The following is a 229,113-nucleotide window of genomic DNA, read 5'->3' as shown; positions in this document are numbered from 1 at the left end:
CCGGATGAGCATCAGGGCGTCCTTGGCGATCCGCTGCTGGAAGTCCTCGGCCGACTCCTCGAGGCCCTCGGGCTTCGCGAAGGTGAGCGAGCCCTGGACGATGTCCTCGGGCTTCATCGGCTCGTCGGTGTTCATGTTGACGAGCTTGATCGGCTGGGCCGGGGTCGCCTCCACCCAGTTGGTGTGGAGCAGCTTCTTCTCCGGCAGCGGGCCGAGGTCGCGCAGCAGCACCACACCGGACAGCGGCACCAGGGCCATCGAGCCGATCAGGGTGTTGCGGATCATCTTGCGGCGGCCGAAGCCGGACTCCGCGGCACCCGTCCTGAACTGCTCGATGACGTCGTTGCGGACGTCGTCGTCGGCCTCGATCGGGTGGCGCTCGGCCGGCATCTCGTGGTCCGACATCAGGGTGCGGGCCCAGTGGACCGCGCCCGCGCCGATGCAGAACAGCGCCACGCCGAGGGTCATGCCCAGGGCGAAGTTGAGCGCGCTGACGTGGCCCAGCGGGAAGATGTAGACCAGCTTGTCGGCGTCGATCGACGCGTAGGACGCGATGAAGCCGACGGTCGCCAGCATCGAGACCACGAACAGCAGCGACACCTGGCGCTCGGCCCGCTTGGCGGCCCGCTCGTCGATGTCGGTCCGACGCGGTTCGTGGGCCGGCAGGCCCGGGTCGGCGAACGGGTCGCCGTGGGTGGCGACGGCCGTGCCGTGGGAGGCGTCGTGCGCCTCCGGCAGGTTCTCTGACATGTCGTGGCTCATGACTTCTTGGCCTTGGTGGTGTGGGCGGCGACCCAGATCGCGATCGCGATCAGCGCGCCGAGACCGAAGATCCAGCCGAACAGGCCCTCGGTCACCGGACCGAGGCTGCCCAGCGCGAGACCACCGGGGTTGGGCTCGTCGTTCGTGTGGCGGACGAAGGCCACGATCTGGCGCTTCTGCTCCTCCGGCATGGTGGTGTCGGGGAAGGACGGCATGTTCTGCGGGCCGGTCTGCATGGCCTCGTAGATGTGCTTCGCGTCCACGCCCTCCAGCGACGGCGCGTACTTGCCGTTGGTCAGCGCACCGCCCTTGCCGGCGAAGTTGTGGCACTGGGCGCAGTTGGTGCGGAACAGCTCGCCGCCCTTGGCGACCTGCTCGGCGTTGGTCACCGGGTCGTCGGAGGGCTGGTACTGCTTGCTGTCCGGAGCGACCGGGCCCGGGCCCAGCGAGGCCACGTAGGCGGCCAGCTGGTCGATCTCGGCCTGGGAGTAGATGTTCTTCTTGCGCGGGACCTGGGCGCCCGGCTGCTGGGCCGGCATGCGGCCGGTGCCGACCTGGAAGTCGACCGCCGCGGAACCGACGCCGACCAGCGACGGGCCGTCAGAAGTGCCCTGGCCGTTCAGGCCGTGGCAGGAGGAGCAGCCGACGGCGAAGAGCTTCTTGCCCTCGTCGATGGCGAGCGACTGCGCCGAGCTGTCGGCCTGCGCCTTCTCGGCGGGCGCGAAAGCGGCGTACAGCCCCCCGGTGGCCGCCAGGGCGAGAAGTAGAACGACGACCGCCGCCAGTGGGTGGCGCCGTCGTGCGGAGAGCTTTTTCACGGAATAACCCCGGTGTCAGGATCTGGTCGGCAGCAGCCTGCCCCCGACTCCCAGGCGTCGAAGGTGACGCCGGGTCAGGGGCGGGGCGGCTGTTACTTGATCAGGTAGATGGTCGCGAACAGGCCGATCCACACGACGTCGACGAAGTGCCAGTAGTACGACACCACGATCGCCGCGGTTGCCTGCTCGTGGGTGAACCGCCGCGCCGCGTAGGTCCGTCCGAGGACCAGCAGGAAGGCGATCAGACCACCCGTCACGTGGAGTCCGTGGAAGCCGGTGGTCAGGTAGAACACCGTGCCGTACGGGTCCGAGGACAGCGACAGGCCGTCCTTCTTGACCAGCTCGGTGTACTCGAAGATCTGGCCGCCGATGAAGATGGCGCCCATCACGAAGGTGATCGTGAACCACGAGCGCAGCTTCTTCACGTCACCGCGCTCGGCGGCGAACACGCCGAGCTGGCAGGTGAGCGAGGAGAGCACCAGGATCGTGGTGTTGACCGAGGAGAACGGCACGTTGAGGGCATGGGCCTTCTCGTGCCAGAACTCGGCACCCTTGACCGAGCGGAGGGTGAAGTACATCGCGAACAGGGCCGCGAAGAACATCAGCTCCGAGCTCAGCCAGACAATGGTTCCGACGCTGACCAGGTTCGGCCTGTTGACCGCTCCGTGCGCGTGTCCGGTTTCTGTTGCTGTTGCTGTCGCCACGACGGACATTATGTCGGTCCCTTATTCCGTCTTCACGCCGGGGGGTCTCCCTCGGAGTGTCCGGTGCGTGAGGTATGCCCGCCTCGCGCACCGTCCGTTTTCTGACGGTTGTTCGAGCGGGTGAGCGCGCTGGGCCGCCGGGGTGACTCCCGGGCGCGGCGGCTTGAGCGAGATCGCGTCGGGGTCTCCGCAGGACGGGCGCGCGGGAGTAGCATCCGTCCAGGGACGTGGCCCGGGTCACACTGGGCCGTTCGGCCGGGGCCGCCCGGCGTGGGCACACATATAAGAGGACGAGCACCAGGAAGCAGGGGCCATGGCGCAGCACTCCGACGAGACGCTCACCGTTCTCGTCTACAGCGACGACCGCAACACCCGTGAGCAGGTGACCCTCGCCCTCGGCAGGCGGCCCGCCGCGGACGTCCCCGCCCTCGACTACCTGGAGTGCGCCACCGCGCCCGCGGTGCTGCGCGCCCTGGAGAAGGGCGGCGTCGACCTCTGCGTCCTGGACGGCGAGGCCGCCCCGGTCGGCGGGCTCGGCCTGACCCGGCAGCTGAAGGACGAGATCTACGGCTGCCCGCCGGTCCTGGTGGTGATCGGCCGGCCGCAGGACTCCTGGCTCGCCGCCTGGAGCCGGGCCGACGCCGCGATCTCCCACCCGGTCGACCCGGTCGGCCTCGCCGACGCCGCGACCGCGCTGCTGCGGGCCCGGCTCGCCCGGCGGGCGCCCGCCGGACGCTGACCGGCGCCGCCGCGTCTCAGCTGGAGAGAAGGGGGCGGCAACCCGGGGCGGCCGTCCCCGCTCGCTCGATAGGCTGACGTCGTTTCTTCGGGATTCCTCCGGGACGATGACGAGAGCTGGAGTCAGCCATGGTGAACGCGCACTCTGCGAACGGCGGTAGCGAGCCCGCGCAGGTGGTCCGCACCTGGCCCGACCTGCTCAGCTCGCTGCTCCAGGGCAACGACCTCTCGCAGGCCGACACCGCCTGGGCGATGGACCGGATCATGAGCGGCGAGGCCAGCCCCGTCCAGGTGGGCGGCTTCCTGATCGCGATGCGCGGCAAGGGCGAGACGGTCGAGGAGATCGCCGGCCTGGTCGAGGCGATGTACGCGCACGCGGTGCCGCTGGACGTCCCCGGCCCGGCGGTCGACATCGTCGGCACCGGCGGCGACCGGGCCAGGACGGTCAACATCTCCACCATGTCCGCGGTGGTCGCCGCCGCCGCCGGGGCGAAGGTGGTCAAGCACGGGAACCGGGCCTCCTCCTCGGCCTCCGGCTCCTCCGACGTGCTCGGCCGCCTCGGCATCAACCTGGAACTGCCCGCCGACCGGGTCGCGGCGGTGGCCGAGGAGGTCGGCCTGACCTTCTGCTTCGCCGCCAAGTTCCACCCCTCGATGCGGCACACCGCCCAGGCGCGGGCCGAACTGGCCGTCCCGACGGTCTTCAACATCCTCGGCCCGCTCACCAACCCGGCCAGGGTCACCTCGCACGCCGTCGGCTGCTTCGACACCCGGCTGGCCGGCCTGATCGCCGGCGTGCTGGCCCGGCGCGGCGCGCAGGGGCTGGTCTTCCGGGGGGACGACGGGCTCGACGAGTTGACCGTCACCACCACCTCGCACGTCTGGGTGATCCGCGACGGCGAGGTGACGGAGACCGGGTTCGACCCGCGCGAGGTGGGGATCGAGCTGGTCGGGATCGAGGCCCTGCGCGGCGCCGACGCCGAGCACAACGCGGACGTCGCCCGGCGGGTCCTGAACGGCGAGCGCGGGCCGGTGCGGGACGCCGTCCTGCTCAACAGCGCCGCCGCGCTGGTCGCGCTGGAGCTCGCGGAGGCGCCGCTCACCGCGCAGATCGCGACGGCGATGGAGCGGACCGCGGCGGCGATCGACTCGGGGGCGGCGGGGGCGCTGCTGAAGCGCTGGGCGGAGGCGACGCAGGCGTAGCGGACGCCCGTCCGGGGGCCGGGGCCGTCGTTCCCCGGCCCCTCGGCCGTCCCGCGCCTTCTCGCCATGTGGACGGGTGTTGAGACGGGACGCGTCTCGTGTACTGTTTTCGCCAGGTCATGAGTGACAGCGCGAAGCCCCAGCTGGCTGTCCGGCAACCCTCCGTCCGTGGCGGGGTGCCCTGGGTGAGGACCAGGCCGTGCGGCGACCAGTCCGCGCGGCAAGCGCGGACTTCCGGTGCAGCTCCTCCGGGGTCCTGACCCGTGGAGGAGTGCACCCATGTCTGTGACCACCGAGATCTGCGAGCCGCTGGCGGTGCTGGGCGGGGACGTCGAGGTGCCGCTGGCTTCCGGCGAGAAGGTCGGCTACGCGGCGCTGGACTACGCGGCGAGCGCTCCGGCGCTGAAGCGGGTGTGGGACGACGTCGCGGCGTACGCGCCGTACTACGGGTCGGTGCACCGGGGGGCCGGGTACCTGTCGCAGCTGTCGACCGACCTGTTCGAGCAGAGCCGGCGGACCGTCGCCGAGTTCCTGGGCCTGCGGGACGGGGACCAGGTGGTGTTCACCCGGGCGACCACCGACTCGCTGAACCTGCTGGCGGGGGCGGTCCCGGCCGGGACCGAGGTGTTCGCCTTCGAGACCGAGCACCACGCCTCGCTGCTGCCGTGGCGGCGCGAGGGCCTGACGGTGCGCTACCTGCGGGCGCCGCGGTCGCACGCGGAGGCGGTGGCGGCCCTGGAGGAGGCCCTGCTGGGGGCGGCCGAGGGGCCGAAGCTGTTCTGCGTGACCGGGGCGTCGAACGTGACCGGCGAGCTGTGGCCGGTCGGGGAGCTGACCGCCGTCGCGCACCGCTACGGCGCCCGGGTGGTGCTGGACGCGGCCCAGCTGGCGCCCCACCACCGGGTCTCGGTGCGGGAGTTGGACGTCGACTGGGTGGCGTTCTCCGGGCACAAGCTGTACGCGCCGTTCGGCGCCGGGGTGCTGGCGGGCCGCTCGGACTGGCTGGACGCCGCCGAGCCGTACCTGGCCGGCGGCGGGGCGAGCCGGACGGTGGCCCGCGAGCTGGACGGCTCGGTGGCGGTGGAGTGGCACACCGGCCCGGCGCGGCACGAGGCCGGTTCGCCGAACGTGATCGGTGCGTACGCGATCGCCTCGGCCTGCCGGGCGCTGGACGAGGCCGGCTTCGAGGTGCTGGAGGCCCGGGAGCGGGCGCTGGTGGCGAAGCTGACCGAGGGCCTGGCGGCGATCCCCGAGGTGCGGGTGCTCAGCCTGTTCGGCGAGGGCTCCGACCGGGTCGGCGTGGTGTCGTTCGTGGTGCGCGGCTGGAACAGCTCGCACTTCTCGGCCGCGCTCTCCGCCGAGTACGGCATCGGCGTCCGGGACGGGCTGTTCTGCGCCCACCCGCTGGTGCGCACCCTGCTCGGCGGTGAGGAAAGCGCCCCGAGCGAGTGCGGGGCGCCGGAGTCCTCGCTGCCGGGGGAGCGCAGCCTGAACGCGATCCGGGTCAGCTTCGGCGCCGGGACGCCCGTCGAGCACCTGGACCGGTTCCTGACCGCGGTGCGCGAGCTGGTCAGCGACGGCGCGAAGTGGACCTACCGCAACGAGGGCGGCCGCTGCGTGGTCGACACCCAGCAGCAGCGCTGAGCGCTCAGCCGTCCAGGCCGAGCGAGAACGCGGCCTCCAGGTCGTGCTGGGAGTAGGTGCGGAAGGCGATGTGGGTCTCGGTGTTGGAGACGCCCGGGACCTTGTTGAGGCGGCCGGGGATCACCTCGGCCAGGTCCTCGTGGTTGCGGACCCGGACCATCGCGACCAGGTCGTAGGTGCCGGTGACGGAGTAGACCTCGCTGACGCCCTCGATGGCGGCGATCGCCTCGGCGATCTCGGGGATCCGGTCGACGTCGGTGTTGATGAGGACGATCGCGGTGATCACTGGACGACTCCTGTTCGAGAAGGTGCGCCCAGGGTATCGCCCGCCGGACGGGCGGCCCACGCGAACAGCCAGCCCGTCACGAAGCCGATCACGTGCACCAGGTAGGCCACCCCGTCGCCGCCGGAGGTGACCGACCAGAACTGCAGCGCGAACCACAGGCCGAGCACCAGCCAGGCCGGGAAGCGCAGCGGGAGGAAGAGCAGGGCCGGCACCAGCGTGGTCACCCGGGCCCTCGGGTACAGCCGCAGGAACGCGCCCAGCACCCCGGCGATCGCGCCGGACGCGCCGACCAGCGCCCGCACCGCGTCCGGCGTGCCCGCCTCGGCCAGGGCGTAGCCGTAGGTGGCCAGGTAGCCGATCGCCAGGTAGCCGACCAGGAAGCGGACCCGGCCCAGCCGGGCCTCCACCGCCGGGCCGAAGACGAACAGGAACAGCAGGTTGCCCACCAGGTGCAGCCAGCCCGCGTGGACGAACAGCGCGGTCAGCACCGACAGTTCGGGGATCTTGCCGGGGGTGGCCGGCAGCACGCAGCCGGGCGCCGCCGGGGGGAGCGCCGACAGCTGGGCCGCCGTCAGCGGACGGCCCCCCAGCAGCTCGGCCGGGACGGCGCCCCAGCGGTGCTCGTAGCGCTGCTCGGCGCAGGCCCGGGCGTCGCCGCTGCCGTACAGCGGGTTCGGGCCGGACGGGCCGAGCAGCATGGCCAGCGCGGCCAGTGCGATCAGCAGGTAGCTGGCGACCGGGGTGCGGGCGGCCCGCTCGGCCGCCGGCGAACCGGCCCGGGCGGGGGCGGAGAGCACCATGCCGGTCAGCATTCCTCGGGGGCGCACCCGCGACACCGGGCGCTGCTCCGGGCGGGTGAGCGTCCGGGCTGTGGACCGGTGATCCGCCCGTCCGGCGGCAGGCAATAGGCTGGAGGCCCGGAACCGGGACCAGCCGAGAGGGACCACTGATGAGCATTGCCGCGCCGACCGCCGAGACCCGCTGGCGCTGCACCCTGTGCGGCAACCTGACCCGGTTCGACGTCACCCGTTCGTCCCGGGTGACCGACTTCCTGCACTTCGACCTCTCCGGCGAGTCCAAGGTCGAGGAGACCCAGGTGCTCGCGGAGACCATCGAGTCCGTGCGCTGCCGCTGGTGCAACGCCGTCGACCAGGTCGAGCTGGTGGCCCGCCCCGGCGCCGAGGAGTCCGCGGAGGGCGGGGCCCAGCAGGGCTGACGCCGTCCCCACCGCCCCGCGTTCCCGTCCGGCCCGGACGGGGGCGCGGGGCGCACTCGTCGGCGGGGTGCTGTCGGAGCGGCACGGTAGACGGGACAATTGGCAGCAGCGGCGGACACCAACACCCGCCCGGCACCCGCCGGGAGGGCCCGCCAGGACCAGGATCGGAGCCGAGGACAGTGGCGGAGGCAGCGAACGCGCCGGCGGGCCCGGACGGGACCGCGCCCGCCCCGGCCCGGGACGACGCGGCGGAGACGGCCGGGCGCCCCCTGCCCGAGGGCGTGCGCCGGCGGGTGGTCGGCATCGCCTCGGACGCGCTCGGCGGCATCGCCCCGGGCGAGCTGCCCGCCTCGCTGCGCCCGTACGCCAAGTTCACCCCGGCCCGGCGGGCCAAGTACGCGGGGACCGCGCTGGCCGCCGCGCTGGAGTCGGACCCGGCGTTCCGGGTCCGGATAGCCGAACGGCTGCGGCTCGGCCAGCCCGACCTGGTGCAGGCCCTGGAGTCGGGCGCCGTCCCGGCCGCCGCCGACCCGATGGACGTGGCCGCCGCCGCCTACCTGGTCCGCCCGTCCGGCTGGGCCCGGCTGGTGGAGGAGGCCGGCGAGGAGGCCGAGCGGGTCGACGCCGAGGGCGCCGCCGCCGAGGCCGCCCGGCTGGCCGAGAAGCTCCAGGAGGAGCTGGCCGAGGCCCGGGCCGCGGCCCGCGGCGAGCTGGAGCGGCACCGGGCCGAGGCCGAGGGGGTGCGCCGGGAGGCGGAGTCGCTGCGCAAGAAGGTCCGCTCGCTGGAGGCGGACACCCGGCGGGCGCAGGCCGAGAACCGCCGGCTGGCCGGGGAGCTGGCCGAGGCCCGGGCCGCCGCCGCCGCCGAGCGCAGCGCCGCCGAGAGCGAGGCCCGGCGGCTGCGGCACCGGGTCGCCGAGCTGGAGGCCGCGGTGGAGAGCGGACGGCGCACCGCCCGGGAGGGCCGCAGCGTCGAGGACATGCGGCTGCGGCTGCTGCTGGACAGCGTGCTGCAGTCGGCCCAGGGCCTCCAGCGCGAGCTGGCGCTGCCGGTGACCGCGCTGCGCCCGGCCGACCTGGTGGAGGCGGTGGAGCCCGGCTCGGCCTCGCCGCACGACGTGGCCCGGCGCGGCCTGGCCGAGGACGACCCGGCGCTGCTGGACCAGCTGCTGGCCATCCCGCAGGTCCACCTGGTGGTGGACGGCTACAACGTGACCAAGACCGGCTACCCCCAACTGCCGCTGGAGCAGCAGCGGATGCGGCTGCTGGGCGGGCTGGCGATGCTGGCCCAGCGCACCCAGGCCGAGGTGACCTGCGTGTTCGACGGCCAGGACCTGGACGTGCCGGTGATCATGGCCCCGCCGCGCGGGGTGCGGGTGCGTTTCAGCCGGACCGGGGAGACCGCGGACGAGCTGATCCGCCGGCTGGTGCGGGCCGAGCCGCAGGGCCGTCCGGTGGTGGTGGTCTCCGCCGACCGGGAGGTCGCCGACGGGGTCCGCACGGCGGGGGCGCGGCCGGTGGCCTCGGTGCTGCTGCTGAACCGGCTGGCGCGCAGCTGAGGGGCGGTCAGCGGGCCCCCGGGCGGCCGGAGTGTGACGGTCCCGTGAAAGGGGGCGGGGGCGGGCATCCGGAAGCCCCCGGGAGTGGACGCGGAGGCAGGGACTTCACTAGGGTCTGGCGTCAAACCTATATTCCGGACCATCACTCGTCGGGGTGAGTCCAGCAGGAAGAAGGAGCTCCCCCTTGGCCTCCCACCGCCGTCCCAAGCAGCCGAGCCGTGCGCGGATCTCCGTGTTCACCGCTGCCGCCGCGACCGCGGTCGCCCTGACGGCCCAGGCCAGCGCGCACGCCGCCCCGGCCCAGCCGAACAAGGACGAGGTGAAGGCACAGGTCGACAAGCTGCTGGAGGAGCAGGAGCAGTCCGCCGAGAAGTACAACGGCGCCAAGGAGCGGGCCGACCAGCTGCGCAAGCAGGCCGACGACCTGCAGGACCAGGTGGCCCGCGGCCAGGAGCAGTTGACCGAGCTGGCCTCCGGGCTGGCGGCGGTGGCCGGCGACCAGTACCGGCAGGGCGGCGTCGACCCGTCGATGCAGCTGATGCTCTCCTCGAACCCGGACCAGTACCTCACCCAGGCCACCTCCTTCGGGCAGGCTGCCAGCACCCAGGCCGAGACGCTCAAGTCGCTCAAGGACCAGCAGCGCCGCCTGGACCAGCAGAAGCAGGAGGCCTCCCAGGTCCTCCAGGAGCTGGACAGCCAGACCCAGGCGCTCAACGACGCCAAGAACGACGTGAACGCCAAGCTCGCCGAGGCGCAGAAGCTGCTCTCCAAGCTGAACGCCGCGGACCGCGCCTCCATCCTCCGCGGCTCCGGCGGCGGCACCGCCTCGCGCAGCGCCTCCCGGGTCGACCCGTCCACCCTGCCGCCGGCCAGCGGCTACGCGGCGACCGCGGTGGCGGCCGCGCTCGGCAAGCAGGGCTCGGCGTACGTCTGGGGCGCCACCGGGTCGAGCACCTTCGACTGCTCGGGCCTGATGGTGTGGGCGTACAAGCAGGCCGGCGTCTCGCTGCCGCGCACCTCGCAGTCGCAGGGCAGCTACGGCACCAACGTGGGCACCGACTGGCACAACGCGCAGCCCGGCGACCTGGTCATCTACTACGGCGACCGGCACCACGTCGGCATGTACATCGGCAACGGCCTGGTGGTGCACGCGCCGCGCACCGGTGACGTGGTGAAGACGATGAAGGTCGACACCCTGCCGATCTCCACCATCCGCCGGGTCTGACCGGGGCGGGTCGGGTCCGGCCGGGGCTGGTCGACGGCCCGGCGAATCGGACAAACGCCCCACCGGGCGACAACTGACGCACTGTGACACGCCCGGGCGGGTCGGGATCCTGCTGTGATCCGTGACACGCCCGGGTGTGGTGTTTCCCGGCCGCAGGGTGAGAATTGCTCCGTGCTGGGTAGTGAACCGATCACGTTCGGTCATAAGTGTCGAGGTATTTGATTCAGAATCAGATTTTTTTCCGACAAGGATTTGAACGGATCACGGATCGGTTACTAGGGTCGTGCTTCGACCACCGCAGTGTCGATCGCCCAAGGGGGGCGGCGGCGGAGGTCGCCGCCGAGTCCGTGACGCAGCGGGCAGACCGTCAACACCGGGTCTGCCGACGGGGATACCCCTGCGGGGGTGCTGTCGAACGGAGCCGGGGAACCACGTTCCCCCGGGGTGAATCGGCGCCGGGCCGACCGCCGCGCGCGGTCGGTGAAGCGCCGTAGGGCATCTCTTCCAGCCCGAACCCGTCAGCTCACCCGGTAGGCGGTGTGAGGAAGAAGGAGTCCGCCTTCGTGGCGTCCCATCGCCGTCCCAAGCCCGTCGGCCGTGCCCGGGTCTCGATTCTCACTGCCACCGCCGCCGCTGCCGTGGCGCTCTCCGCCCAGGGCGGGGCGCACGCCGACCCGGCGCCGACCAAGGACCAGGTCAAGGCCCAGGTCGACGAGCTCAACGAGCAGGCCGAGGTGAAGACGGAGGCGCTCAACGCCTCGGTCGAGAAGCAGCAGGACCTGCAGAAGCAGGTCGGCCAGCTCCAGGACCAGCTCGCCCGGCAGCAGGAGCAGGTGACCTCCGCCCGGGAGTCGCTGGCCGGCATCGCCGCCGAGCAGTACCGCACCGGCACCATGCCGCAGACCATGCAGCTGATGCTCTCCAGCAGCCCGGACACCTTCCTCGGCCAGGCCGGTGCGCTGAACGCGGTCGGCTCCACCCAGGCCGACCTGCTCAAGACCTTCCAGAACGAGCAGGCCAAGCTCGACGCGCAGCGCAAGGAGGCCGAGACCAAGCTCGCCGAACTGGACACCACCACCAAGGCCCTCAAGGCCGACAAGGAGGACGTCCAGGCGAAGCTGGCCAAGGCCCAGGAGCTGCTCAACACGCTGACCCAGCAGGAGCGCGAGCAGCTCGCCGCCGCCGAGGCCAAGGCCGCCGCGGACGCCAAGGCGAAGGCCGACTCCGCGCAGCAGCAGCAACAGCAGCAGCAGCGGGCCTCCCGCGACAGCGGCCGGGCGGAGCTGAACGCCCCGGCGTCCTCCAGCTTCTCGGGCAACGCGGTCGGCGCGGCGGCCTCCAAGCTGGGCAGCTGGTACTCCTACGGCGCGGCCGGGCCGAGCACCTTCGACTGCTCCGGGCTGATGCAGTGGGCCTACAAGCAGGCCGGGGTGTCCATCCCGCGCACCTCGCAGGCGCAGGCCGGGGCCGGCACCAGCCTCGGCACCAACATCGCCAACGCCCGTCCGGGCGACCTGATCATCTACTACGGCGACCAGCACCACGTCGGCATGTACGTCGGCAACGGGCAGATCATCCACGCCCCGCACACCGGCGCGCAGGTCCGCTACGAGTCGGCGACCGCGATGCCGATCAACCGGATCGTCCGGATCTGACGCTCCGTCGAGGCCCCGGCCCGGTACCCCGCACGGGGTGCCGGGCCGCTCTCGTTCGGATGCCCGATTAGGGGTCAAATATTCGGTGCTGTCAGGGTTTGGACTGGATCGGTCGGAATCGCTAACCTCTGCCCCCGGGCCCCCGCGAGGACGGCCGTCCGACCGCGGGCGGCGGCGGAGGCCGGCCGCAGAACGGAGCCGTCGCGCGTGTCCGTGCCCCGCCGCACCCCACTGCCCGGCGTCCAGCGCCTCGCCCGCGCCCTGGCGCTCACCGCCGCCGCCACCGGCGCGCTCGGCCTGACCGTGGGCGGGGCCGCCGCGGCCCCGCTCAGCCCCGCCGACCCGCCCAACCGCGGCGAGGTCAAGGCCCGGGTCGACCAGCTCTACGAGGAGGCCGAGCGGGCCTCCGAGCAGTGCAACGCCGCGCTGGAGCAGCAGCGGCGGCTCCAGGCCGAGGCCGGCGCCCTCCAGGACCAGGTCGCCGCCGGGCAGGAGGAGCTCAACCGGATGCGCGGCGACCTGGGCGCCGTCGCCGCCGCCGAGTACCGGTCCCAGGGCATCGACCCCGCCGTCCGGCTGATGCTCGACCAGGACCCGGCCGGCTACCTGACCGGCGCCCGCTCGCTCGAACAGGCCACCGCCCGGCAGGGCGACCGGCTGCGCGAGCTGGCCGAGCGGGCCCGGCGGCTCGACGAGCGGCGGCACGAGGCCGGCGCCAAGCTCGACGAGCTGGAGCAGGCCAGGCAGCGGCTGTCCGCCGCCAAGGACGAGGTCCGCGAGCGGCTGGCCAAGGCCCAGCGGCTGCTGAACGGCCTCGCCCCCGCCGAGCGGGCCCGGCTGACGGCCGACGACGCCCGGGCGGCCCGGCAGCGCGCCACCCGCGGCACCGACCGGATCGACCTCGGCGACCAGCCGCCCTCCTCCGACCGGGCCGCCGCCGCGCTGGCCGCCGCCATCTCCAAGATCGGCTCCCCCTACGTCTACGGATCGACCGGCCCCGGCACCTTCGACTGCTCCGGTCTGATGTACTGGTCGTGGCGGCAGGCCGGAGTGACCCTGCCGCGGACCTCGCAGGGACAGGCCACGGCCGGCCGGCGGGTGAGCCTCGCCGAAGCCCGGCCCGGAGACCTGGTGATCTTCTACAGCGACAGGCACCACGTCGGCATGTACGCCGGCGGGGGCGTCGTCGTGCACGCCCCCTACCCCGGGGCCCGGGTCCGCTACGAGAGCGTCGGCGCGATGCCGGTCAACACGGTGGTGCGGGTCTGAGCCTCGTCGACGAGCCCCTGGTCACCGACCCGGCGACGGCCACCGGGCCGGGCCGGGCCGGTGCTCCGCTGTCCCGGCGGGCCGCCCTGCTGCTGGCCGCCGCCGGGGCCGCCCAGCTCTCGCTCCCGCCGGTCCGGCCCGCCCGGTCGGCCCCCGCCGCGCCGCCCGCGCCGCCGCCCGGGCTGCGGGAGACCGCCGTACGGCTGCTGGAGCAGCGGGCCCGCGCGGTGGCCGGCCGGGACACCGCCGGGCTGCTGGCGGGCTCCGCGGACGGCGCCGAGGAGGCCGACCGGGACCTGCTGACCCGGACCGCCGGGCTGCGCTTCGCCGCGTACGCGCTGAAGCTGACCTCCTTCGCCGAGCCGCCCGCCGACGCGGACCGGGTGCGGGTCGGCGCCGAGCTGGGCTACCGGCTGGCCGGGGTGGACGACTACCCGGTGCTGCTGGAGCGGCAGGTCGAGCTGGTGCGCGAGGCGGCCGGCTGGCGGGTGGCCCGGGAGGTGCCGACCGGCGCGGCCGCGCCCTGGGACCTGGGCACCGTCCGGACCGCGGAGGGCAGGCGCGGCCTGGTGCTCGGCCTCGGCGAGGCGGCGGAACTGGCCGCGCTGGCCGAGCTGGCGGACCGGGCGGTGCCCGCGGTGGAGGCGGTCTGGGGGCCGTTCACGGGCCGGCTGCTACTCGAACTGCCGCTCACCGAGCAGCAGTTCGCCCGCCGGATGGACGTCTCCGCGGACGCCTACCAGGGCATAGCGGCGGTCACCCTGGCGGTCGGCGGCGCCCCCGTGCACGCCCCCGCCGACCGGATCGTGGTCAACCCCGACGCGTACCGGCAGCTCAGCGAACTCGGCCGCCGGGTGGTGGTCACCCACGAGGCCACCCACGTCGCCACCCGGGCCGACACCAGGTCCTGGACGCCGCTGTGGCTCTCCGAGGGCGTCGCCGACTACACCGGCTACCGGGACGCCGGACGCACCGCCCGGCAGATCGCCCCCGAGCTGGCCAAGGACGTCCAGGCCGGGCGGCTGCCCGCCGCGCTGCCCGCCGACGAGGCGTTCACGGCCGGTGCGGTCGGCATCGCCCAGGCCTACGAGCTGGCCTGGCTGGCCTGCGACCTGATCGCCCGCCGGTACGGGCAGGACCGGCTGGTGGCGCTCTACCGCACCGTCGGGGCCTTCGGCGAGGGTGGGCTGGAGCGCGCCATGAAGGCCCAACTCGGGATCGGGGTCGCGGAGTTCACCAAGGACTGGACGGCCGAGGTGGCCCGGCTCCGGAGCTGATCCGGGCTGAGCCGGGCGGGGCCGGGCGGGGCCGGGCTGGGCCGGGCAGGGTGCCGCGCTCAGGCGTCGAGTGCCCGCTCCAGGCCGGGCGCGTCCAGGAACGCGGTGTGGGTGCCCGCGACGGTGCAGGTGTACGCCCCGGCCACCGCGCCGGCCCGCATGCACTCCTCCGCCGGGCGGCCCGCCAGCCGCCGGTGCAGGAAGCCGGCGACGAAGGCGTCGCCCGCGCCGTTGCTGTCCACGACCGGGGCGCCCGGGTCGACCGCCGGGAAGTGCCGGGGCGCGGCGTCCTCCCGGGTCAGCAGGAAGGCGCCGTCCGCGCCCGCGGTGGCCACCACCAGCTCGGCCCGGCCCCGGGCGAGCACCGCGCGCATCGCCGCCTCCGGGCGGCCCCCGAGGCCCGCCGCGGAGAGGAACACCAGGTCCGAGCGGAGGGCGTAGTGCAGGTGGTGCTCGTCGGCGCCGTCCCAGGCGTGCAGGTCGGTGGAGCTGCTGCGGCCCAGCCGCTCGATGTCCGGGTACATGTCCCGGTTGACGCCGGTGATCGACAGGTGGACGTGCGCCGAGCGCTCCAGCAGCGGCAGCCAGAACGCGCGCGGCAGCCGGGCGTCCGCCGGGTGCCGGCCGTCGTAGAAGGAGAACCGCAGGCCGTCCCGGTCGACCAGGTTGACGCTGCGCGGAGTGCCGGCCGGGGCGGGCAGGTGGCTGAAGTCCAGGCCGCGGCGGGCGTACTCGGCCAGCACCAGGGCGCCCTGCGGGTCGTCGCCGAGGAAGTCGGCGAACTTGGTGCGCAGGCCGAGCGCCAGGCAGGCCAGGGCCACGCCGTTGCCGGTGTGCGCCGGGTAGTCCAGCACCGGGGGGACGGCCAGCGAGTCGCGGCCCGGCGGGACCTCCAGCCGGTCCACCCGCACGATGGTGTCCACGCCGACGCCACCGACGATCAGGATGTCGTAGTCGATCATCCGGCGATGGTGGCAGCCCGGGACCTGCACTGCAAGGAGTTTCAGAAACTTGCAGGCGGTGGGCCGGGGGGAGGGCTGAGGGGAGGGCCGGGTCAGGGACGGTCGGCCGGGGTGAGGTCGTCCAGCAGATCCTGCTCGTAGGCGATGCCCGGGCGCACCGGGTACTGCGGGCCCACCTGCCCGGCCGGCAGCACCACCGTGGTCAGCGCCTCCCGCTGCCGGGTCGAGCGCCACAGCCGGTACGCCGACAGCACCGTGCACGCCACCAGCAGCAGGTTGCGGGCGGTCAGCACCAGCACCCCGTCCAGCTCGCTGTGGTTCACCGAGCCGAACATCACCGGGAACTCCAGGGTGGTCAGCGCCGCCGCCACCAGCACCGGCACCGCCACCGGGCGCTGGCTGCTGCCGCGCACCGTCAGGCAGACCGCGACCAGGCCGACCACCCAGATCAGGTACTGCGGGCTGATCACCCGGCTGGTCGTGACGAAGACCAGCAGCGCGCACAGCGCCGCGTCGAAGGTGGTCGCCGCCGTCCAGCGGGCCGCCCGCAGCCGCCACACCAGCAGCCAGCCGAAGCCCAGCACCGACAGCCCGACCATCACCTTGGAGATCACCGGCACCCACGGCCCGAGGAACTCCGTCGAGCCGTAGTTCATCGTGACGGTGCCGTGCCACGACCCCGCCAGCCGGGCGAAGTGCAGCGGCAGCGCGCCCACCGACTCGATCTCGATGCCGCGCTCCGACTGGAACTTCAGGAACTCGAACGCCCCGTTCATGCCCGCCGTCAGCAGGAACCCCAGCGCCGCCGCGAACGCCACCGCCGAGGTCCACGCCCGCCGGGTCCGCCGCCCGCGCGGCGAGCCGATCAGCGCCAGCAGCGGCCACACCTTCAACAGGCCGCCCAGGCCCAGCAGCACCCCGCTCAGCGCCGGACGCCGCAGCATCACCAGCAGGCCGGCGACCGCCAGCGCCGTCACGATGATGTCGTACCGGCAGTACGCCGTCGGCCCCAGCAGCGGCACGCCCACCACCCAGTACCAGCCGCCCAGGTAGCTGCGGCCCCGGCGGACGCCCGCCCGCATCAGCAGCGCCATCGCGGCCGCGTCCACCACCCCGCAGATCACGAAGAACGACACCAGGTACGACCAGGGCAGCAGCCCCGGCAGCAGGATCACCAGCGCCGCGCCCGGCGGGTACTGCCAGGTCACGTCGTCCAGCGGGAAGGTGCCGGTGCGCAGCACCTCGTACCAGCTGTGGTAGATCACCGAGATGTCGGAGCTCACGTCGCCGATCTTCAGCACGTTGACAGCCATCAGGACGACCAGCACCCTGGTCGCCACCCAGCCGCCGGCCAGCGCCCACAGCGGACGGCGGCTCGGCGCGGCAACGGCCGGGGATGACGGCGCCGACGGCTCCGCGCCACCGGTCCTCTCGGCCTGGGCTGACTCCACTGCGCTCCTTCAGGTCGTCGCGTGCACGCCGGAACACCGGGCGGACGGGGCCCCACCGGGAGGACCGCCGGCCGGCCCGGACGGTTGCGGCGGCGCTCCCAACGTCACCGAACCGTGTCCGAACCGCCCGGGCGGCGGGCGGCTCCGGTCCGGTCCCGTTCCGGCCCCCGTCCGCCGGACCGGCGGTGCGGTCGGCGGTGCGGTGGCCGGGGCGGCCGGCGGCGCGGCCCGCGTTCCCGGTGGACGGGCACGGTGTCCTATCGTACGGACCACTCACAGGTAGTCCGAGCACCCCCCGACCGAGCGAGCCGCGGCATGCACAAGACCCTCATCGTCACCAACGACTTCCCGCCCAGGCCCGGCGGAATCCAGGCGTTCGTGCACAACATGGCCGTCCGGCAGCCCGCCGGGTCGGTCGTGGTGTACGCCTCCACCTGGCGGGACGGCCGGGAGGTCGCCGAGTTCGACGCCCGGCAGCCCTTCCCGGTGGTCCGGGACCGGACCAGGATGATGGTCCCGACGCCGCGGGTGACCCGCCGCGCCGCCGAGGTCCTCCGGGCGGAGGGCTGCACCTCGGTCTGGTTCGGCGCCGCCGCCCCGCTCGGCCTGATGGCCCCCGCGCTGCGCCGGGCCGGCGCCGGACGGCTGCTCGGCATGACCCACGGGCACGAGGCCGCCTGGGCCCAACTCCCGGTCTCCGCCCAGCTGCTGCGCCGGATCGGGGCCGGGACGGACGTGCTGACCTACCTCGGCGAGTACACCCGCGCCCGGATCGCCCGGGCGGTCGGCCCGGCCGCCGCCCGCCGGATGGTCCAACTGCCGCCCGGCGTCGACGAGTCCACCTTCCGGCCGGACTCCGGCGGGGACGCGGTGCGGGCCCGGCTCGGGCTCAGCGAGCGGCCGGTGGTGGTGTGCGTGTCGCGGCTGGTGCCGCGCAAGGGCCAGGACACGCTGATCCGGGCCCTCCCGCGGGTGCTGGCCGCCCAGCCCGACGCGGTGCTGCTGATCGTCGGCGGCGGGCCGTACCGGGCCGAGCTGGAGAAGCTCGTCGACACGGTGGGCGTCCGCTCCTCGGTGGTCTTCACCGGCGCGGTGCCCTGGGAGGAACTGCCCGCGCACTACGGGGCCGGCGACGTCTTCGCCATGCCCTGCCGCACCCGCCGGGGCGGCCTGGACGTCGAGGGCCTGGGCATCGTCTACCTGGAGGCCTCCGCGACCGGACTGCCGGTGGTCGCCGGGGACTCGGGCGGGGCGCCGGACGCGGTCCGCGAGGGCGAGACCGGGTACGTGGTGCCGGGCAGGGGCGGCGAGGCGCTGCTCGCGGAACGGTTGGTGCGGCTGCTGGGCGACGAGGGGCTGCGCCGCGAGATGGGCGGGGCCGGGCGCGCGTGGGTGCACGCGGCCTGGCGCTGGGACATGCTCGCGGAGCGGCTCACGGGGTTGTTGTCGCCCGAGCGGTGAACCTGCCGGGGGTCGCGGCCCGGGACGGTGGTTCGTCGGGTGCCGCGACCCCGCCCCGGGCGGTGGGCCGGTCGCGCGGTTCCCCGCGCCCCCGGGTCCGCCTCACCTGGTGTAGAGCGCCTCGATCTCGGCGGCGAAGTCCTTGAGGACGACGTTGCGCTTGAGCTTGAGGGAGGGGGTGAGGTGGCCGCCGGCCTCGGTGAAGGTGGTGGTGAGGAGGCGGAACTTCTTGACCGCCTCGGCGTGCGAGACGGCCTGGTTGCCGTCGTCGATCGCGGCCTGGACGGCGGCGAGCAGGTCGGGGTCGTCGCGGAGCTGTTCGACGGTGGCGTCGGCGGGCTTGCCGTTGAGGGACTTCCAGCGCGGGAAGAACTCGTCGTCCACGGTGACCAGGCAGGCGATGAAGGGCCTGCGGTCGCCGACCACCATGACCTCGCCGACGATCGCGTGGGCGCGGATCCGGTCCTCGATCACCGCGGGGGCGACGTTCTTGCCGCCGGCGGTGACGATGATCTCCTTCTTGCGGCCGGTGATGGTCAGGTAGCCCTCGTCGTCCAGCGAGCCGAGGTCGCCGGTGGCGAACCAGCCGTCCCGCAGGGCGTCGGCGGTGGCGGCGGGGTTGTTCCAGTAGCCGGTGAAGACCTGCGGGCCCCTGAGCAGGACCTCGCCGTCCTCGGCGATCCGGACCGCGGAGCCGGGCAGCGGCTGGCCGACGGTGCCGATCTTCGGCTTGTCGTGCGGGTTGAAGGCGGTCGCGGCGCAGGACTCGGTGAGGCCGTAGCCCTCCAGGACGACGAAGCCGATGCCGCGGTAGAAGTGGCCGAGCCGCTCGCCGAGCGGGGCGCCGCCGGAGATGGCGTACCGGCAGCGCCCGCCGAGGGCGTTGCGGAGCTTGCGGTAGACCAGCCGGTCGAAGACCGCGTGCCGGACGCGCAGGCCGAGCGGGGGGCGGCCGGTGTCGAGGGCGCGGCTGTAGGCGACGGCGGTGTCGGCGGCGCGGTCGAAGATCCCGCCCTTGCCGTCGGACTGGGCCTTGGCGCGGGCGGTGTTGTAGACCTTCTCGAAGACCCGGGGGACGCCGAGGATCAGCGTTGGCTTGAAGGAGCCGAGCTCCTCGGTGACGTTCTTGACGTCGGAGACGTGGCCGAGCTTGACCGGGGCGATGGCGGCGGCGATCTCGGCGATCCGGCCGAGCACGTGGGCCAGCGGCAGGAACAGCAGGACGGAGGACTCGCCGGTGCGGAACAGCTCGGGCATCCGGGCGGTGACGTTGCCCAGTTCGGCGAGGAAGTTGCCGTGGGTGAGCTGACAGCCCTTGGGGCGTCCGGTGGTGCCGGAGGTGTAGACGATGGTGGCGATCGAGTCCGGCCCGGCCAGCGCCCGGCGTTCGGCGATCACCGCGTCGTCCACGCCGGCGCCGGCCAGGGTCAGGGCCGCGATGCCGCCCCGCTCGATCTGCCAGGTGTGCGCCAGCCCGGGCAGGGCGCCGCGGACGTCGGCGACCACGGCGGCGTGCTGGTCGGTCTCGGTGACGACGGCGAGGGCGCCGGAGTCGCCGAGGATCCACTGCACCTGCTCGGCGGAGGAGGTCTCGTACACCGGCACGGTGATCGCGCCGGTGGTCCAGATCGCGAAGTCGAGCAGCGTCCACTCGTAGCGGGTGCGGGACATCACGGCGACCCGGTCGCCGGGGGCGACGCCGGTGGCGACCAGGCCCTTGGCGACGGCGTGCACCTCAGCGAGGAACTGGGCGGCGGTGAGGTCCTGCCACTGTCCGGCGGACTTGCGGCTGAGCACAGCGACGCCCGGGTGCCGCTCCGCGTTCTGGTGGACCAGGTCGGCGAGGTTGCCGTCGCTCGGTACCTGGTAGCGGGCCGGAAGGCTGAACTCGTCGAGCAAGACTGCTCCTCGTCTGCGACGCTGCGGGACGACTGGACGTTACTGCCGGGTAGGCGGATTCGGCCAGGGGGGTCGACCCGGGTGTTCCGATCGTCACACCGCAGGTCGGAAGTGCGGGTGGACCGAACCGAACCCTACGGCAGCGCGCAGGTGACCCGCCGGTAGGTGCCCGCGCGGGAAGCGGGCGGCCCCGCCCGCGATAGCCTCTGCTGGGCGCACAGCAGCACAGGGAGATCGCGGAGGCCGCAATGGCGGAGCACACCAGGTCGAGCATTGTCATCGACGCCACCCCGGCCGAGGTCATGGCGGTGATCGCCGACTTCGCCGCCTACCCGGAGTGGACCGGCGAGGTGAAGGAGATCGACGTCCTGGAGACCGGCCCCGACGGCCGCGCCGCCAAGGTGCGGCTGCTGCTGGACGCCGGCGCGATCCGCGACGAGCACACCCTGGCCTACACCTGGGACGGCGACCGCGAGGTCGGCTGGACGCTGGTCAGCAGCCAGATGCTGCGCGCCCTGGACGGCTCGTACGCGCTCGCCGCCGCCGGGAAGGGCACCGAGGTCACCTACCAGCTGGCCGTGGACGTCAAGATCCCGATGCTCGGCATGATCAAGCGCAAGGCCGAGAAGGTCATCATCGACCGGGCCCTGGCCGGCCTCAAGAAGCGCGTCGAGGGCTGATCCGGCTCGTGGCCACCCGCACCGTACTGGTCAGCGGCCCGGAGTCCGCCCGGATCGCCGCCGCCACCGCCCTGCACCACGCCCGGCAGGGCAGCGACACCCTGCTGCTGGCCGCCGACGACCCGCACCGCGCCGCCGACGACCTGCTCGGCGTCCGGCTCGGCCCCGAGCCCGTCGAGCTGGAACCGCACCTGGCCGCCGCCCGGCTCGACGAGCAGGCCGCCTTCCGGGCCGCCCTCGACGGCTACCGCGACCGGCTCGCCCCCGCGCTCGACCTGATCGGCGCCCAGCCGCTCGACCCCGACGAACTCGCCCCGCTGCCCGGCACCCGCGCCCTCGCCCTGCTGCGCGCCCTGCCCCGGGCCAAGGCCGAGGTGCTGGTGGTCGCCGCCCCGCCGCCCGCCGAACTGATCGCCACCCTCGCGCTGCCCGCCCAACTGGAGCGCTACCTGGCCCGGCTGCTGCCCGAGCAGCGCCAGGCCGCCCGCGCGCTGCGCCCGCTGCTGGCCAACCTGGCCGGCGTCCCGATGCCCACCGACCGGCTGTTCGAGGCCCGGGCCGCCGCCTCCGCCGCGCTCGCCGAGGCCGCCGCCGCGATCACCGCCCCCGGCACCACCGTCCGCCTGGTGCTGGACGCCGCCCGGCCCGCCCCCCGGGCGCTGGCCCGGATCAGGGCCGGACTGGCCCTGCACGGCCTGCCGCTGGACGCCGTCGTCGCGCACGGCGCGCTGCCCGCCGCCGCGCTCGGCTCCGCGGACCCCTGGCTGGCCGCCACGGCCGCCCGGCAGGACGAGCAACTGGCCGCCGTCGCCGAGCAGTTGGGCGAAGTCCCGGTGCTGGTCGCCCGGCAGCCCGACGGCGGCCCGGAGGCGCTGGCCGAACGGCTCTACGCCGCCGGCGCCCCCCGGCCGCCCGCCCCCGCCGACCCGCGGGTCGAGGACCGGCTGGCCGCCGAGAACCGGCTGCTCTGGCACCTGCCGCTGCCCGGCGCCGACCGGGGCGATCTGGAACTGCTGCGCCGCGGCGACGAGTTGGTGCTCGGCGTCGGAGGTTACCGGCGGGTCCTGGCACTCCCGTCCGCCCTGCGCCGTTGCACGGTCAGCGGGGCCGGGCTGGCGGACGGGGTGCTGTCGGTGCGGTTCACGCCCGATCCCGCGCTGTGGCCGCGGGGCTAGCCGGTACCGAGGGACGAGGAGTGGCGCGGTGAGCACGGAACAGCAGGACCAGGAGCAGGGCCGGGAACGGGAACGGCCTGGCGGCGCGGGGGAGTTCGCACCGCTGGTGGAGGAGGTGCGGAAGTTCGCCACCGCACTGGGCGGCAAGGCCGTGGAGTTCGGCGGCCGGCTGCGCGAGTCCAACCCCGAGGTGTACGGCCACCTCGCCGCCGCCGGCGGGGAGTTGCTGGCCGCCTACCGGGCCGCCGTGGCCGGGCACGAACGGAGCTGGTCCGCGCCCCAACACGCCGAGACCGAACGGGTGGACCTGGACGGGGCTGCGGAGGCCCCCGACAAGTAGTTAAGGCGGCCGAATACTGCCGTCACGCTATGGTGACAATTCATTACCGAACGGTACCGTTGGTATGACTTCTGAAGGCACCATGACCAATGGGTCGGGAATTGCCTTCGAATAATGTACGCCAGGCTGTATACGTGGGTACCCCCCAGCGGGTACGGTTCCGCTGAGCGGGAACGAGTGAATAGCTGAGGGACACATGGCTCTGACCATCGGCGTGGACGTCGGCGGTACCAAGATCGCAGCAGGCGTGGTCGACGAGTCCGGCGAGATTCTGGCCAAGACCCGGGTGCCCACCCCGGCCGACCCCCAGTGGGCGGTCGACGCCATCGCCCAGGGCGTACGGGAGTTGAAGGACCAGTACCCCGACGTCACGGCGGTCGGCGTCGGTGCCCCCGGCTTCGTCAACCGGGACCGCTCCACCGTCCTGATGGCGCCCAACATCGCCTGGGAGAACGAGCCCCTCAAGCAGCGCGTCGAGGAACTCACCGGCCTGGAGACCGTCGTCGAGAACGACGCCAACTGCGCCGCCTGGGCCGAGTTCCGGTTCGGCGCCGCCGCCGAGTACGAGGACATGGTCCTGATCACCGTCGGCACCGGCATCGGCGGCGGCATCGTCCTCGACGGCCGGCTGCACCGCGGCCGGTTCGGCGTGGCCGGCGAGATCGGCCACCTGAACATGGTCCCCGACGGCCTGGAGTGCGGCTGCGGCGGCCACGGCTGCTGGGAGCAGTACGGCTCCGGGCGGGCGCTGCGCCGCTACGGCCGCGAGCGCGCCGCCGCCGACCCGATCGCCGGCAAGCGGATGCTCGAACTCAACGACGGCGTCGCCGAGACCATCCGCGGCATCCACATCACCGAGGCCGCCGAGGAGGGCGACGCGCTGGCGCTGTCCTGCTACGCCGAGCTCGCCGACTGGCTCGGCCGCGGCATGGCCGACCTCGCCGCGCTGTTCGACCCGGGCGTCTTCGTCCTCGGCGGCGGCGTCTCCGACTCCGGCAACCTGCTGCTCGACCCGGTCGCGGCGAGCTTCGAGAAGTACCTGACCGGCGGCCCGGCCCGGCCCCGCGCCAACGTGGTGCTGGCGTCGATGGGTTCGGCCGCGGGCATCGCCGGCGCGGCCGACCTGGCCCGGATCTGACGCGCGGGCGCACCGCGCGGAGAGCAGGGGCGCGGGGACGGGCACGCGGCGGCGGGTGAACGCCGCGCACCCGTCCCCGCGCCCCTGCTCGTGCACCGCCGCGCACCCGTCCCCGCGCCCCTCCCCGCGCGCCCGGTTTTTCGCGCTCCGCGCGCCCGGCGCCTGTTACTGTCGGTCAGGTGACGGACACTGAGGCTGGGTTGGCGTCCTCCGGGGTGGAGCCGGACGGGGCGCGGCGGGTGCGGGTGCTGAGTTACAACGTGCGGTCGCTGCGGGACGACCGGGCCGCGGTGGCCCGGGTGATCCGGGCCTGCGAGCCGGACGTGGTGTGCGTGCAGGAGTCGCCCCGGTACTGGAAGACCGAGAAGGCGGCGGCCTGGCTCGCCCACCGGACCGGGACGGTGATCCTGGCCGGCGGCGGACGGGTGGCGGCGGGGCCGCTGCTGCTGGGGAACCTGCGGGTCGACCTGCTGGAGCTGCGGGACGTGCTGCTGCCGAAGACCCGCGGGCTGCACGCGCGCGGCTTCGCCGGCGCGCTGCTGCGGATCGGCGGCAGCCGCCCGTTCTCGGTGACCAACTGCCACCTGAGCCTCGAACCGGCCGAGCGGCTGCGGCAGTTCGCCCTGCTGCGGGCCCAACTCCGCCCCGGCGAACCGGGCGTGATCGCCGGAGACTTCAACGAGCCCCCGGAGGGCCCGGGTTGGCGCGCCCTCGCGGCGGAACTCACCGACGCGCACGCCAAGGCCCCCTGGGGCGGGACGCACACCTCGGTGCCCAAGCAGCCCTACCAGCGGATCGACGGGGTGTTCGCCACCCCGGACGTCGAGGTGCTGGGCTGCGGCGTGCCCTACCCGCTGCCGGGCGTCACGGAGGCGGACCTGCGGGCGGCCACCGACCACCTGCCGGTGCTGGCGACGCTGCGCATCCCCGCCCCGGAGCGGACCGCGCCGCAGTGAGCCGCGGTGGGCCCGGGCCGCGCTGGGCCGGGCCGTGGTGAGCGGGGCCGTGGTGAGCGGGGCCGGGCGGTCGTCCGGCCCCGGGCGGCGCGGCCGGCTCAGACCACGGCGCCGCCGTTCGGGTCCTCCGGCTCGTCCTCGTCGCGGTCCTTCATCCGGGCCACCAGGGTGCCGAAGCCGCCCAGGAAGGACAGGATGCCGACCCAGGCCGGCCAGCCGGAGACCTCGCGCCAGACCACCGCGTCGAACAGCAGCAGCGCCGGGCCGCCCAGCACCGCCAGCCAGGCGAACTTGGCGGTGGTGTCGGCGGCGGGCAGCGGCGGGGGCTCCGGCGGCACGAAGTGGCCCTCGTCCTCGTCCTCGGCCGGCGTGTAGTCGCGCGGTCCGTCCCCCGGCCGGGGGACCGGGCGCGGCGTGAAGTCGCCCAGGCCGCCGTTGCTGGTGGTGGGCGCGGTCGGGCCCCGCCGCTCCCGCTCCCGCTCGTTCTGCGCCCGCAGGTTCTCCACCTCGGGCCAGGCCGGATCGGTGAGGTCGACCGGATCGTCGAACTGGGCGACCAGCGCGGCGAAGATCGCGTCCTGCTCGGCCTGGCTGCCCGCGGCGGGGCGGCGCGGAGCCGGTTCGGGCCCGGCCCCGGCGGCCTCCGACCCGGCCGCCTGGGCGTCCTCGCGGGGCAGGTCCTCGTCGTCGTTCGCCTTGCTGGTCTCGTTCACATTCGGCCTTTCAGCCCGAGTGGTTCCCGGCATCGACCGCCGCTGCCGGGGCCAGCCGCCGGACGAAGTCGAGGCTCGCCCCGAAGATCAGACCGGCGTCGTGGTCCAGCGTGGCCACGTGGAAGCTGCGGTCGAGCAGCAGCTCCGTCACATCGGTCGAGGATATCCGGGCGAGCACCATGGCCGAGTTGCGCGGCGAGACCACGTGGTCCTGCGGACTGTGCATCAGCAGAACCGGCTGGGTCACCGCCGGCATTCCCGCCCGGGCGCTCTCCCACAGCCGGGCCAGCGACCAGGCGGCGTGCAGCGGGAGGCGGTCGTAGCCGACCTCGGCGGCGCCCGGCAGGGCGATGTCGCCGGCCACGCCGGGCAGCGAGGGGACCAGGTGGCGCAGGACCGGCAGAAGTACCGTCGCGGGGTTGTCGGAACGCACCGAGGGGTTGACGAGCACCAGTCCGGAGATCCGCCCGCCGTGCTTCGCGGCGAGCTTCAGGGCCAGCGAAGCGCCCATCGACAGCGCGCAGACGAAGACCTGCTCGCAGTCGGCCGCGAGTTCCTCGAAGGCGGTCTCGGCGGTGGCGTACCAGTCCTCCCAGCGGGTCGGCTGGAGGTCCTGCCAGCGGGTGCCGTGGCCCGGAAGCAGCGGGACGGAGACGGTCAGGCCCGCCTCGGCCAGGTGTTCGGCCCACGGGCGCATGGACTGCGGGGAACCGGTGAAACCGTGGACCAGCAGCACACCGACCGGACCGCCCGCTCGGCGGTACGGCTCGGCTCCCGGTAGCAGCGGCATGCAGGACTCCTGGAGGTGCGGGCAGGGTGAGGGTGGCTCGATGGTCCCACGGGCGGGATGCGCCGTACAGGGGCCCGGTGCGGGGACCGGCGGTTCGCCGGTGCACCGGGCGGGAGGCGGGGGCATTAGGATCGTCCGGTCCGCACCACAGGAGGCCCCGGTTGTTCTACCGACTGATGAAGATGATCGTCGCGCCGCTGCTGCGGATCTTCTTCCGGCCGTGGATGGAGGGCGAGGAGAACATTCCGGACGAGGGCCCGGCCATCCTCGCCAGCAACCACCTGTCGTTCTCCGACTCGTTCTTCCTGCCGGCGCTGCTCAAGCGCCGGGTGACCTTCATCGCGAAGGCCGAGTACTTCACCACGCCCGGCCTCAAGGGCCGGCTGACCGCCGCGTTCTTCAAGGGCGTCGGCCAGCTGCCGGTGGACCGCTCGGGCGCCCGCGGCGCGGGCGAGGCGGCGATCCGCAGCGGCATCGCGGTGATCGAGCGGGGCGAGGTCTTCGGCGTCTACCCGGAGGGCACCCGCTCGCCCGACGGCAAGCTGTACCGCGGCAAGGTCGGCGGCCTGGCCCGGGTCGCGCTGGCCACCGGCGCGCCGGTGATCCCGGTCGCGATGATCGACACCGAGAAGGTGCAGCCGCCCGGCCAGGTGGTCCCCAACTTCGGCGTCCGGCCCGGCATCCGGATCGGCCGCCCGCTGGACTTCTCGCGCTACCAGGGCATGGAGAACGACCGGTTCATCCTGCGCTCGGTCACCGACGAGGTGATGTACGAGATCATGCGGCTCTCCGGCCAGGAGTACGTGGACATCTACGCGACCGCCGCCAAGCGGCAGCTCGCCGAGGAGAAGAAGGCCGCGGACGCCGACCGCAAGGCCCAGCAGAAGGCGGACGCGGAGGCCGAGGCCAGGGCGAAGTCGAAGGCCGGCGCGGCGGCGGGGGCCGACGGCGAGGGCGAGGCGGACCCGGACGCGAAGCCGGACGACGCGAAGCCGGACGACCCGGAGCCGGGCGACGCGAAGCCGGGCGACGCGAAGGACGACGGGGCCTGACGGCCCGTCACGAGGGGGGTTCGGGGTGAGCGAGGACCACAGACCCGTCGGACCCGTCGCCGCGCCGCACCGCGGCCCGGCCCGGGTACCGGTCCCGGCCGCGCCGGCCGGGGTGGCCGCGGCGGTGGCGGCCGGCGGGATGTCGGTGGAGCTGCCGCTCTGGCGCGCCATGGGGTACTTCCGGGTGCTCGCGCTGGCGTACGCGGTGCTGCGGTACCTCACCGCGTACCGGGAGTTCCTGCACCCGGTGTCCGGCTGGATCTTCCTGGGCGCGCTGAGCCTCTGGACGCTGGCCTCGATCCGGGCCTTCGCCGGGCCGCAGCGCTGCACCTGGCTCGTGCTCGGCACCGACCTGACCGCGGCCGTCACCGGCATCGTGATGAGCGGGTTCATCGACACCCCGGCCCGGATCCACGCGGGCGCGCCGACCCTGCCGACCATCTGGGCGGCCGGCACCGTGCTGGGCTTCGCCGGCAAGGGCGGCTGGCGGGCCGCCGCGTTCGCCGGGGCGGTGATCGGCGCGGCCAACATCCTCGGCCACGGCGGGGTCAGCCCCGACAACCTGCACAACATCGTGCTGCTGCTGCTCGCGGGCTGCGCCATCGGCTACGTGATCGAACTGGCCCGGGCCAGCGAGGCGGTGCTCACCCGGGCGCTCCAGGTGGAGGCCGCCACCCGGGAGCGCGAACGCCTCTCCCGGGACATCCACGACGGCGTGCTCCAGGTGCTCGCCCTGGTCCACCGCCAGCAGGGCGACGCCGCCGAGCTCGGCCGGCTGGCCGGCGAGCAGGAGCGCGCGCTGCGGGCCCTGATGGCCGGCGGGCGGCTGCCCGGCCGGCCCGAACCGGACGGCGAGCAGGACCTGCGCCCGCTGCTGGCCCGGCACGCCGACGAGCGGATCACCCTCGCCGCGCCCGCCACCCCCGTGCTGCTGCCCGCGCCCGCCGCCGCCGAACTGGCCGCCGCGGTGGCCGCCGCGCTCGACAACGTCCGGCGGCACGCCGGGGAGGCGGCCCGGGCGTGGATCCTGGTCGAGGACGAGCCGGACGCGGTCACCGTCTCGGTGCGCGACGACGGGCCGGGCTTCCCGGCCGGCCGGCTGGCCGAGGCGCAGCGCGACGGCCGGTTGGGCGTCGCGCAGTCGATCCGCGGCCGGATGCTGGACCTCGGCGGCAGCGCCGAGCTGTACGCGGTGCCCGGCCAGGGCGTCGAGGTGGAACTGCGGTGGCCGAGGAGGGGACATGACGGCTGATCAGCCGGTGCGGGTGATGGTGGTGGACGATCACCCGATGTGGCGCGACGGGGTCGCCCGGGACCTGGCGGAGGCCGGGTTCGCGGTGGTCGCCACCGCCGGGGACGGCGAGGAGGCGGTCCGCCGGGCCCGGGCCAGCGCCCCGCAGGTGGTGGTGCTGGACCTCAACCTGCCGTCGCTGTCCGGCGCAGAGGTGTGCCGCCGGGTGGTGGCCGCCGACCCGGCGGTGCGGGTGCTGGTGCTCTCCGCGAGCGGCGAGCACGGGGACGTGCTGGAGGCGGTGAAGTCCGGCGCCACCGGCTACCTGGTGAAGTCGGCCGGCCGCGAGGAGCTGCTCGAAGCGGTCCGCCGCACCGCCGTCGGCGACCCGGTGTTCACCCCGGGCCTGGCCGGCCTGGTGCTCGGCGAGTTCCGCCGCCTGGCCACCGAGCCCGGCACCCCCGCCCGGCCCGCCGCCCCGCAGCTCACCCCGCGCGAGACCGAGGTGCTGCGGCTGGTCGCCAAGGGCCTGTCCTACCGCCAGATCGCCGACCGCCTGGTGCTCTCGCACCGCACCGTGCAGAACCACGTCCAGAACACCCTGGGCAAGCTCCAGCTGCACAACCGGGTCGAGCTGGTCCGGTACGCGATCGAGCAGGGCCTGGACGAGGAACTGGGCTGAGCGGCGGGCCGGTGCGCGCCGCCGGGGCGCCCAGGCCGAGCCGCCGGGCCGCCAGGGCGCCCAGGCCGGGCCGCCGGGGCGCTCAGGCCGAGCAGCGGTCGCCGGCCGAGGTGGTGACCGGCTTGAAGGTGTCGCGCAGCTCCTTGTCGGTGAAGTCCGGGCCGAAGGCGAAGGAGCTGCGCAGGGTGTTCATCCAGTCCGGGTCCTGGAGGTAGTCGTTGATGGCCTCGCGGAGCAGCTCGCACGCCTTCCGGTGGCCCTTGGGCAGCACCATCATCAGGAACTGGGTCTTGCCGATGTGCGCGTCCCGGGCGACCCGGTAGGCGCGCTGGCCGCCGGTGCCGGAGTTGGCGGCGACGCCCTGCAGGACCAGGTAGTCGGAGAGCACGGCGTCGGCGGTGTCGTCGTCGACCCGGGCCAGGCACTCCTTGAGGTCGGCGCCGGTGACGGTGACCCGGGGGCCGATGTCCTTGAGCTGGGCCTCGGCGGTGGTGCCGCTCGACACGCACACCCGCAGCGGCTTGAGGTCGTCGGACTTGGCGACCGTCCGGGTGTCGCCGGCCTTGAGCAGGACGCCCAGCGGGGTCTGCAGGTAGGGCCCGGCCAGGTCGTAGTCCTGCTTGAGGCTGTCGCGCTCGGAGATGTCGGCGACCACCAGGTCGACCTTGTTGTGGTTGGCGGAGCCGTCGGTGAGGGCGTCCTCCCAGTTGGCGGTGGTCACCGTCAGCGAGGTGTAGTCGATCGCGCGGGAGCCGAGCACCCGCATGGTCAGGTGCGGCTCGAAGCCGTCGTAGACGCCCTTGTCGGTGAACTCGGACATGCCGGGCCGGTCGGTCTTGAAGCCGACCTTGACCGGCAGGTCCTCGAACGGCTTCGAGGTGTCGTCCGAGCAGCCGGACGCGGCGGTGGCGAGCAGGAGCAGGCCGGCCGCCAGGCGGACGGAGTGCGGGCTGTGCACGGGGTGCCTCCTAGCGGGTGAATTCGACGCGCTGGATGTCGATCTGCCGGTCGCAGCCGCTGCCGCCCTTTAGCTCCAGGGTCAGGCGCAGGTTGGTGCGGCCGGAGGGCACGGGGAGGGAGACCTCGCTGCCCGGAGCGGCCCAGTCGCTCTGGCCCCCCTGGTCGGTGCTGAGCCGGGCTTTCAGGCCGACGCAGGTGCCGGTGTCCGGGTTCGGGTCGCTCAGCAGCAGGCGGGTCTTCAGCCGGGCGGCCCCCTCCGGGACGTCGATCACCGTGGCGACCTGCTCGTCCGGAGCGATCCGGGGCTTGACCCAGATGGTGTCCCGGCCCTCCAGCGGGGGCGGCCCGTCCGGCCGGAGCAGCGCGGTGCCCAGGGCGGCCGCCGCCAGCAGGGCCACGCCGACGGCCAGCACCCGCGGCAGCCGCGGCCGGTCCGGTTTCGGCGGCGGCGGCTCCGGTTCGGGCAGCGGCGGCGGGCCGGTGCGGGACTTCTCCACCGCCTGCCGGGCGAACTGCGCCAGCAGCTGCTCCTGTTGGGCGGCGAGGTCCTCCAGCAGCAGGGTGGGGCTGCCGATCACCAGGGCGTGGGTGGCCAGTTCGACCAGCCGCCGCCCGTCGGCCCGCACCGGCGTCACCGGCGGGAAGCACAGCACGCCCGCGATCACCACCAGGTCGGCCCGCTCGTGGACGGTCAGCCCGGGGGCGCCCTGGACCCGGGCCAGGAACGCCACCCAGTCGCCGCGCAGCTGCGCCCCGGTGACGCCGACCAGCCAGTCGTGCAGGTGCCCGATCGCGGCGGCCGGCTGCCCGTGCTCCTCGGCCAGGAACCGGGCGATCCGGGCGGCCGACACCGACAGCTCGTGGTGCTGCACCTGGACGGGGTACCCGACCGTCTCGGCCAGGTGCCGCTCCAGGTCCGGCAGGACGGGGGCGAGTTCGTGCCAGCCCGACAGGATGCGCTGCAGCATCTGCCGGGTCTCCCAGGTGCAGCGGTCCATCCTCACTCCTCCGGGCCGGGGTCGAGCAGGGCGCCGAGCTCGTCCAGGGCCCGGTGCGGGCCGCACAGTTCGCGGGCCCCGGCGAGCAGGGCGCGCAGCGCCCGGTCGGGGCTGCGGTGGTGCAGGCAGGCGCTGGCCACGGCGCGCAGGTGCAGGGCGGCGAGCGGGTGGTACGGGACCCTGATCTCCTCGCCGGGGCCCAGCCGTTCGCCGACCGCCTGGACCAGCTCCAGCCGGGCCGCCGGGTCTTGGAACAGCGCCGGGGTGCCGAGCAGCCGGGCGATCCCGCCGGCCGTCACCGCCGGGCGGGCCGCGGGCGCGGGGGCCGGGGCCGGCGCCGGGGGCAGTAGCGGCAGCAGCGCGGACAGCGGGGTGATCCAGCCGCCCGCCGGGCCGCCGCCGTCCGCGGTGGCCTTGACCACGCCGACCACCCGGCCCTGCCCGTCGACCGCCATGCTGCCGCTCAACCCGCGCTGGATCCAGCCCTGTTGGACCCGCAGCCCGAGGCCGGACGGCCCGGCGACGGCCAGCAGCGCCGACTCCGGGCCGACCTCGCCGGTCACCGGGTTGACCGCGAAGCCGTGCACCAGGACGGAGGTGTCGCCCGCCGGGTCGGCGGAGCCCAGCGGCACCGCCGGGGCGCCGGCCAGGCCGGGCGCGGTGAGCAGCGCGAGGTCCGGGGCCGGGTAGGCGGCGGCGCCGGGCGCGGGCTCGGGCGGGAACAGCCGGGCGGCGCGCACCGGGTGGGCGCCGGCGCCGTGCCGGGCGGTGAGCCCCGGGCGGCCGTGCACCACGTGCGCGCAGCTGACCAGCAGGCCCGCGCCGAGGTGGAAGCCGCTGCCGAGGAAGGCCCCGTCCGGGTCGGTGAGCCGTACCGCGGCGGCGGGTGCGGTGTGCGGGCTCACTCGGCGGGGCGGTCGTCCGGCCGCTGCCAGCTCAGCCGGACCACCAGGCTCGCCTCGCCGCTGGCCTCCGCCAGGACGCCGATCAGGCGGCCGGACTTCACCCCCAGGTTCAGGCCGAACTCCACCTCGAACCCGTCCGGGTCGCCCGCCTCGCGGGCCGTCTCGCGGGCCCACCGCCCGACCGCGCGCACCGTGCGCCGCACCTCGCCGAGGCTGTGGGTGACCGCGCTGGCGACCGCGCCCGCGTCCCCCGCGGCGGGCGCGGAGCCCGCCCGGACGGCGGCGTGCACGACGGTGCCGTCGTCCATGGTGATCTCGACGGTGCCGGGCCCGGACGAGTACGTCATGCATCCCCCAATTCATGACTGTGCGGCAGGTCATGAATACCAGTCAGGTTCGGTGAGATCCAGACCTTTCCGGAAGCGAGACGGAAGCGGAACGGACGGCGCGGGCGGCCCGGCCGGGCGGCCCGCGCCGTCCGTCCGCGCCCGGTGGGTTCAGCCGACGACGGCCGCGGTGGCGGGCAGCAGGTCGGCGACGATCCGCACGCCCTCCCGGGTGAGCACCGACTCGGGGTGGAACTGGAGCCCGGCGAAGCCCGGCCCGCGCAGCGCGTGCACGTCGCCGGTGCGGGCGTCCCGGGAGAGTTCGACGCCCTCGGCGGCCAGCCGGGCGGCCGTCGCGTCGTCGCAGCGGGCGGTGAAGGTGTTGTAGAAGCCGACGGTGCGGCGGGTGCCGAACAGGTCGATCCGCTCCTGGGCGCCCTGGTACGGCACGTCCTTGCGGACCAGCGGCAGCCCGAGCCGCGCGGAGAGCAGCTGGTGGCCGAGGCAGACCGCGAGCAGCGGCGCGGTGCGGGTCCCGGTGCGGGCGGCGGTCAGCGCGTCGGCGACGACCGGGCGCAGCAGCGCCATCTTCGGGTCGGCGGGGTCGGCCGGGTCGCCGGGGCCGGGGCCGAGCAGCAGCGGACCGGGGTGGGCGGCGGCCCGTTCGCGCAGGCCGGGGGCGTCGTAGCGGAGCACGGTGACGGTGTGGCCGAGCGAGCGCAGCAGGTGGGCGAGCATCGCGGTGAAGGTGTCCTCGCCGTCGACGATCAGGGTGTCGGCGCCGGGCAGCGGTGCGGCGGGCCGCTGCATCCGCAGCCAGAACGGGGCCAGGCCGGCCCGGCGGGCGTCCAGGGCGGCCTGCACCCGGTGGTCCTCGCCGAGCCGGGGCCGGGCGGCGGACTGCCGGGCGGAGCGGGCCGGGCGGGCGCCGAGCGCGGAGAGCACGCCGGCCGCCTTGGCGTGGGTCTCGGCGACCTCGGAGTGCGGGTCGGAGTGCCGGACCAGGGTGGCGCCGACCCGGACCACCAGCGAGCCGTCGGCGGGGTCGATGTCGGCGGCCCGGATGCAGATCGGCGAGTCCAGCTGCTGGCCGCCGCTGGCGGAGCGGCCGATCAGGGCGAGCGCGCCGGAGTAGTAGCCGCGTCCGCCGCGCTCGTAGCGGTCGATCACCCGGGTGGCGTTCTGCACCGGGCTGCCGGTGACGGTGGCGGCGAACATGGTCTCCCGCAGCACCTCGCGGACGTCCAGCGAGGTGCGGCCGCGCAGCTCGTACTCGGTGTGCGCGAGGTGCGCCATCTCCTTCAGGCGCGGGCCGAGCACCTGCCCGCCGAGGTCGCCGACCGCGCACATCATCTTCAGCTCCTCGTCGACCACCATGGTGAGCTCCTCCAGCTCCTTGGGGTCGTGCAGGAACTCCAGCAGCGACCCGGCGGTCGGGCCGCCGGCCGGGTAGCGGTAGGTGCCGGAGATCGGGTTCATCACCACGGTGCCGCCGGACTGCCGGACGTGGACCTCGGGGGAGGCGCCGACCAGCACCCGGTCGCCGGTGTGCACCAGGAAGGTCCAGTACGCGCCGCGCTCGTGCTCCAGCAGCCGCCGCAGCAGGGTGAGCGCGGTGGCGGTGGAGTACCCGGCCAGTTCGGCCCGGAAGTCGCGCCGGATCACGAAGTTGGCGCCCTCGCCGCGCCCGATCTCGTCCCGGACCACCCGGCGGACGATCTCCGCGTACTCCTCGTCGTCGAGGTCGAACTCGCCGCCGCGCAGCTCGACCGGGGTGTCGGGCAGCGCGGTCAGCACCTCGGCCAGCGGCAGCGCGTACTGCTCGGCGACGGACAGCGCCCGCAGCGGGGTGCCGTCCTGCCGGGCGGCGAAGCCGCGTTCGCGGATCTGCGCGTACGGGACGAGGGCGAGCAGGTCGTGCCGCGGGCCGTCCGCGGGGACGCCGGCGGGGACGGGCAGGTCGGCCAGGGCCGCGTGGTCGGAGACCTCGCCGATCAGCAGCTCGACGGTGTCCGGGGCGAGCCGGGGGGCGCGGCGGTGCAGCAGGGCGAAGGCCGGGGCGCCGGGGGCGGTGAGCCGGGCGAGCAGGTCGGCGGCGGTGGGGGTCACGGCTGCGGGTTTCCTTCCGGGAGGTGGCTGCGGGGTTCCGCCGCCTCCGGGAGGCCGTGACGCTGCACACACGCGCCGACGGCCGCCCCGGAGGGCGGCCGTCGTTCGTCGCTAGGGACGCGCGATCAGTGGGCCGCCCAACGGGCTGGCCCACCACCAGGAGAAGGTGTGCGTCGCGGTCACGGAGCAGACCCTAGCCCACCGGAGGGCGGTGCGGGAGGAGGCCGCGAAGTTGTCCACGACCCGTCTCACCCAGCGGGCGGCGGCACCGGTCCGCTCGCGCCACCCCGTAGCCTTGCCCTGTGACCGTGACTAACCACACCTGGCAGTCCCTGCCCGCGGCGCAGCAGCCTGAATGGCCGGACCAAGAGGCTCTGCGCAAGACCCTTGCGGAGCTCGCCTCCTATCCGCCCCTCGTCTTCGCCGGCGAGTGCGACCAGCTGCGCGCCCGGCTCGCGGCCGTCGCGCGTGGTGAGGCGTTCCTGCTCCAGGGCGGCGACTGCGCCGAGGCGTTCGACGCCGTGTCGGCCGACCAGATCCGGAACAAGCTGAAGACCCTGCTGCAGATGGCGGCGGTGCTCACCTACGCGGCGTCCGTGCCGGTGGTGAAGGTCGGCCGGATCGCCGGCCAGTACTCCAAGCCCCGTTCGAAGAGCACCGAGACCCGCGACGGTGTGACCCTGCCGACCTACCGCGGCGACTCGGTGAACGGCTTCGAGTTCACCGCCGAGGCCCGCGTCCCGGACCCGGAGCGCCTCAAGCGGATGTACAACGCCTCCGCGGCGACGCTCAACCTGGTGCGCGCCTTCACCACCGGCGGCTACGCCGACCTGCGCCAGGTGCACGCCTGGAACCAGGACTTCGTGCGCAACTCCCCGGCGGGGCAGCGCTACGAGCAGCTGGCCCGGGAGATCGACCAGGCGCTGGCCTTCATGAACGCCTGCGGGGTGGCCCCGGAGGAGTTCAAGACGGTCGAGTTCTTCTCCTCGCACGAGGCGCTGATCCTGGACTACGAGACGGCGCTGACCCGCACCGACTCGCGCACCGGCGAGCTGTACGACGTCTCCGGCCACATGGTGTGGATCGGCGAGCGCACCCGGCAGCTCGACCACGCGCACATCGAGTTCGCGTCGAAGATCCGCAACCCGATCGGCGTCAAGCTCGGCCCGACCACCACGGTGGACGAGGCGCTGACCCTGATCGACCGGCTCGACCCGGAGCGCGAGCCCGGCCGGCTCACCTTCATCACCCGGATGGGCGCGGGCAAGATCCGCGACCACCTGCCCGCCCTGGTGGAGAAGGTCACCGCGTCCGGCGCCCAGGTGGTGTGGATCACCGACCCGATGCACGGCAACACCTTCGAGGCCTCCAGCGGCCACAAGACCCGCAAGTTCGACGACGTGCTGGACGAGGTCCGGGGCTTCTTCGAGGTGCACCGCGCGCTGGGCACCCACCCGGGCGGCATCCACGTGGAGCTGACCGGAGACGACGTCACCGAGTGCGTCGGCGGCGGCGACGAGGTGCTGGTCGACGACCTGCACCAGCGCTACGAGACGGCCTGCGACCCGCGGCTGAACCGCAGCCAGTCGCTGGACCTGGCGTTCCTGGTCGCCGAGATGTACCGCGGCCAGTAGGACCGGCGGGCACCGGGGCCCCCGGGGCCGGTGTGACGAAGGCCCCTCCGCTTTCGGGTGATCCGAGGCGGAGGGGCCTTCTTCGTACCCGGAGCGCCGGGTAAGGTAAGCCTCAGCAAACCGCACCAATCGTGGAAGGGGCCGCACATGTACGTGTGCATGTGCCACGCGGTCACCGAGGCCCAGGTCAGGCAGAAGATCGACGAGGGGGCCAGCACCCCGCGCCAGATAGCCCAGGGCTGCAAGGCCGGCACCGACTGCGGTTCCTGCGTGCGGCGCATCCAGGCGCTGCTCGGCGAGCACGGCGCCCGCCCCTGCCCCACCGCCCGGCTGGCCGAGCGGCTCGGCCTGGCCGGCCCGGCCGCCGCGGCCCCCGGCGCCGCCCCGAGCCGGGCGCCGAAGGCCGCCTAGCGGCCGGGCCGTCCCGGTTCAGCTGCTCTCGGGCTGCTCGATCAGCTGCGCGATGTAGAGCGCCTCGCCGAGCTTGTCCAGCAGCTCCAGCTGGGTGTCCAGGTAGTCGATGTGGTGCTCCTCGTCGGCGAGGATGTCCTCGAAGATGTTCGCCGAGGTGACGTCGTTCTTGGCGCGCATCACCACGATCCCGCGGCGCAGCCGGTCGATCGCCTCGACCTCGACCTGCCGGTCGGCCTCGAACATCTCCTTGACGGTCTGCCCGATCCGGACGTGGAACAGCCGCTGGTAGTTCGGCAGGCCGTCCAGGAAGAGGATCCGGTCGGTCAGGATCTCGGCGTGCTTCATCTCGTCGAAGGACTCGTGCCGGGTGTACTTGGCGAGCTTGGTCCAGCCGAAGTTCTCCTGCATCTTCGCGTGCAGGAAGTACTGGTTGATGGCGGTGAGTTCGGCCGTCAACTGCTCGTTGAGGAACTCGATGACCTCGGGGTCGCCCTGCATGGCCTGCCTTCCTGTCCGCATTCCGGTCGGTGTCCGGATGCCCCGCATCGTGGCAGTTGAACGGGTGCACTTCCAGTAAGTTCACGCTTACAGCCGCCGCGCCGACGGGTTTTCCCGCCCGCCCCGCACCGCGCTGACCTGCGGTGACGGCGGGCTGATTGGGCCGTTCGGCGGTATCCGGCCCGAACGCGTGCGCGGATTCCCGGTTTCGTGCCCCCCTCCGGCGGGACGCATTTCCCCGGGGGCGCGCGACGGGGGCGCGCGCGATTCGCCGCCCGCCGTCTGTCACCATGGGGGCATGGGTCAGCACCAGCCGGAACCGCAGCCGCCGACTGACCCGAGGCTCCCCCCGGGGCAGCGCCCGCAGCGCGGCTGGCCCGTCCTGCACTACGGGCCGGTGCCCCGGTTCAAGCCGCTGAGCTGGGACTTCCAGGTGTTCGGGGCCACCGCCGACGCGGAGAAGGCCGGGTGGGACTTCGCCGCCTTCCACGCCCTGCCCAAGACCACCGTCCGCGGCGACCTGCACTGCGTCACCAAGTTCTCGATGCTCGGCAACACCTGGACCGGCGTCGCCGCCGAGACCGTGCTCGACCTCGTCCCGCCCGACCCGACCGTCACCCACGTGATGGTCTGGGCCGAGTACGGCTACAGCGCCAACCTGCGGCTCGCCGACTTCGCCGACCCGGCCACCGTCTTCGCCACCCACCACGACGGCCGCCCGCTCACCCTCGAACACGGCTTCCCGGTCCGCCTGGTGGTGCCCCACCTGTACGCCTGGAAGGGCCCCAAGTGGGTGCGCGCCGTCGAGTACATGCGGGCCGACCGGCGCGGCTTCTGGGAGGAGCGCGGCTACCACAACCTGGCCGACCCGTGGCGCGAGCAGCGCTACTCCTACCAGGAGCGGCCCGGGGAGGGCCCGCTGCGCTGAGCGGACCCCGCGCCCGGAACGGCCGGCGCGGCCGGCGCGGTCAGAACAGGCTGACGCTGATCGTCACGGTGCTGCCCTGCTTGCCCGGCGTGTTCGCCGCCGGGGACTGGCCGGTGACCTTGCCGATCGGGATCAGCCCGGAGACCTGCGGCACGAACCCGGCGTCCTGGAGGGCCTTCGAGGCGTCCTCCCTGCTCATCCCGGTGACGTCCGGCACCAGGTGCATGCCCTTGGAGACGGTCAGCGCCACCGCCGAGCCGGGCGACAGGCCGCCGCCCGCCGCCGGGTCGGTGGAGATCACCGAGCCCTTGGGCACGCTGTCGCTGAACTGCTCGCCGGTCGCGCCCGCCACCAGCCGGGCCCCCTCCAGCGCCTTGACGGCGTCCGCCAGCGGGCGGCCCGCCACGTCCGGCACCCCGACCCGCTCGGGGCCGCGCGAGAGCAGCACCTTGACCGAGTCGCTCTTGCGGACCCGGGCGCCCACCCCCGGATCGGTGGAGATCACCTGCCCGGCCGCCACCGACTCGCTGAACTGCTCGCTGAACGCCCCGTGCAGGCCCTGCCCGTCCAGCGTCGCCGACGCCTGCTCCCGGCTCTGCCCCAGCACGCTCGGCACCGTCGCGTACACCGCGTTGGACAGCGTGTACGTCACCGCGCCGACCACCAGCAGCACCACCACCAGCACCGCCGTCCAGACCGCCGGGTGCCGGCCGAAGCCCGGACGGCGGGCCCGGCGCGGACGGCGGGCCCGCGCCGGGGCGTCGTCCTCCGCCGCCGGGCGCACCGGCGGCAGCAGCTCCGGCGGGACCTCCAGCACGCTGGTGCGCTCCAGCGCCGGGGCCTGCGGGAGCACCGCGGTGGCCTCGCCCGGGCTGTGGCGCGGGGTGGGCCGGGTCGAGGCGGGCGGCTCGGCGTCCAGCTCGGCGTCCGGCAGCGAGCGGCGGGCCCGCTGCACCGCGGCCAGCAGCTCCACCGCGTCCCACGGCCGGGCCAGCGGGTCGCGGGCGGTCGCGGCGGCCACTATCGCGTCCAGCTCCGGACCCACCGCGGGGGCGGTCCGGGACGGCGGCGGGACGTCCTCGTGCAGGTGGAGGTACATCACCTGGGCGGCGTTCTCCCCGGTGTGCGGCTTGCCGCCGGTCAGCATCTCGAACAGCAGGATGCCCGCCGCGTAGACGTCCACCCGCTGGTCGGTGGGCTCCTGGCGGATCTGCTCCGGCGCCAGGTACGAGACGGTGCCCAGCAGCTGCCCGGCCTCGGTGCCGGAGGTGACGGCCGAGTCGGCGCCCGCCAGCACCCGGACCAGGCCGAAGTCGGCGACCTTCACCAGGCCGGTGTCGGTGATCAGCACGTTCTCCGGCTTGACGTCCCGGTGCACCAGACCGGCCCGGTGCGCCGCGCCGAGCGCCGCCAGCACCGGCTCCAGCACGTCCAGCGCGGCCCGCACCGACAGCGCCCCGCGGTCGCGCAGCACGTCGCGCAGGTTCCGGCCGGGGACGTACTCCATGGCCATGAACACGGCCCGCGGGTCGGCGCCCTGGTCCAGCACGTTCACCACGTTCGGGTGCGCGAGCCGGGCCACCGCCTTGGCCTCCCGGATGAAGCGCGCGGTGAAGTCGGCGTCCCCGATCAGCGAGGGGTGCATCAGCTTCAGCGCCACCGTCCGGTCCAGCCGGGTGTCGGTGCCCCGGTAGACGGTCGCCATGCCGCCCACCGCGATCCGCTGCTCAATCCGGTAGCGGCCGTCGAGCAGCACGCCGTGCAGGGGGTCGTCGAGGGTCATGTCCACCCGAGGAGTCTAGGGGCCGGACCGGTCACCCACCGGGAGGGGCCGGATGTCGGGGCGGATCGGCGAACCGCCCCGACCACGGGGACGCCCCCCGGCGGTGGCCGGTTCGCCCCCGGGCGGGCGTCAGAACGCCGGGCGCTCCCGGGTGTCGGCCAGGCCCGCGCCGGGGGAGGACGCCTCGGCGTAGTAGCGGCGCGGGATCCGGCCCGCCCGGTGGGCCAGCCGGCCCGCCTCGACCGCCTTGCGCATCGCCTCCGCCATCAGCACCGGGTCCTGCGCGCGGGTCACCGCGGAGGCCAGCATGACGGCGGAGCAGCCGAGTTCCATCGCCAGCGCGACGTCGCTGGCGGTGCCCGCGCCCGCGTCCAGCACCACCGGGACGCCCGCCGCCTCCACGATCAGCTGGAAGTTGTGCGGGTTGCGGATGCCCAGGCCGGAGCCGATCGGCGAGCCCAGCGGCATGATCGCCGCGCAGCCCACGTCCTCCAGCTTGCGGGCCAGCACCGGGTCGTCGTTGGTGTACGGCAGCACGGTGAAGCCGTCGTCGACCAGCGTCTCGGCGGCGTCCAGCAGCTCGATCGGGTCGGGCAGCAGGGTCCGCTCGTCGGCGATCACCTCCAGTTTCACCCAGTCGGTGCCGAGCGCCTCGCGGGCCAGCCGGGCGGTCAGCACGGCCTCACCCGCGGTGTAGCAGCCCGCGGTGTTGGGCAGCACCCGGACGCCGTTGCGGGAGAGCACCTCCAGGACGGAGCCCTGTGTGGCCGTGTCGACCCGGCGCATCGCCACCGTGGTCAGCTCGGTGCCGGAGACCTTCAGCGCCTGCTCCAGCACCTCCAGGCTGGGGGCGCCGCCGGTGCCCATGATCAGGCGGGAGGAGAAGGTGGTGCCGGCGATGACCAGCGCGTCGTCCGCCATGGTTCAGCCTCCCTGGACGGCGGTGAGGATCTCGACCCGGTCGCCCTCGCCGAGCGCCGTGGCGGGCCACGAACTGCGCGGTACCACCGCCTCGTTGACGGCGGCGGCGACGCCGGTGTTGGCGGCCGACAGCTCGGCCACCACCACGTCCAGCGTGGTGGCGGCGGGCAGGGTGCGCGGCGCGCCGTTGACGGTCAGGGCGATGGTGTTCATGCGGGGACCTTCGGGGTGAAGCGGCGGGGGGTGAAGTCGGCGGCCAGGGCGGGGAGTTCCCCGGTGGCCAGGTAGTCGGCGAGCAGGTCGGCGGTGACCGGGGTGAGCAGCACGCCGTTGCGGTAGTGCCCGGTCGCGGCGACCAGGCCGTCCAGCGCGGTGGGGCCGAGCAGCGGCGCGTTGTCGGGGGAGCCGGGGCGCAGGCCCGCGCAGGTCTCCACCAGCGGCAACTCGGTGATGCCCGGGACGAGTTCGTGCGCGTCCCGGAGCAGCTCGTAGACGCCGCCCGCGGTGACGGTGGTGTCGTGGCCCTGCTCCTCGGTGGTCGCGCCGACCACCAGCTCGCCGTCGGCCCGCGGCACCAGGTACAGGTGCTGCCCGCGCACCACGGCCCGCACGTTGCGGGACAGGAACGGCGCGTACCGCCCGGGGATCCGCAGCCGCAGCACCTGGCCCTTGACCGGGCGGATCGCCGGCAGCACCCCCGGCGGCAGGCCCGGCAGCAGGTGGCTGCGCGAACCGCCGGCCAGCACGGTGCGCCCCGCCGTCAGCCGCTCCCCGTCCGACAGCCGGACGCCCGCCGCCCGCCCGCCCTCGACCAGCAGCTCGGCGGCCTCGGCCCGGTGGAACACCACGCCCAGCCGCTCCCCGGCGGCGACCAGCGCGGCGGCCAGCCGGCGGCCGTCCACCTGGTGGTCCGCGGCGACGTGCAGGCCGCCGCGCACGCCCGGGGCCAGCATCGGCTCCAGCCGGCGGCACTCCCGGCCGGTCAGCCACTCCGAGGCCAGGCCCAACCGGCCGTGGAAGGCGTGCAGTTCGCGCAGCTCCGCCCGGTCGTCGGCGTCCAGCGCGACGGCCAGCGTGCCGGTCTGCCGGTAGCCGGTGTCCAGCCCGGTCAGCTCGGTCAGCTCGGCGGCGAACGCGGCGTACCGCTCGTTCGACGCCAGGCCCAGGCGCAGCAACGGCTCCTCGCCGTACTGCAGTTCGGTGACGGGGGCGAGCATGCCCGCGGCGACCTGCGCCGCGCCGCCGCCCGGGTGCGGGTCGACCACCGCGACCGACAGGCCGCGCTGCGCGGCGCGCCAGGCGACCCCGAGGCCGATGATGCCCCCGCCGACCACCAGCACGTCCAACGCGCGGGAAGGTGCCACAGCGGCTGATTCTCCCTTCGCCGGCATGACCCGGATCAGGTTCGGACGGTCGCGGGCCGCCACAGCCCGCCTCTCAGCCCGGTGCACCGGGCTCCCGTGTGACGTAGTACCTCCACCTTAACGCCGGGCCGACCGGCACCCGAAGGCGCGTGCGCGGGGTGACCGCCCGCCGCCCCTGGGTAGGGTGGGCGCCGTGGCTGAGCTGAAGGCAACGGACCGGGTCGTCGTGGTCGGCGCGGGCATGGCGGGCGCCCAGACCGCCCTCAACCTGCGGCAGGGCGGCTGGCAGGGCCCGCTCGCCCTGGTCGGGGAGGAACTCCACCTCCCCTACGACCGCCCCCCGCTCTCCAAGGACGTGCTGCTCGGCAAGGCCGACGCCACCGCCTTCGAGATCGACTGGCACGGCCTCGGCGTCGACCTGCTCACCGGCCGCCGCGCCACCGGCCTCGCCCCGGGCGTCCTGCGCACCGACCGCGGCGAACTGCCCTACGACGCCCTGGTGATCGCCACCGGCGCCGCCCCCCGCACCCTGCCCCAGCTGCCCGGCGCCCGCACCCTGCGCACCGTCGACGACGCCCACGCGCTGCGCGCCGCGCTCACCCCCGGCCGCCGGATCGTGCTGGTCGGCGCCGGCTGGATCGGCGCCGAGACCGCCACCGTCGCCCGCGGACTCGGCTGCGAGGTCACCGTGGTCGAGGCCGCCGCCACCCCGCTGGCCGGCGCGCTGCCCGCCGAACTCGGCGCCCTGATGGCCGACTGGTACGCCGCCGCCGGCGTCGACCTGCGCTGCGGCGCCGCCGTCGCCGGAGCCGCCGACGGCGGGGTGCTGCTCGCCGACGGCACCCACCTGCCCGCCGACGAGGTCGTGGTCGGCGTCGGCGCCCGCCCCGCCACCGACTGGCTGGTCGGCGGCCCGCTCGCCCTCGCCCCCGACGGCACCGTCCCGGTCGACGACCGGCTGCGCACCGCCCTGCCCGGCGTCCTCGCGGCCGGCGACTGCGCCTCCTACCCCTCCGCCCGCGCCGGCACCCGGCTCGCCGTCCAGCACTGGGACCACGCCCTGCACTCCGGCGCCGCCGCCGCGGCCGCCTTGCTCGGCACCCTCGACGCCCCGTACGACCCCGTCCCGTACTTCTGGTCCGAGCAGTTCGGCCGCATGGTCCAGTACGCCGGCCGCCACGCCGGGGCCGACCACCTGCTCTGGCGCGGCTCCCCGTCCGAGGCCGACTGGACGGTGCTGTGGCTGCGCGACGGCGCCCTGGTCGCCCTGCTCGCCGTCGACCGGCCGCGCGACCTGGCCCAGGGCCGCCGCCTGATCGAGCGCGCCGCGCCGCTCGACCCGGCGCGCGCCGCCGACCCGGCCGTCCAGCTGAAGGCCGCGGCGCGGTAGCCGGTGGGTAGGCTGGGGCCGTGAGCGAGATTGATCCCAAGATTGACGCCCTGGTCCCCGCGTGGCTGTACCTGCCCGACATCTCCGAGCGGTGGGGCGTGGTGATCACCGAAGTCCGCGCCATGGTGAAGAACCGCACCCTGCTGGCCGTCCGCCGCGGCCCCAACAACTCCCTACAGGTCCCCGCCGACTTCATCGAGGACGACGGCCCGGTCAAGCACCTGGTCGGCACCCTCACCGTGCTGCGCGACTCCGGCTTCTCCGACCAGGAGATCCTGGAGTGGATGTTCACCGAGGACGACTCCCTGCCCGGCAGCCCGATCCAGGCCCTGCGCGAGAACCGCGCCACCGAGGTCAAGCGCCGCGCCCAGGCCATGGCCCTGTGACGGCCGTGCCCACCGCCCGGGAGCGGCTGGCCGACGCCCGGCTCTACCTCTGCACCGACGCCCGCCGCGAGCAGGGCGACCTGCCCGCGTTCCTGGACGCGGTGCTCGCCAACGGCGTCGACATCGTCCAGCTCCGCGACAAGGGCCTGGAGGCCCGGCAGGAACTGGAGTACCTGGAGGTCTTCGCCGACGCGGCCCGCCGCCACGGCAAGCTGCTCGCCGTCAACGACCGCGCCGACGTCGCGTACGGCGCCCGGCCCGACGTGCTCCACCTCGGCCAGGACGACCTGCCGGTCCGCGTCGCCCGCCGCATCCTCGGCGAGGACGTGCTGATCGGCCGCTCCTGCCACAGCGCGGACGAGGTCGACACCGCGATCACCGAACCCGGCGTCGACTACTTCTGCACCGGCCCGGTCTGGCCCACGCCCACCAAGCCCGGCCGCCCCGCCCCCGGCCTCGACCTGGTCCGCCACGCCGCCGCGCGGCACCCCGAACGCCCGTGGTTCGCGATCGGCGGCATCGACACCGCCAACCTCGACCAGGTCCTGGCCGCGGGCGCCACCCGGATCGTCGTCGTCCGCGCCCTCACCGCCGCCGAAGACCCGGCCACCGCCGCCGCCACCCTCGCCGCCCGCCTCCACTGACGCCCTCCCGGCCGGGAAAGCACCACCACACCCCCGCGCCCTCGCCCTGACAGGGGCGCGGGGAACTGTGCGGGTCGGGGGGCACCTCGGCAAGATCCGGTCGTCACGGGGCCACCCCGCCCCCCGCCGGGAGCCGTGCCGGAGGCGTTCGCACTCCGTGCGGGCTGCGCGCGGTATGAGGGCGGCCGGGAAAGCACCCCCGCACCCCCACACCCCCGTGCCCTGACAGGGGCGCGGGGAACTGCGCGGGGTCGGGGGGCACCTCGGCAAGATCCGGTCGTCACGGGGTGGTTCCGCTCCCGGTCGGGAGCCGTGCCGGAGCCGTTCGCACTCCGTGCGGGCTGCGCGCGGTATGAGGGCGGCCGGGGAAGCACCCCCGCACCCCCACATCCTCGCCCTGACAGGGGCGCGGGGAACTGTGCGGGGCGGGAGCACCTCGGCAAGATCCGGGCGTCACGGCGCCACCCCGTCCCCGGTCGGGAACCGCGCCGGAGGCGTTCGCACTCCGTGCGGGCATGGACCCCGTCGCTCCCGCCGTCCGCCGTGCCCGCCGGATCGTGCTGCTCGTTCCGGTGCTGCTCGGCGCAGCCGCTGTCGCCTTCCTCGCCCAGCGGCCGTTGGGCCGTCACCACCACGCCGGGTGGGACGGCTGGGTCGGCACGGTCAACGGGATCGTCTTCCTGGCTGCCGCCGCCCTGCCGGCGGCCGTCCTGCTGGCCTGGGGGTCGGCCCGCCGCCGTCGGGCCGCGGGGGCCGAGCCGGGGTGGGCGCGGCGTTCGGCGGCGGCGGAGGTGGGGATGGTGTACGGCACGGTGCCGTGGGTGTGGATGATCCTGCTGCCGGGGGCCGATCCGGGCGGTCCGCGCCGCCGGGTGAACCTGGTGCCGCTGCACGACCTCGTGGAGGTGGTCGGTGCCGGGCCGCCCGCCACCGCGGTGGCGCAGGTGGTCGGCAACCTGCTGGTGTTCGCCGCGCTGGGCTTCCTCGTCCCGGTCCGGTTCGCCGCGCTGGCTTCGGCGTGGCGGGTGCTGGCCCTGGGTGCGGCCGGTTCGGTGCTGGTGGAGACCGCCCAGTACGTGCTGCGGCTGGACCGGGTCTCCTCGGTCGACGACGTGCTGCTGAACGCGGGCGGCGCCGCGCTGGCCGCGCTGGCCTCGCGCCGCTGGTGGCGGGGGCGCCCGAGCCCGACCGGCTGACGGCCCCGTCAGTACGTGCGGACCGTCGCCGCGTCGGCGAGCGCCCGGAGCACCTCGCGGGTCGGCCCGTCGGCGATCGGGGCCGCGTCGAGGGCGGCCAGGGCCTCGGTGAGCAGCGTGTCGATCCGGGCCTCGACGAGCGCGGGGGCGCCGCTGCGGGTGATCAGGTCGCGCAGGGCGGCGATCTCCTCGGCGTCCAGGCCGGGCGCGCCGAGCCGGGCGTCGAGGCGGGCGGCGTCGGCCGGACCCAGGCCGCGCATGGCGTGCGCGACCAGCAGGGTGCGCTTGCCCTCGCGCAGGTCGTCGCCGGCCGGCTTGCCGGTGACGGCGGGGTCGCCGAAGACGCCCAGCAGGTCGTCGCGGAGCTGGAACGCCTCGCCGAGCGGCAGCCCGAAGCCGCCGAGGGCGTCCACCAGGTCCGGCCCGGCGCCGGCCAGCAGCGCGCCGACCTGGAGCGGGCGCTCGATGGTGTACTTCGCCGACTTGTAGTGCAGGACGGTGCGGGCCCGCTCCAGCGCCCCGGCGTCGGTGGAGTCGCCCGCGACCGGCTCCAGCACGTCCAGGTACTGGCCGAGCATCACCTCGGTGCGCATCAGGTCGAAGGCGGGCTTGGCGGCCGACACGGCGGCGGCGGGCAGTCCTGAGCGCTGGAACAGCTCGTCGCACCAGATCAGCAGCAGGTCGCCGAGCAGCACCGCGGCGGACGCCCCGTACTGTTCGCGGTCGCCGCGCCAGCCGCCGGCCCGGTGCAGGTTCTCGAAGCGGCGGTGGACGGCGGGCAGGCCGCGCCGGGTGTCGCTGCGGTCCATCAGGTCGTCGTGCACCAGGGCGCTGGCCTGGAGCAGTTCCAGCGCGGCCGCCGCCCGTTCGATGCCGGGCTCGTCGGCGCCGCCGCCGGCCGCGCGCCAGCCCCAGTAGCAGAACGCGGGGCGCAGCCGCTTGCCGCCGTCGAGCAGGAAGTCGCGCAGCGCGTCGGCGACCGGTCCGAGCTGGTCGGAGATGCCGGAGAGCAGGGCCGTCCGCTCGGCCATGAACACGCCGAGCGCGTCGTTCACGCGGTCGCGCACGTCCTCCGCGTCGACGGGGTTGCGGGGGAGACGGATGGAGGAGGGCACCTGGGACTCCGGATCAAGAGGCTGACAGTCAGATTAACGCGCGCGCCCGGGTGCCCCGTCCCACCCGCGCCGCGACCCCGCCGCGACCTCCGCCCTCACCCCTGCCGCCACCCCGCCGCGACCCGTGCTCCGGGCGTTGCTCCGCGGCACCGGAGCCGGCTGGCCGGAAATCTCAAGTCCCGTCTCAGTTTCTGGACGTCGTTTGTCCGGGCCGCGCCGCCGACGGCTAACCTGCCTGCATGGCACTCGGGATTCCCTCCACCAGAAGCGACCGCGCGCAAACTGTGCGCGACCTGCTGGCGGCAGGCGACCGCTCCTTCTCCTTCGAGTTCATGCCGCCCCGCAACGAGGAGGGCGAGCGCAGGCTCTGGGACGCGATCCGCCGGGTCGAGTGCCTGGAGCCGAACTTCGTCTGCATGACGTACGGCGCGGGCGGCTCCTCGCGCGGCCGCACCGTCGACCTGGTCGGCCGGATCGCCACCGAGACCACCCTGACCCCGGTCGCCCACCTCACCGCCGTCGACCACTCGGTCGCCGAACTGCGCAACATCATCGGCCAGTACGCCGACCAGAACGTGCGCAACGTGCTCGCGGTCCGCGGCGACCCGCCCGGCGACCCGATGGGCGAGTGGGTGCGCCACCCCGAGGGCGTCAGCTACGCCGCCGAACTGGTCGAACTGATCAGGGACATCGGCGACTTCTGCGTGGGCGTCGCGGCGTTCCCGCAGATGCACCCGCGCTCGGCCGACTGGGACGAGGACATCCGGCACTTCGTCGCCAAGTGCCGGGCCGGCGCGGACTACGCGATCACCCAGATGTTCTTCGAGGTCGAGGACTACCTGCGGCTGCGCGACCGGGTCGCCGCGGCGGGCTGCGAGACGCCGATCATCCCGGAGATCATGCCGGTCACCAACATCCGCCAACTGGTGCGCTTCCCGCAGCTGTCCGGCTCCGACTTCCCGGTCGACTTCCGGCGCAAGCTGGAGGCCGCCGCCGACGACCCGGCCGCGGTCCGCGCGGTCGGCCTCGAACACGCCACCGCGATGGCCGAGCGCCTGCTCGCGGAGGGCGCCCCGGGCCTGCACTTCATCACACTCAACCACTCCACCTCGACGCTGGAGATCTACCAGAACCTGGGCCTGCACACCCGCTGAGCGCCCGGCCGCCGCGAGCCCGGCGCCGGGCCGCCGGGCCGGTGCGCGAACGGTGCGGTCCGGGATGAGGTGGTGTTCGCCCGGAGGCTGTACAGTCGCCCGCAACCGCGCGGTGAGGGTGGCGTCTGGAGGTTGCGGGATGGGCATCGGATACCTGCTCCTCTACGGTGCGCTGGCCCTGGTCGCGCTCTGGCTGACCGCCGAACTCCTGCTCCAGCACCGGGCCCCGCTGCACTGGCGGGCGCTCGCCCTGCTCGGCTTCCTCGGCGTGGTCGCCGGGATGCGCACCTCCTCGCTGCCGGTGATAGCGGCGGGCGCCGCCGCGTTCGCGCTCGGCCAGGTGAGGGTGACCGGCTCGGTCAAACGCGGCCGCCCGGTCGGCTGGTCGCTGCGCCGCCCCGACGGCGCCCTGCCCGGCCCGCTGGCGAAGGTCCCGCTGCTGGCCGCGGCCACCGGCGCGCCGGCCGCCGCCGCGACGGTACCGGAACCGGTCGTGCCGGTCGGCGAGGTCGGCCCGGTCGAGGACGAGCCGTTCGAGCCGTTCGAGCCCCTCGACGGGCGGTCCGCCGCCTACGAGGAGTTCCAGCAGCTCGACGCGGGCGTCTACGCCGACGACCCGGGCGCCTACCAGGTCCCGCCGCAGCCCCAGTACGGGCAGGCGCAGCAGGGGTACGGCTACCAGCAGCAGGACCCCGGCCACGGCTACCAGGAGCAGTGGGCCGCCCAGCCGCAGTACCAGCCGCAACCGCAGTACCAGCAGCCGCAGCAGCCGCAGTGGCAGCTGATCGGCTACGACCAGTACGGCCAGCCGGTCTACCAGGACCCGTACACCCAGCAGCAGTACCAGCAGCCCCACATCCCGCAGCAGGCGCAGCCCCAGCAGCAGCCGCAGGACCAGAACTGGTACTACCAGCAGCAGTACTGACGCACCGTCAGGCCGGGCCGACCAGCCCGGCGGTGATCGAGGCGGACATCCCGACCCGGGCCAGCCCGCCGCCCGGGTGGGCGTGCGCGCCGATCAGGTAGAGGCCCGGCGGGCCCGGCCGGTTGGCCTGCGCGAGGTGCCCGCCCGCCAGCGAGGGCACCGGCACCGAGCCGGTCAGCCGGGTCTCCCGCCAGCGCAGCCGGGGCCGCAGGTCGAGGCCCGCGGCGGCCAGGTGGTCGAGCAACTCCCCGGCGTAGGCGTCCCGTTCGGCCTCGGTGAGGGCGAGGCCGGCGGGCACCGTGACGGTCAGCACGACGGCCTCCGCGTCCGGCCCCGGGACCAGCGACGGGTCGTCCGGACGCAGCACCTGCACGGTGGGGCGGGACGGCAGCGCCCGCTCGGTGAACACCGCCCGGGCCTCGGCCGCACCGTCCGCGGCGTGCACCACGGTGCGGTGCGCGGTGCCGGCCGGGCGGGCGCCGTCCAGTGCCAGCAGCACCGTGAACCGCCCCGGCGCGGGCGCGGCCGGCTCGGCGACCCCCAGGCCCGGGACGGCGGAGAGCACCGCGTCCGCCGCCAGCACCCCCTCGTCCGTCCGCACGCCCACCACCCGGCCGCCGTCGGACTCCAGGGCCCGCACGGGGGTGCCGAAGCGGAACTCCACCCTGCGCGCGCCGCACCGCGCGAACACCGCGTCGGCCAGCGCCCGCAGCCCGCCGTCCACGTACCAGACGCCGAACGACTGCTCCATGTACGGCAGCACCGTGGCCGAGGCGGGCGCGGACCGCGGGTCCAGGCCGTACCGCAGCGCGTACTCGCCCAGCAGCGCGGCCGGGCCCGGGCCGCCGCCCAGCTCGCGGGCCGCGTCGGCCAGGGTGTGCCGCCCGCGCGGCAGCAGCCGGGCCAGCCCGCGGCGCGGCGGCACCGGGTACGGGTCGACCGGGTCCACCGCCGGACGCGGCTCCTCCAGCAGCGGCCGCCGGGTCGCCTCCCACACCGTCCGCCCCCGGTTCACCAACTCGCCCCAGCGCGCGCCCGCCCCCGCCCCGAACGCGGCGTCCAACGCCTGCCCCACCCCGCCCCGGGAGGCGTTCGGCAGCACCAGCTCCGTCCCGTCCGGGAACAGGTGCCGGCTCTCCGGGTCCACCGGCCGCAACCCGACCAGCTCCTCCAGCGGCTCCCGCCCGGTCTTCAACGCCAGGTCCCGGTACACGGCGGGCAACGCGAGCAGCCCCGGCCCGGTGTCGAACCCGAACCCCTCCCGCCGGTACGCCCCCACCTGCCCCCCGTACGTCCCCGCCGCCTCCAGCACCACCACCCGGTGCCCCGACGCACCCAACCGCGAAGCGGCGGCCAGACCGCCCATCCCTGCACCGACGACGATGATCCGAGCCATGGCAGCAGATCCTATGCGCCCCCGCACCCCCGTCCACCGCCCGCCCACACCCGCCCCGGCCGGGCGGCCGCGGTCCGGGCTTGCCCGGAGCCTCGCGGCCGGAGGGCGGTTTTCGGCCCTGTTCGACTGCCCGCCGCAGGCCTTCCCCGGCCGTGCCGGCGCCGTGCCGGGCAGGCCCTGCCGGTCAGGCGGCGGCCATCCGGGCCCGGCGGCGTTCGCGGCGGCGGAGCCAGAAGCGGCGGATGCGGGAGACGGCGAACCAGACGATCAGGAGGCCGAGGGCGAGCAGGACCGCGGCGGTGGAGGCGGCGAGCCAGGGGTGGAAGACGGCGAGGGTGACCAGGCCGGCGACGGAGAGGTCCTCGGTGAGGCTGAGCAGGATGTTCGAGGCGGGTTCGGGGGAGGTGTTGACGGCCATCCGCAGGCCCGCCTTGACGCCGTGGCTGAGCAGCGCGGTGGTGCCGCCGAGGGCTCCGGCGGCGACCTCGCCGAGTGAGCCCGGGTCGTGCGCGGCGAGCAGGGCGCCCACCGTCGCGCCCGCGACCGGGCGGACGAAGGTGTGGGCCACGTCCCAGACGCTGTCCACGTAGGGGATCTTGTCCAGGACCGCCTCGCAGAGGAACAGCACGCCCGCGGCGATCAGCACGTCGGTGCGCTCCAGGGCGGGCGGTACCGAGTCGGCCCCGCCGAAGCGGCCGAACAGGCCCAGCAGCAGCACCACGGCGTAGGCGTTGATCCCGCTCGCCCAGCCGCTGGTGAAGATCAGCGGAACGGCCTCCACGGCGGCCCCCCTTCCCGTGCCCGCCCGGACCTCGGACGGGACCCGGCCACCGTACCCGGCCGCTCCGACCGGGCGGCAGGGTTCGCCGACGGCGGGGGCTGAGTATCCGTACTCAGATCGCCGGTTGAGTACCTACGCGGATACCCGCCGGCCCCGGCCGGCGGCAGAGTGGTGCGCACCGGGAAGGCCGCCGCCGGGCGGCGCCGCCCGGGAGCGCCCGGGGCAGGCCGCCGACCAGGGGGAACGGCGGTCCGCACCACAGGCCCGGGGCGCGACCAACGGCCGGAGCGAGGGGGCCGGGCACCGCCGACACGGGGCGGCGGAGCCCGGTCCCCTCCCCCTCCGGGCCCCTCGCGGGGGGAGTTCCGGGCGGGCCGGCCGGACGGGGACGGCGGGACGGGGGCGGGGCCCCGCGGAACCGGGGGGTTCCGCGTTGTCACACCCCCCGTTCACGATGGATGCATGCGCGGACCGACCGGTTCGGGCAAAGGTCCGGAGTGAACGGGGGAGACCCATGACCATCAGTCGTCCTGAGCCTGTCGCCCGCCCTGCCGTCGATCAATCCGCCGCCGACCAGTTCCCCGCCGAGCGACCCGCCGCCCGCCGCCCCGCCGCCGAACGGGCGGAGCGGACGGGACGGCCCGAGCGATCCGAGCGGCCCACCGTCGAACAGCCCACCCTGCCCGCCGGCCGCGCCGGGGACGTCCACCCGGTGCTGCGCCGGAGCACGGCCTCGCCCGCCGCGCTGGAGCTGCTCCGGCACGCGCACCGCACCCTGGTGCACGCCCGGGGCCGGCAGGATCCGTTGGAGCGCTACGCCACCGCCCACCTCGCCGCGCTGCGGGCCACCGCCGCCGTGCTCGCCGTCCGCGGCCGCCCGGTGCGGCACCCGCGCCGCCGCCAGGCGATCCGCCCGGCCTGGGAGCTGCTGCCCGAGGTCGCCCCCGAACTCGCGGAGTGGGCGGCCTACTTCGCGGCCGGGGCCCGCCGCCGGGCCGCCGCCGAGGCCGGCATCACCGGCGCCGCCGGGCCGCGGGACGCGGACGACCTGATCCGCAACACCGCCCTGTACCTGCGCATCGTGGAGCGGATCCTGGCCCTGCACCCCTGACCCGGCACCCGGCGCCCCGGCGTCCGCGCCGCCCCTGATCCGCCCGGCCCCGGCGGATAAGGTGGAGGCGTTCCCGCCGTGGAAGAACCTGCTTAGAGGGGTGCCGCCTTGTATCCGACTCGTCCCCGCAGTGCGCTGCGTACCGCCGTGGTGTGGGAGGTGGTGCGGGAGGCGCTGGAGCGGCGCTCCGCCGAGCTCGGGCGGCCGGTGCTGGAGGTCGTCGACACCGGTGGCGGCACGGGCAACTTCGCCGTGCCCGTGGCCAGGCTGGGCCACCGGGTCACGGTGGTCGACCCGAGCCCGGACGCGCTGTTCGCGCTGGAGCGCCGGGCCGCCGAGGCCGGGGTCACCGAGCTGGTCCGGGCCGTCCAGGGCGACGCCCAGACGCTGCCCGAGCTGGTCCCGGCCGGTTCGGTCGACGCGGTGCTCTGCCACGGCGTCCTGGAGGTCGTCGACGACCCGGCCGAGGCGCTCGGCAACCTGGTCGGCACCCTCGGCAAGGGCGGGCTGGTCAGCCTGCTCGCCGCCAACCGCAACGGCGCGGTGCTGGCCCGCGCGGTGGCCGGCCAGTTCACCGAGGCCCGCACCGCGCTGGACGCCGCCGACGGCCGCTGGGGCGCGGGCGACCCGATGCCGCGCCGCTTCACCGGCGAGCAGCTGGACGAGCTGGCCGCCGCGGCCGGGCTGCGGGTCACCTCCGTGCACGGCATCCGGGTCTTCGCCGACCTGGTGCCCGGCGTCCTGGTCGACACCGAGCCCGGCGCGCTCGACGCCCTGCTCAAGCTCGAACTCGCGGCCGCCGAACAGCCCGCCTTCCACGCCGTCGCCACCCAGCTGCACCTGCTCGCCGAGGCGATCTGATCCGGGTCGGGGGGCACCAAGGAGGGGGTCCGCTCGTTGCAGTGGTGGGACCGCCGCCGCGGTGGCCCCAGCCACGCCTGATTGACCACGCCGAACCAGGGCCGTGGACCGTATGATCTGGGTAAAGCCGGTAAGCATGACGGCCAGACCGGTGGGGCATATGGACCACACAGGCCCGAGCCAGGGGTGGCGGACCGGTCGCCCCGCGACCGACGAGTAGGAGGACTCCGTGCCGCTCTCGGAGCACGAGCAGCGACTGCTCGAGCAGATGGAGCGAGCGCTGTACGCCGAAGATCCCAAGTTCGCGTCAGCGCTCGAGGGAACCGGCCTGCGCACCTACACCCGTCGGCGGGTCTACCTGGCCGTGGCGGGGTTCGTGGCGGGCATCGCGCTGCTCATGGGCGGCCTGGTCACGCAGGTCATCTGGGTCAGTGTCGTCGGGTTCCTGGTCATGCTTGGTTGTGCGGTCCTCGCGGTCACCGCGTGGCGGCGCGGCCCGGCCGGGCACGGTCCACGGCAGGCGCCACCGCCACGCCGGAAGACCGGCGTCATGGACCGAATGGAACAGCGCTGGCAGCGGCGCCGCGACGAACAGAGCGGCCTGTAGCAGCGACCGGAAACGCAACGTGAAAGGGTCCGCCCCGGGAGAGCTCCTCTCCCGGGGCGGACCCTTGCGCGTGCGCCCTCCGGCGCTCAGCCGTTCGCGTTCCCGCCGCTCTTGCCGTTCCCGCCGTCCTTGCCGTTCCCGGCGTCCTTGCCGCTCCCGCCGTTCCGGCCGAGGCGCCGGAACGGCCCGGCCACGGCCGCCCGGAGCGCGGCCACCCGTTCGGCGGTGCGCTCCCGGCGGGCCGCTGCGCGGTCCTGGGCGCGCCACCACAGGCGCACCGCGGAGGCGGGCAGCAGCAGGGCGCGCAGCCGGCGGGCGCGGGTGGCCCGGACCAGCAGGGCCGCGCGGGCGGTGCGGACGTCGCCGCCGAGGTGGGCGGGCGCGTCGGACTCGCGGGCGTACATGACGCGCTCGGTGGCGAGGGCGACCCGGCCCGCGGCGGCCGCGGCGTCGGGGTCGAGGCGGGCGTCCTCGGCGAGCCGGCGGGCGGCGCCGCGCGGGGTGCGGGCCTCGTCCGGGGGGATGCCCAGGTCCCAGGCGGAGTCGACGAGTTCGGCCCAGGCGGCGAGCACCTGTTGGTCGGTGAGCCGCGGCCCGTCCGCGCCGGCCAGGTGGCGGCCGGCGCCGAGGCGGCGTCGGCGCAGCCTGGTGCGCCAGAGCATCGGGAAGGCCAGCGCGGCCAGCAGCAGCAGGACGGCGGCGGCGGTGAGCAGGGCCGGCCAGCTCCGCCACCAGGGCGCCGCGGTGTCCCGGTGCACGGTCAGCGCGGCCTCGTCGGCGCAGTCGCCGATCCGGTGCTGCTGCTGCGGGGGGCAGCTGCTGGAGGAGGACGGCTGGGCGGAGGGCTGCCCGGTCGGCGCGGCGCTGCTGGGGGCGGCGCTGGGCGTGTTGGTGGGGGCGGCCTGCTGGACGGAGTACAGCGGGGTGCTGCCCCGGTTCGGGGTGGGCTCGAAGCGCATCCAGCCGTAGCCGCTGAAGTACAGCTCGGGCCAGGCGTGGTAGTTGGAGCTGCGGACCACCCGGTCGGTGCCGTTGCCGGTGCCCGGGGTGAAGCCGATCGCGACCCGGGCGGGGATGCCCAGCGAGCGGGACATCGCGGCCATGGTGGCGGCGAAGTGCACGCAGAAGCCCTCCTTGTCCTGGAGGAACTTGGCGATGGCGTCCGGCCCGGTGCGGGCGTCGATCTTGGTGTTGTAGGTGAAGCCGCCGCTGGTGAAGTACTGCTGGAGGGCGACGGCCCGGTCGTACGGGGTGTCCTTGCCCCTGGTGACGTCCCGGGCGGTGTCGGCCACCACGGACGGCAGGTTGGCGGGCAGGTCCAGGTAGCGCTTGGCGATGTCGTCGGGGGCCGGGCCGGCGGAGCGCAGCTGGGCGGCGGTGGCGTTGACGTCGACCGAGCCGACCGAGTAGGTCAGGCCCTTGCTCTTCTGGCCGTTGATGCCGCTGACGGTGCGCCCCTGCGGGTCGAAGCGCCAGTCCGCGGTGTTCGGCAGCTCCAGCCAGGACATCGGGTACGGCATCGGCAGCCAGGCGGTGCTCAGCTGCTCGGAGACGGTGACCTTGGTGCGGACCGAGGTGGTGGGCAGGTTCGGGGCCAGGCCCTCGGGGGCGGGCATGGTGGTGGGCAGCGCCTGGGGGCTCTGCTGGCCGGGCAGCCACTCCTGGCCGTTGAACTCGCTGAGCGCGGCGATCCGCAGGTAGAGCTGGTCGGCGTCGGGCGCGTCGGTGGAGAAGCTCAGCAGCGGGGTGTCGTCGTTGGAGCGCAGGTTGGCGGTGAGCGCGACGACCAGGTTGAGCGAGCGCTCGTCGCCCTTGCCGCTCCCGCTGCCGCCGCCCGCGCCGTCGTGGCCGCCCAGGCCGCCGAACAGGCCGGGGCCGACCGCGGGGGCGAACACCGGCACCAGCACGGCGGCGGCCAGCGCGATCACGCCGATCCGGCGGCCGCCGTTGGACAGCGCGGTGGCGGAGCGGCCGGCGCCGTGGAAGACCCGGCCCCAGCGGGTGAGCCGGTCCTGGCCCTCGGTGTAGAGCAGGGCGAGGAAGCCCGCGGCGCCGAACAGGAACCACAGCCACATGCCGCCGGGCGAGTCGGCCAGGCCGCCGGAGACCGAGTACAGGGCCAGCAGCGGCAGGCCCGCGGCGGCGGCCCGGCGGTAGGTGACCGCCAGGGTGTCGACCAGGACGGCCACCAGGGCGACCGAGCCGACCACGATCAGCCGCAGGCCGTCGCTGGCCGGGGCCGGGATCGCGTACGCCTGGATGTCGTCGCCGCCGCTGCTCAGCAGCGTGGAGACCGCGTCCAGGGCGCCCGGGCCGGGCAGCACGCCGAAGCTCATCGAGGACTGCACGGTGGTGAGCATCAGCACGTACAGCACGACCAGCAGTTGCAGCGGCGGCACCAGCGCCCGGGGCAGCGGCAGGGCGCGCAGCCCGGCCCCGGCGCCGGCCGTGACGGCGATCAGCAGCAGGCCGTGCGGGGCGAGCGCGAACGGGTCCTGGAACAGCGGGGACAGGCACAGCGCCGCCAGGGCGGTGGCCAGGGCCGCGCAGAGCGTCAACTTGGCCCGGGTGGTCACGCGCCGACCTCGTCTCGGTAGGGAACGGTGGTGTTCTGGGTGCGGTCCGCGGCCCGCCACAGCGCGGGCAGCGAGTCCCCGGCCCGGACCGGGAGCACCGTCCAGCCGGACTCGCGCAGCCGGGCGACCCGGGCGGCGGCCGGCTCGTCCGCGCTCTCCGGGAAGAGGTGCCGCAGGCCCGACCAGGTGCCGGTGTCCAGCAGCAGGACGACGGCGCCGCCGGTGCGGCGGCGCAGCCGGGCCAGCCGCTCGACCTGCTCCTCGTCGAGCTCGCCGACCACCGCGACCAGCAGGCCCTCGCCGCCCAGCCGGAGCACCTCCTCGGCGCGGGCCAGGGTGCCGCCGTCGGAGTGCTCGACCACGGCCAGCGCGTCCAGCAGCAGGCCGACGGACTCGGCGGCGCCCGCCCCGCCGCCGGCGCCCTGGCCGGGCACCGAGAAGCCGGTGTCGGTGAGCAGCCGGGTGCGGTAGCCGCGCTGCACCAGGTCGACGGCGACCGAGGCGGCGCAGGACACCGCCCACTCGAACGAGGAGGCCGGGCCGGAGCCGCGGTGCGCGGCCTCCCGGGTGTCCAGCAGCACGGTGGCGCGGGCCTGCAGCGGCTGCTCCTCGCGCCGGACCATCAGCTCGCCGTACCGGGCCGTGGACTTCCAGTGCACCCGGCGCAGGTCGTCGCCGTGCCGGTACTCGCGCGGGATGACGTCGTCGTCGCCGGCCAGCGCCAGGGTGTGGGTGGTGGAGTCGCCCTGCCCGCCGGACTCGCCGGGCAGCCGGACCGGCGGCAGGTCCTGGACCTGCGGGACGACGGTCAGCACGTCGGCGGTGCTGAACGCGCGGGTCAGCTCGCACATCCCGAACGGGTCGGACAGCCGCAGCTGGAGCGGGCCCAGCGGGTAGCGCCCGCGCAGGTCGGAGCGGACCCGGTAGGACACCTCGCGGAAGCCGCGCGGCTCGACCCGGTCCAGCACGAAGCGCGGGCGCGGGCCCAGCACGTACGGGACCTTGTCCTCCAGCAGCAGCAGGCCGGTGGGCACCCGGGAGACGTTGTCCAGCCGCAGGTGCACCCGGGCCTCCTGCCCGGCCGCGGCCCGCTGCGGGCTGAGCCGGCGGCCGGAGGCCACCCGGTAGCGGGTGCGCACCAGCAGCGCGGCGGCGGCCAGCGGGAGCGCCGCCAGCAGCACGCCGACCTGGAGCAGCGCGGTCTGGCCGAACACGAACGCGCAGACCGCGGCGGTCGCGCCGGCCGCGAGGAAGGAGCGCCCCCGGGTGGTCAGTCCGCGCAGCGCGGCGCGCACCCCGGAGGCGCGGGCGGGGCGCGCCACCTCAGCGGCCCTGCGGGCGCGGGATGGGCAGTCGGGCCACCAGGTCGAGCACCACCTGCTCGACCGTGCGGCGGCTCAGCTGGGTCTCCGAGGTGGGGAGCAGGCGGTGGGCCAGCACCGGGACGGCGAGCGCCTGGATGTCGTCCGGGAGCACGTAGTCGCGGCCGTCCAGGGCGGCGTGCGCGCGGGCCGCCCGGACCAGGTGCAGGGTGGCCCGGGGGGAGGCGCCGAGCCGCAGTTCGGAGGTGGTGCGGGTGGCGGCGACCAGGTCGACGGCGTAGCGGCGGACCGGGTCGGCCACGTAGACGGTCTTCACCAGGTCGATCAGCTTGAGCAGGTCGGCGGCGTGCGCGACCGGCTGGAGGTCGTCCAGCGGGTTGGCCGCGGAGTGCAGGTCGAGCATCGCGAACTCGGCTTCGGCGCTGGGGTAGCCGATCGAGATCCGGGCCATGAAGCGGTCCCGCTGGGCCTCGGGCAGGGCGTAGGTGCCCTCCATCTCGACCGGGTTCTGGGTGGCGATCACCATGAACGGCGAGGGCAGCTCGTGGGTGGTGCCGTCGATGGTGACCTGGCGCTCCTCCATCGACTCCAGCAGCGCGGACTGGGTCTTCGGCGAGGCCCGGTTGATCTCGTCGCCGACCACGATCTGGGCGAAGATCGCGCCGGGCCGGAACTCGAAGTCCCGCTGGTGCTGGTCGAACACGTTGGTGCCGGTGACGTCGGAGGGCAGCAGGTCCGGGGTGAACTGGATCCGGCGGACCGTGCAGTCCACCGAGCGGGCCAGCGTCTTGGCGAGCATGGTCTTGCCGACGCCGGGTACGTCCTCCAGCAGCAGGTGGCCCTCGGCGAGCAGCACCGTCAGGGCGATCCGGATCGCCTCCGGCTTGCCCTCGATCACGCTCTCCACGGACTTCCGGACCCGGTCGACCACCGCCGCCAGCTCCGCCAGACCGGTCGGTTCCCGCCGGTCGTACCGGTCCGGCTCCGGCTGGTCCGTGCCCTGCCCGCTGATCGTCGTCACCCGTACGCTCCCATGTTGCACAGTCGCCGGGCGGCTGGTTCGAGCCCGGCCCACCCCGAATACCTGGCGCATTCTTCCCTGTCCCACGGCCAGAAGTCACCCGGCCGGGCGAGACGCGAAGGCTGTCCCGGTTTGGGACGAGCGGCCGGCCCGGGCGGTTTCGCCCGGCCCCGGCGGATCTCCCGCAGCGGGCCGGTGCGCAGGTCGGACCCGGAGCCCCGGACGCCGCCGGTGCGCGGCGGGAACGGCGGGGTGCGCACCCGCCGGACGCCGGCGTCCACCGCGGCGCGGGTGCCCGGAGCGGTGCACCGCCGCGGTCCCGGCCCCCGGGCCCGTTCGGACGGCTCCGCCCCGGTTCACCCGGCGCGGGGGCCCGCCCTCGCGCCCCGGCCCCCGGGCGGCCCGGCCACCCGTCCGACCTGCGCGAACCGATACCGCCGGCCGGGTGGTGCGCCGGAGCGGAACGTTGACTGACGGGGCGCGGACGATAGGCTGCAGGCGCAGTGGAGCACGGCGGACGGCGCCCGGCGGACGGGCGGTCGGGCCGCTCTCCGCGCCGGGCCGGCCGTCCCGCACGCAGCCCGCGGCCTCCTCCCGCTCCGTGCCCACCTGGCGCACCTTCCCCGGTGCCGGGCGGTCGCTCCTTCCCCGAGCGAGCGGGCGGGGACCACGGGCGGTGTGCGGCGCGGCCGGCCCGGTGCGCGAGAATGGCCCGGCCACACCGCACCTGAGGAAGGGCCCCGCCCCCGTATGAGTACCGACAGCCCCGCCCCCCGGCACATCCCGGTGATGCTGGAGCGCTGCCTGGACGCCCTGGCCCCGGCGATCTCGGCGCCCGGCTCCGTCGTGGTGGACGCCACCCTGGGCCTGGGCGGCCACAGCGAGGCCCTGCTGACCCGCTTCCCGGACGTCCGCCTGATCGCCGTCGACCGCGACCCGCGCGCCCTGGAGCTCTCCGCCGCCCGGCTGGCCCGGTTCGGCGACCGGGCCACCCTGGTGCACGCCGTGTACGACGAGATCCCGCGCGTCCTGGACGAGTTGGACGTCCCCGAGGTGCAGGGCGTGCTGTTCGACCTCGGCGTCTCCTCGATGCAGCTGGACGAGGCCGACCGCGGCTTCGCCTACGCCCAGGACGCCCCGCTGGACATGCGGATGGACCAGACCCGCGGCATCTCCGCCGCCGAGGTCCTCAACACCTACAGCCACGGCGACCTGGCCCGCATCCTCAAGGTGTACGGCGAGGAGCGGTTCGCCGGGAAGATTGCCTCCGCCGTTCTGCGGGAACGCGAGCGGGAACCGTTCACCACCAGCGCTCGTCTTGTGGAGTTGGTCCGCAACGCCATCCCGGCGGCCACCCGGCGCACCGGCGGCAACCCGGCCAAGCGGACCTTCCAGGCGCTGCGGATCGAGGTCAACGGCGAGCTGGAGGTGCTGGACCGGGCCGTCCCCGGCGCGCTGGACGCCCTGGCGGTGGGCGGCCGGATCGTGGTGATGTCCTACCAGTCGCTGGAGGACCGCCTGGTCAAGCAGTACCTCCAGGCGGGCGCGACCTCCACCGCCCCGCCGGGCCTGCCGGTGATCCCCGAGGAGCTCCAGCCCTGGCTGAAACTGCTCACCCGCGGTGCCGAACTGGCCACCGAGGAGGAGATCGAGGAGAACCGGCGCGCCGCGCCCGTACGGCTGCGCGTGGCGGAGAGGATCAGACGGACCCGGAGGTAGCCAGCCGCCGGGAGCAGCGGAGCGAAGGGGAGTGGAGCGGTGCCGGTGGCCGGCGAGCGGACCCGGGGGAGCGTCCCCGGGCAGGGGGGCAGGGCGCGGATCACCGTCCGGCCCGGAGCGCGCTCGATGCGGGGGCGCACCCCGTTCGCGGTGCTGGTGGTCACCCTGCTGTCGGCCGGGCTGCTCGGCCTGCTGATGCTCAACACCGCCCTGAACGAAGGATCGTTCACCCTCTCCCGGCTCAAGCGGCAGACCACCGAGGCCACCGACCAGCAGCAGACCCTGCAGCAGCAGATCGCCGAGCAGTCCGCGCCCGACGCGCTGGAGCGGCGGGCCCGCGAGCTCGGCATGGTGGCCGGCGGCGACCCGGTCTTCCTCAACCCGGACGGCTCGGTCACCGGCAAGGCCAGGGCCGCCGAGGACAAGCCGCCGGTGCCGCGCCCCAGCAGCGCCGCGCCCTCCGACCCGGCCGCCTCGCCCGGCGCGAGCCCGAGCCCCGGCGACCCGGGCATCGACCTCGCGCCCGCCCCGCCGGCCGGTGCCGCGTCCGGCAGTCCTTCCGGCAGCCCCTCGGGCAGCCCGTCCGCCGGGGCGCAGCGGTGAGCCGCCCGCCCGGGGACGCGCCCCGCCCGCGCCGCACCCCGCCCGGCTCCGGCTCGGGCCGCTCCGCCGCCGGCCGGGCCGGTTCGGGCCGCCCCGCCGAACAGCCGCCGCGCCGCCGCCCCACCGAGCAGCAGCCGCCGCGCCGCCGGGTCGCCGAACCGCGCCGCGCCGCCGACGGCGCCCCCGCCCGCCCGGCCCGGCCGCGCGCCGCCGGGCACCGCGAGGTCGCCCCGCCGCGCCCGGGCACCCGCCCGGCCCGCCGCCCGGCCGCGCCGCGCCGCCCCGCCCCGTCCGGGTCGCGGACCATCAAGCTGGCCGATCCGCGCCGCCGGCTGCGGCTGGTGACGGTCTCCCTGCTGCTGGTGTTCGCGATCTTCGCGGGCCGGCTGGTGCAGCTGCAGCTGCTGGACTCCGACGCGCTGGCCGCCGCCGCGGGCGCCAACAAGTACGTGCGGGTGGCACTGCCCGCCGAGCGCGGCTCGATCACCGCCGCGGACGGCACCGTGCTGGCCACCTCGGTCGACGCGTACGACATCACCGCCGACCCGACCATGTTCACCCCGGAGGCCACCCACCTGCCGGACGCGCCGGAGCAGGCCGCGGCGCTGCTCGCGCCGATCCTCGGGCAGCCGAAGGAGAAGCTGGCCGAGAAGCTGCACCTGAACAGCAAGAACCCGAAGAGCCAGTACGCGCTGGTGATGGCCCGGCAGACCCCGGAGGCGAAGAACCAGATCGCCGACCTGAAGTCCTCACTCACCAAGCAGGTGGACACCGCGGCCTGCCGCGCCCAGGTGCAGCTGCTCAAGAAGCCCGCCGACAAGGGCGGCCGGCAGTTCCTGGACGCGGCCTGCGTCAACCCGCTGGCCGGGATGTTCTGGGAGCAGTCGACCCGGCGCAGCTACCCGGCGGGCGGCCTGGGCGCCAACCTGGTCGGCTTCGTCAACGCGGAGGGCGTCGGCACCGGCGGCCTGGAGCTCCAGTACCAGCAGCTGCTGGCCGGGCAGGACGGCCACTCCACGTACGCCTCGGCGGGCGGCAACCGGGTCGCCACCGCGGGCGGCGCCCGGCAGGACCCGGTGCCCGGCACCGACCTGCGGCTGACCGTGAACCCCGACGTCCAGTGGGCCGCCCAGCGGGCCATCACCGACCAGGTCGCCAACGCCGGGGCGGAGAAGGGCTACGTGATCGTCCAGGACGTGAAGTCCGGGCAGCTGCTGGCGATGGCCTCCTCGCCCGGCTTCGACCCGAACGACCTCTCCTCGGCCCGCGCCGACCAGCTCGGCAACCCGGCCCTCCAGGACGCGTACGAGCCCGGCTCGACCGCGAAGCTGATGACCATGGCGGCGGTGCTGGACACCGGCAAGGCCGACTGGGACACCCACGTCGAGGTGCCCAACACGCTCCAGCGCTCGGACCGGGTGTTCCACGACGACGTGGACCACGAGACCTGGTACCTGACCCTGGCGGGCGTGCTCGCCAAGTCCTCCAACATCGGCACCATCGAGGCGGCCGAGCACCTGGGCGCCACCCAGGCCGAGTCCAACAAGGTGCTGGCCGACTACCTGGACCGGTTCGGCATCGGCAAGCCCAGCGGCCTGGGCTTCCCCGGCGAGACCCGCGGCATCCTGGCCAAGCCCGAGGACTGGAGCGGCTCGCAGCAGTACACCATCCCGTTCGGCCAGGGCCTGTCGGTGAACGCCCTGCAGGCCACCTCGGTGTTCTCCACCATCGCCAACGGCGGCGTCCGGGTCGCCCCCGGTCTGCTGGCCGGGACCACCGGCCCGGACGGCGCCTTCACGCCCGCGGCGGCCGGGGCGCAGAACCGGGTGGTCTCGGAGCGCACCGCCAAGACGCTGACCGAGATGCTGGAGTCCGTCGTCACCGACGAGCAGGGCACCGGCACCACCGCGAAGATCCCCGGCTACCGGGTGGCGGGCAAGACCGGCACCGCCAACCGGGTGGACCCGAAGACCGGCAAGTACTCCGGGTACACCGCCTCCTTCATCGGCTTCGCGCCCGCCGACCAGCCCCGGGTGACGGTCTCCTGCGTCATCCAGGACCCGGTCAACGGGCACTTCGGCGGGCAGCTGTGCGGGCCCGTCTTCAAGCAGGTGATGGAGTTCACCCTCAAGACCCTCCAGGTCCCGCCGAGCGGCAGCGAGGCGCCGAACCTGCCCGTCGACTGGAAACCCTGAGATGAGCGACACCCCCCGGCGCGCGCAGCGCCCTGTGAGCAGCGTCACGGAGCAGGCCCGGTTTGGCCCCGGGGGGCGCGGGGCCGATAGCCTTCCGGCCGTGCCGAAACCCGATCAAACCCCCGCGAGCTCCCCCCGCCCCCGCCGCACCGCGGCGCTGCCCCTCGCCGAGGCGGCCCGGCTGCTCGGCCTGGCCCCCCAGGAGGGCCCCGAGGTCACCGGCGTCACCCACGACTCCCGGGCGGTGCGCCCCGGCGACGTCTACGTGGCCTTCCCCGGGGCCAACCACCACGGCGCGGCGTTCGCCGCCGGCGCGGCGGCGTCCGGCGCGGTCGCGGTGCTCACCGACCCGGCCGGGGCCGAACTGGCCGCCGGCGCCGGCGTCCCGCTGCTGGTGGTGGACAGCCCGCGCGAGGCGATGGGCCCGCTGGCCGCCGCGGTCTACGGGGCGCCCAGCGAGAGCATGCTGATGATCGGCCTGACCGGCACCAACGGCAAGACCACCACCTCCTACCTGGTGGAGGGCGGCCTGCGCGGGGCCGGCCGGCTGCCCGGCGTGATCGGCACCGTCGAGATGCGGGTCGGCGAGGAGCGGATCAAGTCCGAGCGCACCACCCCCGAGGCCACCGAACTGCACGCCGTGCTCGGCGTGATGCGCGAGGCCGGGGCCGACGCGGTGGTGATGGAGGTCTCCAGCCACGCGCTGGTGTACGGCCGCACCGACGGCGTGGTCTACGACGTCGCGCTGTTCAACAACCTGACGCCCGAGCACCTCGACTTCCACCCCGACATGGAGGACTACTACCGGGCCAAGGCCCGGCTCTTCCAGGAGGGCAAGTCCCGCCGGGGCGTCGCCAACCGGGACGACTCCTACGGCCGCCGGCTGGCCGGCGAGGCCCGCATCCCGATGACCACCTTCTCCGCGTCCGGCGACCCGGCCGCCGACTGGCGCGCCGTCGACGTCCAACTCGGCCCGTCCGGCTCGACGTTCCGGGTGCTCGGCCCGAACGGCGAGCAGGCCGACGCCGCGGTGCCGCTGCCCGGCCCGTTCAACGTCGCCAACGCGCTGGGCGCGATCACCGCGCTGGTCACCGCCGGGATCGACCTGGACGCCGCGGTGGCGGGCGTGGCCGCGGTGGCCGGGGTGCCCGGCCGGCTGGAGAAGGTCGAGGCCGGGCAGGACTACGTCGCCGTGGTCGACTACGCCCACAAGCCGGACGCGCTCAGCGCCGTGCTCGCCTCGCTGCGCGAGGTCACCAAGGGCCGGCTGCACGTGGTGGTCGGCTGCGGCGGCGACCGCGACCCGTACAAGCGCGGGCCGATGGGCGCGATCGCCGCCCGGCTCGCCGACACCGCCGTCCTCACCAGCGACAACCCGCGCTCCGAGGACGCGCTGGCGATCCTGGCCACCATGCTGGCCGGTGCCGCCGAGGTGCCCGAGGAGGAGCGCGGCGAGGTGCTCGCCGTCCCCGACCGGGGCGAGGCGATCGCCCTGGCCGTCGCCCGGGCCCACACCGGGGACACCGTGCTGGTGGCCGGCAAGGGCCACGAACTGGGCCAGTACGTGAAGGGCGAGGTCCGCCCGTTCGACGACCGCCAGGTGTTGCGGGTCGCGATTGAGCAGCTGATGGAGGCGGAGCGATGATCTCTCTCACCCTGGCCGAGGCCGCGCAGGCCGTCGGCGGGACGCTCGACGGCGCGGACCCGCAGGCGCCGATCACCGGCGCGGTGGTCACCGACAACCGGCAGATCGAGCCCGGCGGCCTGTTCGTGTGCGTGGCCGGCGAGCGCGTCGACGGCCACGACTTCGCCGCGAAGGCCGTCGCCGACGGCGCGGTCGCGGTGCTCGCCACCCGGCCCGTCGGCGTGCCCGCGATCCTGGTGGACGACGTGGTGGTCGCGCTCGGCCGGCTCGCCCGCGCCGTGGTGGCCCGCGCCGACGGGGTGCGGATCGTCGGCCTGACCGGCTCGGCCGGCAAGACCTCCACCAAGGACCTGATCGGCCAACTGCTCTCCGAGCACGGCGAGACGGTCTTCCCGGCCGGTTCGCACAACAACGAGATCGGCCACCCGCTGACCGCGCTGCGGATCGCCCCGACCACCCGTCACCTGGTGATGGAGATGGGCGCCCGGCACAAGGGCGACATCGAGTACCTGACCGGCATCACCCCGCCCACCGTCGGACTCGTCCTCAACATCGGCACCGCCCACCTCGGCGAGTTCGGCTCCCGCGAGGCGATCGCCGAGGCCAAGGGCGAGATGGTGGAGGCCCTTTCGCCCGAGGGCGTCGCCGTCCTCAACGCCGACGACCCGCTGGTGCGCGCGATGAGCAGCCGCACCAAGGCCCGGGTGGTGCTGTTCGGCGAGTCCCCGGACGCCCACGTCCGGGCCACCGACGTTCGCCTGGACGCCACCGGCAGGCCGCAGTTCACGCTCAGCACCCCGGCCGGTTCCGCACCCGTGCGGCTGCGCCTGTACGGTGAGCACCACGTCTCGAACGCCCTCGCCGCCGCAGCGGTGGCGGTGGAGCTCGGGATGCCCGTCGACCGCGTCGCCGAAGCACTCAGCGAGGCGGGTGCGCTGTCCCGCTGGCGCATGGAGGTGGTCGACCGGGCCGATGGCCTCACCGTCGTCAACGACGCCTACAACGCGAACCCGGAGTCCGTGCGGGCCGCGCTGCGGACCCTCGCGACGATGGCGGGCACCGGCCCGGAGCGCCGCCGCACCTGGGCGGTGCTCGGTGAGATGCGGGAGCTCGGCGAGGACAGCCTCGACGAGCACGACACCATCGGAAGGCTCGTGGTACGGCTCGACATCACCAAGCTGGTGGCGGTCGGCGGACGCGAGGCGGCCCGGATGGAACTGGGCGCGAGGAACGAAGGTTCGTGGGGTGAGGAGTCGGTGCTGGTGTCCGACGCGGACGCGGCGATCGAGCTGCTGCGCAGTCAGGTGCGGCCGGGGGACGTGGTCCTGGTGAAGGCCTCCCGTTCGGTGGGTCTGGAGAAGGTCGCCGAGGCGCTGCTCGCGGACGGTGCCGCGAAGTGAAGCAGATCCTCTTCTCCGGCATGATCGGCCTGGTGCTGACCCTGCTCGGCACCCCCGCCCTGATCAAGCTGCTCGCCAAGCACGGCTACGGCCAGTACATCCGCGACGACGGCCCCAAGGCGCACCACAGCAAGCGCGGCACGCCCACCATGGGCGGCATCGCCTTCATCCTGGCGACACTGATCGCCTACTTCGGGACCAAGGCGATAACGGGCGAAATGCCCACCGCCTCCGGCCTGCTGGTGCTGTTCCTGACCACGGGCCTGGGCCTGGTCGGCTTCCTGGACGACTACATCAAGGTGGTCAAGCGCCGCTCGCTGGGCCTGCGGGCCAAGGCGAAGCTGCTCGGCCAGTCCTTCGTCGCCCTGGCCTTCGCCATCCTGGCCCTGCAGTTCAGCGACAGCCGCGGCCTGACCCCGGCCTCCGACCACCTGTCCTTCGTGCAGGACTTCAAGTGGGCGATCGGCCCGGTGCTGTTCGTCATCTGGGCCTACTTCATGATCGCCGCGATGTCGAACGGCGTGAACCTGACGGACGGCCTGGACGGCCTGGCCACCGGCGCCTCGGTGATGGTCTTCGGCGCCTACACCTTCATCGGGCTGTGGGAGCACGGCCAGAACTGCGCCTACGCGATCAAGGCCACCGCCTCCTGCTACGACGTCCGCGACCCGCTGGACCTCGCCGTGGTCGCCGCCGCCCTGATGGGCTCCTGCTTCGGCTTCCTGTGGTGGAACACCTCGCCCGCGAAGATCTTCATGGGCGACACCGGCTCGCTGGCCCTCGGCGGCGCGCTGGCCGGCCTGGCCATCGTCTCGCGCACCGAACTGCTGCTCGCCATCCTCGGCGGCCTGTTCGTGATCATCACCCTTTCGGTGATCATCCAGGTCGGGTCGTTCCGGATGACCGGCAAGCGCGTTTTCAAGATGGCGCCGCTCCAGCACCACTTCGAACTCAAGGGCTGGAGCGAAGTCCTGATCGTGGTCCGGTTCTGGATCATCCAGGGCCTGTGCGTCGCCGTCGGACTCGGACTCTTCTACGCGGGGTGGGTGACCGGATGAACAACCCGGAGTGGGCCGGCCTTCCGGTCGTCGTCGCAGGACTCGGCCTCTCCGGGGTCAGCGCCGCCCGCGTCCTGCACGGGCTCGGCGCGCACGTCACCGTGGTGGACGGCGGCGACGGCCCGGGCCTCGCCGCCAAGGCCGCCGCCCTCACCGAGCAGGGCGTCGCCGTCCGCCTCGGCGACGGCGCGAGCCTGCCGGACGGCACCGCCCTGATCGTCACCTCGCCCGGCTGGGCCCCCGACAGCCCGCTGTTCACCGCCGCCGCCGCGGCCGGCGTCCCGGTCTGGGGCGACGTCGAACTCGCCTGGCGGCTGCGCACCCCGCACCCCGCCACCGGCGAGCCCGCCCCCTGGCTGGCCGTCACCGGCACCAACGGCAAGACCACCACCGTCCAGATGCTGGCCTCGATCCTCACCGCCGCGGGCAGGCGCACCGCCGCCGTCGGCAACGTCGGCGTCTCGGTGCTGGACGCGGTGCTCGCCGCGGAGCCGTACGACGTGCTGGCCGTCGAGCTCTCCAGCTACCAGCTGCACTGGGCGCCCTCGCTGCGGGTGCACTCCGGCGCGGTGCTCAACCTGGCGCCCGACCACCTCGACTGGCACGGCTCGATGGAGGCGTACGCCGCCGACAAGGGCCGGATCTACCAGGGCAACCAGGTCGCCTGCGTGTACAACCTGGCCGACCCGGCCACCGAGGCGCTGGTCCGCGAGGCCGACGTCGAGGAGGGCTGCCGGGCGATCGGCTTCGGCCTGGACGCCCCCGCCGTCTCCCACCTCGGCGTGGTCGACGGCCTGCTGGTCGACCGGGCCTTCGTCGCCGACCGGGCCAACGCCGCCGCCGAGCTCGGCACCGTCGCCGACGTGCGCCCGCCCGCCCCGCACAACGTCGCCAACGCGCTGGCCGCCGCCGCGCTGGCCCGCGCCTACGGCGTGGACGCCAAGGCCGTCCGGGACGGGCTGCGCGCCTTCACGCCCGACGCGCACCGGATCGCGCACGTCGCCGAGATCGACGGCGTCGGCTACGTCGACGACTCCAAGGCCACCAACACCCACGCCGCCGCCGCCTCGCTGGCGGCCTACCGGCCGGTGGTGTGGATCGCCGGCGGCCTGGCCAAGGGCGCCACCTTCGACGAGCTGGTCGCCGCCGCCGCCCCCCGGCTGCGGGCCGCCGTGCTGATCGGCCAGGACCGGCAGCTGATCCGCGAGGCGCTGGAGCGACACGCCCCGCAGGTCCCGGTCTTCGAGCCGGCCCCGGGCCAGACTGGCGCCGGGGCGATGACCGCGATCGTCGCGGCCGCGGCCGCCGCCGCCGAGAAGGGCGACACCGTCCTGCTGGCACCGGCCTGCGCCTCGATGGACATGTTCACCAACTACGGTGAGCGCGGGGACGCGTTCGCCGCCGCCGTCCGGGCCCTGCAGCCCTGAAGCACGCACCACGAGGTCGCGCCCGCGGGTAGTCCGCCGCCCGGGCGCGGCCTCGCCGTCGGAGGACCCCCGGCGCGTTCCCGTCCGTGACCCGAACCGTGAGGAGCCCGTGGTGCCGACCAGGGAGAAGGAGCCGCCCCGGGGCCTCCAGCTGATCTCGGCGACCACCACCACCTTCAAGTCGGCCGGCCCGCTGGCCCGCTTCCGGGCCGCCCGGGAGCGGTTCGGCTACCTGATGGCCCGCCCGCTGACCCCGTACTACCTGATCCTGGGCGCGGCGCTGCTGCTGGTGGTGCTGGGCCTGGTGATGGTGTTCTCCGCCTCGCAGAGCGTGGTGGTCGAGTACGGCCTGCCGATGACGTTCTTCTTCCGCAAGCAGCTGATCGCCCTGCTGCTGGGCGGGGCGATCGCCGTGGTGCTGACCCGGGCCCCGGTCCGGGTGCTGCGCACCGCCGCCTACCCGCTGCTGTTCGGGGTGGTGGGCGCGCTGGTGCTGGTGGCCATCCCCGGGGTCGGCGTGCGGATCAACGGCAACCGGAACTGGATCAGCCTGGGCTTCTTCCAGATCCAGCCCTCCGAGTTCGCCAAGCTCGCCCTGCTGCTCTGGGCGGCCGACCTGCTGGCCCGCAAGCAGCGCACCCACACGCTGGACCGGTGGAAGCACCTGCTGGTCCCGCTGGTGCCGGGCACCGTCGTGCTGATGATGCTGATCATGATCGGCGGCGACATGGGCACCACCATGGTGCTGATCGCCATGCTGTTCGGCCTGCTGTGGATGGTCGGCGCCCCGCTGCGGCTGTTCGCCGCCACCCTGGGCATCGCGGTGGTCGCCTGCACCGCGCTGATCATCACCGTGCCGCACCGCCTCGGCCGGCTCTCCTGCGTCGGCGTCACCAAGCCCGACCCCTCGATGGACTGCTTCCAGGCCCTGCACGGCCTGTACGCCCTGGCCGCGGGCGGGCCGTTCGGGTCCGGACTGGGTGCCGGGGTGGAGAAGTGGGGGCAACTGCCGGAGGCCCACACCGACTTCATCTTCGCCGCGACCGGCGAGGAACTCGGACTGGTGGGGACGCTGTCGGTACTCGGCCTCTTCGCGGCACTAGGCTACGCGGGTATCCGAGTGGCCCTCGGCACCACGGACCCGTTCGTGCGGTACGCGGCGGGCGCCGCCACCACGTGGATCATGGCTCAGGCCGTGGTCAACCTGGGGTCGGCGCTGGGACTCCTGCCCATCGCGGGCGTCCCGCTGCCGCTGTTCTCGTACGGCGGTTCCGCGATGCTGTCGGCCATGTGCGCCGTCGGGCTGCTGCTGTGCTTCGCACGCAGCTCCCCGGCGGCGAAGGCAGCGCTGGCTGCCCGGCCCCGCAGATGGCGAAAAGGGGCCAACTCCCGGTTCGGGCCCGTCCTGGACCGGGTGCTGCCAGGTAGGAAAACCACAGCGCGCAAGGCCCCCCGGCCGCCGCGCAGGGAGCGGTGAATTTCGGTGCATGTCGTACTCGCCGGCGGCGGGACCGCCGGTCACATCGAGCCGGCCATGGCGCTCGCGGACGCGCTGCGCAGGCACGACCCGTCCGTCGGGATCACCGCTCTCGGCACCGAGCGCGGCCTGGAGACCCGGCTGGTGCCGGAGCGCGGCTACGAGCTGGCGCTGATCCCGGCCGTGCCGCTGCCCCGCAAGCCCACCCCGGAGCTGATCACCGTCCCGGGCCGGCTGCGCGGCACCGTGCGCGCCGCCCAGGAGGTGATCGAGCGGGTCAACGCGGACGCGGTGGTCGGCTTCGGCGGCTACGTGGCGATGCCCGCCTACCTGGCGGCCAAGCGGGCCGGCGTGCCGATCGTGGTGCACGAGGCCAACGCCCGCCCCGGCCTGGCCAACAAGATCGGCGCCCGCTACAGCGACTTCGTCGCGGTCTCCACCCCGGACTCCAAGCTGCGCGACTCCCGGTACATCGGCATCCCGCTGCGCCGCACCATCGCCACCCTGGACCGCGGCACCGTCCGCCCGGAGGCCCGGCACTACTTCGGCCTCGACCAGCGGCTGCCCACCCTGCTGGTCTCCGGCGGCTCGCAGGGCGCCCGGCGCCTGAACGAGACGGTGCAGGCGATCGCGCCCCGGCTCCAGCAGTACGGGGTGCAGATCCTGCACGCGGTCGGCCCGAAGAACGAGCTGCCGACCATCGACGACATCCCGGGCATGCCGCCGTACCGGGTGCTGCCCTACCTGGACCGGATGGACCTGGCGTACGCGGCGGCCGACATGATGCTCTGCCGGGCCGGTGCGATGACGGTGGCGGAGCTGGCCGCGGTGGGCCTGCCGGCCGCGTTCGTGCCGCTGCCGATCGGCAACGGCGAGCAGCGGCTGAACGCCCAGCCGATGGTCAAGGCGGGCGGCGGCCTGCTGGTCGACGACGCCGAGCTGACCCCGGACTGGGTGCTGAAGAACGTGCTGCCGGTGCTGACCGACCCGGCCAAGCTGTGGGAGATGTCGCGCTCCGCCGCCGAGTTCGGCCGCCGGGACGCCGACGACCTGCTGGTGCAGATGGTGTACGAGGCGATCGAGGCCGCCCGCGGCGGCCGCCGCCGTGGTTGACGAGGAGTACGAGGAGGAGCTGGGGGAGGAGGGCGGCCCGGGCCGCCCGCCCCGGCTCCGACTCTCCCGCCGGGGCGTCGCGGTACTGGTCGCGCTGGGCGCGCTGGTGGCCGGGGCGCTCGGCTGGACGGTGTTCTTCTCCTCCGCGCTGGACGTCCGCGGGGTGGCCGTCCAGGGCCTGGACTCGGGCCGGCTGACCCAGCAGGACGTCGAGCGGGCGCTCGGCGGCACGGCCCGCGGCCCGCTGGCCCGGGTCGACCTGGACGAGGCCCGGGCCGAGGTGGCGAAGGTGCCCCGGGTGGCCGGCGCCGAGGTCTGGCGCGGCTGGCCGCACACCCTGCGGGTGAAGGTCACCGAGCGTCGCCCGGTGGCGGCGATCCAGCACGAGGGCGGCGGCTTCGTCCAGGTCGACGCGGACGGTGTGGAGTTCGCCACCGAGCCGCAGCCCCCGGCCGGCGTCCCGGTGGTGGCGCTCGAACTGAGCCGGCCGGCCCAGGACGCGGCGGCCGTGATCGACCGCCCGACCCTGGTCCGCTCGGCGATCACGGTGGCCGCGGGCCTCCCGCCGGAGGTGGCGCAGCAGGCCGGTTCGCTCACGGTCTACTCCTACGACGACATCCGGCTGAAGCTGGCCTCCGGCGCGACCGTGCGCTGGGGCAGTGCGGAGGACACCGGCCGGAAGGCGAAGGTGCTGACCGCCCTGCTCGGTCAGAAGGCGTCGAATTACGACGTGAGTGCGCCGGACGCTCCGGCGGTGTCGGGTTGATCCGGTAAGTTCTGTGCCCGGGGGCGGTATTGACGGGGCCACGGCTCCGGTCCGACCCTTGGTGGTCACCCCGGTTTCACCGCGGGGTCGATGATCACATAGGCTCAAAAGAAAAAGGGAAGCTCGGCGTGTTCGTTGAAACACGCGCCGGTTGCGACCTACTGTCCTGTGTCAACGAGCTGTGCTCGACACTGAGGTGGCACGGGCACAGCCATAACCCTCAACCTCAAGTTTAGGGTTCGGGTTGGAACCACGTGCTTCCCACCCATCGACATCCGTCGGCCTTCACAATCCAGGGGAGCCGACCCGGAAATTCGAGGCGAGAGGCCCCGACGTGGCAGCACCCCAGAATTACCTCGCGGTCATCAAGGTCGTCGGCATCGGCGGCGGCGGAGTCAACGCCATCAACCGGATGATCGAGGTCGGGCTCAAGGGCGTCGAGTTCATCGCGATCAACACCGACGCCCAGGCGCTGCTGATGAGCGACGCCGACGTGAAGCTCGACGTCGGCCGCGAGCTCACCCGCGGTCTCGGCGCCGGCGCCAACCCCGAGGTCGGCCGGAAGGCCGCCGAGGACCACCGCGAGGAGATCGAGGAGGTCCTCAAGGGGGCCGACATGGTCTTCGTGACGGCCGGCGAGGGCGGCGGCACCGGCACCGGCGGCGCGCCCGTGGTGGCCAACATCGCCCGCTCGCTCGGCGCCCTGACCATCGGCGTGGTCACCCGCCCGTTCACCTTCGAGGGCCGCCGCCGCGCCAACCAGGCCGAGGACGGCATCGCCAGCCTGCGCGAGCAGGTGGACACCCTGATCGTCATCCCCAACGACCGGCTGCTGTCGATCTCCGACCGCCAGGTCTCGGTGCTGGACGCGTTCCGCTCCGCCGACCAGGTGCTGCTCTCCGGCGTGCAGGGCATCACCGACCTGATCACCACCCCCGGCCTGATCAACCTGGACTTCGCCGACGTCAAGTCGGTCATGTCGGACGCCGGTTCGGCGCTGATGGGCATCGGCTCGGCCCGCGGCGAGGACCGCGCCAAGGCCGCCGCCGTGATGGCGATCTCCTCGCCGCTGCTGGAGGCGTCCATCGACGGCGCCCGCGGCGTGCTGCTCTCCATCTCCGGCGGCTCCGACCTCGGCCTGTTCGAGATCAACGAGGCCGCCCAGCTGGTCAGCGAGGCCGCCCACCCGGAGGCCAACATCATCTTCGGCGCGGTGATCGACGACGCGCTCGGCGACGAGGTCCGGGTCACCGTGATCGCGGCCGGGTTCGACGGCGGCCAGCCGCCCGCCATCGTCCGCGAGCCGGTGGTGAAGTCGACCTCCTCGTCGTCCTCCGCCTCGTCCGCGACCCCGGCCCCCGCCCCGGAGCGCCCGGCCTCCCGCCCGTCCTACGGCTCGATCGGCTCGGTCACCCGCGCCGAGGAGCCGGCCCGGGCCGCCGAGGCCCCGGCCCCGGCGACGGCCACCGCCCCGCCGGTGCCGCCGCAGGTGCAGCCGGTCCGGCAGCCGTACGTCGAGAGCCCCGCCGAGGAGCTCGACGTGCCGGACTTCCTCAAGTGATCCATACGGTCTCCCGACACGGTGCTCACTTCGCCTCCACCACCCGGTGGGGCGGGGTGAGCACCGCGCCGTACGGGGAGCTCAACCTCGGCGGTGCGGTGGGCGATTCGCCTGAATCCGTCAAGCAGAACCGTTTCCTCGCGGCCCGGGAACTGGGCCTCGATCCGGCCGCCGTGGTCTGGATGAACCAGGTGCACGGCGCCGAGGTCGCGGTGGTGACGGAGCGCCAGCCCGAGGGCACCGCCCCGACCGTGGACGCGGTGGTCACCGACCGCCCGCTGGCGCTGGCCGTGCTGACCGCCGACTGCACCCCGGTGCTGCTGGCCGACCCGGCCGCCGGAGTGGTCGGCGCGGCGCACGCCGGGCGCCCGGGCCTGGCCGCCGGGGTGGTCCCCGCCGCGGTCGCCGCGATGCGCGAACTGGGCGCCCGCCCCGAGCGGATGCTCGCCGCGATCGGCCCCGCGGTCTGCGGCCGCTGCTACGAGGTGCCGGCGGCGATGCGCGCCGAGGTCGCCGCGCTCGTCCCGGCCGCGCACGCCGAGACCTCCTGGGGCACCCCCGCGCTGGACGTCCCGGCGGGGGTCGCCGCACAGCTCGCCGAGGCGGGCGTGCAGGATGTGGTGCGATCATCCGTCTGCACCCTCGAGTCCGCCGACCACTACTCCTACCGCGGGGAGCAGCGCACCGGCCGGCTCGCGAGCTACGTCTGGCTGGGGCCCACACACTCATGACGAACGACATCTACGGCCCGTTCCCGGGCCGCGCCGAGTTCGCCGACGCGCTGACCGAGGGTCAGCGCGTCCGCTACGAGCAGCTCGGCGCCAACCTCGACGTGGTCGAGCGCCGGATCGCCGACGCCTGCGCGGCGGCCGGCCGCCGCCGCGCGGAGGTCACCCTGATCGTGGTGACCAAGACCTACCCCGCCGAGGACACCGCGCTGCTGGCCGGCCTCGGCGTCACCGACGTCGCCGAGAACCGCGACCAGGACGCCGCCCCCAAGGCCGAGCGCTGCGTGCAGCTCCCGCTGACCTGGCACTTCGTCGGCCAGCTCCAGACCAACAAGGCCCGCTCGGTGGTCCGCTACAGCGACCTCGTGCACTCGGTGGACCGCGACCGCCTGGTCGACTCGCTGGCCGCCGCCGTCCGCAACGCCGAACGGCCGCCGCTGGGCTGCCTGGTGCAGGTCGCCCTGGAGAAGGAGGCGGGGGAGGCCGAGCACCGCGCGGGCGTCGCCCCCGCCGAGGTGCGCGCGCTGGCCGACCGGATCGCCGACACGCCCGGCCTGCGGCTGGACGGTGTGATGACGGTCGCACCGCTGGCCGGCCCGCTGGCGGGCGACCCGGCGCGCGCCTTCGCGCGGCTGGCGGAAATCGCAAGCGACGTACGCGCGGCCCATCCGGCTGCAACCATGGTCTCGGCAGGGATGAGCGGGGACTTGGAGCAGGCGATCGCCGCCGGAGCGACACACGTACGCGTCGGTACGGCGGTGCTCGGAGTGCGGTCACCGCTCGGGTAACGTCACCGAGTAAGTAGATCAGACTGCAGGACAAAATAGGACAGAACCTAGCAGATGATCAGTCTGCTGGTAAACCGTGGATCGCATTCCGAGCGTACCTCCGCGGTCTGACGGACCGTCGGCCTGACAGGTCGTAGGAGGACCGCGGCATCCGCAGGGCGACACGGTGGGCGCATGAGCGGAGGAGACAGCAGCATGGCCGGCGCGATGCGCAAGATGGCGGTCTATCTCGGTCTGGTCGAGGACGAGACCTACGACAGCCAGGGGTACGACCCCGACGACGACTACGACGCGGACCCGGAGCCGATCCGCACCGGTCGGACCGAGGACCTCCGGGCCGCCCCCGCCCCCGCCGCACCCGTCCCGCAGCCGGCGCCCGTGGCGCACATCGCGCCCCAGCCGGTGCCCGCCGCGGTCCCGATCCGGCAGGAGCAGCCGCGGATGGCACCCGTGTCGTCCATCACATCCGAGCGTCACCGCAACCTGGAGAAGAGCACCCCGGTGATCATGCCCAAGGTCGTCAACGAACGAGAGCCGTACCGCATCACCACGCTGCACCCGAGGACCTACAACGAGGCCCGTACCATCGGGGAACAGTTCCGCGGCGGCACTCCCGTGATCATGAATTTGACCGAGATGGACGACACGGACGCCAAGCGGCTCGTAGACTTCGCCGCTGGACTCGTCTTCGGTCTGCACGGCAGTATCGAGCGCGTGACACAGAAGGTGTTCCTGCTGTCGCCTGCTAACGTCGATGTAACGGCGGAGGACAAGGCTCGGATCGCCGAGGGTGGGTTCTTCAACCAGAGCTGACCCGACCACGACTGCACGTGTGGGTCTGTTGACAGAGCGTCACTGACGGTACGTCGGCCAGGGAGAGGGAGACGCGATGGGGATCTTCGGTTCGGTGCTCTACTGGGTGCTGACCGTGTTCCTGCTGATCCTGCTCTTCCGACTCGTCATGGACTGGGTGTTCCAGTTCGCCCGTTCATGGCGTCCCGGGAAGCCCATGGTCGTGGTGCTGGAGGCCACGTACACTGTCACGGATCCGCCACTCAAGCTTCTTCGGCGTTTCATTCCGCCGTTGCGTCTCGGGGGCGTGGCGCTCGACCTGTCCTTCTTCGTACTGATGATCATTGTGTATGTCCTGATCTCGCTCGTGCAGCGCCTGTCGTTCTGAACGATGCGACAGGATGCCGGTCCGACGATCACGTTGAGGTGAAGAGATGCCATTGACCCCCGAGGACGTTCGGAACAAGCAGTTCACGACCGTCCGGCTGCGCGAAGGCTATGACGAGGACGAGGTCGATGCCTTCCTCGACGAGGTCGAAGCCGAGCTGACCCGCCTGCTGCGCGAGAACGAGGACCTGCGCGCCAAGTTGGCCGCCGCCACGCGTGCCGCCGCGCAGAACCAGGCCAACATGCGCAAGGAGCAGCAGGCCCCGCAGGACGGCGGCCGCCCCGGCGCGCCCGTCCCCGCCGCCATATCCGGCCCGCCGGTGCCCGGCCAGCAGGGCCCCGGTCCGCAGCAGCTCGGCGGCCCCCAGCAGGGCATGGGGAACCAGCAGGGCATGGGCAACCAGCAGGGCATGGGGAACCAGCAGGGCATGGGCAACCAGCCGCTCGGCCTGCCCTCCGGTGCCCCGCAGCTGCCCGCCGGCCCGCAGCAGGGCATGGGCGGCCCGATGGGCAACCCGATGCAGCAGCAGCAGATGGGCCAGACCATGGGCGGCCAGCAGCAGTTGGTCCAGCCGATGGGCGGCCAGATGCTGCAGCCGATGGGCAACCCGATGCAGCAGCAGATGGGCCAGGGCATGGGCGGGCAGCAGCTCCAGCCCATGGGCGGCCAACTGCAGCCGATGGGCGGCCCGATGGGCAACCCGATGCAGCAGCAGCAGAACCCCGGCGGCGACAGCGCGGCCCGGGTGCTGGCGCTCGCCCAGCAGACCGCGGACCAGGCCATCTCCGAGGCCCGCTCCGAGGCCAACAAGATCGTCGGCGAGGCCCGCAGCCGCGCCGAGGGCCTGGAGCGGGACGCCCGCGCCAAGGCCGACGCCCTGGAGCGGGACGCCCAGGAGAAGCACCGCGTCGCGATGGGCTCGCTGGAGTCCGCCCGCGCCACCCTGGAGCGCAAGGTCGAGGACCTGCGCGCCTTCGAGCGCGAGTACCGCACGCGGCTGAAGTCCTACCTGGAGACCCAGCTGCGCCAGCTGGAGTCGCAGGCGGACGACTCGCTCGCCCCGCCGCGGATCCCCGCCACCGCGTCGCTGCCGCCGGCCGCGTCGTCGATGGCCCCCGCCGGTGCCAGCGCGATGTCCTCCCCGGCGCCGTCCTTCGGCTCCAGCCCGTCCTTCGGCGGGAACCAGTCCTTCGGCGGCTCCTCCTTCGGCAGCTCCTCCGGTGCCCCGTCCTTCGGCGGCGGCTCCTCGGCGGGCAACAACGGGGCGATGGCGCCGGCGGGCATGACCCAGCCGATGGCGGCCGTGCGGCCGCAGCCCCCGCAGCCGATGCAGCAGGCGCCCGCTCCGATGCGGGGCTTCCTGATCGACGAGGACGGCGACAACTAGCGGTTCCGGAACGCGCAACCGAAAGGGCGCCCTTGGCCATCGCGGCCGGGGGCGCCCTTCGCCGTGTGCGGAGCGGCGCGGCCGGGGGCGCGGGGAGCCCGCGGGCGGCGTGGGGAACGTCGGCAGGACGGCGAGGAGGGCGGTGGTTCGCCGCCTCCTCGCCGTCCTGCCGCTGGTGCCCGGCCGCCCGCGTTCTCCCCGCGCCCCCGGCCCCGTCGCCCGGCGTTCTCCCCGCGCCCCCGGCCGTGGCCTTCGCCGGGGGTGCGGGGGACCGGGAGGTCAGACCTTGCGGAGGGTGAACTCCAGGGCGAGGTCCTCGTCGGTGAAGCGCGGGGCGTCGGGGTCGGTGATGGTCAGGCCGAGGGAGTCGGCCAGGACCTCCTCGGCGATCAGGGACTGGTGCTCGGTGAGACCGGCCAGGGTGTCCTGGTCGGTGGTGGCGAGCTGCAGGTGGATGTGGTCGACGATGTCGAGGCCGGAGACCTTGCGGGCGTCCTGGATCTGCCGGATCGCGTCGCGGGCCACGCCGAGGCGCTTGAGCTCGGGGGTGATCGTCAGGTCGAGGGCGACGGTGGCGCCGGACTCGTTGGCGACGGCCCAGCCCTCGCGCGGGGTCTCGGTGATGATCACCTCCTCGGGGGAGAGGGTGACCGGCTCGCCGTCCAGTTCGACCGTGGTGGCGCCGGTGGCGCGCAGCTCGGCGGAGAGCCGGGCGGCGTCGGCCGCGGCGACCGCCTTGGCGACCTCCTGGACGCCCTTGCCGAAGCGCTTGCCGAGCGCGCGGAAGTTGGCCTTGGCGGAGGTGTCGACCAGCGAGCCCCCGACCTCGGCGAGGGATTCGAGCGCGGCGACGTTGAGCTCCTCGGCGACCTGGACGCGCAGCTCGGCCGGGAGGTCCTCCCAGCCCTGGACGGCGATCAGCGCGCGCAGCAGCGGCTGGCGGGTCTTGACGCCGCTGCCGGCCCGGGTGGCGCGGCCGAGCTCGACCAGGCGGCGGACCAGCACCATCCGGGCGGCCAGCACCGGGTCGATCAGGCTCTCGTCGGCGACCGGCCAGCTGCTCAGGTGGACCGAGGCCGGGGCGTCCGGGACGACCGGGACGACCAGGTCCTGCCAGACCCGCTCGGTGATGAACGGGGTGAGCGGGGCCATCAGCCGGGTGACCGTCTCCAGCGCCTCGTGCAGGGTGGCCAGCGCGGCGGCGTCGCCCTGCCAGAAGCGGCGGCGGCTGCGCCGGACGTACCAGTTGGACAGGTCGTCGATGAAGCCGGACAGCAGCTTGCCGGCCCGCTGGGTGTCGTACGCCTCGTAGGCGGCGTCCACCTCGCCCACCAGGGTGTGCAGTTCGGACAGCGTCCAGCGGTCCAGCGGCTGCCGCTCGGCCGGGGCCGGGTCGGCCGCGGACGGGGCCCAGCCGGCGGCGCGGGCGTACTGGGCTTGGAAGGCGACGGTGCTCCAGAAGGTCAGCAGTGTCTTGCGGACCACCTCCTGGATGGTGCCGTGGCCGACCCGGCGGGCCGACCAGGGGGAGCCGCCGGCGGCCATGAACCAGCGCACCGCGTCGGCGCCGTGCTGGTCCATCAGCGGGATCGGCTGCAGGATGTTGCCCAGGTGCTTGGACATCTTGCGGCCGTCCTCGGCCAGGATGTGGCCCAGGCAGACGACGTTCTCGTAGCTGCTCCGGTCGAACACCAGGGTGCCGACGGCCATCAGGGTGTAGAACCAGCCGCGGGTCTGGTCGATCGCCTCGGAGATGAACTGCGCCGGGTAGCGCTTCTCGAACAACTCCTTGTTGCGGTACGGGTATCCGTACTGCGCGAACGGCATCGAGCCCGAGTCGTACCAGGCGTCGATCACCTCGGGCACCCGGACCGCGGTGGCGGAGCACTGCGGGCAGGGGAAGGTGACCTCGTCGATGTACGGGCGGTGCGGGTCCAGGCCGGACTGGTCGGTGCCGGTCAGCTCGGAGAGCTGGGCGAGCGAGCCGACGCAGGTCAGGTGGTCGTCCTCGCAGCGCCAGATCGGCAGCGGGGTGCCCCAGTAGCGGTTGCGGGACAGCGCCCAGTCGATGTTGTTGTTCAGCCAGTCGCCGAAGCGGCCGTGCTTGACCGTCTCCGGGTACCAGTTGGTGGCCTCGTTCTCGCGGATCATCGCGTCCTTGACGGCGGTGGTCCGGATGTACCAGGACGGCTGCGCGTAGTAGAGCAGCGCGGTGTGGCAGCGCCAGCAGTGCGGGTAGCTGTGCTCGTACGGGAGGTGGCGGAACAGCAGGCCGCGGGCGGCGAGGTCGGCGACCAGGGTCTCGTCGGCCTTCTTGAAGAACACCCCGCCGACCAGCGGCACGTCGGGGGCGAAGGTGCCGTCGGTCTCCACCGGGTTGACCACCGGCAGGCCGTAGCGGCGGCAGGTGGCGAGGTCGTCGGCGCCGAACGCGGGCGACTGGTGGACGATGCCGGTGCCGTCCTCGGTGGTGACGTACTCGGCGTTCAGGACGTAGTGGGCGTCCGGGACGGCGACCAGGTCGAACGGGCGCCGGTAGGCCCAGCGCTCCATCTCGGCGCCGGTGAAGGACTCGCCGGTGGCCTCCCAGCCCTCGCCGAGGGCCTTGGCCAGCAGCGGCTCGGCGACCACCAGGCGCTCGGCGCCGTCGGTGGCGACCACGTAGGTCACCCCGGGGTGGACCGCGGCGGCGGTGTTGGAGACCAGCGTCCACGGGGTGGTGGTCCACACCAGCAGGGCGGCGGTGCCGGCCAGCGGGCCGGAGGTGAGCGGGAAGCGGACGAACACCGACGGGTCGACCACGGTCTCGTAGCCCTGGGCCAGTTCGTGGTCGGACAGGCCGGTGCCGCAGCGCGGGCACCACGGGGCGACCCGGTGGTCCTGGACCAGCAGGCCCTTGTCGAAGATCTGCTGGAGCGACCACCAGACCGACTCGATGTAGGACGGGTCCATGGTGCGGTACGCCTGGTCGAGGTCGACCCAGTAGCCCATCCGCTCGGTCAGCTCGGCGAACGCGTCGGTGTGCCGGGTCACCGACTCGCGGCACTTGGCGTTGAACTCGGCGATGCCGTACTTCTCGATGTCCGGCTTGCCGGAGAAGCCCAGCTCCTTCTCCACCGCGAGCTCGACCGGCAGGCCGTGGCAGTCCCAGCCGGCCTTGCGGGCGACGTGGTAGCCCTTCATGGTGCGGTAGCGCGGGAAGACGTCCTTGAAGACCCGGGCCTCGATGTGGTGCGCGCCCGGCATGCCGTTGGCGGTCGGCGGGCCCTCGTAGAACACCCACTCGGGGCGGCCCTCGGACTGCTCCAGGCTGCGCTGGAAGACCTGCCGCTCCTGCCAGAAGGACAGGATCCGGTGCTCCAGGGCGGGCAGGTCGACCTGCTTGGGGACGTCGTTGTACGTGGGCGACATGGGGGCGTGTACCTCCGGCGGATGCGTGGACTGGCTCCGACGGAGGGACGAGGCGGCGAGCCGCCCCGCGGTACCACCCTCCTTGACCGCGCGCGCTGCGGCCCTCTCTTTGGGTTTGCGGCCGGTTCTACCGGGCCCGTGGCGGGCCTTTCTTCCGGCGGCTCCGGGGTGATCTTCCCGCCGCGCACACCCCCGGGCTCACACCGCCCCCGGGTCGCTCCTGGCTGCGTACGTCGGTACTCGTCCCATCTGCGCCTTGCACGGCCCAGTGTATCGGCCCCCGCAAGCGGCTTTGCGCATCCGTGAGCCGGGGCGCCGGGTGGTTAGGCGGGGACGATCTGGGCACAACCTGTGCAGCGCGGACCCGACGGGGGCTGCGCGGGTGGGATCGGTGAGGCGCTTCGGTATGTCCCGTTGTGGGCTGATTCGATGGGGTTTATCGTTCCGGGACCGGCAAGATCGTCGGGAACCGACGCTTCTGATCATTCGTGAATGAGGTCGAAAGCCATGGCTGAGAAGGCGACAGGAACCGTGACCAAGGGGTCGCGCGAGGCCGTGGCGGGCGACCCAGGGGAGGGGACCGTGACTACTGCGCGGCGAAAGACCGGCACCACCGGACACACCGAGGCGACCAGCCGCACCCACGCGCCGGCGGGCACGGGGGCCCGCGGCGGCGCCGAGTCGGTCGACCCGGCCGAGCTGCCGGTCCGCCCCGGGGAGGACCCGTGGACGGCCGAGGAGGTCGCCGAGCTGCACGACGAGCTGGCCGCCGACATCGTCCGGCTGCGCGCCGAGATCGAGGCCTCCGAGGCCGCCATCGCCGGCCTGATGCGGGACTCCAACGACGGCGCGGGCGACGACCAGGTCGACGCCGGCACCAAGAACATCAACCGGGAGAGCGAGCTCTCGCTCGCCAACAACGCCCGCGACAGCCTCGCCCAGACCGAGCGCGCCCTGGCCCGCCTGGAGGGCACCGGCTTCGGCCTGTGCGAGTCCTGCGGCGAGCCGGTCGGCAAGGCCCGGCTGCAGGCCTTCCCGCGCGCCACGCTCTGCGTCAGCTGCAAGGCCAAGCAGGAACGCCGCTGACCGCCGGTGCCGGTCGACCGGCCCGCGGACCGGACAATCCCGGCCGCGGCGGCCAACGGGGCGGGTGGTGCCGTACCCTCGTCCCCAAGTACGTCGACCGGCATTCCACCCGGCATTCCACACGGCAGCGGAGCGGATCATCAGCACGCCAGGTTCCCACCAGACCCAGGACGACGCCGTCCCCCTCGCCCGGCCCACCGGGGCGGGTGAGCCGGTGACCCCCGCGGAGCCCGAACCGGCCGCGCCGGTCGCCGGTGCGACCGCCGCCGAGGGCATCCGGGTGGTGGTCCGGCGCCGCCGGATCAGCCTGCTGCTGGCCGTCGCGGTGCTGGCCTACCTGATCGACCTCGGCTCCAAGCTGCTGGTGGTCTCCAGGCTGGAGGGCCGCAGCGAGCCGATCAAGGTGATCGGCGACTGGATGACCTTCCAGGTGATCCGCAACGGCGGCGCCGCGTTCGGCATGGGCCAGGCGATGACGGTGCTGTTCACCGCGATCGCCGCCGGCGTCATCGTGGTGATCTGGCGGATCGCCCGCCGCCTGTACAGCCTGCCCTGGGCGATCGCCCTCGGCCTGCTGCTCGGCGGCGCGCTCGGCAACCTCACCGACCGGCTGTTCCGCTCCCCGGCGGTGTTCCGCGGGCACGTGGTCGACTTCATCTCGGTCCAGCACTTCGCGGTCTTCAACCTGGCCGACTCGGCGATCGTCTGCGGCGGCATCCTGGTCGTGCTGCTCTCCTTCCGCGGCTCCAACCCGGACGGCAGCGTGCACGGCGCCCCGCGCGCCGGGGCGGCGAAGCCGGAACCGGCCGCCGAGCCGGACCACGAGGGCTGAGCCCGCGAGAACCGAGCCCGTGTGCCCGTCGGACCCCCGGTCCGGCGGGCACCGCTGTGTCCGGGCCCGTCCGATCGGGCAGAGTGCTCCGGGACGGGACGGCGGCCGGGGAGGGACGCATGGGCTGGGACGGGTTCCTGCTGCTGTGGTGCGCGGGGTGGGGCGCGGTGGCGCTGGTCGGCGCGACCAGGTCGCTGGCCGGGGTGACGAAGGCGCAGCGGACGGTCCGGTCGACCGGGCGGATCAGGGAGGTCGGCGAGCCGCGGCACGGCGCCTCCCGGACCGGCGGCATCCCGCTGGTGGTCGACTACCCGGACCCGGACACCGGGCGGCGGGTCACCGTGACGGACGACGAGGGGCGCGGCGAGAGCGTCACCGCGGCCTGGGCGGGCCGGGAGATCGGGGTCAGCCACCCGCGGGGCCGACCGCGGGAGTTCCGGTTCACCGACGCGCCGGAGCGGCCCGCCCGGGGGCTGGCCGGGCCGGCCGCCGCGCTGTTCGCGGCCTACGCGGGCCTGGTGGCGCTGGCCGCGGTCCGCTGGGCGTGGCCGTGGGCGCTGGTCGGCGGCGCCGGGCCGTGGGCGCTGTCCGGCCTGTGGTACCTGCCGGAGGCGGCCCGGGACCGGCGCGGGAAGCGGGCGCGGCTGGCCGCGATGGACGCGGTGCCGGGCCGGATCGTCGCGGTGTTCCGGGACGTCCGGGTCGACCCGGACGACGGCTCCACCCTCACCACCCGCACCCCGGTGGTGGCCTTCACCACCCGCGACGGCACCGCCGTCACCGCGCACTGCACCGCGCACCTGGCGGACCCGGCCAGGGCGCGCGGGCGCGAGGTGACGGTGCACCACACGCCCGCGGACCCGGCCGAGTTCACCCTGGACCCGGCGGCCGACCGCCGCTCCTGGGGGTGGGACACGGCGGTGCACGTGATCGCCGTCGTGCTGCTGGCGGCGACGGCCGGGGCCGGCGCGGTGCTGTTGCTGCGGTGAGGCGCGGGCGGCTGCCGCCGGTGCGGTGCTGCCGCGCCGGGGGACGCGGGCGGCGCGGGGCCGGTCAGGCGGTGAGCAGGGCGGTGATCTCCGCGGCGAGCTCCGGGCCGAGCCGGCCCCAGCCCTCCTTGTAGCCGTAGACCGCGCCCAGCGTGCGGGCCTCGTAGTCGCCGTTCAGCACCTCGATGTCGTCCGGGGTGATCAGCGAGGGGTGGGCGACGCCGAGCGCCGCGGAGACCTTGGTCAGCTCCCGGCGCAGGGTGCGCAGGTAGGCGGCGGCCCGGGCGGCCTTGGAGACCGGGTCGACGCCGCGGGCCAGCCACGGGTTCTGGGTGGCGACGCCGGTCGGGCACCGGTCGGTATGGCACTTCTGGGCCTGGATGCAGCCGATGGACAGCATCGCCTCGCGGGCCACGTTGACCAGGTCGGCGCCCAGCGCGAAGGCCACCGCCGCGTTCTCCGGCAGGCCGAGCTTGCCGGAGCCGATGAAGGTCAGCCGGTCGGTCAGCCCCAGCTCGGCGAAGGTGCCGTAGACCCGGGAGAAGCCCATCCGGAACGGCAGCGCCACCGAGTCGGCGAAGATCCGCGGCGCCGCGCCGGTGCCGCCCTCGCCGCCGTCGACGGTCACGAAGTCCACGCCGCGGTCGCCGCGCGCCATCATCGAGGCCAGCTCCTGCCAGAAGCCCAGCTCGCCGACCGCGCTCTTGATCCCGACCGGCAGGCCGGTCTCGGCGGCCAGCAGCTCGACGAAGTCCAGCATCGAGTCGGCGTCGCCGAACGCGCTGTGCCGGGACGGCGAGGCGCAGTCCTTCCCGACCGGTATGCCGCGGATCCCGGCGATCTCCGGGGTCACCTTGGCGCCCGGCAGCATGCCGCCCAGGCCCGGCTTGGCGCCCTGGGAGAGCTTGATCTCGATCGCCCGGACCGGGGCGGACGCCACCACCTCCTTGAACCGGCGGAGGTCGAAGCGGCCGTACTCGTCGCGGCACCCGAAGTACGAGGTGCCCAGTTGCAGGACCAGGTCGCCGCCCCGGCGGTGGTAGGGGGACAGGCCGCCCTCCCCGGTGTTGTGCAGCGCGCCGGCCTGCGCGGCCCCCTCGTTCAGGGCGGTGATCGCGGCGCCGGAGAGCGAGCCGAAGCTCATCGCGGAGACGTTCACCACGCTGGTCGGGCGGAACGCCCCGGCGCGCCCGCGCGGGCCGCCCAGCACCTTGGCCGAGGGCAGCGGGGCGTCCGGGTCGTGGGCGTCGGGCAGCGGGCCGGCGAAGGTGCGCTGCTTCAGGTAGGCGTGGCCCTGGACGTGCGCGACGTCCACCTCGGTGCCGAACCCGGAGTAGTTGTTCTCCTCCTTGGCGGAGGCGTAGATCCAGCTGCGCTGGTCGCGGCTGAACGGGCGCTCCTCCTCGTTGGAGGTCACGATGTACTGCCGCAGCTCCGGGCCGATCCGCTCCAGCAGGTAGCGGGCGTGCCCCGCCACCGGGAAGTTGCGCAGCAGCGCGTGGCGCTTCTGCATCAGGTCGCGGGCCGCGAGCGCGGCCACCGCGGCCGCGGCGGCGGTGCCGATGGTGCGGGCCTTCATGGGCGTTCCCCCCTCGGGTCCGGCCCCGTCGCCGTCGACCGGGCCGTCGTGTGGTGGTGCAGGGCGATGCTAGGAGGCGTCCCGGAGCGGCCCGCGGCCAGGGGGTGCGGGGGCCCCGGTGGGGTCGGGGGGAGGTGCGGGTCGGGCATACTCGGGTGGGTGAGCATCGCAGCGCAGACCCGTAGCCTCCCCGTACCCGACGGCCTGGAGGGCGAGCGGCTGGACGCCGCCCTGGCCCGGATGTTCGGGTTCTCCCGCACCAAGGCCGCCGAACTCGCCGCCGAGGGCAAGGTGACGCTGGACGGCGCGGTCGCGGGGAAGTCGGACCGGGTCACCGCCGGGTCCTGGCTGGAGGTCGAGATCCCGGCCCCCGCGGCGCCGGTGCAGATCGTCGCCGAGGCCGTCGAGGGCATGCGGATCATCCACGACGACGACCACGTCGTGGTCATCGACAAGCCGGTCGGCGTCGCCGCGCACCCCAGCCCCGGCTGGACCGGACCGACCGTGATCGGCGGCCTGGCCGCGGCCGGCTACCGGATCTCCACCTCGGGCGCCGCCGAGCGGCAGGGCGTCGTGCACCGCCTCGACGTCGGCACCTCCGGGATCATGGTGGTCGCCAAGTCCGAGCGGGCCTACACCGACCTGAAGCGGCAGTTCCACGACCGGGTCACCGAGAAGAAGTACAACGCGCTGGTCCAGGGCCACCCCGACCCGCTGTCCGGCACCGTGGACGCGCCGATCGGCCGGCACCCCAGCAGCGACTGGAAGTGGGCCGTCACCCGGGACGGCAAGCCCTCCGTCACGCACTACGACCTGATCGAGGCGTACCGGGCCGCGTCCCTGCTGGACATCAAGCTGGAGACCGGCCGCACCCACCAGATCCGGGTGCACATGTCGGCGCTGCGCCACCCCTGCGTCGGCGACCTCACCTACGGGGCCGACCCGACGCTGGCCAAGCGGCTGGGCCTGACCCGGCAGTGGCTGCACGCCGTCTCGCTCGGCTTCGAGCACCCCGAGGACGGGCGCTGGGTCGAGTTCAGCTCCACCTACCCCGAGGACCTCCAGCACGCGCTGGACGTCATTGCGGCGGAGAGCTGAGATGGACGTCTCGATCCGGGTGGTCGACGGGGAGCCGGACCTGGCGCTGGCGCGCAGCGTCCGGCACGAGGTGTTCGTGGTCGAGCAGCAGGTGCCCGCGGAGCTGGAGTACGACGAGTACGACGCGACCTCCGCGCACCTGCTGGCCGTCGGTCCGGGCGGGGCGGCGCTCGGCACCGCCCGGCTGATCTCCGGCGCGCAGGCGCTGGGGCTCACCGGCGGGGTCGAGGGCCGGGTGCTGCTGGGGCGGCTGGCCGTGGTCGGGTCCGCCCGGGGCACCGGGCTGGGTGCGCGACTGGTGCGCGCCGTCGAGGAGTTGGGCCGCGAGCGCGGGGCGCGCGAGGTGGAGCTGCACGCGCAGGTGCAGGCGCTCGGGTTCTACGAGCGGCTGGGTTACGTGGCGGAGGGGCCGGTGTACGACGACGCCGGGATTCCGCACCGGACGATGACGCGGGTGCTGTAGCGGCCCCGCCGGTCGCCGCCCCGGGGCCGGTCCTCCTCGGGCCTGTCTTCGAACCCCCGTCTGCCCCGCAGCGCCTGGCACCCACTCTCGCCGCACCGGGCAGAGAGCCGAGTACATCCAGTACGAGGCCCTCCGCCCGGCACGCCGAGAGCACGCACCAGACGCCGCAGGGCTACGACGGGGGTTCGAAGACAGGCCCTGGTGCCGCGGCAGGCCACCTTCGCCCGGTCGCGGCACTAGGCCCGGTCCCACTCGGTCCGGACCCGGGGCAGCGACTCGGGGTGGTGGTCGCGCAGGTACGCCAGCAGGTGTTCGCGGGCGGCCAGGCGCAGGGCGGCGGTGGTGTCCGGGTCGCGGGCGGTCATGGCGGCGCGGACGACGATGGTGGACGGGGTGGTGTCGGTGACGGTGAGCGACCACTCCCGGCCGTCCCAGAGCCCGCTGCCGGCGAGGTAGCGCTCCAGTTCGGCGCGCAGCTCGTCGACGGGGGTGCGGTGGTCGAGGTGCAGCAGCGCCCAGCCGAGCAGGCCGGGGTCGCGGCGGGTCCAGTTCTCGTACGGCCGGGCGACGAAGTAGGAGACCGGGACGACCAGGCGGCGGTAGTCCCACAGGCGCAGCACCAGGTAGGAGAGGGTGATCTCCTCGACGGTGCCCTGCTGGCCGTCCACGACGACGGTGTCGCCGATCCGGACGGTGTCGCTGAAGGCGATCTGCAGGCCGGCGAAGAAGTTGCCCAGGGCGGACTGGGCGGCGATGCCCGCGATGATGCCGATGACGCCGGCCGAGGCGAGCAGGCTGGTGCCGACGGTGCGCATGGTGTCGAAGGTGAGCAGGAGCGCGCCGACGGTGACCGTCCAGACCGCGGCGGAGCCGACCCGGCGGACCAGGCCGAGCTGGGTGCGCACCCGCCGGACCCGGGAGGCGTCCTCGGTGACCGTCTCGTAGCGGCTGAGGAACGCCTCCAGGACGGCGGCGAGCACCCGGACGGACAGCCAGCCGAGCGAGGCGATCAGCACCAGCAGGACGCCGTGCCGGACCGCGGCGTCGTCGCTGTGCAGGACGCGGTGGACCGGCCGGGCGGTGAGCAGCAGGGCGGCGAGCAGCACCAGTTGGAGCGGGACGCGGCAGCGGCGCAGCAGGCCCCAGACCGGCGCGTCGGGGCGGCGGGCGGCCAGGCGCTGGAGGACCTGGTCGACCAGCCAGCCGGCGAACAGGGTGGCGAGGACGGCGGTGAGCAGGCTGGCGAGCGGCCAGAGCACGGGGCACCTCGGGTGGCGTCCGGTACGGGGGAGTCCGGTACGGGGAGTCCGGTAGCGGGGGATTCGCACCTTATCGTGGGGTGCGGCGGGGTTCCGGCAGCCGTGCCGGGGCGGGTCGAGACGTGCCGGGCCGGGTCGGGTCGGGCCGCGTCGGCGGGCTGATGGTTTCCTTACCTGCCGCCCGGTTAGGATCACCTGCCATGGGCTTCGGTGGGGCGTGGCGAAGGTGGCTGACCCGGCGCAGGGCGGTGCTGGCCGGTGGAGTGGCGGCCGCGCTGCTGGTCGGCGGCGGGGCGGTCGCGGTGGCCGGGCAGCCGCAGCGGGTGCACCGGGAGGACCGGTTCCTGGAGCTGCCGGAGGTCGCGGGCAGCGCCGAGAGCGTCCGGATCGACACCTCCTTCTTCACCGCGGGCGGCTCCGGGCGGCGGCCGGCGGTGCTGCTGGCGCACGGCTTCGGCGGCTCGAAGGACGAACTGCGTGGGCGCGCCGAGGAGTTGGCCCGGCACGGGTACGCGGTGCTGACCTGGTCGGCGCGCGGGTTCGGGAAGTCGACCGGGCAGATCGGGCTGAACCAGCCGGAGCGCGAGGTCGCCGACGTCTCCCGGCTGGTGGACTGGCTGGCCCAGCGTCCCGAGGTGCAGCTCGACGGGCCGGGCGACCCGAAGGTCGGCGTGACCGGTGCCTCGTACGGCGGGGCGGTGTCGCTGCTGGCCGCCGGGTACGACCGCCGGATCGACGCGATCGCCCCGCAGATCACCTGGTTCGACCTGGCCGACGCGCTCTTCCCGCAGGCCGCGCAGGGGAGTTCGGCCGCCGACGGGGTGTTCAAGAAGCTCTGGGCCGGGATCTTCTTCACCACCGGCTCGTCGTCCGGGCTGGGTTCCGGGCTGGGTTCCGGCCTCGGCTCCGGCTCCGGTTCGGACCAGGGTTCCGGTTCCGGCTCCGGCCCGGGCTCCGGTTCCGGCTCCGGCGCTGAGGCGGGGACGGCCGCTCCGGGGTCAGGCCCGGTGGGCTGCGGGCGGTTCCGGCCCGAGCTGTGCGCGATGTACAACCGGGTCGCTGCCGCCGGGCGGCCGGACGCGGACGCGGTGGCGCTGCTGGAGCACTCCAGCCCCGCCGCGGTGGCGGACCGGATCAAGGTCCCCACGCTGGTGGTCCAGGGCCAGCAGGACTCGCTCTTCCCGCTCGACCAGGGCGACCGGATCGCCAGGGCGGTGGCCGCGAACGGCGCGCCCGTCGCGGTGGACTGGTTCGGCGCGGGCCACGACGGCGGCCAGGAGACCAGCACCCGCGCGGACGCCCGGGTCACCGCCTGGTTCGACCACTACCTCAAGGGCGACGGCGCGGACACCGGCCCCGCCTTCCGGGTCACCCGCACCGGCGGCGTCGACTCGACCGGCTTCCAGGCGGTGCTGCGCGGCGCCGACGCCGACGCCTACCCCGGCCTGGACGGCACCGCCCGGCGCGGCGTCGAACTGACCGGCCCGGAGCAGCGGATCGCCAACCCGCCCGGCGGCGCGCCGCCGAACATCTCCACCCTGCCGGGCATCGGCGCGCTGGCCCAGCTGTCCTCGGTCGGCGCGGGCCTGTCGATCGACTTCCCCGGCCAGTTCGCCTCCTTCGACTCGGCCCCGCTGACCGGCGCCCTGCACCTGACCGGCGCCCCGTCGGTGTCGGTGCGGGTGCGCGCCGACACCCCCGAGGCGGTGCTGTTCGCCAAGCTGTACGACGTCGCCCCCGACGGCAAGCAGAGCCTGCCGCAGCAGCTCGTCGCCCCGCTGCGGGTGACCGGCGCGGACGCCGACGGCGGGCGGACGGTCCAGGTCGCGCTGCCCGCCGTCGACCACGAGTTCCCGGCCGGGCACCGGCTGCGGCTGGTGCTGGCCGCCACCGACCTGGCGTACGCCTCGCCCGCCCAGGCCGCCACGTACACCGTCGCCGCGGCCGGGCCGCTGAGCGTGCCGACCGTGCCCGGGCTGCGCACCGAGTCGGCGCCGCTGCCCGCCCGCACCTGGGTGCTGCCGCTGGTCGCGCTGGCGATCGGCGCGCTGCTGGTCTTCGCCCGGCGGCGCCGGGACACCACCCCCGCGCCCGAACCGGAACTCGCCGACGTGCCGCTGCAGATCACCGGCCTGACGAAGAAGTACAAGGGCGCCACCGACCGGTACGCGGTGCGGGACCTCTCCTTCCGGGTGGAGGCCGGGCAGGTGCTCGGCCTGCTCGGCCCCAACGGCGCGGGCAAGACCACCACGCTGCGGATGCTGATGGGCCTGATCCGCCCCGACGCGGGCGAGATCCGGGTCTTCGGCCACGCGATCCGGCCGGGCGCGCCGGTGCTCTCCCGGGTCGGCGCGTTCGTCGAGGGCGCGGGCTTCCTGCCGCACCTCTCCGGCCGGGCCAACCTGGAGTCGTACTGGGCGGCCACCGGACGCCCCGTCGAGGACGCGCACTTCGCCGAGGCGCTGGAGATCGCCGGCCTCGGCGAGGCACTGGAACGCGCCGTGCGCACCTACTCGCAGGGCATGCGCCAGCGCCTGGCGATCGCCCAGGCCATGCTCGGCCTGCCCGACCTGCTGATCCTGGACGAACCCACCAACGGGCTCGACCCGCCGCAGATCCGCGAGATGCGCGAGGTGATGGTCCGGTACGCCGCCGCCGGACGCACCGTCATCGTCTCCAGCCACCTGCTCGCCGAGGTCGAGCAGTCCTGCACCCACCTGGTGGTGATGGAGCGCGGACGGCTGGTGGTCGCCGGACCGACCACCGAGATCACCGGCGCGGGCGAACAGCTGCTGGTCTCCGTCGAGGACGGCTTCGACGGGACCGCCGCGGTCGCCGAGAAGCTGGCCGAGCTGGTCGGCGTCGGCGCCGCGGAGGCGGTGGACGGCGGGCTGCTGGTCCGGCTGGACGGCCTGCCCGCGAGCCGGCTGACCGCCGAACTGGTGCGGCTGGGCGTGCCGGTGACCGGCATCGGGCCGCAGCGACGACTGGAGGACGCCTTCCTGTCCCTGATCCGAGGAGCGGCATGAGCGGGACTGCGAGTGGGACGAGCGGGACGAGCGGGACTGCGAGCGGGACTGTGAGCGGGACTGTGATCGGAGGGGTGGCATGAGCGGCACCGTGCTCGGTCCCGGGGTCGAACGGGACACCGTCGCGCCCGGCTACCGGCCCGGCCGGACGCTGCCGCTGCGGGTCGAGGCGATGCGCCAACTGCGCCGCCGCCGGACCCTGGTGGTCGGCGGGGTGCTGGCCGCGCTGCCGTTCGTCGTGCTGGCGGCGTTCCAGATCGGCGGCACGCCCGGACGGGAGAACCGCACCACGTTCATCGAGCTGGCCACCGCGTCCGGGGCGAACTTCGCCGCCACGCTGCTGTTCATGGGCACCGGCTTCCTGCTGGTCATCCCGGTCGCGCTGTTCGCGGGCGACACGGTGGCCTCCGAGGCGAGCTGGTCCTCGCTGCGCTACCTGCTGGCCGCGCCGGTGCCCCGGGCCCGGCTGCTGGTGCGCAAGTTCACCGTGGCGATGGTGTTCTCGGCCGCCGCGGTGGTGCTGCTGCCCGCCGTCGGACTGGTGGTCGGCACCGCCGCGTACGGCTGGGGCGACCTCAGGCTCCCCACCGGGGCGACGCTCTCCGCCGCCGAGGCGCTGCCCCGGCTGGCGGTCGCCGTGCTGTACGTGTTCCTGGCCGAGATCGTGGTCGGCGCACTGGCGTTCTGGCTCTCCACGGCGACGGACGCCCCGCTCGGCGCGGTCGGCGGCGCGGTCTTCGCCTCCATCATCACCGGCGTGCTGGACGCCGTCACCGCGCTCGGCTCGCTGCGCGAGTGGCTGCCCGCGCACTGGCAGTACGCCTGGGCGGACGCGCTGCAACCGCAGTTGGAGTGGGGCGGCATGGTGCAGGGCGTGGTGCTGTCGCTGTCGTACGCGGTGGTGCTGCTGGCGCTGGCGTTCCGCGGGTTCGCGGCGAAGGACGTGGTGTCCTGAGGGCCGTGGCCGTGGCCGTGGGAGGGGAGGGGGCGGGACGGGGGTGCGCCGGGTGCGGCCGGTCAGCGGGCGCCGTCGCGGACCAGGAGCAGGTCGAGGTCGAGGGCGTGGGCCCGGGAGGCCCAGACGGGCAGGTGCTCGGTGAGGAACCAGGCGGCCTCCTCCAGGTCGTCCTCGTCCAGCGCCTCGACGTCCTGCTCGTGGATCGACTCCGAGGCCAGCAGGGAGAGTTCGGCGAGCAGGTCGGCGGTGTCGGTGCGGGCCGCGAGGGTCGGGTACGGCCACGGCCAGTCGTAGGCGGCGTCGGCCGGGAACGGCCACGGGCGGGACCAGAGCGCGGCCAGGGCGGGCAGTTCGAGCGCGGTGAAGACCTCCGTCAGCTCGTCCCAGTGCCGCCCCGGGACGGAGACCGCGCCCAGCGGCGTGCCGAACGCGCCCGCCAGGGCGGGCAGCAGGGCGGTGTAGCGGGAGTCCGCGTCGGCGCGCAGCCGGCCGGAGAGCAGCTCGGTGAGCGCGGCGGAGGACGGCACGCCGGGCAGTGCGCGCTCGCCCGAGCCGGGGAGGCGGTGCAGGACGGCGGCGTCCACCGCGAAGGCGGAGAAGTACTGTTCGGCCATGCCCCGCATTCTGCCCCGGCCGGGCGACAACTCCATTGGCGGGTAGCGGTGTTGGACGGCGCACCGGTCGGGGGGCGGTGTGCCGGGCGGGCGGTGCGGGCGCGAAGTGGGTGCGGCGCGGGCGTGGAGCGGGTGGGCGGCGGGTGGCTGGCGGCCGGGGGTGCGGGGCTAGGTCAGGAGAAGCGGAAGAGCTGGGTCCTGGCGCCGGGCGTGCAGGTGCCGACGTTCAGGGCGTTGCCGCTGCCGCTGTCGGTCAGGCAGCTCTGGACGCCGTAGCCGAACTTCAGCTGGAAGGTGCCGGAACCGGCGTCGGCGAGCGTCCAGTAGGCCATGTCGCCGTAGGAACTGGCCCCGGCGAGTTCGGTGGTGTTGGGGCTGCCCGCGTAGGGGGCGCCGAGGCTGACGCCGCTGCTGGCCGCGCAGGCGGTGAAGACCGTCACGCCGTTGCTGGTGCTCATGACCCAGCCGTAGGCGGTGTGGCCGCCGGACACCACCGGGACGCCCGCGCTGACGGCGTCGGCACCGAGGCCGACGGAGCGGCCGCTGCCGACGTTCACCAGGTGGCCCCAGCCGCTGCCGCCGCAGCCCTTGGCCGGGCCCGAGGAGGAGGCGGGCGGGGTGGTGGCGGCGGGGGTGGCGGGGGTGGTCGGCTTGGGCTGGTTCGGGGTGCTGCCGGAGCCGGAGCCGGTGCCACTTCCGGAGCCTGAGCCGCTGCCCGTGCCCGGGTTGCTGCCGCCGCCCGAGCCGTTCGCGGTACCGCCGGAGTTGCCGCCGTTGCCGGAACCGCCGCCGCTGCCGCCGCCGTTCGCGGTGCCCGGGTTGCTGCCGGTGTCCGCGCCGGGGGCGGTGTTCGGCGGGACGGGGTTGCCCGCCGGGTCGGTGGCCGGGGCGGAGGCGGGCGGGGTGGGGTCGGCCTGGACGGTGCCGGAGGCGGCGGCGGACGGGGCGGCGCCGTCGGCGGTGCCGGTGGCCGGCCCGCCGGGGCCCGGCGTGGAGCCGGACGCGACCTGCTGCTGGTCCTGCTTCTGCTGCCAGGGCAGCAGGTCGAGCTGCTGGGCCGTCACGCCGCCGCCGGTGACCAGCACCACCGGCAGGATCAGGGTGGCCAGCCGGCGGCGCGCGGCCCGCTTGTCCCCGGCCGCGGCGGGGGCGGTGGGCGCGAGGGCCGCGACGGGGGCGGGGGCGAGGACGGGTGCGGGCGCGGGTACGGGTGCGGGGACGAGCGGCGGGGCCTCGACGGGTTCGGGCGGGTCGAGCACCGCGCCGAGCCCGGTCGGGGTGGACATCGCCTGCCGGGCGGCGAGCGCCATCGCCGCCGCGTCCGGGTAGCGCTCCCCGGGCTGCTTGGCGAGCGCCCTGGCGACCACCGCCCGGACCGGCGCGGGCACCTCCGCGGGCAGGTCGGGCAGCGGCTCGCGGACGTGCTTGAGCACCACTTCGAGCGGCGTCCCGCCGGTGAACGGCACGGCGCCGGACAGCAGTTCGTACAGCACCACGCCGACCGAGTACAGGTCGGAGGCGGCCGAGGCGTCCTTGCCCTCGGCGCGTTCCGGGGCCATGTACAGGGCGGTGCCGATCACCGCGTGGGCGGTGGTGATCCGGGTGTCGGCGAGGGTGCGGGCGATGCCGAAGTCGGTGACGGTGATCCGCCCGTCCTGGTCGATCATCAGGTTGGACGGCTTGATGTCCCGGTGCACGATGCCCTGCCGGTGCGCGGCGTGCAGCGCGTCCAGCACCTGGGCGGCGACGTCCAGCGCCCGGTCGGGCGGGAACGCGGTGCGGCCGCGGGCCTTGTCGAGCGGCTTGCCGGTGAGCAGCTCCATCACGATGTACGCGGTCCGCGCGCCGGGCTCGCCGTCGTCCTCGCCGTAGTCGTGGATGTGCACCACGCCGCGGTGGTTCATCGCGGCCAGCACCGTCGCCTCGCGGCGGAACCGGGCGGCGAAGACCTCGTCCTCCATCAGCGCCGGGAGCACGATCTTCACCGCGACCTGACGGCCCAGCACCTGGTCCTCGGCCCGCCAGACCTCGCCCATGGCGCCGCTGCCCAGCCGTTCGGAGAGGGCGTAGCGGCCCCCGAGCACGGTCCCCCGACCCCACATGTCCCGCAGTCCCCCGAGCATGTTGTATGGCTTGTCAGTAACGATTCTGACCGTTCGAACGCGCGCTGGGAAGCCGGTACCGCCCCCCGTCCCGCCCGACCGCGGCGACTCTACACCTGTGGTGCGGAGCAACTGCCGGTCGGGCGGGGCGAGATGAGGCGAGGTCAGGCCGCGGGGGAGCGGTCAGCGGCGCAGGCGGGCGTCGGCGGCCAGGGAGTCGACCAGGGCCTCGACGCTCGCGGGCGGGAGGCCGCGGGAGACGAACCAGGCGCCGACGTTCCGCACGTCCCGCTCCAGGAAGGAGAGGCCGCGCGGGTTGGCCACCACGTCGACGATCTGCGGGACGTCGATGATCACCAGGCGGCCGCGGTGCACCAGGATGTTGTAGGCCGAGAGGTCTCCGTGGGCGTAGCCGTCGTAGGCCAGCAGCGCGAGGCTGCGGCCCAGTTGGCCCCAGAGGTCCTCGATGTCGGCCTCCTCGGCGCGCAGTTGGGCCAGCCGGGGTGCGGCCGTGCCGTCCTCGTCGCCGACGAACTCCATCAGGATCTCGGTGCCGGTGATCTGCACCGGGTACGGCACGGCGACGCCGGCCGACCAGAGGCGGCACAGCGCGCCGAACTCGGCCGCCGCCCACTGGCCGGCGATCGCCTCCTTGCCGAAGGCGGTGCGCTTGGCCATCGCCCGGCTGATCCGGGTCTCCTTGTGCTGGCGGCCCTCCAGGTAGCCGGAGTCCCGGTGGAACATCCGGTGCTGGGCGTCCCGGTACCGCTTGGCGGCCATCAGGGTGCGGCGGCCGGTGCCGGGGACGGCGCGCTCCAGCAGGAACACGTCGGCCTCCTTGCCGGTCTTCACGATGCCCAACTCGGTGTCGACGGCCGCGAGTTCGGTGACGACCCAGTCGGGGCGCGGCTCGGGGCCCTTCTCGGTCGGGGTGGACTGGTCCCAGGTGGACCAGCGGTCGCCGACGGCCGGGCCGTCGGCGACGGGGGCGGAGAACTCCTGCTCTGCGTCGGTGCGGGTCCCGTCGGCGGTGTCGTGCTCGTCGTCGGCGGCCCGGTAGGAGGCGAAGTAGTCGTACTCGGGCTGGGAGTCGTCGAAGCGGTCGGCCCGGCGGCCGCGACGGGAAGCGCCCTTGGGGCGGATGCGGGAGAAGGAATCGCTGTCGGCAAAGCGCTCGCGCACTGCGGTGGCTCCTGGTGGGGTGGCCCACCGGGGCGCGGAGTGCCGCGCGGTCAGCCGGTGGGACGAAGACGGGGGGAGGCGGATGGCGCGCACACGAAGGCGCGCCGCGTCACGGCGGCAACCATCGGTCTGCACCCCCTCTCGTCGGGCCCGCGGGCGCACGGCGGCGCGGCGGGACGGTGACCACCCTAGCGAGGGCTGCGCGCGACGCAAGGGGTTTTTCGGCGGGGCGGGCGGCGGCGGGGTGCGTGGCCGGGCGCGCAGTTCCCCGCGCCGCTGACGGGGCCGGGAGGGGTTTCTTGAACGCTCGGCGTGGTGGGCGTCAAAGTCCCCTATCTGGCTGTACGGTTGGGATGGATAGGGAAGGATGGGGAATGAACGATTTCTACTCGGTCGAGGACGTGGCCGAGCTGCTCGGGCTGCACGTGAAGACCGTGCGGGGGTACGTGCGGGACGGGAAGCTCAAGGCGGTGCGGATCGGGAAGCAGTACCGGATCGCCCGGGCGGAGGTGGAGGCGTTCACCGGGGGCGGGGTGCCGCTGAAGCCGGCCCGGGTGGACGCCTCGGCGGTGGTGCAGGTGGAGGGGGTGGGCGCGCGGGACGCCGATCGGCTGGTGACGGGGGTGCTGGCGGCGGCGAACGCGTGGTCCGGCGGGCCGCGGCCGCTGTGGGTGCAGGCGGTGCGGGAGGAGGAGCGGAGCGTGCTGCGCTTCGTGGTGATGGGGCCGCCGCGGCGGGTGGCGGACGTGCTGGCGCTGGTCGACGACCTGACGGGAGAGGTGCGGTGACGGACGTTCGGGAGCTGGGCGGGGCGCGGGTGCTGGTGGCCGCGGCCGAGGGGGAGGTGGTGGCGGGGGAGCGCGCGGCGCTGGACCTGCTGGGTGACGCGTACCACCGGGAGGCGTCCTGGGTGGCGCTGCCGGTGGAGCGGCTGGGGGCGGAGTTCTTCCGGCTGCGCAGCGGGGTCGCGGGGGCGGTGGTGCAGAAGTTCGCGCAGTACCGGACGGGCCTGGCGGTGGTGGGGGACGTCGCGGCGTGGGCGGCGGAGTCGGACGCGCTGCGCGACTTCGTCCGGGAGAGCAACCGCGGTCGGCAGCTGTGGTTCGTCGAGGACCTGCCGGAGTTGGCCGGGCGGCTGGCGGACCGGGGGGCCGTCCGGGGCGGTTGACTTGCGGACGGGGTCTTCCAGTGACAGGTGACATGTGCAATTGTACATGTCACCTGGCCGTCGGGGCACCTCGACGGCCTCCGACCCTCGGCCGCGGCCCCCCAACCGCGGCGCCACACCGGCCCGGAGGCCCCCACGTGCGAACCTTCCGGAAAACAGCCGCGCCCACCGGACGGGCGACGAGTCTGCTGCTCTCCCTCAGCCTGGCCCTCGGCTTCCTCGGCGCCCTGGCGCCGAGCGCCGGGGCCGCCGCCCCGGCCGGACAGCGGCCGACCGACTCCGACCGGGCGGCGAAGTCGTCCCGGTCTGCACCCCGCAGCACCCAGGCGGCCGAGCGCCGCAAGGACTCCGACCGCGACGTGCGGGCGGACGCCAGCAAGCGGCCGCCGCTGACGCTCAAGGCCGAGCCCGCCACCGCCCGGGCCACGGCGACGGCCGGGGCGACGGCCGCCGCGGCGACCTGCAACGCCTCGGACTTCACCGGCCGCACCGGCAGCGCCCTGGTGACGCAGATCAAGTCCGCCTCGGTGGACTGCGTCAACTCGCTGTTCCTGCTCAAGGGCAACGACGCGAAGCTGGCGTTCAAGGAGTCGCAGATGGTCGGCGTGGCCAACGCGCTGCGCGACCTGTCCGCCACCTACCCGGGCGACGACTCCACTTCGGCCACCCAGATCGTGCTGTACCTGCGGGCCGGCTACTACGTGCAGTGGTACAACCCGGACGTGGTCGGCAGCTACGGCAGCGGCCTGAAGAGCGCGATCGAGGGCGGCCTGGACGCCTTCTTCAACAGCGCGCACTCGCGGGACGTCACCGACGCCAACGGCGCCACGCTCTCCGAAGCGGTCACCCTGATCGACAGCGCCGCCGAGAACGCCCGCTACCTGAACGTCGTCAAGCGCCTGCTGAACGGCTACGACAGCTCCTACGACGCGTCCTGGTACATGCTCAACGCCGTCAACAACGTCTACACGGTGCTGTGGCGCGGCCACCAGAACAGCGACTTCCCGCCCGCCGTGCAGGCCGACCCGAGCGTGCTGGACGCCCTGCAGTCCTTCGCCTCCCGCAACGGCGCGCTGCTCGGCGGCGACAACGGCTACCTGGTCTCCAACGCCGGCCGCGAGCTGGGCCGCTTCCTCCAGTACCCGGCGCTCCGGGCGAAGGTCCGGCCGCTGGTGAAGGGCCTGCTGGACCAGAGCGCGATCACCGGGCGCACCGCCGCGCTCTGGGTCGGCCTGGCCGAGATGACCGACAGCTACGACCGGGCCGACTGCTCGTACTACGGCACCTGCGACCTGGCGAACCGCCTAGAGGCCGCCGTGCTGACGGTCGACTACACCTGCAGCCCCAGCATCAGGATCGTCGCCCAGGCGCTGACCGCCGCCCAGCTGATCACCGCCTGCACCAGCCTCAAGGGCCAGGACGCCTACTTCCACGGCGTGGTCCGGGACGGCGGCGCGGTCGCGAACGACCACAACTCCACCATCGACGTGGTGGTCTTCCACTCCAGCGCCGACTACCAGACCTACGCCGGCACCATCTTCGGGATCTCCACCGACAACGGCGGCATGTACCTGGAGGGCGACCCGGCCGCGGCGGGCAACCAGCCCCGGTTCGTCGCCTACGAGGCCGAGTGGGTCCGCCCGGACTTCCAGATCTGGAACCTCAACCACGAGTACACCCACTACCTCGACGGCCGCTTCGACATGGCCGGCGACTTCGACGCCGGCATGGCCACCCCGACCGTCTGGTGGGTCGAGGGCTTCGCCGAGTACGTCTCCTACTCGTACCGCGGCGTCGAGTACACCGACGCCCTCACCCAGGCCGGGCAGCACACCTACGCGCTGTCCACCCTGTTCGACACCACCTACGACAACGCCGACCAGACCCGGATCTACAACTGGGGCTACCTGGCGGTCCGCTACATGCTCCAGTCGCACCGCGCCGACCTGGACGCCGTGCTGGCCGAGTACCGCGCCGGGGACTGGAACGGGGCCCGGACGATCCTCAAGACCACCATCGGCACCCGCTACGACGCCGACTTCAACGCCTGGCTGACGGCCTGCAACGGCGGCAACTGCGGCACCCCCACCACCCCCTCCGTCCCCGAGTGCACCGGCGCCGACACCCGGCAGCTCGACCGGGGCTGCGGCCGCTCCGACGTCGCCGCCACCGCCGGCAACTACGCCTACTTCTACCTGTACGTCCCGGCCGGCACCACCAGCCTGACCATCACCGCCGCCGGCGGCACCGGCAACGCCGACCTCTACTACAGCGGCGCCAACTGGGCCACCACCGGCTCCTACACCGCCAGGTCCACCGGCGCCGGCAACGCCGAGACGCTCACCGTCAGCAACCCGCACGCCGGCTACCACTACGTCAGCCTCTACGGGCAGCAGTCCTTCGGCGGAGTCTCCGTCAGCACCTCGTACTGACCGCCCCCGCGCCGAACGGCCCGGCCCGCCCACCGGTGGGCCGGGCCCCCGCGCGTCCCGGGATGGGCGATCATGGAGGGTCCGCACCAGCGCACCACCCGCAGCACCGAGGAGCCCGACCCGTGGCCGAGATCGTCCTGTTCCACTCCGCGTACGGCCTGCGCCCCGCCGTCACCGAGGCCGCCGGGCGGCTGCGCGCCGCCGGGCACACCGTGCACACCCCCGACCTGTACGAGGGGCGGGTCTTCGAGGAGCTGGAGGAGGGCATGGCGTACCGGGACGAGGTGGGCAACGACGAGCTGCTGCGGCGGGCGGTGGGGGCGGTGGCCCCGCTGCTGCCGGTGGCGGGCGGGCTGGTGTACGCCGGGTTCTCGCTCGGCGGGTCGCTGGCGCAGAACCTGGCGCTGGCCGACGAGCAGGCCCGCGGGCTGCTGCTCCTGCACGGCACCTCCGACCTGCGGGAGGACGCCGCCACCCGGATCCCGGTGCAGCTGCACGTCGCCGAGCCGGACGCGTTCGAGTCCGAGGACTGGCTGAACACCTGGTACCTGCTGATGACCCGGGCCGGGGCCGACGTCGAGGTGCACCGCTACCGGGGCGCCGGGCACCTGTACACCGACGCCGAGCTGCCCGACCACGATGCCGAGGCGGCCGAGCGGACCTGGGCGGCCGCGCTGGCCTTCCTGGCCGAACTGGACGGCGAGGGCTGAGGGCCGCCCGGGGCGGGCGGGGCCGGGCGGCCCGGGCGGCCCGGGCGGGTCAGGACGCGAAGGCCACCGTCCGGCTCTCCGCGTCCGGCTCCAGGAGGGCCAGCAGCCGCCCGCCCTCCCGCTCCAGCTCGGCGCGGCGGCCGTGCGGCAGCAGCGGGGTGAGGGTGAGCACGGCGGCGCCGCGGGTGCGCTGGTGCTCCCAGACGCCCGCGACCAGGCCGTCCACCAGGTAGGAGGCCAGCAGCGTCCCGTTGGCCGCCCGGTAGACCTGGTGGTGGATCGCGGCGGGCAGCATCCGGGTGCGGTCGGCGTGCGAGAGCAGCGCGGCGTCCCACTTCGGCAGGAGGCGCACCGGCAGCTCGCGGCCCGGGTCGGACGGCGGCCGGGCGCCGGGCAGGTCGAGCAGCTCGCGGCCGTCCTCGGCCCGGTGGCGGACCAGCTCGCCCAGCTCGGCCAGCGCCGGGTCGACCTGGCGCAGCCGCAGGCCGGTGAAGTGCGCGACGTCGGCGCGCGAGGCCGGGCCGTAGCCCGCCAGGTAGCGGCGCACCAGGCGGGCGGTGGCGGCCGGTTCCGGCGGCAGCTCGCCCGGCCACAGCACCAGCCGCGGCCGGCCGTGCGCCCGCCAGTGCCCGGACGGGGCGACGTGCACCAGCGGGAGCAGCGCCCGCGGGTAGTTCAGCAGGTCCTCGGTGCGGACCCGGCCGCCGGACGCCGCGGCGGTGTGCTCGCGCAGCTCCCGGGCGCTGCGCGGGACGGCCGCGAAGGCCCGCAGCGAGGCTTCCAGGGCCGGTTCGTCCAGGTCGGCGTCCCGGTGCCGGCCGCGCAGGTCGGTCAGCCACCGGCGGCGCCAGGCCGCCGCCAGGTGCCCGTAGTCGGCGCCGGGGACCAGGTGCAGGGTGCCGCGCATCAGCGTCGACTTGACCACGGTGCCGTCCAGCAGCGCGGCCTCCAGCTCCGACGGCCGGAACCCGGGCAGCCGGGCCCACAGCGCCAGGTGCGGCGACGGCGAGTACTGCGCCTGCAGCGCGGCCAGCCGGGAGACCGCCGCGGCGGCGGTCGACCCCCCGGCGCGGTCCAGCAGTTGGCGCTCGAAGTAGCCGACGGTCAGCTCGCGGTCGGTCAGGGTGCGGATCTCGGGCATCGCCGGGCCTTTCGGGCGCGCTCGTCGGGGGCCCACCTCACAGCCGGTCAGGACACCGGCGGGACGGGCGGCGGCGGGGGGTAGGCGTACGCGGCGCCGTGGCCGTCGGCGGGCGGCCGGGGCGGCGGGACGGCCGGGGGCGCGGGCTGCGCGGCGCCCCACGGGCCGGGCACGGGCGCGGGCACCGGGCCGGGGCCGTAGGGCGGCCGGTAGCCGGGCGGTCCGGGCGGCGGGAACAGCGCGGGCGGGGCGGCCGGGACGGCGGGGGCGCGGGTGGCGGCGACGACGACCGCGGTGGCCGCCGCGACCAGCACGGTCACCACCAGGGTGCAGGTCAGCAGCAGGTTCCCGACCGGCCGGTAGGCGAACTCGCGCGACGGCCGGTCCCCGCCGAACAGGTTCACCAGCTGGGACAGCGCCGCGTACCCGTTCACCGCGCCGAGCAGCACGGCTGCGCCGCGCACCCAGCGCCCGCCGGCGAACGCGCCGCACATCAGCACCGCCGTCGCCAGCAGGGAGGCGATGTCCGCCCCGGCGAAGCCCACCGGCCCGGGCACCGGGTGCGCGTACGAGAGGCCGAGCGCGTCGGGCAGGTAGCCGAGGCCGCCGCGGACCAGGCAGGAGCCGAGCACGGCGCTCTGGACGAGGACCTGGAGCAGCATCAGCACGCCGATCCCGGGCAGCCCGCCCCCGCCCGGCCGAGGCGGGACCTGGGGTGGTGGGGCGTAGGCCATGACGGGTTCCCTCCCGGTGCGCGTGTGGTGGATCGGAGGGTAGCGGAGGGGATTAGACTCGGGGGCGCGATCCCGGAAGCCGTGGTCCGAGCCCTGGTGGTGGCTCGGGCCTCACGTGTTTCAGCCCTCTCCCAGGACCCCGGAGGCCCCGCCTTGAGCGACCAGCCGTACGCGCACCTGCACGTCCACACCGAGTACTCGATGCTGGACGGCGCCGCCCGGCTGAAGCAGCTGTTCAAGGAGGTCGAACGGCTCGGGCAGACCCACGTCGCGATGACCGACCACGGCAACATGTACGGCGCCGCCGAGTTCCACAAGCAGGCCACCGCGGCCGGGATCACCCCGGTGATCGGCATCGAGGCGTACGTCGCCCCGGACTCCCGGTCCAACACCAAGCGCGTCCTGTGGGGCCAGCCGCACCAGAAGAAGGACGACGTCTCGGCGTCCGGCGCGTACACCCACAAGACCATCTGGGCCCGGAACAAGGAGGGCCTGCACAACCTCTTCAAGCTGACCTCGCGCTCCTACGCGGAGGGCTGGCTGGTGAAGTGGCCCCGGATGGACAAGGAGATCATCGCCGAGCACGCGGCGGGCCTGATGGCCACCACCGGCTGCCCCTCCGGCGAGGTGCAGACCCGGCTGCGGCTGGGCCAGTTCGACGAGGCGGTCCGCTCGGCGGCCGAGTACCGGGACATCTTCGGCAAGGAGAACTACTTCCTGGAGCTGATGGACCACGGCCTGGACATCGAGAAGCGGGTCCGCGACGGCCTGCTGGAGATCAGCAGGAAGCTGAACATCCCGCCGGTGGTCACCAACGACTCGCACTACACCACCGAGGGCGACGCGGGCGCCCACGACCTGCTGCTGTGCGTGCAGACCGGCAAGAACCTCTCCGACCCGGACCGCTTCCGGTTCGACGGCACCGGCTACTACATCAAGTCGGCCGCCGAGATGTACGGCCTGGACTCCTCGGACGCCTGGCAGGAGGGCTGCCGCAACAGCCAGCTGCTGGTCGCCCAGCGGGTCGACACCGCCGGCATGTTCGAGTTCAAGAACCTGATGCCGCGCTTCCCGATCCCGGAGGGCTTCGAGTCCGAGGCGGACTTCTTCAAGTCCAAGGTCTGGGAGGGCATGGACTGGCGCTTCCCGGGCGGCTACGACGAGGAGCACAAGAAGCTCGCCGAGTACGAGATGGACACCATCATCCAGATGGGGTTCCCGGCGTACTTCCTCGTGGTCGCCGACTTCATCATGTGGGCCAAGAGCCAGGGCATCGCGGTCGGCCCCGGCCGAGGCTCCGCGGCCGGCTCGCTGGTGGCCTACGCGATGGGCATCACCGACCTCGACCCGATCCCGCACGGCCTGATCTTCGAACGCTTCCTCAACCCCGAGCGCATCTCGATGCCCGACGTCGACATCGACTTCGACGAGCGCCGGCGCGGCGACGTGATCCGCTACGTGACGGAGAAGTGGGGCGCCGACAAGGTCGCCATGATCGTCACGTACGGCACCATCAAGGCGAAGGCCGCCATCAAGGACTCCTCCCGGGTCCTGGGCTACCCGTACGCGATGGGCGACCGGATCACCAAGGCGATGCCGCCGGACGTGATGGGCAAGGGCATCCCGCTGTCCGGCATCACCGACTCCTCGCACCCCCGCTACGGCGAGGCGGGCGAGATCCGCAGCCTGTACGAGAACGACCCCGACGTCCGCAAGGTGATCGACACCGCCCGCGGCATCGAGGGCCTGATCCGCCAGCCCGGCGTGCACGCGGCCGGCGTGATCATGTCCGCCGAGCCGCTGACCGACCACATCCCGGTCTGGACCCGGCACACCGACGGCGTCACCATCACCCAGTTCGACTACCCCACCTGCGAGGGCCTCGGCCTTCTCAAGATGGACTTCCTCGGACTGCGCAACCTGACGATCATGGACGACGCCGTCAAGGCGATCGAGAAGAACAAGGGCGTCAAGATCGAGCTGCTCCAGCTCCCGCTGGACGACAAGCCCGCCTACGAACTGCTCGCCCGCGGCGACACGCTCGGCGTCTTCCAGCTCGACGGCGGCCCGATGCGCTCGCTGCTGCGCCTGATGAAGCCCGACAACTTCGAGGACATCTCCGCCGTCCTGGCGCTGTACCGGCCGGGCCCGATGGGCGTCAACTCGCACACCAACTACGCGCTGCGCAAGAACGGCCAGCAGGAGATCACCCCGATCCACCCGGAGCTGGAGGAGCCGCTCAAGGAGATCCTGGAGCCCACCTACGGCCTGATCGTCTACCAGGAGCAGGTGCAGAAGGCCGCGCAGATCCTGGCCGGCTACTCGCTCGGCCAGGCCGACCTGCTGCGCCGCGCGATGGGCAAGAAGAAGAAGGAGATCCTGGAGGCCGAGTTCGTCCCGTTCCAGAGGGGCTGCCGGGAGCGCGGCTACTCGGACGCGGCGATCCAGGCGGTCTGGGACGTGCTGGTGCCGTTCTCCGGCTACGCCTTCAACAAGGCGCACACCGCCGGCTACGGGCTGGTCTCGTACTGGACGGCGTACCTGAAGGCCAACTACCCGGCCGAGTACATGTCGGCGCTGCTGACCTCGGTCAAGGACGACAAGGACAAGTCGGCGGTCTACCTCAACGAGTGCCGCAAGATGGGCATCCAGGTGCTGCCGCCGGACGTCAACGAGTCCGACGCCGACTTCACCCCGCACGGCAGCGAGACCGTCCGGTTCGGCCTGACCGCGATCCGCAACGTCGGCGGGCCGGTGGTGGAGTCGATGATCCGCACCCGCAAGGCCAAGGGGAAGTACGCCTCGTTCCCGGACTTCCTGGAGAAGGTCGAGTCGGTGGTGTGCAACAAGCGCACCGTCGAGTCGCTGATCAAGGCCGGGTCGTTCGACTCGCTCGGGCACACCCGCAAGGGCCTGACCGCCCAGTTCGAGCCGATGATCGACAACGTGGTCGGGATCAAGCGCAAGGAGGCCGAGGGGCAGTTCGACCTGTTCGGCGGCGACAGCGTCTCGGACGAGCCGTCCTTCGGGCTGGACGTGGTGTTCTCCGAGGAGGAGTGGGACAAGTCCTTCCTGCTCACCCAGGAGCGCGAGATGCTCGGCCTGTACGTCTCCTCGCACCCGCTGAACGGCATCGAGCACGTGCTGGCCGACAAGGCCGACTGCGCGGTCGCCGACCTGGCCGAGCGCCCCGACGGGACGATCGTCACCATCGGCGGCATCATCTCGGGCCTCCAGCGCAAGATGACCAAGCAGGGCAACGCCTGGGCGATCGCCACCGTCGAGGACCTGGCCGGCTCGATCGACTGCATGTTCTTCCCGGCCAGCTACCAGCTGGTCTCCTCGCAACTGGTCGAGGACGCCGTGGTGTTCGTCCGCGGCAAGCTCGACAAGCGGGAGGACGTGCCGCGGCTGATGGGCATGGAGCTGGCGGTGCCCGACCTGAGCAACGTCGGGGCGCAGCTGCCGATCGTGATCACCGTGCCGGAGAACAAGCTGACCCCGCCGATCGTCTCCCGGCTCGGCGAGGTGCTGGGCAGCCACCGGGGCAGCACCGAGGTCCACGTCCACCTGCGCGGCCGGACCAGGACGGTGGTGCTGCGGCTGGACCGGCACCGGGTGAAGTCCGACCCGGCGCTGTTCGGCGACCTCAAGCAGCTGCTCGGGCCGAGCTGCCTGGCCAGCTGACGGCGGTGCGCGCGGACGGGCCCCGGCGGAGTCGCACTCCGCCGGGGCCCGTCCGCCGAGGGGCGGTCAGTGCTCCTTGACCACCACGGTCCTGGCGCCCTTGTCGTGGAAGCACTGCTGGAGCGGCTTGTCCCACAGCAGGGACAGGCAGTTGACCAGCGAGAACAGGCCACCGACGACCGGGACCAGGTTCGGGCCGCCGTAGATGGCGGCCCGGGTCCAGAACTGGCCGTCGGCCGGGCGGCCGCCGCCGGCCGCGTCGACCACCCGGAGCCTGAGGACCTTCTTGCCGACGGTCTGGCCGTGCTGGGTCGTCAGCATGGCGCCCTCGTAGCCGACCACCACCACCGCGGCCAGCACGTAGTAGAGGAGCACGCCGGGGGAGATCAGGTTGACGATGATCAGCGGGACGATCAGGACCGCCACGTCGACCAGGCGGGCCAGGAAGCGGTCCACCGGGGCGGCCAGCACCCGGGTGCCGGGGGCGGCTTGCGCGCCGGGCGGCGGGGTCGGGCCGAGCCAGCCCGACTGCCCGCCTTGCGCGTACTGGCCGTAGGGGTCCTTCGAGGGCTCGTAGCCGGGAGGTGTGTTGCTGCTCATGCGTACGACTCCAGCTCAACTGGTGGGAATCCTGGAGTTGTTGTACCGGTACCGGGGAGAGCTGGGAAGAATGATCGGATAATCGTTACTCAGCGCCAGCGGTAACGGAGCCGCAGCGAGTCCACCACCCGCTGGAACCGGGCCCGGTCCAGGGCGCACGCCTCGCGCCGCATCCCGCCGTCGCGGACCCGGAACACCCGGTCCAGCGCCACCCAGGAGTCCCGCCCGCTGCGGTCCCACGGGCCGGGGCCCAGCGGCACCCAGTCCCGGTCGTCGTCGTGGCCCTTGCTGGAGAGCATCACCGTCAGCAGCGAACCGCCCGCCTCCCGGGCCACCACCAGCACCGGCCGGTCCTTGCCCCGCCCGTCGTTCTCCTCGTACGGCACCCACGTCCAGACGATCTCGCCCGGGTCCGGGTCGCCGTCGTGGTCCGGCGCGTACTCGGTGCGCACCGCCCCCACCTGCTCGGCCCGGACCTCCACCGTGGCGTCCGGCCCGAACCGGCCCGGCTGCTCCTGCTGCTCGTTCAACTGATGCATGGCGGAAGGCTATCGACCGCCCCCGCGCCCCGGGACGTCAGGAGGAGCGCAGCCCGGCCGGGACCGCCGCGTGCAGGGCCGCCGCGAAGGCCGCCACCGCCGGGTGCGCGGCCCCGCCGGCCCGGAACGCGGTCCGGGTGCGCCGGTACAGCGGCAGCCGGGTCAGCGCCACGCCCGGCGGGCACCGGTCCACGCCCAACTGCGGCACCAGCGCCACCCCCTGGCCCACCGCCACCAGGGCCAGCTGGGCCGCGAAGTCGTCCACCAGGTGGCGCACCCGCGGCGCGAACCCGGCCGCCTGGCAGACCCGCTGCACCATCGCGTGGCACAGCGTCCCGGCCGGGGCGGTGATCCACGGGCTGTCCCGGTGCTCGGCCAGGGCGCCGCCGGAGCGGGCCGCCAGGTACAGCGGCTCGGCGAACACCGGGCCGGTCAGCGCGATCCCCTCCTCCGGCTCGCCCGGCACCAGGTCGTACTCGTGCACCAGCGCCACGTCCAGCTCGCCCGCCCGCAGCGCCCCGGCCACCGCCGCCGGGTCCACCTCGCTCACCATCGGCTCCAGCTCCGGGTGCCGGGCCGCCAGCTCGGCCAGCGCCGCCGGCACCAGGGCGCGCACCGCGGACGGGTAGGCGCCGATCCGCAGCGGCCCGGCCGGCCCGCTGCGGGCGTGCGCCAGCTCGGCGTCCGCCCGCTCCAGCAGCTCCAGCACCGCCTCGGTGTGCCGCACCAGGTTCCGCCCCGCCGGGGTCAGCGCCACCCGCCGCCCGGTCCGCTCCAGCAGCGGCACCCCCGCCTCCCGCTCCAGCACCGACAGCTGCTGGGACACCGCCGAAGGACTGAACGCCAGCGCCTCGGCGACCGCCGCGATCGTCCCCAGCCGGGCCAGTTCGCGCAGCAACCGCAGCCTTCGCACCTCGAGCATCGGCCCAGCTTACGAGAAGCATCGGAAATGTGAACTGGACCCGCACGGTCGCCGCCCGGCAGGCTTCCCCGCATGGAACTGCACGGCATCCACGTCCCGCTGGTCACGCCCTTCACCGCCGACGGCGCCGTCGCCCTCGACGCCCTGGAACGGCTCGCCCGCGACCTGCTCGCGGACGGCGCCGCCGGCCTGGTCGCCCTCGGCACCACCGGCGAACCCGGCTCGCTGACCACCGCCGAGCAGGACGCGGTGGTCGAGGTCTGCCGCCGGGCCTGCGACGCGCACGGCGCGCCGCTCACCGTCGGCGCCGGCCACGGCGGCACCGCCCGCACCGCCGAGGCACTGGCCGCCCTGGACGGCCGGGCCGACGCCGCGCTGGTCGCCGTCCCCGCCTTCGTCCGGCCCGGCGAGGCCGGCGTCCTGGCCCACTTCCGGGCCCTCGCCGCGACCAGCCCGCTGCCGCTGGTGGTCTACCACATCCCGTACCGCACCGGTCAGCCGCTGGGCGCCGCCGCCCTGCTGGACCTGCTCGCGCTGCCCGGCGTGGCCGGAGTCAAGTACTCGGCCGGCGGCATCGACGAGCAGACGATCGCGCTGCTGGCCGCCGCCCCGCGCGGCGTGCTGGCCGGCGACGACCTGTTCCTCTCCCCGCTGCTGGCCCTCGGCGCCGACGGCGGCATCCTGGCCTCCGCCCACCTGGAGACCGCCCGGTTCGCCGCCCTGCACCGGGCCTGGGCGGACGGCGACGCGGCCCGCGCCCGCACCCTCGGCGCCGAACTCGCCGAGGTCTCCCGGTCGGCCTTCACCGGGCCGAACCCGACCGCGCTCAAGGCGCTGCTGCACCGCGCCGGACGCATCCCGACGCCCGCGGTGCGGCTGCCGCTGCTCGCGCACGCCTGAGAACCGCGCGACCACGCGCAGGATTTCCGGTGGGCGGGCACCTGCGCAGGAGGGATTTCCGCCTCGGACGGGAAGCGTTCACGCTTTGGGACGCCCCCGCCGGAACCCGCCCTGACAAGGCATGATGGGCCGGGACAACCGGCCCAACCGGTAGCAGGAGGAGAGACGGATGAGGATCGGCATCGTAGGTGCCACCGGTCAGGTCGGCGGCGTGGTCCGCGAGATCCTGGCGGAGCGGGCCGACTTGAACGGTCCATTGGGCCCGGTCGAGCAGCTGCGGCTGTTCGCCTCGGCCCGCTCGGCGGGGCGCGCCCTGCCCTGGAAGGACACCGAGATCACCGTCGAGGACGCCGCCACGGCCGACTACAGCGGCCTGGACATCGTGATCTTCTCGGCGGGCGGCGCCACCTCCAAGGCGCTGGCCCCCGAGGTCGCCGCCGCCGGAGCCGTCGTCATCGACAACTCCTCCGCCTGGCGCCGCGACCCCGAGGTCCCGCTGGTCGTCGCCGAGGTCAACCCCGAGGCGATCACCGAGCGCCCCAAGGGCATCATCGCCAACCCCAACTGCACCACCATGGCCGCGATGCCGGTGCTGCGCCCGCTGCACGAGGAGTCCGAGCTGGTCGCGCTGGTGGTCTCCACCTACCAGGCGGTCTCCGGCTCCGGCCTGGCCGGCGTCTCCGAGCTGCACGAGCAGGCCCGCAAGGTGGTCGACGGCGCCACCGCGCTGGTCCACGACGGCGCCGCCGTCGAGTACCCCGAGCCCGGCGTCTACCAGCGCCCGATCGCCTTCAACGTCGTCCCGCTCGCCGGGTCGATCGTCGACGACGGCAGCAACGAGACCGACGAGGAGCAGAAGCTCCGCCACGAGAGCCGCAAGATCCTCGGCATCCCCGGGCTCAAGGTCTCCGGCACCTGCGTGCGCGTCCCGGTCTTCACCGGCCACTCGCTCCAGGTCAACGCCCGCTTCGCCCGCCCGCTCGCCCCCGAGCGCGCCGTCGAGCTGCTGGCCGGCGCCCCCGGCGTCGCGCTGACCGACATCCCCACCCCGCTCCAGGCCGCCGGCCAGGACCCGAGCTACGTCGGCCGGATCCGGGCCGACGAGACGGTGGAGCACGGCCTGTCGCTGTTCCTGTCCAACGACAACCTGCGCAAGGGCGCGGCGCTCAACGCCGTGCAGATCGCCGAGCTGGTCGCCGCCGAGCTGCGCGGCTGACCCCGGCGCCCCCGCCCCGACGGGCCCCCGGGCACCCGCCCGGGGGCCCGTCGCGTCCGCGGGCCGCGGCCCCTCGCGCCCGCGGCCGGGCTCACCGGCCCGGGTGCGACTCCGGCGCGTCGACCCGCAGCGGCAGCACCTCCGACAGGGCGCTCCCCGTCCACTTGTCGCCCGGCGCGTACCACTGGAACGCGCCCGGGCCGCGCACCGGCACGTTCAGCGACAGCAGCCCGTCGGCGTCCGTGCCGGTGCTGGCCAGGGTGCTCCAGGTGCTGCTGCCGGCCGGCCGGAACTGCAGGTAGGCGGTGGTGCCCTGCTGGGGCACCTCGGCGTCGCGGTCCCAGTCCGCGCGCCGCAGGCGCCCCCGGACGGTGACCGCCTCGCCCACCGCCGCCCGGGCCGGGACCACCGACGCCAGGTCGAACCCGGCGGTGCGCTTGAGCGAGAAACCGGCGGCGTTCTTCGACACGTACCGGTCGCCGTCGGCGGCCCGGATCCGCAGGTCGACGAACCAGGTCCCGGCCTGGTCGTCGAAGAGCGCCCGCGAGCCGGCCGCGATCACCGCCTCACCGCTGCACCGGGCCGTGGTCCCGGCCGCGTCCAGCGGGACGCAGGACATCGGGCCGACCTTCAACGTCCCGTAGTTGGGCCCCCACAGGCCGATCGGGTCCACCGCGCGGATGCCCGAGCGGTCGCTCGCCGTCACCTCCACCGGGACGGAGCGGGTCTCGGCCGGGCCCAGCTCGACCGTGCGGCCGTGGTTGACCACCACCGACACCAGCTCGGTGTCCCCGCTGGAGGTCTCCGGCGAGGTCGCCGGGACCAGGACGACCGCCACCGCCCCGATCGCCGCCACCGCGCACAGCACCACCGCACTCTTCCGCACGGTGTCCCAGTATCCAGGGTCGGCGCGCGGCGGGCGCGGCGCGGTTCGGCGGGCGGACGGAGGGGAAAGGTGTGCCCAACGGTCGCCGGGCCGCCGGGCGGCGCCCCACCGCCGGGGCCCGGGCCGAGGAGGAGGTGCCGGAGATGGACCGCTGCGTCGTCCTGGTCGACGCGGGCTACCTGCTGGGCGCGGCCGCCAGCCTGCTCGCGGGGGAGCCCGGCCGGGCCCGGATCGCCGTCGACCACCCGGTGCTGATCACCGCGCTGCGCGAGCGCGCCGAGACGGAGACCGGCCTGCCGCTGCTGCGGATCTACTGGTTCGACGCCGCCGTCGACCGCCGCCCCGCCCCCGAGCACCGCCGGCTGCGGGTACTGCCCCGGGTCACCGTCCGGCTGGGCGCGCTCACCCGGGCCGAGGGCCGGTGGGTGCAGAAGGGCGTGGACGCCGCGATGCACGCCGAACTCAGCGAACTCGCCCGCAACCACGCCTGCGCCGACGTGGTGCTGGTCACCGGGGACGGCGACCTGCTGCCCGGCGTCGCCTCCGCCAAGGAGCACGGCGTCGCCGTCCACCTGTGGGCGCTGGAGGCCGCCGACGGGGACTTCAACCAGTCCGAGGAACTGGTCGGCGAGGCCGACGAGCGCCGGGTGCTGGACCGCGCCTGGATCCAGCGCTGGGCCCGCCCCCGGGAGGCCGCCGCCGAGCCGGTCGCCCCCGTCGCGGTGCTGCCCGCCGCACCCCGGCCCCGCCCCGTCCCGCTGCTGCCCGCCGCCGCGGCCGTCCCCGCACCCGCCGCCGCGACGGCCGCCGCGACGGCCGCCCGCAGCGCCCCGCTGCGGGTCATCCCCACCCCCAAGGACCTGGCCGGACGCGCCGCCCCCGGCCCGCCCCCCGACCCCGCCCCGGCCGCCGCCGGCCCGGTGCTGCGCTGGTCCTCCGAGCGCGGCTGGGTCGAGCGCGCCGACACCGCCACCGCCGCCGACGCGCTGCCCACCCTGGACCGGATCACCACCTCCGCCCAGCGCTGGGCCGACCGCGAGGAGGACATCACCAGCGTCGGCGGCGACCCGCAGGAGGTCGGCCAGGTCTTCGCCCGCCGCTGGCTCGACCGCCTCGCCGCCACCGAGCGCCCCGCCCTGCTGTGGACCGACCACCCGCGCATCCCGCACCGCCTGGACGGCGAACTGCTGCGCTACGCCGCCCGGTTCGGCCTGCTCGCGCACAAGGAGGACCAGATCGACGAGCAGGACAGGTACGCCATCCGGGAGGGCTTCTGGAAGGAGCTCGCCGCCCGCGTCCCCGACACCCGGCCCACCGCGCAGGCCCGGCAGGACAGCTGACGCCCGGGCCGACTTGCCCACCCCGCGTGTCCGGAACGCCCTTTACGGCGCGTAGAGTCTTCCGTCGTGAGCAAGGCACCTCAGGGCTGCTGCACGGTCAGCGGCCTGGTCAAGACCTACCGGACGGGCGGCACCGAGGTCAGGGCCAACGACGGCATCGACCTCGCCGTCCGCCGCGGTGAGGTCTTCGGCCTGCTCGGACCCAACGGCGCCGGCAAGTCCACCCTGGTGCGCCAGCTCACCGGCCTGCTCCGCCCCGACGCCGGGACGGTCGACCTGCTCGGCCACGACGTCGTCCGGCACCCCGAACGGGCCGCCCGGCTGCTCGGCTACCTCGGGCAGGAGTCCACCGCCCTCGACGAGCTCACCGTCGCCCTGGCCGCCGAGACCACCGGCCGGCTGCGCGGCCTGTCCCGGGCCGCCGCCCGGGCCGAGACCGCCGAGGTGATCACCGAACTCGGCCTCGAACCGCTCGCCCACCGCCCGCTCGCCAAACTCTCCGGCGGCCAGCGCCGGCTCGCCTGCTTCGCCGCCGTCCTGATCGGCGAACGCCCGCTGCTGGTCCTGGACGAACCCACCACCGGCATGGACCCGCTCGCCCGCCGCGCCGTCTGGAGCGCCGTCGACCGCCGCCGCGCCGAACGCGGCACCACCGTGCTGCTGGTCACCCACAACGTCATCGAGGCCGAGACCGTCCTCGACCGGGTCGCCGTGATCGACGCCGGCAAGGTCATCGCCTGCGACACGCCCGGCGGCCTCAAGGCCCTGGTCGACGGCCACGTCCGGCTCGACCTGGTCTGGCGCACCGACGCCCCGCTGACCGTCCCCGCCGTCGCCGCCCTCGCCGAGCGCGCCGAACGCACCGGCCGCCGCTGGACCCTGCGCACCACCCCCGACGAGGCCCGCGAACTGGTCGCCGCCGTCACCACCGGACCCGCCTTCGCCGCCCTCGACGACTTCACCCTCGCCACCCCCACCCTGGAGGACGCCTACCTCCGGCTCGGCGGCCGGCCCGGAGGACTCGCCCGATGACCCTGCTCGACGCCCCCGCCGTCACCACCGCGCCCGCGCCGCTCGCCCCCGCCGCCCGGCTGCTGCCCGCGCTGGCCGCCGTCTACCGGGCCCAGCTGGCCCGCGCCAAGGTCTCCCGGATCCCGCTGCTGTTCGTCGCCACCTTCCAGTCGATCGGCATCCTGGTGATGATGCGCGGCGTCGTCGACGCCGGCGACAACCCCTCCGCGCACGCCGTGGTGGCCGGCTCCGCCGTCCTGGTGGTCGCCTTCGTCGCGCTCAACCTGCTCGCCCAGTACTTCGGCCGGCTGCGCGCCACCGGCGGCCTCGACCACTACGCGACCCTGCCGGTGCCGCCCGCCTCCGTGGTGCTCGGCACCGCCGCCGCCTACGCCTCCTTCACCGTGCCCGGGGTCTTCGTCACCGCCGGCGCCGGCTGCTGGATGTTCGGACTGCCCCTCGCCCGGCTGTGGGTCCTGCTCGCGGTGATCCCGCTCGCCGGCGCCGCGCTGGCCGGCCTCGGCGCCGCCCTCGGCCTGCTCGCCCCCCGCCAGGAGCTCGCCACCCTCGCCGGACAGCTCGGCATGTCCGCCGCCCTGCTGCTCGGCGTCCTGCCCGCCTCCCGGCTCCCCGAGCCGGTCCGGTGGCTGCGCGACCTGCTGCCCTCCAGCTACGGCGTCGACGCCTTCGCGCTCACCTTCGCCCCGCACCCCGACTGGGCCCGGATCACCCTCGACCTCGGCGTCTGCGGCGCGGTCGGCCTGGTCTCGCTCACCCTCGCCACCTGGGCGTACCGGCGCGCCGCGAGCTGACCCGGCCGGGACGGGGGGCGGGACACCGCCCGGCCGGCGGGTGGGTCGTTCGCCGTGGTCGTTGTCCCGTCGAGATCGACATCCGCCCGGGCCGACATGAAACGATGGGCCCGTGACCGTACCGAACACACCCGCGGGTAGCTCGCCCGGGCCGGACCCCTTCGCCCCGCCCTTCCCGCCGCAGCCGTCCGACCGCGCGAAGCGGCCGCCGATCGGCCCCGAACTGCGGATCGGAGCGATCATCACCCTCGTCGGAGCGGTCCTCGGCGTGGTGCTCGGCCTGCTCTGGTTCTGGCTCGCCCCCCGGGTCGGCTACGCCGTCCAGGACGACCACATCCTCTACCGGGACCCGGAGGGCGAGGAGCTGATCGGCGCGGTCGGCGTCTTCTCGCTGCTCGGCCTCGGCCTCGGCCTGCTCACCTCGCTCGGCGCCTTCCTGTGGACCCGCGCCCGCGGCGGCGGTGTCGCCGTCGCCGTCGGCCTGGCCGTCGGCGGCCTGCTCGGCTCGGTGATCGCCTGGCAGCTCGGCACCCACCTCGGTGCCACCTCCGACCTGCGCGCCCACGCGCTGTCCGTCGGCAACGGCGGCACCTTCGACGGGCCGCTGGAGCTCACCGCGAAGGGGGCGCTGATGGTCTGGCCGATGACGGCCATGATCCTGCTGCTCGCCCTCTCCGCGACGTTCGGCAAGCGCGAGCCGGACCGCCCCCCGTACTGGGAGACCCCGGGGCCGGTGCCGGGGCCGCCCCCGGCCGACCGGGCCTGAGCCCCGGCCCCCGGGCTCCCGGGGTTCACTTCCGCGCGATGGGGGCGGTCAGCGCGTCGGTGAGGCGGACCAGGTCGGCCGGGGCGAGTTCGACCTCGGTGCCGCGGCGGCCGGCGGAGACGAAGACGGTGGGGTGGGCGAGGACGCCGGAGTCGATGACGGTGCGCAGCCTGCGGCGCTGGCCGAGCGGGGAGATGCCGCCGACCACGTAGCCGGTGGAGCGCTCGGCGGCGGCCGGGTCGGCCATGGCGGCGCGCTTGGCGCCGAGCGCGGCGGCCAGCGCCTTGAGGTCGAGCCGGCCGGAGACCGGGACGACGGCGACGGCGAGGGTGCCGTCGGTCTCGGCGAGCAGGGTCTTGAACACCCGGCCGGGGGAGACGCCCATCGCCTCGGCGGCCTCCGCGCCGTAGGAGGCGGCGGCCGGGTCGTGGGCGTACTCGTGGACGGTGAACGGGACGCCGGCGGTGTCGAGGGCGACGGTGGCGGGGGTGCCGCCGGGGGACTTCTTCTTGGCCACGGAGGTCCTCAGTTGGGGCTGAACGCCTGGCGGGTGAGTTCGGCGGCGGGCAGCGAGGGGAGTTTCGCGAGCACCGCGCTCTCGTGCCGGAGCAGGGCGAGTTCGCGGGTCAGGCGCTGGGCGGTGTCGGGGCAGGCGAGGAGTTCCTGCTTGTCCTTGGTGGAGAGCGAGGTGGCGGCGGCGACCAGGTAGGAGAGCACCTGCGGGTCGTCGGGGAGCTCGGGTTCGCCGCTGAGGGTGGCCTCGCGGGCCCCGGCCAGCCGCTTCTGGTAGGTGCGGAAGGCGCGTTCGACGCCGGCGGCGAGCGCGCCGGAGCCCTCGCCCGGCTCCTCGGGGAGCACCGAGACCTCGCCGACCAGGTAGGGGCCGGTGGCGTCGAGGGCGCGCAGCCGGAACCGGGTGGTGCCGGTGATCAGCAGTTCGTACCGGCCCTCGGGCTGCTCGCGGACGGAGGCGACGTCGGCGACGCAGCCGACCGCGTACAGGGCGTCCAGCGGATCGCCGCCGGGGGCGCCGAGGCCCTCCAGCGGGCCCGCCGGGCCCTCGCTCTCGCGGACCGGGGTGGTTCCCCGGCCGTCCTTGACGGCGACCACGCCGAAGCGGCGCGGTGCGTCCTCGGGCTGTTCCAGGAGATCGGCGACCAGGTGGCGGTAGCGCTCCTCGAAGACGTGCAGGGGCATCACCAGGCCCGGGTACAGGACCGTGTTGAGCGGGAAGAGCGGGAGCCGATCAGTCACGGCGGACAGCGTAGTTGGCGGCGGGCCGCCGCCGCGCCGCGGTTCGCTCGCGGCCGGGGGCGTCAGCCGCGCTGGAGCAGCCGGGTGACGCCGGCCACGGCGGTGGTGGCGAGCACCCAGCCGGTCAGCACCAGGGCGGTGGCGACCCACTGGCCGGTGCGGTCCGGGTTCCAGCCGTTCTGGCCGAGGTCGATCAGCGGGAGGACCTTGCCGGCCGCGTACAGGGCCGGGTTCCAGACCACCTTCTCGTCGGCCTTGAGCGGCGCGGGCTCGTGCCCGGCGAAGTACGCGGTGCCCAGTGCCCAGGCCAGCACCAGCCAGGCGGCGGCCCGGCCGGGGCGGTAGCCGTAGCCGACGGCGGCGTCCTGGAGGTGGCCCCAGATCCGGCCGGGCAGCGGCAGGGTGTGCCGGCGGCGGCGCTGCTTGGCGTGCAGGACGGCGCGGGCGTCCTCGTCGGCGCCGTCGCGGCGCAGGGCGGCGGCGAGCTGCTCGTACGCCTCGGGGCGGAACTCCCGGCCGGAGTCGACCCAGGCGATCCGGCGCTCCAGCGGGAAGGGGCCGACGGGGCGCAGCGACTCGTAGGTGAAGCCGGTGAGCGAGACGTGGTGCGCGGTGGGCCAGGCGTCGGGCGAGTCGACCAGGTTGCCGATCCGGGCCCGGTTGAGGGTGACCGGGCCGGTGGGCGGGGCGTCGCAGGCGAAGCGGAGTTCGGGGGTCTGGATCCGGCTGAGCGCGAGTTCCTCGCCTGGGCCGAGGTGGAACTCGGCACCGGTGATCAGGCAGGCGTTGTCGAAGCGCCCGTCGGAGAGCCGGATCCGGCCCCGGGCGCGGAACGGGGTGTGGGTGGTGTCCCGGTAGTGCCCGGTGCCCGCGGGCTCCCCGTAGCCGGAGCCGTAGACGGTGCGCGAGCCGGCCCAGTTGGCGTCCTCCGAGCCGGACAGGTACAGGGTGTGGCCGACGGTGATCCGGGCCGCGTTGAGCGCGTTCGGGTTGTCCGGGCCAACGGCCCGCAGCGAGCTGCCGCGCAGCGAGAGCCGGCCGCCGATCCGGGCCGAGCGCAGGCTCAGCTCGCCGAGCAGCTCGATCCGTTCGGCCTCGCAGTCCTGGTTGACGGTGAGCCCGTCGGCGGAGACCGCCCGCCCGTACGCGTCGGGGCCGACGGCGGACTGGTTGAGCAGCAGGTCGGTGCCGATCCGGGCGTCGGTGAGCCGGATGCCGCCGGGTATGCCGCAGCGGGCGAGGTGCACGTCGCCCTCGGTGGCCAGCCGGGAGCCCTCCAGCCGGGGCAGGGCGCAGGAGACGATCCGCAGGGTGCCGGCGGTGGCCTCGGAGAGCAGCAGCTTGCGTTCGAAGCGGCAGAGCTGGAACTCGACGTAGCAGCCGATCCGGCCGCCGGCCAGGGTGAACTCGCCGGTGATCCGGGCGCCGGTGAGCTTGAGCGCGGTGACCTTGCCGGGGGCGGCCTCCGGGCCGTGCAGCAGCAGCCGGGCGATCACCTCGGCGCGGACGGTGCGCTCCGGGCCCCACGGCGCGCCGGTGAACGGGTCGTCCGGGCCGTGGCCGGGGCCGTCCGCCCCCGCCGGGCGGACGGCCCGCCCGGCGGGGGCGGGGAGCAGCAGCTCGACCGGGCCGCTCCCGGCCCGCAGGTCGTACACCTCGCCGTGCCGGAAGGCGTCCCACAGGCCGCGCTCGGTGTCGGTCCAGTCGTCCGGTGCCTGCTCCACCGCGTCCCCCGATGATCTTGGTCTCGTCTCACCCTTCGTATCACGGACTGAAATGCCGGGCTGCCGGTTTTCGCCACTCCTTACACTTGGGCCTGTGATCTCTCGAATCGACCTCCGCGGCTCCTCCACGGACCCGCGCGACGTGCTCCCCCGTGCCGAGTTCGACGTCGAAGCCGCCCTGGAGAAGGTGCGGCCGATCGCCGAGGACGTGCGCCATCGCGGGGTCGCGGCGCTGATCGAGATCACCGAGCGCTTCGACGGCGTCCGGCTGGAGTCCACCCGCGTCCCCGCGGAGCGGATCGCCGAGGCGCTGGAGCAGCTGGACCCGAAGGTCCGCGCCGCGCTGGAGGAGTCGATCCGCCGGGCCCGCGCCGTGCACGCCGACCAGCGCCGGGTCGGGCACACCACGCAGGTGGTGCCCGGCGGCACCGTCACCCAGCGCTGGGTGCCGGTCGACCGGGTCGGCCTGTACGTGCCGGGCGGCCTGGCGGTCTACCCGTCCTCCGTGGTGATGAACGTGGTGCCCGCCCAGGAGGCCGGGGTGGCCGGCATCGCCGTCACCTCGCCGCCGCAGAAGGCGTTCGGCGGCCGGGTCCACCCGACCATCCTGGCGGCCTGCGCGCTGCTCGGCGTGGACGAGGTGTACGCGGTCGGCGGCGCCCAGGCGGTCGCGATGTTCGCGCTCGGCACCGAGGAGTGCGCGCCGGTCAACCTGGTCACCGGCCCCGGCAACATCTACGTCGCCGCCGCCAAGCGCCTGTTCGCCGGCCGGATCGGCATCGACTCGGAGGCCGGCCCGACCGAGATCATGGTGCTCGCCGACGACACCGCGGACGCCGCGGAGGTCGCCGCCGACCTGATCAGCCAGGCCGAGCACGGCCCGACCTCCGGCTCGGTGCTGGTCACCGCCTCCCCGCTGCTGGCCGACGCCGTCGAGGCCGAGCTCAAGGCGCAGGTCGCCCGCACCCGGCACTCCGAGCGGGTGGCCGAGGCGCTCGGCGGCCCGCAGTCCGGCATCATCCTGGTCGACGACCTGGAGCAGGGCCTCGCGGTGGTCAACGCCTACGCCGCCGAGCACCTGGAGATCCAGACCGCCGACCCGCACGCCGTCTCCGAGCGGGTCCGCAACGCGGGCGCGATCTTCCTCGGCCGCTTCACCCCGGTCTCGCTGGGCGACTACGCGGCCGGCTCCAACCACGTGCTGCCCACCGGCGGCTGCGCCTGCCACTCCTCCGGCCTGTCCGTGCAGACCTTCCTGCGCGGCGTCCAGGTGGTCGAGTACGACCGCGAAGCGCTGGCCGGGATCGCCGCGCACGTGGTCAACCTGTCCGAGGCCGAGGACCTGCCCGGCCACGGCGACGCCGTGAAGGCGCGTTTCGTCGGAGACGAACAACACTGGCACAGCGACTGGACGGTTCCCACCTCGTGACGAAGATCGACGACCTCCCCGTCCGCGACGAGCTGCGCGGCCAGTCCCCGTACGGCGCACCGCAGTTGGACGTGCCCGTCCAGCTGAACACCAACGAGAACCCGTACCCGCTTCCCGAGCCGCTGGTGGCCCGGATCGCCGAGCGGGTCGCCGAAGCCGCCCGGCAGCTCAACCGCTACCCGGACCGGGACGCGGTCGAACTGCGCACCGGCCTGGCGGCGTACCTGAGCGACACCACCGGCTTCCCGGTCACCAAGGACCAGGTGTGGGCCGCCAACGGCTCCAACGAGGTGCTCCAGCAGCTGCTGCAGACCTTCGGCGGGCCCGGCCGCACCGCGATCGGCTTCGAGCCCTCGTACTCGATGCACGCCCTGATCGCCCGCGGCACCGGCACCGGCTGGGTCTCCGGCCCGCGCAACGAGGACTTCACCATCGACCTGGACGCGGCCCGGGCGGCCATCGCCGAGCTGCGCCCGGACGTGGTCTTCGTCTGCTCGCCGAACAACCCGACCGGCACCGCCGTCGCGGCCGACACCGTGCTCGCCCTGTACGAGGCCGCGCAGGCCGCCGGGCCCAGCATGGTGGTGGTCGACGAGGCGTACGTCGAGTTCTCGCACCGCGCCTCGCTGCTGCCGCTGCTCGAAGGCCGCCCGAACCTGGTGATCAGCCGCACCATGTCCAAGGCGTTCGGCGCGGCCGGGCTGCGGCTCGGCTACCTGGCCGCCGACCCGGCCGTGGTGGACGCGGTGCAGCTGGTCCGGCTGCCCTACCACCTGTCGGCCGTCACCCAGGCCACCGCGCTGGCCTGCCTGGAGCACACCGACACCCTGCTCGGCTACGTCGACCGGCTCAAGTCCGAGCGCGACCGGGTGGTGCTCGCGCTGCGCGGGCTGGGCCTCGACGTCACCGACTCCGACGCCAACTTCATCCAGTTCGGCCGCTTCGCCGACACCCGCGCGGTGTGGCAGGCGATCCTCGACCAGGGCGTGCTGATCCGCGACAACGGCGTCCCCGGCTGGCTGCGCGTCACCGCCGGCACCCCCGCCGAGAACGACGCGTTCCTGAGCGCCGTCTCGCTTGCAACCAAGGAGCTGTAACCCCGCATGTCCCGCATCGGCCGCGTCGAACGCACCACCAAGGAGACCTCCGTCCTGGTCGAGATCGACCTCGACGGAACCGGCAAGACGGACGTCTCCACGGGCGTCGGCTTCTACGACCACATGCTCGACCAGCTCGGCCGCCACGGCCTCTTCGACCTCACCGTCAAGACCGAGGGCGACCTGCACATCGACACCCACCACACCATCGAGGACACCGCCCTCGCGCTCGGCGCCGCCTTCAAGCAGGCGCTCGGCGACAAGGTCGGCATCTACCGGTTCGGCAACTGCACCGTCCCGCTGGACGAGTCGCTGGCCCAGGTCACCGTCGACCTCTCCGGCCGCCCGTACCTGGTGCACACCGAGCCCGAGCAGATGGCCCCGATGATCGGCTCGTACGACACCACGATGACCCGGCACATCCTGGAGTCCTTCGTCGCCCAGGCGCAGGTCGCCCTGCACGTGCACGTCCCGTACGGCCGCAACGCGCACCACATCGTCGAGTGCCAGTTCAAGGCGCTGGCCCGGGCGCTGCGCTACGCCTCCGAGCGCGACCCGCGCGCCGCCGGCATCCTGCCCTCCACCAAGGGCGCGCTCTGATGGCGACGCTGCTGATCGTCCTCGGGCTCTTCTTCGCGGGCGGCGTCTGGTCGTTCTGGAAGCAGAAGCTGCCCAAGGGCGTCGTCCTCGTCCTCGCCTTCGCCTCGGCCATGTGCCTGGCCGCCGGCATCATGCGCCTCTAGGAGACCCCACAGATGTCCAAGAACGTCGTGGTGCTGGACTACGGCTCCGGCAACCTGCGCTCCGCCCAGCGCGCCGTCGAGCGCACCGGTGCCACCGTCACCGTCACCTCGGACTTCCAGCGGGCGCTGGACGCCGACGGCCTGCTGGTGCCCGGCGTCGGTGCCTTCGAGGCGTGCATGCGCGGCCTGAAGGCCGTCCGCGGCGAGCAGGTCATCGGCCGCCGGCTGGCCGGCGGACGCCCGGTGCTCGGCATCTGCGTCGGCATGCAGATCCTGTTCGAGAAGGGCGTCGAGCACGGCGTGGAGACCGCCGGCTGCGACGAGTGGCCCGGCACCGTCGAGCCGCTGGACGCGCCGGTCGTCCCGCACATGGGCTGGAACACCGTCGACGCGCCCGCCGACACCCGGATGTTCGCCGGGATGGACGCCGACACCCGGTTCTACTTCGTGCACTCCTACGGCGTGCGGCACTGGGTGCTGGAGACCCACTCGGAGAAGATCCGCGCCCCCAGGGTCACCTGGGCCACCCACGGGCAGCCGTTCGTCGCCGCCGTGGAGAACGGCCCGCTCTGGGCCACCCAGTTCCACCCCGAGAAGTCCGGCGACGCCGGCGCCGCCCTGCTGACCAACTGGGTCGACACCCTCTGACGACGGAAGAGTCCTTCAGAACATGACCAACCGCCTCGAACTGCTGCCCGCCGTCGACGTCCGCGACGGCCAGGCGGTCCGCCTGGTCAAGGGCGCCTCCGGCACCGAGACCTCCTTCGGCGAGCCGCTCGCCGCCGCCCTCGCCTGGCAGAACGCCGGCGCCGAGTGGCTGCACCTGGTCGACCTCGACGCCGCCTTCGGCACCGGCAGCAACCGCGAGCTGCTCCGCGAGGTCACCGGCCGCCTCGACATCAAGGTCGAGCTGTCCGGCGGCATCCGCGACGACGAGTCGCTGGCCGCCGCCCTCGCCACCGGCTGCACCCGGGTCAACCTCGGCACCGCCGCCCTGGAGAGCCCCGAGTGGGTCGCCAAGGTCATCGCCGAGCACGGCGAGAAGATCGCCGTCGGCCTCGACGTGGTCGGCACCACGCTGCGCGGCCGCGGCTGGACCCGCGACGGCGGCCAGCTCTACGACGTGCTGGCCCGCCTCGACGCCGAGGGCTGCGCCCGCTACGTGGTCACCGACGTCAACCGCGACGGCACCCTGACCGGCCCCAACCTCCAGCTGCTGCGCGACGTCTGCGCCGCCACCGACCGGCCTGTCGTCGCCTCCGGCGGCGTGTCGTCCCTCGACGACCTGCGCGCGATCGCCACCCTGGTACCGGAGGGCGTCGAGGGCTCGATCGTGGGGAAGGCGCTCTACGAGCAGAAGTTCACCCTCGAAGAGGCCCTGGAGACTGTGTCCCGATGACCGACGAAACCCCGGCCGCCGCCGTCGCCCGCCAGTCCGGACGGTCCCCCTACGAGGACCAGTACGGATTCTCCCGGGCGGTGGCGGCCGGGGACTCCGTCCTGGTGGCGGGCTGCACCGCGTACGACGACGGCGTCGCCGTCTTCGAGGGCGACCCGTACGAGCAGACGCTGGCCGCCTTCGAGGTCGCCCTCGAAGCGCTCGGCCCCTACGGACTCACCGCCGCCGACGTGGTCCGCACCCGGATGTACCTCACCCACGTCCGGGACTGCGACGAGGTAGGCCGCGCGCACAGGAAACTCTTCGGCGAGGTCCGCCCGGTCACCACCATGGTGGTCGTCCAGGGCCTGACCGACTCCCGGATGATGGTCGAGGTCGAGGTCGAGGCCCACCGGCCGGGCCTCGCCCGCGCCCTGGCCGCCGCCCGCGACCGGACCTCCGCCGACGCCCCGGACCCGGCCGACGTCCGGACCTCCGCCGACGCCCCGGACCCGGCCGGCCCCCAGACCTCGGAAGGCACCCAGCCGTGACACTCGCAGTACGCGTCATCCCCTGCCTGGACGTGGACGCCGGACGCGTCGTCAAGGGCGTCAACTTCCAGAACCTGCGCGACGCCGGCGACCCGGTCGAGCTCGCCAAGCTCTACGACGCCCAGGGCGCCGACGAGTTGACCTTCCTCGACATCACCGCCTCGTCCGGCTCCCGGGAGACCACCTACGACGTGGTCCGCCGCACCGCCGAGCAGGTCTTCATCCCGCTCACCGTCGGCGGCGGCGTCCGCGCCGTCGAGGACGTCGACCGGCTGCTGCGGGCCGGCGCCGACAAGGTCGGCGTCAACACCGCCGCGATCGCCCGGCCCGAGCTGGTCCGCGAGATCGCGCAACGCTTCGGCCGCCAGGTGCTCGTCCTGTCGGTCGACGCCCGGCGCTGCCCCGAGGGCACCGAGACCGCCTCCGGCTTCGAGGTCACCACCCACGGCGGCCGGCGCGGCACCGGCCTCGACGCGATCGAGTGGGCGGCGCGCGCCGCCGAACTCGGCGCCGGCGAGATCCTGCTCAACTCGATGGACGCCGACGGCACCAAGGACGGCTACGACCTGGAGATGATCCGGGCCGCCCGCAAGGCCGTCTCCGTCCCGGTCATCGCCTCCGGCGGCGCCGGCAAGCTCGCCGACTTCGCCCCCGCGGTCGACGCCGGCGCCGACGCGGTCCTCGCCGCCAGCGTCTTTCACTTCGGCGACCTGACGATCGGCCAGGTCAAGGACGAACTCCGGGCCACCGGGCACCCCGTCCGCTGACGTCCCCCGTGCGCTGAGGCGCCCGTCCGGGGCCGTGCCGGTGCGTCACCGGCGCGGCCCCGGCCCCGGCTCCGGTTCCGGCCCCGACTCCGGCTCCAGGAGCGCGAACTGCGCGCCGAACGGGTCCGCCAGCACCGCGACCCGCCCCACCGTCGGCACCGGCCGCGGCGGCAGCAGGACGCTCCCGCCCGAGCGGCGCACCTCGTCGGTGGCCAGCAGCGCGTCCGCCACCGCGAAGTGCACCAGCCAGCCCGCGTCCACCCGCGGGTGCACGTGGGCGACCGCGCCGAAGTCGGCCCCGCCGTCCGCCGGGCCCAGCGCCGCGCACTCCGCCCCCGACGGCTCCGAGTCCCGGCTCCGCCAGCCGAACAGGCCGCGGTAGAACCGCAGCGACCCCGGGACGTCCGGGGTGCGCAGCTCCGCCCGGCACAGCGCGCCCGGCCCGCCCACCGCCTCCAGCCCGGCCGCCCCGGCGTCCTGCCACACCGCGAACCGGCCGCCCGTCGGATCGGCCAGCCGCACGGACCGGCCCCGCCCCGGCACCTCGGCGGCCGGGGCGCGGACCGTGCCGCCGGAGCGCTCCGCCGCCGCCGCGACGCCGGCCGGGTCCGCCGCGGCGAAGTACACCGTCCAGGCGGGCAGCGCCTCCGCCTCGGTCAGCGGGCCGACGCCCGCCACCGTCCGGCCCGCGCGGCGGAAGGAGCCGTGGCCGTCCGGGCTGGACCGGTCCAGCGTCCAGCCGAACACCGCGCCGTAGAACGACGCGGACTCGGCGAGGTCCGGGCTGCCCAGGCCGATCCAGTTCGGCGAGCCTGGTCGGAAGTCGCTGCTCACCACGGTGTGCGCTCCTGAGGGGCGGGGGAGGGGCCTGGAGCCCAGGCTGGCACACCGACCGGACGGAGCGGGCCGACGCGCCGTCAGGCCCCGGCCGCCGTCAGGGCCCCGGTCTCCGTCAGGCCCCGATCCCCGTCAGGCCCCGGCCTTCGGCAGCGGCAGCACGTGCGCCAGCGTCTCCACCGCCTCCGGCGCGCCCTCCGCCGCCACCGCGGCCTGCGCGCCCCGCCCGTACAGGAACAGCACCAGCTCGCCCGGCTCCCCGCTCACCGTCACCACCGGCGCGCCCTTCCGACGCACCGTCACCTCCCGGCCGTCCGGGTGCACCAGCCGCAGCGAGACCGGCGCCTTGGCGTCGCTGAACCGGGCCACCGCCGGCACCCGCTTCCACAGCGCCTCCGCCAGCTCCGCACCCACCGGCTCCGGCTCGAACGGCACCGCCCGGCGGACGTCCTCCGCGTGCACGAAGAACTCCACCAGGTTCGCCGCCCCGTCCACCCCCGGCAGGTTGAACGGCGACCAGGCCGGCGGCCCCGACCGGAACGACTTCACCACCCCCTCGTACCCCCGCCCCGCGACCTTCCCCTGCACCCGCTCCGTCCACCCGGCCAGCGCCCCGACCCGGATGCCCGCCGCCGCGTCCGGCCGCCCCTCCCGCACCACCAGGTGCGCCGCCAAGTCCCGCGCCACCCACCCCTCGCACAACGTCGGCCCCTCCGGGCCCGCCGCCGCCAACAACCGACTCAACCGGGCCCGCTCGCCCTGCGCAAGACTCACCATGCGCCCAGCGTACGGCGCGGGCGGCCTACTTGAGCGGTCCGGTCATCTTGCGGTCGTCGTTCTGGTTGCTGACCGTCACCGCGCAGCTCGCGTCCCGGTAGCCCTGTTGGTAGTACTGCGCGCCGGGGGAGAGCGGGCTGTTGTAGTACGGGGTCTTCCCCTCCTGCCGCTGCTGGACGGCGGTGTACTGCTCTTTGCACAGCCCCAGCGTGGCCTGGATGATCGTCCCGTCGGTGGTCAGCCCCTCCGGCAGCACCACCACCGAGATCGTCTCGGAGTCGTGCGGCTGGTCGCACGGCACCACCGTGGTGGTCGTGACGTCGCTCAGCCACGGCACCGTCAGGCAGGTGCCCGGCGGATAGAAGGGGTACGGGTACGTCTTCGACGGGCTCGGACTCGGGCTCGGGCTGGGGGAGGGGCTCGGGGGCGGCGGCGCGGCGGCGGGCTTCTTCGGGGCAGGCCACAGCAGCGCCACCACCGCCGCCGCCACGACGAGCGCGGCCACCAGGCCTGCCAGGAAAGCCTTCTGTCGACCGCTCATGCGGACCCCCTCCGTTCAAGGACATTCTGAGGGCACAACAGCTGTCACGTCAGTCCTTTCCGGGCATCGGTTTGCTCATCCTTTGCATGCTGATCAGTAGGATGACCGGCCTGTCGGACGGGATGTACGAGAAAGGCAACTGCCATGGGGGACAGCGGGTTTCAGGTCGAGCCGAGCGTGCTCGACCGGTACTCGTCGCTGCTGGCCGAGCAGGCGGAGCAGCTGAGGCGGATCGCGGAGGCCACCGCGGCGATCACCCTCTCCTCGGACGCGTTCGGGCACCTGCCGAACGCCCAGCACCTGGCGTCGGCGTTCCAGGAGCACGCCGGTGCCGGCCGCGAGAACGTCGGGCTGCTCGGTGACGCGCTGCACGGCAGCGCGCAGGGGCTGTCCGGGGTGTCGCGGAACTACACCGACCACGAGGAGTACGTCGCGGGCACCATGAGCGGGGGCCGGTGATGGCGCACGGGACCAGGCACCACACCTCGGGCGGCTCCGGCGGCTCCGGCGGCTCGGGAGCCTCCGGCACGACGCACGGCGCCGACCACCCGCGGCAGCCGACCGCACCCGCGCCCGCGCCCGGCCACGGCACCGGTCCGGCACCGCACGTCGGGGACCCGAACCAGATCCGCACCGGCGCGCGCACGCCCGCCGGGAACGGCGGGAACGGTGAGACCGGCGGGAACGGTGAGACCGGCGGCGAGGACGCGGCGCTGGTGGACCCGCGGCAGTCCTGGTTCAGCGGGGCGCTCAAGGAGGCCGGGACCAGCGCGGCGGGCAGCCTGGGCGGCAGGGCCGGCGACTACGTCGGGGAGAAGCTGTTCGGCTCCGGGGAGGAACCCGAAGGGACCGGTGAGCCGGCCGAACCGGGCGAACCGGGTGAGTCGGCGGGGTCCGAGGGCGTCAGCACGCTGCCCGCCCCATCGCCCGGGTACGTGGGGGCCGGGATCGGCGGGGCCGTCGGGGCCGCCGGAGCGAGCACGCTGCCCGGGTACGGCCTGCCGGGCGCGCCGGGCGGCCCGGCCGACGCGTACGCGTGGGCCCGGGCGCAGATCGAGCGGACGTTCCAGGAGCTGCCGGAGGCCGAGCACGAGTCGCGGGGCGGCCTGAGCGGGGCGCTCGACGAGGCGGTCGAGTGGGCGCTGGAGGAGTCCGGCCTGCTGGACATGCTGGAGAAGGTCACCGGCAACCTGGCGGAGCTGAACGACGCCACCGCGCAGTGGCAGGCCCAGGCGGCCGCGGTGCACTCGGTCGCGGTGGAGCTGCGCTCGGGCGCGATGCCGGTGGCGGCGAGCTGGCAGGGGGCGGCGAGCGACGCGTTCGGCGGTCACATGGGCGACGTCGCGGACGCGCTCGACCAGACCGCCGAGGAGATGCTACAGACCGCGCAGATCATCAACTCGGCCGCGCAGGAGTGCGCGACGGCCGAGGGCATGGTGATCCAGATCATCACCGAGGCGATCGAGGCGCTGATCGCCTCGCTGGCCGCCGAGGCGGTGCTCTCGGTGGTGACCTTCGGCGCGGCGGCGCTGGTCGGCGCGCTGATCGACGAGGCGGAGATCGCCACCTTCGTGGCCCGGGTGGCGCAGGTGTCCACCAAGCTGGCGAAGGCGCTGGAGGAGCTGCTCAAGGCGCTCCAGGAGATGGGCAAGGCGGTCAAGGCCACCCGCAAGCTCAGCGACGTCGCCAAGGTGATGGAGAAGATGAAGAAGGTCGAGACGGCCTTCAACGAGGTCCGGAAGCTGGAGGAGGGCACCGGCAAGGCCGCCAGGATCGCCCGGAAGCTCGACGAGAAGGCCACCGAGAAGGTCGGCGACTGGGCCCAGGACCGGATCAAGGCCGGGCTGGGCATCGACGAGGACGACCGGGAGGGCGTCCGGATCGGCGACGGCACCCTGAAGGGCAACCTCAGGGCGGCCGGACAGTCGGCCCTGGGCGTCGCCAAGGAGGGCCTGAGGAGCGACGTCAACAAGAACGCGGTCGAGCGGGAACTGCTGGGCGACCTCGGCCTGGAGCAGCAGCCGACGCCCTACCGGGTGGACCGCTCGCGGATCCGGACGGCGTTCGGCTGACCGCCGCAGCACTGCCCCGCCCGACGGCCGCCGGAGCACCGCCCGGCAGCCGTCGGCCGGTGGCGGCCTGCGAGAATGGGGGCATGTCGACCACTCCCGCCGCCCCCGGCAGCACCGCCCTGGACCCGGCGATCGCCGCCCGCCTCAAGCGCACCCCGGACGGGCTGCTGCCCGCCGTCGCCCAGCAGTACGACACCGGCGAGGTGCTGATGCTCGGTTGGATGGACGACGAGGCGCTGCACCGCACGCTGACCACCGGCCGCTGCACGTACTGGAGCCGCAGCCGGGCCGAGTACTGGGTGAAGGGCGACACCTCGGGCCACGTCCAGCACGTCAAGCAGGTCGCGCTGGACTGCGACGGCGACACCCTGCTGGTCCGGGTCGACCAGGTCGGTGCGGCCTGCCACACCGGCGACCGGACCTGCTTCGACGCCGACGTGCTGCCGCTCGCCCAGTAGCCTGTCCCCCGACCGTCCCCGGACCGTCCCTCCGCCCGTCCGCTCCTCTCATCTGATCGGTGCCCCATGGACCTTGAGGCCTTCCGCACGCTCGCCGCTGACACCCGGGTCATTCCCGTCACCCGCCGGCTCCTGGCGGACGGCCTCACCCCGATCGGCGTCTACCGCAGCCTCGCCGCGGAGCGGCCCGGCACCTTCCTGCTGGAGTCCGCCGAGCAGGGCCGCAGTTGGGCCCGCTACTCCTTCGTCGGGGTGCGCTCCGGCGCGGTGCTCACCGTCGGCGAGGACGGCGGCGCCCGCTGGCTGGGCGAGCCCCCGGTCGGCATCCCCACCGGCGGCGACCCGCTGGAGGTGCTGCGCGCCACCCTGGCCGCCCTGCACACCCCCCGGCACCCGGACGACGGCCTGCCGCCGCTCACCGGCGGCCTGGTCGGCTACCTCGGCTACGACGTGGTGCGCCGCCTGGAGAAGCTGCCGAACCTCACCCCGGACGACCTGCGGCTGCCCGAGCTGACCCTGCTGCTCGCCACCGACCTGGCCGTCCTGGACCACGCCGACGGCACCGTGCTGCTGATCGCCAACGCGGTCAACCACAACGACCTGGCCACCGGCGTCGACGAGGCGCACGCGGACGCCGTCGCCCGCCTCGACGCGATGGAGGCCGACCTGCGCCGCCCGGTCGACCCCGGCCTGGCCACCTACACCCCGACCGCGGTCGAGGCGCACTCGCCGTTCGGCGGCGCGCCGTACCGCAAGGCGGTCGAGGTGGTGAAGGAGCGCATCCGGGCCGGCGAGGCGTTCCAGGTCGTCCCCTCGCAGCGCTTCGAGGCGCCCTGCCCGGCCTCCGCGCTCGACGTCTACCGCGTCCTGCGCACCACCAACCCCAGCCCGTACATGTACCTGTTCCGCTTCCCCGGGCCGGACGGCGGCGCGGAGGGCGGCTTCGACGTGGTCGGCTCCAGCCCCGAGGCGCTGGTCAAGGTGGCCGGCGGCGAGGCGATGCTGCACCCGATCGCCGGCACCCGGCACCGCGGCGCCACCCCGCACGAGGACGCCGAGCTGGCCGCCGAGCTGCTCGCCGACCCCAAGGAGCGGGCCGAGCACCTGATGCTGGTCGACCTGGGCCGCAACGACCTGGGCCGGGTCTGCGCGCCGGGCTCGGTCGAGGTGGTGGAGTTCATGACCGTCGAGCGCTACAGCCACGTCATGCACATCGTCTCCACCGTCACCGGCAAGGTCGCCGAGGGCCGCAGCGCCTTCGACGTGCTCACCGCCTGCTTCCCGGCCGGCACCCTCTCCGGCGCGCCCAAGCCGCGCGCCATGCAGATCATCGAGGAGCTGGAGCCCACCCGCCGCGGCCTGTACGGCGGCTGCGTCGGCTACCTGGACTTCGCCGGGGACTCCGACACGGCGATCGCCATCCGCACCGCGGTGATCCGCGACGAGACCGCGTACGTCCAGGCGGGCGCGGGCGTGGTCGCCGACTCCGACCCGCACTCCGAGGACACCGAGTGCCGCAACAAGGCGGCGGCGGTGCTCCGGGCCGTCGCCACGGCGAACACGCTGCGCTGAGGCCGGGGGCTCGGGCCGTCGCGAGCACGGACGCGATGTCGCCGCGCCGGGACTGCGACCGGACGGCGGTGGTCACCCGGCGGCCCTCCGCGAGCAGCCGGGTGAGGGCGTGCGCGCCGAGGAAGCCGGTTCCGCCGGTGACGGGCACGTGTGCCGTGCCCCCACCCTCACCTGCGGGCGCCCCCGCCACCACGCCCCGCCGACCCTGGTACCCGGAGGGACAGGACGCGCGGACCGGGGGCGGGGGCGGGACGCGGGGTGAGGTCGGGGACACTGGGGGAGTGAGTGAGACGCCTGCTTCCCCGAAGTCCCGCGGCACGTTGGGGCTGATGCTGTTGCTGACCGCGCTGGGCGCCGTACTGGTCCTGACGTCGGTGGGCCGGACCTGGGCGCAGGGGGTGGCGCCCGGGATGGGCGGCAGCCGGATCGCGGTGAGCGCGAGCGGGAGCAGACTGACGGCGCTGCCGACCGGGATGGCACTGGTGGCGATGGCGGCGGCGGTCGCGGTCTTCGCGGTACGCGGCCGGACGCGGATGCTGGTGGGCGCCCTGACGGTGCTGGCGGGCGCGGGCGCGGTCGCCGGCGCCGTGATCGGGTACACCGACACCGCGGGGCTGCACGCCGTCGCGGCGGGCCAGCTCGCCCTGAGCAGCGGCCGGGCCGAGGAGATCACCCGGACGGCATGGCCCTGGGTGGCCCTGGCAGGCGGACTGCTGCTGGTGGCGGCGGGCGCACTGACCACCCGGTTCGGCAGCGGCTGGCCGGCCATGGGCTCCCGCTACGAGGCACCGACCCGCAAGACGGCAGCCCCGGGGAGGGCGGCCGGCCCGGCCGACCTGTGGAAGGCCCTGGACCGCGGCGAGGACCCGACGGGCTGAACCGGCTCACTGGCCTGGCTGTGCCGCCAAGCCGAGCCGACCGGTCGACTCGGCTGAGCCCACCGACCTGACTGGCTGACTCGATCAGCTGGTCCGGCTGCTCGGTGGAAGGCGCTGGACCGCGGCGAGGACCCGACCGGCTGAACCGGCCCACTGGCCTGGCTGAGCCGACCAGCTGACTCGACCAGCTGGTCCGGCCGCCCTGTGAAAGGCGTGGGACTGGGGCGAGGACTCGACGGGCTGAACCGGCCCGCTGACCTGGCTGAGCTACCTGAGCCACCAGGCCGAGCCGACCGGTCAACTCGGCCGAGCCGACCGCCCCGACCGACTGGCTCTCCCGCAGGCCCGGCCCGATCGGACCGGTTGGTCCGACCACCAGGCCCGGCCGATCCGTGGAAGGCGTGGGACCGTGGCGAGGACCCGACCGGCTGACCCGACGGGCTGGGCCCACCGGCCGTCCCGGCCCACTGACCTGGCTGAGCTGCCTGAGCCGATCGACTGGGCCGAACGGCTGGCCCGACCGGAGGGCCCGCCCGGCCCCCTACCCGGCCGTCCGCCCCCGGCCCGGCCGTCCGTCCCCGGCCCGGCCGTCCGTCCCCGGCCCGGCCGTCCGTCCCCGGCCCGGCCGTCCGTCCCCGGCCCGGCCGTCCGTCCCGCCCGGCCGTCCGCCCCCCGGTCCGGCCGCGGCCGGATGTGCGCGGCACCACCCCGACCCGGCTTGGGGGCGCCGTGTTCGGCCCGGCACAATGGAGAGCGTCAACCCGTCGAGCGCCGCCCCAGGCCCGCCCGACCGGGCCCCGGAGAAACAAGGAGCACCAACAAGATGGCTGCAGCAGCGCACGGCCACACCCCCGCCGCGTGGACCGGCGTGGTCATTTCCTTCGTCGGCTTCTGCGTCGCGGGCGTCGCGATGATCATGCCGAACGTCGTGCTGGTCATCGCGGGCCTCGCCGTGGTCCTGATCGGCGGCGTGGTCGGCAAGGCCATGTCGATGGCGGGCATGGGCCGGCAGCCCAGCAAGAACTTCGCGCCGGTCACCGCCGAGGAGCGCAGCGCGGTCACCGCGGGCTGATCGCGGCGGAGTCGCGCAGCGGCGCACCGGACGGCGGGCCCTCGGGCCCGCCGTCCGGCGTTTCGGGGCCGGGCCCGGTTCGCCCGGGGGCACAATCGTCCCCGTGAACGCTCCCGCCGCCCCGTCCCGGCCCGAGGGCTCCGCGGCGCGCCGGCTGGTCCGTCCGCTGGCCGCGCTGGCGGCCGTCGCGCTGCCGGCCGGGTTCGTCGCCCTGGTGGACCCGAACACGCCCGGCCACTACCCGGTCTGCCCGTTCCTGCGGGCCACCGGCTGGTGGTGTCCCGGCTGCGGCGGGCTGCGCTGCGTGCACGCGCTGGTCCGGGGGGACGTGCCGACGGCGGTGCACGACAACCTGCTGGTGACGGTGCTGGCGTTCGGGCTGCTGGCGCTCTGGGCGGCCTGGACGGTGCGGGCGGTGCGCGGACGGCCGGGTGGCGGGGGGTGGCGGCTCACCGGCCGGCAGGCGGGGGTGCTGGTCCTGGCGGTGCTGCTGTTCGCGGTGGTGCGGAACCTGCCGGTCGGCGCGGGCCTGGCACCGCCCGTCGGGTGAGCGGCGCGCACCGGGCGTACGGAGGGGCCGGAGCGCCCGCCGGGCGGTCCGCCGATCGAGACGCGCGCCGTGCGGATGCGGAGTGCGCCCCCCGCGCCCGATACCATCGAATCGAAAGGCCGGGACCGCGCTCGACGCCCCCGGCCGCACCAGCGAAACACGATGGGGGCGCACGCGTGACTGTGCTCGACGAGATCATCGACGGGGTCCGGCAGGACCTCGCCGAGCGACAGGCCCGGGTCTCCCTGGACGAGCTCAAGGAGCTCGCCGCCAAGGCGCCCGAGGCGAAGGACGGCGTGGCCGCGCTGCGCGGCGACGGCGTCCGGGTGATCTGCGAGGTCAAGCGCTCCAGCCCGTCCAAGGGCGCGCTCGCGGCGATCGCCGACCCGGCCGCGCTGGCGGCCGACTACGCGGCCGGCGGGGCCGCCGCGATCAGCGTGCTCACCGAGCAGCGCCGCTTCGGCGGCTCGCTGGCCGACCTGGACGCGGTGCGCGCCGCCGTGGACACCCCGGTCCTGCGCAAGGACTTCATCGTCACCGCCTACCAGCTGTGGGAGGCCCGCGCGCACGGCGCGGACCTGGCGCTGCTGATCGTCGCCGCGCTGGAGCAGCCGGCCCTGGTCTCGCTGATCGAGCGGGCCGAGTCGATCGGCCTGACCCCGCTGGTCGAGGTGCACGACGAGGAGGAGATCGCCCGCGCGGTGGACGCCGGCGCGCGGATCATCGGCGTCAACGCCCGCAACCTCAAGACGCTCGAGGTCGACCGGAACACCTTCGGCAACGTGGTGGACGCCATCCCGGCGCACCTGGTGAAGGTCGCCGAGTCCGGGGTGCGCGGGCCGCACGACCTGATCACCTACGCCAACCAGGGCGCCGACGCAGTGCTGGTCGGCGAGTCCCTGGTCACCGGCCGGGACCCGCGGACCGCGGTCGCCGACCTGGTCGCCGCCGGGGCGCACCCGGCGCTGCGCAACAACGGGCGGGGCTGACCTCCGCCGTGTCGATCGCCACCCGTCTCGCCCCCGGCTGCCGCCCGCGCGGCTGCCGCGCGCCCGCGCGCCGGGTGCTGGGGCGGCGGGTGCGGTACGTGATCGGCTGCGAGCCCGGACAGGTCCCCGGACGCCGATGGCGCGGGCCCCGCGGCTAGCTCCTCGCCAGAGGACCCGGCCCCCTCGCGAGGGGGCCGGCACCCGCCGCGGTCCCCACGTCCACGCCGTCAATCCTTCATCCGAGGACGGATCATGTCCGAGCACTACCTTCCGGGCGCCCAGGTGCCCGACGCCCGTGGTTACTTCGGCGCCTACGGCGGCCGTTTCATCCCGGAGGCGCTGGTCGCCGCCGTGGAGCAGGTCGCCGAGGAGTACGAGAAGGCCAAGAACGACCCGGCGTTCGCCGCCGAGCTGGACGCCCTGCTCAAGGACTACACCGGTCGGCCGAGCCCGCTGACCGACGTCCACCGGTTCTCCGCGGAGGCCGGCGGGGCGCGGGTCCTGCTCAAGCGCGAGGACCTCAACCACACCGGCTCGCACAAGATCAACAACGTGCTGGGCCAGGCGCTGCTGACCCGCCGGATGGGCAAGACCCGGATCATCGCCGAGACCGGCGCCGGCCAGCACGGCGTGGCCACCGCCACCGCCTGCGCGCTGTTCGGCTTCGACTGCACCGTCTACATGGGCGAGGTCGACACGGAGCGCCAGGCGCTGAACGTGGCCCGGATGCGGATGCTGGGCGCCGAGGTGATCCCGGTGACCTCCGGCAGCCGCACCCTGAAGGACGCCATCAACGAGGCGTTCCGGGACTGGGTCGCCAACGTCGACTCCACCCACTACCTGTTCGGCACGGTGGCCGGCCCGCACCCGTTCCCGATGATGGTGCGCGACTTCCACCGGGTGATCGGCGTCGAGGCCCGGCAGCAGGTGCTGGACCGCACCGGGAGGCTCCCGGACGCGGTGGTCGCCTGCGTCGGCGGCGGCTCCAACGCGATGGGCATCTTCCACGAGTTCATCCCGGACGCGGGCGTCCGCCTGATCGGCTGCGAGGCGGCCGGCGAGGGCGCCGAGACCCCGAAGCACGCCGCCACCCTGACCAAGGGCGACCCGGGCGTGCTGCACGGCTCGCGCACCTACGTGCTGCAGGACGAGGACGGCCAGACCATCGAGTCGCACTCGATCTCGGCCGGCCTGGACTACCCGGGCGTCGGCCCGGAGCACGCCTGGCTGAAGGACACCGGACGGGCCGAGTACCGCCCGGTGACCGACCGGGCGGCGATGGAGGCGCTGCGGCTGCTGTCCCGCACCGAGGGCATCATCCCGGCGATCGAGTCCGCGCACGCCCTGGCCGGCGCGCTCGAACTCGGCCGCGAGCTCGGCCCGGAGGGGACGATCCTGGTCTCGCTCTCCGGCCGCGGCGACAAGGACATGCACACCGCCGCCGAGTACTTCGGCCTCTACGACGCCGAGGGGACCAACTGACCATGGCCGACACCAAGCTCACCACCGCCCTGGCCGCCGCGAAGGCGGAGGGCCGCGCGGCCCTGATCGGCTACCTGCCGGCCGGCTTCCCGACCGTGGACGGCGGCATCGCCGCGATCGGCGCCCTGGTCGAGGGCGGCTGCGACGTCGTCGAGGTCGGCCTGCCGCACTCGGACCCGGTGCTGGACGGCGCGGTCATCCAGACCGCCGACGACATCGCGCTGCGCGGCGGCGTGAAGATCAAGGACGTGCTGCGCACCGTCGCCGAGGTCGCCGCCGCCCACCCGGCCGTGCCGGTGCTGGTGATGACGTACTGGAACCCGGTGGACCGCTACGGCACCGCCCGGTTCGCCGCCGACCTGGCCGCGGCCGGGGGAGCGGGCTGCATCCTGCCGGACCTGCCGGTGGAGGAGTCCGGGGAGTGGCGCAAGGCCGCCGCCGAGCACGGTCTGGACACCGTGTTCGTGGTCGCCCCGTCCTCCACCGACCACCGGCTGGCCGAGGTCACCGCGGCCGGCTCCGGCTTCGTGTACGCGGCCGCCGTGATGGGCGTGACCGGCACCCGGGCCGCGGTCGGGAACCTGGCCGAGGACCTGGTGGCCCGCACCCGCGCCACCACCGCGCTGCCGGTCTGCGTCGGCCTGGGCGTCTCCAACGCCGACCAGGCCGCCGAGGTCGCCGCCTTCGCGGACGGCGTGATCGTCGGCTCGGCGTTCGTCCAGCGCCTGCTGGACGCCGCGGAGCCGGCCGACGGCGTCGCCGCGGTCCGCGCGCTCGCGGGCGAGCTGGCGCGGGGCGTCCGCCGCAGGTAACCACGGACCGACCGGGGACCGCCCGGGGAGCGGCCGCCGCTCCCCGGGCGGTCCTCCGCGTTTCCGGCCGGGTCCTCCCTCCCGGATCCCGCCTGATCGGCGCGCGGCGCCGGGGGCCCGGCGGGATCCGGGAGGGAGGACCTACTCCGCGAGGGTGAAAAACCGGGCGGCACCGGTGCGGCCCGGCCCGTCGGCGCCGTTGGACCCTCCGGTGGTTCGTCGGCGAGAGGGTGTCCGGATGGCGTGGGTCCACCGGCAGGTGCTGCTGCGGGCGCTGGCCGCGGGGCTGGCGCTGGCCGTCGCGCTGGTCGGAAGCGGCGGCGTGGAGCGGGAGTTGGCCCGGCGGGGGGCCGAGCGGGCGGTGCCGTGCCGGTCGGCGGACGCGGTCTGCGCATCGCCGGGACGATGATCCGGAAAATCGGACGTATGACCGTTTAAGGTCGCTCATACGGCGTAACTCGCCAATGTGGAGGAACCCCCCGCCATCCCCTACGGTTCATCAGGCAGGAAACGGTGGAACGCGCCCGAGGGGGAACCGAACTGATGGCCAGTCAGCAGGTCGAGCACGGCCGGGTGGGCGGGCTGCGCCGGGCGGTGGACGGCGCGGCGGCCGAGTGGTTCGGCCTGGCGGTGCGGCTGGGCCTGGCGGTGGTGTGGGGCTGGGCGGGCCTGGCGAAGGTCTCCGACCCGGCGGAGGCGGCGCAGGCCGTGCGGGCGTACGAGATCCTGCCCGAGTCGCTGGTGAAGCCGGTCGGCTGGGGGCTGCCGTTCCTGGAGCTGGCGCTGGCGCTGCTGCTGGTGCTCGGCCTCGGGACCAGGATCGTCGCGGTCGTCTCCGGTCTGCTGCTGCTGGTCTTCATCGCCGGGATCTCCTCCGCGTGGGCGCGCGGCATCTCGATCGACTGCGGCTGCTTCGGCGGCGGCGGCGCGGTGGACGAGTCGCAGACCGAGTACCTCCAGGAGATCCTGCGCGACTCCGGGTTCCTGCTGCTGTCGGCGTGGCTGGTCTACCGGCCCCGGACGAAGCTCTCGGCGGACGCCTGGCTGGCCGCCTGACGCCGCACGTCCACCGCCACCGATCAGACGAAACCGACCCCTAGACTGGCAAGAGCACCCCATGAGCGAGAAGAACCGAGAAGGCAAGCGCAACGCCCGGGACAAGATGCGGGAGTCCCGGGCCGTCGAGGAGGCCAAGGCACGGCGCAACAAGAAGCTGGCGGTCGGCGGCGTGGTGGCCGTGGTGATCGCGGCGGCCGTGGTGGTCGGCGTGGTGGTGCAGAACCAGCGCTCCAAGCCGGAGACCCCGACCGCCGCCCCGGCGGGCGCGAGCGGCGACAAGAACCTGGTCATCCCGGTCGGCGGTGCCGACGCCCCGTCCACGCTGACGGTCTACGAGGACCCGCGCTGCCCGGCCTGCGGCAGCTTCGAGCGGAGCTTCTCGCCGACCGTCGACCAGCTGGAGGACGCGGGCAAGGTCCGCGTCGACTACCACCTCGTCTCGTTCATCGACCGCTCGCTGGGCGGCAACGGCTCCAAGTACGGCGCCAACGCGCTGGCCTGCGCGCAGGACGCCGGGCACTTCCGCGACTACCACGACGTGCTCTACCGCAACCAGCCGGACGAGACCGCGGACTCCTTCGGCAGCAAGCAGACCCTGATCGACCTGGCCAAGCAGGTCCCGGGGCTGGACACCCCCGCGTTCCAGTCCTGCGTCAACGACAACACGTTCGGCGGCTGGGTCTCGGCGGTGCAGCAGGACTTCGACAAGTCCAGCTACAAGTCGACCCCGACGGTGCTGCTGAACGGCGAGGCGATCTACCCGAAGAAGGGCGACGAGCAGATCAGCCCGGAGAACCTGGTGAAGTGGGTGGACGCGGCCAACCAGGGCAAGACCCTCGGCACCCCCGGCTCGCACGGGCAGAGCCCGGCGCCCGGCTCGACCGCCGGCGAGTCGAACAACCCGCCCTCGCCCTGACCGCCCCCGCCCTGATCCCTCCCCGCGCCCGGCCCGGACCTGGCCGCGTGACGCTACCGTGACCCGCTCCGGTGCCGGTGGTGCCGGTGGGACACGGTAGCGTCGAGAGTGCCATGGATCTCGCATACATTCCGAGCCCGTCGCGGGGCGTCCTCAACCTGGGGCCCATCCCGCTGCGCGCCTACGCCTTCTGCATCATCATCGGTGTCGTCGTGGCCGTGTGGCTCGGCAGCAGGCGGTGGGTCGCCCGCGGCGGCGGCCGCCACACGGTCGGCGACATCGCGGTCTGGGCGGTGCCGTTCGGCCTGGTCGGCGGTCGGCTCTACCACGTCATCACCGACAACCAGCTGTACTTCGGTGCGGGCAAGCACCCGATCGACGCGCTGAAGATCTGGGAGGGCGGCCTCGGCATCTGGGGCGCCATCGCCTTCGGCGCGGTCGGCGCCTGGATCGGCGCCCGCCGCCGGGGCGTCCCGCTGCCCGCCTACGCCGACGCGATCGCCCCCGGCATCGCGCTGGCCCAGGCCTGCGGCCGCTGGGGCAACTGGTTCAACCAGGAGCTGTACGGCCGCCCCACCACCCTGCCCTGGGGCCTGAAGATCGACAAGACGCTCCCGGACGGCACCGTGGTCCAGGGCGTCTACCACCCGACCTTCCTGTACGAGTCGATCTGGTGCGTGCTGGTCGCGGTCCTGGTGATCTGGGCCGACCGGCGCTTCACCCTCGGCCACGGCCGGGCCTTCGCGCTGTACGTCGCCGCCTACACGCTCGGCCGGTTCTGGACCGAGTGGCTGCGGATCGACGAGGCGCACCGCTTCTTCGGCCTGCGCCTGAACGACTGGACCGCGATCCTGGTCTTCGTCGGCGCGATCGTCGCCCTCGTGCTCTCCGCCAGGTTCCGCCCCGGCCGCGAGGACCCGGACGCGATCGACCCGCAGGCCACCCGGGAGCGCGCCGAGGCCGGGGCCGCCGCCGCGGAGGCCGAGCCGGGGAACGAGCCGGAGCCGCAGGACGCCCCGGCCGACGCCCCCGCGCGGGCCCCCGAGGCCGCCGAGAACGCCGAGGCTGCCAAGGACACCGAGGCCGTCAAGGCCGCCAAGGTGCCCGGGGACGCCGAGCGGCCCTCCTGAGCCGAGGCTCCCGACCCCCGTTGGGGCCGCCCCCGCCGAGACCGGCGGAGGCGGCCCCAACTGCCTTTGGGCAGGCTTACTTTGCTGGAAACGCGCAGGTCAAACGGCTACGTTCGAAGGGCACCAGCAAGCCCGGCCGATCCGCGGCCCGGGGGGAACCGCCGTGCCCGGAAGGGGAGCCGTCCGCATGAGCACCATCACCGCAGACCCGCACACCGACAGCCCGCAGCCCCGGATACCCGACGCCGACCACCACCGGGACGTCAACGGCGGCTGGCTGCGCCCGGCCGTGTTCGGCGCGATGGACGGCCTGGTGTCCAACTTCGCGCTGATGACCGGCGTGGTCGGCGGCGCCGCCGCGCCGGGCACCGTGGTGCTCACCGGCCTGGCCGGGTTGGCGGCCGGCGCGTTCTCCATGGCGGCCGGCGAGTACACCTCGGTGGCCTCCCAGCGCGAGCTGGTGGAGGCCGAGCTGGAGGTCGAGCGGATCGAGCTGCGGCGCAACCCGCAGGGCGAGCTGGCCGAGCTGGCCGAGCTGTACGCGGCCCGGGGCGTCGACCCGGAGCTGGCCCGCGAGGTGGCCCGGCAGCTCTCCGCCGACCCGGAGACCACGCTGGCCGTGCACGCCCGCGAGGAGCTCGGCGTCGACCCGGAGGACCTGCCCTCGCCGCTGGTCGCCGCGCTCTCCTCGTTCGGCTGCTTCGCGCTCGGCGCGCTGCTGCCGGTGCTGCCCTACCTGCTGGGCGCGACCACGCTCCGGCCGGCCGCCCTGCTGGCGGTGCTGGGCCTGTTCGGCTGCGGCGCGGTGGTGGCCCGGGTGACGGCCCGCAGCTGGTGGTTCTCCGGCCTGCGGCAACTGGTGCTGGGCGGGGCCGCGGCGGGCGTCACCTACCTGCTGGGACGGCTGATCGGCGGGGCCGTCGGCTGACCCGCCGACCGGCCGTCACCCGGACGGCCTTGTACGAAAATCCAGACCTCTGTATAGTTATGCCATGGAGCGCGTGATGTTCCGCACATGGGCCCGAGCCTGCGCCTTGCCCTAGTCTCGACATCCGGCTGTCGACCCCGGGAATCGCAAGCGGGGCGGCGTCGACTTCGAAGAATCCCAGGTGGGACTCCTGAGGCGCGTGTGGCGAGGGCGTTTCGCCCCTGTTTCCCGGCCTCCGGCAGGGGGCACACTGGAGGGAACGCGCGACGCTGCGCCTTTCCCCCATCCGCCCCCTGACCTGGGGATCAGTCCGGGATGTGGACGCATGAATCCACTTCCCGGTACAGGCGGCATCATGTAACCTGCACCGACAAATCGCATCAGGGCCAACGTCGTCCCTTTGCATGAAGCAACTGTTTACGACGACGGGAGAGCCGATGCTGTCTGCATCCATGCACTCCGGCCACGAGGACGCCAAGGCCACCGGCCCCTACGCCCTCGTTCCGGACGCGCGTCCCCAGGCCCAGGGTCTCTACGACCCGCGCAACGAGCACGACGCCTGCGGCGTCGGCTTCGTGGCCACGCTGACCGGCATCGCCGACCACAAGATCGTCGAGCAGGCGCTGACCGTCCTGCGCAACCTGGAGCACCGGGGCGCCACCGGCGCCGAGCCGGACTCCGGTGACGGCGCGGGCATCCTGACCCAGATCCCGGACGCGTTCCTGCGTGCGAACACGGACTTCGAGCTCCCCGCCGTCGGCTCCTACGCGGTCGGCATCGCCTTCCTCCCGGACGGCGACGAGGAGGCCGCCGCCGCGGCCGCCCGGATCGAGGCCATCGCCGCCGAGGAGGGCCTGACCGTCCTCGGCTGGCGCGACGTCCCGGTCACCCCCGACCTGCTGGGCGCCACCGCCCGCAGCGTCATGCCGCGCTTCCGGCAGGTCTTCGTCACCCACGGCGAGCGCACCGGCATCGCGCTGGACCGGGTCTCCTTCGTGCTGCGCAAGCGCGCCGAGCGGGAGGCGGGGGTGTACTTCCCCTCGCTCTCCGCCCGCACCCTGGTCTACAAGGGCATGCTGACCACCGGCCAGCTGGAGCCCTTCTTCCCCGACCTGTCGGACCGGCTCTACGCCTCCGCGATCGGCCTGGTGCACTCGCGCTTCTCCACCAACACCTTCCCGAGCTGGCCGCTCGCCCACCCGTACCGCTTCGTCGCGCACAACGGCGAGATCAACACGGTCAAGGGCAACCGGAACTGGATGACCGCCCGGGAGTCCCAGCTCGCCACCGACCTGATCCCCGGCGACCTGGACCGGATCTTCCCGATCTGCACCCCGGACCACTCCGACTCGGCGTCCTTCGACGAGGTCCTGGAGCTGCTCCACCTCGGCGGACGCTCGCTGCCGCACTCGGTGCTGATGATGATCCCGGAGGCGTGGGAGAACCACGCCACCATGGACCCGGCCCGCCGCGCGTTCTACCAGTACCACTCCAACCTGATGGAGCCCTGGGACGGCCCGGCCTGCGTCACCTTCACCGACGGCACCCAGATCGGCGCGGTCCTGGACCGCAACGGCCTGCGCCCGGCCCGGTACTGGATCACCGAGGACGGCCTGGTCGTGCTCTCCTCCGAGGTCGGCGTGCTCGACATCGACCAGGAGAAGGTCGCCAAGAAGGGCCGCCTGCAGCCCGGCCGGATGTTCCTGATCGACACCGCCGAGCACCGCATCGTCGAGGACGACGAGATCAAGTCCGCCCTCGCCGCCGAGCACCCCTACGAGGAGTGGGTCGCGGGCGGGCAGATCCAGCTCGCCAAGCTCCCCGAGCGCGAGCACATCGCCCACACCCACGCCTCGGTCACCCGCCGCCAGCAGACCTTCGGCTACACCGAGGAGGAGCTGCGGGTCATCCTCGCGCCGATGGCCAGGACCGGCGGCGAGGCGCTCGGCTCGATGGGCACCGACTCGCCGATCGCCGCGCTCAGCGAGAAGCCGCGCCTGCTGTTCGACTACTTCACCCAGCTGTTCGCCCAGGTCACCAACCCGCCGCTGGACGCGATCCGCGAAGAGCTGGTCACCTCGCTGCACAGCAACCTCGGCCCCGAGGGCAACCTGCTGGACGCCAGCCCGGCGCACTGCCGCTCGGTCGGCATCACCTTCCCGGTGATCGACAACGACGAGCTGGCCAAGCTGGTCCACATCAACAAGGACGGCGACCAGCCCGGCCTGAAGGCCGTCACCCTGTCCGGCCTGTACAAGGTCGCGGCCGGCGGCCAGGGCCTGGCCGCCCGGCTGGCCGAGATCGCCGCCGAGGCCGACGCCGCGATCGCCGACGGCGCCCGCATCGTCGTGCTCTCCGACCGGCACTCGGACGCCGAGCACGCGCCGATCCCGTCGCTGCTGCTCACCTCGGCCGTCCACCACCACCTGATCCGCACCAAGCAGCGCACCCAGGTGTCGCTGCTGGTCGAGGCGGGCGACGTCCGCGAGGTGCACCACGTCGCGCTGCTGGTCGGCTACGGCGCCGGCGCGGTCAACCCGTACCTGGCCATGGAGTCGGTCGAGGACCTGGTCGCCCAGGGCGTGTTCGTGTCGGACATCGAGCCCGAGAAGGCGATCAAGAACCTGATCAAGGCGCTCGGCAAGGGCGTCCTGAAGGTGATGTCCAAGATGGGCATCTCCACCGTCGCCTCCTACCGCGGCGCGCAGGTCTTCGAGGCCATCGGCCTCTCCCAGGAGCTGGTGGACGCCTACTTCGCGGGCACCACCACCAAGCTCGGCGGCATCGGCCTGGACGAGATCGCCAAGGAGACCGCCGCCCGCCACGCCAAGGCGTACCCGGCCTCCGGCATCTCCGCCGCGCACCGCGCGCTGGACATCGGCGGCGAGTACCAGTGGCGCCGCGAGGGCGAGCCGCACCTGTTCGACCCGGAGACGGTCTTCCGCCTCCAGCACTCCACCCGCACCAAGCGCTACGACGTCTTCAAGCAGTACACCGGCCGGGTGAACGCCCAGTCCGAGCGCCTGATGACGCTGCGCGGCCTGTTCCAGCTGGACGCCCTGGGCCGGACCCCGGTCCCGATCGACGAGGTCGAGCCGGTCTCCGAGATCGTCAAGCGGTTCTCCACCGGCGCGATGTCCTACGGCTCCATCTCGATGGAGGCGCACGAGACGCTCGCCGTCGCGATGAACCGGCTGGGCGGCAAGTCCAACACCGGCGAGGGCGGCGAGGACCCGGAGCGCCTGTACGACCCCGAGCGCCGCTCGGCGATCAAGCAGGTCGCCTCCGGTCGGTTCGGCGTCACCTCCGAGTACCTGGTCAACGCCGACGACATCCAGATCAAGATGGCCCAGGGCGCCAAGCCCGGCGAGGGCGGCCAGCTGCCCGGCCACAAGGTCTACCCGTGGGTGGCCAGGACCCGGCACTCGACCCCGGGCGTCGGCCTGATCTCCCCGCCGCCGCACCACGACATCTACTCCATCGAGGACCTGGCCCAGCTGATCCACGACCTCAAGAACGCCAACCCGCAGGCCCGCGTCCACGTGAAGCTGGTCTCCGAGGTCGGCGTGGGCACCGTCGCGGCCGGCGTCTCCAAGGCGCACGCCGACGTGGTGCTGATCTCCGGCCACGACGGCGGCACCGGCGCCTCCCCGCTGACCTCGCTCAAGCACGCGGGCGGCCCCTGGGAGCTCGGCCTCGCCGAGACCCAGCAGACCCTGCTGCTCAACGGCCTGCGCGACCGCATCGTGGTGCAGACCGACGGCCAGCTGAAGACCGGCCGCGACGTGGTGATCGCCGCCCTGCTGGGCGCCGAGGAGTTCGGCTTCGCGACCGCCCCGCTGGTGGTCTCCGGCTGCATCATGATGCGGGTCTGCCACCTGGACACCTGCCCGGTCGGCGTCGCCACCCAGAACCCGGTGCTGCGCGAGCGCTTCTCCGGCAAGCCCGAGTTCGTGGTCAACTTCTTCGAGTTCATCGCCGAGGAGGTCCGCGAGCTCCTCGCCGAGCTGGGCTTCCGCTCGATCGAGGAGGCCGTCGGCCACGCCGAGCACATCGACGCCCAGGCCGCGATCGACCACTGGAAGGCCGCCGGGCTCGACCTGGCCCCGCTGTTCCACGTCCCCGAGCTGCCCGAGGGCGCGGCCCTGCACCGCACCACCGGCCAGGACCACGCGCTCGACAAGGCGCTCGACAACCAGCTCATCGAGCTGGCCGAGGACGCCCTGGAGCGCGGCGAGGCCGTCCGCATCCAGCTGCCGATCCGCAACGTCAACCGCACCGTCGGCACCATGCTCGGCCACGAGGTGACCAAGCGGTACCGCGGCGCGGGCCTGCCCGAGGGCACCATCGACGTGACCTTCACCGGCTCGGCCGGCCAGTCCTTCGGCGCCTTCGTCCCGCGCGGCGTCACGCTGCGCCTGGAGGGCGACGCCAACGACTACGTCGGCAAGGGCCTGTCCGGCGGCGTGCTCGTGGTCCGTCCCGCCCGGGACGCCGCCGCGATCGGCGCCGACGCGCAGAACCACGTCATCGCCGGCAACACCATCGGCTACGGCGCCACCTCCGGCCGCATCCACCTGCGCGGCAAGGCCGGCGAGCGCTTCGCGGTCCGCAACTCCGGCGCCACCCTGGTGGTCGAGGGCGTGGGCGACCACGGCCTGGAGTACATGACCGGCGGCCGGGTGCTGATCCTCGGCGAGACCGGCCGCAACCTGGCGGCGGGCATGTCCGGCGGCATCGCCTACGTGCTCGACCTCCGCCCGGCCAACGTCAACAGCGGCATGGTGGGCATCGAGGCCCCCGGTGCGGCCGACCGCGAATGGCTGCGCGAGACCGTCCAGCAGCACTACGAGGAGACCGGCTCCACCGTCGCCGCCGCGCTCCTGGCCGACTGGGGCAGCGGGGTCTCCCGCTTCTCCAAGATCATGCCCACCGACTACAAGGCTGTGCTCGCCGCCAAGGACGCCGCTGAGCGCGATGGCCTCTCCGAGGTGGAGACCACTCGCAAGATGATGGAGGCGGCAAATGGCTGACCCCAAGGGCTTCCTGACCACGCCCAAGCAGCTGGCGGAGCGCCGTCCGGTGGACGTCCGGCTCCGCGACTGGAACGAGGTCTACGTCGAGCGCAGCCTCCTTCCGATCATCACCAAGCAGGCCGGCCGCTGCATGGACTGCGGCATCCCGTTCTGCCACAGCGGCTGCCCGCTCGGGAACCTGATCCCCGAGTGGAACGACCTCGCCTACCGGGACGACTGGTCCGGCGCGATCGAGCGGCTGCACGCCACCAACAACTTCCCGGAGTTCACCGGCCGCCTGTGCCCGGCTCCGTGCGAGTCGGCGTGCGTGCTGGGCATCAACCAGGACCCGGTGACCATCAAGAACGTCGAGGTCACCATCATCGACAAGGCCTGGGACCGCGGCGGGGTCACCCCGCAGGTCCCGGAGCGGCTGTCCGGCAAGACCGTCGCCGTGGTGGGCTCCGGCCCGGCCGGCCTGGCCGCCGCCCAGCAGCTCACCCGGGCCGGCCACACCGTGGTGGTGTACGAGCGCGCCGACCGGATCGGCGGCCTGCTGCGCTACGGCATCCCCGAGTTCAAGATGGAGAAGCGCCACATCAACCGCCGCATCGAGCAGATGCGCGCGGAGGGCACCCGCTTCCGCACCGGCGTCGAGGCCGGCGTCGACATCAGCGGCCAGGACCTGCGCTCGCGCTTCGACGCGGTGGTCATCGCGGCCGGCGCCACCACCGCCCGCGACCTGCCCGTCCCCGGCCGGGAGCTGAACGGCGTCCACCAGGCGATGGAGTACCTGCCGCTGGCCAACAAGGTCCAGGAGGGCGACTACGTCGACTCCCCGATCTCGGCCAAGGGCAAGCACGTGGTCGTCATCGGCGGCGGCGACACCGGCGCGGACTGCGTCGGCACCGCGCACCGCCAGGGCGCGGCCTCGGTCACCCAGCTGGAGATCATGCCGCGGCCGTCGGACGCCCGGCCGGCCCACCAGCCGTGGCCGACCATGCCGATGACCTACAAGGTCACCTCGGCCCACGAGGAGGGCGGCGAGCGGGTCTACTCGGTCTCCACCTCGCACTTCGTCGGCGACGAGGACGGCAACGTCCAGGAACTCCACCTGGTCGAGGTCGAGTTCAAGGACGGGAAGTTCGAGACCGTCCCCGGCAGCGAGAAGGTCATCCCGGCCCAGCTGGTCACCCTGGCGATGGGCTTCACCGGCACCGACGTCAAGAACGGCCTGGTCGAGCAGCTCGGCGTCGACCTCGACGCCCGCGGCAACGTCGCCCGGGACGGCAAGTTCGGCACCAACGTCGACGGGGTGTACGTTTGCGGTGACGCCGGTCGCGGTCAGTCGCTGATCGTCTGGGCGATCGCGGAGGGCCGCTCGGCCGCCGCGGCGGTCGACGCGTACCTGGGCGGCAAGACCGCGCTCCCCGCCCCGATCAAGCCGACCGACCGTCCGCTGGTGGTCTGACCGACCGCCAGTCGGTGGTCCGACGACCACCGGCCCCAGAACGCCCACGCCCCCCGCGAGGGGGGTACGGCCGACAAACACCGACCCGCCAGAGCCGCCGGGACCCGGTCATCGCGACGCCTGCCCACTCCCCGACCAGGTAAGGGCAGGCGTCGTTGTCGTTCCCGGCGGCGTTCCGGGTGGCGGGTGGCGGGTGGCGGGTGGCGGGCGGCTCAGGCCGACGGGACCTTGTCCAGGAAGCCGACCACCGTGGCGATCCGGCCGTCCGCGGTGGCGGTGAGCACGTCGAAGCCGACCACCAGGGCCTCCGCGGTCCCGTCCGCGGCCAGCTCCCAGGTGAAGCGGGCGACGTCGTGGTGCGCGTCGACCGGGCCGAGGCGGAAGACCAGCCCGGCGAACTGGGCCTGGACGGCGGCCAGGGCGGCGTCGAACTGCTCGTGGCCGCGGGTCTCCACCAGCGGGTCGGTGTACGCGCCCCCGGGCGCCCAGGTCTCCTCGACCAGCTTGCGGCGGGCGGCCGGGTCGGTCTCGTTCCAGGCGGCGAGGTAGCGCTCGGCGAGGTGCTGCAGGTCCATGACGGCTCCTTGGGTTCGCTGTGTTGCGTGGTCTCTCCTTGCGGGACAAGAAGTTACGGAGATCGCGGGCCCGGGGAATCGGTCGCGCATGGGTAGGGTCGACCCATGCTGTACGGACGGGGGACGGAACGGGCCGCGGTCGACCGGCTGCTCGCGGCGGCCGGCGGGGGACGGGCCGGGGCACTGGTGCTGTGCGGGGAGCCGGGCATCGGCAAGAGCGCGCTGCTGGACGCGGCGGCCGAGCGGGCCGACGGGTGGCGGGTGCTGCGGGCGGCCGGGGTGGAGAGCGAGGCCCGGCTGCCGTACGCGCTGCTCAGCCAGCTGCTGGCACCCGCCCTGGACCGGATCGGCGGCCTGCCCGGGCCGCAACGGGCCGCGCTGGAACGCACCCTGGGACTGGCCGAGGGCCCGCCCGGGGACCGGCTGCTGGTCGGCCTGGCGGTGCTCACCCTGCTCGGCGACCTCGCGGAGCACGGGCCGGTGCTGGCCCTGGTGGACGACCTCCAGTGGGCCGACCCGGAGTCCGCGGCGGCGCTGCGGCTGGCGGCCCGCCGGCTCGGCGCCGAGCGCCTGGCCCTGCTGCTGGCGACCCGGGAGGACGGGCCGGACCCGGCCGGGCTGCCCCGACTGCGGGTCGAACCGCTGGCCGAGCCGGACGCCGCCGCCCTGCTGGCCGAGCTGGCCCCCGAACTCGCCGACCCCGCCCGGGTGCTGGCCGCCGCCCGGGGCAACCCGCTGGCACTGCGCGAACTCCCGGCGGCCGGGGCCTCCGGCGCCCTGCCGCCCGCCGGACGGCTCCGGCTCGCCTACCACGGCCAGGTCAGCCGGCTGCCCGGCACCGCGCAGCGCTGGCTGCTGCTGGCCGCCCTGGAGGAGACCGGCGCCCTGGAGGTGCTGCTGCGGGCCGCGGAGCACAGCGGGCTGAGCGCCGCCGACCTGGCGCCCGCCGAGGCGCAGGGCCTGCTCCGGGTCGACCTGACGGCGGGCCGGGCGGTCTTCCGCCACCCGCTGCTGCGCTCCGCGCTGGTGGACCGGGCCCCGCTGGCCGACCGGCTGGCCGCGCACCGGGCGCTCGCCGCCGCCTACGGGCCCGGGGAGCCGCTGCGGCGGGCCTGGCACCGGGCGCTGGCCGCCACCGGCCGGGACGCGGACGCGGCCGGGGAGCTGGCGGCGGCGGCCGACGCGGCGGCCTCGCGCGGCGGGCACACCGGGGCCTCGGCGGCGTACGAGCGGGCCGCCCGGCTCAGCCCCGACCCGGTGGCGGCCCGCCGCTGGACGGTGGCGGCGGTGGAGGCCGCGCTGGAGGCGGGCGAGGTCGAGCGGGCCGAGCGGCTGGCCGCCGCCGCCGACCGACCGGACGCCGACCCGGTGACCCGGGCGCACCTGCTGTTCGCCCGCGGGGTGGCCGAGTTCTGGCGCGGCGAGCACCGCCCCGCGCACCGGCGGCTGACCGAGGCCGCCGCGCTGGTCGCCGCCGACCACCCCGGCCCGGCCGCCCGGGTGCTGGTCCAGGCCCTGCACGTGGCCTGGTACGACGGCCTCCCGGAGGTGCGGCGGACCCTGGCGGCGCTCACCGCGCTGCGGCTGCCGGACGGCGACCCGCTCGCCCCGGTGGCCCGCTACCTGGACGCCGCGCTGGGGGAGGCGGACGGCCCCGCGCTGGCGGAGGCGGAGCGGGCGGCCCGGGCGGCCGGCGCGGCCGTCCCGGTCGACCTGGTGCTGCCGTGCGGGGCCGGGCTGGTGCCGGGCCACGACGCCGAGGTGCTCGACCTGTCCCGCCGCCTGGTCCGCGAGGCCCGCGAGACGGGCTCCTTCGGGACGCTGCCCACCCTGCTGTTCTTCCTCGCCGAGGCCGAGCTCTTCGACGGCCGCCCCGGCCTGGCCGCCGACCACGCCGCCGAGGCGCTGCAACTCGCCCGGGACACCGGACAGCCGCTGTGGACCGGCCAGGTGCACGGCTTCCTGGCCTACCTGGCCGCCGCCCGCGGCGAGAGCGACCCGTGCCGGGCGGAGGCCGCCGCGGCCTTCGACCGGGGCGGCGCGGGCACCTCCTGGGCCCGCTGGGCGCTCGGCCTGCTCGACCTGGGCGCCGGCCGGGCCGAGGACGCCCACGGGCAGCTGGCCGCGCTCACCGGCGGCGCGCACGGCCACCAGGTGAGCGCGGTCCGCGCGGTGCCCGACCTGGTCGAGGCCGCGGTGCGGCTGCGCCGGGACGAGGGGTGCGCCGACCCGCTGGCCCGGTTCGAACGCTGGGCCGAGCGCGCCGACCGGCCGTGGGCCCGCGCCCTGGTGCACCGCTGCCACGCGCTGCTGGCCCCCGACCAGCTCGCCGAGGACCTCTACCGGCAGGCGCTGGCCGCGCACGCCGAGCAGCCCCGCCCCTGGGAGCAGGCCCGCACCGAGCTGCTGTACGGCGAGTGGCTGCGCCGGGCCCGGCGCCGGGCGGAGGCCCGGGCGCCGCTGCGCTCCGCCGAGCTGGCCTTCCGGCGGCTGGGCGCCGCGCCCTGGGCGGAGCGGGCCCGGCTGGAGCTGGACGCCACCGGTGCGCCCGCCGCCGCGTCCGGCCCGGACCGGACGGTGGCCGGGCTGACCCCGCAGGAGTCGCAGATCGTCCGGCTGGCCGCGCAGGGCCTGTCCAACCGGGACATCGCCGCCCAGCTGTTCCTGAGCGCCCGCACCGTCGGGCACCACCTGTACAAGGCGTACCCGAAGCTCGGGGTGGGCTCCCGGGCCGAGCTGGCGGACGTGCTGTCCGGGTCGTGACCGGGTGGGCCGCCCGGGCCGTGACGTGCGGCCCGGGCCGGCCGGGCTGTCCGGGGCGGAGTCGAAACCCGGGCTCGTACAACGGATTGGCCAAATACCGGAAGGACCTCGCGGAGTGTCGTCGCCCAGTGGCAGACTGCATCCCACGGGGTCCACTTGGCGTTCCTGGGGCGGAGGTTTGCATGACGGGCCTGCAGACGGGCAGCGGTGCGACCGCGCGTCGCATCCAGTTGGGCGCCCAGCTGCGGCGCCTGCGCGAGGCCCGCGGCGTGACCCGGGAGGACGCCGGGTACTCGATCCGGGCCTCGGAGTCGAAGATCAGCCGGATGGAGCTCGGCCGGGTCGGCTTCAAGCAGCGCGACGTGGCGGACCTGCTGACGCTCTACGGCGTCGACGACGAGGAGTCCCGGGCCTCGCTGCTCGGCCTGGTCGGCGAGACCAACGCCCCGTCCTGGTGGCACGGTTACGGGGACGTCGTCCCCGGCTGGTTCCAGACGTACCTCAACCTGGAGGACGCGGCGAACCTGGTGCGCAGCTACGAGGTGCAGTTCGTGCCCGGGCTGCTGCAGACCCCCGAGTACGTGCACGCGGTGATGCGGGCCGGCAGCCCGACCGCCCCCGACGAGGAGATCGCCCGCCGGGCCGCGGTGCGGCTGCGCCGGCAGCAGCGCTTCCTGGCCCCCGGGGCGACCGCCCGGCTGGAGCTGATCGTGGACGAGACGGCGTTGCGCCGCCCGTGCGGCGGCCCCGAGGTGATGGGCGGTCAGCTGGCCAGGCTGGCCGAGCTCTCCCGGCGCGAGACGATCAGCCTGCGGGTGCTGCCGCTGGGCATGGGCGCGCTGGCGGCGGACAGCGGGGCGTTCACGGTGCTGGGCTTCCCCGAGCCGGACTTGGCGGACGTGGTCTACGTCGAGCAGTTCACCACCGCGCTGTACCTGGACAAGCCGGTCGAGGTGGCCGAGTACACGACCGCGCTGGAACGGGTGTCGGCGGCGGCGCTGTCCGAGGAGGAGACCCGGTCGCTTCTGGCGGAGATCCTCCAAGACGCCTGAACCGCAATTAAGATGATGATCCGTCAGTAGGTGGTCGTTAGTGCCGAGAGGGATCTGATGTCCTTGATCGCGGAACTCGCCCAGCAGTACATCGACGGTCAGTGGCGGGAGGGGACCGGCTCCTGGGACATCGTGGACCTCGACCCCTTCAGCGGGGAGAAGCTCGCCTCCTTCACCGTCGCCACCGCCGAGGAGATCGACCAGGCCTACCGCGCCGCCGAGCGCGCCCAGCCCGCCTGGGCCGCCACCAGCCCCTACCAGCGGCGCCTGGTCTTCGAGCGCGCCCTGCGGGTGGTCGAGGAGCGCGAGGCGGAGATCCTCCGGGTGATGACCGTCGAACTCGGCGGCACCCTGATGAAGTCCGGCTTCGAACTCGCCCTGGTCAAGGACATGATCCGGGAGGCCGGCGCGCTGGCGCTGCGCGCCGAGGGCCGCATCCTGCCCTCGCCGATGCCGGACAAGGAGAACCGGCTCTACCGGCTCCCGGTCGGCGTGGTCGGCGTGATCAGCCCGTTCAACGCCCCGGTCTTCCTCTCGCTGAAGGCCGTCGCCCCGGCGCTCGCCCTCGGCAACGCGGTCGTCCTCAAGCCGCACCAGGACGCCCCGGTGGCCGGCGGCACCCTGATCGCGAAGATCTTCGAGGAGGCCGGGCTGCCGGCCGGCCTGCTGAACGTCGTCCTCACCGACATCGCCGAGATCGGCGACGCGTTCATCGAGCACCCGGTGCCCAAGGTCATCGCCTTCACCGGCTCCGACGGGGTCGGCCGGCACGTGGCCACGGTCGCCGCGAGCCACCTCAAGCGGGTCGTCCTCGAACTCGGCGGCAACAGCGCGCTGGTGGTCCTCGACGACGCCGACGTCGACTACGCGGTGGGCGCCGCCGTCGCCAGCCGCTTCGTCCACCAGGGCCAGATCTGCATGGCCGCCAACCGCATCCTGGTCGACCGCGCGGTGTTCGACGAGTTCAGCGAGAAGTTCACCGCCAAGGTGGCCTCGCTGGTGGTCGGCGACCCCGGCGACCCCGCCACCCAGCTCGGTCCGCTGATCAACGCCGCCCAGGCCGAGGCGATCACCGCCGAGGTCGAGCGCGCGGTGGCGGCCGGCGCCCGCCCCCTGCTGCACGGCACCACCGTCGGCACCCTGGTCCGGCCCACCGTCCTCACCGACATCCCGGCGGACGACCCGATCCTGCGCCGGGAGGTGTTCGGCCCGGTCGCGCTGCTGATCCCCTTCGACGGCGAGGACGAGGCGGTCCGGATCGCCAACGACACCCCGTTCGGCCTGTCCGGCGCGGTGCACACCGCGAACGTCGAGCGCGGCGTGCGGTTCGCCCAGCGGATCGACACCGGCATGATCCACGTCAACGACGGCACGATCGCGGACGAGCCGATCGTGCCGTTCGGCGGCGAGAAGAACTCCGGGGTCGGCCGGCTCGGCGGCGACAGCAGCCTGGACGCGTTCACCACCGTCAAGTGGATCTCGATCCAGCACGGGCGCTCGCGCTTCCCGTTCTGAGCCGGGCCGCCCGCGCGGCTCCGGCGGCAGCGGAAGGGGCCGTCCGGGAGGGTGACTCCCGGGCGGCCCCGCGTCCTTGACGGCGTGCCGGGTGCTAGAAGACCGGGACGCCGGCCCGGACCAGGCGCCAGCCGCCGTTGGCGCCGCCGGAGAAGTCGGCCGGGTCGATGACGCCCTTGGCCTTCACCCAGGTGATCATCGTGTTGCGGATCTCGTCGGAGTCGGCCCACACCTGCCGGGCGGCCGCGACGTGCGGGAAGTTGCCGCCGCCGCTGGCGCGGTAGTTGTTGACGGCGAGGACGAACTCCGCCGCCGGGTCGACCGGCGCGCCCTGGTGCGACAGGTTGGTGATGCGGCTGCCGACCGGCTGCGCGATGTCGATGTCGTAGGACAGGCCGTAGATCGAGTCGTAGTTGTAGTCGGGGGTGTTGTCGGCCTGGTTGGTCAGCGCGTCCCGGTCGACCGGGGCCCCGGGGGCGACCTGGGCGTAGTACTTGGCGGAGTACTCCAGGTAGTCCTTGAGTTGGGCGCCGGTCAGGACGCGGGCCTCCAGGGTGTTCTCGTAGATGTACAGGCCGGCCGCGTCGCGCAGCTTGACCTGGCCGGCCGGGATGACCGCGGTGCGGTTGAACGGCGCGGCCTGGGCGAGCACCGGCAGGGCCGCGTACGGGCCGCCGGCCAGCGCGTCGCGCACCGCGTCGGCCTGGACCCGGCCGATCAGGTCGATGATCGGGGTGTCCCGGAAGCGGGACTCGGCGATGGAGAGGGTCTCCTTGCAGGTGCCGATGACCTGGTTGACGTACGCGACGACCTTCCGGTGCTGGTCCTTGACCAGCTTGACGACCTTCGGGTCCTCGGCGACGGTGTTGGAGTTCAGCAGCCGCGCGCTGACGCCGGTGACGGTCCACTGGCCGCGGGCGTACTCGACCTCGAAGTCGAAGCAGGTCAGCCGCTCGCCCCAGAGCGCGGGCTCGGACAGGACGACGTTCCTGCCGGTCGCGGTGTTGACCACGATCCGCTGCGGGACCTCCTTGTGGGCGTGGCCGACCAGGATCGCGTCGACGCCGGGCACGGTCGCGGCGATCTGGGCGCCCGCGTTCTCCGCGTACGGCAGCTGGTCGCCCCAGGAGGAGGAGCCGTCCACGCCGGTGTGCGCGGTGATCACGACCACGTCGGCGCCGGCCGCGCGGACCTTGGGGACCCACTTGGCGGCGATCTCGGGGATGCCCGGGAAGGCCAGCTGGCCCTGCACGTTGGCCTTGTCCCAGATGGCGATGCCGGGGTTGGTCAGGCCGAGGATGCCGACCCGGACCGGGCGGCCGTGGCCGAGGTGCAGCTCGCGGATGACGTAGGGCGGGAAGGCCGGCTTCTCGTCCTTGACGTTGACCGCGTTGGCGCCGAGCAGCGGGAAGTCCAGCTGCCGCTGGTAGGCGCGCAGCAGCGGGATGCCGTAGTTGAACTCGTGGTTGCCGAGCGCGGCGGCGTCGTAGCCCATGGCGTTCATGGCGGCGGCCATCGGGTGGCGCGGGGGGCGCTTGCCGGTGATCGGCTCGATCCGGGCGTAGTAGTACGAGAGCTGGGTGCCCTGGATGGTGTCGCCGGCGTCGATCAGCAGGGTGCGGCCGCGGCCCTTCTCCTTGCGGACCTGCTCGACCAGGGTGGAGATCTTGGCCAGGCCGACGTCGTTGTGCGCGGCGTCGTCGTACTCGGAGTCGGTGAAGTACTCCCAGTTGAGGACGTGGCCGTGCAGGTCGGTGGTGCCCATCACGGTGAAGGCGCCCTTGAACGGGACGGGGCCCCTGCCGTGGGACTCGTCCCGGTCGTGGTCCGCGGCGGCGGCGGGGGTGGCCGCGGCGGCGGACAGGCCGCCGACCAGGGCGGCGCCGGCCGCGGTGGCGGCGGAGCGGGTGACGAAGTCACGGCGGTTGAGGGACATCGAGGACTCCAAGTCGGCGGTACGGGAGGTCAGCCGGCGTCCGGGGCGGGGCAGGTGACACCCCGCCACCCGTGGTGACGCGCGTAGAAAACGCGACTGGCAGTCTGCCGCTTTCCGGCCGCCGGGGCCAGACCCCTCCGCCGTCCAACGGGTGAGATCCCGGTGACCCCCGGGCGACGCGGCCGTCCGCGGCCGTCCGCCGCGTGCCGATCGCGGGTCTGCCGCGGGCCGACCGCGGGCCCGTCCGGTGGCCGACTGCGGGCCCGTCGCGGGCCCGTCCGGTGGCCGCCGGCCCGTCCCCCGGCGAACTCCCGTGCGTCAATCCGGGCGGCGGCCGCTCACCCCGCGCGCCACCGTTCGCACGGTGCGGGTCCGTTCACCGAATCTTCTGCCAACTGCCATGGCGGGACTGGCCGGAACCGCGCTGTTACGACCCGGTAATGCCTAGGCTCTGCTGTATGCGCCGAGCAAAAATCGTTTGTACTCTCGGGCCTGCCGCAGACTCGTACGACCAGATCAAGGCCCTGGTCGACGCCGGCATGGACATCGCCCGACTGAACCTCAGCCACGGCTCCCACGCGGAGCACGAGGACCGCTACCACCGGGTCCGCAAGGCCTCGGACGAGACGGGCCGCAGCGTCGGGGTGCTGGCCGACCTCCAGGGCCCGAAGATCCGCCTCGCCACCTTCGCCGACGGGCCGGTCCTGCTGGAACGCGGCGACGAGTTCACCATCACCGTCGACGACGTCCCCGGCGACCGGGAGGTCTGCGGCACCACCTACAAGGGCCTGGCCGCGGACGTCTCGCCCGGCGAGCGCATCCTGGTCGACGACGGCCGGGTCACCCTGGAGGTCACCCGCGTCGACGGCCCCCGGGTGCGCTGCGCCGTCGTCGAGGGCGGACTGGTCTCCGACCACAAGGGCCTCAACCTCCCCGGTGTCGCCGTCTCGGTGCCCGCGCTCTCCGACAAGGACGTCGAAGACCTGCGCTGGGCGCTGCGGACCGGGGCCGACATCGTCGCGCTGTCGTTCGTGCGCAGCGGGAAGGACGTCGAGGAGGTGCACCGGATCATGGCCGAGGAGGGCCGCCGGATCCCGGTCATCGCCAAGATCGAGAAGCCGCAGGCGGTGGAGAACCTCGAATCCATCGTGGACGCCTTCGACGGCATCATGGTCGCCCGCGGCGACCTGGGCGTCGAACTCCCGATGGAGCAGGTGCCGATCGTCCAGAAGCGCGCGGTCAAGCTGGCCAGGCGCAACGCCAAACCGGTGATCGTCGCCACCCAGATGCTGGACTCGATGATCAACGCCTCCCGGCCGACCCGGGCCGAGGCGTCCGACGTCGCCAACGCGGTGCTGGACGGCACCGACGCGGTGATGCTCTCCGGCGAGACCTCGGTTGGCAAGTACCCGGTCGAGACGGTCCGGACCATGGCCCGGATCGTCGAGGCCGCCGAGGAGGAGGTCCTGGCGGAGGGCCTGCCGCCGCTCACCGCGAGCGGCAAGCCCCGCACCCAGGGCGGCGCGGTGGCCCGGGCCGCCGCCGAGATCGGCGACTTCCTGGACGCCAAGTACCTGATCGCGTTCACCCAGAGCGGCGACACCGCCCGCCGGCTGACCCGCTACCGCTCGCCGATCCCGGTCCTGGCGTTCACCTACGAGCCCGCCGTGCGCAGCCAGTTGGCGCTGACCTGGGGCGTGGAGACCTTCCTCGGCCCGTTCGTCACCACCACCGACGAACTGGTCGCCCAGGTCGACTCCGCGCTGCTGAGCCTGGGCCGCTGCGCGCCCGGCGACGTCGTGATCATCACCGCCGGGTCCCCGCCCGGCCTGGCCGGCTCCACCAACCTGGTGCGGGTGCACCACGTCGGCGAACCGGCCAACTGACGGCCCGCGGCCGGGCCCGCCCGCCGCGCACCGGACGCGGGGGCGGGCCCGGCCGCCGCGTGACGGGCCGTCAGCGGCCCCCGCGCCCCCGGCGCGTTGTCGGTAGCATGCCCCGGGGGTCCCGGGGCCGGGCCGCGCCGGGAACGGGGGAAGGAACCGCTTGATACGCCGCCGCACCGCCGTGCTCTGCGCCGCGGCCGTCCTCACCGCCGGCTGCACCCCCTACGGCGCGGACACCCTGCGGGAGGTGGCGTCCGGGAGCCCCACCGGCCCCGCGGCCCGGAGCGTGGCCGTCGACCGGACGGCGTGGTGGGGCGGCAGCTCCTACCGGCTCACCAAGGTCACCGCGACCGCGCAGCCCGACGGCCGCACCGCGGTCGAACTCGTCCTGGGCGTCGTCGTCGAGTCGCCGGTGCCGGCCGCGCCCGCCCTGCCCCGGGTGGCGCTGGAGTCCGACGGCGTCGCGGTCAGCGGCCCGCTGGAGGTCCGGCCGCCGCCGTTCGGCTACGCCTCGCTGACCGTCACCGTGCAGGACGTCGGCACCCCCGGGCAGCCGCTGGACCCGGACCGCCTCGCCCTGGTGCTGGCCGCCCCCGGCGCGGCCCGCGCGGTGCTGCCGGTGGGCGCCCGCGCCGGACAGGACGCGGTCGACCTCCGGCCGACCCCGCTGCGCGCCTCCACCGGCGTGGTGCGCACCGGCCGCTACCGGCTGCTGCTGGCCTCCGCCCGGCTGCGCGAGGACTGCACCGGCAGCCCCGTCCCGGCCCCCGCGGTGCCGCTCGGCACCACGCCCTTCGTGCCCCGCGCGCTGCGCGCCCTGAAGCCCGGCCAGCACAGCGCGGAGATCCTGTTCGACGCCCCGGCCGGCACCACCGCCGACCGGCTGGACCTGCACCTGACCCTGCCCGACGGCCGCCGGCTCGCCCCGAGCGCCCCGATCGGCGCCACCGCCTACGTCGGGCGGCCGGACACCGTCAGCCTGGCGGCCTGGTTCGACTTCTACGGGGAGACCGCCGGCACCTACACCCTGGAGGCGGCGGACGGCTCGGCGGAGGGCGCCGCGGCCGGGCCGGTGTCGATCACGCTCGCGGCCGGGTGAGACGTCGGGTGAGACGCGGGGCGGGACGCCGGGTGAGGCGCCGGGTGAGACGGATCTCGCGCAGGGAGGAACGGCGGCCGGCGCCGCCTTGGATTCGAAGAGAAAGTGCCCCGAGTGGGATTCGAACCCACACCGGACGGTGTTTGAGACCGTTGCCTCTGCCGATTGGGCTATCGGGGCCCAGCGGAACGAAGGTTCAACCCCCCACCGCGGTGAACCAAACATACCGCGTCTGGGTAGGCTCATGCATGCAGCACCCCGCCGGACCGAGGAGCCCCGTGAGCACCGCCGACGAGCAGGCACAGCCGCTTGACACCGACTCGCCCCAGATCACCCGAATCGTCATCGCCGAGGACGAGGCACTGATCCGCCTCGACCTCAAGGAGATGCTGGAGGAGGAGGGCTACACCGTCGTCGGCGAGGCCGGTGACGGCGAGACGGCGGTCAGGCTGGTCGAGGAGCTCAAGCCCGACCTGGCCATCCTGGACGTGAAGATGCCCGTCCTGGACGGCCTCTCGGCCGCCGAGCGCATCCACGAGCAGCACCTGGCCCCGGTGCTGATGCTCACCGCGTTCTCCCAGCGCGAGCTGGTCGACCGGGCCCGCGACGCCGGCGCGATGGCGTACATCGTCAAGCCGTTCAGCAAGAGCGACCTCGTCCCGGCCATCGAGATGGCGGTCTCCCGCTACACCGAGATGCGGACCCTGGAGCAGGAGATCGCGGACCTCTCGCAGCGGCTGGAGACCCGCAAGCTGGTCGACCGCGCCAAGAGCGTGCTGCAGACCAAGTTCGGCCTCAACGAGCCCGCCGCGTTCCGCTGGATCCAGAAGACCTCGATGGACCGCCGGATGACCATGGCCGCCGTCGCCGAGGCCGTGATCGAGGAGGGCGCCGCCCAGGACCGCAAGAAGACCGAGGCCGCCGAGGGCTGAGCCCGCCCCCGCGCGCACGCGCCGGTGCCCCCGCCCCCCTCGACGGGGGGCGGGGGCACCGGCGCGTGCGGAGGGTCAGTCCTCGCCCAGGTACTGGCGGCGCACCGACTCGTCGTGCAGCAGCTCCGCGCCGGTGCCCGACAGGGTGATCCGGCCGGTGGTCATCACGTACGCCCGGTCCGAGAGCGAGAGGGCGGCCTGCGCGTTCTGCTCCACCAGCAGGATGGTGGTGCCCGCGGCCTTCAGCTCCACGATGGTCGCCATGATCTTCTGCATCATCAGCGGCGACAGGCCCATCGACGGCTCGTCCAGCATCAGCAGCTTGGGCCGGGACATCAGCGCCCGCCCCATCGCCAGCATCTGCTGCTCGCCGCCGGAGAGGGTGCCCGCGGCCTGCTTGCGGCGCTCGGCCAGGATCGGGAAGAGCGTGCAGGCCCGCTCCACGTCCTCGGCGATGCCCGCCGCGTCCCGGCGCAGGAACGCGCCGAGCAGCAGGTTCTCCTCGATGGTCATCCGCGGGAAGATGTGCCGGCCCTCGGGGGAGTGCGCCAGGCCGAGCGCGACGATCCGGTGCGCGGGCACGGTGTCGATCGCCGCGCCCTGGAACAGGACCTTGCCCGCGGTCGGCCGCAGCAGCCCGGACAGGGTGCGCAGGGTGGTGGTCTTGCCGGCGCCGTTGGTGCCGATCAGGGTGGTGACCTCGCCCTCCGCGACCGTGAACGAGATGCCCTTGACGGCCTCGATCTTGCCGTAGGCGACACGGAGGTCCTCGACCTCCAGCAGAGCGGTCACTGGCCGTCCTCCTGAGCTGCGGTGGTTCCTTCGAGCGGGGCGCCCAGGTACGCGGTGACGACCCGCTCGTCGTTCTGGACGGTCTCCCGGTCGCCCTCGACGATCTTCCGGCCCTGCACCAGCACGGCGGTGCGGTCGCACAGGTTGAAGATGAACTTCATGTCGTGCTCGATCACCAGCACGGCGATGCCCAGGTCCCGGATGGCGAAGACCAACTCCTCGGCGGCCCGGGTCTCCTGCGGGTTCATGCCCGCCGTCGGCTCGTCCAGCAGCAGCACGCCCGGCTCGGACGCCAGTGCCCGGGCGATCTCCAGCTTGCGCTGCTCGCCGTACGGGAGGTTGCGGGCCAGGTGGTCGGCCTTCGCGCCGAGGCCGCAGAACTCCAGCAGCTCCCGGGCGCGTTCGCGGCTCTCCGCCTCGGCCCGCCGGTAGCCCGGACCGCGCAGGATCGCCGAGAACAGGCCCTCCTTGGTGCGGGTGTGCCGGCCCACCAGGACGTTCTCCAGCGCCGTCATGTTCGAGAACAGCCGGATGTTCTGGAAGGTCCGGGCGACGCCCGCCTGGGTCACCAGGTGCGGCTTCGGCGGCAGCACCGTGCCCTTGTACTTCACGGTGCCCTCGGTCGGGACGTACAGCCCGGTCAGGCAGTTGAAGAAGGTGGTCTTCCCGGCCCCGTTCGGGCCGATCAGACCGACGATCTCGCCCTGGCGGACCGTCAGGTCGACGTCGTTCACGGCGGTGAGGCCGCCGAAGCGCATCACCACGCCGGAAGCCTCCAGCACGGGTTCGGCGAGCGGCTCGGACGCCGGGGCGGCGGGAGCGGTGTCGGTGGTCGTCACGGTGCTCACGCCCCAGCCTTGGTCGGTACGTCGTCGATCGGGGCGGCCTGCGCGGGCAGTTCCGCGTCCGCCTCGTGGAACTCCAGCTGCTGCCGGCGGCCGGCGATCAGCCCCTCCGGGCGGAAGCGCATCAGCAGGATCAGCGCCACGCCGAAGGCCAGCAGCTGGTACTGCTGCAGGAACTCCAGCTTCGCCGGGATCAGGAACAGCAGGGCCGCGCCCACCAGCGGTCCGCTGATGGTGCCCATGCCGCCGAGGATCACCGCGGCCAGCAGGAACGCCGAGTTGGGCGGCGTCGGGCTGCTGAACAGGTACTGGTCGGGCGAGATCGCGCCCGACACGTGCGCCTGCACCGCACCGGCCAGACCGGCCAGCGTCGCGCCCAGCGCGAAGGCGATCAGCTTCACCCGGAAGCCGTTGATGCCCATCGCCTCGGCCGCCGTCTCGTCCTCCCGGATCGCCACCCAGGCCCGGCCGATCCGGGAGTTGGCGACCCGGCCGAACACCGTCACCACGATCGCGGTGGCCACCAGCATCAGCAGCAGGTAGTTGCCGTTCTTGCCCAGGTGCAGGCCCGCGAAGTCGTGCGCCTCGCCGAAGTCGAAGCCGAGCAGGTTGACGTCCGGGATCGACGCGATGCCGTTCGGGCCGTTGGTCAGGCTCGGGCCGGAGCGGCCGTCCAGGTTGTTCATCGCGATCCGGAAGATCTCGCCGAAGCCCAGCGTGACGATCGCCAGGTAGTCGCCGCGCAGCCGCAGCGTCGGCGCGCCGATCACCACGCCGAACACCAGCGCCGCCAGCGCGCCGACCAGCACCGCGACCGGGAACGGCAGGTGCACGCCGCTGAAGACCGAGAACTGCGAACCGGAGACCAGCGCCGCCGCGTACGCGCCGACGCCCAGGAAGGCCACGTAGCCGAGGTCCAGCAGGCCGGCCAGGCCGACCACCACGTTCAGGCCGAGCGCCACCGTCGCGAAGATCAGGATGTTGGTGCCGATCAGCACGTACGTCTCGCTGCCCTGGGTGAACGGGAACGCGCCCGCCGCGGCGAACGCCGCGCCCGTGGTCACCGCCCGGTGCCGGGAGGTCAGCTCGCGCAGCCGGGCCACCGCGCCGGAGGCCAGCAGTGCCGCGGTGGCGAAGACGGCCAGCAGCAGGAAGCCGACGAACAGCTCGCCGTACTCGGTGGAGACGCCGAACTCGACCACGCCCAGGCCCACCGCGAAGACCGCGGTGACCACCAGGATCTCCACCCAGGCGGGCAGCTTCCGGGCAGCGGGCAGCGGACGCTCGATCCGGCCCAGCCGCAGCCAGGCGTCCAGCAGCCGCCACAGCCGCAGCGCCGCGATCACCAGCGGCACGGCGACGAAGAACCACAGGTTCTCGCTGAAGAGCGGCCGGATGCCCGGCGGCACCGCGTGCAGCGCCCAGCCCTGGCCGAGGCCCACCCGCAGCACCAGCGAGACCAGCAGGGCCGCGTACAGGCCCCAGTGCAGTTCGGGGTGGCGGACGGCGCGCCGGCGGTCCAGCGGCAGGCCGAGCGCGCCGAGCACGGCGATCAGCGAGCCGGCCGCGGCCAGCCAGCCGCCCGGGTCCAGGTTGACCAGGCCGTCCAGCTCCACGGCGATCGCCACCACCGCGTACCAGCACACCGCCAGGGTGCCCAGCGCGGCGAACAGCACGCCGTTGTTGCCGCCCGACGGGCTCAGCCAGCGCAGGCCCTTCAGCCCGCGGGCGGCCAGCGCCAGCAGCGCGGTCAGCAGGCCGCCGACCAGCGCCAGCCACTGCAGGCCGGCCGGGGAGCCGTAGTACGTCAGGTCGCCGGGGAAGTCCGACGTCCAGGTCCAGGACATCGCCGCCGAGGCGGCGGCCAGCAGGCCGCCGAGCACCGCCGCGCCGGAGGCCAGCGGGGCGGGCAGCGGCAGGACCGGGGAGGTCTCGTGGGTCTCCCGGGCCGCGGCGGCGGCCGGGGTGCCGGGGGCAGTGGTCAGGGTCATCGTCCTCACACCCGATCCGCGACGCGCTCGCCGAGCAGGCCCTGCGGCCGCACCAGCAGGACCACGATCAGCAGCACGAACGCCCACACGTTGGCCCAGGCGCCGCCGCCGAGCTGGTGCATGCCCGGGACGTCCTGGATGTACGCGGTGGCCAGCGACTCGGCCACGCCCAGCACCAGGCCGCCCAGCATCGCGCCGTAGATGTTGCCGATGCCGCCCAGCACGGCCGCGGTGAACGCCTTCAGACCGGCCAGGAAGCCCATCGTGAAGTCGACCTGGCCGTAGCGCAGGCCGTGCGCGACCGCCGCGACGGCGGCGAAGGCCGCGCCCAGCGCGAACGCGACCACGATGATCCGGTCGGTGTCGATGCCCATCAGCTTCGCGGTGTCCGGGTCCTGCGCGGTGGCCTGCATGGCCCGGCCGGTGCGGGTAAGCCGCACGAAGGTGGCCAGCACCAGCATGCACAGCGGCGCGGCGACCAGCAGGAACAGGTCGTTGCGCTGCAGGTGGAAGGCGCCCAGGCCGACCGGGTCGCCTCCGAACTGCGGGAAGGACAGCGCCTTCTTGCCGCCCGGGTAGAACGCCCACACCACCTGCTGGAGCGCGATCGACAGGCCGATCGCGGTGATCAGCGGCGCCAGCCGGGGCGCGGTGCGCAGCGGTCGGTAGGCGAAGCGCTCGGCGGCGGCGGCGGTGAGCACGGAGGCGAGCACACCGCCGAGGATCATGACCGGCAGCGCCAGCCAGAGGGAAGTGCCGTGCGGCAGCGCCGCGTAGGCGGTCAGCGCTCCGAAGCCGCCGATCATGAATATCTCGCCGTGGGCGAAGTTGATGAGCTGGACGATGCCGTAGACCATCGTGTAGCCGATGGCGATCAGGCCGTACATCAGGCCGAGCATCAGTCCGTTGGCCAGGTTTTGCGGCAGTTCGTGCACCGCGGGCCTCCGTGGATAGGGGGGTACGAGGAGGCGGAGGGCACTTGTGGTGCCCTCCGCCGACACGGCTGTCTTGCGGGGGGGAGTGGTGCGGATCAGCCGGTGTAGGTACCGCTCTTGACCTTCTTCCACGCGCCGCCCTGGACGCTGTACACGGTGAGCTGCTTGTTGGTGGTGTCGCCGTACTCGTCGAAGGAGACCTGGCCGGTGACGCCGGTGAAGTTCACCTTGCCGAGCTCGTCCAGCACCTTGGTGCGCAGGTCGTCCGGCACCTTGCCGCCGTTGTGCCCGACCGCGGCCTTGACCGCCTCGATGATCGACCAGGCGGCGTCGTAGGAGTAGCCGCCGTACGCCGCGTACGGGTCCTTGTAGCCGGCCTTGGCGTAGTTGGCGACGAAGTCCTTGGCGGTGTCCAGCTCCTCGACCGGGACGCCGACCGAGGTGGCCAGGTCGCCCTCGCCGTTGCCGTTGGCGAGCTTGATGAACTCCGGGTCGTAGATGCCGTCGCCGCCGAACAGCGGGACCTTGGCGCCGTTCTTCTTGATCTGGTCGCTGAGCGGGCCGGCGTCCGGGTACTCGCCGCCGTAGTAGACCGAGTCGGCGCCGGAGGAGGCGACCTTGGTGGCGACCGCGGAGAAGTCCTTGTCGCCCGGGTTGATGTGGTCGCTGCCGACCACGGTGCCGCCGAGCTTGGTGAACTCCGCCTGGAAGATGGCGGCCAGGCCGGCGCCGTAGGTCTTCTTGTCGTCGATGACGTAGACCTTGGTCTTCTTGGCGTCGTTGTACAGGTACTGGGCGGCGAACTTGCCCTGCACCACGTCGGTGGTGGCGGTGCGGAAGTACGACTTGTACTGGCGGGCGAACTGGTTCTCGCCCCACTTCGGGCCGAGCGACAGCTCGGGGCTGGTGTTGGCCGGCGAGATCTGGGCCAGCTTGGCGTCGTCGAAGACCTTCTGCATGGTCTGCGAGACGCTGGAGTTGAGCGGGCCGACGACGCCGACGACGCCCTTGGTGTCGACCAGCGCGGTGGCGTTCTGCTTGCCGGTGGTCGGGTTGGCCTGGTCGTCCTTGGCCTCGATGGAGAAGGTCACGCCGGGGACGTAGTTCTTCTCGTTGGCCTGCTTGGTGGCCAGTTCGACCGAGTTGCGGATGCCCAGGCCCAGCGCCGAGAGGCTGCCGCTGGTCGGGGCGTCGACGCCGATCACGACCTTCGTCCCGCCACTGCCGCCGCTCGCGTTGTCCGCGCCGGAGTCGGACTTGCCACCGCGCGAACCGCAGGCGGAGAGGGTGAGCGCCCCGGTTACCGCGATGGCGACGACAAGAAGTGAGCTCTTTCGCACGACGAGGGTCTCCTTCTGGATCTGGAGGACACGCGCACAGGGCTGGCGGTGCCGGATAGCGACAGCCCAGCCCGAAAACCGGACAGAGCGGTGACTGGGCGTGACTCTAGACCGCCGCTGGCTGCTCGGGCAGTGGGGCGGGTGAGGCTGTGATTCTCTTGTTATGACCACGGCGTCGGCTGATCTCACATCATGGTCGAAAACCCCAGGTGGAGCCGGAAATTCCGGGACCCGTCCCGAGTAGCGGATGGACTCCTTCCTCAACTCGCAGGTCACGCCTGGGTTCACCGATTATCGGACAGGTTTGTCCGCAGATTGGGGGGTGGTCGCGGACGTCCGATAATCGGTGACGTCGCAGGCGGAATGCAGAGCGGCGGAAAGGTCCCGGGCGTAGGGGGTGCCCAGGATCTGACTCACGGTCTCCATTGCGCGCGTATTACGCAGCGTTACATCCAGGAAAGGAAGGCTCGCGTCCGCCGGCGCCCCCGAGCAGTCCACGACCTCCAGCCCCACCCGCAGCGAGAGCGTCCCCCCGGGCGGCACCGTCCGCGGCAGCCAGCCCGAGACCCGCACGGTCAGCCCCCGGTACCCCTGGCTCACCCCCAGCACGTCCACCGGGGCGGGCCCGGTGTTGCGCACCGCCAGCCGCAGGGCGAAGGAGTCCGACCCGGCCGGGGCCGGACCGTCGTACTCGAACCTGGTCGACTGCGAGGGGAACGGCGGGAGTTGCCCCGGTGGGGGCGAACCCGACGCCCGCCCAGGGTAGTTCACCGCGTGCCGGATCGTCAGTCCCAGCGCCAACAGCAGCAACAAACTTGCCAGCACGCACTTCTGACGTCTGCTCAGCAGGCGCGGCGGACGCTCGGGCGGCCGCTCCGGGCGCAGCACGAGCGGCGTCCAGGTGCCCTCGCCCGGCTCGACCGGACCGAGGAACCCCCCTGGGCCGCTCGGCAGTTCGCGCTCTCCGGACATGGCGGCGCCCCCTCGTCCAGCCGAGGTTGCCCCTGGCGGGGACCGGCCAAACTCCGAGGGGGCGCGCGCGGGGCCGTGCTCTGCGGGGTGCCGCCGCGGCGGTGTGCCGCGGTCGTGCCGCCGCGCTCGGCCGGACAGGGCCTAGAGGTCGCGCAGCATGCAGGTCAGCCGGCAGGAGGTGATCCGGCGGCCGGTGTCGTCCGTCACCGCGATCTCGTACGTCGCGGCCGTGCGGCCCTTGAACACCGCCGTCGCCACGCCCGTCACCAGGCCCGAGGTCGCCGAGCGGTGGTGCGTCGCGTTCAGGTCCACGCCCACCGCGTAGCGGCCCGGGCCGGCGTGCAGCATCGCGCCGATCGAGCCCAGCGTCTCGGCCAGCGCCGCCGACGCCCCGCCGTGCAGCAGCCCGTACGGCTGCTGGTTGCCCTCCACCGGCATCGTCCCGACCACCCGGTCCGGGGACGCCTCCACGATGGTGATGCCCAGCTTCTCGCCCAGGTGCCCGCCGGAGAAGGTCTCCGCGCTCACCCCCAGCTTGGCGAAGTGGTCCAGCACGTCCTGGGGCACTTTCAGTACGGGCGCCGCGTCGGTCATGGTGCTCCTGCTTCCGGGGTTCGCTTCGTTGCGCGTCGATCGTACGACTGTCTACCCGTGGGTAGGGAGGTGCTCCGCGCCGCGCCGGAGATGTCCGCACCGACCTCTAGGATCGGGGAGGCAGTGCAACCGGCAGGACGGGACGTGACGTGGCGACACAGGGTGCGGGCAAGAAGGCGGCCGAACGGCCCCGGCTGATGCTGCTGGACGGGCATTCGATGGCCTACCGGGCCTTCTTCGCCCTGCCGGTGGAGAACTTCTCCACCGCCACCGGCCAGCACACCAACGCCGTCTACGGCTTCGCCTCGATGCTGGCCAACACCGTCCGCGACGAGCGGCCCACCCACCTGGCGGTGGCCTTCGACCTGTCCCGGCAGACCTTCCGGTCCGCCGAGTTCCCCGAGTACAAGGCCAACCGCGCGGCCACGCCGGACGAGTTCCGCAGCCAGGTCCCGCTGATCGGCGAACTGCTCGACGCCATGCGGGTGCCCCGGGTCACCGCCGAGGGCTTCGAGGCCGACGACGTCATCGCCACCCTGGCCACCGCCGCCGCGGCCGAGGGCTTCGAGGTGCTGATCGTCACCGGCGACCGGGACTCCCTCCAGCTCGTCAACGAGCACGTCACCGTGCTGTACCCCACCAAGGGCGTCTCCGAGTTGACGCGCTACACCCCCGAGAAGGTCGCCGAGAAGTACGGCGTCCGCCCCGACCAGTACCCGGACCTGGCCGCCCTGCGCGGCGACCCGTCCGACAACCTGCCCGGCATCCCCGGCGTCGGCGAGAAGACCGCCGCGAAGTGGGTCAACCAGTTCGGCTCCTTCGAGGAACTGGTCAACCGGGCCGACGAGGTCAAGGGCAAGATCGGCGAGAAGCTCCGCGAGCACCTCGACTCCGTCAAGCGCAACCGCTTCCTCACCGAACTGGTGCGGGACGTCGAACTGCCGCTCGGCGTCCCCGAGCTGGCCCGCGCCCCGTTCGACAAGGACGAGGTCGCCCGGCTGATGGAGGCGCTGGAGTTCCGCAACCCCAACTTCCGCGACCGGGTGGCCGGCATCGACCCGGCCGGCGCCGAGAGCGCCGCCGCCGTCGAGGTCCCGGCCGGCCCCGCCGTCGACGGCGACCTGCTGACCGTCCCCGGCGCGCTCGCCGCCTGGCTGGAGGAGCACACCGGCACGGACGTCCGCACCGCCCTCGCCGCCGACTACAGCTGGGCGCTGGGCACCGGCGGGGTCGAGCAGATCGCCCTCGCCACCGGCACCGCCGCCGCCTGGTTCGACCCCGCCGCGCTCGGCGAGGACGACGACCGCGCCTTCACCGCCTGGCTCGCCGACCCCGAGCGCCCCAAGGCCCTGCACATCGCCAAGCAGGTCATGCGGGCCTTCGCCGAGCAGGGCTGGCGGTTCGCCGGCGTCACCGCCGACACCGCGCTCGCCGCCTACCTGGAGAAGCCCGGCCGCCGCACCTTCACCCTCGACGTCCTCGCCGAGGAGTACCTGGGCCGCTCGCTCGCCCCCGCCGCCGCCCAGGCCGAGACCGGCCAGCTCAGCTTCGACGCCGACGAGCCCGACCCGACGGCCGGCGCCCAGTCCCTGATGACCCGGGCCCGCGCCGTCCACGACCTCGCCGAGCTGTTCGACACCCGGCTCGCCGAGGTCGGCGCGGTCGAGCTGTTCCACGACATGGAACTGCCGATCGCCGAGCTGCTGGCCCGGATGGAGCGCCACGGCATCGCCGCCGACCGCGCCTGGCTCCAGGGCCTGGAGACCCAGTTCGCCGCCGAGATCCAGCGCTGCGTCGAGGAGGCGCACGCCGCCGCCGGCCGCGAGTTCAACCTCGGCTCGCCCAAGCAGCTCCAGGAGGTGCTGTTCGGCGACCTCGGCCTGCCCAGGACCAAGAAGATCAAGACCGGCTACACCACCGACGCCGACGCCCTCACCTGGCTCGCCACCCAGACCACCAACGAACTCCCAGTCATCCTGCTCCGCCACCGGGACCAGGCCAAGCTCCGCACCACCGTCGAGGGCCTGCTCAAGACCGTCTCCCCGCAGGGCCGCATCCACACCACCTTCAACCAGATGGTCGCCGCCACCGGCCGCCTCTCCTCCCAGGACCCGAACCTGCAGAACATCCCCGTCCGCACCGAGGAGGGCCGCGCCATCCGCCGCGCCTTCGTGGTCGGCGAGGGCTACGAGACGCTGCTCACCGCCGACTACTCGCAGATCGAGCTGCGCATCATGGCGCACCTCTCCGAGGACGAGGCCCTGATCGAGGCCTTCACCACCGGCGAGGACCTGCACACCACCGTCGCCTCCCAGGTCTTCTCGGTCCCCCCGGCGAGCGTCGACGCCGAGATGCGCCGCAAGATCAAGGCCATGTCGTACGGCCTCGCCTACGGCCTGTCCGCGTACGGCCTCTCCCAGCAGCTCGGCATCAAGCCCGCCGAGGCCCAGGGCCTGATGGACACCTACTTCGAGCGCTTCGGCGGCGTCCGCGACTACCTGCACGACGTGGTCGAGGAGGCCCGCGCCGTCGGCTACACCGAGACGCTGCTCGGCCGCCGCCGCTACCTGCCCGACCTCACCAGCGACAACCGGCAGCGCCGCGAGATGGCCGAGCGGATGGCCCTCAACGCCCCCATCCAGGGCACCGCCGCCGACATCGTCAAGATCGCCATGCTCCGGGTCGACGCGGCCCTGCGCGCCGCCGGCCTCGCCACCCGGATGCTGCTCCAGGTGCACGACGAGATCGTCCTGGAGGTCGCCCCCGGCGAGCGCGAGCAGGTCGAGGCCCTGGTCCGCGAGCAGATGGCCGGGGCGTACCCGCTGCGCGCCCCGCTCGACGTCTCGGTCGGCGCCGGCGCGAACTGGGAGACCGCCGCGCACTGACACCCGGATCGTCGCGGTCACCGCGTTCACCGGGTTTATCGCGTTGCGGGCGGGCGTCCGGCCCGCCGAGACTGGCCGGATGCCTGCCTCCTCCTCCTTCTCCGAGAAACCCACCCTGGTGGGCGAGAAGGTCCTCCTGCGGCCCGTGCGGCCGGAGGAGGACCTTCCCATGCTCCGCGCCGTGATCAACGACCCGGACGTGCTCCGCTACACCTCCGACTCCTACACCCCCGAACCCCCGGTCTGGGACGAGGCGACGGAGCGCCGCGTCGTCGACTGGTACACCACCCGCAACGAGCAGACCGACCGCCTCGACCTGATCGTGGTCGACCGCGCCACCGGCCGCGGCGTCGGCGAGATCGTCCTCAACGAGTGGGACGCACCCAACCGCGCCTGCAACCTCCGCATCGCCATCGGCCCCGACGGCCGCGACCGCGGCCTCGGCACCGAGGCCGTCCGCCTCCTCACCGACCACGCGATCCGGGCGATCGGCCTCAACCGCGTCTCGCTCTCCGTCTACGCCTTCAACGGCCGGGGGCAACGGGCCTACGAGAAGGCCGGGTTCAAGGTCGAGGGGGTGCGGCGGCAGGTGCTGCGGTACGGCGACGAGTGGGTCGACGACATCGACATGGCGGTCCTGGCGGAGGACTGGGGGTAGCTTCCCCGCCCCGCCCGCTCACCCGCCCGTGCGCGCCCCGCGCGGGCGAGCCGGGCCGGGTGACGCGGCGTCACTTGCGCGGGTTGGCGCGGCGGGTGGGTTCGGCCGTGGTGGGGTCCTCGGGCCAGGGGTGGCGGGGGTAGCGGCCGCGGAGGTCGGCGCGGACGGCGGGGTAGCCGGTGCGCCAGAACGCGGCGAGGTCGCCGGTGACGGCGGCCGGGCGGCCCGCGGGGGAGAGCAGGTGGACGGTGAGCGGGACGCGTCCGCCGGCCAGGGCCGGGGCGGCGGCCCAGCCGAACAGCTCCTGGAGCTTCACGGCCAGCACCGGCCGCTCGGGGTCGCTCGCGTAGTCGACCCGGATCCGGCTGCCGGTGGGCACGGTGATCCGCTCCGGGGCGAGTTCGTCGAGCCGTCCGGCCTGCCCGCTCGCCCAGGGCAGCAGGCGCGGCAGCGCGGCGGCGGTGTCGATCCGCTCCAGGTCGGCCCGGCGCCGGGCCCGGGAGAGCTCGGGTTCCAGCCACTGCTCGGCGGCGGCCAGCAGCGCGGCGTCCGCGACGTCCGGCCACGGGTCGCCGATCGCCCGGTGCAGGAAGGCGAGCCGTTCGCGCAGCCCGCTCGCGGCGGGCGGCCAGCGCAGCAGCGCGGAGACGCCCTCCCGTTCGAGCCCGTCCAGCAGCGCGGCCCGCAGCAGCGCCGGGTCGGGTGCGGTGAGCGGTGCGGCGGCCAGTTCGATCGCGCCCAGGGACTCCACCCGGCGGGACGCCACCTCCCGCTGCCGGACCGACCAGCGCACCTCCTCGCGGGCCGCCAGCAGCGGCCCGGCCGCCCGCCGGGCGGTCGCCTCGTCCACCGCCACGGCCCGCAGCACCCGCGCGGAGGGCGACCCGGCGGGCCGGTCGGCGACCGCGACGGCCAGCCAGCCGCCGGCCGGCAGCCGCGTCCCGGCGGGCAGCTGGGCGGCCGTCCCGGAGGCCATCAGGTACGCCCCCTCCCCGCCCTCCCGGGCCCGCGCCACCCGCTCCGGGTAGGCCAGCCCGACCACCAGCCCGGCGGCGGCACCGTCCGACAGCCCGGAGCCGGCGGCCCCCCGGCCGGCCCGCGCCCCGAGGCCGTCGCCGGCTGCCGCGCCGCCCTCGACCGGCGGTCGTCCCGCCGCGCCGTCCGCGCCCGGCGGCCGTCCCGCCGCGCCGCCCTCGGCGGGCTGCGCGGTCGGGTCCGTCAGGGCGTGTTCGAGGCGGCGGGTCTCGTCCTTCCAGCGGCGGGCGTACGGGTCGGTGGAGCGGCGGACGGTGCGGTGGATCTCGGCGAGGTCGTCGCCGAGGGCGCGCGGGGGCTCCTCGGAGAGGAGGGCGACGAGTTCGGCGGCGCGGCGCGGGCCGACCGCGGGGGCGCCGTCGAGCAGGGCGCGGGCGAGGCGGGGGTGCAGGCCGGTGCGGGCGATGGCGCGGCCGCGGTCGGTGGGGCGGCCGGCGGGGTCGACGGCGGCGAGGGCGCGCAGGACGTCGCGGGCGGCGGCCATCGCGCCGGCGGGCGGCGGGTCGGGGAGGGTGAGGCCGGTGGCGTCCGGGTCGCCCCAGCAGGCGGCCTGGAGGGCGAAGGAGGTGAGGTCGGCGAGCGCGATCTCGGGGGTGGGGAAGCGGGCGGCGCGGGCGTCCTCGGCCTCCGCCCAGCAGCGGTACACGGTGCCGGGGGCCTCGCGTCCGGCGCGGCCGGCGCGCTGCCGGGCGGCGGCCAGCGAGGTGCGGACGGTGACCAGCCCGGACAGGCCGCGGGCGTGGTCGGTGCGCGGCTCCCGGGTCAGCCCGGAGTCGACCACGACCCGCACGCCCGGCACGGTCAGCGAGGACTCGGCGACCGAGGTGGCCAGCACCACCCGCCGCCGACCGCCGGGGCTGAGCGCGGCGTCCTGCACGGCCTGCGGCGCCTGCCCGTGCAGGGACAGCACCTCGACGTCCTCGGCGGCCAACTGCCCGGCCACCCGGACGATCTCGCCGACCCCCGGCAGGAAGCACAGCACGTCGCCGTCCCGTTCGGCCAGCGCCCGGCGCACCGTCGCCGCGACGTGCGACAGCAGCGCCGGGTCGACCCGCGTCCCGTGCGGGGGGCGGACCGCGGCCGGCGGCGGGGCCCACACCGTCGCCACCGGGTGCGCGACGCCCTCGGCGGCCACCACCGGGGCGCCGCCCAGCAGTTCGGCCCAGGCGTCGGTGTCGGCGGTGGCGGAGGCCAGCAGCAGGCGCAGTTCGGGGCGCAGCGCGGCCCGGACGTCCAGCAGGAAGGCGAGCGCGGTGTCGGCGTCCAGGTGGCGTTCGTGGCACTCGTCGAGCACCACCGCGTCCACGCCGGGCAGTTCGGGGTCGCGCTGGAGGCGTTGCAGCAGGACGCCGGTGGTGACCACCTCGACCCGGGTGCCGGGGCCGACCCGGCGCTCGCCGCGCACGGTGAACCCGACCGTCCGGCCGACCGGTTCGTCCAGCAGCCAGGCCATCCGCCGGGCCGCCGCCCGGACCGCGAGCCGGCGCGGTTCGGCGACCAGCACCCGGCGCGGCGGCCCGTCCGGGTCGAGCAGGCCGGCCAGGGCGAGCGGCACCAGGGTGGTCTTGCCGGTGCCGGGCGGCGCGGACAGCACGGCCGCGCCGGACTCGTCCAGGGCCCGGGCGAGGGCGGGCAGGGCGGTGCGGACCGGCAGTTCGAGCCCCCCGGGGCGCACCGCGCTCAGCCGTTCCGCCGGGCGACGAAGATCGCCGTGCCGGGGATGTGCCGGCCGCGCAGCGGGCTCCAGCCGCCCCACTCCTGCGCCAACTCCTCGGGCCACTCCGGCTCGACCAGGTCCAGCAGCGTGAACCCGGCCGCGACCAGCTCGCGGACCCGGTCGCCGAGCGTCCGGTGGTGCTCGACGTAGGTGGCGGTGCCCTGCTCGTCCTGCTCGACGTACGGGGTGCGGTCGAAGTACGAGGAGGTGGCGGTCAGCCCCTCCACCCCGGGCTCGTCCGGGAACGCCCAGCGGATCGGGTGGGTCACCGAGAACACCCACCGCCCGCCCGGCCGCAGCACCCGGTGCACCTCGCGCATCAGCCGCGCGGTGTCCGCGCTGAACGGCACCGCGCCGTACGCCGAGCACGCGTGGTCGAACGAGCCGTCCGCGAACGGCAGCACCGCCGCGTCCGCCTGCACCACCGCGACGGGCGCCAGCCCGCGGCCCAGGTCGATCCGGCGGGAGTGCTGCAACTGCCGGTAGGAGATGTCCAGCGCGACGGGCCGGGCCCCCCGGGCGGCCAGCCAGCGCGAGCACTGCGCGGCGCCGGAGCCGATCTCCAGCACGTCCGCGCCCGCGAGCGCGGCCGGTTCGCCGAGCAGCTGCACCTCGGCCTCGTCCACGCCCTCCGGGCACCAGGTGAACCGGTCGTCCCCGAGGAACTCGCCGTGCTCGTCCTGGTAGTCGTCCGCGTTCCGGTCCCACCAGTGCCGGCTGGCCCGGCTCGACTCGCGCTCCCCGGCCTCCCGCCGCAGCGCCTCGTCGCCGTCCTCCTCGTCCGGCCCGTCCTCCCGCGCCTCCCCCCGGGGGGCGGAGGGCACGTCGTACGCGGACGGGTCGTACCCGCCGGGCTCGTCGTCGCGGGGCTCGTCGGGACCGGGGGCGGTGGAGTGGGTCATGGGATCCGTCACGTAGGCTATGGGCTTGCGGAAGCGCTGCTGCTGCGGAGCCGGCCCCGTACGGGGGCCGGGTCGGGCGGTGGCATCCGGGGTAGGGCCGGTGTTCCAGGCGCGGTGAGAAGCGCCGTTGGAGGATATGGCCTGATCCGTCCCGGGCTCTACCGGTCTCGTCGGCTTCGACGTTGACCGTGCCGGGGTGTCCCCGTATGCTACAAGTTGCGCTGCGGGCCTGCGCGCCTCGGACGGAGCAGGTCGCGCTCGCATCTGTCGAAGACCCCACGGTCGTCAGACGGACGCCGGGAATCCTGTACTGCGGGAGTCCTTTCGGTGGGCCGTTTTCTGGCCTGTACGGCTTTCGGTGGGAGCGATCAGGGCCCCCCGCGTGGCATTACCTACGACTTCATGTCCGTACCGGAGCCCTTTTCCTAATGACGAGCCCCACCGACACCTCTGTCAGCACCACCCCGCAGGTTGCGGTCAACGACATCGGCGACGCGGACGCGTTCCTCGCCGCGATCGACGAGACCATCAAGTACTTCAACGACGGCGACATCGTTGAGGGCGTCATCGTGAAGGTCGACCGTGACGAGGTGCTCCTCGACATCGGTTACAAGACCGAGGGTGTCATCCCGTCCCGCGAGCTCTCGATCAAGCACGACGTCGACCCCCACGAGGTTGTCTCCGTTGGCGACAACATCGAGGCCCTGGTTCTCCAGAAGGAGGACAAGGAGGGTCGCCTGATCCTGTCCAAGAAGCGTGCGCAGTACGAGCGCGCCTGGGGCACGATCGAGAAGATCAAGGAAGAGGACGGCATCGTCACCGGTACCGTCATCGAGGTCGTCAAGGGTGGTCTCATCCTCGACATCGGCCTCCGTGGCTTCCTCCCGGCCTCGCTGGTCGAGATGCGCCGCGTCCGCGACCTCCAGCCCTACGTGGGCAAGGAGCTCGAGGCGAAGATCATCGAGCTGGACAAGAACCGCAACAACGTGGTCCTGTCCCGCCGCGCCTGGCTGGAGCAGACCCAGAGCGAGGTCCGCCAGACCTTCCTCACCACCCTGCAGAAGGGCCAGGTGCGCTCCGGCGTCGTCTCCTCGATCGTCAACTTCGGTGCGTTCGTCGACCTCGGCGGCGTCGACGGCCTGGTGCACGTCTCCGAGCTGTCCTGGAAGCACATCGACCACCCGAACGAGGTCGTCGAGGTCGGCCAGGAGGTCACCGTCGAGGTTCTCGACGTGGACATGGACCGCGAGCGCGTCTCCCTGTCGCTGAAGGCGACCCAGGAGGACCCGTGGCAGCAGTTCGCCCGGACCCACCAGATCTCGCAGGTCGTCCCGGGTAAGGTCACCAAGCTGGTTCCGTTCGGTGCGTTCGTCCGCGTGGACGAGGGCATCGAGGGCCTGGTCCACATCTCCGAGCTGGCCGAGCGCCACGTCGAGATCCCGGAGCAGGTCGTCCAGGTCGGCGACGAGATCTTCGTCAAGGTCATCGACATCGACCTCGAGCGCCGCCGCATCAGCCTCTCGCTGAAGCAGGCCAACGAGTCCCTCGGTGCCGACCCGGCGTCGGTCGAGTTCGACCCGACCCTGTACGGCATGGCCGCGTCCTACGACGACCAGGGCAACTACATCTACCCGGAGGGCTTCGACCCCGAGGCGAACGACTGGCTGCCCGGCTTCGAGAAGCAGCGCGAGGAGTGGGAGCGGCAGTACGCCGAGGCCCAGGCCCGCTTCGAGCAGCACCAGGCCCAGGTCATCAAGTCCCGCGAGGCCGACGCGGCTGCCGCCGCCGAGGCCGGCGAGGAGGCCCCGGTCTCCGGCGGTGGCGGCTCGTACTCCTCCAGCAGCGACGAGACCTCCGGCGCGCTCGCCTCGGACGAGGCCCTGGCCGCGCTCCGCGAGAAGCTGGCCGGCGGCCAGAGCTGAAGCACCGCGCTTCGGCTGCTGCGCGTAGCTGACTGACAGCAACCCCCGTCCAGGGTTTCCCTGGGCGGGGGTTGCTGTGTTCCCCGCCCGTCCACCCACCCGTGCACCCGCCCGTGCGCGAACCGGGGTGCGGTGGTGCGGTGAGGGGCTGTTCAGTGCAGGCCGGTCTGTCGGGCCAGGTGGGCGACGGTGCGGACGTCGTCGGTGGTCGGTCGGCCGTGGCCGGGCAGGAGCACGGTGGTGGCGGTCAGTTCGGCGATGCGGTCGAGGGCGGCCAGGGCCGCGGCACCGTCGTGGGTGAAGCCGCGGCAGACCAGGCCGGGGCCGGTGCGTCCGGTCAGGCCGTCGTGGGTGACCAAGGCGTCACCGGTGAACAGCAGGCCGCGGTCGGGGAACAGGTAGGCGGTGCTGCCCGGGGTGTGACCGGGCAGGGCGACGGTCCGCGGTGCGCCGGGCACGTCCTCCATCCGCTGGTCGTCGGCGAAGGTCCGGACGTCCGGCACCGCGCGGGCGGTGAAGGCGCCCTTGCGGGCGAGGTGCAGCACGGTGGCGGTCGCGGCGGGACGGCGCAGCAGGTAGGGCAGCACGGAGCGCTCGGGTGCGGCGTGGCGCAGGGCGCTGCGCGGGCCGTCGTGCAGGATGGCCGCGTCCCGCTGGTGGATCCGGACGTCGGCCCCGGCCCGCCGCAGCGGGTGGGCCAGGCCGGTGTGGTCGGGGTGGGCGTGGGTGAGCAGCACGGCGCGGATGTCGGCCGGGGTCCGGCCCAGTCGGGCCAGGTGCTCGCGCAGCTGCCCGAGGTGGGCGGGCAGCCCCGCGTCGACCAGGACCAGCCCGTCCGGGTGGTGGACGAGGTAGAAGTTGACGACGTGGTCGCCGAGGCGGTCGACGCCCGGAGCGATGCCGGGCTGGACGTGGGGGACGGGGCGGGGCATGCGTTCCTCCGGCGGTGCGGGGCGGATCGAACTTTCGATACAGCAAACTGTAATGGATTGAGGGAGGAGGGGTCCCGTGGCGCCCGACGCTCCGCGCAGGCCCTACGACGCCAGCCGCCGGCAGGAGGCCGCCCGGCGCAACCGCGCCGCGGTACTGGCCGCGTGCCGGGAGCTGCTCTTCGCGGAGGGCTACCGGGCCGCGACCGTCCGCGCCGTCGCCGAGCGGGCCGGGGTCTCCCCGGAGACGGTCTACAAGTCGTTCGGCGGCAAGTCCGGCCTGGTCAAGGCGCTCTGGGACACCACGCTCGCCGGGGACGACGAGCCGGTGGCGATGGCCGAGCGGCCCCAGCTCAGGGCGGTGTGGGAAGCCCGCGACCCGGCCGTGAAGCTCCGGCGCTACGCCGGGTTCGTCCGGGGCGTCCACGAGCGGCTGGCCCCGCTGTTCGGGCTGCTCGTCCAGGCGGGGCCCGAGGTCGCGGAGGTGCTGGCGCTCAGCGAGCGGGAGCGGCTGACGGGCGTCACCGCCTTCGTCGGCCACCTCGCCGACGCCGGCGTCCTGCCGCCCGGCGGCGACCCCGCGCGCCTCGCCGACGCCTGCTGGGCCCTGACCGGGCCGCAGCTGTTCACCCAGCTCACCGCGGGCCGCGGATGGTCCGCCGACGCCTACCAGGAGTGGCTGGCCGGTCTGCTCGCCGCCGCCCTCCTGGGCGCGCCCTGACCCGCCCCGGCCCGCCCCTCCCGGCGGGCCGGGGCGGGGCGGGGCGGGTGCGGCGGGGAGGGGGTGCGGAGCTTAAGTGTCTTTTATGTGAAGGGGATTGTGAGATGAGGCTCATCGTCCGCCTATAGGACGAAAGCGAAGTCACACATACATTGAGGGGACTTGTCCGAAAGGCTCCCCGCATGCGCAGCTCCCGCTCCACCGCAGCAGAGGTCCAGGTTTCCCAGGTTTCCGGTCGGTTGGCCGCGCTGGGGCGAGTGTGTTTCCGGCACCGGCGTTGGGTGCTGGCGTTCTGGGCGCTGGTGCTCGCGGTGGGGGTGGTGTTCGGCGGGCGGGTGTTCGAGGGGTCGGTGGCGGCCACCGGCAGCGGCGGGTCGGAGTCGGCCGCCGGGACGGCGGTCGTGCAGGCGGCGGACCCGGTGCAGGGCACGGTGACGGCGGTGGTGGACGGGCCGGCGGTGGGCGACCCGGGGGTGCGGGCCGCGGTCGAGGGGGCGGGCGCGGAGGTGGCGAAGCTGCCGGGCGTGGTCTCGGTGGCGGACGCGTACGGGACGGGCGGGCAGCTGACCGCGAGCGACGGCCGGGCGTCGCTGGTGAGCGTGCGGATGGCGGACGGGTCGACGGCGAAGCAGCTGGCGGCGGTGACCGACCGGCTGGAGCGGATCGACGCGGACGGCGCGCACACCGTGGTCGGCGGCGACCTGGTGCTCCAGCAGGAGGTGAAGGACCAGACCGCGAAGGACACCAGGTTCGGCGAGATCGTGACGCTGCCGCTCACCCTGGTGGTGATGGTGCTGGTGTTCGGCGGGCTGGCCGCGGCGGGGCTGCCGGGCATCGGGGCGATCGCCTCGGTGGGCGGGGCGCTGCTGGCGATGTTCGGGTTCAGCAAGCTGATGGACATCGACACCTCGGTGCTGCCGATCGCGACGGTGCTGGGCCTGGGCCTGTCGATCGACTACGCGCTGCTGATGGTGAACCGGTTCCGGGAGGAGCGCGGCCACGGCGCGGACATCGCGCAGGCGGTGGAGCGCACGGCGGCCACGGCCGGCCGGACGGTGGCGTTCTCGGGGCTGACGGTGGCGGTCGCGCTGAGCGGGCTGTTCGTGTTCACCAGCCCGGTGTTCCGGGCGGTCGCGGTGGCGGGCGTGAGCGTGGTGGTGATCGCGGTGGCGGCGGCGCTGACCCTGGTGCCGGCGCTGCTGGGCTTCATGGGGCGGCGGATCAAGGCGCCGACCGCGCCCGTCCCGGACGAGGGGTTCTTCTCCCGGACGGTGCGCCGGGTGCAGCGCCGGGCGGTGCCGGTGATGCTGGCCTGCGTGGCGCTGCTGCTGGCGGCGGGGGCGCCGTTCCTGGGCTCGCACTTCCGCAACTCGGGGGCGGACGTGCTGCCGAAGAGCTTCGCGTCCCGGCAGGTCGCCGAGACGGTCGAGGCGCGCTTCCCCGGGCAGGTCCCGGCGCCGGTGCAGGTGGTCGTCGAGGGGACGGCGCAGCAGGCCCAGCGGTACGCGGACGACGTGGTGGCGAAGCTGCCGGGCGTGGCGGGCGTCCGGTCGGTGGTGCCGGTCTCGGACGGCGTGCAGACCGTGGACGTGCTGGTCAAGGGCGACCCGCAGGGCGCCGGGGCCAAGCGGGTGGTCGGCGAGCTGCGCTCCGAGCGCGGCGGGCTGGAGACGTACGTGACGGGCGACGCGGCGTCGCTGGTGGACTTCCAGCACGAGATCGGCTCGCGCGGGCCGTGGGCGCTGGGCCTGGTCGCGGCCGGGACGCTGGTGCTGCTGTTCCTGATGACCGGGTCGGTGGTGCTGCCGGTGAAGGCGCTGCTGATGAACGTGCTCTCGCTGGGGGCGTCGCTGGGCGCGCTGACCCTGGTGTTCCAGCACGGGTACTTCAGCTCGCTGCTCGGGTTCACGCCGACCGGCGGCCTGGAGACGGTGATCCCGGTGCTGGTGTTCGCCTTCGCGTTCGGGCTGTCGATGGACTACGAGGTGTTCCTGCTCTCGCGGATCAAGGAGCTGCACGACCAGGGGTACGACTGCGCGAGGTCGGTGCAGCTCGGCCTGCAGCGCAGCGGTCGGATCATCACCTCGGCCGGGTTGCTGATGGTGATCGTGTTCGCCGGGTTCGCCGCCGGGCAGATGCTCATGGTCAAGCAGATGGGCATCGCGCTGGCGGTGGCCGTCGCGGTGGACGCCACCCTGGTGCGGACCCTGCTGGTGCCCGCCACCATGACGCTGTTCGGCCGGCTCAACTGGTGGGCGCCCGCCCCGCTGCGCCGCCTGCACCGGATCGTCGGCCTGCACGAGCACGTCGAGCTGCCGCCGCTGCGCCCGGTGGTGCTGCCCGCGCCGCGGTTGGTGAAGCGCCGCCGCCTGGTGGGTGCGCCGTAGCCGGACCCGCCGGGCCGCGGCCGTAGGCTGGCCGCATGCGACTGACGAAGTTCGGCCACGCCTGCGTCCGGATCGAGCACGCGCGGGGGGCGGCGCTGATCGACCCCGGCATGTTCAGCGGGACGGAGGTGGTGGCGGACGTGAACGCCCTGCTGATCACCCACGAGCACGCCGACCACTTCACCGAGCAGCAGGTCCGGGCCGCCGTCGAGGCCAACCCGGGCCTGCGGGTGTACACCAACTCGGCGGTGGCCCGGCAGCTGGAGGGCATCGGCGCCCGGGTGACGGTGGTCGGCGACGGCGACGCGTTCGACCTGGACGGCCTGCCGGTGACGGTGCACGGCGAGTGGCACGCCGAGATCCACCCCGACATCCCGCGCATCCCCAACATCGGCTTCCTGCTCGGCGGCCGGGCCTTCCACCCGGGCGACGCGCTGACCCTCCCGCCGGACACCGTCGACACCCTGCTGCTGCCGCTCGGCGCGCCCTGGCTGCGGGCCGGCGAACTGGTCGACTACCTGCGCGAGACCCAGCCCCGGCAGGCGGTGGCGATCCACGAGGCGACGCTCAGCGAGGCCGGACAGGCCGTCCACGGGCGGCTGCTCGGCCCGCAGGGCCCCGGCACCGGCGGCGTGGAGTACCGGACGCTGGCGGCCGGGGAGTCCCTCGACCTCGACTGAACCGCCTTGCAGGGAAGGGGATCTGACGGTACGTCAGGCTCCGGAACCGGTGTGGCACCGGGCAACGGGCACCGCCGGGCTCCCGCGCGCATCCGCGGGTGCGCCGGTGGGCCCGGCCCGCCGCGGCGGACCGGCGCCGGGGGCCGGTAGCCTGGCGGCATGCTGAGGATCGGACTGACCGGCGGGATCGGCGCGGGCAAGAGCGAGGTCTCCCGCCAACTGGCCGCGCGCGGCGCGGTGATCGTCGACTCGGACGTGATCGCCCGCGAGGTGGTCGCCCCCGGGACGCCCGGACTGGCCGCCGTCGCCGCCGAGTTCGGGCCCGGCGTGCTGCTCCCGGACGGCGCGCTGGACCGCCCCGCGCTCGGCCGGATCGTCTTCGCCGACCCGGCCCGGCTGGCGAAGCTGAACGCGATCGTCCACCCGCTGGTGCGGGCCCGCTCCGCCGAACTGGAGTCCGCGGCCGGGCCGGACGCGATCGTCGTGCACGACGTCCCGCTGCTCGCCGAGAACGGCCTGGCCCCGCTGTACGACCTGGTCGTGGTCATCGACGTCCCGGACGGGGAGCGGCTGCGCCGGCTGGTCGAGCTGCGCGGCATGGCCGAGGACGAGGCCCGCTCCCGGATGGCCGCCCAGGCGGGCCGCGAGGAGCGCCTCGCGGTCGCCGACCTGGTCCTCGACAACAGCGGCGGCCTGGAGCAGTTGACCGCCCGGGTCGAGGAGCTGTGGCGGCGGCTGGAGGAGCGCCGGGCCTGACGGCCGGTCAGGGCAGCAGGTCGAAGACCGTCTCGACGGGCTTCCCGCCGGTGCCGGCCTGGGCCCGCAGGTAGGCGTTCATGTCCGCGTAGCCGCCCAGGTCGGCGGGGATGACCACCTCGACGGAGAAGGCGCCGCGGGCGTCGGACTCGGTGTCGCGCAGGTCGCGCAGCCGCTGGTCCAGCTCGGACTCGTTCTTGACGACGAAGGAGACCCGCACCACCGCGCCGGGCGGGAACCCCTGCCCGGTGAGCACCGTCCTGGTCCCGCCGCGCCCGGCGTCCGGCGAGGCCAGCAGCACCTGGGTGCCGCTCGCCCCCGGGCTGCCGAGCGCCTCGCTGGGCAGCGTGTCGACGGGCGGGCTGACCGCGGGCGGGCTGGCCGCGGGCGGGACGGCGGCGGGCAGGGTGGCGACCGGGGCCGGGACGGCCGGGCCGGGAACGGTCACCGTCACCGTCGGCTGCGGCCGGAGGCCGGGGACGGACTGCGACTGGGACAGGTAGCCGCCCGCGAACCCGGCGCCCAGGGTGGCGACGCCGACCAGGGCGGTGATGACGGCGCTCCAGCCCTGGAGGTCGATCCGGCGGGGCGGGGCCGGCCCGGCGGGGGTCGGTGGTGGGGCGGTGGGGTGCGGCGGCATCCCCTCGGGCGGCGTCGGCGCGGTCAAAGGATTCCCCTCGTGCTGATCGGCGGAGTCCCGGGTCGTCCCAGGTCAGCGGGCTGTCTCCCAGGTGATTCGTCCCCGTACGGACCGGGCGCGCAAACGTCGCCCACGCGCCGCCCGGTGCGGGCCCCGGGGGAGGCGCGAGGGCGGCGGACGGAGCGCGCGGGGCCGCCCGGACTCCGGCCCGGCGGACGGCGGGAGCCGGTGGCGGGGAGCCTCGGGCGGGCCTCGCGGGGCCGGGCCGATCGGCGTCCGGTCGCCCGGCGGGGGCCGATCGGCGCCCTGCCGCACGGCCTGCCAGCGGAATTGGCAACGGGAAACCGTTCCGTAACGCTCCGGAAGCGATCAGTCGCATGCCAAGATTCCCTCGGAGCGCCGGGGAGCGCTCCCGGACCGAACCGAACATCCCGCACACCGCGTGTGCCCGGGACGCATCCAGGGGGTGATTTGGCATGCTCTCGTCTCATCGCTTCGGGGCCGAACTGCGCCGGCTGCGCGAGGCGCACGGCCTCTCGCTCGACGGGCTCGCCCGGCAACTCAGCTACAGCAAGGGCTACTTGAGCAAGGTCGAGAGCGGCCAGCGCAAGGCGTCCCAGGAACTCGCCCGCCGCTGCGACGCCCTGCTCGGTGCCGAGGGCCGTCTCCAGCAGCTCGCCGCCCGCCCCGAACCCACCGCCCGGGCCGCCGCCCACCGCACCGGGCCGGGCGTCGGGTTCCGCTCCCGCGAGGCCGCCGAGGCCGAGGCCGGCCACAGCCACGGGTACGGCTACGGGTACGGCTACGGCTACGGCTACGCCGGGTACGCGGGCGCCGGGTACGCCGAGCCGCGCACCGGACGCGGCGGGCCCGAGGGCCTCCCGCTGCCCGCGCTCCCCGCTCCGGAGGCGCTGGCCGCCCTGCCCCCGCAGCGCCCCAGCGCGCTCGACCCCGGCGTCCCCGCCCTGCTGCGCGAACAGCTCACCCAGTACCGGGCGCTCGGCCAGCACCTCGACCCGGTGCTGCTCGTCCCCGCCCTCCAGATGCAGAGCGAGACCGCCGTCCGGATCGCGCTGCGCTGCGACGGCCGGGCCCGCGCCGAACTGCTGCTGATCGCCGCCCACTTCATCGAGTTCGGCGGCTGGATGGCGCAGGAGGCCGGCGACCGGCACGCCGCCCTCGCGCACACCGAGCGGGCCGTCGAACTCGCCCGGGCCGGCGGCAACCGCCACCTCGCCGGGTACGCGCTGGTCCGCCGCGCCCTGATCACCTTCTACGCCGGGGACGCCGCCACCACCGTCGCGCTCGCCACCGCCGCCCAGGACCGCCGCCTGCCGCCCCGCATCCGCGGCCTCGCCGCGCTCCGCGAGGCCCAGGGCCACGCCCTCGGCGGCGACCGCAACCGCTGCCTGCGCGGCCTGGAGCGGGCCGAGGTGCTGCTCGACACCGCCGACGCCGACCGCGACGAGGGCCCGGTGATCGGCAGCGCCAACATCGCCGACCCCGCCGCGATGACCACCGGCTGGTGCCTGTTCGACCTCGGCCACGCCCGGCGCGCCGCCGAGGTCCTCGACCGCGAGTGCGCCCGCATCCCGCTGCGCGCCGCCCGCGCCCGGGTCCGCTACGGGCTGCGCCGCGCCCTGGCCCACGCCGGGGCCGGCGAGGCCGAGCACGCCTGCGCCATCGCGGCCGAACAGCTCGACACCCTCGCCGACGTGCCCTCCGCGACGGTCGTCGCCGACCTGCGCCGGCTCGACCGCGAACTGCGGCGGTTCCGGGCCAACCGGGCGGTCCGCGAGTTCCAGCCCCTCCTGCTCCGGGCGATCACCGGCAGCTGCTGACGGCCCGTCGGCCCCACCGCCCGTTTCCCCTCGCCCGCGCGGGACCGCCGCCGGGACACCCCCGCACAGAGAGGTCGACGCACCATGCCCGCGATCTTCGTGAACTACCGCACCGGCGACCAGGAGGCGGTCGCCGCGCTGCTCGACCACGGACTGTCCTACCGGTTCGGCAGCGACCAGGTGTTCCGGGCCAGCAAGTCCATCGCCCCCGGCAGCCGCTACCCGCAGGAGCTGATCGCCGCGGTCCGCAACTGCGCGGTCCTGCTCGCCGTGGTCGGCCCCCGCTGGTTCGACGTCCAGGGCCGCGACGGCCGCCCCGCGGTCGAGGACCCGGAGGACTGGCCGCGCCGCGAGATAGCCGAAGCCTTCGCCGTCGGCGCCCTGGTCATCCCCGTCCTGGTCGGCGACACCCCCAGACTGCGCGCCGAACGCCTCCCCGAACCGCTCGCGGCCCTCGCCGACTGCCAGCACCGCCGCCTCGACCTGCGCAGCTCGCACGCCGACCTGACCCGGATCGCCGACGAACTCGCCGCCCTCGTCCCGGAACTGGCCGCGGCCGACGCGGCGGTGAAGGGCCGCTGACCCGCCGGCGCCCGAGCTGCGCGCCCGCCCCGCCGCCGCGCTCAGTCGCCGGTCGCGACCGGCAGGCCGGTCTCGGGGCGGCCCCAGTCGGACCAGGAGCCGTCGTAGACGGCGGGGGAGGGGTGGCCGGTGAGGTGGGCGGCGAAGGCCAGGACGCAGGCGGTGACGCCGGAGCCGCAGGAGGCGATCAGGCGGGGGCGGTCGCCGGAGGCGGCGGCGAGGCGGGCGCGCAGCGCGGGCGCCGGGAGGTAGCGGCCGTCGGGGGTGAGCAGTTCGGTGAAGGGGAGGCTGGTGGAGCCGGGCAGGTGGCCGCGGCGCAGGTGGGGGCGGGGCTCGGGGGCGGCGCCGGTGAACCGGTCGCGGGCCCGGGCGTCCAGGACGGCGGTGCCGGGGTCGGCGAGGGCGGCGGCCACGGCGTCCCGGTCGGCGAACAGGCCGGGGCGCGGCCGGACGGTGACGTCCCCGGCCGGGAGGCCGTCGGCGGGGGAGGCGGGCGGTCCGGCGTCGACGGGGTGTCCGGCGGCCCGCCAGGCGGGCAGGCCGCCGTCCAGGACGGCGGCCCGGTCGAGGCCGGCGGCGCGCAGCATCCACCAGGCGCGCGGGGCGGAGTACACGCCCGCGCCGTCGTACACCACCACGGTGGAGCGGTCGTCGACGCCCAGGGCGCGCAGTGCGCGCTGGAGGTCGGCGGGGGAGGGCAGGGTGTGCGGCAGCGGGGAGGCGTGGTCGGAGAGCGCGCCGTCGAGGTCGAAGGCCCGGGCGCCGGGGATCCGGACGGGCGGGTGCCGGTGCGCGCCGACGCCCGCGTCCAGGACCACCAGACCGGGCCGGCCGAGCCGGGCGGCCAGCCAGCCGGCGTCGACCAGCGGCGGTACGGCGGGCTGCGGCGCGTCGGGCTGCGGTACGGCGGCCGGGGGCCCGGCGGGCGGCGGTGCGGTCACGGCGGGCGCTCCTTCGGACGGGTGCGGATGGCCCATGATCGCACCGCCACCCGCCGGGTCGGCTCCGGCCGCGGTCAGGGCTTGCGGGCCACGCCCGCCCAGATGGCGACCTGCTGGTCGGTGTCCCGCGGGGCCTGGTCGGGGCGCCACAGCGGGGCGGTGACCAGGCCGGGCTCCAGCAGGTCGAGGCCGTCGAAGAAGCGCAGCACCTGCTCGCGGGTGCGCATGCTGAGCTGCGCGGTGGCGGACTTGTAGACGGCGGGGCCCTTGGCGGCGTCCTCGGGGGCGGCGAAGTCGCCGGTGGCGTGCGAGAGGGCCAGGTAGCTGCCGGAGGGCAGGGCGTCGACCAGGGTGCGGACGATCGCGTACGGGTCGTCGGCGTCGTCGATGAAGTGCAGGATGGCGAACAGTTGGAGGGCGACCGGCCGGTCGAGGTCGATCAGGTCGCGGACGGCCGGGTCGGCGAGGATCGCCTCGGGCTTGCGCAGGTCGGCCTGGAGGACGTTGACGCTGCCCTGCTGGGCGCCGGCCAGCAGGGCCCGGCCGTGCACCAGCACGATCGGGTCGTTGTCGAGGTAGACCACCCGGGCGGACGGGGCGACGGCCTGGGCGATCTCGTGCGTGTTCCCGGCGGAGGGGATGCCGGTGCCGATGTCGAGGAACTGGCGCACGCCCTGCTCGGCGAGGGTGCGCACGGCGCGCTGCAGGAAGGCCCGGTTGGCCTGGGCGCTGATCCGCACCAGCGGGCTGATCGAGAGCACCTGTTCGGCGGCGGCCCGGTCGGCGGGGAAGTTGTCCTTGCCGCCGAGGTAGTAGTCGTACATCCGGGCCGGGTGCGGCACCTCGGGGCGCAGCTCGGCGGAGGGCGGCGGCTCCTGCTCGCCGGACATCCAGTCCAGGGCGATTTCCTGATGTTCGGTCATGTCCGGCCCCCCGTCGGTGGAACGCGCTTTCGGGGGCAGCATAGACGGCCCGGCGGCGGGCCGGGCGGCGGGTCCGGAAACCGGCGGATCAGCCCGCCGGGGCGGGGTCGGCCCCGGGTTCGGGGCCGGTGTCCGGGTCACGGGTGAGCAGGTAGCGGGCGCCGGGCCCGGCGGCGGCGGCCCGGTCGGCGGCGTTGTAGAGGCCGCAGCGGCTCAGGGAGAGGCAGCCGCAGCCGATGCATCCGGTCAACTTGGCGCGCATGTGCTGGAGTTCGGCGATCTGCCGGTCGATCCGGTGCTGCCAGGCGGTGGCGACGGTGTTCCACTCCCGGGTGGTGGGGGCGCGGTCCTCGGGCAGCCGGGCGAGGGCGGCGCGGGCCTCCTCCAGGCTGAGCCCGACCTGCTGGGCGGCCCGGACGAAGGCGATCCGGCGCAGCGCGGTGCGGGGGTAGCGGCGCTGGTTCCCGGCGGTGCGGGCGGAGTGGATCAGCCCGAGGCTCTCGTAGTAGCGCAGCGCGGAGGCGGCCAGGCCGCTGCGTTCGGCGAGCTGGCCGATGGTGAGGACGTCGTGCCGGGTGGGTGCCATGCCTCCGCAGCGTACCGGGAAGCGCCCGCTTGACTTCAAGCGCACTTGAAGTCGGAGGCTTTCTCCCATGACGAGCGACTCCACGACGGACGAAGCGACGGCGAACGCCCCCACGGCGGGCGGCCCCACGACGGGTGGCCCCACGGCAGGCAGCCCCACGGCGGGCGCGGCGACGCGCACCCGCGGCGGCGGCTTCGCCGAACTGCCGCACCTGATCTCCCTGATGACCGGCGACGAGAAGCACTCCCCGGCCGCGACCTCCACCCTGGACGCGCTGTGGGTGCTCTACGACCGGGTGCTGAACGCGCACCCGGGCAACGCGGACGCGCCGGACCGCGACCGGTTCCTGCTGTCCAAGGGCCACGGCCCGATGGCGTACTACGCGGTGCTGGCCGCGAAGGGCTTCTTCCCGGTCGAGCTGCTGTCCAGCTTCGGGGCCTACGACTCGCCGCTGGGCCACCACCCGGACCGGCTGCTGGTGCCCGGCGCGGAGATCGGCTCCGGCTCGCTGGGGCACGGCCTGCCGCTGGCGGTCGGGACGGCGCTGGGCCTGCGGGCGCAGGGCCTGGACGGTCCGGCGGTGTGGGTGCTGATCGGCGACGCCGAGTTCGACGAGGGCTCCAACCACGAGGCGGTGGCCTTCGCCGGGGCGTACGGGCTGGAGCGGCTGCACACCCTGGTGATCGACAACTCCTCGGCCACGCACGGCTGGAGCGGCGGCATCGCGGCCCGGTTCGCCGGGGAGGGCTGGTCGACGGCCACCGTGGACGGCCGCGACCACGCGCAGCTGTACCGGGCGTTCACCGCCCCGCACCCCGGCCGCCCGCACGTCGTGGTGGCCCGCACCGAGCCCAAGCACAGCTGACCGCAGGGGAGAAGAGACCATGCAGAGCACCCACGAGGCGACCGGACCGGCCACCCACGAGGCCACCATGCGCGAGCAGTTCGCCACGACCGTCACCGAACTCCTGGAGCGGGACCCGCGCACCGCGCTGGTGCTCGCCGACATCGGGGTCGCGCAGTTCCCCGGGGCGGCCCGCGCCCACCCCGACCGGGTGGTCAACGTCGGCATCCGCGAGCAGCTGCTGATCGGCGTGGCGGGCGGCCTGGCGCTGACCGGGATGCGGCCGATCGCCCACACCTTCGCCAGCTTCCTGGTCGAACGGCCCTTCGAGCAGGTGAAGTTGGACCTGGTGCACCAGGGCGTCGGCGCGGTCCTGGTGAGCGCGGCCGGCTCCTACGACTGGCCGGCCGGCGGCCGCACCCACATGTCCCCGGGCGACGTCGCCCTGCTCGACACCCTCCCCGACTGGCACGTCCACGTCCCCGGCCACCCCGCCGAGGCCGACCTGCTGCTGCGGCACGCCGTCGCGGCGGGCGACACCCTCCAGTACGTCCGGCTCTCCGCGCACCAGAACGCCGAGGCCCGGCCGGTCGCCCCCGGACGCTTCCTGACCGTCCGCCAGGGCTCCCGGCACGCGGGCACGGTGCTGGCGGTCGGCCCGATGCTGGACGCCGTGCTGGAGGCCACCGAGACGCTCGACGTGACGGTGCTGTACGCGGCCACCGTCCGCCCGTTCGACGCCGCGGGCCTGCGTGCCGCGCTCGGCGAGCGGGCCGACGCGGTACTGGTGGAGCCCTACCTGGCGGGCACCTCCGAGCGCGCCGCGCACCTGGCGCTCGGCGACCTGCCGCACCGGGTGCTGGCCCTGGGCGTGCCGGTGGCCGAGCACCGGCACTACGGCTCGATCCCCGAGCACCTGGCCGCGTACGGCCTGGACGCCGCCGGGCTGCGCACCCGGATCAGCGAGTACCTCTGGTAGCCGCCGCGCGGCGCGCGCCCGGGCCGGACGGACGCCCGCCGCGGACGCCCGCCGCCTACGCGGTGCGCACCACCGCCACCGCGTCCGGCCCGAGCAGCACCGCGCCGCCCGGGCCGGCCGCCGCCCCGCCGACCGCCACCTCCCCGAACGCGGCCTCCAGCGCGGCGAACCCGCCCTCCAGCGGGACGGTCAGCGGCTGCGCGGAGCCGCCGAGCCGCACCAGCACCCGGTAGCGGCCCCGGTGCACCGCCAGCCAGCCGGCCGCCGCGTCGTAGCGGACCCGCACCGCGGCCAGGTCGCCGTCCGACAGCTCCGGGGCGGTCCGTCGCAGCCGGATCAACTCCCGGTACCAGGACAGCAGTTCGGCGTGCGGGGCGCGCTTCGGCTCGGCCCAGTCCAGGGTGGAGGCGGCCACCGTGTCCGGGCTCTGCGGGTCCGGTACCTCCTCGGCCCGCCAGCCGTGCTCGGCGAACTCCCGGCGCCGCCCCTGCCGGACCGCCTCGGCCAGCCGCGGGTCGGTGTGGTCGGTGAAGTACTGCCACGGGGTGCCCGCCCCCCACTCCTCGCCCATGAACAGCATCGGCGTGAACGGCGAGGTCAGCACCAGCGCGGCCGCCGCCGCCAGCCGCCCCGGCGGCAGCGCGGCCGACAGCCGGTCGCCGACGGCCCGGTTGCCGACCTGGTCGTGGGTCTGCGCGTAGCCCAGCAGCCGGTGCCCGTGCCCGGCCGGGAACGGGCGGCCGTGCGAGCGGCCCCGGAACGAGGACCAGCTCCCGTCGTGGAAGAACCCCCGGGTGAGCGTCTTCGCCACCGCCGCGTACGGGTCGGCGGCGAAGTCCGCGTAGTAGCCCTGCGACTCGCCGGTCAGCAGGCAGTGCAGCGCGTGGTGGAAGTCGTCGCTCCACTGCGCGTCCAGGCCCAGGCCGCCCGCCTCCCGGGCGGCGGTGGTGCGCGGGTCGTTCAGGTCGGACTCGCCGACCAGGAACAGCGGCCGGCCGGTGGCCTGTGCCAGCTTCTCGACCTCGGCGGCGAGTTCCTCCAGGAAGTGCCGGGCCCGGGTGTCCACCAGGGCGTGCACCGCGTCCAGCCGCAGCCCGTCGATCCGGTAGTCGCGCAGCCAGGACAGCGCGCTGCCGATCAGGAACGCCCGCACCTCGTCCGAGCCCGGCGCGTCCAGGTTGACCGCGGAGCCCCACGGCGTCTGGTGCCGGTCGGTGAAGTACGGGCCGTACTGCGGCAGGTAGTTGCCCGAGGGACCGAGGTGGTTGTGCACCACGTCCAGCACCACGCCCAGCCCGCGCCGGTGCGCCGCGTCCACGAACCGCTTCAGCCCGTCCGGCCCGCCGTACGGCTCGTGCACCGCCCACAGGTCCACCCCGTCGTACCCCCAGCCGGAGCGGCCCGGGAACGCGCACACCGGCATCAGCTCGACGAAGTCCACGCCCAGGTCGACCAGGTGGTCGAGCCGCTCGGCCGCCGCGTCGAACGTCCCCCCGGCGGTGAACGTGCCCACGTGCAGCTCGTACACCACCGCGCCCGGCAGCGGGCGCCCCCGCCAGGCCGTCTCCGACCAGGCGAACGCGCCGTGGTCGACCCGGCGGCTCAGCCCGTCCGGGCCGAACGGCTGCCACGCCGAGCGCGGGTCGGGCAGCGCCCGGCCCCCGTTCAGCCGGAAGCCGTGGTCGCCCTCCGGCGCCTCCCCGTGCCACCAGCCCGGCCGGGCGGGGTCGCGCTCCAGCAGGTACGGGATCGCCCCGACCTCCACCTCGACCACCTTGGCCTCCGGTGCCCACACCCGGTACCGCATCAGGACCCCTCCGCGAGCAGTGCGACCGGCGACTGCCGGAAGAGATACGAGAGTTCGACGGTGCCGCCGGTGAAGTGCCGCTCGGTCAGCAGGTCCGTCCAGCGCCCCGGCGGCAGCTCCAGCACCGTCTCGCGCCAGCCGCCCGCCCGGTGCAGCCCGTACGGCAGCCGGGTCGCCGCGCAGAGCACCCGCTCGCCGCGCCCGAACGCCACCAGGTGCCCGGCGGCCGGGCCCCGGCCCGCCACCGGCCGGTACGAGCCCAGCGGGCCGGAGCGGCGCAGGTGCAGGGCGGTGGTGGTCAGGTGCAGCTTCTCCCGGGCCAGGTCGCCCGGGCGCGGCTCCGGCGAGTCGGTCAGCCGCACCGCCAGCGCGCCCAGGTCCACCGGCGCCCGGTTGTCCGGGTCGACCAGCGTGTACAGCGGTTCCTCGCCGCCCTGGAACACGTCCGGCACGCCCGGCGCCAGCAGGTGCAGCAGCGCCGCCGACAGCGAGTTCACCCGGGCGAACGGCGCGATCAGCCCGGCGAACCCGGCGATCCGCGGGCACAGCCCCGGGTTGGCCAGCGCCCCCCGCACGTACCGTTCCAGCCCGCGCTCGAAGGACTCGTCCGGGTCCTTCCACGAGGTGCGCCGCTTCGCCTCCCGCACCGACTTCAGCACCACCCCCAGCAGCCGCTCCTCGGACACCGGCCACGCGGCCAGCAGCGTCTGCCACAGCAGCCACGCCGTGGAGCGGTCCGCGCACGGCCCGGCCGCCAGCGTCCACGCCGCGCACTCCGCCGCCCACACCTCCGGCAGCTCCGCCAGCACCGCCAGCCGGGCCCGGGCGTCCGCGCTGCGCTTGGTGTCGTGCGTGGACAGCGCCGTCATCGAAGCCGGCCACAGCCGGTCCTGCTCGGCGCACCAGTGGTGGAACTCCTCCACCGACACGCCCGGCCGCTCCGGCAGGCCGCCCACCTCGTTCAGCGACAGCAGCGCGTTGAACCGGTAGAACGCGGTGTCCTCCACGCCCTTGGCCGCCACCGCCGACGCGGTCTGCCCGAACCGGTGGCAGAACTCGTCCTTCGCCGCCGACCGCCCCAGCGCGCCCAGCGCCAGCTCCCGCACCAGCCGCTCGGTGGCGGGGGCGTCCACCGGGGCCGCCAGCGCCGCCACCGCCTCCGGCGGGGCCGGCTCGCCCGGCACCACGTACGGCCGGTACACCGGGTAGCCGGTCAGCAGCCCCTCCAGCGCCCGGCGCACCGCCAGCGGCGAGTGGTCCGCCAGCTCCGGCCCGTCCGCGCAGATCCGCCCCACCAGGCGCACCAGCCGGTCCGTCTCCGCCGCCAGCGCCCCGCCCGGCGCGACCATCTCGGCCCGCCCGGCCCGGCCGGCCGCCGCCGGGTCCGCCGCCTCGCCCACGTCCCGCCGGTAGGCCGCGAACAGCTTCTCCGCGCCCCGCCGGTCGGTCAGCACCCCGTCGATCCGGCGCAGCGCGTCGTACCCGGTCGTCCCCGCGCACGGCCAGTCCGCGGGCAGCGCCTCGTCCCCGGTCAGGATCTTCTCCACCACCGTGTACGCCCCGCCGGTGGCCTCCGCGAGCCGCCGCAGGTAGCCGCGCGGATCGGCCAGCCCGTCCGGGTGGTCGATCCGGAAGCCCGCCAGCACGCCCTCCCGGTGCAACCGCAGCAGCACCCCGTGGGTGGCCTCGAACACCTCCGGGACCTCCACCCGGACGGCGATCAGGTCGTTGACGGTGAAGAAGCGCCGGTAGTTGACCTGCTCGTCGGCCAGCTGCCACCAGCACAGCCGGTACCACTGCCGCTCCAGCAGCTCCGCCAGCGGCAGGCCCTCGGTGCCGGGCCGCAGCGGGAACGCGTGGTCGTGGTAGCGCAGCACGTCGCCGTCCACCGCCAGCTGGTCCAGCACCGCGCCCAGCCGGTCGCCCAGCAGCGGCAGCAGCAGCCGCCCGCGCTCCGGGGCGTCCACCGGGCCCGGCTGGGCGGCCCAGTCGATGTCGAACCAGTCCGCGAACGGGTCGTCCGGGCCGTTCCGCAGCACCTGCCACAGCGGCCCGTTCAGCCGCTCCGGCACCGGCAGCGCCATGTGGTTGGGCACCACGTCCGCGATCAGCGCCAGCCCGTGGGCCGCCGCCTCCGCGGCCAGCTCGCGCAGCGCCCGCTCACCGCCGAGCTGCTCGCTGATCCGGCTGTGGTCGAGCGTGTCGTAGCCGTGCGTGGAGCCGGCCACCGCCTCCAGCAGCGGCGACAGGTGCAGGTGCGACACGCCGAGCGCCGCCAGGTACGGCACCGCCCGGCGGGCGTCGTGCAGGGTGAACTCCGGCTGCAGCTGGAGCCGGTAACTGGCCGTCGGGATGCCGGCAGTCTCGGGGCGTGCGGCGGCTGACGTCATACCCGCATGCCTACCCGGGCCGCCCCGGACCTACCGTCCACTGCGCCGAACGAGGGGCGCGCCCTCAGACCGGACCGGGCTCGGCGACCTCTTCGCCCGCCCGGGCCGCCGTCCCCTCGCCCGCCAGCGCCCGGGCCGCGGCCAGCTCCGCCGCCTCCCCGGCCAGCGCCGCCTCCAGCATCGCGTACGCGTCCGGCCCCACCGGCAGCCGCACCGGGCCCGCCGGCGCGGCCACCGCCCGCAGCACCAGTGCGGCGAACGCCTCCGGCGGGTTCAGCTCCGCGGCCCCCGCCATGCCGCGCAGCGCCGCGTGCATCGGCGCCAGCACCGGCCCGTACTCCGGCAGCTTCGCCGCGGTCTCGGTCAGCGCGTTCCCGTACGAGGTGGCGAAGCCGCCCGGCTCGACCACCGTCACCCGCACCCCGAACGCCGCCGCCTCCGCCGCCAGCGCCAGGCTCATCCCCTCCAGCGCGAACTTGCCCGCCACGTACGCCCCCAGGCCCGGGAAGGCCATCCGGCCGCCGACCGAGGACACGTTCACGACGTGCCCGCCGCCCTGCGCCCGCATCACCGGCAGCACCAGCCGGGCCAGCCGCCAGGGCGCCACCGCCAGCACCTCCAGCTGGTCGCGCAGCTCCGCGTCCGAGACCTCCTCCACCGCCCCGAACAGGCCGACGGCGGCATTGTTCACCAGCACGTCCACCCCGCCCAGGCGGGCGCACGCCAGCTCCACCGCCGCCGCGCAGTCCGCCGCGCTGCGCAGCTCCAGCCGGGCCGGCACCACCTGCCCGGGGAACTCCGCCGCCAGCGCGTCCAGCGGAGAAGCCCCCCGGCTGGTCGCCACGATCCGGTCCCCGGCCGCCGCCACCGCCCGCGCGAGCGCCAGCCCCAACCCCGACGAACAGCCGGTCACCAACCACCGACGAGACATTCCGTACCCCCTCCGGTCTGCGGAGCCGCAGTGCGGAGGGGGGTACCCGCCCCGGAGCGCCCGCAGACCGAAGAGTCGGGGACGAACCGGAGCGCGCGGGGTCACGCCGGGCGCTGGAGCACCATCAGGGCGCGGTCGGGCAGGCGCAGGGTGTCGCCGGCCTTGACCCGGGGGCCGGTGCCGCGCGGCGGCAGGGTGGGCAGCGCGGTGTCGACGACGACCTGCCAGGCCTCGCCGTGCCCGGCCGGGACGGTGAAGGTGAGCGGCTCGAAGTGGGCGTTGAACAGCAGCAGGAAGGAGTCGTCGACGATCTTGCCGCCGCGCCGGTCGGGCTCGGAGATCGCGTTGCCGTTGAGGAAGACGGTCAGCGACTTCGCGTAGGTGGTGGACCAGTCCCGCTTGGTCATCTCCTCGCCGGCCGGGGTGAACCAGGCGATGTCGGTGAGGTCGTCGTGGGTGCCGGAGACCGGGCGGCCGTGGAAGAACCGGCGGCGGCGGAAGACCGGGTGGTCGCGGCGCAGCCAGATCATGGCCTGGGTGAACTCCAGCAGGGAGGCGTCGGCGCCGTCCCCGTCCCAGTGCACCCAGGCCAGTTCGGAGTCCTGGCAGTAGGCGTTGTTGTTGCCGCGCTGGGTGCGTCCGGCCTCGTCGCCGTGGCAGAGCATCGGGACGCCCTGGGAGAGCATCAGGGTGGCGATGAAGTTGCGCTGCTGGCGGGCGCGCAGCTCCAGCACGGCGGGGTCGGTGGTGTCGCCCTCGGCGCCGCAGTTCCAGGAGCGGTTGTGCGACTCGCCGTCCCGGTTGTCCTCGCCGTTGGCCTCGTTGTGCTTGTCGTTGTAGGAGACCAGGTCGCGCAGGGTGAAGCCGTCGTGGCAGGTGACGAAGTTGATCGAGGCGATCGGGCGGCGGCCGTCGTCCTGGTAGAGGTCGGAGGAGCCGGTCAGCCGGGAGCCGAACTCGGCCAGCGTCGCGGGCTCGCCGCGCCAGAAGTCCCGGACGGTGTCGCGGTACTTGCCGTTCCACTCGGTCCACAGCGGCGGGAAGTTGCCGACCTGGTAGCCGCCCTCGCCGAGGTCCCAGGGCTCGGCGATCAGCTTGGCCTGCGAGACCACCGGGTCCTGCTGGACCAGGTCGAAGAACGAGGAGAGCCGGTCGACCTCGTGGAACTGCCGGGCCAGCGTCGCGGCCAGGTCGAAGCGGAAGCCGTCCACGTGCATCTCGGTGACCCAGTAGCGCAGCGAGTCCATGATCATCTGGAGCACGTGCGGACTGCGCATCAGCAGCGAGTTGCCGGTGCCGGTGGTGTCCTCGTAGAAGCGCTGGTCCTTGGCGAGCCGGTAGTAGGAGGCGTTGTCCAGGCCGCGGAAGGAGAGCGTGGGGCCCAGGTGGTTGCCCTCCGCGGTGTGGTTGTACACCACGTCGAGGATCACCTCGATGCCGGCCGCGTGCAGCGCCTTGACCATCGACTTGAACTCCTGCACCTGCTGGCCGCGGTCGCCGGTGGAGGAGTACGAGGAGTGCGGGGCGAAGAAGCCGACGCTGTTGTAGCCCCAGTAGTTCGCCAGCCCCAGGTCGCGCAGCCGGTGGTCGCGGACGAACTGGTGCACCGGCATCAGCTCGATCGCGGTGACGCCCAGCTTGGCCAGGTGCTCGATCACCGCCGGGTGGGCCAGGCCCGCGTACGTGCCGCGGATCTCCTCGGGGATGCCCGGGTGCAGCTTGGTCAGGCCCTTGACGTGCGCCTCGTAGAGCACGGTGCGGTGGTAGTCGGTGCGCGGCGGCCGGTCGGTGCCCCAGTCGAAGTACGGGTTGATCACCACAGAGTGCATGGTGTGCGGGGCCGAGTCCAGGTCGTTGCGGCGCTCGGGCGCGCCGAAGTGGTAGCCGTACACCGACTCGTCCCAGTCGATGTGGCCGCTCATCGCCTTCGCGTACGGGTCGAGCAGCAGCTTCGAGGCGTTGTGCCGCTGCCCGAGGCCCGGCTGGTACGGGCCGTGCACGCGGAAGCCGTAGCGCTGGCCGGGCTGGACGCCCGGTAGGTAGGCGTGCCGGACGAAGGCGTCGGTCTCGCGGAGCTCGACCACCGTCTCGGCGCCGTCCTCGGCGATCAGGCAGAGTTCGATCCGGTGCGCGCTCTCGGAGAACACGGCGAAGTTGGTGCCCGCCCCGTCGTAGGTGGCGCCGAGCGGGTACGGTTTCCCCGGCCAGACCTGCATGTATCCTCAACTTCCTTGTGCCTGAGGCGAACTGGCGCTCCCAAGAGGGTTTCCCAGAGGGCTTCCCGGTGGAGCGCCCGGCCATGTGCGGAGCGGCAACCAGGTGACGCACGGCACACCCGCATACTCCCCGGCGGCGGCCCGAACTCCCCGCCCATCCGCGCGTGGTTCGCCCGAACGGGTGTCCCAGCGGCCCGGTCCGTCGGCGTGGCGTGGCCGGGCGGTGACGCACGGTCGGGGCCGGGTCCGCTTGCTGTCAAGAGGGCTGCGGCCCGGCGGCGCCGGGCGATACCCTTGATCGTCCGGACCGCGAGCCCCGGGCCCACGCGGCGTGCGACCAGGGCCGTCGTGGTGGACGGATCCAGCGGACGCACCGTCACCCGCAGGGCGGCGGACGAGAGGTGAGGTAGCGGATGGGGTTCCCCGCCGGCGGCGACGGCACGGACCCGCGGGCCGGGAGCAGCGAGGCCCCGACGCTGATCGTCCGCGGCGGCCGCGGACCGCTGCCCCCGCAGGGCGGCCCGGCCGAGGGGGCGCCGCCCGCCTGGGCCGCCGACCAGTGGGACGACGCCTACCGCCGGGTCCGGCTGGCCGGCCGCGCCTACGTCTGGCTCAACCTGGTCGAGCAGCGGATGCGCGCCCTGGTCGACGAGGTGCTGCGCCCCGTCTACGCGCCCGCGCACGGCGAGGAGTGGGTCACCGCCGCCGCCGGACCGGCCGGCGAGGAGTGGGTGCACCGGGCCGCCGCCGTGCGCGAGGTCTCCCGCCGCAAGGGCTACCTGCTCGACCCGGCGGACGACGACCCGCTGGTCTTCCTCACCCTGCCGCAGCTGCGCGAGCTGATGGTGCAGCACTGGCCGTGCTTCGAACCGCACCTGGTGGACCGCCGGGAGGTCGAGCTGGCGCTCGACGAACTGGAGGTCGCCCGGCACGTGGTCTCCCGCAACCGGGCCCTGTCGCAGACCGTCCTCGACCAGACCGAGCGGGCCGCCGCCCGGCTGCTGGCCCTGCTCGACGGCGGGCACGGCGGGGTGCCCGCCGACGTGGTCGAGGAACTCGTCGCCGGCCGCTACGCCGACGTGGTCGCCGTGCACGCCGACCGGGTCCGGCTCCAGCGCGACCTGCCGGTCGAGGACCTGCTCGACGGGGCCCGCCGGCTGGACGCGGTCGGCATCGGCCTGGGCATGCTGTGCCAGAACTACACCGGCAAGCGGCTGGTCCGGCTGGCCACCGAGGGCTGCCGGGTGCGGCTGCTGTTCCTCAACCCGGCGAGCAGTGCCGTGCGCCGCCGCGAACGCGAACTGGGCATCGGGCGCGGCGAGCTGGGGCGCGCCGTGGAGATGAACATCATGCACGTGCGCCGGGTCCGGGCCCGGCTGCGCGACCAGGGCAGCTTCGAGATCCGGGTGTTCGACGAACTGCCCCGGTTCACCGCCTACCTGGTCGAGGGCCAGCGCACCACCGGCGCCGGCGGGCGGCGGCGCTCCACCGACCTCGGCGTCGTCCAGCCCTACCTGCGCCGGGCGCGCGGCATCGAGTCGCCCGCGCTGGTGCTGCGCGGCGGCGCCGGGCAGGACCCCGGCGGCACCGAACCCGGGCTGCTGGAGGTCTACCGCGAGGAGTTCGAGGACCTGTGGGGGGACTCCCGGCCGGTGTCCTGAGCGCGTGCCCGACCCCGCCCGGGGGCAGGAGTGCCGCGGGCGCTGTCACTGCGCCGCGCGATGATGGACCCACCTTGGCAGTGCTGACGGAAGGACACACCCCCATGACCTGGTGGAAGGGGCCGCTCACCGGTTTCGACCTGGAGACCACCGGCACCGACCCGGAGGCGTCCCGGATCGTCACCGCCGCCGTGGTCGACACCCTCGGCGGCGGCGTCGAACGGGCCGCCACCTGGCTGCTCGACCCCGGCGTCCCGATACCCGCCGAGGCCGCCGCGATCCACGGCATCACCGACGCCGAGGCCCGCGCGCACGGCCGCCCGGCCGCCGAGGCGATCGAGGAGATCGCCCGCGCCCTGGCCGACCGGCTGGCCGCCGGGCGGCCCGTGGTCGCCTTCAACGCCCCCTTCGACCTCTCCCTGCTCGACGCCGAACTGCGCCGCCACCGCCTGCCCACGCTGGCCGACCGCCTCGGCGGGCCGGTCACCCCGGTGGTCGACGCGATGGTCGTCGACCGCGCGCTGGACAAGTACCGCAAGGGCTCGCGCACCCTCCAGCGGGTCTGCGAGGTCTACGGCGTCGAACTGCGCGACGCGCACGAGGCCGGCAGCGACGCGCTGGCCGCCGTCCGGGTCGCCGTCGCCCTCGGCCACCGCTACCCCGCGCAGGCCGGCGACCTGCCGCTGGACGAACTGCACCGGCGGCAGATCGACTGGCACCGGGCCTGGGCCACCGACCTGCAGAGCTGGCTGCGCCGCAAGGACCCGGCGGCCGTGGTCGACCCGCGCTGGCCGCTCAAGGAAGCCTCCTAGCGCTCGCGCGCCCCGCCGCCCGCCGGTGGGTCCGCCATGGGTCCGCCGGCGGCCTCCTGCCGGGGGCCGACGGCCCGTCAGGACTGCGGGAAGTCGAAGGCGTAGCCCTGCGCGACCAGCCACGGCAGCAGCTGCTTGAGCGCCGCCACCGTCTGGCTGCGGTCGCCGCCGCCGTCGTGCATCAGCACCACCCCGCCCGGGCGCAGGTCGTGCTGCACGTTGCTGACGATCGCCTGCACGCCCGGCCGCGACCAGTCGCGCGGGTCGACCGTCCAGCCCAGCGACTTCATGCCCAGGTCGGCGCCGATCCGCTCGTTCTCCGCGGTGAAGTCGCCGCCCGGGGCGCGCCACCAGGCGATCGGCGTGCCGTCGCCCGCCGCGTGCTCGATCATCGACCCGGCGTCGGCGATCTCCGCGACCTGCCGCTCGTGCGGCTGGGTGTGCATCGGCTGCGGGTGGTCCACGGTGTGGTCGCACAGCCGGTGGCCCTCGGCCACGATCCGCCGCACCGCCGCCGGGCGGGCCTGCGCGTTGCCGCCGATCTCGCAGAACGTCGCCTTCGCGCCGTACTGCGCCAGCAGGTCCAGCACCTGCCCGGTGGCCGGGCCCGGACCGTCGTCGAAGGTCAACGCCACCGTCCGCCCGCCCGAGGCGGTGTGCCGCAGCACGTGGGAGGCGGGCGCGGGCGCGGACGGCCGGGCCGGGGTGGTGGCGGGCCGCGAGGCGCTCGGGCTCGCGGACGGCGCGGCGGACCCGGGCGCGGACGGGGAAGGTGAGGCGTACGGCGAGGCCGGGGCGGTGCTGCCGCCCGGTGCGGGCGGCGCCGGGGTGCGGCCGGGGGCGGCGCCCGTCTCCCGGTCCTCGCCCGGGGTGGGCCGCGCCGCCACCGAGGAAGTCCCGTCCGCCGTACCGGTCGTGCCCGTGCTCGCGCTCGGTGGTACCGAGCGGTGCGCGGCGTCCCCCGCCGCGGAGGGGGTGCCCGGCGCACCGCACGCCACCAGCAGGGCGGACGTGCCGAGCAGCGCGCAGGCACCGAACAGCAGCGGACGACGGGGGGCGGGTATGCGGGACTTCACCACGGGGCGACTCCTGACGTCGTACCGGCCGCCTGGGGGCGGGGCGTCCGGTACGACGCCAGGCACGAGCGGGGTGGTTCCGTCCGGATGTGCGCCGCGCCACAGGGCGGGCACCGGACGGAAGCGGTCAGAACGCGAACCAGCGTACTGCCGTCGCTCCGTCACGCAGCGAGTCCACCCGGCGACGGAACTCGGCCCCGGCGGCCGGGTTTCCGGCCGCCTGCTGGGCCACCCACGCGGCGCTCGCGGTCTCCCGCGCCCCGCGCAGCACCGCGAACCCGGGCCACTCCCGGACGTCCCACCCGTAGGCCGAGTTGAACGCCGCGACCTCCTCGGCCGGGACGCCGTAGCGGTCCTGACTGAGCGCCAGCACCACCAGGTCGTGCTCGCGGAAGTCCGCGGCCATGTACTCCAGGTCGAGCAGCACCGGGCCGTCCGGGGTGACGTGCACGTTGCGCGGCAGCGCGTCGCCGTGGATCGGGCCCGGTGGCAGGACCGGGGCCAGCTCGGCGATCGCGGTGACAAAGCTCTCTTTTCGGGCCCGCAGGAACTCCGCGTCGGCCGGGTCGACGTGGCCCTCGGCGGCGGCCAGCCAACTGTCCACCGGCGCCAGCAGGTCGCGCCGCCCGAGCGGGACGGGGGCCCGCGGCAGCGCGTGCAGTGCCGTCAGCAGCGGTGCCAGGTCCGCCGGCCGGGCCGGGCGGACCGCGGGCGCCAGCCGGTGCCACCACGTCACCGGGTGCTCCCGCACCACCCGCACCCCGCCCTCGGCCGGGCGCACCACCGGCACCCCGGCGCCGTCCAGCCAGGTGGCCAGCGCCAGTTCGCGCTCCGCGCGGGCCGTGCCGGCCTCGCCCGGCGTCCGCCCGACCTTGGCCACCAGGCCCTCGGCGGGCAGCTCGAAGACGGCGTTCTGCCCGAGCGCGAGCAGCGCGGCCCCGGCCGGGTCGATCCCGGCCGGGGCGGATGCTTCCTGCAGGAGGGCCAGCGCCCTCGGTTCGTCGAAGATCACCCGTCCATTGTCGGGGAACCTCCGGGCCCGGCACCGGCCCCCGTCGGCGCGCCGCCGGAGCGCCGTGGGAGCGCCGTGGGCCGGGCTACCGGTGGGCGCCGGCGCCCAGCAGCTCGGGCCGGCCGCCCTGCGGGGTGCCCGCCGGAGTGCCCGGGTCGGTGGCCGGGTCGGCGGCCGGGGTCTCGGCCTCGATCCGGGGGAGCCAGCGCAGCCAGCGGGGGAGGTACCAGTTCCGCTCGTCGAGCAGGGTCATCACGGCGGGGAGCAGCACGGCCCGGACGACCGTGGCGTCGATCAGGACGGCGACGGCGAGGCCGACGCCCATCTGCTTCATGGACTGCACGGAGAGCGTCCCGAAGACCGCGAAGACGCCGACCATGATGACCGCGGCGCTGGTGACCACGCCGGCGGTGGTGCGGATGCCGTGGGCGACGGCGTCCCGGGTGCTCAGGCCGCGGTCGCGGGCCTCCTTGATCCGGGAGACCACGAAGACGTGGTAGTCCGTCGAGAGGCCGAAGAGGATCACGAACAGGAACAGCGGGACCCAGCTCTCGACCGCCCCGACGCCGGCGGTGCCGATCAGGGCGGCGCCGACGCCGTGCTGGAAGACCAGCGACAGCACGCCGTAGGCCGCGCCGACGGAGAGCAGGTTGAGCAGGACGGCGGTGACGGCGACGGACAGCGAGCGGAAGGAGAGCAGCATCAGCAGGAAGGCGAAGGCGACCACGAAGCAGAGCACCGGCAGCATCGAGTCGGACATCTGCCGGTTGAAGTCGACCGACCCGGCGGTCTCGCCGGTGACCGGGGCCTCGGTGCCGGGGACCCTCCCGACGGTGGCCGGGACGACCTCCTCGCGCAGCGCCCTGAGGGCGGCGGCCGAGACGGCGTCGTTGCCGCTGCCGTAGAGCGGGATGTCGACCGTCGCGACGTTCTGCCCGGCGTGCACGGTGAGCTCGGTGGGGCCGTGCATCCGGCCGGTGGCCAGCGCCCGGGACTGCAGGTCGGCCAGCGCCCGGGTCATCTCGGGGGAGGTGATGTCACGGGCCCTGACCACCACGGTGGCGGGGGCGGGGCTGCCGGGGAAGGCGGCCTCGATCCGCTGCGCGGTGGCGACCAGGGCATTGCCCTTCGGAAGCTGCTGCTGGAAGGTGAGGTTCGCGGTGCGCATGGTCAGCAGCGGGGCGGCGACCGCCAGCAGCAGGCCGGTGGCGAGGACGGCGGCGGCCAGCGGGCGGCGCAGGACGGGGGTGAGCACCGCGCCCCAGAACCGGCTGCCGCCCCGGGCGTCGCGCCGCGGGCGGCGCGGGAAGGGCAGGCGGCCCCTCTCGACCCGGTCTCCGAGCATCGAGAGCAGCGCGGGCAGCACCGTCAGCGAGCCGAGCACGGCGGTGACCACGACCACGATGGTGGCGAAGGACATCGCCCGGAAGTCGGCGATGCCGGTGAGGAACATGCCGGCCATGGCGACCACCACGGTGACGCCGGAGACCAGGACGGCCCGGCCGCTGGTGGCGGCGGCGATCCGCAGCGCGGTGGCGCGGTCGCGGCCGGCGGCCCGCTCCTCGCGCTCACGGCGCAGGTAGAACAGGCAGTAGTCGACGCCGACGGCCAGGCCGACCAGCAGCATCACCGAGCCGGCGTCGTCGCTGGTGTGCAGCAGCCCGGAGCAGAGGGCGACCAGGCCGCCGGCGGCGACGAAGGCGGTGATCGCCAGCACCACCGGCAGGACGGCGGCGACCACGGCCCCGAAGGCGATCAGCAGGATGCCCAGGGCGAGCGGCACGGCCGTCCACTCGGCGCGGGCGAAGTCGTCGCGGAACCGGTCGGCGAACCACTTGCCGGAGCTGGCCTGCCCGTACTCCTCGATCAGGAAGTCGGCGTGCCGCCGCTGCACGCCGGCCACCGCGTCCACCACCGGGGGCACGTTGGCCACCGCGGCCTCGTCGTCCGCCCCGTCGACCGTGAAGCGCAGCAGGGCGGAGTGCCCGTCCGCGGAGACCGCGCCGGTGTCGTACGGGCTGAGCTCCCCGGAGGTGCGGCCGGTGCCGCGGACGGCGGCGGCGACCTGCTCGACGGCGGCCCGGAAGGCCGGGTCGTCGGCCGTCAGGGCGGCGTTCTGCACCAGCACGGTCTCGCCGGCCGGGGACTCGACGCCCGCCTCGTCCAGGATCCTCGCGGCCCGGGCGACCTGGCCCGGCAGCGACTCGGCGGCGGTGACCTTGGCGGAGCCGTGCGCCCCGCCCAGGTAGGAGACCAGGACGACGAACAGCAGCCAGCCGAAGACCGCGGTCTTCCGGTGGCGGGCGCTCCAGGCGCCCATCGTGGCGGCGATTCCTTGCTTCACTGCGGGTCCCCCCAGGGTTTCGGGCGGTCGGGACCGCCCCGGCCAGTGGGCCGCGGCACTGCTCCGCGGCACAACACACGCTAGGGAGGCGCGCTCTGACGGACCATCCGGCCAGGCCCCGTCTTCTCCCTGAACCTGCCCCCAGGGAGGAGTGGGGGGCTAACCCCACCCCGGGGGTCGGGGTCTCCTCCTCGGGGACGGTGCGACGTCCACCCTGAGGGGGAGCGATCTCCACCCGGAGCACGAGGTGGGAGGGGCCGCGGCCGGGTGACGATGGTGCGGGGCCGGTTCCGTGGCCGCCCCCGGGGGCAGCCGCGATACCCACTTGCCGGGCGGCAAGTACGGTCCCGTAGGATGCTCACCAGTCCTTACCTGCCGACCGGCTAGATCCCGCAGGGGTCCGCGCGCCGGTCAGAGCCGTTGCCCGGCCCCGTCCCCCCGGCGGCGGTGAACCATGCCCAGGAGGCATTTCGAGCATGTTCCACCGACTTGGACATTTCGTCGTCAAGCGGGCCTGGTGGGTGATCATCGCCTGGGTGATCGCCTCCATCGGCTTGGCGGCCTTCGCACCGAAGATGAGTGCTTCGACCGACGAGTCGGAGTTCCTGCCGAAGCACTACGAGTCGATCCGGGCCTCGGTGCTCCAGGAGCAGAAGTTCCCGGCCGAGTTCTCCCCGGGCGCGATCCTGCTGTTCGAGCGCACCGACGGCGGCGCCCTGACCGACGCCGACAAGGCCGACATGGCCAAGGTCGTGCAGGGGCTGACGGACGAGCACATCCCGCTGGTCGAGCAGGTCATCCCGCCGTCCCCGCAGAGCACCTCCAAGGACGGGCACTACGCGATGTCGATGGTCTCCATCGACAAGACGAAGATGCAGACCGACGAGTACGGCGACGCCGCGAAGAAGCTCCGCGACGACGGCAGGAAGCTCGCCGAGGGCACCTCGCTGAAGTACCAGGTCGGCGGCCAGGCCGCGATGGCCCTGGACCAGAAGGAGTCCTCCAGCGCCACCGACGCGATCACCATGGTCGCCACCGTGGTGCTGATCGTGGTCATCGTCGGCGTGATCTTCCGCGGCGTCCTGGTCGGCTGGCTGCCGGTGCTGCTCTCGCTGTTCCCGATGATCGCGGCCAGCGGCCTGATCGCCTTCGTCACCAAGCTGTTCGACCTGAAGAGCTCGCCGATCGCCTCGGCCATCCAGATCGTGGTGATCCTGGGCGTCGGCACCGACTACTTCCTGTTCCTGATGTTCCGCTACCGCGAGCGGCTGCGGGCCGGCGACGACCGCAAGTCGGCCGTGGCCAACGGCGTCGGCCGGGTCGGCGAGGCGATCGCCTCGGCGGCGGGCGCGGTCACCGTCGCCTTCGCCGTGCTCATCCTGTCCGAGCTGGGCATGTTCACCGCGCTCGGCCCGGCGCTGGCCATCTCGGTGATCGTCACCGCGCTGGCCTCGCTCACCCTGACCCCGGCGCTGCTCGCGGTCATCCCGGCCAAGGCCACCTTCTGGCCCGGCCGCAAGTGGATGCAGGAGCCCGAGGGCGCCCGCTTCCACCAGCTCGGCCGGATCGTCGGCCGCCGCCCCGGCCTGGTCGCGGTGGTCTCCGGCGGCCTGCTGGTGATCCTCTCGCTGGCCGGCCTCGGCTACCAGGGCACCTTCGACATGGCGAAGAGCATGATGCCGAAGGACAAGGAGTCCATGGTCGTCATGGACTCGCTCAGCAGGGGCTTCTCGGCCGGCGCCGCCGACCCGACGCACGTCTTCCTGACCACCGGCGAGGCCGGCGGCAAGCTGGACGCCGCCGCGCTGGACGGCTTCGGCGCCAAGCTCGGCCAGGTGCCCGGCGTCGCGGGCGTCGCGGGCGAGCACAAGGTCAGCGAGGACGGCACCACCGCCGACTTCACCGTGACGCTCAAGGACTCCGCGGCGAGCAACGCGGCGATCGACGCGGTCACCGACCTGCGCTCCACCGCCCACGCCGCCGCTCCCGACGGCAGCGAGGCGCTGATCGGCGGCACCTCGTCGGTGTACAAGGACATCAACCTGGCGATGGCCCACGACTACAAGCTGGTCTTCCCGGTGGCGGGTCTGCTGATCCTGCTGATCCTGGGCCTCCAGCTGCGCAGCGTGGTCGCGCCCTGGTACCTGATGGCCTCGGTCGGCCTCGGCTTCGCGGCCACCCTGGGCGCCACCACGGTGGCCTTCCTCAAGATCGGCACCGAGCCCGGTCTGATGTTCATGCTGCCGATCTTCATCTACCTGTTCGTGGTGGCGATCGGCACCGACTACAACATCCTGATCATCGCCCGCCTGCGGGAGGAGGCCCGCGAGGGCCGCAGCCCGCGCGAGGCGGCCAAGGAGGCGGTCCGACACGCCGGTCCGACCGTCGCCGCGGCCGGGTTCATCCTGGCGGCGTCCTTCGCGACCTTCATGCTGGCGGGCAACGTGCTCTTCGCCGAGCTGGGCTTCGCGCTGGCCATCGGCATCGTGCTGGCGGCCTTCGTGATGGCGATGTTCTTCACCCCGGCGATCACCGCCCTGCTGGGCAAGCGGGCCTGGTGGCCCGGTCACGGCGCGATGCCCGACCACGGCCCCGAGGCGGTCGGCGAGCGCGAGCCGGAGGCGGCCGGCCGGCGCTGACCCGGCGCCGATCCGATGCTGACCCGGCGCCGATCCGGCGCTGACCCGGTGGGACAAGGGGGCATGCGGCCCGAACGGACCGCATGCCCCCTGCGCGCGGTCGCGAAACACGGTGTGACCAGCGCAACCATTGCTGCCGTTGACGAGGACCGACGTGCTATTGTCGAAGCAGTTGCAGTATTGGTTCCCATGAACGTGTGTGTGCGCCTGCTGGTTCCAACCGCCAGGCGCATTTGTTTTGTCCGGTGTTTAGTCTCCGGATGGGGATCGCGGCTACGTGGGGCGCACGAGGTGTGTGTCCCAATGCCCCAGTGAAAGTGGAGACGGTTATGGCTACCGGCACCGTGAAGTGGTTCAACAGCGAAAAGGGCTACGGCTTCATCGAGCAGGACGGCGGCGGCGCCGACGTGTTCGCTCACTACTCGAACATCCAGTCGACCGGCTTCCGTGAGCTCGTCGAGGGCCAGAAGGTCGAGTTCGACGTCACCCAGGGCCAGAAGGGCCCGCAGGCGGAGAACATCCGCGCCATCTGAGTCCCGGCTCACGCCGACTCCTAGATGTTGCAGGCGAGGGCCCGTACCTCCACATGGTACGGGCCCTCGTCCATGCCGCCCGACGGCCGGGGCGGCCCCTCTTCCCCTCATCCGGCGGCCGAACCGTTTCCCAGCCCAGCGGGTCCCTCCCGCGCATCCGGCTGGCGGCCCCCAGAGAGTGGGAACACCCGTGCCCGAGCAGTCCCGTCCGCGCACCGACCAGTCCCGTACCGGGCAGTCCCGCGGCCAGCAGTCCCGTACCGGCCAGCCCCGCGGTGAGCAGCCCCGCGACGAGCAGGCCCGCGCCGACCGGCCGCGCACCCGCGGCGGGCAGCCGCGCACCGGTGCCGCCCGTACCGGCGCCCCCCGCACCGACGCCGGCCGCGGTGGCGCGCCGCGCGGTGAGCAGCCGCGCCGGGCGCGGCGCGGCGCGGCCCCCGCGGCGGCGCCCGCCGAGGACTTCACGCCCGTGCAGGGCACCCCGTCCCGGCCGCCGGCGGCGAGCTTCGCCGAGCTGGAGCTGTCCGCCGGGCTGCTGAAGGAGCTCGGCGCGCAGGGCGTCACCGAGCCCTTCCCGATCCAGGCCGCGACCCTGCCGGACGCGCTGGCCGGGCGCGACGTGCTCGGCCGGGGCCGCACCGGCTCCGGCAAGACGCTCGCCTTCGGCCTGCCGCTGCTGGTGCGCACCGCGGGCAAGCGCGCCTCCGCGCGGCGTCCGCTGGCCCTGGTGCTGGTGCCCACCCGCGAGCTGGCCCAGCAGGTCACCGAGGCGCTCGCCCCGTACGCCGGGGTGCTGAACCTGCGGATCACCACGGTGGTCGGCGGCATGTCGATCACCCGGCAGTCCAACCAGGTCCGGCGCGGCACCGAGGTGCTGGTCGCCACCCCCGGCCGGCTGGACGACCTGATCCAGCGCGGCGACGTGTTCCTGGACGACGTGGCGATCACCGTCCTCGACGAGGCCGACCAGATGGCCGACATGGGCTTCCTGCCGCAGGTCGTCAAGCTGCTGGAGCAGGTCGCCGAGGGCGGGCAGCGGATGCTGTTCTCCGCCACCCTGGACCGCAACGTGGACCGCCTGGTCAACCGCTTCCTCACCGACCCGGTCACCCATTCGGTGGACCCGTCGGCCGGGGCGGTCACCACCATGGACCACCACCTGCTCCAGCTCGACCCCGCCGACAAGGCCGAGACCACCGCCCGGATCGCCGCCCGCGACGGCCGGGTGATCATGTTCGTGCACACCAAGCACGGCGCCGACCGCCTCGCCAAGCAGCTGCGCGCCCACGGCGTGGTCGCCGCCGCGCTGCACGGCGGCAAGTCGCAGCCGCAGCGCAACCGGGTGCTCGACCAGTTCCGCGAGGGCGAGGTCACCGCGCTGATCGCCACCAACGTCGCCGCCCGCGGCATCCACATCGACGGCCTCGACCTGGTCGTCAACGTCGACCCGCCGATCGACCACAAGGACTACCTGCACCGCGGCGGACGCACCGCCCGGGCCGGCGAGTCCGGCACCGTGGTCACCCTGGTGCTGCCCGAGCAGCGCCGCGAGGTCAACCGGCTGATGACCATCGCCGGCATCCGCCCGACCGTCACCAAGGTCCGCCCCGGGGACGGCGAGCTGGGGCGCATCACCGGCGCCCGCACCCCGTCCGGCGTGGCGGTGGCGCTGCCGGTGCCCGCCGCGGTCGCCGCCGCCCTGGTACCGCAGCCGTCGGCCGCCGGTGCGGGCGCGGGTGCGGAGGGCGCCGGACGCGGCCGGGGGCGCGGACGCGGCGCGGCGAAGCCGGTGGACGGCGAGGCGCGCCGCCGTCCGGCGAAGCGGGCCGACGGCGGCCTGCCCAAGGACGTCGACATGAGCGGCAACCCGCGCCGCCCCCGCCCCAAGCAGCGCCCCGGCGCGGGCTCCCCGCAGATGGCGGCCGGCTTCATCGGCAAGGCCTCCGGGCGGGCGAAGCCGGGCTCCGGGGCGAAGAGCGGCTCCAACTACGGGACGGGGCGCCAGCGCCGCAAGACGGACTAGCCGGCGGAGGCTCCCCGCGCTGCGGGCGGCTGCGCGCCGCCCGCGCCGGGAGCGGGGTGCCGCCCGTTCAGCCCTGCGACTTCTCCGGCCGGGGGAGGCGGCGGACGGCCGTGACCAGCGGGGCGAGTTCGGGGCGCCGCTCGGCGCTGTCGAGTGCTTCGGCGAGGGCGCGGTCGTTGGTCGGCCGGGCCCGTTCGAGCAGGGCGAGGCCGTCCGGGGTGACGTTGGTGTAGATGCCGCGCCGGTCGGTGGGGCAGAGGTAGCGCGACAGCAGGCCGCGGTCCTCCAGCCGGGTGACCAGGCGGGTGGTGGCGCTCTGGCTCAGCACGACCGCGTCGGCCAGCTGGTTCATCCGGAAGTGGCCGCCGTCGCCGTCGTGCTGCTCGGAGAGCACGTCCAGGACGGAGAATTCGCGGACGCTGAGCTCGTGTTCGGCCTGGAGGGCGCGTTCGACGTGGGCCTCGATCCGGCCGTGCAGGGCGGTCAGGGCGCACCAGCCGTGCGCCAGTCCGGGGTCCGGTCGGGTCATGGCCCGTGCTCCCTCCGTCGGTGGTCCTGCCGCGGGCCCGTCACGGGCCCGTTCCGGACAAGCTTAGTCGAGATGTGCAAATTCCCGCGCCTGCAAGTATCTGTCGGCGGGGGAGGGAGAGGGACGGTGGTCCGGGTGGAGCAGGGCGCACGGCTGGACGCCCAGGAGGCGGCCCTGGACGCGCTGCTCGCGGCGCTCGGCATCGAGGCTCCGCCCGCCCCGGACGCCCGGGTCGAGGCCCTGGCCGCCCGCGCCCCCGGCTACGCCCAGTACCACCGCATCGGCCACAAGCGGCAGGCCGCCTACCGCCACCTCACCGAGGACCGCGCCGCGACCCGCACCCACTACCCGGCTGTCCTGGACGCGCTCCTCACCGACGACGACCCCTCCTCCCCGCGCTGGCTGGCCCAGGCCCTGGCCGTCGCCGGCGGCAGCCGCCGCCTCCAGCAGGAACTCCTCACCGCCCTGGAGACCGGCGACCCGCTCCGCCAGGTCTGCGCCCTCACCGCCTGGCGCTGGGCGGACACCCCCCACCCCGACCTGGCCCAGCGCTTCCGCACGGCCCGCCGCGCGGCGGCGGACCGCGCGGCGGACCCCTGGGTGCGCGGGCTGCTCGACGACTCGGCTTCCGCCGCTGGAAGTTAGCCGTCCGGCCCGGTCCCGACCGCGCAGGTGGTTCGCCACGACGTTCCGCGCGACCCCGTACACCCAGGGAAGCGGCTCGGCCGGCACGTCAGCCCAGCGTCGCCACGCGACGACGAACACCTCGGCCGCCAGATCGTCCACGCTGTCGGCACCCACGCGACGGCGGACGTACCGCAGCACCGCCGTGTAGTGCGTGTCGTACAGCGCGCTGAACTCCTCGGCCACGCTCACCCTGCCCCCTCTGCTCGGCCTTCACCCGGTCTGTGTCCGGCAGCTCCGCGATTCTTACGCCCGGCGGGAAGGAATCTCCTTCCCCGTCAACCAGTGCCAGCGGCTAGCCTGCTGCCATGTCATCGACCTCCGGCGCATCCCGACGGACAGTCATCGACCTCGCACGGGAGGACGCTCGTAACCGCGAGCACACCCAGACCGACACCGGGCACCTGCTGCTGGCCGTCCTCGCGGCCACCGACGAGCCGGTCGTCCGGGCACTGGCCGAGCGGAGCGTCACCGCAGAACAGGTGCGTGACGCGGTGGTGGAACGCTGGGCGGCCGGGGCGACGGACGGGAAGCCCTGGCGGTTTCCCGTCCCGGACGGCGAAATGCCGCCCTTCAGCCTCCTGGCCGGGGAGTCCGTCAGACGTGCCGCCCACGCCGCTGGTGACGGCTCCGCCGACATCCGGCCCGTCGACCTGCTGGCTGCCGTGGCGGCCGAGACGGACAGCCGCAGCCTCGCCACGACCGTCCTCCGCGCTCTTTCGGCCCCCGTGACCGACAAGTGACGCCGGGACCCGCCGGCGAGTGACTGCTCCAGTTTTCTCCCGACTAAAAGGGGCGGCCACGTCTGCGGATGTCACGAGAGGTGTGGACAGATGGTGACGATGTCGGACGTCGTGAGGGGTTTTCCCGGGGCGCTGGACGGTGCGCGCGGCCTGTCGGCCGGCGAGATCGCGCGGATCGAGGCGGACCAGGGGGTGTCGCTGCCGGCCGATTACCGGGAGTTCCTGGAGGTGGCCGGGGGCGGGGGGATGGCCGCGCTGGTGGGGGAGGAGTACGAATTCCCGGGGTTGTTGGGGATCAAGGAGCGGGCCCGGGAGACGTGCGAGGAGGCGGGGTCACCGGAGTCCTTCGACGGCTGCGTGGTGTTCCTGTCGCACCAGGGGTACATCTTCTACTTCATCGGCCCGGCGGGTTCCGGCGTCTACGAGATCAGTGAGGACGGGGAGCCCGCGTACCGGTGCGCAGAGTCCTTCGCCGAGTTCCTGGTCGGGGTCCTCGAACAGGACTGACCCGGCGGCGGTGCGGCGTCAGGCGGTGCGGGCGGCGGGGGAGTTCGCGGCGGACGCGGCCCGGGCGTGGCGGGCCAGGATCAGGCGGGCGAGTTCCGGGGCGGGGCCGAGGACCGGGGCGAGGTGGTCGGCGTGGTGGGTGGTGGCGGCGGTGGCGATCCGGTCGGGGAGGAGGCCGGGGGCGAGGAGGTAGGGGGCGACGGCGGTGGTGCGGACGGCCGGGGTGGCGCGCAGGGCGGTGAGGGCGTCGGCGACGGTGGGCGGGGCCGCGGAGGCGTGGGCGGTGGTGACGGCGGCCCAGCCGCGGGTGCGGCGCCACTCGGCGGCCACGGCGCGGGTGGTGGCGTTGGCGGCCGGGTCGGAGGACCCGGCGGCGGCCAGCACGACGCCGGTGCGGGCCCGGACGGCCGGGTCGGCGACGTCCAGGCCGGTCTCGGCGAGGCGGCGGTCCAGGGCGTCCAGCAGCAGCGGGGAGGGCCCGAGGACGTCCGCGACCGGGATCGCCGAGCCGGCGGCGCGCAGGGCGGCCGGGATGTCGTGCTTGGCGTGGAAGGCCCGGTTGAGGAGCAGCGGGACGGCGATCGCGTCGGTCAGGCGCGGGGCGACCTGGGCGATGCGGGGGGCGCAGTGGTCCAGGTACGCGGTGGTGACGGGCAGGTGCGGGGCCAGGGCGCGGACGGCGTCGGCGAGGTCCTCGACGGTCGCGGCGTGGCGCGGGTCGCGGGAGCCGTGCGCGAGCAGGAGGAGGGGCGGGACGGCGGCGCGCGGCGGGGCGGGCGTACGGCGCGCGGGGGCGGTCGCGGTGCCCGGCTGCGGGAGGTGCCCTGCCGCCGCGCGCAGCTCCCCGCGCCCCTGGCGGGGCGCGGGGGTGGTGGTGGCGGTGGTGCGCGGGGTCACGGGATCAGCGGGAGTTGACGAGCAGGCCGCGGCTGCGCAGGACGCGGCGTTCGAGGGGGGAGAAGAAGAGGAGGTCGATGGCGACGCCGACGAACAGGATCAGCAGGATGCCGAGCAGCACGCCGGACATGTTGGAGAACTCGCGCTGGTTCTCCAGGTAGCGGCCCAGGCCGAGGCCCAGGTCGGGGGAGGAGGCGATGAGTTCGGCGGCCATCAGCGAGCGCCAGGAGAACGCCCAGCCCTGCTTGAGGCCGGCCAGGTAGCCGGGCAGCGCGGCGGGGAGCAGGATGTGGCGGGCGCCGCGCAGGCCGGTCGCGCCGAGGGTCTGGCCGGCCCGCAGGTAGATCGGCGGGACCTGGTCGATGCCGCTGATCAGGCCGTTGGCGATGGACGGGACGGCGCCGAGCAGGATGACGGCGTACATCGCGGAGTTGGTGATGCCGAGCCAGATGATGCCGGCGGGCACCCAGGCCACCGAGGGCAGCGACTGCAGGCCGGAGAGCACCGGGCCGAGCGCGGCGCGCACCGGCTTGATCCGGGCGACGACCAGGCCGATCGGGGTGCCGATCACGACGGACAGGGCGAAGCCGGACAGGCCGCGCCACACGCTGGTCCAGATGATCGAGAGCAGCGTGCCGCCGTACCAGAGCTCGGTGAGCGAGTCCCAGACGTCGGCGGGGCTGGGGAGCTTGTCGGGGGTGGTGAGTTCCAGGCTGTAGGCGAGCTGCCAGACGACCAGGACCAGCACCACGCCGAGGACCGGCGGCAGGACCTTCCGGCGCAGCACCACCGAGAGCGGGGTGCGCTGCGCCTGGACGGTCTCCAGGGCGTCGAGTCCGGCCTCGACGCTGGCGCTGTCGGCGGGCTCGTCCTTGACCAGGGGGACGGCGGCGGTGTCAGTGCTGGACATGGCGGCGGATCTCCCCACGCAGTTCTTCGGTGATCTCGATGGACAGATCCGCGACCCCGGCCGACTCGATCCGGCGCGGCTGCGGCAGGTCGATGCGCCACTCCTTGGCGACCCGGCCCGGGCGGGAGGAGAGCAGCACGACGCGCTGGGCGAGGCGGACCGCCTCGCGGACGTTGTGGGTGACGAACAGGACGGCGAGCTGCTTCTCGGCCCAGATCCGGGTGATCTCGTCGTGCAGCACGTCGCGGGTGATGGCGTCGAGCGCGGCGAACGGCTCGTCCATCAGCAGCACCTGGGAGCCCTGGGCGAGCGAGCGGGCCAGGGCGACGCGCTGGCGCATGCCGCCGGAGAGCTCGTGCACGCGCTTCTTGTAGGAGCCGCCGAGGCGGACCAGCTCCAGCAGGCGCTCGGCCTCGGGGCGGCGCTCGGCCTTGGGGACGCCGGCCAGCCGCAGGGCGAGTTCGATGTTCCGCCCGGCGGTGAGCCAGGGGAACAGCGCGTGATCCTGGAACATCAGGGCGGGCCGGCCGCCGGGCACCTCGATGGTGCCGGAGGTCGGCCGGTCCAGGCCCGCGACCAGGTTGAGCAGGGTGGACTTGCCGCAGCCGGAGGCGCCGAGCAGGGTGACGAACTCGCCGGGTGCGACGGTGAGGTTGATGTCCTCCAGCACCGGCGCGGCGGTGCCGGGGCGGCCGAAGGTCTTGTGCACGTGCGAGATCCGGACGGCGGTGTCGCCGTCCGGTCGGCCCGCGCCGGCGGCGTCGGGCGAGGTGGTCAGTGCCGTGGTCACGGGCACCTCCTGCGGGTGTGGTTCCGGGCAGGGCGGGGATCGGTGTCCGGGGTCCGGCCCCGCGCCCGCCCGGTGAGTGGGCATCGCTTGGGCGGGCGCGGGGCGCGGACCTCGGGGCCTGGGAGGACTTACTTGGTGCCCAGTCCGGCGTCGGCGACGGCGGGCTGGTTGTTCTCCTTCAGCACCTTGTTGAGCAGGGTCAGGTCGTAGATCCCGGCCAGGTTGGGCTTCTTGAGCAGCCCGGCGGTGACGGCGTGGTCGGCCTCGGCCTGCAGGGTGTTGGCCAGCGGGTCGTCGATGAAGTCGATGTCCTGCCACGCCGGGTCGAGGATCGAGGCGTCCAGCGCGTTGCCGGCGTCGGCCTTGATCTGGTCGTTGGCGACGGACTTGGCCTGGTCGGAGTTGGCCTTGATCCAGGCGTTGGTCTTCACCGAGCCGCGCAGCACGGCCTCCACCACGTCCGGGTGCTCCGTCAGGAACTTCTGCGAGACGATGATGTTGGTGATGACGAACTTCTTGTCCGGCCAGACGTCCTTCTCGTTGAGCAGGACCTTCGCGCCGAGGGTGACCAGCTTCGACGCGGTCGGCTCCGGCACCCACGCGCCGTCGATGGAGCCGGACTTGTACGCGTCGGGAGTGACCTTGTTGTCGGTGCGCAGCACCTTCACGTCGCCGTCGCCGGTCTGGGCGTCGACCTTGTAGCCCTTCTCGGCGAGGTAGTTGAGCAGCGCCACGTCCTGGGTGTTGCCGAGCTGCGGGGTGGCGATCTTCTTGCCCTTGAGGTCGTCCAGGGTCGGGATCTTCTCCGGGTTGACGACCAGCTTGACGCCGCCGGAGGCCGAACCGCTGATGATCTTCAGCGACTTGCCGCCGGACTGGGTGTAGCCGTTGATCGACGGGGAGGGGCCGATCCAGCCGATGTCGATCGAACCGGCGTTCAGCGCCTCGATCTCGGCCGGACCCGCGTTGAACACCTGGGTCTTGATCTGGGTGCCGCCCAGCTCCTGCTGGAAGATGCCCTGCTTGAGGCCGACCAGCGCGGTGCCGTGGGTCAGGTTGGCGAAGTAGCCGATCTTCACGGTGTCCGCGGAGAGCTTCGTGCCCGAGGCGGCCGGCTTGGCGGACGCCTTGTCGTCGCTCTTGGAGCCGTACGAGCAGGCCGACAGCAGGCCGGCGGTGGTCAGCACGGCGACGGTCGCCACGGCGGCGCGTCTGATCCGGCCCGCGCGGGGGCGTGCGGAGGTATGGGTGGACTCGGTGCTCGGTGCCATGAGAGGTGTTCCGTTCGAGAAGAAGGAAGGTGTCGCGTACGGGATGTGCCTGACGTGCTGCCGGGGCCGGGCCGCCCCCGCCGTACCCGCTGTGGGAGGGAACGGCGGCTGCGGGCCCGGTGACAGGGGCTCAGCGCCCCTGCCAGCCCCCACATCGCGTCAGGCCGCCCTGGCCGCTGCCGAGGACGCCGCTGCCGATGCGGCCGCCTTCCTTGTCCATGCCCGAGAACGCCTCGCTGGGCATCAGACCCAGTCCTCCTCTGTGGAAGCGTCGGTGATGCTGACGGTGTCGAACGCCTCGCCCGCCATGCCGGCGGTGAGGGTGGTGCCGTCGGCCGGGTCGATCAGGATGAACGAGCCGGTGCGGCGGTTGTCGGTGTAGTCGTCGAGGGCCAGGGGTTCGGCGGTGCGCAGCACCACGTGGCCGATGTCGTTGACGTTCAGCCCCTCGGCGCCGGAGCGCTGTTCGAGGGTGTCGATGTCGATCCGGTACGAGATCTCCTTGACGAGGGCGCGCACGGTGCGGGTGGTGTGCTTGAGCAGCACCTTCGCGCCGACGTGCAGCGGACGCTCGTTCAGGTGGCAGACCGTGGCCTCGACGTCCTTGGTGGGGACGGGCAGCGGTCCGGCCGCGATCAGGTCGCCGCGGGAGATGTCGAGGTCGTCGGCGAGGCGGACGGTCACGGACTGGGGGGCCCAGGCGGTCTCGGTGGACGTGCCGAGTGCGTCGATGGCGGTGATGGTGGTGGTGTGGCCGGAGGGCTGGACCGTCACCGGGTCGCCGACGCGTAGGACGCCGGAGGCGAGTTGGCCCGCGTAGCCGCGGTAGTCGTGGAACTCCTCGCTCTGCGGCCGGATCACGTACTGGACGGGGAAGCGGGCGGGTTCGGCGCCCGGGTCGGTGCCGACCGGGACGGTCTCCAGGTGCTCCAGCAGGGTGGGGCCGGCGTACCAGTCCATGTGGGCGGAGGGCTCGACCACGTTGTCCCCGGCCAGCGCCGAGATCGGCACCGCCACGACGTCCTTGACCCCGAGCGAGGCCGCGTACGCGGTGAACTCCTCGGCGATGGCGGCGAACACCGGCTCCGCGTAGTCGACCAGGTCCATCTTGTTGACCGCGAGGACGACGTGCGGGACGCGCAGCAGGGCGGCGACGGCGGCGTGGCGGCGGGTCTGCTCGACCACGCCGTTGCGGGCGTCGACCAGCACCACGGCCAGCTCGGCGGTGGACGCGCCGGTGACCATGTTGCGGGTGTACTGCACGTGGCCGGGGGTGTCGGCGAGGATGAAGCGGCGGCGGGCGGTGGCGAAGTAGCGGTAGGCGACGTCGATGGTGATGCCCTGCTCGCGCTCGGCGCGCAGGCCGTCGGTCAGCAGCGCCAGGTCGGGGGCCTCCTGGCCGCGGCGGCGGGAGGCGTGCTCGACGGCCTCCAGCTGGTCGGCCAGCACGGACTTGGAGTCGTGCAGGAGGCGGCCCACCAGCGTGGACTTGCCGTCGTCGACGGAGCCCGCGGTGGCGAAGCGCAGCAGCGAGGTGGCGGTGCCGGTCTGGGTGGTGCTCATTGCTTAGAAGTACCCCTCGCGCTTGCGGTCCTCCATGGCGGCCTCGGACATCTTGTCGTCGGCGCGGGTGGCCCCTCGTTCGGTGAGGCGGGAGGCGGCGATCTCGGTGATGACGGCGTCGATGGTGTCGGCGTCGGAGTCGACCGCGCCGGTGCAGGACATGTCGCCGACGGTGCGGTAGCGCACCAGGCGGGTCTCGACCGGCTCGTTGTCCTTGGGGCCGCCCCACTGGCCGGCGGTCAGCCACATGCCGTCGCGCCGGAACACCTCGCGCTCGTGGGCGTAGTAGATCTCCGGGAGCTCGATGCCCTCGCGTTCGATGTACTGCCACACGTCGAGTTCGGTCCAGTTGGAGAGCGGGAAGACGCGGACGTGCTCGCCGACCGCGTGGCGGCCGTTGTAGAGGGACCACAGTTCGGGGCGCTGGCGGCGCGGGTCCCAGGCGCCGAACTCGTCGCGCAGGGAGAAGACGCGTTCCTTGGCGCGGGCCTTCTCCTCGTCGCGGCGGCCGCCGCCGAAGACGGCGTCGAACTTGTTGGACTCGATGCCGTCCAGCAGGGGGACGGTCTGCAGCGGGTTGCGCAGCCCGTCGGGGCGCTCGCGCAGTACGCCGCGGTCGATGAAGTCCTGGACGGAGGCGACGTGCAGGCGCAGGTGGTGCTCGGCGACGGTGCGGTCGCGGTATGCCAGGACCTCGGGGAAGTTGTGGCCGGTGTCGACGTGCAGCAGGGCGAAGGGCACCGGCGCGGGGGCGAACGCCTTCAGCGCCAAATGCAGCATCACGATGGAGTCCTTGCCGCCGGAGAACAGGATCACCGGCCGCTCGAACTCGCCCGCCACCTCGCGGAAGATGTGCACCGACTCCGCCTCCAGGGCGTCCAGGTGCGACAGCGCGTAGGGGCTGTCCTCGGCCTGGACCGGGCGCTGCGTGGTGACGGTCATGCCAGTCCCCTCTCGGTCAGGAAGGCGTGCAGTTCGGCCGCGGACTCGGCCACCGTCCGGCCCTGCGTCTGGAGGCGCAGTTCGGGCTTCTCGGGGGCCTCGTACGGGTCGTCGACCCCGGTCAGTCCGGAGATCTCCCCGGCGGCCTGCTTGGCGTAGAGGCCCTTGACGTCCCGCTCGGAGCAGAGCTCGACGGGGGTGGCGACGTGGATCTCCAGGAACTCGGTGCCGTGGGCGGTGTGGCGTTCGCGCACCGCGTCGCGGGCGTCGGCGAACGGGGCGATCACCGGGGCGAGCACCTTGACGCCGTTGGCGGCGAGCTTCTGGGCGACGAAGCCGATCCGGGTGACGTTGGTGTGCCGGTCCTCGCGGGTGAACCCGAGGCCCTTGGAGAGGAACTCGCGGATCTCGTCACCGTCCAGCACCTCGACCCGGTGCCCCTCGGCCCGCAGCCGCTCGGCCAGCGCGCACGCGAGGGTGGTCTTGCCCGCACTGGGCAGGCCGGTCAGCCACACGGTGGCGCCGCGCTCGCGGCCCGGGGCCAGAGTCTCGGCGGTGGTCACGGTGGTCACTCCTGACGGTCGGTAACGGTGGTTCACGTACGGGGGAGGCGGGTTCAGAGGTGGATGCCGCACTCGGTCTTGCCGGAGCCCGCCCAGCGGCCGGCCCGGCCCTCCTCGCCCTCGCCGGGCTTGGCGGTGCAGGACAGCGGCGAGCAGCCGATCGAGGTGTAGCCCTCCCACAGCAGCGGGTTCAGCAGCACCCCGTTGGCCTGGACGTAGGCGTCCACGTCGTCCTGGGTCCAGCGGGCGATCGGGGCGATCTTCACCTTGCGGCGCTTGGCGTCCCAGGCCACCACGGGGGTGTTGGCGCGGGACGGCGACTCGTCGCGGCGCAGGCCGGTGGCCCAGGCGTCGTAGCCGCCCAGGCCGCGGTTGAGCGGCTCGACCTTGCGCAGCGCGCAGCACCGGTCCGGGTCGCGGTCGTGCAGGTGCGGCCCGTACTGGGCGTCCTGCTCGGCCACGGTGAGCTTCGGGGTCAGCGTGATCACGTTGACCCGCATGGTCGCGGCGACCGCGTCCCGGGTGCCGATGGTCTCCGGGAAGTGGTAGCCGGTGTCCAGGAAGACCACGTCCACGCCGGGCAGGACGGTGGAGGCGAGGTGGGCGACCACCGCGTCCTCCATCGAGGAGGTCACGCAGAAGCGCTTGCCGAAGGTGTCGGCGGCCCAGCGCAGGACCTCCTGCGCGGTGGCCTCCTCCAGCTCGCGGCCGGCCCGGAGGGCCATCGCCTCGTGGTCGTCAGTGGCGGTCGTCATGTCCGGTGCCCCCGTCGGTCGTTGGCAGCAGTCCGAGGAACTTCAACTGGAAGCCCCGACGGCACGCCCGGCATTCCCACGCGCCGTGACCGCTCTCGGACGGGCGCAGGTCCTCGTCCCCGCAGTACGGGCAGTAGAAGGGGGCGGCACGCTCGCTCATGCACCCACCCCGCTGCGCTCGGTGGTCGCTTCGCGAGGACGCGCGGGCTTTCCGGTCCGCTCGCTCCGCCCACTCACGACAGCTGCTCCTCGCTGGCCCGGACCGCCCACTGGGCGAACCGCTCGCCGTCCTGACGGTCCGCCTGGTAGCGGGTCAGCAGGCGCTCGACGTAGTCGGGCAGTTCGGCGCTGGTGACCTTCAGGCCGCGGATCTTGCGGCCGAAGCCGGCGTTCTCGAAGCCGAGCGCGCCGCCCAGGTGCACCTGGAAGCCCTCGACCTGCTCGCCGTTCCGGTCGGTGACCAGCTGGCCCTTGAGGCCGATGTCGGCGGTCTGGATGCGGGCGCAGGCGTTCGGGCAGCCGTTGATGTTGATGCTCAGCGGCTCGTCGAACTCCGGCAGGCGGCGCTCCAGTTCGTCGATCAGGGACTGGCCGCGGCCCTTGGTCTCGACGATCGCCAGCTTGCAGTACTCGATGCCGGTGCAGGCCATCGTGCCGCGGCGGAAGGTGGACGGGGTGACCCGCAGGTCCAGCGCCTCCAGGCCGGCCACCAGCGAGGCGACCTTCTCCTCGGCGACGTCGAGGACGATCAGCTTCTGCTCGACGGTGGTGGCCAGGCGGCCGGAGCCGTGCTCGGCGGCCAGGTCGGCGACCTGGGTGAGCAGCTTGCCGTTGACCCGGCCGACCCGCGGGGCGAAGCCGACGTAGAAGTTGCCGTCCTTCTGCCGGTGCACGCCGACGTGGTCGCGCCAGCGGCCGCTGGGCTCCTGCGGGCCGGGGCCGTCGACGAGTTCGCGCTTCAGGTACTCGTCCTGGAGGACCCGGCGGAACTTCTCCGGGCCCCAGTCGGCGACCAGGAACTTCAACCGGGCGCGGGTGCGCAGGCGGCGGTAGCCGTAGTCGCGGAAGATGCCGATCACGCCGGCCCAGACGTCCGGGACCTCCTCCAGCGGTACCCACGCGCCGAGCCGGACGCCCAGCTTCGGGTTGGTGGACAGGCCGCCGCCGACCCACAGGTCGAAGCCCGGGCCGTGCTCGGGGTGGACCACGCCGACGAAGGCGACGTCGTTGATCTCGTGCACCACGTCCAGCAGCGGCGAGCCGGAGATCGCGGTCTTGAACTTGCGCGGCAGGTTGGAGAACTCCTTGCTGCCGATGTAGCGCCGGTTGATCTCGTCGATCGCCCAGCTGCCGTCGATGATCTCGTCCTCGGCGATGCCCGCGACGGGGGAGCCGATCACCACGCGCGGGCAGTCGCCGCACGCCTCGGTGGTGGAGAGGCCGACGGCCTCCAGCTTCTGCCAGATCGCCGGGACGTCCTCGATCCGCACCCAGTGGTACTGGACGTTCTGGCGGTCGGTCAGGTCGGCGGTGCCGCGGGCGTACTGCTCGGAGACCTCGCCGATCGCCTTCAGCTGGGCCGTGGTCAGCTGGCCGCCGTCGATGCGCACCCGCATCATGAAGTACTCGTCGTCCAGCTCGTGCGGCTCCAGCAGGGCGGTCTTGCCGCCGTCGATGCCCTGCTTGCGCTGGGTGTACAGGCCCCACCAGCGCATCCGGCCGCGCAGGTCGTTCGGGTCGATCGAGTCGAAGCCGCGCTGGGAGTAGATCGTCTCGATGCGTGTCCGCACGTTGAGACCGTCGTCGTCCTTCTTGAACTGCTCGTTGCCGTTGAGGGGCGTGAAGTGCCCCATGCCCCACTGGCCCTCGCCGCGGTGGCGGGTCACCTTGCGGGCGGCGGGGCGGGCCGCGGGCGCGGCGCCGTCCTGAGGCTCGACCGTTTCGGGAGTGCGGGCCATGGTGTCAGTCCTTTGAGCGGCTTGGCAGGTGCGGGGTGCTGCTGGCGGCCCCCGGACGCGGCCCGCTCCCACCTGCGGTGTCTCAGCAGGCGGCGGGAGAGGGTGACGCTGGCCGGGGCAGGGTCTTGCGCGCATCCGCGACGGCGGGGATGGCGCCGGTGCGCTGCGGCGTACGAGGGGCTCAGGTCACCGGACAGATGGCGCTGGACACGCGAAGGAGGTCGACGTGGAGTCGGCCAACTAGGGTGGTTCCGGCGCTAGACATGGCAAGAGATTCGCACGGCGAGCGACTCGCGGTCCACTAACGTCCGAATCCTGGACTCCATCGTTCCGCATGCTGGGACAGCGGCCGTTCCCGGCCGGTCCGTGCCCCCCGCGTGCCCTCCGTAGGCCCTCCGTGGACCCCTGCGCGTGTCCTCCAAGTCCCCTGCCGCCTCCCTGTTGTCCCCCGGTGTCCCCCTGCGTTCCTCCGCGTTCCTCCGCGTTCCCCCCGGCGGGCCGCCGGTTCCCGGCAGGGCCGCTCGGGCCGCGCGGCCGGGGCCGATACCGTAGGGGCGTGCAAGCAGCAGGCAGTACCCCCCACCCGGCCGGAGGACCCGGGCCGACCGGCGACCGGTCCTCCCGCCGACGCGGCGGACGGCGCCGCGCCGCGAAGCGCAGCACCTGGCACGGCACCGCGTGGGCGCTGGTGAAGGACACCACCAACACCTGCGTGGAGTACCGGGTCACCGGACTCGCGGCCGAGGCGGCGTTCTTCACCCTCCTCTCCATCCCGCCGCTGCTGCTCTGCCTGGCCGGCACCCTCGGCTACCTCGACGACATCCTCGGGGCCGGGACGATCGACAAGCTCAAGCAGGACATCGTCTCAGCAGCTGGGACGGTGCTCTCACCGAGCTCCATCGACGAGATCGTCCAACCCCTGCTGCGCGACGTGTTCGACAGCGCCCGGCCGGACCTGATCTCGATCGGCTTCCTGCTCTCGCTCTGGTCCGGCTCCCGGGCGCTGTACATCTTCATCGACACCATCACCGTGATGTACGGCCTCGACGGCAAGCGCGGCCTGGTCAAGACCCGGCTGATGTCGCTCGGCCTCTACCTGGGCGCGCTGGTGATCGGCTCCCTGGTGCTGCCGCTGCTGGTGGCCGGGCCCGGGCTGCTGATCGGCACCTTCCAGAGCTGGGCCGGAGTGATCAACGGCCTGTACTGGCCCGCCGCGATCATCCTGCTGGTGCTCTCCCTCACCACCCTCTACCACGTGGCCGTCCCGGTCTCCACGCCCTGGCGCGAGGACATCCCCGGCGCGCTGGTCGCCCTGCTGGTCCTGGTGGTCTGCAGCGTCGCGCTCCGGCTCTACCTGGTCAGCTCGGTCGAGGGCCACTCCGTCTACGGCTCGCTCGCCGCCCCGGTCGCCGTGCTGCTGTGGATCTTCGTGGTGGCGCTGGCCGTGCTCATCGGCGCCGCCATGAACGCCGCGATCGACCGCCGCTGGCCCACCGTCGAGACCGCCGACGCCCGCGCCGAGAACGAGCGGATCGCCGAGGACGTCGCCGTCCAGCGCGGCCGCGAGGCCGCCGCCCGCCGGGCCGTCGAACGCGCCGAACGGGCCCGCCAGTTCGGCCTCGCCGAGGGCCACGACGAGGACCTCTTCGACGAGGACGACGACGAGCCCGTCCCCAGTGAGTACCCGGAGCGCTGGGCCTCCTTCCTCCCGTACGGCGACATCCGGCGCCGGCTCGGCGGCGGCCGGCGCCGCCGGCGCTCCGGGCGGTGAGCGGGCGGCCGGGGCCGCTACCTGTCGGTGGCGCTGTTCTCGGTGCTGTGCGCGCTGCCGTGGGCGTCGCCGTGCGCGCTGTCGTGCGCGTCGCCGGGCGTGCTGCCGTGGGCGCCGTCGTGGGCCCGGGCGCGGACGGCCGACAGCAGGGCGTGCACCAGCGAACCGGCCAGCGCGGCCGGGTCGGCGGTTCCGGTTCCGGTTCCGGTGCTGGTGCCGTTGCCGGTGGTGCCCTCGGTGGTGCTCCCGGCGGCGGGCGGGCGGAGGGTCAGCGTGCTGCCGCGGAAGCGGACGTGCACCAGGCCGCCCGGGGCGCGCAGCGCCAGCACCGCGCAGCCCGGGTGCCGTCGCCACACCTCCTCGGCCGACCCGTCCGGGTGCTCGCCGTACAGGACGTCCGCCAGGTGCCGCACCCGGGCGGGTTCGTCGGTCCGGGCCGCCAGGTGCCGGTCGCACCAGGCCGGGACGCCCGGGCCGGCGTCGAGCCGGACCGTCACCGTCACTGCCACCGGTCGCCCCCGTTCCCCGGGGTGCCGCTGTTCCCGCCGCGGTTTCCGCCGCTGTTCCCGCCTCCGCCCGTGAACAGCGGCGCGGGCGGGGCGAGTACGGGCGCCGCGGCTGGGTGGGCCGGTTCGCCCAGGCCGAGCACCCGGTACAGCAACCGCCGGATCCGGGGCAGGAACGCGCCCGGTTCGGAGGAGATCCGGGCCCCGATCTCCGCGTACGCCTCCCGCCGGTAGACCCCGTCCGCGTACGCGAGCTGCCCGTCCAGCGGGTGCGCCGGGTCCAGCGCCGGGGCGGTGCGCGCCAGTTGGACACCCGGCGAGTGCGGGTTGACGTCCCGGTGCGGGAACCGGGCCAGCAGGATCCGGGCCCCGGTGAGCGACGCGTACAGCGTCACCGACCCGTGGTCGCCGATCACGTAGTCGGCGGCCACCAGCAGCGGACGCCAGTCGGTCTGCGGGGCGACCAGCGACACCGCGCCGCCCGACACCCCCTCCACCCAGCGGCGCACCTGCCAGCCGCCGTGCCCGGCCGACACGTTGGGGTGCACCACCAGCGCCGTCCGGAACCGTCCGGCGGGCAGTTCGCGCACCAGCCGGGGCAGCAGCGCGTCCAGGCCGCCGAACACCGAGTTCGGCCCCCAGGTCGAGCAGAGCAGCACCAGCCGTTCCCGCTCGCCCAGGCCCAGCGCCGCCCGGTACTCCGCCCGCCGGGGCAGCGCCGCGACGATCCGGTCGTGGTCCCCGTCGCCGACCACCTCCGCGATCGGCAGCACCTCCGGGCAGGAGCGCTCCAGCACCGCCAGGTCGTCCCGGTGCGCCAGCGCGTACGCCGCCGCGTTCGGGCGGCCCTCCCACAGCAGGTAGTCCCGGCCCAGACCGGAGACCTCCCGCGGGCCGTTGCCGTTGCCGTTGCTGTTGCTGTTGCTGTCGCGCCGCTGTTCCCGGACGCCCGTCACCGAGCTCGCGGGCGGCAGCGCCCGGGCCAGCTTCAGGTGACCGGCCCCGTGCGGCAGCCGCACCAGCGGGCCGCGGACCTGCTCGATCCCCTTCGAACCCGCGGCCAGCACCAGGTCGAACTCGGTGGCCACCGCCTGCTCCCACGGCACCACCGTGCCGCCGAGCCCCGTCAGGAACGCCGCCAACCCCTCGTTGAACGCGTGCGGCGCGACGGTGAACACCACCTGCACCCGCAGGTCCGACGCCAGCAGCTCGCACACCTCGCGCAGCCGCTGCCAGTACACCGTTGTGTGCACGACCGCCAGCACCCGCTTGCGGTCGGGCAGAGTCGCCCAGGACATCGGGCCTCCCCCTCTCTTCCGGCCTCCCACCGGAACGGCGGGCACCGTGCGCCGCCGTCACGGGGAGGGATGTCCGGGCGCGGTGGCGGGACGGCTGGAGAACCCTTGCGCGGCTTGCGGAACCCTTGCGTCCGGGCCTTCCGCCAACTTCCCTTAGCAGTAGGCGAGTTGGGGTTTCGCGGAGGGGGTGGAAAATCGGTGGCGCGGGGGGCGGGCGGGTACTAGCGTGGCGTCCGCCGATCGAGCGCGCCCCAGGGCGGGGTGCGCGAGGCGCGTCCGGAGAGGAAGGAGGTGAGGACCGTGAGGCCCGTCCTCGCAGGTGCCTGCCACCGCGTCCAGAAGTCCAGCGAGTCCACCACCCCCCGGCCCCCGGCCCGCCGTCTCCCGGCGTCGCACCTCCGCTGACGCCCTCCGGCCGGGGCCGCCCGTTCCCCCGAAGGGTCCCGTTGATCACCGTGCAGGCCCCCGCCCGCCCCCTCCCCGTGCCCACTCCTCCTCCCGCGTCCTCCGTTCCCCCCGCGCACCCGCTCGCCGGGCTCGGCTGGACGGACGACCGGGCCGCCGCGTTCGCCCCGTTCGCCGCCGCCGGGCTGCTGCCCGGACGGATCGTCCGGATGGACCGCGGCAGCTGCGAAGTCCTGCTCGTCGACCCCGAGAACGGCGAGCCGGCCGTGCGCCGCGCCGCCACCCGTCCGGTCATGACGGCCGACACCGCGCACAACCCGTGCACCGGTGACTGGGTCGCGTTCGACCCGGCCGCCCGTCCCGCCCCCGCCCTCGCGGCGGTGCTGCCCCGCACCACCGCGATCATCCGCAAGGGCGCCCACAAGCGCTCCGAAGGCCAGGTCCTGGCCGCCAACGTCGACACCGTACTGATCGCCGTCTCGCTCGCCGCGGAACCCGATCCCGGCCGGATCGAGCGCCTGCTCGCCCTCGCCTGGGAGTCCGGGGCCGAACCGCTGATCGTCCTGACCAAGTCCGACCTGGTCCACGACGGCGACTTCGTCCGGGCGGACGTCGAGGCGATCGCACCCGGGGTCGCCGTCCTGACGGTCAGCGCCGAGACCGGCGAGGGGATGGACGGGCTGCGGGCCCGGGCCACCGGCTCCTGCGCCCTGATCGGCCAGTCCGGCGCGGGCAAGTCCACCCTCACCAACGCACTCACCGGGACGTCGGCGATGACGGTCCAGCAGGTCCGCTCCGCCGACGAGAAGGGCCGGCACACCACCACCGCCCGCGAACTCGTCCCGCTCCCGTCCGGCGGCGCCGTCATCGACACCCCCGGCCTGCGCGGCGTCGGCCTCTTCGGCGGCGAGGGCATCGACCAAGCCTTCGCCGACATCAGCGCCATCGCCGCCGCATGCCGCTACAGCGACTGCTCCCACCGCACCGAACCCCGCTGCGCCGTCCGCGCCGCCCTCACCGACGGCACCCTCCCCGAGCGCCGCTGGGAGAGCTACCTCAAGCTCCAACGCGAGAACGACTTCATCGCCGCCCGCACCGACGCCCGCCTCCGCGCCGAACGCGCCCGCCACCGCAAGCACCTCACCAAGGCGGCCCGCTCCTACCCCAGGCCCTGACGACCCCCGGCCCCGGGCGCACCGCCCGGGGCCGCCCACGGCGATGTCCGATTCCCGCCAGTCGGTACTCCGGCGATCACGCAGACTGGAAGGCGTGATCGACGACGAGACCAGGTACCGGGCCGTGGACAGCCGGGACGCCCGCTTCGACGGGGTGTTCTTCACGGCGGTACGGACCACCGGCATCTACTGCCGTCCGAGCTGTCCGGCCACCACCCCCAAGCGCACCAACTGCACCTTCTACCCGACCGCGGCCGCCGCCCAGGGCGCGGGCTACCGGGCCTGCCGGCGCTGCCGGCCGGACTCGGTGCCCGGCTCGCCCGAGTGGAACCACCGGGCCGACCTGGTCGGCCGCGCCGTGCGGCTGATCGGGGACGGCGTGGTCGACCGGGAGGGCGTCGCCGGGCTGGCGTCCCGGCTCGGCTACAGCTCCCGGCAGCTCCAGCGGCAGCTGACCGCCGAACTCGGCGCGGGCCCGCTCGCGCTGGCCCGGGCGCAGCGCGCGCAGACCGCCCGCCTCCTCCTGCAGACCACCGAACTACCGGTCACCGACGTGGCGTTCGCGGCCGGGTTCGCCTCCGTCCGGCAGTTCAACGACACCATCCGCGAGGTGTACGACCGCACCCCGTCCACGCTGCGCACCGAGCACGGCGGCCACCGCCGCACCCCGGCCGCGGGCGGCACGCTCGGCCTGCGGCTGGCCTACCGGGGCGCGATCGACACCGGCCACCTGCTCGACTTCCTCGGCCTGCGGGCCGTCCCGGGCGTCGAGGAGGTCGTCCCGGGTCCGCGCCCCGGCACCCGCAGCTACCGGCGCACCCTGGCCCTCCCGTACGGGCACGGCCTGGCCGAGGTGGACGGGCTCGCCCCCGGCGACCGGCCGGACCGGGGCTGGCTGGACTGCCGGCTGACCCTCACCGACCTGCGCGACCTGACCACGGCCGTGCACCGGCTGCGCGCCCTGTTCGACCTGGACGCCGACCCCGACGCGGTGGACGCCCGGCTCGCCGCCGACCCGCTGCTGGCCCCGCTGGCCGCCGCCCGGCCCGGGCTGCGCTCGCCCGGCCACGTCGACCCGCACGAGCTCGCCGTCCGGGCCGTGCTCGGCCAGCAGGTCACGGTGGCCGCCGCCCGCACCCTGGCCGGGCGGCTCGCCGAGCGGTACGGGACCCCGCTGCCGACCGCCGACGGCGGGCTGCGCCTGCTGTTCCCGACCGCAGCGGCGCTGGCCGCCGCCGACCCGGAGCACCTGGCGATGCCGAACGCCCGCCGCCGGGCCCTGCTCGGCCTGTGCGCGGCGCTCGCCGGCGGCACGGTCCGGCTCGACCCGGGCGTCGACCGCGAGCAGGCCGCCGCCGAGCTGCTCGCGCTGCCCGGCATCGGCCCGTGGACGGTCGGCTACCTGCGGATGCGCGCCCTCGCCGACCCGGACGTGTTCCTCCCCACCGACATCGGCGTCCGCGACGGCCTGCGCGCCCTCGGCGAGGCGGGCGACCCGCGCGCCGCCGCCGAACGCTCCGCCCGCTGGGCGCCCTGGCGCTCCTACGCCCTGCACCACCTGTGGTCGGCCGCGGCCGAACGCCACGCCGCCACTCCCCGTACCCGCGAGACCCGCGAGACCCCCAAGGACCAGCCATGACCACCGAACCCACCGCCGTGTTCACCACCGCGCCCGCCACCGCGCTCATCCCCGCGCCCGCCACCGTGTTCACCACCATGGAGAGCCCGCTCGGGACACTGCTGCTCAGCGGCGTCCTCGGCCCCGACGGCGGCTGCGCGCTGTCCACCGTCACCGCCCCCGGCCAGAAGGGCGCGCTCGCCGCACCCGCCGCCCACTGGCGACCCGACGCCGAAGCCCTCGCCCCGGCCGTCGACCAGCTCACCGCCTACTTCGCCGGCGCGCGCACCTCCTTCGACCTGCCGCTGGCCCCCGTCGGCACCCCCTTCCGGCAGCGGATCTGGGACGCCCTGGACGACATCCCGTACGGCACCACCCTCACCTACGGCCAACTCGCCGACGTCGCGGGCCAGTCCCCGCGCGCGGTGCGCGCCGTCGGCGGCGCGGTCGGCGCCAACCCGCTGCTGATCATCCGCCCCTGCCACCGCGTGATGGGCGCCAACGGCAGCCTCACCGGCTTCGCCGCGGGCATCGACGCCAAGCGCTGGCTGCTGGCCCACGAGAGCGGTGACCGGCTGTTCTGACTACCCGTCACCCCTCTTCCGTCTCACCACCGTTCGGTTCGGCCGGGGCCGGGGCGATCTCGGCCAGCCGCCGGGCGAGCCGGGCGACGTCCGGGGCGGCGAGCTGCCGGTACGCCTCGTGCGCGGCGGTGAACCGTTCCCGGGCGAGGACGAGATCACCCTTGGCGAGGGCGAGTTCGCCGAGCCACTCGACGGTGCGGGCCTGCCAGGGCGGCGCGCCCGCAGCGACGAAACCCTCCCGCGCGGTCTCCAGCGCGACCCGGGCCAGGTCGTACCGTCCGGCGCGGATGTGCGCCCGACCCATGATCGCCCGCGCCCGGCACACCTCGTAGGGGTCGGAGACGGCCGTCAGGTCCTCGATGGCCGCTTCGAGCTGGCGGACGGCCTCCGCCTCGTCGGCGGCGTCCACCGCGACCTCGCCGAGCGCGATCCGCAGCAGACCGACGCCGCGCCGGTAGCCGATCGCCGTCCGCAGTCGCATCGCCTCCTCGAACTCGGCCCGGGCGGCGTCGAGTTCGCCGAGCTGCCGGTGCGCGTGGCCGAGCCCGGTCCAGGACTGCGCCTCGGCCCGCACATCGCCGTTGGCGCGGGACACCTCCAGTGCCTGGGCGTACCAGTCGGCGGACTCCCGGATCCGCCCCGCGCTGCGCAGCCCCTGCCCGCCGGAGGTCAGCATCCACTGCTCCGCGATCCGGTCGCCGCTCTTCCGGGCCGCGTCCAGCCCCAGCGCGTGGGCCTCCAACTGGAGGGCGTGCGGGCGGAGCCGGATGAACATCGGCTGCATCGCGTCCGCCAACTGCCAGACCAGCCCGTACCGGCGGGCCCGCGCGCCGTCCCGGAGGACCGCGGCGAGTTGGTCGCGCTCCCGTTCGAACCAGGCGAGGGCTTCCGACTCATCGGTCAACTCGGGTACGTGCAAGGGCGGCTGGAGACAGTCGCGCGGCAGGAAGCGGTGGCTCGGCATGATCAGTGCTTCGACCGCGGTCGCTGTGGCCAGGTAGTGCTCGCCGACCCGGCGGACAGCGGCCCCACCCTGCTCGGGCGACTCCTCGGCAGTGCCCCGCTCCCGGGCGTGCAGCCGGACCAGGTCGTGGAACCGGTAGCGGCCGGCGGCCGGCTCCTCCAGCAGGTGCACCCCGGCCAGCGTGTCGAGCAGTGCGTCGGCCTCGGCCCGGGAGAGCTCGGCAGCCGCGCCGGCCACCTCGGACGTGAACTCCGGCACCGGCAGCAGACCCAGCAGTCGGTACAGCCGTCCGGCGGCCGGCTCCAGCGCCCGGTACGAGGCGTCCAGCACACCGCGCACGGCGGCCTCGCCGTCCAACCGCAGGACGGTCAGCCGGTCGCCCTCCCGGAGCAGCGCCTCGGCGGTCGCGGACAGCGGTTGCTGCGGGCGGGCCGCCATGCGGGCGCCGACCACGCAGATCGCCAGCGGCAGTCCCGCGCAGCGGGTGACGACCTGGTCGGCGGCCAGTGGCTCGGCGGCGATCCGGTCCGCTCCGACCCGCTGGGCGAGGATGGTGGCTGCGGCATCCGGGTCGACCAGGCCGACGGTGAGGAACTCTGCGCCGTCCATGGCGAGTCCGGTGAGCCGGGTGCGGCTGGTCACCACGGTCGCCGCGGCGTGCGCCACCGGTAGCAGTGGCCGAACCTGGGCGGCGCCGATGGCGCTGTCGAGCAGGACGGCGATCCGCATCCGGGCGCCACAGGGCACTGGTTTCGTCCAGGACTTGTCCGGTCGATCATGTGACTATCACTCGCGTTGCTCGTTGGTTCGGGCATGGGGCGGGGAGATCTCACGGATGCCGAGTGGGAGCGGTTGCGGCCGTTCCTGCCGGTCAGCAACAGGCGTTGTGGCCGGTGGCGGGACCATCGGCAGGTGATCGACGGGTTCCTGCACCGGGTGCGGACCGGGATGCACTGGCGGGATCTGCCCGAGCGGTTCGGCCCGTGGAAGACGGTCTACGAGCGTCACCGGCTGTGGTCGGCCGACGGGACCTGGGAGCGACTGCTCCGGCAGGTCCAGGCGGAAGCGGACGCGGTTGGCGACATCGGCTGGGACATCTCGGTCGACTCCACCCTCGTCCGGGCCCATCAGCACGCGGCCGGCGCCCGCACCCACCCGCCGCCGGTCCTCGCGCCAAAGGGGGCTGGGCCGGTGGAACACCAGGACGGGACGCCGTGGCAGAGCCTCGCCGCCCGCCTGGCGGAGGTGGTGCGGGAGGTGAGGGACTGGGCCGCTCGCGCGGCGGCTTCACCACCAAGGTCCACCTGAGCGCGGACGGCCACTGCCGCCCGCTGTCCCTGGTCCTTAGCGCGGGGCAGCGGGCCGACTGCACGCGGTTCGAGCCCGTGCTGGAGAAGATCCGCGTCCCGCGGACCGGTCCGGGCAGGCCCCGCAAGACGCCCGACAGCGTGGCCTGCGACAAGGCGTACAGCAACGGGCCGTGCCGCGCCTACCTGCGCAGACGCGGCATCCGGCACACGATCCCGGAGAAGACCGACAGTCGGGCCGCCCGCCTGCGCAAGGGCTCACGCGGCGGACGGCCACCGGGCTTCGACGAGGAACGTTACAAGAAGCGCAACACCGTCGAACGAGCCATCAACAGGCTCAAGCACGCCCGAGCCGTTGCCACCCGCTATGACAAGCGCGGCTACGTCTACCTCGGCACCGTCACCGCAGCAGCCCTCGTCATCTGGCTCCGCACATGATCGACCGGACAGGGCCTAGTAGTGCTTCGTTACGTTGGGTGATCTTGCCTGTTGGTGGGCATTCTTCGGGTGTGAAGCTGGGGGATGTGGAGCGGCTCCGTGGTGAGTTG

Annotated in this window: 199 protein-coding genes, 1 tRNA gene, 3 pseudogenes and 3 riboswitches (1 of these 206 only partly in view); of the genes and pseudogenes, 119 read left to right on the top strand and 84 right to left on the bottom strand. The window is 74.3% G+C overall.

What is annotated here, in order from left to right; translation table 11 throughout:
• From ACIP60_RS26605 to ACIP60_RS26595, 3 genes are all read right to left on the bottom strand, one after another.
• On the bottom strand, positions 1-750 hold the 5' portion of the coding sequence (locus ACIP60_RS26605; protein WP_400688503.1) for a Rieske 2Fe-2S domain-containing protein. It extends 306 nt beyond the left edge of the window; 750 of the gene's 1,056 nt are visible here — the first part of the coding sequence; the start codon lies at positions 748-750; its stop codon lies beyond the left edge, outside the window.
• An 8-nt stretch (positions 751-758) separates the two neighbouring features.
• The gene (locus tag ACIP60_RS26600; RefSeq protein ID WP_111553102.1) at positions 759-1,580 is read right to left on the bottom strand and encodes a c-type cytochrome; all 822 of its coding nucleotides are present in this window, start codon (positions 1,578-1,580) and stop codon (positions 759-761) included.
• 92 nt (positions 1,581-1,672) lie between these two features.
• On the bottom strand, positions 1,673-2,293 hold the full coding sequence (locus ACIP60_RS26595) for a heme-copper oxidase subunit III (RefSeq protein WP_030460978.1): 621 nt from the start codon (positions 2,291-2,293) through the stop codon (positions 1,673-1,675).
• A 304-nt stretch (positions 2,294-2,597) separates the two neighbouring features.
• Between ACIP60_RS26595 and ACIP60_RS26590 the strand changes: the two genes are divergently transcribed.
• From ACIP60_RS26590 to ACIP60_RS26580, 3 genes are all read left to right on the top strand, one after another.
• The gene (locus tag ACIP60_RS26590) at positions 2,598-3,023 is read left to right on the top strand and encodes a hypothetical protein (RefSeq protein WP_100835850.1); all 426 of its coding nucleotides are present in this window, start codon (positions 2,598-2,600) and stop codon (positions 3,021-3,023) included.
• 128 nt (positions 3,024-3,151) lie between these two features.
• Positions 3,152-4,225 carry an anthranilate phosphoribosyltransferase gene (gene trpD / locus ACIP60_RS26585; RefSeq protein WP_400688500.1) on the top strand — a complete coding sequence of 358 codons (1,074 nt, stop codon included), beginning with the start codon at positions 3,152-3,154 and terminating at the stop codon, positions 4,223-4,225.
• Between the two features lie 115 nt (positions 4,226-4,340).
• Positions 4,341-4,458, top strand: a riboswitch (SAM riboswitch).
• 46 nt (positions 4,459-4,504) lie between these two features.
• Positions 4,505-5,869 (top strand): aminotransferase class V-fold PLP-dependent enzyme, encoded by a 1,365-nt coding sequence (locus ACIP60_RS26580; RefSeq protein ID WP_400688498.1) that lies wholly within the window; start codon positions 4,505-4,507, stop codon positions 5,867-5,869.
• A gap of 4 nt (positions 5,870-5,873) precedes the next feature.
• Here ACIP60_RS26580 and ACIP60_RS26575 read toward each other — a convergent pair whose 3' ends face one another.
• Complete coding sequence (locus ACIP60_RS26575) at positions 5,874-6,155, bottom strand: Lrp/AsnC ligand binding domain-containing protein (protein ID WP_100835847.1); 282 nt, start codon at positions 6,153-6,155, stop codon at positions 5,874-5,876.
• Complete coding sequence (locus tag ACIP60_RS26570; RefSeq protein WP_400688495.1) at positions 6,152-6,955, bottom strand: rhomboid family intramembrane serine protease; 804 nt, start codon at positions 6,953-6,955, stop codon at positions 6,152-6,154. Before ACIP60_RS26570 ends, ACIP60_RS26575 begins: the two co-directional genes overlap by 4 nt.
• Positions 6,956-7,104: 149 nt before the next feature.
• Between ACIP60_RS26570 and ACIP60_RS26565 the strand changes: the two genes are divergently transcribed.
• The 6 genes from ACIP60_RS26565 to ACIP60_RS26540 all read left to right on the top strand — a co-directional run bounded on the left by ACIP60_RS26565 (position 7,105) and on the right by ACIP60_RS26540 (position 14,356).
• Complete coding sequence (locus ACIP60_RS26565; RefSeq protein WP_100835845.1) at positions 7,105-7,371, top strand: hypothetical protein; 267 nt, start codon at positions 7,105-7,107, stop codon at positions 7,369-7,371.
• 179 nt (positions 7,372-7,550) lie between these two features.
• Positions 7,551-8,930, top strand: coding sequence for an NYN domain-containing protein (locus ACIP60_RS26560; RefSeq protein WP_400688493.1), 1,380 nt, complete (start codon positions 7,551-7,553; stop codon positions 8,928-8,930).
• 184 nt (positions 8,931-9,114) lie between these two features.
• Positions 9,115-10,155 (top strand): C40 family peptidase, encoded by a 1,041-nt coding sequence (locus ACIP60_RS26555; protein WP_100835843.1) that lies wholly within the window; start codon positions 9,115-9,117, stop codon positions 10,153-10,155.
• 399 nt (positions 10,156-10,554) lie between these two features.
• A riboswitch (cyclic di-AMP (ydaO/yuaA leader) is annotated at positions 10,555-10,708 on the top strand.
• A 10-nt stretch (positions 10,709-10,718) separates the two neighbouring features.
• On the top strand, positions 10,719-11,810 hold the full coding sequence (locus tag ACIP60_RS26550) for an NlpC/P60 family protein (protein WP_400688490.1): 1,092 nt from the start codon (positions 10,719-10,721) through the stop codon (positions 11,808-11,810).
• A 207-nt stretch (positions 11,811-12,017) separates the two neighbouring features.
• Complete coding sequence (locus tag ACIP60_RS26545) at positions 12,018-13,079, top strand: NlpC/P60 family protein (RefSeq protein ID WP_400688488.1); 1,062 nt, start codon at positions 12,018-12,020, stop codon at positions 13,077-13,079.
• A gap of 227 nt (positions 13,080-13,306) precedes the next feature.
• Positions 13,307-14,356 carry a hypothetical protein gene (locus ACIP60_RS26540; protein ID WP_400688486.1) on the top strand — a complete coding sequence of 350 codons (1,050 nt, stop codon included), beginning with the start codon at positions 13,307-13,309 and terminating at the stop codon, positions 14,354-14,356.
• A 59-nt stretch (positions 14,357-14,415) separates the two neighbouring features.
• Here the strand turns inward: ACIP60_RS26540 and ACIP60_RS26535 are convergent, their stop codons facing one another.
• Together ACIP60_RS26535 and ACIP60_RS26530 are read right to left on the bottom strand one after the other, a co-directional pair.
• On the bottom strand, positions 14,416-15,318 hold the full coding sequence (locus tag ACIP60_RS26535) for a carbohydrate kinase family protein (RefSeq protein ID WP_400688484.1): 903 nt from the start codon (positions 15,316-15,318) through the stop codon (positions 14,416-14,418).
• A 92-nt stretch (positions 15,319-15,410) separates the two neighbouring features.
• The gene (locus ACIP60_RS26530; protein ID WP_400688482.1) at positions 15,411-16,769 is read right to left on the bottom strand and encodes a glycosyltransferase 87 family protein; all 1,359 of its coding nucleotides are present in this window, start codon (positions 16,767-16,769) and stop codon (positions 15,411-15,413) included.
• Between the two features lie 315 nt (positions 16,770-17,084).
• Between ACIP60_RS26530 and ACIP60_RS26525 the strand changes: the two genes are divergently transcribed.
• Complete coding sequence (locus ACIP60_RS26525; protein ID WP_400688480.1) at positions 17,085-18,230, top strand: glycosyltransferase family 4 protein; 1,146 nt, start codon at positions 17,085-17,087, stop codon at positions 18,228-18,230.
• Between the two features lie 102 nt (positions 18,231-18,332).
• Here the strand turns inward: ACIP60_RS26525 and ACIP60_RS26520 are convergent, their stop codons facing one another.
• A complete protein-coding gene (locus ACIP60_RS26520; protein WP_400688478.1) occupies positions 18,333-20,129 on the bottom strand; it encodes an AMP-dependent synthetase/ligase in 1,797 nt (598 codons plus the stop codon).
• A 248-nt stretch (positions 20,130-20,377) separates the two neighbouring features.
• Between ACIP60_RS26520 and ACIP60_RS26515 the strand changes: the two genes are divergently transcribed.
• The 5 genes from ACIP60_RS26515 to ACIP60_RS26495 all read left to right on the top strand — a co-directional run bounded on the left by ACIP60_RS26515 (position 20,378) and on the right by ACIP60_RS26495 (position 24,418).
• Positions 20,378-20,809, top strand: coding sequence for an SRPBCC family protein (locus tag ACIP60_RS26515; RefSeq protein ID WP_100835835.1), 432 nt, complete (start codon positions 20,378-20,380; stop codon positions 20,807-20,809).
• 8 nt (positions 20,810-20,817) lie between these two features.
• Entirely contained in the window at positions 20,818-21,984 is a 1,167-nt protein-coding gene (locus tag ACIP60_RS26510; protein ID WP_400688475.1) for an ArsA family ATPase, read from the top strand.
• A gap of 28 nt (positions 21,985-22,012) precedes the next feature.
• Entirely contained in the window at positions 22,013-22,324 is a 312-nt protein-coding gene (locus ACIP60_RS26505) for a DUF5304 family protein (RefSeq protein ID WP_400688473.1), read from the top strand.
• Positions 22,325-22,520: 196 nt separating this feature from the next.
• Positions 22,521-23,462, top strand: a complete 942-nt coding sequence (locus tag ACIP60_RS26500; RefSeq protein WP_400688471.1) for an ROK family glucokinase — start codon at positions 22,521-22,523, stop codon at positions 23,460-23,462.
• A 179-nt stretch (positions 23,463-23,641) separates the two neighbouring features.
• The gene (locus ACIP60_RS26495) at positions 23,642-24,418 is read left to right on the top strand and encodes an endonuclease/exonuclease/phosphatase family protein (protein ID WP_400688469.1); all 777 of its coding nucleotides are present in this window, start codon (positions 23,642-23,644) and stop codon (positions 24,416-24,418) included.
• 98 nt (positions 24,419-24,516) lie between these two features.
• On the opposite strand, the gene ACIP60_RS26490 is transcribed toward ACIP60_RS26495, so the two are convergent.
• Both ACIP60_RS26490 and ACIP60_RS26485 read right to left on the bottom strand, forming a co-directional pair.
• Positions 24,517-25,131, bottom strand: coding sequence for a hypothetical protein (locus ACIP60_RS26490; RefSeq protein ID WP_400688467.1), 615 nt, complete (start codon positions 25,129-25,131; stop codon positions 24,517-24,519).
• A 10-nt stretch (positions 25,132-25,141) separates the two neighbouring features.
• Positions 25,142-25,921, bottom strand: coding sequence for an alpha/beta hydrolase (locus tag ACIP60_RS26485; protein ID WP_400688465.1), 780 nt, complete (start codon positions 25,919-25,921; stop codon positions 25,142-25,144).
• A gap of 176 nt (positions 25,922-26,097) precedes the next feature.
• On the opposite strand from ACIP60_RS26485, the gene ACIP60_RS26480 reads away from it, so the two are divergent.
• The 3 genes from ACIP60_RS26480 (at position 26,098) to ACIP60_RS26470 (ending at position 28,886) form a co-directional block, all read left to right on the top strand.
• Complete coding sequence (locus tag ACIP60_RS26480) at positions 26,098-26,973, top strand: 1-acyl-sn-glycerol-3-phosphate acyltransferase (RefSeq protein WP_400688645.1); 876 nt, start codon at positions 26,098-26,100, stop codon at positions 26,971-26,973.
• A gap of 139 nt (positions 26,974-27,112) precedes the next feature.
• Positions 27,113-28,225 carry a MacS family sensor histidine kinase gene (gene macS, locus ACIP60_RS26475; RefSeq protein WP_400688641.1) on the top strand — a complete coding sequence of 371 codons (1,113 nt, stop codon included), beginning with the start codon at positions 27,113-27,115 and terminating at the stop codon, positions 28,223-28,225.
• Positions 28,215-28,886 carry a response regulator gene (locus tag ACIP60_RS26470; protein ID WP_400688463.1) on the top strand — a complete coding sequence of 224 codons (672 nt, stop codon included), beginning with the start codon at positions 28,215-28,217 and terminating at the stop codon, positions 28,884-28,886. The genes macS and ACIP60_RS26470 overlap by 11 nt, the downstream gene beginning before the upstream one ends.
• A gap of 82 nt (positions 28,887-28,968) precedes the next feature.
• Here ACIP60_RS26470 and ACIP60_RS26465 read toward each other — a convergent pair whose 3' ends face one another.
• The 5 genes from ACIP60_RS26465 to ACIP60_RS26445 form a co-directional block, all read right to left on the bottom strand.
• Positions 28,969-29,844 carry a transporter substrate-binding domain-containing protein gene (locus ACIP60_RS26465; protein WP_400688461.1) on the bottom strand — a complete coding sequence of 292 codons (876 nt, stop codon included), beginning with the start codon at positions 29,842-29,844 and terminating at the stop codon, positions 28,969-28,971.
• A 10-nt stretch (positions 29,845-29,854) separates the two neighbouring features.
• A complete protein-coding gene (locus ACIP60_RS26460) occupies positions 29,855-30,844 on the bottom strand; it encodes a hypothetical protein (RefSeq protein ID WP_400688459.1) in 990 nt (329 codons plus the stop codon).
• 2 nt (positions 30,845-30,846) lie between these two features.
• Positions 30,847-31,749 (bottom strand): trypsin-like peptidase domain-containing protein, encoded by a 903-nt coding sequence (locus ACIP60_RS26455; protein ID WP_400688457.1) that lies wholly within the window; start codon positions 31,747-31,749, stop codon positions 30,847-30,849.
• The gene (locus tag ACIP60_RS26450; protein WP_158585377.1) at positions 31,746-32,096 is read right to left on the bottom strand and encodes a CU044_2847 family protein; all 351 of its coding nucleotides are present in this window, start codon (positions 32,094-32,096) and stop codon (positions 31,746-31,748) included. Before ACIP60_RS26450 ends, ACIP60_RS26455 begins: the two co-directional genes overlap by 4 nt.
• 150 nt (positions 32,097-32,246) lie before the next feature.
• A complete protein-coding gene (locus tag ACIP60_RS26445) occupies positions 32,247-34,184 on the bottom strand; it encodes an anthranilate synthase family protein (RefSeq protein ID WP_400688454.1) in 1,938 nt (645 codons plus the stop codon).
• A gap of 302 nt (positions 34,185-34,486) precedes the next feature.
• On the opposite strand from ACIP60_RS26445, the gene ACIP60_RS26440 reads away from it, so the two are divergent.
• Together ACIP60_RS26440 and ACIP60_RS26435 are read left to right on the top strand one after the other, a co-directional pair.
• Positions 34,487-35,818 (top strand): class II 3-deoxy-7-phosphoheptulonate synthase, encoded by a 1,332-nt coding sequence (locus ACIP60_RS26440; RefSeq protein WP_100835824.1) that lies wholly within the window; start codon positions 34,487-34,489, stop codon positions 35,816-35,818.
• Positions 35,819-35,965: 147 nt separating this feature from the next.
• Positions 35,966-36,229, top strand: coding sequence for a bacterioferritin-associated ferredoxin (locus tag ACIP60_RS26435; protein ID WP_400688452.1), 264 nt, complete (start codon positions 35,966-35,968; stop codon positions 36,227-36,229).
• 18 nt (positions 36,230-36,247) lie between these two features.
• On the opposite strand, the gene bfr is transcribed toward ACIP60_RS26435, so the two are convergent.
• Positions 36,248-36,730: a bacterioferritin gene (bfr, locus tag ACIP60_RS26430; RefSeq protein ID WP_100835822.1), complete on the bottom strand. Its 483-nt coding sequence runs from the start codon at positions 36,728-36,730 to the stop codon at positions 36,248-36,250.
• Positions 36,731-37,028: 298 nt separating this feature from the next.
• On the opposite strand from bfr, the gene ACIP60_RS26425 reads away from it, so the two are divergent.
• Positions 37,029-37,658 (top strand): sulfite oxidase-like oxidoreductase, encoded by a 630-nt coding sequence (locus ACIP60_RS26425; protein ID WP_400688449.1) that lies wholly within the window; start codon positions 37,029-37,031, stop codon positions 37,656-37,658.
• Between the two features lie 40 nt (positions 37,659-37,698).
• Here the strand turns inward: ACIP60_RS26425 and pknB are convergent, their stop codons facing one another.
• From pknB to thiO, 4 genes are all read right to left on the bottom strand, one after another.
• Entirely contained in the window at positions 37,699-39,441 is a 1,743-nt protein-coding gene (gene pknB / locus ACIP60_RS26420) for a Stk1 family PASTA domain-containing Ser/Thr kinase (RefSeq protein ID WP_400688638.1), read from the bottom strand.
• Between the two features lie 129 nt (positions 39,442-39,570).
• Positions 39,571-40,362, bottom strand: a complete 792-nt coding sequence (locus ACIP60_RS26415; protein WP_400688447.1) for a thiazole synthase — start codon at positions 40,360-40,362, stop codon at positions 39,571-39,573.
• Between the two features lie 3 nt (positions 40,363-40,365).
• Positions 40,366-40,575: a sulfur carrier protein ThiS gene (thiS, locus tag ACIP60_RS26410; RefSeq protein ID WP_400688445.1), complete on the bottom strand. Its 210-nt coding sequence runs from the start codon at positions 40,573-40,575 to the stop codon at positions 40,366-40,368.
• Positions 40,572-41,726: a glycine oxidase ThiO gene (gene thiO, locus ACIP60_RS26405; RefSeq protein ID WP_400688443.1), complete on the bottom strand. Its 1,155-nt coding sequence runs from the start codon at positions 41,724-41,726 to the stop codon at positions 40,572-40,574. Before thiO ends, thiS begins: the two co-directional genes overlap by 4 nt.
• A riboswitch (TPP riboswitch) is annotated at positions 41,722-41,834 on the bottom strand. (Overlaps the previous gene by 5 nt.)
• 76 nt (positions 41,835-41,910) lie before the next feature.
• Here thiO and ACIP60_RS26400 point away from each other — a divergent pair.
• The 4 genes from ACIP60_RS26400 (at position 41,911) to ACIP60_RS26385 (ending at position 45,342) form a co-directional block, all read left to right on the top strand.
• A complete protein-coding gene (locus ACIP60_RS26400) occupies positions 41,911-43,116 on the top strand; it encodes an NAD(P)/FAD-dependent oxidoreductase (RefSeq protein ID WP_400688441.1) in 1,206 nt (401 codons plus the stop codon).
• Between the two features lie 20 nt (positions 43,117-43,136).
• On the top strand, positions 43,137-43,502 hold the full coding sequence (locus tag ACIP60_RS26395) for an Rv2175c family DNA-binding protein (protein WP_400688439.1): 366 nt from the start codon (positions 43,137-43,139) through the stop codon (positions 43,500-43,502).
• Positions 43,503-43,507: 5 nt separating this feature from the next.
• Positions 43,508-44,146 carry a thiamine phosphate synthase gene (gene thiE / locus ACIP60_RS26390; RefSeq protein ID WP_400688636.1) on the top strand — a complete coding sequence of 213 codons (639 nt, stop codon included), beginning with the start codon at positions 43,508-43,510 and terminating at the stop codon, positions 44,144-44,146.
• Positions 44,147-44,661: 515 nt separating this feature from the next.
• Positions 44,662-45,342 (top strand): VanZ family protein, encoded by a 681-nt coding sequence (locus ACIP60_RS26385; protein WP_400688437.1) that lies wholly within the window; start codon positions 44,662-44,664, stop codon positions 45,340-45,342.
• A gap of 8 nt (positions 45,343-45,350) precedes the next feature.
• On the opposite strand, the gene ACIP60_RS26380 is transcribed toward ACIP60_RS26385, so the two are convergent.
• The gene (locus tag ACIP60_RS26380) at positions 45,351-46,457 is read right to left on the bottom strand and encodes a polyprenyl synthetase family protein (RefSeq protein WP_400688435.1); all 1,107 of its coding nucleotides are present in this window, start codon (positions 46,455-46,457) and stop codon (positions 45,351-45,353) included.
• A gap of 239 nt (positions 46,458-46,696) precedes the next feature.
• Here ACIP60_RS26380 and metF point away from each other — a divergent pair, with 239 nt between their 5' ends.
• Positions 46,697-47,611, top strand: a complete 915-nt coding sequence (gene metF / locus ACIP60_RS26375) for a methylenetetrahydrofolate reductase [NAD(P)H] (RefSeq protein WP_100835812.1) — start codon at positions 46,697-46,699, stop codon at positions 47,609-47,611.
• A gap of 139 nt (positions 47,612-47,750) precedes the next feature.
• Positions 47,751-48,536, top strand: coding sequence for a hypothetical protein (locus tag ACIP60_RS26370; RefSeq protein ID WP_400688432.1), 786 nt, complete (start codon positions 47,751-47,753; stop codon positions 48,534-48,536).
• 7 nt (positions 48,537-48,543) lie between these two features.
• Here ACIP60_RS26370 and ACIP60_RS26365 read toward each other — a convergent pair whose 3' ends face one another.
• Positions 48,544-49,932 (bottom strand): phytoene desaturase family protein, encoded by a 1,389-nt coding sequence (locus ACIP60_RS26365; protein WP_400688430.1) that lies wholly within the window; start codon positions 49,930-49,932, stop codon positions 48,544-48,546.
• A 184-nt stretch (positions 49,933-50,116) separates the two neighbouring features.
• Positions 50,117-50,713: a DUF4126 domain-containing protein gene (locus ACIP60_RS26360; protein WP_100835809.1), complete on the bottom strand. Its 597-nt coding sequence runs from the start codon at positions 50,711-50,713 to the stop codon at positions 50,117-50,119.
• A 514-nt stretch (positions 50,714-51,227) separates the two neighbouring features.
• Here ACIP60_RS26360 and ACIP60_RS26355 point away from each other — a divergent pair.
• From ACIP60_RS26355 to ACIP60_RS26345, 3 genes are all read left to right on the top strand, one after another.
• Complete coding sequence (locus ACIP60_RS26355) at positions 51,228-51,824, top strand: SAV_6107 family HEPN domain-containing protein (RefSeq protein ID WP_400688427.1); 597 nt, start codon at positions 51,228-51,230, stop codon at positions 51,822-51,824.
• A gap of 108 nt (positions 51,825-51,932) precedes the next feature.
• Positions 51,933-52,685 (top strand): methyltransferase domain-containing protein, encoded by a 753-nt coding sequence (locus tag ACIP60_RS26350; RefSeq protein ID WP_282205465.1) that lies wholly within the window; start codon positions 51,933-51,935, stop codon positions 52,683-52,685.
• A 229-nt stretch (positions 52,686-52,914) separates the two neighbouring features.
• Complete coding sequence (locus tag ACIP60_RS26345; RefSeq protein ID WP_100835807.1) at positions 52,915-53,292, top strand: DUF3040 domain-containing protein; 378 nt, start codon at positions 52,915-52,917, stop codon at positions 53,290-53,292.
• 86 nt (positions 53,293-53,378) lie between these two features.
• Here the strand turns inward: ACIP60_RS26345 and ACIP60_RS26340 are convergent, their stop codons facing one another.
• Genes ACIP60_RS26340 through ACIP60_RS26330 form a run of 3 tightly spaced genes read right to left on the bottom strand, consistent with a single transcriptional unit; the run spans position 53,379 to position 58,139 of the window.
• Entirely contained in the window at positions 53,379-55,868 is a 2,490-nt protein-coding gene (locus ACIP60_RS26340) for a transglutaminaseTgpA domain-containing protein (protein ID WP_400688424.1), read from the bottom strand.
• Positions 55,865-57,190: a DUF58 domain-containing protein gene (locus tag ACIP60_RS26335; RefSeq protein WP_400688422.1), complete on the bottom strand. Its 1,326-nt coding sequence runs from the start codon at positions 57,188-57,190 to the stop codon at positions 55,865-55,867. The genes ACIP60_RS26340 and ACIP60_RS26335 overlap by 4 nt, the downstream gene beginning before the upstream one ends.
• 1 nt (position 57,191) lies before the next feature.
• Positions 57,192-58,139 carry an AAA family ATPase gene (locus tag ACIP60_RS26330; RefSeq protein ID WP_400688633.1) on the bottom strand — a complete coding sequence of 316 codons (948 nt, stop codon included), beginning with the start codon at positions 58,137-58,139 and terminating at the stop codon, positions 57,192-57,194.
• An 822-nt stretch (positions 58,140-58,961) separates the two neighbouring features.
• Here ACIP60_RS26330 and rsmH point away from each other — a divergent pair.
• From rsmH to ACIP60_RS26250, 16 genes are all read left to right on the top strand, one after another.
• Entirely contained in the window at positions 58,962-59,930 is a 969-nt protein-coding gene (gene rsmH / locus ACIP60_RS26325; RefSeq protein WP_400688420.1) for a 16S rRNA (cytosine(1402)-N(4))-methyltransferase RsmH, read from the top strand.
• Positions 59,931-60,056: 126 nt separating this feature from the next.
• Positions 60,057-60,533 carry a cell division protein FtsL gene (locus tag ACIP60_RS26320; protein WP_400688418.1) on the top strand — a complete coding sequence of 159 codons (477 nt, stop codon included), beginning with the start codon at positions 60,057-60,059 and terminating at the stop codon, positions 60,531-60,533.
• Positions 60,530-62,728, top strand: a complete 2,199-nt coding sequence (locus ACIP60_RS26315; protein ID WP_400688416.1) for a penicillin-binding transpeptidase domain-containing protein — start codon at positions 60,530-60,532, stop codon at positions 62,726-62,728. The genes ACIP60_RS26320 and ACIP60_RS26315 overlap by 4 nt, the downstream gene beginning before the upstream one ends.
• A gap of 1 nt (position 62,729) precedes the next feature.
• Positions 62,730-64,373 carry a UDP-N-acetylmuramoyl-L-alanyl-D-glutamate--2,6-diaminopimelate ligase gene (locus ACIP60_RS26310; protein ID WP_400688414.1) on the top strand — a complete coding sequence of 548 codons (1,644 nt, stop codon included), beginning with the start codon at positions 62,730-62,732 and terminating at the stop codon, positions 64,371-64,373.
• Positions 64,370-65,773, top strand: coding sequence for a UDP-N-acetylmuramoyl-tripeptide--D-alanyl-D-alanine ligase (gene murF, locus ACIP60_RS26305; RefSeq protein WP_400688412.1), 1,404 nt, complete (start codon positions 64,370-64,372; stop codon positions 65,771-65,773). The genes ACIP60_RS26310 and murF overlap by 4 nt, the downstream gene beginning before the upstream one ends.
• Positions 65,770-66,831, top strand: coding sequence for a phospho-N-acetylmuramoyl-pentapeptide-transferase (gene mraY / locus ACIP60_RS26300; RefSeq protein ID WP_400688410.1), 1,062 nt, complete (start codon positions 65,770-65,772; stop codon positions 66,829-66,831). Before murF ends, mraY begins: the two co-directional genes overlap by 4 nt.
• Positions 66,828-68,258: a UDP-N-acetylmuramoyl-L-alanine--D-glutamate ligase gene (murD, locus tag ACIP60_RS26295; RefSeq protein WP_400688408.1), complete on the top strand. Its 1,431-nt coding sequence runs from the start codon at positions 66,828-66,830 to the stop codon at positions 68,256-68,258. The genes mraY and murD overlap by 4 nt, the downstream gene beginning before the upstream one ends.
• A 109-nt stretch (positions 68,259-68,367) precedes the next feature.
• A complete protein-coding gene (gene ftsW, locus ACIP60_RS26290; protein ID WP_400688406.1) occupies positions 68,368-69,735 on the top strand; it encodes a putative lipid II flippase FtsW in 1,368 nt (455 codons plus the stop codon).
• A 6-nt stretch (positions 69,736-69,741) separates the two neighbouring features.
• Positions 69,742-70,848 carry an undecaprenyldiphospho-muramoylpentapeptide beta-N-acetylglucosaminyltransferase gene (murG, locus tag ACIP60_RS26285; protein WP_100835796.1) on the top strand — a complete coding sequence of 369 codons (1,107 nt, stop codon included), beginning with the start codon at positions 69,742-69,744 and terminating at the stop codon, positions 70,846-70,848.
• A complete protein-coding gene (locus ACIP60_RS26280) occupies positions 70,841-71,614 on the top strand; it encodes a cell division protein FtsQ/DivIB (protein WP_400688403.1) in 774 nt (257 codons plus the stop codon). The genes murG and ACIP60_RS26280 overlap by 8 nt, the downstream gene beginning before the upstream one ends.
• Positions 71,615-71,948: 334 nt before the next feature.
• Positions 71,949-73,175 (top strand): cell division protein FtsZ, encoded by a 1,227-nt coding sequence (gene ftsZ, locus ACIP60_RS26275; RefSeq protein WP_400688401.1) that lies wholly within the window; start codon positions 71,949-71,951, stop codon positions 73,173-73,175.
• Complete coding sequence (gene pgeF, locus ACIP60_RS26270; RefSeq protein WP_400688399.1) at positions 73,172-73,906, top strand: peptidoglycan editing factor PgeF; 735 nt, start codon at positions 73,172-73,174, stop codon at positions 73,904-73,906. Before ftsZ ends, pgeF begins: the two co-directional genes overlap by 4 nt.
• Entirely contained in the window at positions 73,903-74,691 is a 789-nt protein-coding gene (locus ACIP60_RS26265) for a YggS family pyridoxal phosphate-dependent enzyme (protein WP_400688397.1), read from the top strand. The genes pgeF and ACIP60_RS26265 overlap by 4 nt, the downstream gene beginning before the upstream one ends.
• Positions 74,692-74,886: 195 nt before the next feature.
• Entirely contained in the window at positions 74,887-75,504 is a 618-nt protein-coding gene (locus tag ACIP60_RS26260) for a cell division protein SepF (RefSeq protein WP_111553148.1), read from the top strand.
• Between the two features lie 76 nt (positions 75,505-75,580).
• On the top strand, positions 75,581-75,871 hold the full coding sequence (locus tag ACIP60_RS26255; protein WP_030463138.1) for a YggT family protein: 291 nt from the start codon (positions 75,581-75,583) through the stop codon (positions 75,869-75,871).
• A 46-nt stretch (positions 75,872-75,917) separates the two neighbouring features.
• Complete coding sequence (locus ACIP60_RS26250; RefSeq protein ID WP_400688394.1) at positions 75,918-77,258, top strand: DivIVA domain-containing protein; 1,341 nt, start codon at positions 75,918-75,920, stop codon at positions 77,256-77,258.
• Positions 77,259-77,537: 279 nt separating this feature from the next.
• Here ACIP60_RS26250 and ileS read toward each other — a convergent pair whose 3' ends face one another.
• Positions 77,538-80,669 carry an isoleucine--tRNA ligase gene (ileS, locus tag ACIP60_RS26245; RefSeq protein WP_400688392.1) on the bottom strand — a complete coding sequence of 1,044 codons (3,132 nt, stop codon included), beginning with the start codon at positions 80,667-80,669 and terminating at the stop codon, positions 77,538-77,540.
• Positions 80,670-81,251: 582 nt separating this feature from the next.
• Between ileS and ACIP60_RS26240 the strand changes: the two genes are divergently transcribed.
• The 3 genes from ACIP60_RS26240 (at position 81,252) to ACIP60_RS26230 (ending at position 83,576) form a co-directional block, all read left to right on the top strand.
• Complete coding sequence (locus tag ACIP60_RS26240) at positions 81,252-81,755, top strand: TraR/DksA family transcriptional regulator (RefSeq protein ID WP_400688390.1); 504 nt, start codon at positions 81,252-81,254, stop codon at positions 81,753-81,755.
• Positions 81,756-81,822: 67 nt separating this feature from the next.
• Positions 81,823-82,587, top strand: a complete 765-nt coding sequence (lspA, locus tag ACIP60_RS26235; RefSeq protein WP_400688388.1) for a signal peptidase II — start codon at positions 81,823-81,825, stop codon at positions 82,585-82,587.
• Positions 82,588-82,706: 119 nt separating this feature from the next.
• Entirely contained in the window at positions 82,707-83,576 is an 870-nt protein-coding gene (locus ACIP60_RS26230) for a DUF3592 domain-containing protein (protein WP_400688386.1), read from the top strand.
• A gap of 64 nt (positions 83,577-83,640) precedes the next feature.
• Here ACIP60_RS26230 and ACIP60_RS26225 read toward each other — a convergent pair whose 3' ends face one another.
• Positions 83,641-85,155 (bottom strand): FMN-binding glutamate synthase family protein, encoded by a 1,515-nt coding sequence (locus tag ACIP60_RS26225; RefSeq protein ID WP_400688384.1) that lies wholly within the window; start codon positions 85,153-85,155, stop codon positions 83,641-83,643.
• Between the two features lie 159 nt (positions 85,156-85,314).
• Between ACIP60_RS26225 and ACIP60_RS26220 the strand changes: the two genes are divergently transcribed.
• Entirely contained in the window at positions 85,315-86,253 is a 939-nt protein-coding gene (locus ACIP60_RS26220) for an RluA family pseudouridine synthase (protein ID WP_400688382.1), read from the top strand.
• A gap of 1 nt (position 86,254) precedes the next feature.
• Positions 86,255-86,716: a GNAT family N-acetyltransferase gene (locus tag ACIP60_RS26215; protein ID WP_400688380.1), complete on the top strand. Its 462-nt coding sequence runs from the start codon at positions 86,255-86,257 to the stop codon at positions 86,714-86,716.
• Positions 86,717-86,952: 236 nt separating this feature from the next.
• Here the strand turns inward: ACIP60_RS26215 and ACIP60_RS26210 are convergent, their stop codons facing one another.
• Positions 86,953-87,975 carry a mechanosensitive ion channel family protein gene (locus tag ACIP60_RS26210; protein ID WP_400688378.1) on the bottom strand — a complete coding sequence of 341 codons (1,023 nt, stop codon included), beginning with the start codon at positions 87,973-87,975 and terminating at the stop codon, positions 86,953-86,955.
• Positions 87,976-88,175: 200 nt separating this feature from the next.
• Between ACIP60_RS26210 and ACIP60_RS26205 the strand changes: the two genes are divergently transcribed.
• Positions 88,176-91,004 (top strand): alpha/beta fold hydrolase, encoded by a 2,829-nt coding sequence (locus ACIP60_RS26205; RefSeq protein ID WP_400688375.1) that lies wholly within the window; start codon positions 88,176-88,178, stop codon positions 91,002-91,004.
• A gap of 79 nt (positions 91,005-91,083) precedes the next feature.
• A complete protein-coding gene (locus ACIP60_RS26200) occupies positions 91,084-91,959 on the top strand; it encodes an ABC transporter permease (protein WP_400688373.1) in 876 nt (291 codons plus the stop codon).
• Between the two features lie 62 nt (positions 91,960-92,021).
• Here ACIP60_RS26200 and ACIP60_RS26195 read toward each other — a convergent pair whose 3' ends face one another.
• From ACIP60_RS26195 to ACIP60_RS26185, 3 genes are all read right to left on the bottom strand, one after another.
• Positions 92,022-92,576, bottom strand: a complete 555-nt coding sequence (locus ACIP60_RS26195; protein WP_400688371.1) for a hypothetical protein — start codon at positions 92,574-92,576, stop codon at positions 92,022-92,024.
• 173 nt (positions 92,577-92,749) lie between these two features.
• On the bottom strand, positions 92,750-94,678 hold the full coding sequence (locus ACIP60_RS26190; protein ID WP_400688369.1) for a serine/threonine protein kinase: 1,929 nt from the start codon (positions 94,676-94,678) through the stop codon (positions 92,750-92,752).
• A 183-nt stretch (positions 94,679-94,861) separates the two neighbouring features.
• Positions 94,862-95,860 carry a serine protein kinase RIO gene (locus ACIP60_RS26185; RefSeq protein ID WP_400688367.1) on the bottom strand — a complete coding sequence of 333 codons (999 nt, stop codon included), beginning with the start codon at positions 95,858-95,860 and terminating at the stop codon, positions 94,862-94,864.
• A gap of 374 nt (positions 95,861-96,234) precedes the next feature.
• Here ACIP60_RS26185 and ACIP60_RS26180 point away from each other — a divergent pair, with 374 nt between their 5' ends.
• The 4 genes from ACIP60_RS26180 to ACIP60_RS26165 all read left to right on the top strand — a co-directional run bounded on the left by ACIP60_RS26180 (position 96,235) and on the right by ACIP60_RS26165 (position 100,170).
• Entirely contained in the window at positions 96,235-96,648 is a 414-nt protein-coding gene (locus tag ACIP60_RS26180; RefSeq protein WP_400688365.1) for a helix-turn-helix domain-containing protein, read from the top strand.
• Positions 96,645-97,028, top strand: a complete 384-nt coding sequence (locus tag ACIP60_RS26175; RefSeq protein WP_400688363.1) for a DUF4180 domain-containing protein — start codon at positions 96,645-96,647, stop codon at positions 97,026-97,028. The genes ACIP60_RS26180 and ACIP60_RS26175 overlap by 4 nt, the downstream gene beginning before the upstream one ends.
• A 185-nt stretch (positions 97,029-97,213) precedes the next feature.
• Positions 97,214-99,460: a M9 family metallopeptidase gene (locus tag ACIP60_RS26170; protein WP_400688630.1), complete on the top strand. Its 2,247-nt coding sequence runs from the start codon at positions 97,214-97,216 to the stop codon at positions 99,458-99,460.
• A gap of 122 nt (positions 99,461-99,582) precedes the next feature.
• Entirely contained in the window at positions 99,583-100,170 is a 588-nt protein-coding gene (locus ACIP60_RS26165; RefSeq protein WP_400688361.1) for a dienelactone hydrolase family protein, read from the top strand.
• A 49-nt stretch (positions 100,171-100,219) separates the two neighbouring features.
• Here the strand turns inward: ACIP60_RS26165 and ACIP60_RS26160 are convergent, their stop codons facing one another.
• On the bottom strand, positions 100,220-101,311 hold the full coding sequence (locus ACIP60_RS26160; RefSeq protein WP_400688359.1) for a winged helix DNA-binding domain-containing protein: 1,092 nt from the start codon (positions 101,309-101,311) through the stop codon (positions 100,220-100,222).
• Positions 101,312-101,358: 47 nt separating this feature from the next.
• Positions 101,359-102,045, bottom strand: coding sequence for a hypothetical protein (locus ACIP60_RS26155; protein ID WP_400688357.1), 687 nt, complete (start codon positions 102,043-102,045; stop codon positions 101,359-101,361).
• Between the two features lie 153 nt (positions 102,046-102,198).
• Between ACIP60_RS26155 and dnaE the strand changes: the two genes are divergently transcribed.
• A complete protein-coding gene (dnaE, locus tag ACIP60_RS26150) occupies positions 102,199-105,732 on the top strand; it encodes a DNA polymerase III subunit alpha (RefSeq protein WP_100835774.1) in 3,534 nt (1,177 codons plus the stop codon).
• Positions 105,733-105,798: 66 nt separating this feature from the next.
• Here dnaE and ACIP60_RS26145 read toward each other — a convergent pair whose 3' ends face one another.
• From ACIP60_RS26145 to ACIP60_RS26135, 3 genes are all read right to left on the bottom strand, one after another.
• Positions 105,799-106,332 carry an RDD family protein gene (locus ACIP60_RS26145; RefSeq protein WP_400688354.1) on the bottom strand — a complete coding sequence of 178 codons (534 nt, stop codon included), beginning with the start codon at positions 106,330-106,332 and terminating at the stop codon, positions 105,799-105,801.
• An 89-nt stretch (positions 106,333-106,421) separates the two neighbouring features.
• Positions 106,422-106,871, bottom strand: coding sequence for a type II toxin-antitoxin system PemK/MazF family toxin (locus ACIP60_RS26140; protein ID WP_400688352.1), 450 nt, complete (start codon positions 106,869-106,871; stop codon positions 106,422-106,424).
• A gap of 37 nt (positions 106,872-106,908) precedes the next feature.
• Positions 106,909-107,793, bottom strand: a complete 885-nt coding sequence (locus tag ACIP60_RS26135; RefSeq protein ID WP_100835771.1) for a LysR family transcriptional regulator — start codon at positions 107,791-107,793, stop codon at positions 106,909-106,911.
• Positions 107,794-107,865: 72 nt separating this feature from the next.
• Between ACIP60_RS26135 and ACIP60_RS26130 the strand changes: the two genes are divergently transcribed.
• Together ACIP60_RS26130 and ACIP60_RS26125 are read left to right on the top strand one after the other, a co-directional pair.
• A complete protein-coding gene (locus ACIP60_RS26130; RefSeq protein ID WP_400688350.1) occupies positions 107,866-108,693 on the top strand; it encodes a dihydrodipicolinate synthase family protein in 828 nt (275 codons plus the stop codon).
• A 169-nt stretch (positions 108,694-108,862) separates the two neighbouring features.
• Positions 108,863-109,909 (top strand): aspartate-semialdehyde dehydrogenase, encoded by a 1,047-nt coding sequence (locus tag ACIP60_RS26125; protein ID WP_400688348.1) that lies wholly within the window; start codon positions 108,863-108,865, stop codon positions 109,907-109,909.
• 91 nt (positions 109,910-110,000) lie between these two features.
• Here ACIP60_RS26125 and ACIP60_RS26120 read toward each other — a convergent pair whose 3' ends face one another.
• Complete coding sequence (locus ACIP60_RS26120) at positions 110,001-110,795, bottom strand: hypothetical protein (RefSeq protein ID WP_400688346.1); 795 nt, start codon at positions 110,793-110,795, stop codon at positions 110,001-110,003.
• A 143-nt stretch (positions 110,796-110,938) separates the two neighbouring features.
• Here ACIP60_RS26120 and ACIP60_RS26115 point away from each other — a divergent pair, with 143 nt between their 5' ends.
• The 4 genes from ACIP60_RS26115 (at position 110,939) to ACIP60_RS26100 (ending at position 114,724) form a co-directional block, all read left to right on the top strand.
• A complete protein-coding gene (locus tag ACIP60_RS26115) occupies positions 110,939-112,135 on the top strand; it encodes an NYN domain-containing protein (RefSeq protein WP_400688627.1) in 1,197 nt (398 codons plus the stop codon).
• A 66-nt stretch (positions 112,136-112,201) separates the two neighbouring features.
• Positions 112,202-113,167, top strand: coding sequence for an ABC transporter ATP-binding protein (locus ACIP60_RS26110; protein ID WP_400688344.1), 966 nt, complete (start codon positions 112,202-112,204; stop codon positions 113,165-113,167).
• Complete coding sequence (locus tag ACIP60_RS26105; protein ID WP_400688342.1) at positions 113,164-113,958, top strand: ABC transporter permease; 795 nt, start codon at positions 113,164-113,166, stop codon at positions 113,956-113,958. Before ACIP60_RS26110 ends, ACIP60_RS26105 begins: the two co-directional genes overlap by 4 nt.
• A gap of 112 nt (positions 113,959-114,070) precedes the next feature.
• A complete protein-coding gene (locus tag ACIP60_RS26100; protein ID WP_400688340.1) occupies positions 114,071-114,724 on the top strand; it encodes a DUF2567 domain-containing protein in 654 nt (217 codons plus the stop codon).
• 25 nt (positions 114,725-114,749) lie between these two features.
• Here ACIP60_RS26100 and ybaK read toward each other — a convergent pair whose 3' ends face one another.
• From ybaK to ACIP60_RS26085, 3 genes are all read right to left on the bottom strand, one after another.
• The gene (gene ybaK, locus ACIP60_RS26095; RefSeq protein WP_400688337.1) at positions 114,750-115,241 is read right to left on the bottom strand and encodes a Cys-tRNA(Pro) deacylase; all 492 of its coding nucleotides are present in this window, start codon (positions 115,239-115,241) and stop codon (positions 114,750-114,752) included.
• Between the two features lie 8 nt (positions 115,242-115,249).
• On the bottom strand, positions 115,250-115,978 hold the full coding sequence (locus tag ACIP60_RS26090; protein ID WP_400688335.1) for an LON peptidase substrate-binding domain-containing protein: 729 nt from the start codon (positions 115,976-115,978) through the stop codon (positions 115,250-115,252).
• A gap of 62 nt (positions 115,979-116,040) precedes the next feature.
• Entirely contained in the window at positions 116,041-117,702 is a 1,662-nt protein-coding gene (locus ACIP60_RS26085; RefSeq protein WP_400688333.1) for an oxidoreductase, read from the bottom strand.
• A 94-nt stretch (positions 117,703-117,796) separates the two neighbouring features.
• Between ACIP60_RS26085 and hisD the strand changes: the two genes are divergently transcribed.
• The 8 genes and pseudogenes from hisD to hisF all read left to right on the top strand — a co-directional run bounded on the left by hisD (position 117,797) and on the right by hisF (position 123,667).
• Positions 117,797-119,131, top strand: a complete 1,335-nt coding sequence (gene hisD, locus ACIP60_RS26080) for a histidinol dehydrogenase (protein WP_400688331.1) — start codon at positions 117,797-117,799, stop codon at positions 119,129-119,131.
• On the top strand, positions 119,128-120,228 hold the full coding sequence (locus ACIP60_RS26075; RefSeq protein WP_400688329.1) for a histidinol-phosphate transaminase: 1,101 nt from the start codon (positions 119,128-119,130) through the stop codon (positions 120,226-120,228). Before hisD ends, ACIP60_RS26075 begins: the two co-directional genes overlap by 4 nt.
• Before the next feature lie 6 nt (positions 120,229-120,234).
• Entirely contained in the window at positions 120,235-120,828 is a 594-nt protein-coding gene (gene hisB / locus ACIP60_RS26070; protein ID WP_100835761.1) for an imidazoleglycerol-phosphate dehydratase HisB, read from the top strand.
• On the top strand, positions 120,828-120,971 hold the full coding sequence (locus tag ACIP60_RS26065; RefSeq protein WP_400688326.1) for a hypothetical protein: 144 nt from the start codon (positions 120,828-120,830) through the stop codon (positions 120,969-120,971). The genes hisB and ACIP60_RS26065 overlap by 1 nt, the downstream gene beginning before the upstream one ends.
• A 12-nt stretch (positions 120,972-120,983) precedes the next feature.
• A complete protein-coding gene (gene hisH, locus ACIP60_RS26060; RefSeq protein ID WP_400688324.1) occupies positions 120,984-121,619 on the top strand; it encodes an imidazole glycerol phosphate synthase subunit HisH in 636 nt (211 codons plus the stop codon).
• Positions 121,620-121,641: 22 nt separating this feature from the next.
• Entirely contained in the window at positions 121,642-122,370 is a 729-nt protein-coding gene (gene priA, locus ACIP60_RS26055) for a bifunctional 1-(5-phosphoribosyl)-5-((5-phosphoribosylamino)methylideneamino)imidazole-4-carboxamide isomerase/phosphoribosylanthranilate isomerase PriA (RefSeq protein WP_400688322.1), read from the top strand.
• Positions 122,367-122,765: pseudogene (locus tag ACIP60_RS26050) on the top strand (RidA family protein); the annotation flags it as partial. The gene priA and the pseudogene ACIP60_RS26050, both read left to right, overlap by 4 nt.
• A gap of 131 nt (positions 122,766-122,896) precedes the next feature.
• Positions 122,897-123,667, top strand: coding sequence for an imidazole glycerol phosphate synthase subunit HisF (gene hisF / locus ACIP60_RS26045; RefSeq protein ID WP_100835757.1), 771 nt, complete (start codon positions 122,897-122,899; stop codon positions 123,665-123,667).
• 45 nt (positions 123,668-123,712) lie between these two features.
• Here hisF and ACIP60_RS26040 read toward each other — a convergent pair whose 3' ends face one another.
• The 3 genes from ACIP60_RS26040 to ACIP60_RS26030 form a co-directional block, all read right to left on the bottom strand.
• Positions 123,713-124,501, bottom strand: a complete 789-nt coding sequence (locus tag ACIP60_RS26040) for a VOC family protein (RefSeq protein WP_400688320.1) — start codon at positions 124,499-124,501, stop codon at positions 123,713-123,715.
• A gap of 135 nt (positions 124,502-124,636) precedes the next feature.
• Positions 124,637-125,281, bottom strand: coding sequence for a TIGR03085 family metal-binding protein (locus ACIP60_RS26035; protein WP_400688318.1), 645 nt, complete (start codon positions 125,279-125,281; stop codon positions 124,637-124,639).
• Between the two features lie 25 nt (positions 125,282-125,306).
• Entirely contained in the window at positions 125,307-125,822 is a 516-nt protein-coding gene (locus tag ACIP60_RS26030) for a hypothetical protein (RefSeq protein WP_400688316.1), read from the bottom strand.
• Positions 125,823-125,966: 144 nt separating this feature from the next.
• Here ACIP60_RS26030 and ACIP60_RS26025 point away from each other — a divergent pair, with 144 nt between their 5' ends.
• The 17 genes from ACIP60_RS26025 (at position 125,967) to ACIP60_RS25945 (ending at position 146,226) form a co-directional block, all read left to right on the top strand.
• Positions 125,967-126,281, top strand: a complete 315-nt coding sequence (locus ACIP60_RS26025) for a hypothetical protein (RefSeq protein WP_400688314.1) — start codon at positions 125,967-125,969, stop codon at positions 126,279-126,281.
• Entirely contained in the window at positions 126,281-127,894 is a 1,614-nt protein-coding gene (locus ACIP60_RS26020; RefSeq protein ID WP_400688312.1) for a hypothetical protein, read from the top strand. Before ACIP60_RS26025 ends, ACIP60_RS26020 begins: the two co-directional genes overlap by 1 nt.
• A gap of 83 nt (positions 127,895-127,977) precedes the next feature.
• On the top strand, positions 127,978-128,352 hold the full coding sequence (gene hisI, locus ACIP60_RS26015; RefSeq protein WP_100835751.1) for a phosphoribosyl-AMP cyclohydrolase: 375 nt from the start codon (positions 127,978-127,980) through the stop codon (positions 128,350-128,352).
• A 66-nt stretch (positions 128,353-128,418) separates the two neighbouring features.
• On the top strand, positions 128,419-129,924 hold the full coding sequence (locus ACIP60_RS26010) for an anthranilate synthase component I (protein ID WP_400688309.1): 1,506 nt from the start codon (positions 128,419-128,421) through the stop codon (positions 129,922-129,924).
• 281 nt (positions 129,925-130,205) lie between these two features.
• Positions 130,206-130,802 carry a TIGR02234 family membrane protein gene (locus tag ACIP60_RS26005; RefSeq protein ID WP_400688307.1) on the top strand — a complete coding sequence of 199 codons (597 nt, stop codon included), beginning with the start codon at positions 130,206-130,208 and terminating at the stop codon, positions 130,800-130,802.
• 823 nt (positions 130,803-131,625) lie between these two features.
• Positions 131,626-131,874, top strand: coding sequence for an HGxxPAAW family protein (locus ACIP60_RS26000; protein WP_400688305.1), 249 nt, complete (start codon positions 131,626-131,628; stop codon positions 131,872-131,874).
• A 103-nt stretch (positions 131,875-131,977) separates the two neighbouring features.
• Complete coding sequence (locus tag ACIP60_RS25995; RefSeq protein WP_400688303.1) at positions 131,978-132,424, top strand: DUF2752 domain-containing protein; 447 nt, start codon at positions 131,978-131,980, stop codon at positions 132,422-132,424.
• A gap of 176 nt (positions 132,425-132,600) precedes the next feature.
• Positions 132,601-133,413, top strand: a complete 813-nt coding sequence (gene trpC / locus ACIP60_RS25990; protein WP_100835746.1) for an indole-3-glycerol phosphate synthase TrpC — start codon at positions 132,601-132,603, stop codon at positions 133,411-133,413.
• A 249-nt stretch (positions 133,414-133,662) separates the two neighbouring features.
• Positions 133,663-134,895, top strand: a complete 1,233-nt coding sequence (trpB, locus tag ACIP60_RS25985) for a tryptophan synthase subunit beta (protein WP_400688624.1) — start codon at positions 133,663-133,665, stop codon at positions 134,893-134,895.
• 2 nt (positions 134,896-134,897) lie between these two features.
• Positions 134,898-135,707, top strand: coding sequence for a tryptophan synthase subunit alpha (gene trpA / locus ACIP60_RS25980; RefSeq protein WP_400688301.1), 810 nt, complete (start codon positions 134,898-134,900; stop codon positions 135,705-135,707).
• Between the two features lie 238 nt (positions 135,708-135,945).
• Positions 135,946-136,116: a hypothetical protein gene (locus tag ACIP60_RS25975; protein ID WP_400688299.1), complete on the top strand. Its 171-nt coding sequence runs from the start codon at positions 135,946-135,948 to the stop codon at positions 136,114-136,116.
• A gap of 134 nt (positions 136,117-136,250) precedes the next feature.
• Positions 136,251-136,763, top strand: coding sequence for a MauE/DoxX family redox-associated membrane protein (locus tag ACIP60_RS25970; protein ID WP_400688297.1), 513 nt, complete (start codon positions 136,251-136,253; stop codon positions 136,761-136,763).
• A gap of 61 nt (positions 136,764-136,824) precedes the next feature.
• Entirely contained in the window at positions 136,825-137,682 is an 858-nt protein-coding gene (locus ACIP60_RS25965; protein WP_400688295.1) for a DsbA family protein, read from the top strand.
• A 113-nt stretch (positions 137,683-137,795) separates the two neighbouring features.
• Positions 137,796-138,812, top strand: a complete 1,017-nt coding sequence (gene lgt, locus ACIP60_RS25960; protein ID WP_400688293.1) for a prolipoprotein diacylglyceryl transferase — start codon at positions 137,796-137,798, stop codon at positions 138,810-138,812.
• Positions 138,813-138,999: 187 nt separating this feature from the next.
• Entirely contained in the window at positions 139,000-139,740 is a 741-nt protein-coding gene (locus ACIP60_RS25955; protein WP_400688291.1) for a VIT1/CCC1 transporter family protein, read from the top strand.
• Positions 139,741-140,192: 452 nt separating this feature from the next.
• Positions 140,193-144,773 (top strand): glutamate synthase large subunit, encoded by a 4,581-nt coding sequence (gene gltB / locus ACIP60_RS25950; protein WP_400688622.1) that lies wholly within the window; start codon positions 140,193-140,195, stop codon positions 144,771-144,773.
• Positions 144,766-146,226: a glutamate synthase subunit beta gene (locus tag ACIP60_RS25945; RefSeq protein WP_100835739.1), complete on the top strand. Its 1,461-nt coding sequence runs from the start codon at positions 144,766-144,768 to the stop codon at positions 146,224-146,226. The genes gltB and ACIP60_RS25945 overlap by 8 nt, the downstream gene beginning before the upstream one ends.
• Positions 146,227-146,438: 212 nt before the next feature.
• Here the strand turns inward: ACIP60_RS25945 and ACIP60_RS25940 are convergent, their stop codons facing one another.
• Positions 146,439-146,801: a nuclear transport factor 2 family protein gene (locus ACIP60_RS25940; protein WP_400688289.1), complete on the bottom strand. Its 363-nt coding sequence runs from the start codon at positions 146,799-146,801 to the stop codon at positions 146,439-146,441.
• A 105-nt stretch (positions 146,802-146,906) separates the two neighbouring features.
• Here ACIP60_RS25940 and ACIP60_RS25935 point away from each other — a divergent pair, with 105 nt between their 5' ends.
• The 3 genes from ACIP60_RS25935 (at position 146,907) to ACIP60_RS25925 (ending at position 152,131) form a co-directional block, all read left to right on the top strand.
• On the top strand, positions 146,907-149,564 hold the full coding sequence (locus tag ACIP60_RS25935; RefSeq protein WP_400688287.1) for an AAA family ATPase: 2,658 nt from the start codon (positions 146,907-146,909) through the stop codon (positions 149,562-149,564).
• Between the two features lie 182 nt (positions 149,565-149,746).
• The gene (locus ACIP60_RS25930; protein ID WP_100835736.1) at positions 149,747-150,616 is read left to right on the top strand and encodes a helix-turn-helix transcriptional regulator; all 870 of its coding nucleotides are present in this window, start codon (positions 149,747-149,749) and stop codon (positions 150,614-150,616) included.
• A gap of 57 nt (positions 150,617-150,673) precedes the next feature.
• On the top strand, positions 150,674-152,131 hold the full coding sequence (locus tag ACIP60_RS25925) for an aldehyde dehydrogenase family protein (protein ID WP_400688284.1): 1,458 nt from the start codon (positions 150,674-150,676) through the stop codon (positions 152,129-152,131).
• A gap of 94 nt (positions 152,132-152,225) precedes the next feature.
• Here ACIP60_RS25925 and ACIP60_RS25920 read toward each other — a convergent pair whose 3' ends face one another.
• A complete protein-coding gene (locus tag ACIP60_RS25920) occupies positions 152,226-154,067 on the bottom strand; it encodes a bifunctional metallophosphatase/5'-nucleotidase (RefSeq protein ID WP_400688282.1) in 1,842 nt (613 codons plus the stop codon).
• Positions 154,068-154,525: 458 nt separating this feature from the next.
• Between ACIP60_RS25920 and pyk the strand changes: the two genes are divergently transcribed.
• Complete coding sequence (pyk, locus tag ACIP60_RS25915) at positions 154,526-155,953, top strand: pyruvate kinase (protein ID WP_400688280.1); 1,428 nt, start codon at positions 154,526-154,528, stop codon at positions 155,951-155,953.
• Positions 155,954-156,113: 160 nt separating this feature from the next.
• Positions 156,114-157,052, top strand: coding sequence for a hypothetical protein (locus ACIP60_RS25910; RefSeq protein ID WP_400688278.1), 939 nt, complete (start codon positions 156,114-156,116; stop codon positions 157,050-157,052).
• Positions 157,053-157,158: 106 nt separating this feature from the next.
• On the opposite strand, the gene ACIP60_RS25905 is transcribed toward ACIP60_RS25910, so the two are convergent.
• Positions 157,159-157,232, bottom strand: a tRNA-Leu gene (locus ACIP60_RS25905).
• Between the two features lie 98 nt (positions 157,233-157,330).
• Here ACIP60_RS25905 and ACIP60_RS25900 point away from each other — a divergent pair.
• Positions 157,331-157,984, top strand: a complete 654-nt coding sequence (locus tag ACIP60_RS25900) for an ANTAR domain-containing response regulator (protein ID WP_100835731.1) — start codon at positions 157,331-157,333, stop codon at positions 157,982-157,984.
• 75 nt (positions 157,985-158,059) lie between these two features.
• On the opposite strand, the gene ACIP60_RS25895 is transcribed toward ACIP60_RS25900, so the two are convergent.
• The 7 genes from ACIP60_RS25895 to ACIP60_RS25865 form a co-directional block, all read right to left on the bottom strand.
• Positions 158,060-158,776 (bottom strand): ABC transporter ATP-binding protein, encoded by a 717-nt coding sequence (locus ACIP60_RS25895; RefSeq protein WP_400688275.1) that lies wholly within the window; start codon positions 158,774-158,776, stop codon positions 158,060-158,062.
• Positions 158,773-159,624 (bottom strand): ABC transporter ATP-binding protein, encoded by an 852-nt coding sequence (locus ACIP60_RS25890; RefSeq protein WP_400688273.1) that lies wholly within the window; start codon positions 159,622-159,624, stop codon positions 158,773-158,775. The genes ACIP60_RS25895 and ACIP60_RS25890 overlap by 4 nt, the downstream gene beginning before the upstream one ends.
• Complete coding sequence (locus ACIP60_RS25885) at positions 159,621-161,612, bottom strand: branched-chain amino acid ABC transporter permease (RefSeq protein WP_400688271.1); 1,992 nt, start codon at positions 161,610-161,612, stop codon at positions 159,621-159,623. Before ACIP60_RS25885 ends, ACIP60_RS25890 begins: the two co-directional genes overlap by 4 nt.
• A gap of 5 nt (positions 161,613-161,617) precedes the next feature.
• Positions 161,618-162,547 (bottom strand): branched-chain amino acid ABC transporter permease, encoded by a 930-nt coding sequence (locus ACIP60_RS25880; RefSeq protein WP_400688269.1) that lies wholly within the window; start codon positions 162,545-162,547, stop codon positions 161,618-161,620.
• Positions 162,548-162,642: 95 nt separating this feature from the next.
• The gene (locus ACIP60_RS25875; protein WP_400688267.1) at positions 162,643-163,887 is read right to left on the bottom strand and encodes a branched-chain amino acid ABC transporter substrate-binding protein; all 1,245 of its coding nucleotides are present in this window, start codon (positions 163,885-163,887) and stop codon (positions 162,643-162,645) included.
• A gap of 291 nt (positions 163,888-164,178) precedes the next feature.
• Positions 164,179-164,859, bottom strand: a complete 681-nt coding sequence (locus tag ACIP60_RS25870; RefSeq protein ID WP_400688265.1) for a Tat pathway signal sequence domain protein — start codon at positions 164,857-164,859, stop codon at positions 164,179-164,181.
• A 141-nt stretch (positions 164,860-165,000) separates the two neighbouring features.
• Entirely contained in the window at positions 165,001-165,453 is a 453-nt protein-coding gene (locus ACIP60_RS25865; protein WP_100835725.1) for a PaaI family thioesterase, read from the bottom strand.
• A 197-nt stretch (positions 165,454-165,650) separates the two neighbouring features.
• On the opposite strand from ACIP60_RS25865, the gene polA reads away from it, so the two are divergent.
• Positions 165,651-168,338 carry a DNA polymerase I gene (gene polA, locus ACIP60_RS25860; RefSeq protein ID WP_400688619.1) on the top strand — a complete coding sequence of 896 codons (2,688 nt, stop codon included), beginning with the start codon at positions 165,651-165,653 and terminating at the stop codon, positions 168,336-168,338.
• A 79-nt stretch (positions 168,339-168,417) separates the two neighbouring features.
• A complete protein-coding gene (locus tag ACIP60_RS25855) occupies positions 168,418-168,996 on the top strand; it encodes a GNAT family N-acetyltransferase (RefSeq protein ID WP_400688262.1) in 579 nt (192 codons plus the stop codon).
• 70 nt (positions 168,997-169,066) lie between these two features.
• Here ACIP60_RS25855 and ACIP60_RS25850 read toward each other — a convergent pair whose 3' ends face one another.
• Both ACIP60_RS25850 and ACIP60_RS25845 read right to left on the bottom strand, forming a co-directional pair.
• On the bottom strand, positions 169,067-171,706 hold the full coding sequence (locus ACIP60_RS25850) for an ATP-dependent RNA helicase (protein WP_400688260.1): 2,640 nt from the start codon (positions 171,704-171,706) through the stop codon (positions 169,067-169,069).
• 5 nt (positions 171,707-171,711) lie between these two features.
• Positions 171,712-172,650, bottom strand: coding sequence for a class I SAM-dependent methyltransferase (locus ACIP60_RS25845; RefSeq protein ID WP_400688258.1), 939 nt, complete (start codon positions 172,648-172,650; stop codon positions 171,712-171,714).
• Between the two features lie 428 nt (positions 172,651-173,078).
• Between ACIP60_RS25845 and rpsA the strand changes: the two genes are divergently transcribed.
• On the top strand, positions 173,079-174,572 hold the full coding sequence (gene rpsA, locus ACIP60_RS25840; RefSeq protein WP_111553210.1) for a 30S ribosomal protein S1: 1,494 nt from the start codon (positions 173,079-173,081) through the stop codon (positions 174,570-174,572).
• Between the two features lie 152 nt (positions 174,573-174,724).
• On the opposite strand, the gene ACIP60_RS25835 is transcribed toward rpsA, so the two are convergent.
• Entirely contained in the window at positions 174,725-175,504 is a 780-nt protein-coding gene (locus ACIP60_RS25835; RefSeq protein WP_400688256.1) for an MBL fold metallo-hydrolase, read from the bottom strand.
• Between the two features lie 76 nt (positions 175,505-175,580).
• Between ACIP60_RS25835 and ACIP60_RS25830 the strand changes: the two genes are divergently transcribed.
• From ACIP60_RS25830 to coaE, 4 genes are all read left to right on the top strand, one after another.
• Positions 175,581-176,222 (top strand): TetR/AcrR family transcriptional regulator, encoded by a 642-nt coding sequence (locus tag ACIP60_RS25830; RefSeq protein WP_400688254.1) that lies wholly within the window; start codon positions 175,581-175,583, stop codon positions 176,220-176,222.
• A gap of 281 nt (positions 176,223-176,503) precedes the next feature.
• Positions 176,504-178,609, top strand: a complete 2,106-nt coding sequence (locus tag ACIP60_RS25825) for an MMPL family transporter (protein ID WP_400688252.1) — start codon at positions 176,504-176,506, stop codon at positions 178,607-178,609.
• A 35-nt stretch (positions 178,610-178,644) separates the two neighbouring features.
• Complete coding sequence (locus ACIP60_RS25820) at positions 178,645-179,289, top strand: MBL fold metallo-hydrolase (protein ID WP_400688250.1); 645 nt, start codon at positions 178,645-178,647, stop codon at positions 179,287-179,289.
• 159 nt (positions 179,290-179,448) lie between these two features.
• On the top strand, positions 179,449-180,045 hold the full coding sequence (coaE, locus tag ACIP60_RS25815) for a dephospho-CoA kinase (protein WP_400688248.1): 597 nt from the start codon (positions 179,449-179,451) through the stop codon (positions 180,043-180,045).
• Between the two features lie 7 nt (positions 180,046-180,052).
• Here the strand turns inward: coaE and ACIP60_RS25810 are convergent, their stop codons facing one another.
• Complete coding sequence (locus ACIP60_RS25810; RefSeq protein WP_400688246.1) at positions 180,053-180,712, bottom strand: hypothetical protein; 660 nt, start codon at positions 180,710-180,712, stop codon at positions 180,053-180,055.
• Between the two features lie 449 nt (positions 180,713-181,161).
• On the opposite strand from ACIP60_RS25810, the gene ACIP60_RS25805 reads away from it, so the two are divergent.
• Positions 181,162-182,526 carry a multiprotein-bridging factor 1 family protein gene (locus ACIP60_RS25805; protein WP_400688244.1) on the top strand — a complete coding sequence of 455 codons (1,365 nt, stop codon included), beginning with the start codon at positions 181,162-181,164 and terminating at the stop codon, positions 182,524-182,526.
• Positions 182,527-182,610: 84 nt separating this feature from the next.
• Positions 182,611-183,108, top strand: a complete 498-nt coding sequence (locus ACIP60_RS25800; RefSeq protein WP_111553216.1) for a toll/interleukin-1 receptor domain-containing protein — start codon at positions 182,611-182,613, stop codon at positions 183,106-183,108.
• A 41-nt stretch (positions 183,109-183,149) separates the two neighbouring features.
• On the opposite strand, the gene ACIP60_RS25795 is transcribed toward ACIP60_RS25800, so the two are convergent.
• From ACIP60_RS25795 to soxR, 3 genes are all read right to left on the bottom strand, one after another.
• On the bottom strand, positions 183,150-184,049 hold the full coding sequence (locus ACIP60_RS25795; protein WP_400688241.1) for a sulfurtransferase: 900 nt from the start codon (positions 184,047-184,049) through the stop codon (positions 183,150-183,152).
• A gap of 74 nt (positions 184,050-184,123) precedes the next feature.
• Entirely contained in the window at positions 184,124-184,972 is an 849-nt protein-coding gene (locus ACIP60_RS25790; protein WP_400688239.1) for an SAM-dependent methyltransferase, read from the bottom strand.
• A gap of 88 nt (positions 184,973-185,060) precedes the next feature.
• Complete coding sequence (gene soxR, locus ACIP60_RS25785) at positions 185,061-185,558, bottom strand: redox-sensitive transcriptional activator SoxR (RefSeq protein ID WP_400688237.1); 498 nt, start codon at positions 185,556-185,558, stop codon at positions 185,061-185,063.
• A 223-nt stretch (positions 185,559-185,781) separates the two neighbouring features.
• Between soxR and ACIP60_RS25780 the strand changes: the two genes are divergently transcribed.
• Positions 185,782-186,423 (top strand): transketolase, encoded by a 642-nt coding sequence (locus ACIP60_RS25780; RefSeq protein WP_400688616.1) that lies wholly within the window; start codon positions 185,782-185,784, stop codon positions 186,421-186,423.
• 19 nt (positions 186,424-186,442) lie between these two features.
• On the top strand, positions 186,443-187,381 hold the full coding sequence (locus ACIP60_RS25775; protein ID WP_400688235.1) for a transketolase family protein: 939 nt from the start codon (positions 186,443-186,445) through the stop codon (positions 187,379-187,381).
• A gap of 55 nt (positions 187,382-187,436) precedes the next feature.
• Here the strand turns inward: ACIP60_RS25775 and treZ are convergent, their stop codons facing one another.
• From treZ to glgX, 4 genes are all read right to left on the bottom strand, one after another.
• Positions 187,437-189,188: a malto-oligosyltrehalose trehalohydrolase gene (gene treZ, locus ACIP60_RS25770; protein ID WP_400688233.1), complete on the bottom strand. Its 1,752-nt coding sequence runs from the start codon at positions 189,186-189,188 to the stop codon at positions 187,437-187,439.
• Positions 189,188-191,578, bottom strand: a complete 2,391-nt coding sequence (gene treY, locus ACIP60_RS25765; RefSeq protein WP_400688231.1) for a malto-oligosyltrehalose synthase — start codon at positions 191,576-191,578, stop codon at positions 189,188-189,190. The genes treZ and treY overlap by 1 nt, the downstream gene beginning before the upstream one ends.
• Positions 191,579-191,642: 64 nt before the next feature.
• The gene (locus tag ACIP60_RS25760; protein ID WP_400688228.1) at positions 191,643-192,509 is read right to left on the bottom strand and encodes an SDR family NAD(P)-dependent oxidoreductase; all 867 of its coding nucleotides are present in this window, start codon (positions 192,507-192,509) and stop codon (positions 191,643-191,645) included.
• 101 nt (positions 192,510-192,610) lie between these two features.
• Positions 192,611-194,725 (bottom strand): glycogen debranching protein GlgX, encoded by a 2,115-nt coding sequence (gene glgX, locus ACIP60_RS25755; protein ID WP_400688226.1) that lies wholly within the window; start codon positions 194,723-194,725, stop codon positions 192,611-192,613.
• 413 nt (positions 194,726-195,138) lie between these two features.
• Between glgX and ACIP60_RS25750 the strand changes: the two genes are divergently transcribed.
• Both ACIP60_RS25750 and ACIP60_RS25745 read left to right on the top strand, forming a co-directional pair.
• A complete protein-coding gene (locus ACIP60_RS25750) occupies positions 195,139-196,386 on the top strand; it encodes an SAV2148 family HEPN domain-containing protein (RefSeq protein WP_400688224.1) in 1,248 nt (415 codons plus the stop codon).
• Positions 196,387-196,490: 104 nt separating this feature from the next.
• On the top strand, positions 196,491-197,198 hold the full coding sequence (locus ACIP60_RS25745; protein ID WP_400688222.1) for an exonuclease domain-containing protein: 708 nt from the start codon (positions 196,491-196,493) through the stop codon (positions 197,196-197,198).
• Between the two features lie 77 nt (positions 197,199-197,275).
• Here the strand turns inward: ACIP60_RS25745 and ACIP60_RS25740 are convergent, their stop codons facing one another.
• From ACIP60_RS25740 to ACIP60_RS25730, 3 genes are all read right to left on the bottom strand, one after another.
• Complete coding sequence (locus ACIP60_RS25740; protein WP_400688220.1) at positions 197,276-198,277, bottom strand: polysaccharide deacetylase family protein; 1,002 nt, start codon at positions 198,275-198,277, stop codon at positions 197,276-197,278.
• A gap of 124 nt (positions 198,278-198,401) precedes the next feature.
• Positions 198,402-199,286, bottom strand: coding sequence for a phosphotransferase enzyme family protein (locus ACIP60_RS25735; RefSeq protein WP_400688218.1), 885 nt, complete (start codon positions 199,284-199,286; stop codon positions 198,402-198,404).
• Between the two features lie 85 nt (positions 199,287-199,371).
• On the bottom strand, positions 199,372-201,606 hold the full coding sequence (locus tag ACIP60_RS25730) for an MMPL family transporter (RefSeq protein ID WP_400688612.1): 2,235 nt from the start codon (positions 201,604-201,606) through the stop codon (positions 199,372-199,374).
• A 500-nt stretch (positions 201,607-202,106) separates the two neighbouring features.
• Here ACIP60_RS25730 and ACIP60_RS25725 point away from each other — a divergent pair, with 500 nt between their 5' ends.
• The 3 genes from ACIP60_RS25725 to ACIP60_RS25715 all read left to right on the top strand — a co-directional run bounded on the left by ACIP60_RS25725 (position 202,107) and on the right by ACIP60_RS25715 (position 206,825).
• Positions 202,107-204,269: an MMPL family transporter gene (locus ACIP60_RS25725; protein ID WP_400688216.1), complete on the top strand. Its 2,163-nt coding sequence runs from the start codon at positions 202,107-202,109 to the stop codon at positions 204,267-204,269.
• A gap of 329 nt (positions 204,270-204,598) precedes the next feature.
• Positions 204,599-204,802 (top strand): cold-shock protein, encoded by a 204-nt coding sequence (locus ACIP60_RS25720; RefSeq protein WP_030460121.1) that lies wholly within the window; start codon positions 204,599-204,601, stop codon positions 204,800-204,802.
• Between the two features lie 190 nt (positions 204,803-204,992).
• The gene (locus ACIP60_RS25715; protein WP_400688213.1) at positions 204,993-206,825 is read left to right on the top strand and encodes a DEAD/DEAH box helicase; all 1,833 of its coding nucleotides are present in this window, start codon (positions 204,993-204,995) and stop codon (positions 206,823-206,825) included.
• Between the two features lie 67 nt (positions 206,826-206,892).
• Here the strand turns inward: ACIP60_RS25715 and ACIP60_RS25710 are convergent, their stop codons facing one another.
• Positions 206,893-207,354: a MarR family winged helix-turn-helix transcriptional regulator gene (locus ACIP60_RS25710; protein ID WP_400688211.1), complete on the bottom strand. Its 462-nt coding sequence runs from the start codon at positions 207,352-207,354 to the stop codon at positions 206,893-206,895.
• Between the two features lie 135 nt (positions 207,355-207,489).
• Here ACIP60_RS25710 and ACIP60_RS25705 point away from each other — a divergent pair, with 135 nt between their 5' ends.
• A complete protein-coding gene (locus ACIP60_RS25705; protein ID WP_400688659.1) occupies positions 207,490-207,999 on the top strand; it encodes a hypothetical protein in 510 nt (169 codons plus the stop codon).
• 21 nt (positions 208,000-208,020) lie between these two features.
• Here the strand turns inward: ACIP60_RS25705 and ACIP60_RS25700 are convergent.
• Positions 208,021-208,224: pseudogene (locus ACIP60_RS25700) on the bottom strand (RNA polymerase sigma factor); the annotation flags it as partial.
• Between the two features lie 122 nt (positions 208,225-208,346).
• Between ACIP60_RS25700 and ACIP60_RS25695 the strand changes: the two are divergent.
• Together ACIP60_RS25695 and ACIP60_RS25690 are read left to right on the top strand one after the other, a co-directional pair.
• Complete coding sequence (locus ACIP60_RS25695) at positions 208,347-208,781, top strand: Clp protease N-terminal domain-containing protein (protein ID WP_400688209.1); 435 nt, start codon at positions 208,347-208,349, stop codon at positions 208,779-208,781.
• A 90-nt stretch (positions 208,782-208,871) separates the two neighbouring features.
• Complete coding sequence (locus ACIP60_RS25690; protein ID WP_400688207.1) at positions 208,872-209,288, top strand: SMI1/KNR4 family protein; 417 nt, start codon at positions 208,872-208,874, stop codon at positions 209,286-209,288.
• 18 nt (positions 209,289-209,306) lie between these two features.
• Here ACIP60_RS25690 and ACIP60_RS25685 read toward each other — a convergent pair whose 3' ends face one another.
• From ACIP60_RS25685 to ACIP60_RS25635, 11 genes are all read right to left on the bottom strand, one after another.
• Positions 209,307-210,029: a sirohydrochlorin chelatase gene (locus ACIP60_RS25685; protein ID WP_400688609.1), complete on the bottom strand. Its 723-nt coding sequence runs from the start codon at positions 210,027-210,029 to the stop codon at positions 209,307-209,309.
• A 160-nt stretch (positions 210,030-210,189) separates the two neighbouring features.
• Positions 210,190-211,095 (bottom strand): ABC transporter permease, encoded by a 906-nt coding sequence (locus ACIP60_RS25680; RefSeq protein ID WP_282205390.1) that lies wholly within the window; start codon positions 211,093-211,095, stop codon positions 210,190-210,192.
• Positions 211,082-211,885: an ABC transporter ATP-binding protein gene (locus tag ACIP60_RS25675; RefSeq protein WP_370447582.1), complete on the bottom strand. Its 804-nt coding sequence runs from the start codon at positions 211,883-211,885 to the stop codon at positions 211,082-211,084. Before ACIP60_RS25675 ends, ACIP60_RS25680 begins: the two co-directional genes overlap by 14 nt.
• A 128-nt stretch (positions 211,886-212,013) precedes the next feature.
• The gene (locus ACIP60_RS25670) at positions 212,014-213,156 is read right to left on the bottom strand and encodes an aliphatic sulfonate ABC transporter substrate-binding protein (RefSeq protein WP_400688204.1); all 1,143 of its coding nucleotides are present in this window, start codon (positions 213,154-213,156) and stop codon (positions 212,014-212,016) included.
• 243 nt (positions 213,157-213,399) lie between these two features.
• Complete coding sequence (locus ACIP60_RS25665) at positions 213,400-214,719, bottom strand: sulfate adenylyltransferase subunit 1 (RefSeq protein WP_400688202.1); 1,320 nt, start codon at positions 214,717-214,719, stop codon at positions 213,400-213,402.
• A gap of 3 nt (positions 214,720-214,722) precedes the next feature.
• Positions 214,723-215,661: a sulfate adenylyltransferase subunit CysD gene (gene cysD, locus ACIP60_RS25660; RefSeq protein ID WP_400688200.1), complete on the bottom strand. Its 939-nt coding sequence runs from the start codon at positions 215,659-215,661 to the stop codon at positions 214,723-214,725.
• The gene (gene cysC / locus ACIP60_RS25655) at positions 215,658-216,224 is read right to left on the bottom strand and encodes an adenylyl-sulfate kinase (RefSeq protein WP_400688198.1); all 567 of its coding nucleotides are present in this window, start codon (positions 216,222-216,224) and stop codon (positions 215,658-215,660) included. Before cysC ends, cysD begins: the two co-directional genes overlap by 4 nt.
• Positions 216,225-216,277: 53 nt before the next feature.
• On the bottom strand, positions 216,278-216,979 hold the full coding sequence (locus ACIP60_RS25650) for a phosphoadenylyl-sulfate reductase (RefSeq protein WP_400688196.1): 702 nt from the start codon (positions 216,977-216,979) through the stop codon (positions 216,278-216,280).
• Positions 216,963-217,139, bottom strand: coding sequence for a hypothetical protein (locus tag ACIP60_RS25645; RefSeq protein WP_199846956.1), 177 nt, complete (start codon positions 217,137-217,139; stop codon positions 216,963-216,965). Before ACIP60_RS25645 ends, ACIP60_RS25650 begins: the two co-directional genes overlap by 17 nt.
• A 73-nt stretch (positions 217,140-217,212) precedes the next feature.
• Entirely contained in the window at positions 217,213-218,937 is a 1,725-nt protein-coding gene (locus ACIP60_RS25640; RefSeq protein ID WP_400688193.1) for a nitrite/sulfite reductase, read from the bottom strand.
• Between the two features lie 181 nt (positions 218,938-219,118).
• Entirely contained in the window at positions 219,119-219,202 is an 84-nt protein-coding gene (locus ACIP60_RS25635) for a putative leader peptide (RefSeq protein WP_318264789.1), read from the bottom strand.
• Positions 219,203-219,493: 291 nt separating this feature from the next.
• Here ACIP60_RS25635 and ACIP60_RS25630 point away from each other — a divergent pair, with 291 nt between their 5' ends.
• Positions 219,494-220,708 (top strand): YihY/virulence factor BrkB family protein, encoded by a 1,215-nt coding sequence (locus ACIP60_RS25630; RefSeq protein WP_400688191.1) that lies wholly within the window; start codon positions 219,494-219,496, stop codon positions 220,706-220,708.
• A gap of 17 nt (positions 220,709-220,725) precedes the next feature.
• On the opposite strand, the gene ACIP60_RS25625 is transcribed toward ACIP60_RS25630, so the two are convergent.
• Entirely contained in the window at positions 220,726-221,217 is a 492-nt protein-coding gene (locus ACIP60_RS25625) for a hypothetical protein (RefSeq protein WP_400688189.1), read from the bottom strand.
• The gene (locus ACIP60_RS25620; RefSeq protein ID WP_400688187.1) at positions 221,208-222,512 is read right to left on the bottom strand and encodes a hypothetical protein; all 1,305 of its coding nucleotides are present in this window, start codon (positions 222,510-222,512) and stop codon (positions 221,208-221,210) included. Before ACIP60_RS25620 ends, ACIP60_RS25625 begins: the two co-directional genes overlap by 10 nt.
• 455 nt (positions 222,513-222,967) lie before the next feature.
• Between ACIP60_RS25620 and rsgA the strand changes: the two genes are divergently transcribed.
• From rsgA to ACIP60_RS25605, 3 genes are read left to right on the top strand one after another with little or no spacing between them, the layout of a single operon-like run.
• On the top strand, positions 222,968-224,092 hold the full coding sequence (gene rsgA / locus ACIP60_RS25615; RefSeq protein ID WP_400688605.1) for a ribosome small subunit-dependent GTPase A: 1,125 nt from the start codon (positions 222,968-222,970) through the stop codon (positions 224,090-224,092).
• A gap of 43 nt (positions 224,093-224,135) precedes the next feature.
• The gene (locus tag ACIP60_RS25610; RefSeq protein ID WP_400688185.1) at positions 224,136-225,731 is read left to right on the top strand and encodes an AlkA N-terminal domain-containing protein; all 1,596 of its coding nucleotides are present in this window, start codon (positions 224,136-224,138) and stop codon (positions 225,729-225,731) included.
• Positions 225,728-226,294: a methylated-DNA--[protein]-cysteine S-methyltransferase gene (locus ACIP60_RS25605; RefSeq protein WP_400688183.1), complete on the top strand. Its 567-nt coding sequence runs from the start codon at positions 225,728-225,730 to the stop codon at positions 226,292-226,294. The genes ACIP60_RS25610 and ACIP60_RS25605 overlap by 4 nt, the downstream gene beginning before the upstream one ends.
• Positions 226,295-226,301: 7 nt before the next feature.
• Here ACIP60_RS25605 and ACIP60_RS25600 read toward each other — a convergent pair whose 3' ends face one another.
• Complete coding sequence (locus ACIP60_RS25600) at positions 226,302-227,987, bottom strand: tetratricopeptide repeat protein (RefSeq protein ID WP_400688181.1); 1,686 nt, start codon at positions 227,985-227,987, stop codon at positions 226,302-226,304.
• 84 nt (positions 227,988-228,071) lie between these two features.
• Between ACIP60_RS25600 and ACIP60_RS25595 the strand changes: the two are divergent.
• Positions 228,072-229,003: pseudogene (locus ACIP60_RS25595) on the top strand (IS5 family transposase).
• Positions 229,004-229,113: the final 110 nt, after the last annotated feature.

It is taken from the genome of Kitasatospora sp. NPDC088783, assembly GCF_044750705.1.
GTDB lineage: Bacteria > Actinomycetota > Actinomycetes > Streptomycetales > Streptomycetaceae > Kitasatospora > Kitasatospora fiedleri.
This window is presented reverse-complemented; position numbering and strand designations above follow the sequence as displayed.

Coding starts and splice junctions, on each gene's coding strand:
- ACIP60_RS26595 (WP_030460978.1), bottom strand. CDS start 2,293: ATGTCCGTCGTGGCGACAGCAACAGCAACAGAAACCGGACACGCGCAC.
- ACIP60_RS26590 (WP_100835850.1), top strand. CDS start 2,598: ATGGCGCAGCACTCCGACGAGACGCTCACCGTTCTCGTCTACAGCGAC.
- trpD (WP_400688500.1), top strand. CDS start 3,152: ATGGTGAACGCGCACTCTGCGAACGGCGGTAGCGAGCCCGCGCAGGTG.
- ACIP60_RS26580 (WP_400688498.1), top strand. CDS start 4,505: ATGTCTGTGACCACCGAGATCTGCGAGCCGCTGGCGGTGCTGGGCGGG.
- ACIP60_RS26570 (WP_400688495.1), bottom strand. CDS start 6,955: ATGGTGCTCTCCGCCCCCGCCCGGGCCGGTTCGCCGGCGGCCGAGCGG.
- ACIP60_RS26565 (WP_100835845.1), top strand. CDS start 7,105: ATGAGCATTGCCGCGCCGACCGCCGAGACCCGCTGGCGCTGCACCCTG.
- ACIP60_RS26535 (WP_400688484.1), bottom strand. CDS start 15,318: ATGATCGACTACGACATCCTGATCGTCGGTGGCGTCGGCGTGGACACC.
- ACIP60_RS26525 (WP_400688480.1), top strand. CDS start 17,085: ATGCACAAGACCCTCATCGTCACCAACGACTTCCCGCCCAGGCCCGGC.
- ACIP60_RS26515 (WP_100835835.1), top strand. CDS start 20,378: ATGGCGGAGCACACCAGGTCGAGCATTGTCATCGACGCCACCCCGGCC.
- ACIP60_RS26500 (WP_400688471.1), top strand. CDS start 22,521: ATGGCTCTGACCATCGGCGTGGACGTCGGCGGTACCAAGATCGCAGCA.
- ACIP60_RS26485 (WP_400688465.1), bottom strand. CDS start 25,921: ATGCCGCTGCTACCGGGAGCCGAGCCGTACCGCCGAGCGGGCGGTCCG.
- ACIP60_RS26480 (WP_400688645.1), top strand. CDS start 26,098: ATGAAGATGATCGTCGCGCCGCTGCTGCGGATCTTCTTCCGGCCGTGG.
- macS (WP_400688641.1), top strand. CDS start 27,113: ATGTCGGTGGAGCTGCCGCTCTGGCGCGCCATGGGGTACTTCCGGGTG.
- ACIP60_RS26470 (WP_400688463.1), top strand. CDS start 28,215: ATGACGGCTGATCAGCCGGTGCGGGTGATGGTGGTGGACGATCACCCG.
- ACIP60_RS26460 (WP_400688459.1), bottom strand. CDS start 30,844: ATGGACCGCTGCACCTGGGAGACCCGGCAGATGCTGCAGCGCATCCTG.
- ACIP60_RS26450 (WP_158585377.1), bottom strand. CDS start 32,096: ATGACGTACTCGTCCGGGCCCGGCACCGTCGAGATCACCATGGACGAC.
- ACIP60_RS26435 (WP_400688452.1), top strand. CDS start 35,966: ATGTACGTGTGCATGTGCCACGCGGTCACCGAGGCCCAGGTCAGGCAG.
- bfr (WP_100835822.1), bottom strand. CDS start 36,730: ATGCAGGGCGACCCCGAGGTCATCGAGTTCCTCAACGAGCAGTTGACG.
- ACIP60_RS26425 (WP_400688449.1), top strand. CDS start 37,029: ATGGGTCAGCACCAGCCGGAACCGCAGCCGCCGACTGACCCGAGGCTC.
- pknB (WP_400688638.1), bottom strand. CDS start 39,441: ATGACCCTCGACGACCCCCTGCACGGCGTGCTGCTCGACGGCCGCTAC.
- ACIP60_RS26415 (WP_400688447.1), bottom strand. CDS start 40,362: ATGGCGGACGACGCGCTGGTCATCGCCGGCACCACCTTCTCCTCCCGC.
- thiS (WP_400688445.1), bottom strand. CDS start 40,575: ATGAACACCATCGCCCTGACCGTCAACGGCGCGCCGCGCACCCTGCCC.
- ACIP60_RS26385 (WP_400688437.1), top strand. CDS start 44,662: ATGGACCCCGTCGCTCCCGCCGTCCGCCGTGCCCGCCGGATCGTGCTG.
- metF (WP_100835812.1), top strand. CDS start 46,697: ATGGCACTCGGGATTCCCTCCACCAGAAGCGACCGCGCGCAAACTGTG.
- ACIP60_RS26370 (WP_400688432.1), top strand. CDS start 47,751: ATGGGCATCGGATACCTGCTCCTCTACGGTGCGCTGGCCCTGGTCGCG.
- ACIP60_RS26365 (WP_400688430.1), bottom strand. CDS start 49,932: ATGGCTCGGATCATCGTCGTCGGTGCAGGGATGGGCGGTCTGGCCGCC.
- ACIP60_RS26355 (WP_400688427.1), top strand. CDS start 51,228: ATGACCATCAGTCGTCCTGAGCCTGTCGCCCGCCCTGCCGTCGATCAA.
- rsmH (WP_400688420.1), top strand. CDS start 58,962: ATGAGTACCGACAGCCCCGCCCCCCGGCACATCCCGGTGATGCTGGAG.
- ACIP60_RS26320 (WP_400688418.1), top strand. CDS start 60,057: ATGCGGGGGCGCACCCCGTTCGCGGTGCTGGTGGTCACCCTGCTGTCG.
- ACIP60_RS26310 (WP_400688414.1), top strand. CDS start 62,730: ATGAGCGACACCCCCCGGCGCGCGCAGCGCCCTGTGAGCAGCGTCACG.
- murF (WP_400688412.1), top strand. CDS start 64,370: ATGATCTCTCTCACCCTGGCCGAGGCCGCGCAGGCCGTCGGCGGGACG.
- murD (WP_400688408.1), top strand. CDS start 66,828: ATGAACAACCCGGAGTGGGCCGGCCTTCCGGTCGTCGTCGCAGGACTC.
- ACIP60_RS26265 (WP_400688397.1), top strand. CDS start 73,903: ATGACGAACGACATCTACGGCCCGTTCCCGGGCCGCGCCGAGTTCGCC.
- ACIP60_RS26260 (WP_111553148.1), top strand. CDS start 74,887: ATGGCCGGCGCGATGCGCAAGATGGCGGTCTATCTCGGTCTGGTCGAG.
- ACIP60_RS26255 (WP_030463138.1), top strand. CDS start 75,581: ATGGGGATCTTCGGTTCGGTGCTCTACTGGGTGCTGACCGTGTTCCTG.
- ACIP60_RS26250 (WP_400688394.1), top strand. CDS start 75,918: ATGCCATTGACCCCCGAGGACGTTCGGAACAAGCAGTTCACGACCGTC.
- ileS (WP_400688392.1), bottom strand. CDS start 80,669: ATGTCGCCCACGTACAACGACGTCCCCAAGCAGGTCGACCTGCCCGCC.
- ACIP60_RS26230 (WP_400688386.1), top strand. CDS start 82,707: ATGGGCTGGGACGGGTTCCTGCTGCTGTGGTGCGCGGGGTGGGGCGCG.
- ACIP60_RS26225 (WP_400688384.1), bottom strand. CDS start 85,155: ATGAAGGCCCGCACCATCGGCACCGCCGCCGCGGCCGCGGTGGCCGCG.
- ACIP60_RS26215 (WP_400688380.1), top strand. CDS start 86,255: ATGGACGTCTCGATCCGGGTGGTCGACGGGGAGCCGGACCTGGCGCTG.
- ACIP60_RS26205 (WP_400688375.1), top strand. CDS start 88,176: ATGGGCTTCGGTGGGGCGTGGCGAAGGTGGCTGACCCGGCGCAGGGCG.
- ACIP60_RS26200 (WP_400688373.1), top strand. CDS start 91,084: ATGAGCGGCACCGTGCTCGGTCCCGGGGTCGAACGGGACACCGTCGCG.
- ACIP60_RS26195 (WP_400688371.1), bottom strand. CDS start 92,576: ATGGCCGAACAGTACTTCTCCGCCTTCGCGGTGGACGCCGCCGTCCTG.
- ACIP60_RS26190 (WP_400688369.1), bottom strand. CDS start 94,678: ATGTGGGGTCGGGGGACCGTGCTCGGGGGCCGCTACGCCCTCTCCGAA.
- ACIP60_RS26180 (WP_400688365.1), top strand. CDS start 96,235: ATGAACGATTTCTACTCGGTCGAGGACGTGGCCGAGCTGCTCGGGCTG.
- ACIP60_RS26160 (WP_400688359.1), bottom strand. CDS start 101,311: ATGCCCGAGATCCGCACCCTGACCGACCGCGAGCTGACCGTCGGCTAC.
- ACIP60_RS26155 (WP_400688357.1), bottom strand. CDS start 102,045: ATGGCCTACGCCCCACCACCCCAGGTCCCGCCTCGGCCGGGCGGGGGC.
- ACIP60_RS26145 (WP_400688354.1), bottom strand. CDS start 106,332: ATGAGCAGCAACACACCTCCCGGCTACGAGCCCTCGAAGGACCCCTAC.
- ACIP60_RS26140 (WP_400688352.1), bottom strand. CDS start 106,871: ATGCATCAGTTGAACGAGCAGCAGGAGCAGCCGGGCCGGTTCGGGCCG.
- ACIP60_RS26135 (WP_100835771.1), bottom strand. CDS start 107,793: ATGCTCGAGGTGCGAAGGCTGCGGTTGCTGCGCGAACTGGCCCGGCTG.
- ACIP60_RS26130 (WP_400688350.1), top strand. CDS start 107,866: ATGGAACTGCACGGCATCCACGTCCCGCTGGTCACGCCCTTCACCGCC.
- ACIP60_RS26125 (WP_400688348.1), top strand. CDS start 108,863: ATGAGGATCGGCATCGTAGGTGCCACCGGTCAGGTCGGCGGCGTGGTC.
- ACIP60_RS26115 (WP_400688627.1), top strand. CDS start 110,939: ATGGACCGCTGCGTCGTCCTGGTCGACGCGGGCTACCTGCTGGGCGCG.
- ACIP60_RS26105 (WP_400688342.1), top strand. CDS start 113,164: ATGACCCTGCTCGACGCCCCCGCCGTCACCACCGCGCCCGCGCCGCTC.
- hisB (WP_100835761.1), top strand. CDS start 120,235: ATGTCCCGCATCGGCCGCGTCGAACGCACCACCAAGGAGACCTCCGTC.
- ACIP60_RS26065 (WP_400688326.1), top strand. CDS start 120,828: ATGGCGACGCTGCTGATCGTCCTCGGGCTCTTCTTCGCGGGCGGCGTC.
- hisH (WP_400688324.1), top strand. CDS start 120,984: ATGTCCAAGAACGTCGTGGTGCTGGACTACGGCTCCGGCAACCTGCGC.
- priA (WP_400688322.1), top strand. CDS start 121,642: ATGACCAACCGCCTCGAACTGCTGCCCGCCGTCGACGTCCGCGACGGC.
- ACIP60_RS26035 (WP_400688318.1), bottom strand. CDS start 125,281: ATGGTGAGTCTTGCGCAGGGCGAGCGGGCCCGGTTGAGTCGGTTGTTG.
- ACIP60_RS26030 (WP_400688316.1), bottom strand. CDS start 125,822: ATGAGCGGTCGACAGAAGGCTTTCCTGGCAGGCCTGGTGGCCGCGCTC.
- ACIP60_RS26025 (WP_400688314.1), top strand. CDS start 125,967: ATGGGGGACAGCGGGTTTCAGGTCGAGCCGAGCGTGCTCGACCGGTAC.
- ACIP60_RS26020 (WP_400688312.1), top strand. CDS start 126,281: ATGGCGCACGGGACCAGGCACCACACCTCGGGCGGCTCCGGCGGCTCC.
- hisI (WP_100835751.1), top strand. CDS start 127,978: ATGTCGACCACTCCCGCCGCCCCCGGCAGCACCGCCCTGGACCCGGCG.
- ACIP60_RS26010 (WP_400688309.1), top strand. CDS start 128,419: ATGGACCTTGAGGCCTTCCGCACGCTCGCCGCTGACACCCGGGTCATT.
- ACIP60_RS26000 (WP_400688305.1), top strand. CDS start 131,626: ATGGCTGCAGCAGCGCACGGCCACACCCCCGCCGCGTGGACCGGCGTG.
- trpA (WP_400688301.1), top strand. CDS start 134,898: ATGGCCGACACCAAGCTCACCACCGCCCTGGCCGCCGCGAAGGCGGAG.
- ACIP60_RS25975 (WP_400688299.1), top strand. CDS start 135,946: ATGGCGTGGGTCCACCGGCAGGTGCTGCTGCGGGCGCTGGCCGCGGGG.
- ACIP60_RS25970 (WP_400688297.1), top strand. CDS start 136,251: ATGGCCAGTCAGCAGGTCGAGCACGGCCGGGTGGGCGGGCTGCGCCGG.
- ACIP60_RS25965 (WP_400688295.1), top strand. CDS start 136,825: ATGAGCGAGAAGAACCGAGAAGGCAAGCGCAACGCCCGGGACAAGATG.
- lgt (WP_400688293.1), top strand. CDS start 137,796: ATGGATCTCGCATACATTCCGAGCCCGTCGCGGGGCGTCCTCAACCTG.
- ACIP60_RS25955 (WP_400688291.1), top strand. CDS start 139,000: ATGAGCACCATCACCGCAGACCCGCACACCGACAGCCCGCAGCCCCGG.
- gltB (WP_400688622.1), top strand. CDS start 140,193: ATGCACTCCGGCCACGAGGACGCCAAGGCCACCGGCCCCTACGCCCTC.
- ACIP60_RS25945 (WP_100835739.1), top strand. CDS start 144,766: ATGGCTGACCCCAAGGGCTTCCTGACCACGCCCAAGCAGCTGGCGGAG.
- ACIP60_RS25940 (WP_400688289.1), bottom strand. CDS start 146,801: ATGGACCTGCAGCACCTCGCCGAGCGCTACCTCGCCGCCTGGAACGAG.
- ACIP60_RS25935 (WP_400688287.1), top strand. CDS start 146,907: ATGCTGTACGGACGGGGGACGGAACGGGCCGCGGTCGACCGGCTGCTC.
- ACIP60_RS25930 (WP_100835736.1), top strand. CDS start 149,747: ATGACGGGCCTGCAGACGGGCAGCGGTGCGACCGCGCGTCGCATCCAG.
- ACIP60_RS25925 (WP_400688284.1), top strand. CDS start 150,674: ATGTCCTTGATCGCGGAACTCGCCCAGCAGTACATCGACGGTCAGTGG.
- ACIP60_RS25920 (WP_400688282.1), bottom strand. CDS start 154,067: ATGTCCCTCAACCGCCGTGACTTCGTCACCCGCTCCGCCGCCACCGCG.
- pyk (WP_400688280.1), top strand. CDS start 154,526: ATGCGCCGAGCAAAAATCGTTTGTACTCTCGGGCCTGCCGCAGACTCG.
- ACIP60_RS25885 (WP_400688271.1), bottom strand. CDS start 161,612: ATGACCCTGACCACTGCCCCCGGCACCCCGGCCGCCGCCGCGGCCCGG.
- ACIP60_RS25870 (WP_400688265.1), bottom strand. CDS start 164,859: ATGTCCGGAGAGCGCGAACTGCCGAGCGGCCCAGGGGGGTTCCTCGGT.
- ACIP60_RS25865 (WP_100835725.1), bottom strand. CDS start 165,453: ATGACCGACGCGGCGCCCGTACTGAAAGTGCCCCAGGACGTGCTGGAC.
- polA (WP_400688619.1), top strand. CDS start 165,651: ATGCTGCTGGACGGGCATTCGATGGCCTACCGGGCCTTCTTCGCCCTG.
- ACIP60_RS25855 (WP_400688262.1), top strand. CDS start 168,418: ATGCCTGCCTCCTCCTCCTTCTCCGAGAAACCCACCCTGGTGGGCGAG.
- ACIP60_RS25845 (WP_400688258.1), bottom strand. CDS start 172,650: ATGACCCACTCCACCGCCCCCGGTCCCGACGAGCCCCGCGACGACGAG.
- rpsA (WP_111553210.1), top strand. CDS start 173,079: ATGACGAGCCCCACCGACACCTCTGTCAGCACCACCCCGCAGGTTGCG.
- ACIP60_RS25835 (WP_400688256.1), bottom strand. CDS start 175,504: ATGCCCCGCCCCGTCCCCCACGTCCAGCCCGGCATCGCTCCGGGCGTC.
- ACIP60_RS25820 (WP_400688250.1), top strand. CDS start 178,645: ATGCGACTGACGAAGTTCGGCCACGCCTGCGTCCGGATCGAGCACGCG.
- coaE (WP_400688248.1), top strand. CDS start 179,449: ATGCTGAGGATCGGACTGACCGGCGGGATCGGCGCGGGCAAGAGCGAG.
- ACIP60_RS25805 (WP_400688244.1), top strand. CDS start 181,162: ATGCTCTCGTCTCATCGCTTCGGGGCCGAACTGCGCCGGCTGCGCGAG.
- ACIP60_RS25800 (WP_111553216.1), top strand. CDS start 182,611: ATGCCCGCGATCTTCGTGAACTACCGCACCGGCGACCAGGAGGCGGTC.
- ACIP60_RS25790 (WP_400688239.1), bottom strand. CDS start 184,972: ATGACCGAACATCAGGAAATCGCCCTGGACTGGATGTCCGGCGAGCAG.
- soxR (WP_400688237.1), bottom strand. CDS start 185,558: ATGGCACCCACCCGGCACGACGTCCTCACCATCGGCCAGCTCGCCGAA.
- ACIP60_RS25780 (WP_400688616.1), top strand. CDS start 185,782: ATGACCGGCGACGAGAAGCACTCCCCGGCCGCGACCTCCACCCTGGAC.
- ACIP60_RS25775 (WP_400688235.1), top strand. CDS start 186,443: ATGCAGAGCACCCACGAGGCGACCGGACCGGCCACCCACGAGGCCACC.
- treZ (WP_400688233.1), bottom strand. CDS start 189,188: ATGCGGTACCGGGTGTGGGCACCGGAGGCCAAGGTGGTCGAGGTGGAG.
- treY (WP_400688231.1), bottom strand. CDS start 191,578: ATGACGTCAGCCGCCGCACGCCCCGAGACTGCCGGCATCCCGACGGCC.
- ACIP60_RS25760 (WP_400688228.1), bottom strand. CDS start 192,509: ATGTCTCGTCGGTGGTTGGTGACCGGCTGTTCGTCGGGGTTGGGGCTG.
- glgX (WP_400688226.1), bottom strand. CDS start 194,725: ATGCAGGTCTGGCCGGGGAAACCGTACCCGCTCGGCGCCACCTACGAC.
- ACIP60_RS25750 (WP_400688224.1), top strand. CDS start 195,139: ATGGGGTTCCCCGCCGGCGGCGACGGCACGGACCCGCGGGCCGGGAGC.
- ACIP60_RS25745 (WP_400688222.1), top strand. CDS start 196,491: ATGACCTGGTGGAAGGGGCCGCTCACCGGTTTCGACCTGGAGACCACC.
- ACIP60_RS25730 (WP_400688612.1), bottom strand. CDS start 201,606: ATGGGCGCCTGGAGCGCCCGCCACCGGAAGACCGCGGTCTTCGGCTGG.
- ACIP60_RS25725 (WP_400688216.1), top strand. CDS start 202,107: ATGTTCCACCGACTTGGACATTTCGTCGTCAAGCGGGCCTGGTGGGTG.
- ACIP60_RS25720 (WP_030460121.1), top strand. CDS start 204,599: ATGGCTACCGGCACCGTGAAGTGGTTCAACAGCGAAAAGGGCTACGGC.
- ACIP60_RS25710 (WP_400688211.1), bottom strand. CDS start 207,354: ATGACCCGACCGGACCCCGGACTGGCGCACGGCTGGTGCGCCCTGACC.
- ACIP60_RS25695 (WP_400688209.1), top strand. CDS start 208,347: ATGTCATCGACCTCCGGCGCATCCCGACGGACAGTCATCGACCTCGCA.
- ACIP60_RS25690 (WP_400688207.1), top strand. CDS start 208,872: ATGGTGACGATGTCGGACGTCGTGAGGGGTTTTCCCGGGGCGCTGGAC.
- ACIP60_RS25680 (WP_282205390.1), bottom strand. CDS start 211,095: ATGTCCAGCACTGACACCGCCGCCGTCCCCCTGGTCAAGGACGAGCCC.
- ACIP60_RS25670 (WP_400688204.1), bottom strand. CDS start 213,156: ATGGCACCGAGCACCGAGTCCACCCATACCTCCGCACGCCCCCGCGCG.
- ACIP60_RS25665 (WP_400688202.1), bottom strand. CDS start 214,719: ATGAGCACCACCCAGACCGGCACCGCCACCTCGCTGCTGCGCTTCGCC.
- cysD (WP_400688200.1), bottom strand. CDS start 215,661: ATGACCGTCACCACGCAGCGCCCGGTCCAGGCCGAGGACAGCCCCTAC.
- ACIP60_RS25650 (WP_400688196.1), bottom strand. CDS start 216,979: ATGACGACCGCCACTGACGACCACGAGGCGATGGCCCTCCGGGCCGGC.
- ACIP60_RS25645 (WP_199846956.1), bottom strand. CDS start 217,139: ATGAGCGAGCGTGCCGCCCCCTTCTACTGCCCGTACTGCGGGGACGAG.
- ACIP60_RS25640 (WP_400688193.1), bottom strand. CDS start 218,937: ATGGCCCGCACTCCCGAAACGGTCGAGCCTCAGGACGGCGCCGCGCCC.
- ACIP60_RS25635 (WP_318264789.1), bottom strand. CDS start 219,202: ATGTCTAGCGCCGGAACCACCCTAGTTGGCCGACTCCACGTCGACCTC.
- ACIP60_RS25620 (WP_400688187.1), bottom strand. CDS start 222,512: ATGTCCTGGGCGACTCTGCCCGACCGCAAGCGGGTGCTGGCGGTCGTG.
- ACIP60_RS25610 (WP_400688185.1), top strand. CDS start 224,136: ATGTCCGATTCCCGCCAGTCGGTACTCCGGCGATCACGCAGACTGGAA.
- ACIP60_RS25605 (WP_400688183.1), top strand. CDS start 225,728: ATGACCACCGAACCCACCGCCGTGTTCACCACCGCGCCCGCCACCGCG.
- ACIP60_RS25600 (WP_400688181.1), bottom strand. CDS start 227,987: ATGCGGATCGCCGTCCTGCTCGACAGCGCCATCGGCGCCGCCCAGGTT.